Raw genomic sequence first — 226876 nt, forward strand, 5'->3', positions numbered from 1 at the left:
GCGAGCGCGTCGATCTCCGGCGTCTCGGTCACCGGCGACTACGCGCAGACCAACAACTGCGGTTCGCTGGCGGCCGGTGCGTCCTGCACCGTCAACGTCACCTTCACGCCGACCGGCACCGGGACCCGCACGGGCTCGCTGTCGATCGCGTCCAACGCACCCGGCTCGCCGCACACGGTGGGCCTGTCCGGCGTCGGCACCAGCACGACGCCGCCGGTGACCAACCTGGCGCTCAACAGGCCGATCACCGAGACCAGCCACGCCGACGTCTACGGCGCCGGCAACGCGGTGGACGGCAACGCCAACAGCTACTGGGAGAGCGCCAACAACGCGTTCCCGCAGTCGGTCACCGTCGACCTGGGCAGCGCACAGTCGGTGTCCCGGGTCGTGCTCAAGCTCCCGCCGGCCAGCGCCTGGGCGACGCGTACCCAGACGGTCGCCGTCCTGGGCTCGACCAACAACTCGTCCTTCACCACCTTGTCCGGCGCGGCCGGGCGGACCTTCAACCCCGCCTCCGGCAACACCGTGACGATCACCTTCGCCGCCACGTCGCAGCGCTGGCTGCGGCTGACCTTCACCGGCAACACGGGCTGGCCCGCCGGCCAGCTCTCGGAGTACGAGGTCTACGCCTCCTGACCGCACGAAGGGGAGGGCCGCCCTGCCTTGGCGGCCCTCCCCGGAGCACCCCGTTCCCGACTCCACGGATTCGCTGGCGTTCCTGGCGGAACGTCAACCCTCACGGAAGAGGTGCAACCCCCATCATGACCCGTCCCCGGCACCGACAAGTGACCCGGCTGATGGCCGGCGCACTCGCCACCCTGCTCACCGGCTCCGTCCTCGCGGCGGTGTCCAGCACGCCCGCCGCCGCGGCCGGTGGGCCCAACCTCGCCGCCGGCAAGCCCACCTCGGCCAGCAGCACCAACGGCGGCTTCGTCACCGGCAACCTGACCGACGGCAACAAGGGCAGCTACTGGGAGAGCTCCGGCGCCCTGCCCCAGTGGGGCCAGGTCGACCTCGGCAGCACGATCAGCATCGACCAGGTGGTGCTCAAGCTCCCCGACGGCTGGGGACAGCGCACGCAGACGTTGTCCGTCCAGGGCAGCACCAACGGCACCAGCTTCTCGGCCATCACGTCCTCGGCCGGCCAGGTGTTCGCGCCCGGCAGCAACAACATCGTCACCATCAACTTCGGCGCGACCAACGCCCGCTATGTGCGGGTCAACATCACGGCCAACACCGGCTGGGGAGCCGCCCAGCTCTCCGAGCTCGAGGTGTACGGAGCCGCGACCTCGTCCAGCAACCTGGCGCTGAACAAGGCGACCAGCGAGAGCGGGCACTCCGACGTCTACGGTTCCGGCAACGCGGTCGACGGCAATCAGGGCAGCTACTGGGAGAGCACCAACAACTCGTTCCCGGAGCACCTCCAGGTCGACCTCGGCTCCGCGGTGGCGGTCAACCGGGTCGTGCTGAAGCTGCCGACGTCGGGCTGGGGCACCCGCACCCAGACGCTGTCCGTGCAGGGCAGCACCGACGGCTCGGCGTTCAGCGACCTGTCATCGTCGGCGGGCCGGGTGTTCGACCCCGCCAGCGGCAACACCGTGTCGATCACGTTCAACCAGGCCACCACGCGGTACGTGCGGCTGAACATCACCGCGAACACGGCGTGGCCGGCCGGCCAGATCTCCGAGTTCGAGGTCTACGGGCCGACCGGCGGTGACACCAGCGCGCCGACCGCGCCGACCAACCTGGCGTTCACCCAGCCGGCCTCCGACCAGATCCGGCTGACCTGGACCGCCTCGACCGACAACGTCGGCGTCACCGGCTACGACATCTACGCCAACGGCCAGCTTCGGACCAGCGTCGGCAACGTGCTCACGTACACCGACACCCAGCCGGCCAGCGCGACCGTGGCGTACTACGTGCGGGCCAAGGACGCGGCCGGCAACCAGTCCGGCAACAGCAACACGGTGACCCGCCAGGGCACCTCGACCGACACCCAGGCACCGACGGCGCCGTCCGGGCTGGCCTACACCGAGCCCGGGTCCAACCAGATCCGCCTGACCTGGACCGCCTCGACCGACAACGTCGGTGTGACCGGCTACGACGTCTACGCCAACGGCTCCGTGCGGGCCAGCGTCGCCGGCAACGCGCTCACCTACACCGACACGCAGGCGGCGACCGCGACGGTCTCCTACTACGTGCGGGCCAAGGACGCCGCCGGGAACGTCTCGGGCAACAGCAACACCGTCACCCGCGCCGGCAGCGGCACGGGCGGCACCAACCTGGCCGTGGGCAAGCCGATCACCGGCTCGTCGACGGTGCACACCTTCGTCGCCGCCAACGCCAACGACGACTCGACCGCCACCTACTGGGAGGGCGCGCCGGGTGCGTACCCGAGCACGCTGACCGTCTCGCTCGGCGCGAACGCCACCGTGACCTCGGTCGTCGTCAAGCTGCCGCCGGGCACCGAGTGGGGTGCGCGCACGCAGACGCTGTCGATCCAGGGCCGTGACCAGAGCTCGTCGACGTTCAACACGCTCGTCGCGTCGGCGACCTACAGCTTCAGCCCGACCTCGGGCGGCAACACGGTGACGATCCCGGTCAGCGGGAACGTCGCCGACGTGCGGCTCACCTTCACCGCCAACAGTGGCTCCTCCAACGGTCAGGTCGCCGAGTTCCAGGTGATCGGCACCCCGGCACCGAACCCGGACCTGACGGTCAGCGCCATCTCGGCGTCGCCGGCCAACCCCATCGAGACCGACTCGATCACCCTGTCGGCCACGGTCCGCAACATCGGCAACGCGGCCTCCGGCGCCACCACGGTCGGGCTCTACCTGGGCACCACCAAGGTGGCCACCGCCAACGTCGGTGCGCTCGCGGCCGGCGCGCAGACCACGGTCACCGCGGGCATCGGTCCGCGCGACGCCGGCACGTACCAGCTCGTCGCCAAGGTCGACGAGAGCAACACGGTGATCGAGCAGAGCGACGCCAACAACACCTTCACCGGCGGCAACCTCGTCGTCGGCCAGGTGCAGAGCTCCGACCTGGTCGCCGGCGCCGTGAGCTGGTCGCCGAACAACCCGTCGGCCGGCCAGACGGTCACCTTCTCGGTGGCCATCCGCAACCAGGGCACGATCGCCTCGGCCAGCGGGGCACACGGCATCACGCTGACCGTGCTCAACGAGTCCGGCTCCGTGGTCCGCACGCTGACCGGTTCCTACAGCGGCGCGATCGCCGCAGGCGCCACCGCACCCGCGGTCAGCCTAGGCACGTGGGTGACCGCCAACGGCCGTTACACCGTGCGGGTCGTGCTGGCGGACGACGCCAACGAGCTGCCGGTCAAGCGCGCCAACAACACCAGTGACCGGCCGTTCTTCGCCGGTCGCGGCGCGAACATGCCGTACGACATGTACGAGGCCGAGGACGGCACGATCGGCGGCGGCGCGGTGTCGCTGGCGCCGAACCGCACCATCGGCGACCTCGCCGGTGAGGCGTCGGGCCGGCGCGCGGTGCGGCTGCCTTCGAACGGCTCGTTCGTGCAGTGGACGACGCGCAACCCCACCAACACCCTGGTCGTCCGGTTCTCGATTCCGGACGCCTCAGGCGGTGGCGGCCAGTCGTCGTCGCTGAACATCTACGTCAACGGCACGCTGCACAAGGCGATCCCGCTCAACTCGCGCTACGCGTGGCTCTACGGCGCCGAGGCGAGCCCGAACAACTCGCCTGGTTCCGGCGGCCCGCGGCACGTCTACGACGAGGCCAACATCATGTTGAACTCGTCGATCCCGGCCGGCGCCACGATCAAGCTGCAGAAGGACAGCGGCACCGAGGCGACGGTCGACTTCGTCAACCTGGAGCAGGTCGCGCCGCGGGCCAACCCGGACCCGACCCGCTACAAGGTGCCGACCGGCACCAGCCAGCAGGAGGTCCAGGCGGCGTTCGACGCGGCCCGGCAGGACACCACCTCGCTCGGCGTCTACCTGCCGACGGGCACCTACGAGACCAGCAACAAGTTCCAGATCTACCTGCGCCCGATCAAGGTGGTCGGCGCCGGCATCTGGTACACCCGGTTCCAGACTCCGCAGACCCAGCAGGACACCAACGCGGGCTTTGACGTGCAGTCGTCGGCCAGCGGGTCGTCGTTCGAGCACCTGGCCTTCTTCGGCAACTACACGTCCCGCCAGGACGGGCCGGGCAAGGTCTGGGGCGAGCTACAGAACGTCGACAACATGACGATCGACAACGTCTGGGTCGAGCACACGATCTGCGCCTACTGGGGCGTGAGCGTGAGCGGTCTGAAGATCACCAACAGCCGCTTCCGCAACACGTTCGCCGACGCGGTCAACATGACCAACGGCAGCACGGACAACCTCATCTCCAACAACGAGGGCCGGGGCAACGGCGACGACGCGTTCGCGCTGTTCTCGGCGACCGACGCGGGCGGCGGAGCGAACACGGGCAACGTGTTCGAGAACCTGTCGGCGACGGTCACCTGGCGGGCGGCCGGCATCGCGGTCTACGGCGGGCAGAACAACATCTTCCGCAACCTCTACATCGCCGACACGCTGACCTACTCCGGCATCACCATCAGCTCGCTCGACTTCGGCTATCCGTTCGTCGGGTTCGGGCCTGGGACGACGACGTTCGACAACATCTCACTGGTACGAGTGGGTGGGCACTTCTGGGGAGCGCAGACGTTCGGCGCGATCTGGGTGTTCTCCGCCTCGAAGGAGTTCAGAGCCATCCGGGTGTCCAACGTGGACATCGTCGATCCGACGTACTCCGGGATCATGTTCCAGACGAAGTACAACGGCGCGGCGGAGTTCCCGGTGCAGGACACGGTCTTCACGAACGTCTCGATCTCGGGTGCGCAGAAGAGCGGTGACGCCTTCGACGCGAAGTCCGGCTTCGGGATCTGGGTCAACGAGCTTCCCGAGCCCGGCCAGGGCCCGGCGGTCGGCTCGGCGACGTTCAACAACCTGCGGTTCAGCAACAACTTCCAGGACATCAAGAACACGACGAGCACGTTCCAACTGATCATCAACAACTAGTCCGAGACCGGGTGCCCCGGGGACAACGCCGAGTCCCCGGGGCACTCCTCGGCTTATCCGAAGGGTGTTTCCATGCGACGGGGGATGTTGGCTTGCGCGGCCGTCGCCGTGCTTCTGCTGGCGGGCTGTGGTTCTGACGAGGGCGGTGCGGTCGCGGTCGCGCCGAGCCCGACCGGTCCTGTGCCGGGCGCTTCGTGTCCAGGCATGGCGTCGGGGGTGGGAGCCAAGCCGGTGCACTTCGGGGTCGACGGCGCCACCAACCTGGCCGGCCTGATCGGCGGCAAAGGCACCACCGGCGTGGTGCTGGCGCACCAGGCGGAGGCCGACCTGTGCCAGTGGATCCTGGGCTTCAACGAGCTGATCGACAAGGGCTACCGGGTGCTCGCGTTCGACTTCCATGGGCACGGGTCGTCGGAGAGCAGCGAGGTCGGCTTCGACGAGGACGTGGTCGCCGCCGCGGCGACGCTGCGGGCCGACGGCGCCACCTCGATCGTGCTGGTCGGCGCGTCGATGGGCGGCACGTTCTCGATCGCGGCGACCCCGAAGATCACCCCACCGGTGGCCGGCGTCGTCTCGGTGTCGGCGCCGCTGGCCTACGGCGGCGTGAGCGCGCAGCAGGAGACGCCGAAGATCTCGGTGCCGGCGCTCTTCCTGGCGAACCAGGACGACGGACTCTTCGGCGACGCCGCCAAGGAGTTCAAGGCGGCCGCCACCGCCAGCCCGGACGCCCAGGTGCTGGTCACCTCTGGCGCGATCCACGGCGTGCCGCTGGTGATCGAGGGTGGCGACGCCAAGCTCCGCGCGGCGTACTTCGCGTTCCTCGCGAAGAACGCGCCGGCCTGAGGGCTAAGGGCTGAGGGCTAAGCAAGGGACCCTTGTTATCGCTTTTCGCATAACAAGGGTCCCTTGCTAACTCGGGGCGCCGTGGCGGCCTTCGCCAGCCACGAAGCGGGCGGCGCCCTCGGTCGCGCCCGCCGCGAGTGACTCCAGGCCGAACGCGAACTCGGCTTCCATCGTGCCGGCGTAGACCGCCCGGCGGTCGTTGCGCAGGCACGCCTGTGGCAGCCGTGCCAGGTCGGCGGCCAACTCCTGGGCGGCGGCCAGCGCGCCGCCGGGCGGTGCCAGCCGGTTGACCAGGCCCATCTGGTGCGCTTCGACGGCGTCCACCGGGCGGCCGGTCATGATCAGGTCCATGGCCCGGCTCTCCCCGATCAGGCGGGGGAGCCGGACCGTGCCGCCGTCGATCAGCGGCACTCCCCAGCGTCGGCAGAAGACGCCGAGGACCGCGTCCCGCGCGGCGACCCGCAGATCGCACCAGAGGGCGAGCTCCAGGCCGCCGGCGACGGCGTACCCCTCGATCGCGGCTATGACCGGTTTGGACAGTGCCATCCGGGTCGGACCCATCGGGCCGTCGCCGTCGGCCGCCACCCGGTTGCCCCGCTCGGTGCCGATCGCGCCCAGGTCGGCGCCTGCGCAGAACGTGCCGCCCGTGCCGGTCAGGATCGCGACCGCCGCGGTCCCGTCGGCGTCGAACGCCCGGAACGCGTCGGCCAAGGCCGCCGCGGTGGGTCCGTCGACGGCGTTGCGCGTGGCCGGCCGGTCGATCAGCACGGTGGTGACGGGTCCGGCGCGTTCGGTTCGCACGGTCATCTCTCCACCTTCACAGACCCGGGCGGGTGACTTTCGGCGGGTCACCCACGCCCGCGCGGCCTGGCGTGCCAGCCTATCTGCGTCCTTTGTGTATATACGGGGGTTTTATGAAACTTCATCGCTTCGCTACCGTTCTCGCCGGGGCACTCGCGGCCACCATGCTCACACCGACGCTGGCCAACGCGGCGCCGATGAACAACCGGCCGTGGGTCTCCGTCATCGCACGTGGCCTTGACAACCCGCGCGGCGTGACGGTCGGCACCAATGGTGCCGTCCTGGTCGCGGAGGCGGGGCGGGGCGGACGGAGCGACAAGTGCGTCGACTCGGCCGAGGGTGGCCAGGTCTGCCTCGGTTTCAGTGGTGGCATCACCGCGGTGTCGACGGGCAGGCGCGACACCTGGACTCAGCGGCGCATCGTGGGCGGTCTTCCCTCGCTCGCGGGTGCCGACGGTTCCCAGGCGATCGGCCCGCACGACGTGTCGTCGTACGGGGGCGGCGACCTCGTCACCACGATCGGGCTCGGCGGAACCCCGCAGACCCGGGCCGGGCTCGGATTCGGCGGATTGCTGCTCGGTCGCAGCGTGGTGATCAGCGCCGACCGCGACCGGATGAGCATCCGCAGCCTCGGTGACCATGCGGCCTTCGAGGCCCGGCGCGACCCGGACCGCCAGGGTGCGGACAGCAACCCGTACGGCGTTCTCGGCACCCGCAACGGCGTGGTGGCCACCGACGCGGGTGGCAACACCCTGCTCAGCGTCGACCGGCGCGGCCAGGTCTCCACGGTCGCGGTCTTCCCCAACCGGTTCGTGCAGGGGCCGAACGGTCAGCGGGTGTCCATGCAGGCAGTGCCGACCTCGGTGGTGCGAGGGCCGGACGGGGCGTTCTACGTCGGTCAGTTGACCGGCTTCCCGTTCCCGGTGGGCGGCGCCAACATCTACCGGGTCGTGCCCGGCGAGCGGCCGACGGTGTTCGCTCGCGGCTTCACCAACGTCGTCGACCTGGCCTTCGACCACCAGGGCCGCCTGCTGGTGCTGGAGCTCGCCAAGAACGGCCTGCTCAGCGGCGACCAGGCCGGTGCGCTGATCCGGGTCGACCGGCGGGGCAACCACGTCGAGCTCGCACCGGGCCGACTGGTCGCGCCGGGCGGTCTCGCGGTCGGCGAGGACGGTTCGCTTTACGTGTCCAACCGGTCCACCACGGCCGGCCGCGGCGAACTGCTGCGGATCACCACCAACAGGTAGCTTCTCTTCCCTCCAGAACACCCCCGGTCCACGTTGGACCGGGGGTGTTCTTTTGTGCGCTCAGGCCGCGGCCAGCACCAGGATGCCGAGGGTGAGCACGCCGGCGGCGAGGAACAGCGCGCCGATCCAGAGCAGGGCGATCAGGGCGTTGGGCTTCGTGCGGCCAGAGCCCATCGAGGAGAAGAAGAAGCCGGCGGGCATGAGGATCGCGGCGATCGGGATCGCGGTGCGGGCGAGCCAACCCCAGAAGCCGTGTGCGCCGGCGGCGTCGGCGTAGGGGAGTGCGACCAGGCTGAGGATCACGAAGACGCCGGCGTGCGCGTGCCCGGCGCGGGCGAACGCCTTTTGGAAGTCGGTCAGCTCGACGGCACCCCGAGCCACCTTGGTCAGGTAGTACCCACCGGTCTCGATGGTCACGATCGTGATCAGGAGTACGCCGGCGATGCCCAGTGACTGAGAGGTCAGAGCCACGGTGGCCATCCAATCTTGCCGTTGACTAGTTATCTTGACGGTGGCAAGACTAGCCTGGAAGGTAGATGGTGGGAAGAGGGGGGACCGAGATGACGAAACCGCATGAGCGCGTATCGAACGCCGAACGCGAGGCGGCCGCCAGAATGCTCGCCGACGCGGCCGGCGCCGGCTACCTGACGACCGAGGAGTTCGACGGGCGGGTCTCTGTCGCGTATTCCGCCGTCACCCGAGCCGACCTCGACCGGGTCGCCGCCGAGATCCCGTCCGAGTGGGTGCGCGGCTGGGAGAAGTCCCGCCGCCGGGCGGACCGGCTGGTCGCTCAACAGGCGTCGGCACGCAAGCACCTGGCCGCGTACATCGCGGGAAGCGGTTTGATGATCACGATCTGGTTCGTGGTCGGCCTGGCCACCGGCGCGTGGTACCCGTGGCCACTCTGGCCGATCCTGGGTTGGGGCTTCGGCGTCTACCACCAGACGAAGCCGCTGCGCCAGGCCCGCCAGCTACGCAACGAGAACAGCGCACGGCAACTCGGCCGAGGCACCGCCTTCTAGTCGCCGCAGATCATGGGTTCCCGCCGCCGCCCGAACAACGGCGGGAACCCGCGACCCGGCAGGTCATTCGTCTCCGGCGCGGTGGCGGCCGCCGTCGACCGGGGTCCCGGCCGGTCGACGACGTAGTCCGAAGACGGTGCCGACCTGCGCGCCTACGATCGCCGCGGCGGCGATCACGGCTGAGACGGCCAGCGGACGGTTGATCTGGAGTACGGAGTCGGTGGGCGAAGGTGCGCCCGCCGCCATGTTCTGGTCGGGCGATGCCGGCGGCAGCGGCACCACGACCGCCGGGCGAGGAGCCGGCAGCACCGGCGGCACGGTGGTCACGTTCGGCGGTGCGGGCCGGGCGGGCTGGATCGGCGCCGGCTGGTTCGGCGTGGGCTCGCTCGGCTTGGGCTGACTCGGCTTGGGCTGGCTCGGAGCCGGCTGGTCCGGGGCTGGCTGATTTGGGGCCGGTTGGTTCGGGGTCGGCTGCGTCGGTGCTGGCTGGTTCGGCTGGTTCGGCGGCGGCTTGGTCGGGTCGTGCCCGTCGTTGATGCCCGGCTGGATGACCATGCCGCTCGCATGTGGACGGTAACCGTGGTCGAGTGCCTCGTCGGGCAGCTTGAGGAGCTGGCCCGGGTAGATCCGGTCCGGGTTTTGGATCTTGTTCAGCCGGGCCAGTTCCGGGTAGTCGCCGAAGTCACCCACGTACCGGTCGGCGATCGCGCCCAGGTAGTCGCCCCGCTCGACCTGATAGCGCGGCTCGTCGTCCGCGTCGTTGTGCCGATGGGCGGCTGCCGGGAGTAGCTGCGCGACGCCGACGGGGGAGGCCGGGGTCGCGACCGGAACCGTGGTGGTGGCCCGTTCCGGAGCGGACGCCCACGGTGTCGCCGCCACGAGCGACGACGCGGTGGCCGCCCGGGCCGGCACGTGCAGCACCACCGGCTGGCTGGTCGCCGCGATCGCGGAAGTCGCCGGGCTGCCGATCAGGATCAGGGCCGAGCCGATCAGCGCCGCCGCCATCCGCTGCTGGCGGCGCAGCCCGGGTAGTCGGGGCGCGGGCCGGCGGACGAGCCGGAACGGCAGGTCGATCAGCACGGACATGGCGAACGTCCCCCATCCCAGCCAGCCGACCACGGCGAGCGTCCGTACGAAAAGCTGGCCGTCGTCGCGGCTGGTCAACGCCGTGCCGATCTCCGCGAACGTGGGCACATGGTCAGGCAGCGGGTTGCCGGCGAAGGCGAGCAGCGCGATCGGCGCACCGCCGACCAGGCCGACCAGCAGGACGAGCGCACCCAGGCCGGTGACGATCTGCCCCACGCGTCGGGGCCTGGAAACGGTCACGGATCCTCCTCGGGAAAGGCATCGGTGGTGGTGACCAGTTCGACCGTCGCCTCGGCCCGCACCGGGTACGTGTCGTCGAAGCCGAAGAAATCGAGCATCGCCGCGTCGTACGAGATGGTGACCGTGACCTGGAGGAACTGGGTGCTCTCGTTGCCGTCGTCGTCCTCGCCCAGCGCCACTGTGCGGTCGACCACGGTCGGGTCTTCGAGGTTGTCGATGAAGGCCAGCGCGGCGGTCCGCGCGGCGGCGGGGTCGACGGCGGCCGGTGCGCCGGCGATCGCGTCGGCGACGTCGATCGCCTGGCCGCCGGCCCGGGCCGCCTCCGCCGCGATGTTGGCGGCCCGTTGGTAGGCGCGGATCCGGCCGATCCCGTCGAAGGTCAGCCCGATCACGATCAGCACGCCGACCAGCGCGACCGCGATGAACACGCTGACCCGGCCCCGATCCGAGCCGACTCCGGCGCCGGTCATCCGAGGCTCCGACCGCGGTACCAGTCCAGTGGCGAGGTGTAGCGCGCGCTCACGTTGGTGGTGGTCAGGTCGAGGAACGGGAAGCCGGTGAAGTCGAGCGTGCATTCGACGGTCACGGTGACCACCGGCGGTGGGCCGGCCTGGGGGCCGAAGTCGTCGTTGCCGAACGCGTCGGCCACGTCCGGGGTGATGGTGCGGTTGAGGCAGAGCACGTCGAGCTCGTCGAGGGTGTCGTTGGCCGCATCGCGGGCCGCGGCCGCCGCCTGGCTGCCTTCCCGCTCGATCGACGCCGCCCGGGCCGCGTCGTGCGCGGCCAGGTCGACGGCGTTCTGCGCGATGGTCACCCGCCCGACGAACGACGCCACCACCATCAGCATGATGAACGCCGGCAGCAGGATGGCCACCTCGACCGAAGCCGAGCCGCGATCTCTCATGGTTGGTCCACGGTGAAGCGTTCGACCGTGCCGTGCGCGGTCTGGGTCACGGGGAAGCGGACACCGGGGATGACCGACAGGGCCTGGCCGGTGACGGTGAACGCCACCTCGTCGGCCTCGGCGGGCGCGGCCTCCACCTGGCCTTGGCTGAGCCAGTCACCGGTGTGCGTCAGGAACGCGTTGCCCTTGGTGATGCCGACGCCCGGCGGTGCCTGGTAGGCCCGCTGCGCGCTGACCGCCTCCTGCGCGGCGGACAGGGCCGCGGAGCGGGCGAGGAAGATGGCCGCGATCTGGATGGCCAGGAACAGCAACAGGATGATCAGTGGTGCGACGATGGCGAGCTCGACCGGCGATGCGCCGCGGTCGGAGCCGTCCCGATCCCCGGGCACGTCCGAGCTCCGGCGCGCGGTGGCCGCGTCCGTACCCGGGATCGGTAGTAGGGCCATCGTCAGCCTTCGCCGCCGCCGCCGTCGATCTGCTGGATGTCGCCTGACTGGTCCATGAAGGTGTTGGCCGTCGTCAGGGCCCAGGCGACGACGATGCCGGCCATCAGGGCGAGGCCGACGATGATGATCGCGGTCGGCACGGGGTTGTCGCCCCGGTCCCCTTCGCCGCCGCGCAGTGCGGTGCGGAGCCGCTGTAGCGCGGCCACGTGCAGGTAGGCGAGGTACGCCATCGGACTTTCCTCTCGGACGCCCGGGTTCACACCCGGGTCAGGAAGGGGTAAAGAACGAAGCCCATGAGAACGAACACGAGCATCGCTCCGGGTACGTCGAGGCGGCCGGTGACCGCCTCGGCGCGACTGAGGTTGTCGGTGCGGATCTGGTCGCGCAGGGAGTCGGCCCGGGTGCGCAGCGTCTCGTGAACCTGAGCGCCCTCGGTGCCGGAGGACTGCATGATCGCGCCGACGTCGCCGAGCTCCACGACGCCGATCTCCTCGGACAGTTCGCGCAGCTCCTCCCACGGCGAGTGCATCTGCAACTGGGCCATTCGCAACGCGGAGCGGATCCGCTCGAACACCCAGCCGTCGCAGACCGCGGCGGCGTTCTCCAACGACTGCACCGGACCGTGCGCGGCCGTCAGTTGCAGCGCCACGAGGTCGAGATAGGTGCAGACGGCCCGGGTGAACTCCCGCCGGGCGCGGTCGGCCTTGCTGAGCACGTCGCGGTGTGCGATGAACGCGGATACGGCGGCCAGGCCGAGGCTGCCGATCACCGGGACGAAGAACGGCACCCCGATGCCGAGGAGCTGGCAGAACACCGTCAGCAGCACCGGCGCGAGCAGTCCGGCGCCGGCCGCGGTCAGCAGCGACAGCGCGTACTGCTCCGGCGTGCGGCCGAGTAGCGCCAGGTCACGGGTCGGCGGGCGGAGCCAGCGGGACAGCCCGCCGAGCCAGTCGAGGTTGCGTCGGGTCTGGATGGTCGGCCCGCTCGCGCTCGGCTGGTGCAGCCTCCGGAGGGCTGGTGCGAGCGCGGGCGAGGCGGGCAGCGACTCCCGGATGATGACGAACGCGCCGGCGCCGATCAGCGCGCCCCCGAGCACGCCGGAGACGAACGGCAGGTTGACGACGATCACCGGACCGCCTCCTCGAGCTTGGGCGCGGCCAGGAAGCGGGCGGTCTTCGCCGGCAGGCTCATCGTGCGGACCCAAGCCAGCAGGCCGATGAACACGGCGCCGAGCACGGCCATCACGATCTGGCCGGTCGGCGTGCCGTACGGGCTCATGTAGTCGGGGTTGATCAGCCCGTACGCGAGCACCAGCAGCACCATGCCGGTCAGGAAGCGCACCGCGAACCGGGGCTGCGTGCGCTTGGCCTCGATCTCGCGGCGGGTGGCGACCTCCGCCGAGGCAGCCGACGCGATCGAGCCCAGCACGTCGCCGAGGCGCTCGCCGCGGTCCGACAGGTGCAGGATCAGCGCGGCGACGACCTGGTCGGCGACGGGGTCGGCGATGTCGTCGGCGAACGCGAGCAGGGCGGTGCGGGCCTGCCAACCGGCCTGTAGGCGCGCGGCGAGCAGCCGCACCTCGTCCTGGACCTGCTCGGGGACGGTCGCGACGGTGCCGACGATCGCCTGCTGTAGGCCCTGCCCGGTGCTGGAGACGTCCTTGAGCCGGCGGGTCCACTCACCGATCGCCTCGATGCGGGCCACTGCCCGCTGCTCGGCGCGCCCGACGGTGAACAGCCACGGCGTGCCCGGCACGGCGATCGCGACCAACAGGCCGACCATCGGCAACCCGGTGACCAGGAACGCCAGCGCACCCGCACCGGCCGCGCAGACCAGCAGGATCTGGTGCCGGCGCCGGTCACGTGGGTTGTCGCTGGAGCCGGTCCACAGTCGACTCACTGCGGAGTCGCTGGATGGCCGCGCCGGCGCGGCGGTGCCGACGACGGCCACCACCGCGAGGATCGCGCCCGCCACGCAGGCGGAGCCGGCGAGCAGGGCGATCATCTCGAGGTCGGCGGGCAGCTTCACATCGACCTCCGCTGCTGGAGCTGGGTGTGCCTCGGCCGGCGCCAGGCACCGGTGCCGGCCTCGATGTAGCGGGTCAGCATCCGGGCGTCGTAGCCGATCCGCATCAACTGGTCGCGCACCCGCTCCGGCAGGTGCCGGGGGATCGCCCGGCCGTCGGCGCCCGGGCCGAACACGGTGGTGGTCGAGATCCGGTTGTGCTCGCTGACCCCGATCACCTCCTCGATGTGGGAGACGAAGCGGTGCTTGCGGCCGCCGATCGCGGTCTCGTCCTCGACGGTCACGTAAACGATCAGGTCCAGCGCGTTGCCGGCCATCCGGCGGGCCTGGTCGACGGTCATCTCTTTGCCGTGGGACAGCGCGAGCTCGATGATGCGTTCGCTGACCCCGCCCGGCGTACGCGCGTGAATCGTGCACATCGAACCGCGGCTCGTGGTCATCGCCTGGAGCATCGGCACGATCTCCCGGGACCGGACCTCGCCGACGATGATCCGCAGTACGCCCATCCGCAGCGAGACCGGGATCAGGTCGGCGATCGTCACCTCACCCGCCGGGCGACCGTCGAAGCCGCGCTCGCCGTGGCCCTCGCGGGCCTCGAAGCTCATCACCGCGCGGTGCTTGAGCTGCCGGCGGGCGGGCAGCAGCTCGCGGCTCTCCTCCAGCAGCACGTACGGCTCGTCGGCCGGGATCTCGTTCATCAGCGCCCGGATGACCGTGGTCTTCCCCGCGCCGGCCAGCCCGGCGACCATGATGTTGAGCCCGGCCCGCATCGCCGCGCGCAGGAAGTCGCGGACCAGCGGGTCGACCATCTCGTCGAGGTCGGCACGGGCGCCGGCGAGCTCGTCGAGCGTCACGTCGAGGGTGTTGTGGCGCCGGATCACCGCGTACGGGCGGTGGCTGACCAGGAACACCGCGGCCAGTCGGCTGCCGTCGGGCAGTTGGAGGTCGAGGGTGGGCTTGGAGGTCGACAGGCTCCGCTCGGTCGAGCCGGCCCGGCGGGCGGCCGCCTGGAGGATCTCCACCATCTCGTCGTCGCTGTCGGCGATCGGGTCGCCCCAGTCGACGCCGCCGCCGTGGCGGGTGATCCGGACCTGGTCGCAGCCGAGGATGTGCACCTCTTCGATCGACTCGTCGATCAGCAGGGACTGGAGCCGGCCCAGCCCGACGAGCTCGGCCGTGACCTGGTCGAGCAGGGCGCGCTCGTCGGCGGCGTGCAGCGGGGTGCCGGCCCGGCGGACCGCGTCGGCGTACGCGGCGACCACCTCGGCGGCCAGCCGGGCGCGTTCGAGGTCCTCTTCCCCGGGCGTGTAGTCCCGGCCGCGCTGCCAGCGCGTGAGGCGCTCCGAGAGTTCCCGGCGCAGCTCGCGTACCAGCGCGAAGTCGACCCTGCGCCGGGTCTGGGGCAAGGGTTGGGTCGGTGCGTGCGGTTGGATCGGCGCTGGGGCGGGCTGTGGGACCTCGGGGTGGTCGGGGTGGTGGTGCCGGCCGTTGGGCATCAGCGGCGGCACCGTCGAGGTGGCGCCGCCCTCATGGCCCCGGGGGTCGTAGGCGACCGGCTCAAACCGCATGGCCCACCTCCGCGGTCGGCCAGGTCAGCCGGGCTCGGCGGCGGTCGAGCAGGCTGTGCACCGGCACCTCGAGCGCGCCGGCCGCGCGCATCAGCGGCCGGCTGCTGCGCACGGTGCCGCCGTGCGTGAGCACCTCGGCGGTACGCGGGTCGTCCGGCAGGTGGCCGATGACGGGCAGCTTCAACGCCTTGCTGATCTCGGCCTTCGGGTGGCCGTCGCCGACCACCAGCAGCCGCAGGTTGCCGGGCGGCACGCGGTGGTCGGTGAAGTCGCGCTCGATCGCCCTGATCGCCCCACGGGCGGCCGACAGGTCGGCCAACCGGGCGCCGGTGACCACCAGCACGGTCGCCGCGGCCCGCAACAGCGGCCACGGCGGGTTGCCGACCTGAATGCGTCCACAGTCGACAACCACGTCGAACGGCGGCTGGCCGCGCTCGAGGGTGACGAAGAAGTCGGCGAACCGTTGCCACAGCGGGGTCACGCTGCCCGCCTGTGCCGCGTCGACCACGCCCGGCAGCAGCAACCGCTCCCGCTTGGGCGCGTCGAGGTCGACGAGCTGCGACCAGAAGTGTGCCTCGAGGTTGCCGTCGCGCAGCTCCGCGACGGCCACCTCGCCCAGCCCGCGCCGCCCTTCCAGCGCGCCACCGAGGTAGCCCGCGAGGATCGAGCCGCCGGACGGGTCGCACTCGGCCAGCACGAGCCGGCGGTGCCAGGTCAACGTGCAGGCCAGCGCGGCGGTGGTGACGCCGGGCGCACCCTTGCCGGAGACCAGCGCGATGATCGCCACGGTCACGCGCCAGGGACGAGGACGACGGCGATTCGGTCGTCGGCCGCGAGCAACACGACCGCGGCCACGTCGGAGGCCCGCAGCGCGAGGTAGACCGTCGCGTTGCCACGGTCGAGGGCCATGTCGATGACCGTCGCGTCGTACCGGGTGATCGCCGGTGGCGCGTCCTTCTCGGGCGTGCCGACCAGGATCACCTTGTCGCCCGGCAGCAAGCGCCGGGCCGGCACCTGATTGGCGCGCAGGCCCAGGGCCACCTGCTGTTGGCCTGCGGTGAGCAGTGGCTTGTCGGTCAGCTGCGACATGGTCAGCAGCGAGCCGGGCATCAGCGTGACTGCCGCGCGCCTGCCGACGACCTGACCCCGCTGGCTGGCCGGCACTGACGCCAGACCGGCGCCACCAGCCACTTGCACGGTCGCCAGGTCGTCGGCAGTCAACGTGGTGCCCTGCGGCACCGAGCGCGCGACGGCGAGGTATTCGCCGGTTGCCTTGACCGACGTGATCGCGAACGCGGCGCCGAGGCCGCCGAGTGCGATCAGCAGCACGGCCAGGCCGAGCAGCCCGGGGCGCATCCGGCGCTGCCGGATCACCTTGGGCGGAGCGATCGGTGCCGGCACCGGCATCGCGGAGGAGTTGCGGGTCGGCGTCGCGGTCACTTGGTCACCACCTGGAGCTCGTCGATCTGGATCTGCGCTTCGTTGTCCCGGGTGACGCCTTCGATCGTCCCGTTCTGGCCACCGGCGACCCAGGTGACGGTCCAGGTGGTCGTCGCCTCGACGGTGTAGGCGCCGCCGCGCGGGCTGGCCGCCCGGTATCCGTCGTATCCGCAGGTCGGCGACTTGCCGCCCTGGCGGGCGTAGGGCGTGCCGGGGTTGGTGCAGGTCAAGGTCTCGCCGTCGCCCATGTCGAAGACGATCTTGCCGACGGCCGCCCTCAGGTTTACCGTGACGCCGCCTTCGGACTCGCTGGCGGTCATCGGACCCCAGGTGCTCTCGTCGTCGCCGGGATCGGGGTCGGCCGGCACCCATAGCCAGATCGGCAGCCCGACCAGCCCGGGGCCGACCGCGGGATTCGGGGCGATGCCAATCTCCGGCGGAAGCAGGTTGAGGCTGTCCAGCGCGCGTTGGGCCAGCACGGCCGGGTCCGGCGGGGCGCCGAAGCCGGGGGGTGGATTGTCGAGCAGCACCGGCTCGCCGCCGGCCAACCCGCCCGCGCCGCAGCTGCGGGTGTAGGAGGTCATGCCCTCCGGCACGCCGGCCGGCTGCGGCTCGGTCACCCGGTAGTAGCAGCCGTCTGAGCGGTTGAACCAGCCCAGCAGGTCGTCGAAGCAGGGCACTTCCTCGCCGTCGCGGATGCACGGGCCGGCGCCGCCGCCGTTGCCGCCGCCACCGCCGGGCGGGGTACCGCCGCCGCCTGGCTGGCCGCCGCCTTCACCCCAGCCGTCGCAGGTGGTCTGGTTGGGTGGGCACTCGGCGCCGCCGTCGGCGGCGAAGGCGGTGCCGTTGAGGACCATCGCGAGGCCGGCGGCGAGCACGCCGAACTGGGCCACTCGGCGGGCCGCGGTCAGCACGGCTGGTCCCGGTGCGCGATGCCGGAGTCGATCAGCCAGCGGCCGTCGGGATATCGACTCGCGGTCGCCGTCGCGACGTACCGCCCGGCCGCGTGACCGGGCACCTTCTTCTTCGTCCGGGCGTCGACCATCGTGTAGCCGGTGGCGTCGATGCAGTCCTGGATCGAGACGGTCGCCGGCACGGAATCCAAGCTCACGGCGGTGACCCGCGGGTCGGAAATGAGTTTGCCGGTACGCATCGCGCCATGCTCCTTAATGTCACGAATAGTGGTCCGGACGCGGGTCAGCAGCGGATCGCCGAGGTATTTCTTCAGCTCCGGATAGTTCGGATCGGGAATTGTCTCGGCCTTTCTCGCGGCCGCGAGATAACCGGCGTACGCGTTGAGCGCGGACTTCGTCGCCGCGACCGTTTCGGGATTGGTCGCGGCTGCCGGTGCGTTGTCGAACGTGGCCGCCGATGGCGGCTCGGAACCGCAGGCGGCAAGGGCCGCCACAAGCGCGACGGCGAGCGCGGCGCTCGCCGTTCGTGGTGTGGGCACGGTGCATCCTCCCTGCGTCGCCTGGGACCGTGGGGCGAAACTGGGCGTGGTAAGCCAAGGGTCGGACGATGATCCGACCACGTTTCACATTTATTAACTTGGATAGCTTGGGCGGCGGCGGGCCGCCTTTTCGGTCAGTAGTGCAACACCCGAGGGCCGAGCATAGGCTGACGATCGCCGATGCAACAGAGGCGATCTGAAATAACACGTAGGGTCACGGAAGGATCAATGATGACGTCGTTATTGGGCTGGGCGCGGCACTCGGGTACGCGCATCCCGCGCTCCTTATCATGTGACGGACAACGTGTGCGATCCGCGTCGCGATATGCGCGAGACCGTCGGTTTGTGTCCGATTCACGGGCCGGTGGTTTGTCCACCGCTTCCCCTCGGCTCCGGCCGTTGTCGCGACCCGGGCGAAGATCCACGAATGCGATCATGGCGTTACTCTCCGTGTTGATTTGGCGGTTGGCATGACGCCGGATGCCCGGGTACGGACGGCGCCGAGTTGGCTACCCGCCGTGTTTTTGACGCCGCTGCTGCGGTGGCTGGCGCTGTGCCACTCGGTGCCGCCGGGGTCCCAGTGGCGACGTTCCTGCCCGACGTGTGAGGCGCCGGCGGGGTTCGGCGGGCCGCCGGGTGCGCTGCTGCCGCTGGGCCGATGTGGTGGCTGCCGCGGTCGGGTCGGGCCGCCGGCGTTCACAGTGGAGGTGCTGACGCTGCTCGCGCTCGCGGCCGGGCTCCTCGTGGTCCCGTTGCCGGTGCTGCCCGGTTATGCCTGGTGGGCGGCGTTCGCCGTACCCCTGGTGCTGGTCGATCTCGCCGTGCACCGGTTGCCGGACCGGTTGACGTTGCCCGCCGCGGCCGGCGTCGTCCTGCTGCTCGGCGTGGCCGCGGTGCCTGCCGGCTTCGACCGCTGGTGGCGGGCGGTGCTCGCCGGCTTGGCGGTCGCGCTCTTCTTCGCGTCGACGACGGTGGTGCTCGGCCGGCGCGGGTTCGGCCTCGGCGACGCGAAGCTCGCGCTGAGCTGCGCCGCGTTGCTCGGCTGGTTCGGCTGGGGATACGTGCTGCTCGGGCTCATGGCCGGCCTGGTCGCGTCGGCGCTGGTCAGCATCGCGTTGCTGATCGCCGGTCGGGTGCGCTGGTCGAGCAAACTGCCGTTCGGCCCGTTCCTGATCGCCGGCACGGTGGTGGCGCTTCTTGTCGTACCCGGGTCCTAGCGTGTCCGTGTGGTCACCATCGATGACGTGCGACGGCTCGCCACCACCCTGCCGCGGGCCTATGAGGTGCTGGTCCGCGACCGGGTCAAGTTCCGGGTCGGCAGCCTGGTCTTCCTATCCTTCTCACCCGACGAGACCGTGATGGGTTTCGGCTATCCCAAGGAAGAGCGGGTCGCGCTGGTCGAGGCCGAGCCCGACAAGTTCCTGATGCCGATCCCGTCCGACGAGCGCTACAACTGGGTCCGGGTCCGGCTGGCGGCGATCGACCAGACCGAGATGCGCGAGATCGTCCTCGACTCCTGGCGGATGTGCGTCCCCAAACGGGTGGCACGCGAGTTCCTGGAGGCCGACCTGGGAGCGAGCTAACGTCGCACGAGTGACAGCGGAGACGATGGTCGGGTTCGGCCGCAAGCAGGCGTGGTTGGCGATCCGTGGCCACGACCCCGGCGCGGTCGTCGAGGCCCTGGGCCTGCGCGACCTGGGTCCGGCACCGTGGCGCGAGGGGGTTGACCTGGCCCACCTCACCGACGACCGGCTGGCCGTCACTCCGCCTTTGCCCGGGGCGCGCGACAACGACTGGATCCTGGTCGCCGGTCGCCGGCTCTTCACCATCCCGAGCACGGTCGAGGCGGTGGCGCTGTCCGTCGCGCTCGCCACGGAGGTGCAGTTCTTCGCCACCCACCGGGTCGGCGAGCAGCACCGCTGGGTGCGCGCGGTCGACGGGGTGCTGGTGCGAGCCTTCGACTTCGTCGGCGAGACGGGCGAGGTCACTGAGTGGCGCGGCGACCCGGACGACGCCGAGCGGTCGCTGGGCCTTCCGGAGACGGCGCCCGATCCGGACGACCTGCTCATAAGCGAAGACGACGTGACCAGGTTGGCGGGGCAGTGGAGCGTCGACCCGACCGCCCTGGGCGGCCGCCCGTCACCCGGTCCGCTGCACGTGGCCGCCGCGCCTGAGTGACCTGACGGTGATCGCCTACGAGTGGCGCGGCGCGTTCACCAACGCCGAGGTCGAAGCGCTGCACGCGGCAGGCTTCGGCATCGTCCGCGACACCACGACGACCGCGGACCGTGCGACCCGCGCTGGCGCTGACGGCGGTCGGGTCGACGGCAGCGTCGGCCTCGGGCGATCGCCGGGCGGCTGGTGGGAGCGCGTACGCCGGCACAGTCTCGGGTGGGTCTGTGCGCGGCACGACGGTGTGCTGGTGGGGTTCGTCAACGTCGCGTGGGACGGCGGTGCTCATGCTTTCGTCCTGGACACCGTCGTGGCCGAGGGCTCCCGGCGCCAGGGCGTGGGCGCCCACCTGGTCCGCATCGCCGCGGACCAGGCCCGCGCCGCCGGTGTCGACTGGCTGCACGTCGACTTCGAGCCGCACCTGCGCGGCTTCTACCTCGACGCGTGCGGCTTCACCCCGACCGACGCCGGCCTGATCGCACTCACGGCTTAAAGGCGGAACTCCAGGTCCGGGCTGATCGTCTGGGTGTCCATCTGGGCCTTCTGGAGGCGCCCCGAGTAGTCCCAGTTCATCGACTGCCAGCGGGTGAACTGGTCGAGCACCCACACGCCGGACTGCCGGGAACCGTTGCCAGATTTGCCGTTGCCGCCGAACGGCAGGTGCGCCTCGGCGCCCGAGGTGGAGTTGTTGACGCTGACCATGCCGGCCGAGACGCCGGACCGGAACGCGAACGCCGACCGAGGGTCGTTGGTGTAGATCGACGACGAGAGGCCGTAGCCCGGCGCGTTGGCCAACTCGATCGCCTCGTCCAGGTCGCGGTAGGACATCACCCCGACGATCGGGCCGAAGGTCTCGGTGCGGAACAGCTCGTCGTCGGGACGGACGTCGGCTACCAGCGCCGGGTGATAGAACAGCCCGTCGGCCGGGTTGCCGGCGAAACCGGCCCGGGGGTTGTCGGCGGTGATTCGACCGATCGGGCCGAGCACGCGGTGGTGGTCGCCGATCCAGGTCAGGTATTCCTCGTAGCGCCGCGCGAAGCGGTCGGCCAGCATCGGTCCATAGAGGACGTCGTCGCGGGTCGGGTCGCCGATCACCGCGTCCGCGAGGGCCTTGCCCAACGAGCCGACGAAGGACTCGTACACCGACTCGTGCACGATCGCCGTGCCCAGCGAGGTGCACCGCTGGCCGGCGGTGCCGAAGCCGCCGAACAGGGCGCCTTCGACGGCCAGCGACAGGTCGGCGTCGGGCGTGACCACCATCGGGTTCTTGCCGCCGAGCTCCAGGCAGGGCGTCTGGAGGTGGCGGCCGGTCAGCTCGCCGATCCGCGCACCCACGGCCGACGAGCCGGTGAAACCGACCTTGTCGACCAGCCCCGCGTCGAGCGCCGCTGACAACCCCTCGAACGTGGCCTCGCCGTCCGCGTCGACCAACGAGAAGACACCGTCGGGCACGCCCGACCGCCGCACCAGGGCCGCCAGGGCGGCGGCGCTCGCGGACGCGTACTCGGCCGGCTTCCAGACGACGGCGTTGCCGCAGAGCAGGGCGGGCACCAGGTACCAGGACGGCACCGCGACCGGGAAGTTGCCGGCCGTGATGATCGCGGCCACGCCGACCGGCACCCGGAAGGTGAAGAGCTGCTTGTCGGGCATCTCGCTGGGCACGGTCTGCCCGTACAACCGGCGGCCCTCGCCGAGGAAGAAGTCGCAGGTGTCGATGATCTCCTGCACCTCGCCGCGGGCCTCGAGGATCGGCTTGCCGATCTCGCGCGTGACGAGTTGGGCGAGCGTCTCGAGGTTGGCCCGCACCAGCCGGCCCAGGTTGCCGATGACCTGACCGCGGACCGGAGCCGGGACCGCCGCCCAACCGCGCTGCGCGGCCCGGGCGGTGCGGCACGCGGCCACGAAGCCGGCGGCGTCGGTCAGCGGCACCTCGGCGACCACGTCGTCGAGCCGGGCGGGGTTGACCGAGCGGTAGGTCGTCGTCATAACCCCACCCTACGGTTGGTACGCGGGCAGGTTGAGGCCGGCGCGGATCGCCTTCTGGATAGCGGCCGGCCCGGGCCGGGCGTCGACGGTGAGCACGTATTCCTTGCGGCGGAAGAGCTCCAGCACCGGCTCGGTCTTGCCGTAGTAGTCGCGCAGCCGGGCGGCGAGCGCCTCGGGGGTGTCGTCGTCGCGGGAGACGAGCTTGCCGCCGCACACGTCGCACTTGCCCTCGACCTCGGGGCGGTCCGAGATGAGGTTGTAGTCCATGCCGCAGGCGGCGCAGAGCCGGCGGCTGAGTACCCGCTTCTGCACCTCTTCGTCCGGCAGGTCGAGGTGGATCACGCCGTCGATGTCGTAGCTCTCCAGGAAGAACCCGGCCTGGCGGACGTTGCGGGGGAAGCCGTCGATGAGGAAGCCGTAGTTCCAGTCGTGCTGCTGCAACCGGTCCCGCACGATCGACTCGACCAGGTCATCGCTCACGAGCTCGCCGGCGGTCATCGTGCGGCGTACCAGGGCGCCGATCTTGGTGTGCTCCTGCACGTGCCGCCGCAGGATGTCGCCGACGCTGATGTGGGTCAGCTCGAAGTCGTGGCGCATGAGGGTGCACTGGGTGCCTTTGCCGCTGCCCTGCACGCCCATGATCACGTACTTCCGCATGCGAGAACAGTCGCATCCAGGCGCGGGCGGCGCCTTCAAATTCGATAGATCCGGCTCTTGGAACGTACCGTTCCGTTCTGCTATGGTTAAGCGGAACGGAACGCAACGCTCCGATGGAGGCCCCAGATGAACCCGTACCGCGTCGACATCCCCCAGGCCGACCTCGACGACCTGCGCGCCCGGCTGGCGGGGAGTCGTTGGCCGTTCGCCCTGCCCGGCGCCGAGTGGTCGCGTGGCGTGCCGGTCGACTACCTGCGCGAGCTGGTCAGCTACTGGGCCGACGGCTACGACTGGCGCGCCGCGGAACGCCGGATCAACGAGTTCCCGCAGTTCACCACCGAGATCGACGGTCAGCGCGTGCACTTCCTGCACGTCCGCTCGCCCGAGCCCGACGCGCTGCCTCTGGTGCTCAGCCACGGCTGGCCCGGCTCGATCGTCGAGTTCCTCGACCTGATCGGCCCGCTGACCGACCCGCGGGCACACGGCGGCAACCCGGCCGACGCGTTCCACGTGGTGATCCCGTCGATCCCGGGCTTCGGCCTGTCCGGCCAGGTCACCGAGGCGGGCTGGGACAGCCGCCGGATCGCCGGCGCCTTCGCTGAGCTCATGCGGCGCCTGGGCTACTCGCGCTACGGCGCACAGGGCGGCGACTACGGTGCCTTCATCGCGCCGGACCTCGGGCGGGTCGACACCGACCACGTGGTCGGCATCCACGTCAACGCGGCCACGCTGGGCTTCATCCCGTTCGGCGAGGTGCCGGAGGAGGAGCAGGCCACGATGACCGACGCGGAACGGGTCCGGCTCGGCCGGCTGGCCAACTACATGCAGGACATGAACGGCTACTTCCAGATCCAGGCGACCCGACCGCAGACCCTGTCGTACGCGCTGGCTGACTCACCGGTGGGCCAACTCGCCTGGATCGTCGAGAAGTTCCAGGAGTGGACGCACGGCGGCAAGCTGCCGGAGGACGTGATCGCCCGGGACGAGATCCTCACCAACGTGATGCTCTACTGGCTGACCAACACCGCCGGCACGTCGGCCAACCTCTACTACGAGAGCATGCACAGCGGCAACTGGCCCACGCCGAGCGGCGTGCCGACCGGGGTCGCGGTCTTCGCGGAGGATGTGGCGATCCGCCGCTTCGCGGAGCAGACCAACAACATCACGCACTGGGCGGAGTACGACCGCGGCGGCCACTTCGCGGCCCTCGAGGCGCCGGACCTGTTCGTCGAGGACGTCCGCACGTTCTTCCGCACGGTCCGCTAGTCGTCCGCCCCTACGCACCCGCACGCTTCCGGCGTGCGGGTGCTGGCGCTTTGGTCGGCTAGTTGTCGGCGGTGCCGGCCAGGTCGCGGAGGTTGGCGGCGTCTTCCTCGCCCAGGCCGCGCAGGCTGTTGGAGCGGTGCTGCTCGGCCTGGTCATCGATCCACTTCGCGTGTGCTTCCCAGGCCGCCTGCTTGCTGGTGCCCAGCGCGGCGCCGATCTGCGACCACGAAGCGCCGGCCGCCCGGGCTGTGCGGACGCTGAGCTGCCGCCCATAGGCGGCCTTGCGGGCCAACACCTCACTGAGCGCGAGCAGTTCGAGCGTCTCTTCCCGACCGAGTGTCGGCTCGCCCAGCGCCTCCCAGGTGCGGAGAAGGTCGAAGCGGGCGGAGGCGGTCGCGAGCGTGTGTTCCTTCTCGAGCAGGTCGGGCGTCGTCATGACTCCACGTTGCCGTCAAGCCAGCCTGACGTCAACGGGTGTTCGCCGAGGGCGAAGCGGCCCGGGCGTCCAGTGCGGACGCCCGGGCACGCTCCTCGCCGACTCCGCGTGCGATCGATTCCGCGAGCGAGCGGAACGCCGGGTCGGCGCCGGAGTTCTGCTCGCCGGCGCAGAGTCGGGAGGTCTGGTCCAGGTGCGCGATCATCGCCGCCGCGAACCCGCGGTCGAAGGCGTTGCCGCTGGCGCTGGTCAGTGCGGCCCGCTGGGCCGCGGTGGGCATGCCGGGCATGTCGTGCTTCAGGTGCTCGTTCTCCGGAAGGGTGAGGCCGGTCGCGAGCTTGCGCAGGGATTCGAGCTCGGCGGTACGCGCGCGGCGGGCTACGGACGCGTAGAGCTGAACAGCCGGGTCCCCGCTGCGGCTCGGCACGAGGTCGAGCACCGGCAGCAGCCGCTCGTTCATCGCGATCAGCAACTGCAACCAGGCGATGTCGGTCGTGTTCGGACCGGACACGCCCGTGCCGTCCGCGGGCGGTGAGCTGGCCGCCGCGGTAGGCCCGCCCCCGCCGGAACGGTCCGGCTCAGAACAACCGACGGCACCGCCCAGGAGGACGAGGGTCGCGAGCGCGAGTACGCCACGGCGGCGGGTCATCGGTCAGCACCGCCCGAAGGGGCGAGTGACACGAGCGTGAGCGCGGCGCGGTGGCGGGTCATCGGTCGGCTCCTCGACGGGGACGGTCGTCGCTGAGAGATCTTGGTTCATCGATGAAATTATGCGAGAGAGCGCTCTCGCCAGAGGCCAGTTTGTGCGAGACTGCGATGCGTGTCAATCCCCGGAAAGCGCTCCCCGGGATATTGACGGAAGCCGAACTGAGGGTTCAAACTCAGAGCCGCTCGGAGAGCGCTCTCCAAGCGCCAAGCGTCACGCCCCCGTCCCGGCGTGCATACCGCGCGCGCCGCCTATCCCCGTTAGGCAGGCACATGAGACCCGTCGCACCGCCACCCGCCGCTCCACCCGAACCTCCGCCGCGCCGGCACTGGACTCGGCGTCAAGCCGGCCTCGCCGGACTGGCCGTCGCCAGCCTCGTGGCCGCGGTCCTCACCGTCTCGTCCGCGGCCAGTGCCGCCGATGCGGTCATCTCGCAGGGCAAGCCGGTCACCGCCTCGTCGGTGGAGAACGCCGGCACGCCGGCCACCGCCGCCGTTGACGGCAACGCCGGCACTCGCTGGTCCTCGGCCGCGTCCGACCCACAGTGGATCAGCGTCGACCTCGGCGCCACCGCGACCGTCACCCAGATCACGCTTAACTGGGAGGCCGCGTACGCCCGGTCGTTCCAGATCCAGACCTCCGCCGACGGCACCAACTGGACCAACGTCTACTCGACCACGACCAGCGCGGGTGGCACGCAGGTGCTGCCGGTGACCGGCAGCGGCCGGTACGTCCGTGTCTACGCCACCGTACGAGCGACGGGCTGGGGCTACAGCCTCTGGGAGCTCCAGGTCCACGGCACCTTCGGTGGCACGAACCCGCCAACAGGCTGCGGCACCACCAACGCCGCACAGGGCAAGCCCGCCACCGCCTCGTCGCTCCAGGGCGCCGGCTTCCCGGCGAGTGCCGCGGTCGACGGCAACGCCGGAACCCGCTGGTCCTCGGCCGCGTCGGATCCACAGTGGATCCGGATCGACCTCGGTAGCGTCCAAAGCATCTGCCAGGTCGTACTCCAATGGGAGGCCGCCTATGGCCGGGCGTTCCAGATCCAGACCAGCAACAACGACGCGACCTGGGCCAACATCTACAGCACCACGACCGGCACCGGCGGCACGCAGACGATCGACGTGAACGCGTCAGCGCGCTACCTGCGGATCTACGGCACCGCCCGGGGCACGGCCTACGGCTACTCACTCTGGGAGCTACGGATCTTCACCGGCACCGGCACCACCAACCCGCCGACCGACCCGCCGACGGGTGACCCGGTCGAGCCCACCGACCCGCGCAACCCCAACTTCGGCGCCAACACGATCGTGTACGACCCGTCGACTCCGACCGCGACCATCCAGAGCCGGCTCAACAGCATCTTCACCCAGCAGGAGCGCAACCAGTTCGGTCCGGAGCGGTACGCGGTGCTGTTCAAGCCGGGCAACTACACCGCCGACGTCAACCTCGGCTTCTTCACCCAGGTCGCCGGGCTCGGCATGTCGCCCGACGACGTCAACCTCAACGGCCACGTACGCGCGGAAGCCTTCTGGTTCGGTGGCAACGCCACGCAGAACTTCTGGCGTGCCGCCGAGAACCTGTCAGTCACCCTGCCGGCGGGCGTCAGCGTCGAGCGGTGGGCGGTCTCCCAGGCGGCCCCGTACCGCCGCATGCACTTGAAGGGCGGCGGCAACCAGATCCAGCTCTGGAACGGCGGCGACGGTTGGTCGAGTGGCGGTTTCATGGCCGACACGAAGATCGACGGCACGGTCGTCTCCGGCTCGCAGCAGCAGTGGTACTCGCGCAACAGTGAGTTCGGATCGTGGGCCGGCTCGGTCTGGAACATGGTGTTCCAGGGCGTGACCGGCGCGCCGGCGAACCACTTCCCGAACCCCTCGCACACGGTCATCGCCAACACCCCGACCGTGCGGGAGAAGCCGTTCCTCTACATCGACGGCACGGGTGAGTACCGGGTGTTCGTGCCCGCGCTGCGCGCCAACTCGACGGGTACGACCTGGTTCAACAAGACCCCGGCCGGCTCGTCGCTGTCCCTGTCGACGTTCTTCATCGTGCGGCCGGGCACCCCGGTCGCGACCATCAACAGCGCGTTGGCGCAGGGCAAGAACCTGCTCTTCACCCCCGGCGTGCACCACGTCAACCAGCCGATCCAGATCAACCGGGCCAACACCGTGGTCCTGGGTCTTGGTCTCGCGACCATCCAGGCCGACAACGGCACGGTCGGCATGCGGATCGCCGACGTCGACGGCGTCAAGGTCGGCGGCATCATGTTCGAGGCCGGCGCGACCAACTCGCCGGTGCTGATGGAGGTCGGCCCGGCCGGCTCCAGCGCGGACCACGCCGCCAACCCGGTCTCGCTGCACGACGTGTTCTTCCGCATCGGCGGCCCGGGCGTCGGTCGCGCGACCAACACCCTGACCGTCAACAGCGACGACGTCATCGGCGACCACATGTGGTTGTGGCGCGCCGACCACGGCGACGGGGTGGGCTGGTCGGTCAACACCGCCGATACCGGCCTGACCGTCAACGGCGACGACGTCACCATGTACGGCCTGTTCGTCGAGCACTTCCAGAAGTACCAGACGATCTGGAACGGCGAGCGCGGCCGGACGTACTTCTATCAGAACGAGTTCCCGTACGAGATGCCCAACCAGGCGTCGTGGATGAACGGGACGACCCGCGGGTACGCGGCCTACAAGGTCAACGACGCGGTCAACGACCACTTCGCGATCGGCCTTGGCTCGTACTGTGTGTTCACATTGGACGAATCGGTGGTCGCGGAGCGCTCGTTCGAGGTGCCCAACAAGGCGGGCGTGCGGTTCCAGAACATGGTGACCGTCTCGCTCGGCGGGGCGGGCACGATCAACCGCATCATCAACAACTCCGGGGGCACGGCCCGCGCCGGTGCCGAGATCCAGTACCTCAACAACTATCCCTGATCCGCCAGCACCTGAGTGATCGCGTGTTCGCCGGCATCCGCCAAACCGGGGTGGATGTCGGCGAACACGGCTATCGCGGTGCCGATGGCCAGCGCCCAGGCCCGGGCCCGCCGCCAGGTGGCCGTGTCGGCCTCGATGCCAGCCTGGAACACCGCCCGCCCTGGTGCGTCGAACACGAGCCAGGCGGCGGCCAGGTCGGTGGCCGGGTCGCCGGCGGTCAGGTCACCGAAGTCGAGCACCGCGGCCAGAGAGGAGTCACGCAGCACCAGGTTCGCCGGGTGCGGGTCGCCGTGCAGCCACACCTTCGGACCGTCCCAGACCGGGGCGGCCCGCAGCTCGTCCCACAGCGCGCGAAGCTCGTCCTCGCGAGCCAACTTGCCGCTGGCCAGCCGGTCCTGGATCTGTTCGTCGCGGACCGCCAGCGGCACGCCCCGCACGGGGTTGACTGGCGCTTCGGCGGGAGCCGGCACGTGCAACCGATTCATGAACGCGGCCAGCTCACCGGCGACGGCCCGGCGCTCCACGACCGGGACCAGCGAGGCGATCTCGCCCGGGAACCACTCGCAGATCGACCACGGCCACGGGTAGCCCTCGCCCGGCGTGCCGACCCGGACCGGCGCCGGGACGCTCACCCCAAGGGTGGGTGCCAGAGTGGGCAACCAGCGCTGCTCGTTGACGAGCAGGGTCACCGCGACCTCGCGCCGCGGCAGGCGTACACACAGATCGTCGCCCAACCTGAAGATCACGTTGTCCCAGCCGTTGGCAACCAGCCGCAGGGGGCGGTCGGCGAGGTCGGGATGCTGCGCCCGGAGCAGGCGCGCGACGAGATCGGCATCGACGTCGAGGTCGGCAACAGGCGCGGTCACGGTGCGATTGTGCCAGCCATACCCGATCGGCATGAGACACGCCGAAACCGGTATTGGCCGCCGTCCACGGCACGGCGCACGGTTGGTCGCATGACTGATCAACGGCAACGGGTAGTGGTGCTGGGCGGCACCTCCGGACTGGGCTTCGCGGTGGCGGACCTGCTGAGCGCACGCGGCGCCGAGGTCGTCGTCGTGTCGAGCCGGCAGGCCAGCGTCGACCGGGCGCTCGCCAAGCTGCCGGCCGGCACGGAGGGGTCGGTGGCCGACCTGCGGGACGAGGCCGCCATCGAGGCGGTGTTCGACCGGATCGGACCCTTCGACCACCTGGTCTACACGGCCGGCGAGCCGTTGCGCCTGCTCACTGTCAAGGACATGCCGCTCGACCAGGCACAGGAGTTCTTCGGCCTGCGGTTCTTCAGCGCGCTGACGGCCGTGAAGCACGCGGTGCCCCGGATCCGCGCAGGAGGTTCGATCACCCTCACCACCGGATCGGCGGGCGAGCGCCCGTCGGCGGGCTGGTCGGTGGCGGCCAGCATCTGCGGCGCGGTGAGCGCGTTGACCAAGGCGCTGGCCATCGAGCTAGCGCCGGTGCGGGTCAACGCCGTCGCGCCCGGGGTGACCCGCTCTCCGCTCTGGGCCGGCCTGGGCGAGGACGCCCAGGATGCCTACTTCCGCCAGGTCGGCGAGGCAATGCTGGTCGGCCGGGTCGGCGAGACCGACGAGATCGCCCGGGCGTACGCGTACCTGATCGACCAGCCCTTCTCCACGGGCACGATCCTCGGCGTGGACGGCGGCGCCCTGCTGGTCTAGGCCCCGAACTGCCGAACGGCGATCTCCACGAACCGGTCCAGCTCCGGCCCGCCGCGTTGTGCGCTGAACGCGAGCGCGACCTGGTTGTCGGCGACCCCGTCGAGCTCGGCGTAGGCGACGTCAGCCCGGGTGTAGAGCGCGGCGGCGGACTGCGGCACCACGATGAAGCCCTGTCCCGCCGCCACGTGCTCGAGCTTCTCCTCCATGGTGGACAGTGGCCGCGAGCGCCACGGTGCGGGGTCGCCTTCGCGCGCCGCCCGGGCGATGTCGCGCCATTCCGGCACCACGTCCGGGTCCTGGAGCAGGCGCTCGTCGGCCAGGTCGGCGACGTGCACGCGGTCCTTCCCGGCCAGCCGGTGCTCGGCCGGCACCGCGACCACCCGCGGCTCCGCGAACAACGGCACGATCGTCAACCCGGTCGCGGGCACCGGCATCCGCACGAAGCTGACGTCGGCCCGGCCGTCGAGCAGGACCGCCGCCTGCTCGTGGTACGACGTGCGCAACACCTCGACGGCCAGGTCGGGAAACTCGGCCGCGAACTCGCGTACGGCCGCGGTGACCAGGATGCCCGGCATGAACGCGACGGTGAACCGACCGCCCGACCGCACCCGCCTTTCCACCGCGTCCGCCGAAGCGAGCAACGGCCGGGCGTCGTCGAGCAACCGCCGGCCGGCATCGGTGAGCGCGGTGCCACGGCTCGAGCGGTCGAACAGCTCGACCTTGAGATCCTGTTCCAACGCGCGGATCTGGCGACTGAGGGCGGGTTGCGCGATCCGGAGCCGTTCGGCGGCCCGCCCGAAGTTCAGCTCTTCCGCCACAGCGACGAAATACCGCAACTTCCGCAAATCAAGATCCACGCCCCAACGCTACCTGCGGCGGCGTGGGGTCAGGGCTCGCAGTGGAGCGGCTTGAACGCGGCCCGGAACAGCCGTGGCCCCAGCCGCCGCAGCACCAGATCGCGCACCGGTGGAGGCAGGTGCCGGGCCATGTCCCGGCGGCGGGTCTGGTCGCGTACCCAACGAGCCCGGTCGATCCGGCGCCGGGCGTACGCGTCGAGGTCACCCCGAAGGTCCGCCAGCACCAGCGCGTCCTCCAGGGCAAGCGCGGCGCCCTGCGCCATGTTCGGCGAGTAGGAGTGCGCGGCGTCCCCGATCAACACGGTCTTGCCCCGGACCACGTCGTCGAGGAACACCTCCTCGATAGTCCCGAAGTGCACGTCGCCCGCCCGCGCGATCAGATCGCGCACCGTCTCCGGAAACTCGGCGAACAGCGCCCGCCAGTCGTCCGGCGGCGTGGCCGCGGTCACGTCGGCGTAGCAGTAGGCCCGCCCGTCGCCCAGCGAGACAGCGAGGAACGTGCGGCCCTTGCCCTGCCAGGTGCACCACAGGTGCTCCACGGGGTAGCCGTCGACGACAAACCGCCAGGCCAACTCCCCAACCGGCCGCGGGGCGGCGGCGTCCGGGAAGACCCACTCGCGTACCGCCGAGCGAATCCCGTCGGCCCCGATCACCAGGTCGTAATCGGCGGCGTCGGCCGGCTCGAAGCTCTTCACCGTGACGTCGGTGCGCAGAATCCGCCGCAGGTCGGCGTGCCGCACCGCGACGCTGGGCCCGATGCCACCCCACACGTCGTCGATCGCCAGGTCGATCAGGGCGCGGCCGCGATGGTCGAGCAGCCGTACCTGCTGGATCTCGTGCGCGGCCTTGCGGATCGCCTCGCCGAAACCGAGCATGGTGAGCGCCCGCACCGCATTGGCAGGCAGGTAGATCCCGGTCCCCTCGGCGTCGGGCCGGGGGTTGCGCTCGAAGATGTCGGCCCGGATCCCTTTGGCCTGGAGCGCATGCGCGGCGCCAAGCCCAGCGATACCGCCACCAACAATCAACACCCGTGGGGTCATGGCGCCCACTCTCCTCCACAACCTTGACGAAATATTGGTTGGTCGCAAGCAGGACATGGCCCGGGTCCGCGACGGTCCGGACCGTCGCTCCCGCCGGAGACCGCTCCGCTTCGCTCCACTGCCAGGCCCGCGACGGACATGCTCACTGCGAAGAGCCCAGAACCAGAGCGCCCCGGCCGGCCCGCTCTGCGCGGGCCGTCAGCGGAGCAGCACTCAGTCGTCGTTGCCCGAGACTGCTGGCCCGCTGATGTGGGGCGGCTGTGGGTCGTCGTTGGGCGAGGTTGTCGGTTCGCCGATGTCGGGCGGCCGTTGGCCGTCGTCGGGCGAGGTTGTCGGTTCGCCGATGTTGGGCGGCTGTGGGTCGTCGTTGGGCGAGGCTGCCGGTCCGCTGCTGTTTGGCGGTCGGTGCCGCAGCACTGGGCTGACCCAGACGGCCGGCACGCTGGCGTTGCACGGTCAGCGGAGCGGCAGCGGGCCGACGTAAACCCATGCGCCGGCCTCCCGGACGAACCGGCTGCGCTCATGGAGGTCATCGCTCTGGCCGCGATGCCGGTGGAAGGCCCGGAACTCGACCACCCCGGTCGGATCGGCTTCCTCCCCCTTGGCCGTGTCGAGGATCTCGAGGCGCACCCAACGCTGCGCAGAATCCAGCTCCAGCGACTCCGGCCTGGTGCTGCTGTGCCAGGTGCGCAGCAGATACTCGGCGTCGCCCACGGCGAAGGCGCTGTAGCGCGACCGCATCAACTGCTCCGCCGTCGACGCGGTAGCGGTGCCCCCGTGCAGCGGGCCGCAGCACTCGGCATAGTCGCGCCCGGAGCCGCAGGGACACGCACGCTTCGCCATCACGCCATTCTCGCGACAGGCGCAGCGACGGCCGCGGGCCGGGGGACCCCCAGCCCGCGGCCGCCAGAAAGAGCGGCGGGCGGCGCGCCAGGCCCCCCCGAGCCGCGACCGTCAGACAAGGCGGCGGGCGCGACTCCGGGCCGCGCCCCCTGAAAGGGCGGCGGGCGCTGCGGAGCTCCGGGCCGTGGCCGCCTGAAAGGGCGTCGGGCTGCGCGCCGGACCCCCGAGCCGCGACCGTCAGACAGGGCGGCGGGCGCTGCGGGACTCAAGGCCGCGACCGCCAGAAGGAGCGTCGGGCTGCGCGCCGGACCTCCGAGCCGCGACCGCCAGACACGGCGGCGGGCGGACTCGGGACCGCAGCCCGCGACCGCCAGACAGGGCGGCAGGCGCCACGGGAGACCAGCCGGCGACCGCCGGACAGAGCAGTGGGCGGCCGCGGGACCCCCGACCCGCGACCGCCCACCCAATCAGGAAAGCTCAGCTCACTTCGCGCTTGAGCAGGCGGACCAGGCCCAGCACGCCCGGCAGTACCACCCAGAGGCCGATGGACGCGGCCAGCTTTGCCCACTCCCCGCCACTCAGCGCCGCGTTCTCGAACAGCGGTGTCGAGGTCACCGAGAGGTCCAGCCACTCCGAGGTGGTCTTCAGGCCGGAGATCATCTGAGTGAGCACCGACCAGACGGTCGGCACGACGAAGTACAGCACGATCGCCACGGCCGAGTTCATGAACAGCATGCCGAAGGCCAGGCCGAACAGCACGTTCACGACGTTGAACAGCAGCGCGTACGCCAGCAGCAGCCCGCCGAACGACCAGCTCCCGGCCGCCGAGTCCATGCCACCCGCGATGACGTTGCCGATCGCGGCGAAGCCGAGGCTGGGTACCAGCGCCAGGATGCCGAGGACGACCGCGGCCAGGGCCTTCGCCACTACGATCCGCTGCCGCTGCGGGGTCAGCGCGAACGTGGTCAGCGCCGTGCGCTGGGTCCACTCGCTGGTCACCGAGAGGATGCCGAGGACCGGCAACAGCACGGCCACCGGGAACAGGGTCGTCTGGAACATGTTCACGAACGTCTGGTCCGGCGGGTCCGCGGCGAACAACTGGATCACCACGATCGCGACCGAGATCAGGGCGGTCGCGATGATCAGCCAGAGGCCGGCGCGGGTGTCGGCCATCTTGCGCAGTTCGATGCCCGTGAGTCGGATCAACCCGGGCCGGGGGAATGTCCGGGGCGCCGCCATGGGCGCCCGCGTCTCGGTCAGGGTGGCGGTCATCGTGCGGTCTCCTTGGCCTCGCCGGCGGTCAGGGTCAGGAACAGTTCTTCGAGGCCACCGGTGTCGACCGGGCGCAGTTCCAGCAGGACGGCCGAGATGCTGGCCGCGACCTGCCCGACCTGCTCGGCCTCGGCCTGCACGGACAGCGCACCGTCGGCCCCGGCGGTCACGGCCAGGCCGGCCCGTTCCAGGGCCTTCTGGAGCGTGCCCGGATCCAGCGCGCGCACCCGCACGCCACCGGCGGCGAGCAGTTCCTCCTTGGTGCCGTTGGCCACGATTCGACCGCCCCCGATAACCACGAGTCGATCCGCGACCGCCTCCACCTCGCGCAGCAGGTGGGAGGAGAGCAGCACCGTGCCGCCCCGGTCGGCGAAGTCACGCAGCAGGCCGCGCATCCAGAAGATGCCCTCGGGGTCGAGACCGTTGGCCGGCTCGTCGAGGATCAGCACCCGCGGGTCGCCGATGAAGGCGTGCGCGATGCCGAGCCGCTGCCGCATGCCGAGGGAGTAGCCCCGTACCCGCCGCCCGGCGGCCGGTCCGGCCAACTGGACCAGCGACAGGAGCTCGTCCACCCGGGCCGAGTCCACCCCCTGCGTGCGGGCCGACAGGGTGAGCACCTCGCGGCCGGTCCGCCCCGGGTGCTGTGCGGACGCGTCGAGCAGCACGCCGACCTCGCGGCCGGGGTTGGGTAGCTGCCGGTACGGCTTCCCGGCCACCGTCGACTCCCCGGCGGTCGGCGGGGTGAGCCCGGTGATCATCCGCATCGTGGTCGACTTGCCGGCGCCGTTGGGGCCGAGGAAGCCGGTCACGGTGCCTGGCGCGCACTCGAACGACACGTCGTTGACGGCCGTATGCGCCCCGTAGCGCTTCGTCAAGCTGGTCACACTGATCATGCCGTTAAGACTGCGGGTGTCGGATGGTCCACCGCTTCGGGCCAAGGTCGATGGCGCGCGCCGAAGGTAGTCGACCGATACCGACTTTGGTCTGATGCCGAGTACACCGGGTGGCCGTACCATTTGATCATGAGTGTGGCAACCCGTGACGGTCCGGACATTCCGTCCCTGCTGCCGGGCGGTCTGCTGCGCGCGTTCGACTCGGAGCAGCCGGTCCGGCGCTCGACCCGCGACTGGGTCGTCGACTGGGTCATCTTCGTGGTGGCCCTGCTGTCCGTGGTCGGGCTCGCGGCCAGCGTCTTTAACGACGACAGTCTGGCCACCTGGGCGCGCTGGCTCGACATCGGTCTCGGGGCACTCTCGCCCGCCGCGCTCTGGCTGCGTCGACGCTGGCCGGTCGCCATTGCGTTGATCATGGTGCCGGTCAGCGGTGTCTCGATGACGGCCGCAGTTGTCGCCATGATTGCCATGTTCACCGTGGCGGTGCACCGCCGCCTGGGCATTTCGGCCACGATCGCGTTGCTCAACGCCGCCACTGCGCCGATCTTCTATGCGTGGCGGCCGGACCCGGATCTGCCCTACTGGCTGGTGACCGCGTTCGCGGTGCTGGCGACCGCCGCGGTGTTCGCGTGGGGAATGTTCGTGCGGGCGCGGCGCCAACTGGTGGTGTCGCTGCACGACCGGGCGGTGCGGGCCGAGTCCGAGCAGCAGCTCCGGGTGGCCCAGGCTCAGCACCTCGAACGCGCCCGGATCGCCCGGGAGATGCACGACGTGCTGGCCCACCGCATCTCGCTGCTCAGCCTGCACGCGGGCGCGCTGGAGATCCGCCCCGACCTGCCTCCGGACGAGGTCGCCAAGGCCGCCGCGGTGATCCGCAGCAGTGCCCACCAGGCGCTCCAGGACCTGCGCGAGGTGATCGGCGTGCTCCGCGAGGAAGACGGCGAGCCGATCCGCCCGCAGCCGACCCTGGCCGACGTGACGGCGTTGATCGAGGAGTCCCGCGGCGCCGGGATGAAAGTGCGGGTCGACTGCCGCGTCGACGACCTCGATGCGGTGCCGGCGGCGGTCGGTCGCAACGCGTACCGCATCGTCCAGGAGGGTTTGACCAATGCCCGCAAGCACGCCGCCGGGGTGCTGGTCGACGTCAGCTTCGAGGGCACGCCCGGCAACGGCCTGACCGTTCTGGTGCGCAACCCGGCGCCGGTGGGCGGGATGGCATCGATCCCCGGCGCGGGCACGGGCATCGTGGGCCTGGTCGAGCGCACCGGGCTGGCCGGGGGCCAGTTGACACACGGCCGCACGGATGCGGGCGAGTTCGAGCTACGCGCCTGGCTACCGTGGCCAGCATGACTGACGAGGCTCCTGTCCGGGTTTTGATCGTTGACGACGATCCGCTGGTGCGAGCCGGACTTTCGATGATCCTCGGCGGCACGCCGGCACTGACGGTGGTCGGCGAGGCGGCCGACGGCAGCGAGGTCGCCGCGGCGGTGGCCGAGGTCCGCCCCGACGTGGTGCTGATGGACATCCGGATGCCCAAGATGGACGGGCTGACCGCCACCGAGCGGCTGCGGCGGGTCGCGGGCGCGCCGGAGGTGCTGGTGCTGACGACCTTCGAGGCGGATGAATATGTGCTGCGCGCGCTGCGGGCCGGCGCCAGCGGCTTCCTGCTCAAGGACACGCCGCCGGCCGAGATCGTGCAGGCCGTACGCCGCGTCGCCGCGGGCGAACCGATCCTCTCGCCCCGGGTGACCCGCCGGCTGATCGCCCACGTGGCCGACGACGGCGCCGACGCTCGCCGGAACCGTTCCCGCGAACTGCTCGCCCGGCTCAGCGAGCGGGAGATCGAGGTCGCGGTCGCGGTCGGGCGCGGCAAGTCCAACGCGGAGATCGGCGCCGAGCTGTTCATGAGCGTGGCCACGGTCAAGGCGCACATGACCCGGATGCTCACCAAGCTCGACCTCAACAACCGCGTCCAGGTCGCTCTTCTCGCGCAGGATGCCGGTTTGACCTAGGGTTCGCGGGGTGACGGCACCGCTGGAGCCCACCGTTCGGGTCTCGACCCTGGAGCTGTTCTTCGACCTCGTCGTCGTGTTCACCGTCATGCAGCTCACCGACACGCTGGCCGAGGACCTCGGCTGGGCGGCGCTCGGCGAGACGGTGCTGATGCTGGCGCTGATCTGGTGGATGTACTCGGCCTACGCCTGGCTCACGAATGCCGTCGCGCCGACCAGCACCTTCCGGCGCAGCATGCTGCTGGTCGGGATGGCCGGCTTCCTGATCATCGCGCTGGCGATCCCGGAAGCGTTCGGGGCCGACGGTTGGGCGTTCGGCGTCGGGTTCCTGGTCGTCAACGTGGCCCACAGCGTGCTTTTCCTGCACTCGGCGGGTCCGTCCGCGTTCCGCGCCGCGCTCGGGTTCGCGCCGCTCAACCTGATCTCCGCCGGGTTGGTGTTGGCCGGTGGCATGATGCCGGACGGCCAGCGGGCAGCGTGGTGGGGCGGCGCGCTCGTGGTGCAGGGCGTGATCCCGTTCCTGCGCCACCTCGGCGGCGTCTCGCTGATCGCGGGGCACTTCGTCGAGCGGCACGGGCTCATCATGCTCATCGTGATCGGCGAGTCGATCGTCTCCATCGGACTCGGCTTCGCCGGTGTGGAGCTGAACGGGGCTTCGCTGCTGCTCGCGCTGATCGGGCTGAGCGTCGCCTACTACTTCTGGTGGGCGTACTTCGCGGGTGACGAAGAGCGCTCGCTCGCGGCCCTGGGCGCCATCGCCGACCCGGCCCGCCGCGCCTGGATAGCGATCTGGGCGTTCGGCCACGCCCACTTCCCGATGATCATCGGCATCGTGCTGTTCTCGGCGGGCATCAAGGAGGCGATTCCGGCGGCGTTCGAATCGCTCGAATGGAGCGGCGCGGCGGCTCTGGCGGCCGGTGCGGCGCTCTTCCTGGTGGGGCACGCCGTGTTCCTGCTGGTGATGGGACTCCGCAACGGCGTGCCGCACCGGCTGGTCGCGGCGGCGCTGGTGCTGCTCACCATCTTCATCGGCCGCGTCGACGCCACGGCCCAGGCCGGCGCGATCCTGGCGATCATGGCGGTCAGCCTGATCCTCGAGGACCTGCCAGAGCTCGTGCGATCGCGCAGCACGAACCTGCACACCTTCGGGCGCTGACGGTACGGCCGCCGTACGCTGGCGTTCGTGGGGGCTTTGGACTATTTCGCGGATATCGGTGTCGTCCATATCGCGACCGACCTGCGCTCGGGCGGCGAGGTGGAAACGCCGATCTGGGCGGTCGTGGTGGCCGGGGTGCCCTACGTGCGCAGTGGCTACGGCCCGGAGTCGAAGTGGTACCGGCGGGCCGTCCGCACGTGGCACGCCACCTTCGTCGACGGCCGGAACCGCTACCCGGCGGCGTTGGCCGTGGTCACCGACGAGCCGACCCTGGCCGCGGTCGACGAGGCCTACCGCGCCAAGTACGCGGGCCAGAGCGGGACCACCGAGATGGTCGCGGCTTCAGCGCGCGAGTGCACGCTCCGAGTCGTGATCTAGGGGCACGGAGCGCGTAGGCCCGTGACCAGCATTTCGGCGAAGAGCTCCCACTTCTCGGTCTGGGCGATCGCCGCCGAGAGGCCGCCGAGGATGGCCTGGAAGTCGCTGACGCTCACGTCGGCGCGGACCGCACCGGCCTCGCGGGCGCGGGCGAGCAGCATCTCGGTGCGCTCCACGAGCAGGTCCGGCATCTCGCAGTTGCCGGCGGAGTGCTCGCCGAACATGTGGCACAGCCCGGCGTCGCCGGCCATGTCCTCGGCTGTGCGGCGGACGAACCAGCCGAACGCCTCCGCCGGGTCGGGCATGGAGAGCGCCTGATCGGCGATCTCGACCCGTTCGTCCATCCAGCGCTGCGCCAGCTCGTTGATCAGCGCCTGCTTGGTGGGGAAGTTGCGATAGAGCGTGCCGACGCCCACCCCGGCGCGTCTGGCGATCTGCTCCATCTGCACCTCGGCGCCGTCTTCGGCGAAGGCGGCGCGGGCGGCGTCGAGCACCCGGGCGCGGTTGCGGGCGGCGTCGCCGCGCATCGGCCGAGGCGCGCCGGCCAGCACCGGGCGCAGGCTCCTGGCCGCGGGCTGGCTGGGCTGAGCTGTGGTGGTCATCACGCTGATCCTACCGAATCCGATTGACAACCGGAATCTCGATTCCGTAAGTTCGGAGCATAGCGGAAGCGGAATTCGACTTCCACTTCAAACCACTCCGGGGGGATCGCGCCGATGAGTCGCGCGGAAAGCGCCACGCCGCACAAGACCTGGGCTCTGGCCCTGCTCGCGGTTACCCAATTTGTCCTGGTCCTCGACGCGTCGATCGTCAACGTCGCGCTTCCGTCGATCGGCCGTGAACTGAGCTTCTCCCAGGACTCGCTGTCCTGGGTGACCAACGCCTACACGCTGACCTTCGGCGGCTTCCTGCTGCTCGGCGGCCGGGTCAGCGACATCCTCGGCAGACGCCGGATGTTCATGGCCGGCCTCGGGCTCTTCGTCGCCGCGTCGATCGTCGGCGGGCTCGCGCAGGCCCCGGGCATGCTGGTGACCGCCCGCGCCGCCCAGGGCATCGGCGCCGCGCTGGTGGCACCGGCCGCGCTGTCCCTGCTCATGACGATCTTCGCCGCCGGCCCGGAGCGCAACCGCGCGCTGGGTGTCTGGGGCGCGGTCGCCGGCGCCGGCGGTGCTGCCGGCTCGATCCTCGGCGGCGTACTCACCGAATGGATCGGCTGGGAAGCCGTCCTCTGGGTCAACGTGCCGATCGGCATCGCGGCACTGGCACTCGCACCGCGACTGCTGCCCGCCGCACGCGACCGGGTCACTGCCAGTGGCTTCGATGTGATGGGCGCGATCACTGTGACCGCGGGTCTGGCCCTCGGCGTGTACGCGCTGGTCGACGGCAACAACGCCGGCTGGCTGGCGGCGCAGACCCTGGCCTCCGGTGCGATCGCGATCGCCCTGCTGGTCTCGTTCGTGGTGATCGAGTCGCGGGCCAAGCACCCGTTGGTGCCGATGCACGTCTTCCGCCAGAAGACGCTGCGGAGCGCCAACCTGGTCGCCCTGCTGGTGACCGGCGCGGTGTTCCCGATGTTCTTCGTGCTGACGCTGTTCATGCAGCAGGTCTGGGGCTACAGCCCGATCAAGGCCGGCTTCGGCCAGCTCCCGTTCGCGATCACGCTGATCGCGTTCGCCGGGCTGACCTCGCGCTGGGTCACCAAGTTCGGGTTCAAGACGCCGCTGGTGATCGGCATGGTGATCACCGCGGGTTCGCTGGTCTGGCTGTCGCTGTTGACCGCACAGGGCAGCTACTGGACCGAGCTGCTCGGGCCCTCGCTGCTGGCCGGCATCGGTGGCGCGCTGATGTTCATCCCGGTCACCCTGGCCGCCACGGCAGGTGCCCGGCGTGACGAGTCGGGCCTCGCGTCCGGCTTGATCAACACGACTCAGCAGGTCGGCGCGTCGATCGGCCTGGCGATCACGGTCGCCATCGCCACGGCAGCCACCACGTCGTCGCTGACCAGCGGCAACAACCCGGGAGTGGCGGCCACGGACGGCTTCCAGCTCGCTCTGCTGGCCGGCGCCGGGCTGGCCGCGCTGGGTGCGTTGCTCACCGTCTGGCTGCTGCCGGGGCTCAAGAACCAGCCGGTGGCGGTCGACGAAGAGGACGAGGTCGAGGACCGGACCGCGGTCACGGTCTGATCGGGGGGACTACGAAGGCCCGCGCCGGTTCGGCGCGGGCCTTCGTGCGCGCGTAGAGGCTCAGTGCGGGCCTACGTATGCGCTAAGGCCCGAGGGCTCGCACCCGGTCCGGGCGAGCCCTCGAGCCGCTTCAGGCGGGATACTCCGTCAGCGCGCTCGTGCTGAACGAGCCCACGCAGGGCGTACCCGCGTCATTGATCGTGCGTTCGATGCCACCGCTGCCGTCCAGGAAGACGGTGATCATGTTGTGGAACCGCACCCCGGGCCGGTCCGGCACCTCGATGCCGCGCGCGGCCCGGATGTCGACACCCTGGTTGAAGTACGAGTACACGCCCAGCCCCCACGCCTCGTGCTTACGCACCGACGGCGCGACCTTGTAGGACGCCCAGCCGTTGCCGGTCGGACTGGTCCACGCCGCCTGGCTCGGCGGGTCGTACGGCAGCTCGCTCTGATAGAAGATCGTCCGGCCACGCTCGCCGTTCCAGATGGTCTGCCACTTCTGGTAGTGCTCGACGAAGAGGCCGTACGCGGTGACGTCGTCGCCGTTGACCACAACTCCCACGTCGGCGGTGTTCTGCGTCCAGCCGATGCCGTTGCCGTGGTCGCCACGCCACGCCCAGATGTTCTCCAGGATCGTGTCGTCGCTGTTGACCACGAGGCTGGTCTTGGCCCGGCCGACCCACGGCCCGCCGATCCGGATGAACACGTCCTGGAGCGAGGTCGGGTTACGCGAGTGGTCCTTGTGGCTGAACTTCGAGCCGACCTCGATCAGGGTGTCGGACTCGCGTGCGCCGGCGTCGACCAGCACGCCCGCCACCTTGACCCCGTCGACGTCGGCGATCTTCAACGCCGCCTCGCCGGTGTCCGGAGCCAGGCTGGGCATGCCGAGCCCGAGCACCACGGTGTTCTTGTGCAGCACCCGCAGTGGCCGGTCCAGGTGGTAGACGCCGGGGGTGAGCAACAGGTTCTTGCCCAACGCGAGGGCCAGGTTGATCCGGGCCGCGCTGTCGCCGGGCTTGGCGATGAAGAAGTCGTCGATCGAGATGGACGAGCCCGGCTCGCTGCCGTCGGACCAGGTGGTGCCGGCCGTGTCGTGCTGCAGCGAGGGCACGAAGACCCGGTACTTCCCGCGGTCGTCGACGAACAGGTAGGGCTTCTCGCGGCTGACCGGGCTGCTGGCCAGCGTCGTGTAGGGCGGGTTCGGGAAGCCGGTCGGCGGCGCGCCGGTGACGCCCGAGAACACCTGGTTCCACACGCCGTTGGTCCAGACGTCGCCGAGCTCGCTGTCGCGGGTCAGCCACTGCTGCTGGGACCCGTTGATGGTGATGCCATCCACTTTGGAGTTGGCGATGAACCCGCCGCTGGAGTAACCGCCGTTGCCGGGCTCCAACCAGAGAATCCCCTTGACGTGTACGCGTCGCATCGGTGAGGCCTGCGACACCGCCCACTGGTTGGACCAGTCGGTCGGCGTGACCGTGAAGTTCTCGGCCGAGCGCCAGAAGTTGGTCAGAGCCGAGACGCCGCCGGGAACGTTGGGGTTGACCTGACCGACCACCCGCACGGCCCCGGTGATGTCGACGTCGGCCGGGTTGCGACCGAGCCCGGAGACGCTGGTGTAGTAGCCGAGCCGGGCATTGACGTCGTAGTGGCCGGGCTTGAAGAGCACCGCGTACCGGTTGGTGCCCATCTCGTTCTTCTCTTGCTGTGCGAATAGCTCGTCGAACTTGGCCTGGATCTCGGCGGCGGGCGTGCTCGGGTCGTAGACGAAGACGTTAGGACCGAAGTCGGGCCCACCGCGATGCGCGGCGGCGCTGCTGGGTACGGCGAGTACGCCAGCAGCCGTCAACGTGACCGCCGTAGCGGCGGCTGCGAGAAGACGGACGGTTCTCATCGACCTGCCTTAACGGGGACGGGATGTGAGAGCGCTCTCTCACATCGACCCGTTTCTACACGGTGACGAGGGTGTCGCGCTAGGTGTCGAGCGGTCAGATATCGGTGACGACCGGTGGCTGGGTGCCCTGTGCCGACGGCGGCGGGCCTTCGAAGCGCAGCGCGTGCACGTCGAAAAGGACCGCGTGCTGCACGCCCAGCGCCGGCCCGCCCATCCCCGCCATCCAGGTCAGGAACGGTCCCGGCTCCGGGCCGGAGCCGCCAAGGCCCTTGGTGTACTCGTCGTGCGCGGCGAGGGACGCGATGCCGCGCTGCAGCGGCTCACCGGTGATGTCGACGCCGTGGCTGGGCCGCTCGGCGCCCGCGAAGCAGACGAAACGCACGCCGTTCCAGGGCTCCAGGCCCTCGTCCTCGAGCTCCGGGAAGATCCACCGGTTGCCCGCGTCGCGGGCCGCGTCGAGGGCGGCCAGGCCGACGGCCCGGTGGTCGGCCTGGTTGGTCATGCCGCCGATCATCCGGATCGAGAACGCGCCGGAGAGGATCACCTCGGGCTTGTGCCGCCGGATCGACCTGGTGATGTCGCGGCGCAGCGCGGTGCTGTATTCGACAACGCCGTCGCGGTGGTCGAGGAACTCGACGACGTCGACGCCGACCTGGGCCGCACCGGCCCGCTCCTCCTGCTCGCGCAGCGGCGCGGCCTCCTTCGGCGACATCGAGTCGATGCCGGCCTCGCCGCGGGTGGCGAGCAGGTAGGTCACCGTCTTGCCCTGGGCCGTCCACCGCGCGATGGCGGAGGCCGTGCCGTATTCGATGTCGTCCGGGTGCGCGGCCACGGCCATCGCGCGGTCCCAGTCCTCCGGCAGCGCCGGCAGCAGAACGTCAGTCACCAGCAAACCCTAGCCCCGCCTGCGCGTACGCGTCGTCAGCGAGGTCGGTGGACATGGCTGGACGTCAGCCCCAAGTGCTGCAGGGCCGACCGCGGTTTGAGGTCTGTCGGCAACCGGTCGACGTGGTCCCGCCAGATCGTCCGGTCCGCCTCCAGCGCCCGAAGGTAGGACACGCACAAGTCCGGAGTGACGAACAGGCGCCGGCCGTGGGAAGCCTTCATCGCTTCGGCGATCCGGCGTTTCTCTTCGCCGGTGAGGTTCGCGCGACCGGGTAGCGCCGCGATGATCCGGTCCACCATGGCCCGCCGGTCTTCGAGGAACGCCGCCCAGAAGTCGTGGTTGGCGTCGTCGACCTTGCCGCCGTCGTCGAGCAGCGCGTAGATGCCCTCGGCGAGGCAGTCACCCAACTCCTCCTCCCTCGCGCGAGCAGTGGTGCGGAACGGCTCGTAGGCCTCCTGCACCATCCGCCCGGTGACGGCGACGCGGCTCAGACCGTCTTCGCTCAGGAGAAAGAACCAGTCCTCGTTGTAGATGTCGGGAAAGAACGTCGTGGTCCGGCTGGCCCGCACCGCCATCGCACCGCCGCCGACGAACATGCCCTGCTTGACTCCGACCGCGCGCAACGCATGGCAAACCACCGAGTTGTCGGGGAAGCCGGCGTTGCGCAGCCCGACCACGCTGAACCGGTCGAGCAGACCGGCGGCGGCGCGCATGTCGTCGGGGAGCACGGAACTGATGTCGTCGTCCAGAAACGCGACCCGGTCCCAGCCCAACATCTTCGACAGGGCGAGTCCGAGGTTCCGCTTCATACTCAGGTCGCCCCGGCGCCGGAACCTGCCGCTGGCCAGCAACGCCGATGTGGAGAGCTCCGGCAGTGCCACCCCACCGTGTACGTCGGTCGCGATGAGCTGCACGCCCAGCCGGCGAGCCGCCCGATATGCCTCGTCGGCGTTCGCGCGGAAGCTGCACAGCGCCAGCACCGGGCAACCAACTTCTTTGGCGAGCCGGAGCGCGTAGCTGAGATAGACCGTGGGCCGGGCCGTCGGCACGATGATCGCGTCGAGGTCGGCGGGCTTGACCGGGCGGTCGACGTAATGCAGCAGGCTGGCGTGCGACAGGTGATGGCGCGGCTTGGCCGCGATCTCCGGTCGTCGAGCGAGCCGCGCGGTCACTCCGACCACTCGTGGAGGATGTTGTCGGAGATGGTCCAGTCCGGCGTGACCACTTTGCCGCCCACGACCTTGACTCGGGCCAGGATGCTGTAGGTCCGCGCCTCGGCGAAGTGGCTTTCCACGTAAGCGGCGTTCCGATCGCGGAAGCGGGCGTCGGTCAGCGCACGGACCGCGCCGTACACCCCGCGCCCGAACATGCCGTTGCATACGGTCACGGTCCGCCGAGCGTTGTACGGGTTCTGGCCGCGGCAGAAATGGGCCACGTCCTCGACCAGGACGCGTCGCGTGCCGTCTTTGGCGATGATCGGCCGATGCTCTGCTCCGGTGGTGCGCACCTCGAACGCGCCTTCATCCTCGGGGTTGTCGGTGAGCCGCGTCTGTTGCCGGACGGGAGTGCCCAGCGAGTCCAGCACGGCGAGGGTCACCTCGTTGAAGTCGATGCCACCGAGCAGAACCAGGTGGGTGGTGAGGTGATCCGGTCTTAACAACGACGTGAGCGTGAACGAGACTTCGCTGCGCGGATTGGCCGCCCGAACGTGTCCTTGCAGCTCGATCAGGGAGTCCACGTCGGCGAACCGGTAGAGATCCACGTAGTCAGGGCTGGCCGGATCCGAGTAGATGGCGTCCGCGCGCCGCTCGGGCGGTAGCTCGCCGCAGACGATCGTCACGGGCGCACCGTCGGCGAAATACCATGGCCCGGCCGCGGGCGGATAGTTGTACAACGCGGGCGAGACCTGGGTGGCACCGGCTGCGCCGGTCGCCGCCGAGCGCAGCGCCGTCAACTCGTCCTCGAGCGCCCGTCGCCGCGTTTGCTCGTCCGTCGACAGGTCGTCCCGCAGGGCCGCTCGGCCGTCCTCAATAGACCGCGAAGTCGCGAAGAAGTGTGCGTACGCGATGATCCGCTCGGCGGGTGGCACTGCCTCGGCCCGCTCCCAGGAGGAGACCAGCGGGACGCTGACGCCGAGTGCGCGGGCCACCTGGTGCTGCTTCACCTGCTCTGGCCACTCGCTGGACCGGAGTGCGCGCAGGCGTGCGGCGAGCGTCTGCCCGGGGTCGCTGTCGCCGGCCATCGCAAGTCTCCTTCAGTCAACTTCAGTCAGGGCTGAAGTTGCCGTCTTCGCGTGCATGAGCGCGCATGAATGCCACATTCACGGCTAGCGGTGCTCTAAGAAGGACAGTAACAGCCTTGCTTCAGCTCTGCGCTGAAGTTTAGCCTTTGGCTTAAGCGAAGTTACTGAATCTTTACGAGAGGAGGTAAATCGCGGAGAGCCTAGCAGTTGTCGTCCCGGCAGGCGACGGCTGCGACAGGGCAAAAGGAGACACCCTCGGCGGCTACCGAGGGTGTCTTCGAAAACAGCTCCTGCGGGTCTAAGGCAAGGAGTCCGTCATGTCCACGGTAACCGCTCTGTCCACCCTGGCCAAGGGTACGAGTGCCACCCCTGTCATCGTCGCCGTCCTCGCGTTCATGATGATCGCGGCATTCCTGTTCTTCCGGCAGTTCGGCGAGGTCATCGCGCATGCCGTGCAACTGCTCCGGATCGCGATCACCGCGCTCTTCACGGCCACCCTGCTGGTCGGAGTGGCGGTCGTGATGGTCGTCGTGGCGGTTCGCGCATAAGCGGACCTGACGCGACTTCACCTTCGACCGGCACCATGTCCATGTGGAGATCCGGCCGGCGTCCGCTGAGGACATGCTCTATCTGGAGCGTGTCCTCGGTCCGGAGCGGACGGCCTTCTACCGTCATCGCCTGAAACGTCAGGGCGTCGTACTCACCTCCTGGGAAGGCGAGGAGCCGACGGGGGCCGTCTACGTCACCTGGGAACCGGCCGACGAGGACATGGTCCGGATCCTCCTGCCCGGCGTTCCGTTCGTGCATCGTCTGCATGTGGCGCCGGGGTTGCGCAACCGGGGCCGGGGCAAGGCGCTTGTCCGGGAGGCCGAGGAGTTGGACGAGGTGCGGATGGCCGGCCGGCTGGCCGCCGGCGTCGACCTCGACGAGGACCACGTGGCCCGCTGGTGGACGAGGCTGGGCTACCGCGAGTGGGAGCACGGGATCGCCGAAACCGTTCGGGAGGAGTACGCACCGGACGGCACGGTACGAACGGTGCCGGACCTTTGCCGGATCTTCGTCAAGGATCTCGATTCAGGCTGACTCGGTAGGGTCGGCGGGTGCGAATCGGGGTTCTACTGCTGCCGACCGATCCCTGGCGGCAAAGCTTGGCGTTGGCTCAGCGGATCGAGGAGATGGGCTACGACCATCTCTGGACATACGACCATCTCTCCTGGCGCCGCTACCGCGAACAGCCCTGGCACGCCGCTATTCCATGGCTGACCGGGATCGCCGCCGGTACGCACCGGATTCGGCTCGGGACCATGGTGTCCTCGCCCAACTTCCGGCACCCGGTCACGCTGGCCAAGGAGGCCATGACCCTTGATCACATCAGCGACGGCCGGCTCACGCTCGGCATCGGCGCCGGTGGGATCGGGTTCGACGCCACCGTGCTCGGTGGGGAGGTGCTCGCACCCGGGGAGCGCGCGGCCCGGCTCGACGAGTTCGTCGGCACCGTCGACGAGCTTCTGCGCGAGCCCGCGACCTCGCGCCGCGGCGACTTCTACACGGTCGACGAGGCGCGGATGATTCCTGGCTGCGTGCAGCGGCCACGCCTGCCGCTGGCGGTCGCCGCCGGTGGGCCGAGGACCATGAAGACCGTCATCGCGTACGCGGACGCGTGGATAACCGAGGGCGACCCCGAGAAGATCCGGGCGAACGCCGCGCGGTTGGACGAGTCCGGGCGGCGGATCGATCGGATCCTGCTCGCCGACAACGGTGCCGACCGGCCGCTGGCCAGCGTTGACGCGTTTGTCGACCTGGTGGGGCGTTATCAGGAGCTCGGGTTCACCGACCTGGTGTTCCATCACCCCCGCCCGGACGACCCGGTGTGGACCGACGACCCGGCGATGGTCGAGCGGATCGCGACCGAGGTGCTGCCCAAACTGGGCTAGTCGGCCGCGACCTCTTCGAGGCGGGCGGTGGCGATGTCGAACACGAAGCCGCGTACGTCGTCGCGGTGCGGCAACCAGGCGCAGCCCCGTACCGTCGCGATCGACTTTCGTGCGGTTTGCCGGATGTCGCTGAAGCCCGGCACGTTCCAGTGGGGCTCGACGCCGGTTTCCTCGGTGAGGCGCTCGCGGAACGCGTCGTCGTCGAAGCCCTCCATGCCGCACTCGGTGTGATGGATGATCACGATCTCGCGAGTGCCCAGGGAGCGTTGGCTGACCGCCAGTGACCGGAGCACGTCCTCGGTCGGCAGGCCGCCGGCGTTGCGGATCAGGTGGGCGTCACCGATCTCGAGACCGAGTGCGCCGAACAGGTCCAGCCGGGAGTCCATGCAGGCGACGACGGCCAGCCGCAGCTTCGGCCGCTGGGGGCGGGGCCCCGGGAACGTCTCGGCGTAGGACTCGTTGGCGTGCAAGAGGTGGTCAATGGCGGACACAACGTGGAGTACAACAGACCCGCGGCCCGGCCGGCGACAACTTCCCGCGGTTTGCCGTGCATGTCACGGACGAAATCCCAGCCGGGCCCGGGTACGGGCCGCTAGTCGACCGGCTTGCCGTTGGCGGTCAGGTTGACGTCGATGTTGCCTCGGGTGGCGTTCGAGTACGGGCAGATGGAGTGCGCGACCCGTACCAGCTCGACTGCCTGGTCCGGGTCGGTGATCGAGGGGAGGGTGACGTCGAGGTCGACGACCAGCGTGAACCCGCCGGTGCCGGTGGGCAGCAGGCCGACCTTGGCGTCGATGGTCGCGTCGCCGGCCTCGACGTGCCCACGCCGGGCCGCGCCGGCCAGGGCGGACTCGAAGCAGGCCGCGTAGCCGACCGCGAAGAGCTGTTCGGGGTTGGTGCCGCCGCCCTCGCCACCCATCTCGACAGGAGTGCGGAGGTCGACCTCGAGCGCGCCGTCGGAGGTACGGGCGTGACCGTGCGCGCGACCGCCGGCCACGTGGGCCTCAGCGGTATAAAGAACCTTTGCCATGCAGCTAAATTAGCTCGCGCCTAGGCCGGGTGAAGGTGCCTGGCGCCTGGGCGGGGTGAGGGTGCCTGGAGCGCCTGGGCGGGGTGAAGGTGCCTGCCGTCGAGGGCGGGGTGAGGGTGCCTACCGCTTGGGCGGGGTGAGGGTGCCTGGCGCCTGGGCGGGGTGAGGGTGCCTACCGCTTGGGCGGGGTGAGGGTGCCTGGCGCCTGGGCGGGGTGAAGGTTCCTGGCGCCTGGGCCGGGTGAAGGTGCCTCCCGCCTAGGCGGGGTGAAGTGCCACCCGCCAAGGCGGGGTGGAAATGCCTGGCGCCCAGGCCGGGTGGAAGTGCCTGGCGCCTAGGCCGGGTGGGGGTGCCCGGCGCCTCGGTCGGATGGAGGTGTCGTGCAGCCAGGCGGGCACCCCGGGCCCGTCGTGGTCCGGCCCCCGGATGCGAAACCCGGGCTTAGCGCCAGTTGCGTTCCTTGCGGGTTGCCCGGCGGAGCTGCAGGATCCTGGCCGCGAACGGAATCGACGCGATCAGCGCGCCGCCGATGGCGGCCAGCAGTAGGGCCACGCCGAGCGGCATCGTGAAGTCGACGGTCAGGAAGTGGATGCGCACGCTGTCGAGGTTTTGCAGCACGAAGACCAAAAGGAAGGCCAACAGGATCAGCCCGATGATCAGCATGATCCACGACCAGCCGATCTTGGTGCGGCGCATCTCGTCGGGCAGCGTGCCCTTGCTGGAAACGGACCGACTCATGCCAGTCACCTCATCCCATAACTACTCCTAACTTTAGCCCCTGAATCCGAAAAATCCGCACAGAAGGCATCAGCGCAGTCGGCCCTCGTCGCCACCGGCGCAGGCCGATGCCACCGTCGCGTAGGCCGGGACCTGGCGGGTCAGGCCGACCACGCCGAGCAGCTTGTGAATGAACGGGGACGGCGCGGCGAGCGCGAGATAGCCACCCTCGGCCGCGCACCGCCGATGCGCGTCTACGAAGGTGGACAGGCCGATCGAGTCGCAGAAGCCGAGCAGTGCCAGGTCGATGACGATGCGGTTCGTCGGGCGATCGAGCAGCTCCTCGATGGCCATCGCGAGCTCCGCCGCGGTGTCGACGCCGAGCTCTCCAGCGAGCTTCACGATCGTCACGCCGCCGGCTGGCGCCTCGGCAACTGAGATGCGCACGAGAACCCCCATTCTCGTCTTCCGCCAAACCGTAACTTCGCTCTAGGTCATACAACGGACAACAAGTGCGGGTGCCGGGAATTACCTCTGTGTACGAGGTACTTTATGAAGATGACCGACGGCAGTCACAGCGCGGAGGTAGTCGGCGAGTTGATGTCCATCACCGCCGGCCTGCGCCGGCTCTCCCGGCGCCGCACGGCCGAGGCGGTCGCGGTGCCGCCGCTGCCGGAGGCCCAGCGCGAGCTCCTGTTCGTGGTCGCCAACCAGCCCGGCATCGGCATCGCCGCCGCGGCCTCGGCACTCGACCTGGCCGGCAACTCGGTCAGCACCCTGGTCAACCAGCTCGTCGAGGCGGGCCTCCTGCAACGCGAGCCGGACCCGGCCGACCGGCGCGCGGCCCGGCTCACGCTGACCGACAAGGCGCGGCAGCGGATCGCGGCCTGGCGGGCCGCCCGGGCCGCGCTGCTCGGTCAGGCCCTGGACCGCGCGGACCCCGAAGACCGCGCCGCCATCGCCGCCGCCCTGCCGGCCCTGCGCCGGCTGCTCGACCAGGTGCGCGCCGACGTCGCGGACCCGGGGAGGGACGGATGAGGGAGTTGGCCCTGGACGGGGTGGTTCGTCGCGGCCGAGGTGCGTCGGCTGGCCGACCGGAAGGCCGCCGACGTCGCGGACCCGGGAGGGACGCATGACCGAGTTGGCCCTGAACCGGGCGCCCGACGTGGTCGACCTTGGGAGGGACGCATGAGCGAGTCCGCGGTTTCCGTGCGTGGCCTGCACTATCAGTTCGGGGAGACCAAGGCGGTCGACGGCGTCGACCTGACCGTGCTGCGCGGCGAGATCTTCGGGTTGCTCGGCCCGAACGGCGCCGGCAAGACGACCACCATCCGGGCGATCACGGCGCTGTTGCCCGTACCCGCTGATGTGATCTCGGTCTTCGGTCTTGATGTCGCGAAGCGGCGGATGGCCGTGCGCAGACTGATCGGCTACGTGCCGCAGCAGCTTTCCGCGGACGGATCGCTGTCCGGTGTCGAGAACGTCGCGCTGTTCGCCCGGCTGTTCGACGTGCCGCGCAGCCAGCGCAAGGAGAAGGTCGCCGAGGCGCTGGACATGATGGGCCTGACCGACGCCGCCGGGCGACTGGCGAAGACCTATTCGGGCGGCATGATCCGCCGGCTGGAGCTCGCCCAGGCACTGGTCAGCTCGCCGCAACTGCTGATCCTCGACGAGCCGACGATCGGGCTCGACCCGATTGCCCGGGGCAGCGTGTGGGAACGGATCGCCGCCGTCCGCGCGGAGACCGGCATGACCGTGCTGCTGACCACCCACTACATGGAGGAAGCCGAACAGTCCTGCGATCGCGTCGGCCTGATGCACCAAGGGAAGCTCGGCTTGCTCGGCACTCCGCGCGAGCTGATCGACGGCCTCGGCAAGGGGCCTGAGGGGACGCTCGAGGACGTCTTCCGCGCGTACTCCGGTGGCTCGTTCGAAGACGAACAGAAGGGACTGCGCGATGTCCGTGCCACTCGCCGCACCGCTGGCCGGCTCGGTTGACATCGACCGCCGGATGGGGCCGCGGCTGATCCTGTCGCGGGTCGTGGCGCTGTGCGTCGTCGAGCTTCAGAAGCTCTCCCACGACCGCAGCGAGCTGATCACCCGCGCCGTACAACCGGCGCTCTGGCTGGTCATCTTCGGCGTCACGTTCACCAAGCTGCACGCGATCCCGACCGGCGGGGTGCCGTACCTCGACTTCCTCGCACCCGGCGTGCTGGCCCAGTCGGCGCTGTTCGTGTCGATCTTCTACGGCATCCAGATCATCTGGGAACGCGACGCCGGTGTGCTGGCCAAGCTGATGGTCACCCCGACCCCGCGGGCCGCGCTGGTCACCGGGAAGGCGTTCGCTGCCGGCGTTCGCGCGCTCGCCCAGGCGGTCGTCGTGTACGCGATAGCCGAACTGCTCGGCGTCCGCTTCACCGTCAACCCGCTCAAGCTGCTCGGCGTGGTCGTCGTCGTGCTGCTCGGCGCCGCGTTCTTCTGTTGCCTGTCCGTCACCATCGCCGGACTGGTGCTGTCGCGTGACCGCATGATGGGAATCGGCCAGGCGATCATGATGCCGCTGTTCTTCGCTTCCAACGCGCTTTATCCGGTGTCACTGATGCCCGGCTGGCTCCAGGTGGTCAACCACGTGAACCCGTTGAGCTATCAGGTGGAAGCCTTGCGTGGACTGCTGATCGGCACCCCGGCCCGCCTGCCGTTGGACTTCGCGGTGCTGGTCGTGGCGACCGCGGTGGGCATCGCGGCAGCCTCCGGACTTCTGGCGCGATTGGCACGATAGTCCGCTCACACTCCGGTCCGCCGGCCGGAAAAGCGTCATCACATCCGGGTATTCTCGACGGTCGCTCCGGTGGTCGGGATTTCCCCCGATGGGGGGCGGGTCGGCAACCGGAAGGAATGCGGCGATGATCGATGTGCGGAGCCGGGCGGCGGCCCTTCGAGAAGCCCTGGACAGCCGGATCATGGTGCTCGACGGTGCGTGGGGCACGGTGCTCCAGGGCGAGAAGCTGACCCCGGAGGACTACCGCGGCGACCGCTTCACCGACCACACGCACGATGTCACCGGCGACCCGGACCTGCTCAACCTGACCCGGCCTGACCTCATTCTCGACGTGCACCGGCGCTACCTGGCCGCCGGCGCCGACATCACGACCACCAACACGTTCACCGCGACCAGCATCGGGCAGGCCGACTACGGCCTGGAGGGCTACGTCCGCGAGATGAACCTGGCCGGCGCCCGGCTGGCCCGGCAGGCGGCTGACGAGGCGGGTGGCAAGTTCGTCGCCGGTTCGGTCGGCCCGCTCAACGTGACCCTGTCGCTGTCGCCGAAGGTCGAGGACCCGTCCTACCGCGCGGTGCTCTTCGACCAGGTCAAGGCCTCCTACGCCGAGCAGCTCTTAGCGCTGGCCGAGGGCGGCGTCGACCTGTTCCTGATCGAGACGATCTTCGACACGCTCAACGCCAAGGCGGCCATCGCCGCGGCCCGCGAGGTGGCGCCCGATGTTCCACTGTGGATTTCGGTGACCATTGTCGACCAGAGTGGACGGACCTTGTCCGGCCAGACGGTCGAGGCGTTCTGGAACGCCGTCGCGCACGCCGAGCCGATGATCGTCGGGGTCAACTGCGCGCTCGGCGCCCACGAGGTGCGCCCGTACGTGGCGGAACTGGCGCGGGTCGCCGGCAGCTACGTGAGCAGCCACCCGAACGCGGGGCTGCCCAACGCGTTCGGCGGCTACGACCAGACGCCCGAGGAGATCGCCGCCGCGCTCGGCGAGTTCGCCCAGGCCGGCCTCGTCAACATCGTCGGCGGCTGCTGCGGCACCACGCCGCCGCACATCGCGCAGGTCGCCGCGGCCGTGCGTGGCGTTGACCAGCGCCCGGTGCCCGCGCCCGCGACGCGTACCCGGTTCAGTGGCCTGGAGCCCTTCGAGATCGGTCCCGACACGGGCTTCGTGATCATCGGTGAGCGCACCAACGTGACCGGCTCGGCCAAGTTCCGCCGGCTGATCGAGGGCGCCGACCACCAGGGCGCCGTCGACGTCGCGCTCGACCAGGTCCGCGGCGGCGCCAACATCCTCGACGTCAACATGGACGCCGACCTGCTCGACGGCGTCAAGGCGATGACGAACTTCCTGAACCTGATCGCCACCGAGCCCGAGGTCGCCCGGATCCCAATCATGGTCGACAGCTCGCGCTGGGAGGTGCTCGAAGCCGGCCTCAAGTGCGTGCAGGGCAAGGGCGTGGTCAACTCGATCAGCCTCAAGGAGGGCGAAGCGGAGTTCCTGGCACACGCCCGCCGCATCCGCGACTACGGCGCCGGCGTCGTCGTGATGGCGTTCGACGAGCAGGGCCAGGCCGACACCGCCGATCGCAAGGTCGAGATCTGCGGCCGGGCGTACGACCTGTTGACCCAGCAGGTCGGCTTCCCGCCCGAAGACATCGTCTTCGACCCCAACGTGCTGGCCGTGGCCACCGGCATCGACGAGCACAACGACTACGCGAACGCGTTCATCGCGGCGCTGCCCCGGATCAAGGAGCGCTGCCCGGGCGCGCACACCAGCGGCGGCATCTCCAACCTGTCGTTCTCGTTCCGCGGCAACGACGTCGTTCGCGAGGCGATGCACTCGGCGTTCCTGTTCCACGCCGTGCGGGCCGGGCTCGACATGGGCATCGTCAACGCCGGCCAGCTCGCGGTCTACCAGGACATCCCGGCGGACCTGCTGGAACTGGTCGAGGACGTCATCTTCAACCGCCGGCAGGACGCCACGGACCGGCTGGTCTCGTTCGCCGCGACGGTCACCGGCTCGGGCACCAAGCGGGTCGTCGACCTGTCGTGGCGAGAGGCGCCGGTTGCCGAAAGGCTGGCCCACGCCCTCGTGCACGGCATCGTCGACTTCATCGAGGTCGACACCGAGGAGGCCCGGCGCGACGCGGTCCGCTCCCTCGACGTGATCGAAGGCCCGTTGATGGGCGGCATGAAGGTCGTCGGCGACCTGTTCGGCGCCGGCAAGATGTTCCTGCCGCAGGTGGTCAAGAGCGCGCGGGCGATGAAGCGCGCGGTCGCCTACCTGGAGCCGTACCTGCAGGCGGAGAAGCTGGCCACGGTCGAGCCCGAGTCCGACGGCGCCGGCAAGGGCCGGGGCACCGTGGTGATGGCCACCGTCAAGGGCGACGTGCACGACATCGGCAAGAACATCGTCGGCGTGGTGCTCGGCTGCAACAACTACGACGTCGTCGACCTCGGCGTGATGGTCCCGGCCGCCACGATCCTCGACACCGCCGAGGCGGTCGGCGCCGACGTGATCGGCCTGTCCGGCCTGATCACCCCCTCGCTCGACGAGATGGTCTCGGTGGCCGCCGAGATGGAGCGCCGAGGCATGAAGCTGCCGCTGCTGGTGGGTGGCGCCACCACCTCACGCCAGCACACGGCGGTACGCGTCGCGCCCGCCTACACCGGCTCGATCGTGCACGTGCAGGACGCGTCCCGGGTCGGCGGCGTGCTCACCGGCCTGCTCGACCCCGAGCGGGTCGAGGAGTTCGACGCCGCCAACCGGGTCGAACAGCAGCGGCTGCGTGAACAGCACGCCGAGCGCGAGAAGCGGCCCCTGGTGCCGATCGGGACCGCGCGGGCCAACCGCGAGGTGGTCTCGTTCGACGACCTGCCGACCCCGGAGTTCACCGGGCTGCGTCAGGTGGCGCCGGACATCCGCACGCTCCGCGAGATGATCGACTGGCGGTTCTTCTTCATCGCCTGGGAGCTCAAGGGCACGTACCCGGCGATTCTCGACGAGCCCGTGGCCCGCGAGCTCTTCGACGAGGCGCAGGCGCTGCTCGACCGCATCGAGGCCGAAGGGCTGCTCCAGGCCCGCGGGGTCTACGGCTTCTGGCCGGCACACAGCGAGGGCGACGACATCGTCCTCGACCACGGTGTCCGGTTCCCCATGCTGCGTCAGCAGCGGAAGGACTCGAAGCCGGCGCGCTGCCTGGCCGACTACGTGGCGCCTTCGGGCGACCACCTGGGCGCGTTCGCGGTGTCCATCCATGGTGCCGAAGAGCTCGCCGCGGACTTCGAGGCACAAGGCGACGATTACCACGCGATCATGGCCAAGTCGGTCTCCGACCGGTTGGCCGAGGCGTTCGCCGAGTGGGTGCACCTGCAAGCCCGGCGCGCCTGGTACGAGCCCGGTGTCGAGCCCGACCTCAACGACCTGCACCACGAGCGGTTCCGGGGCATCCGGCCGGCGTTCGGCTACCCGGCCAGCCCCGACCACAGCCTCAAGCAGGCCGAGTTCGACCTGCTGGAGGCCGGCACGGCCGGCATGAAGCTGACCGAGAACTTCGCGATGACGCCGGCTTCGAGCGTCAGCGCGCTGCTCTTCGCGCACCCGGGCGCCCGCTACTTCGCGGTCGGCCGGATCGGCGAGGACCAGGTCCGCGACTACGCGGAGCGCCTGGGCGTCCCGGTCGCCGAGGCCGAACGGCTCGTGCGCCCGAACCTTGGCTACGAGCCGAAGGAGCGCTGAGCGATGGCCGAGCTTCTGCTGCCCGTCGGTGACGCCACGCTGTGCGCCGAGACGTTCGGTGCCGCCGGCGACCCGGCCGTCCTGCTGCTCGGCGGGGCGGCCTCGTCGATGGACTTCTGGGCTTCTGATTTCTGCGCCTCGCTGGCCGCCGCCGGCCGGTTCGTCATCCGCTACGACAACCGCGACACCGGCCGGTCGACGAGCTATCCGGTTGGTCAGCCCGGTTACACCGGCGCGGCGCTCACCACCGACGCGCTCGGGGTGCTCGACGCGCTCGGCATCACCCGCGCCCACCTGGTCGGCGTCTCGATGGGCGGCGGGGTCGCACAGGAACTGGCGGTCACCCACCCGGACCGGGTGGCCTCGATCACGCTGATCGCGACGGGCGCCGCGCTGTCACGACCGGCGGACTCCGAGCCGTTGCCGCCGCCCGCCGAGCGGATCCAGGCGCTGTTCACGGCCGCTGCGCCGGCGCCGGACTGGACTGACCGGACGGCCGCGATCGAGCGTGTGGTGGCCGATCTCGCGACGTTCGGCGGCTCGGTGACGCTGAGCCCGGCGGAGGCGCGGTCGGTGGCGACGACCGCCTTCGACCGCACCACCGACTTCGCGGCCAGCCAGACCAACCACTGGATCCTCGAACAGGGCCCGCCGGACCCGCATGCCCTGACGGACATCGCCGTGCCCACGCTCGTTTTGCACGGAACCGAGGACCCGTTCTTCCCGTTCCCGCACGGCGAGGCGTTGGCCCGGGAGATCCCGGGCGCCCAACTCGTGCCGATGCCGGGAGTTGGCCACGAGTACCCGCCTCCGCAGGTGTGGCCGACCGTCCTGCCAGCGATCGTCGCCCACACGGGCGGTTAGTGACGCCCGTTGACGGCGTAACGTGATCATCGCTCGCCAGCCGTGCCTCTGTCGGCGTGTCGCACGGCTGGCGGGCCTGGGGCCATCGTCACGTCCGGAAGCCGCCAGCTTCGCGCTCCGCGAGGCCGAAGACTTGGTGCCATGCGGATCCATGCGATTTCCTCGCGGACTCTTACCGGCGTACGCACCAGCGGGCGCGACGTCTCCGGCCACCCCGTCGAGCCGGTTGTCGCCGGCGGCGGTGAGCCGTTGCGGTGCTGCCTTCGAGATGCCCAGGAGGGCGAGGACCTGATCCTCTTCGGGTACGAGCCCGCGCTGCCGGCCAGCCCGTACCGCGAGATAGGTGCGGTCTTCGCACACGCCACTTCTTGTCCCACCGCGCCGGCGGCCGGCTATCCGGCGGACTGGCGGGGGCGGCGGCAGGTGCTGCGGGCGTACGACGAGCGGGGTTGGATCCATCCGGCGACCCGCGAGCACGACGGCACCGACCCTGAGGCGGTCATCGCCTCGCTTCTTGCCGATCCCTCGGTCGTCCAAGTCCACAGCCGCAACGTCGCCTACGGCTGCTACATGTTCGCGATCACGCGCTGAGGCCCCGGGCGGTGTCCCGGTTCACTGTCCGCAACTCTTGAAGCCACCCTGCGTGAGGCGTTAACTGGGCAGTCGTTCGTAACGCCAGGTAATTGTAGGGAGACAATAGGTGTCGGAGTCCGCGTCACTTGTCTCATTCGTCCGGCACGACCGGGCGATGCGATGGGCTGCGGTCGTAGGCGCCGGGTGGCTGGTCGTCTTCCTCATCCTGCTGGTGATCGCCCAGGTGCATCCTTCGACCGCCATTGTCGACCTGCCCTACCTCGTGCCGATCGTGGTCGCCGTCGGCCTGGCCGTCTACGCCGCCGTCGTCACCACCGGCCGCACCCGCATCGCCTGGGCGCTGCTCGCCACCTCCAACACGTTGTGGCTGGTCGGCGAGTTGATCTGGGTCTACTACACCTATGTCGCCCAACGCGGGCCACCCGACGTGTCCAGCGCCGACTTCTTCTACCTGTCCTCGTACGTGTTCGCGATCCCCGCGATCCTGATCGGCATCGGCAGCACCGGTCACCTGCGCCACATCCGCGGGCTGTTGGACGCCGGCCTGCTGGCCCTGGGGCTCGGCACGATCGGCTGGCAGTCGGCGATCGCGCCCTCGCTGCCACACGCACCGCGCCTCGCGGACTTCGTGGCTTTCGCGTACCCACTGTTCGGTGTGGCCATCGTCACCCTGCTGGCCGCTGTCGGGCTGGCCGGGCGACATCGCGTGCCGGCCTGGGCCGTGCTGATCGGCGCGGGCTTCGCGGTGGCCGGCGTGACCGACGCGGTGTACGCGTACACGGTCGCCGCGCAGAACATCGACGGCAACTGGATCAACATCGGCTGGCAGATCGAGGCTGTGTTGTTCGCCTTGGGCGCGATCGCGGCGATCCGCCGCCCCGAGCCCGAGGTCCGCGAACGCCCGCGGTCCCGCGACCTGACCGCCGTGCCGCTGGTCATCGCCGCGGTCGCGGCCACGGGCGTGATCCTCGCCGACCGCCTCGACGACGGCCCGGTCACCGGCGGAATGCTGGCGATCCTGCTCGCCCTGTTCGCCGGGCTGCTGGCCCGGCAGTTGCTGATCATCCGGGACCGCACCCGGCTCGCCACCCAACTCCGCGCCGCACTGCGCGAACAGGAGCGCCTCGCCATCACCGACGGCCTCACCGGTGTCTACAACCGCCGCTTCTTCCAGGAGATGCTGCGCATAGAGGCGGAACGTGCCGACCGGTCCGACACTCCGCTCAGCGTCCTCCTGCTCGACCTGGACGAGTTCAAGAAGGTCAACGACGGCTACGGCCACCCCGCCGGAGACGTCGTGCTCGCCCGCATCGCCGAACGCATCCGTGGCACGGTCCGGGCCAGCGATGTCGTGGCCCGCTACGGCGGTGAGGAGTTCGGCTGCCTGCTGCCCGGCGTGGGCGAGGAGGTCGCGATCGAGATCGCCGAGCAGATCCGCCAGTCGATCGGCCGCACCGAGGTCGCCATCGGCCAGGGTCGCAGCGTCCGCCTGTCGGTGTCGTTGGGCGTGGCGACCGCCGGAACCCGCGGCGCCCGTCCGGTGACAGACCCGGACGGCCTGGTCCACGACGCCGACGCGGCCCTGTACCGGGCGAAGGCCAACGGCCGCAACCGCGTCGTCGCGGCCGGGATGCTGACCGATCCGGTGGACGCCGACCCCGACCTGCCGATCGGTCTGGTGTGGCTGGCCGACCGCATTGACGCAGCGCTCAGCCCGCAGGAGCACAGCACCGCGGTGTCCCGCTGGTCGTTGCTGATCGCCGAACGTCTCGGCCTGGACATGGCTGTGTTGCGCCGAGCCGCGGCGGCCGGGCGGCTGCACGACATCGGCAAGGTCATGGTCGCCGATTCGGTGCTGCGCAAGGCTTTGCCGTTGACGCCAGCCGAGTGGGACGACCTGCGCCGCCACCCGGTCGAGAGCGCGCGGCTGCTCACCGACCTCGGCCAACGCCCCGACCTCGCGGCCGTCGTGGCCGCACACCACGAGCGCTTCGACGGTACGGGCTACCCGCTCGGCCTGTCCGGCGAGGAGATCCCGATCGAGGCGCGGATAGTGGCCGTCACCGACGCCTGGGCGGCGATGCTGGCGGACCGCCCGTACGCGCCGGCGCTGGCCGCGTTGGAGGCCCGCGCGGAGGTCGAGCGGGGCCGCGGCACCCAGTTCGACCCCGTCGTCGCCGACGCGTTCCTCGACCTCGTCGGCGAGGGCCTGGTCGGCGACCTGGCCGCCCCCGTGCGGCTATAAGCGGTTGCCCTTAGCGCTTCTGTCGGCGGACGATTTCGGCATGTTGCGCCCAGAGGTGCTCGATTACTACCAGCGTGGCGGCGAACATCATCGGCTCACCGCCGGGGCCGGACGGTTGGAGTTCCTGCGCACGTGGGACGTGCTGACCCGGGTGCTGCCGGCCGCTCCTTCGACGGTGCTCGACGTCGGAGGCGCGACCGGCGTTTATGCCGTTCCGCTGGCTGCTGCCGGCTGCGCGGTGCGGGTCGTCGATCCGGTGCCCGAGCACGTGGCGCATGCCGCGACGCTGCCGGGAGTGACCGCTGTGCTCGGCGACGCCCGTGCGTTGCCGGCCGCTTCTGGCGCCGCTGACGCGGTGCTGTTGTTCGGGCCGCTCTATCACCTGCTCTCTCGGACGGACCGGGTGCTGGCGTGGCGCGAGGCCGCCCGGGTGACTCGCCCCGGCGGGGTGGTCGTAGGCGCGACGATCAGCCGGTTTGCCTCCTTCTTCGACGGGTTCGTCAACGACCGCTTCGGTGACGCCGCCTTTCGACCGTTGGTCGAGGGAGCTTTGTCGGATGGGATGCACCGCCCTTCTTCGCCTGATCGCGGCTGGTTCACCAGTGCCTATTTCCACCATCCTGACGAGCCTGCTGCCGAGGCGGCGGAGGCTGGTCTGGTGGTCCAGCAGCGGCTGGCCGTGGAAAGTCCGTTGTGGATGGTGGGGTCGCGGTTGGACGAGATCCTGGCCTCGGCCGAGCGGACCGCCTTGCTGTTGGAGATGCTGCGCCAGGTCGAGGCAGAGCCGACGCTCCTCGGCGCCAGCAGCCATCAGCTCACTGTCGCTGTCGTAGCAGGTGCAGCCGCTTCCTCATGACGGCCGCGCGGGCGGGGTCGGCGTTGATCAGGAACGGCGGCCAGTCCAGGAGCAGAAGCCTTACCTCGGCGGCGTTGGCGGCCTTGCGTAGGACGTCGTCGTAGGGGATGCCGCGCGCTTCGGCGTAGGTGGCCAGCATCGCGGCCCGGGGCGGATCGGCACCGTCGGCCTCGGCGCGCTGCCAAAGCAGAGCAAGATCCTCGGGCCCGGTGCCGATGCCAACCTCCTGCCAGTCCGCCCACACGAGCTCGCCGCCCATCTTGGCCTTGGCGCCGCTCTCGTCGTTCCCGTTGCTTTCGCTGCTCGGGTCGCTCGCGTTACTCGTGTCGCTGTTGCCGCTCCGGTCGTTCCCGTTGCTCTTGCCTGTCCCGTCGCTCTTGTCGCTCCGGTTGCTCTTGCCACCCCCGTCGTTCTTGCCGCTCTCGTCGGTTAGGAGGTTTCCGGCGTGCAGGTCGCCGTGTATCAAGCAGGGTGGTAGCCGCGGCCCGTCGACCGGGGTCGCGAGCTCGTCTTTCGTCCAGAATGCCCGAGAGGTCGCGTCGGGGCTGCGGGGTGGTGCTGGGCGTCTGAGCCAGGGCTGCTCGCCGATCGCGGTCATGACACGTGGATGGTGCAGTTCTCCGAGCTGACGGGCGACCTCGTGCCACCGGCTGGCCGGCCAGTCCTTTGCGGGCGGCACTGGGGTGAGGGCCTCGAGCAGCAGGCAGGTGTCGTCGGCCGCCACCACGTGTGGCACTCGCACCGGCACGACGTTGCCCGCTCGGTAGAACGCCGCCTCGCGCTCGGTCGCCGTCTTGAGCACGAACTCGCTGTCGCCCAACCGGATCCGCGCGACGAAGGCTCCGGATGCCGATCCGGCCAGCATCGTGCTTGAGCGCAAGGACCGGGGGTCGTAGCCGAGCCGGTTGAGGAGGTGTTCCATCAGCGCCTCACCCCGACCGGCGTTGCGAGCCGGTCACGCGCCAGCCGAGCAAGGTCGCGGGCTAGCTCTCGAATCTCGTCCGGCGGCGGGGGTCGGCCGCTGATGTTCTGGCTGCTGACGTGCGGGCGTAGTAGCTCCAGCAGCCGGAACGCCTTCGTGCCGGCCTCGTCGTCGCCGAAGGCCTGGATGCGCGCGGCGGTGCGCGCCATGGTCACGGTTAGCGGGCGTTCGTGCGGATCCGGAGCGCCGACGATGAACCAGTGCTCGACCCAGGCAGTCCAACTGACCAGCTCGACGTAGGCGTCGGCCCGTAGGTCCCAGAGCTTGATCTGCAACTCGCGATCGAGTGTCGCCCGCTGCGCCTTGACGACACCTAGGAACGTGCCGGCGGCGCCGATGAGCGACCCGATCAATGCCCAGACGGGTGTCCATTGCATGAGGAGATGGTGTCAGCGGGGTACGACATTCTTCGATGCCAGCCGTACTACAGTGGCGGATCGTGGATGTTGCCGACGAGCCGATGCCGGTCCGCGCCTGCTGGTTGTCGTGGCTCGCTGTTGCCACCTCGGATCAGGCGGCTCTGGTGCGCAGGCTCGGTTTGACGGAGGTGCGACCGAGCACCTGGCCCGAGGCCGTGAACCTCGTTGACGAGGTCGCGCACAGCCGTGAGGGCCGCTTCTCCACCGTCGTCGTCACTCCGGCCTTGAACGGATGGACACTCGTGTTCGGCGCGTGGCTGGGCCTTCCATACCTCGCGCGCATGGATCCGATCACCAAGCTGTGCGAGGACCTCAGCGCGCGGTACGGCAAGGCTCAGGCATATTTCCACAGCGAGCAGAACGACGGCGAGGCGTGGCTGATCGCCGACCACGGCACCGTCCTGCGGCGATGGATCAGCGAATTCCCGGAAGCGGCGATGGGCGAGCCATTCGGAATCGAGCGGCGCCTACTCGACGAGTTCGGCATCCCGGGCAAGCCAGAAGATCTCGACCCGGACGACGACGAGGACCTGGCATCGGAGTGGGCGGCGACCTGGGGTGACTGCTGGGCGACGACCGTCGCGGCCGAGCACAGCCTCGATCCCACCACCATCGGGCCGTCGACGGCCTCGGTCGGAACCATCTTGGTCGCCAGTACTCCATGATTTGAACTCGCCCGACGGAACGTGGGCCGGGCACACCGGCGGCGAGGAGTCGGCCAGGGCCCGGGCTGACCTAGCGGTCAGCCGGGCCCTGGCCTGCCGGCTAGCCGCGCTCGGCGGTCGCCGGGATTTGGCGGCCGCGGACGACGGCCCGGATCGGCACCGCGCCGGCGACCAGGCCGAGGGCGAGCACCGTGCCGACCAGGCCGGCATAGCGGAGCGGGTCGACGATCAGGTGCAGGCCGCCGTCCTGGGCCAGGCCGAAGGCGCCCAGCACGATCGACGTGACCAGCACGCCCCAGAACAGTGCGACCGCGATCGCGATGCCGGCCTCCATGGTGGCCATCCGGCGGATCTGGACGACCGTGGCGCCGGTCAGGCGGAGGGTGGCGTACTCGTTGCGGCGGCCGACCGTGGCGATCGCGAAGGTGTTGACCACCGCGACGGCGGTGAACACCAGCGCGATGGTGACCATCAGCTCCCAGGCGGCCTTCTGGGTGGACGCGTCGCCGGCCGGCGGGGTGGTCGCGGCCGGCCACGTGGCGCGGATCCGGTTGGCGACGGCCGGGTCGTCGGTGTGCAGGTAGACGGTGGACACCAGGCCACGCGGGTCGTGCGCGGCGACCAGCGCGGCGGGCAGCACGAGGTCGCCGAAGCCGCGGGCACGCTCGTACACCGCTGACAGGCGCAGCGTGGTGGGGACGCCGTCGGCCAGCCAGATCTGGACGTCGTCGCCCACCGTCCACTGCTGCGCCTTCGTCAGGGTCGCGCTGGCCGCGAAGGTGCCGTCGCCGCTGAGCTCACCGTTGCGCACCACCAGGTCGAGGACCGGCGTGCCGGTCGTGGCGAGGCCCTGGGCCGGGTAGTCCTCGGGCTTCCCGCCGGTCACCAGGATCGCCCTGGTCGGGATCGTCGTGGCCGAACCCGTGACGCCAGGAGTCGTGGCCAGGGAGCGTGCCGCGGCGGGCGACAGGCCGGCCGGGTCGCCTACCCGCACGGTCGCCGCGGCGTTGCGGGCGGCGCTTTCCTGTGCCACCACGTTCTCGCTCAGCTTGCCGCTGAGCAGCATCGTCGCGGTGATGCCGAACAGCAGCACCAGCGGCACCGCGACCGCGGCGACCCGGCGGGCCTGGGCCCGCGAGTTGCTGCCGGCCAGCCAGGCGGACGCGCCGCCGAGCCGGGCCAGCCGGCCGGCAGCGGCGGTCAACGGGCGGACCAGGACCGGTGCGGCCGCCGCGACCGCGCAGACCAGCAGCGCACTGGCCACGAAGCTCATGCCGAGACCGAGGTTGCCGCCGAGCGGGACGAAACCGAGCACGCCGACGGCGCCGCCAGCGGTCAGCACCGCGATCACGGTACGCAGGACGCCGCCGCCGGCCGGTGCCAGCGCCGACTCGGTCAGCGCCTGCGCCGGTGCGATCCTGGCTGCCCGCCGGGCCGCGACCCGCGCGGCGACGAAGGTCAGGACCAACCCGCCGACCGCTGCCAGGAGCAGCACCACGGGCGAGAGCACCACGACGAACTGCGCCGGCACCACACCCAGGTCCCGGAAACGGCCCGCGATCAGGTGCGCGATCAGCATGCCCAGCGGCAGGGCCGGGACCGCCGAGAGCAGCCCCAGCAGCACTGCCTCCACGCCCACCAGGCGGCGCAACTGGCCGGGCGTAGCGCCGACGGCGCGCAGCAGGGCGAGCTCCCGCAACCGTTGCCGCACCGCCAGGGCAACGGTGCCGACGAGCACGAACACCGCCGCGAACGCGGTGACGCCGAGCAGAATGCCGAAGACCGAGATCGCGCCGATGTAGTCAGGGAGCGCGCCGGGCAGGTCGGCACGCACCCGGTCCACACCGGTCCACATCGCCGCGTCGCCGACCAACGGGGCTGCCTCGGCCTCGAAGGCCGCGACATCCGCGGTGCGCACTGCGACGGCGGTCGGCCCGGTTAGTCCCGACACAGCCGCAACCGCGCCGTCGGACACGAACAGCGCGCCCTGACCCGCCAGGTGCTGCGCGGCGACCCCTGCGACGGTCACCTGGTGTTCGCCGGTCTTCGTGGTCACGGTCAACGCGTCGCCGACCGACAGGCCCGCCCGGCCGGCCAGATCCGCGTCGACCACCACCGAGTCCCGCTCAGGAGCCGCACCGTCCCGCAGTGTGAACGGGGCCAGCGCCGCCGACGCCCAGCCGTGCCCGATAACCGGAGCGCCGTCAGCGCCGAGGACCAGGTGACCGTCCACAGTGACCGCTACTGGGAACGCGGCGTCCGGAACGGCCGCCGCGACCCCTGGCAGCGCGGCGAGCTTCGCTGCCAGGTCGACCGGCAGCACTCCGGCGCCGGTGAGCCGCTCCGACTTCGTCTTGGTCTTGGTCTTGCCTTCCTTCTTCGACTTGACGCTGGAGGCCTGCACGGAACGTGCGCCGGACACCACGACGTCGGCAGCGGCGAACCGGTCGGCGGTCGGCTTCGCGGTCAGCACCGAGAAGAGCAGGGTGCCGCCGGCGGCGAGCAGGGCGATGGCGAGCACGGCGGCGACGAACGTGCCGACGTAGACACCCTTGTGCCGACTGAGCGTGCCGACGGCGAGACGCGGGATGGGGCTGCTGATCATGGGTCAAGCCTGGTCGAGCACGGCCGCCCCCGACACCCGGCCGTCCGGCGTCTCGCTGGTAGGGCCGTCCCTACCAGTTTGGACACTGACGCCCGGTCCGAACGACGATCGCGGGCCACCGGTAGTGCTGGCCGTACCCCAGCTTCGGGGGTCTTTGGGATTCAGCGCCGCGAGGGAAGATCCATAAGGTCATCCACATGATTTCGATGGATGCCGGTGAGGCGCTGCGCCTCGACTCTGTTCGCAAGGTCTACGGGACGGCCGACAACCCGGTTACCGCACTCGACGGGGTGTCGTTGCGGCTGCCGACGGGTACGTTCACCGCGATCATGGGCCCGTCCGGTTCAGGCAAGAGCACGCTGCTCCAGTGCGCCGCCGGCCTGGACCGGCCCACCGAGGGCACCGTGGCGATCGCCGGCCAGCCGATCCCCAAGGGCAGCGAAGCGGCCGTCACCCGCTTCCGGCGCGACCGGATCGGCTTCGTCTTCCAGCAGTTCAACCTGCTGCCAACACTGACCGCCCTGGAGAACGTCACGCTGCCGCTACGACTGGCCGGCCGAAAGATCGACAAGAAGCGCTGCGCCGGGCTGCTCGCCCAGGTCGGCCTCGGCGACCGCATGAACCACCGCCCGGCGCAGCTTTCCGGCGGGCAGCAGCAGCGGGTGGCGATCGCCCGAGCACTGGCCAGCTCGCCGGCGCTGATCTTCGCCGACGAGCCGACCGGCGCACTCGACACCCGCTCCGCGCGGGACGTGCTGGCGCTGCTCGCCACCGCGGTCCGGGATCACGGCCAGACGGTCGTCATGGTCACCCACGACCCGGCCGCGGCCGCGTACGCCCACTCGGTCGTCTTCCTGGCCGACGGCCGGATCGTCGGCGAACTGGCCCGGCCCACGGCAGACGCCGTCGCCGAGCAGATGACCCGCCTCACCGACGCAGCCGCCCGGCACGCCCCGGTGGGGGTGTGAGCGATGGCTCGGCCAAGGCAAGCTGCGGCCGGTTACGGCAGGCAGCGCGCCCCGTCAATGCCGATCGAAAGCTCGGCCCCCGACTTACTGCGTACGGTGACGGAATTGATGTCGCCGGTGTAGACGACCTTGCCCGCTGCCTCGCAGATCTCCTTGCCGTCGGCTGTGTTGTCGTGGTCCAGTTCGGTGTCGATAGTGACGTTGGTGCACTGGCCGTTCACCGTGACCTTGCGGATCTTTGAGCTTGCGACGAATTCCCTGACCTTGGTGGCAGCGTCGCCGCAGTCGGCCGCCGCGGCCGTGTTCTGGTCGGTCGCGGCTTCGGCCGGTGTGGTGGCAGTGTCGGTCGCGGAGCAACCGCACAACACAGCGGCGCTGGTGAGGAGTGCGAGGATCGCCTGACGAGAAGTCACTGACTCAAATCCTGTCTTCGGGGGCGGGTTCGGGACTTGTCGCCGTGATCAGCCAGCATCCGGCGGGCAATCGATAGTCGGTGCCGGCCGGGCGGAACCGTTCGAGCAGCCGAACCGCGCCGGCCCGGGCGGACTTCTGGGCGGAAGGATGAGCGGCCCGGTAGGCCGCACCAGCGGGACCGATCTCGATCAGCCAAGCGGCGACCGCTTCCGGATCGTTCGGCGCTTGGAGCGTGACGTCCTGCGCGACGACGGCGACGTCGCTGAAGCCCGCCGCGGTGAGCAAGCGACTCACCCGCACCGGGTCAGCGAAGGCGAACGGCCCGGGCTCGTCGCCGATCGGCAACGGCGGCAGCGCACCCAGGAATGGTGCCGCGCCGAGCATCGCCGCCGGCAGCCAAGGGTTCACGCCGCCGTCACGAAACACGGTCGCGGCCAACCGGCCTCCTGCCCGCAGAGATCGCCGGATCGTCGTCAGCCCGGCGACCGGATCCGCGAAGAGCATCAGCGCCATCCGGGAGTGGACGGCGTCGAACGGCGCTCCGGACACGCGATCGAGGGTCTCGATGTCGCCGGTCAGGAATCGCAGACCCGGCCCGGCGAACCGGGCCTGCGCGGCCGCCACCATCGCCGCGGCGATGTCGAGGCCCACGGCGCTGCCCGACGGTGCCACCGCCCTGGCAAGCTCGGCGGTGGCGCCGCCGCACCCGCAGCCGACGTCCAGCACCCGGTCCCCGGGCTGCGGGCGCAGCCAATCGAGCGCCGCGGCCCCCAACGGCCGGCCGAGCTCGTCCTGCCAGTCGGCATACGTGATCCAGCCGGGTGCCGCCTGCGCCCAGAAGACGGCATTGCGGGCACGCAGAGCGGCGACATCGGTCATCAGAACGGCATCTCGGCACCGTCGACGCTGGCCGACCGGAACTTCGCGGCCTTGGTCGGGTCGAAGCCGTCCTCCTGCGCGGCCAGGCCCGCGGCGCGGACCAAGCGCTCCGACTGGAAACGACGAAACGCGGCCTCGTCCACCCAGACGTTGACGATCCGCCAGCCCTCCTCCGACGGGCCGGCGACGTGGGCCAGCAGGCCCGGCGGACGGTCCGGGCCGAGGTGCTTCTCGACCTGCCGGTACTCCTGCTCGGTGACTCCGGGCATGTCTTGAACGACGCCGAACGGCATATCGACCACCTAAGACTCTAGCCAATAGAGTGAAGCTCTATCTAATAGTGGACTACGCTGCCCCCGTGGCTGTCAACCGCCGGTATGTCTCGCCGAGGCGTCAGGAGCAGGCACGGCTGACCAGGCAAGCGATCCTCGAAGCCGCCGCCAAGTTGTTCGTCGACCCCGGCTATGCGGCTACTCCGCTGACCGCCATCGCCGCCGAGGCCGGCGTCGCCATCCAGACCGTGTACGCGGTGTTCGGCAACAAGCGCCAACTGCTCTCCGACCTGGTCGACGTCACCCTGGCCGGCGACGACGAGCGGGTGGCGATGCAGAACCGGTCGTTCGTCACCGACATTCGCGGGCTGACCGGCCTGCGGCCCAGGCTCGCCCGATTCGCTCGGCACCTCGCGGAGGTCCACGCCCGGCAGGCTCGCGTGATGCTGGCACTCGCCGGAGCGGCCACCGCCGATGCCGACGCCTCAGCGATCTGGCGCAAGAATCTCGAGGAACGCCGCCACGGCATGCTGATGTTCGCCGCGGACCTGGCCGAGACCGGCGAGGTGCGGATCGATCAAGAACAGGCCGCCGACGTGCTGTGGCTCGCCCAGGACGTCCGCAACTACGACTGGCTCGTCCTTCAGCGCGGCTGGTCAACCGAACAGTTCGAGCGATGGTTCGTGGAGAGCGTCGCCGCCGCTCTGACGTGAGAAGGACCCACTGCTGTTGACCGCCCCTGCCAGATGGTGCTAATAATACTAGCACTATGAGATGGACGGTTGATCACTCTTCGCGCGAGGCCTTGCCCCTTCAGATCGTGGCTTGTGTTCGTCGGGGTGTGGCTTCCGGAGAGCTTGCTGTTGGTGAGCAACTACCGCCGGCGGCCGAGTTGGCCGGGGCGCTGTCCGTCGACCGCAACACGGTGCTGGCCGCCTACCGGCAACTCCGCGACGACGGCGTCCTGGAGTTTCGCCGGGGGCGCGGCGCACGGGTCGCGTCCGCCGTCACCGAGCCTGTCCCCGTTACCGAGGCGGCTCAGAGGCTTGTGACTGTTGCTCGCCAGCACGGCCTAGGACGACAGGACCTGCTTCGGCTCATCGAGAAGCTGACGTGACACATCGAAAGGACGGCGCCCGATGACAGCATCCGCACTGCCCGGGCCGGGCCGGTACTCGATCTACACCGGCCGGTCGACGAACTGGCCCTTCGTGGTGGGTGGCAGCGCTGCCTTGTTGGTGCCGCTGCTCGTCCTGGGAAGCCTGTCTCGCGGCAGTTGGCTCGACCCGGCGGGACCCGCGATTCCACTGCTGGTGGCCGCCGTCGCCCTGGTCGTCACCGGACTGACCGGATTGAGCGTCCGGACGGCGGCCGGACCCAACGGGGTATCCGTCCACTGTGGGCTCCTGGGATGGCCGCGCCACACCTACCGCCTGGACGAGGTCGAGCACGTCGAGGTGATCGACCTGAAGCCCTCGCTGTGGCGCTTGTCCCTGGGCTTCTGGTGGACGCCTCGCCACACCTACTACGCGGTCCGGACCGGATCGGCCCTGCGGCTGGTGCTGCACACCGGCCGAAGCGTCACCATCACCGTGCCGGACCCGCACGCCGCCGTCGCGATCATCCGCGAGGCGAAGTCAGCCTGACAACGCCCCGTCGATCAACGCACGCAAAGCCGCGCAGTGCGCCTCGTACGCCTGCTGGCCCGCGTTCGTCATCTTGTAGGTAGTGCTCGCGCCCTTCCCGCGCCCGCCCTTGACCGACGTGACGTAGCCAGACGACTCCAACGTGGACATCTGTTTCGACAGGTCCGACTCGGCGATGTCCAACTGTTCCCTCAGGAACCGGAACGAGGCCGTCGGGGCGTTGGCCAGGATTGCCATCGCGGCCAGGCGTTTGGGGGCGTGGATGACCGGGTCCAGGCCGCTGATCACGACAGCCTCGACCGCACCTCGGTCGCCGCCCGCGCATAACGCCGTTCGTAAGCCGCGATTCCGCCGGTGACCAGCACGAAGGCCACCCCGGCCGCCACCAGGGGGCCGGTCAGCCACCAGGTAAGCGCGACCGACGACACGATCGCCAAGGCGCCGATCAGATACCTCCGCCACACGGCCGCGATCTCCGACGGTGGCCGGCCCCGCCCGGGAAAGGGCAGGGCCCCGTGCCGCCGCCGCGCCCAGAAGACGAAGACGAGCTCGAGCGCGATCAGCACACCCAGCGCGGCAAGGAACAACGCGGCGTTGACCCGCCACCACACGAACGTGGCGACGATGCCGGCCACCCAGGCGCCGACGGCAGGCGCGTACCACCACGGGCTCGGCGGGTACTGGACGTACGGGGCCGCCGAGGCGCGCTCGACGGCCCGAAGCTGCTCCCGCGCCTCGGCGATCTCCATGGCCGAGACACTACGAACTACTTTCCACTTTTGCAAGTGGAAAGTGTGCAAGCGGAAAGTTAGCGTGACCTGGGCAGACAATCCTTCTTGTACTTCAGGCCCGAGCCGCACCAGCAGACCTCGTTGCGCGCCGGCGGCCACGGGATGTGCGCGCCGGGCTGGGCCGCCAACTCGGTCGCGTACCGGCTGCGGATCTCCGCGTCCGTCGGCTCCCCGCCGTGCTGCCGGGCGAATCCCGCCAGCCCGTCGGCCGACGCCCGGATCACGCTCAGGCCCGCCCCGCCCGCGTCCGCCTGGCGGACCAGGTGCTTTTCCAACCGCGCCCGGTGGCCGTCCCAGTCCGGTCCGTAGACCTCCGCCAGCGCGGGCACGGACTCCAGCAGCCGGTCGAACTCCGGCTGAGCGAAGAAGACCAGATCGGCCTCCGCGGACTGCGGCTCGGCCGCCCGGCGCGACAGTTGCGCCTCCAGTCGGTCCGCCAGGTCGTCCTGCTTGTCGTGCGCCAGGTTCAGATCACGACGTACCCGGTGTCGCTGCTGCAGCAGGAAGAACAGCACCCCCGGCGCTTCGTCGGAAGCGAGGGAAGCCGGTTCCCCGCGAGCGGCGATCAGCGATTCGGCCGCCGAGCTCAGCCACTCTTCCGCCACCGCCGTGCGACCGCCGGCCTCCAGCGCCGCGCTCACGTAGGCAGGCGCGTCGGGCTGCTCGGTCAACAGCGGGCGCAACTCGGTGACCACAGCCAGAGCTTCGTCGTCGTGGCCGCCGACCCGGAACAGGATGCGGGCGCGCAGCGCGCGGGCGAAGGCAGCGCCGGGAGCGTCGTCCTCGGGATAGGCCGCAACCGCCCGGTCCGCGTACGACAGCGCGGCGTCCAGTCGGGCCCGCACCTCGGCGATTTCCGCGGCCAGGGTCAGCGCGAACCCGGCATCCTCCTGGTCCGCCAGCCGGCGTTCCTCCACGGCGAGCGCCAGGTCCGCGGCCACGCCCAGGGGATCGGCCGTCCCCAGCGCCGTGCGGCGGAGTTCTTCCAGGTCAGCACTCGTGAGCACGTCTCTTGTCAGCACAACTTCACGGTACGTCGGTTGCGGGCCACGAAGACGCAGGATCACCTGTTACCCACGCCTCATAGCTCGCCCCACGTCCCAATCCGGTCAGCGCAGCTGTCGACATAGGACTGCTCGGAACCGCACGAAACCCAGTGCTAGAGAGCCGACGCGGGTGGTTCCGGCAGCAGGCCACGCAGGACCACGTCGGCAAGGGCATCGGCGATCCGGTCCCGGTCCTGCTCGGCGACGGGCGCCGCGGCCGGGTCGATCCGGTCGACGATCGGGTTCTGGGCCAGCGCCAGCGCGGGGCCGATGAGGGCGAAGTAGAGGACGTGCGACGGCACGTCCGGCGCCTTCCCGACCTGGGCGAGCGCCGAGACGGTGGGCTCGATGCTGTCCCAGAACGGCTTGATGAACAGCCGGTGCAGGTAGTCGAGGCGGTCCGAGTCGCGGGTCGACTCGTCGGCGATCAACCGGTTCAGGTCGGACGCCGCCGCGGCCATCCGGTAAAGCTGGCGGACCACCCACTCGAGCCGATCGGCGTCGTCGGAGTGCCGTGCGAGCAGCTCATCCCGTTCCTCCTGCACGCCGGCGAGGGCGAAATCGACCACCGCTCGCCAGAAGGCCGACTTCGACCCGTACCGGTCGTGGATGAAGTTGTGGCTCACGCCCAGCCGCCGGGCGAGCTCACGCATGGTGGTCGCCTCGTACCCGAGCTCGGCGAACGCTTCGAGGCCACGCTGAAGGATCTCGCTCTCGTCGAGTCCGACGGACGTGTTCTTGCGGCGCTGCGCGGTCAAATCCGGTGTTCCCATCCTGGTGGCGGCGACGACCAAGTATGACGCGCGCGCTTCTGACGAGGGGTGGGTCGCGAGCGCTAGCTGGGGCTCCTGTGGCCGCTACCAGAACGCCTGAGCGGAAGATCGGGTAGATTGGGTGTAGACGGCCCCCGACGGCTCTGCCGCGGAGGCCGTGATATGCGTCCGGTCAGCGGCGCGCAGGCCCCCGGTCCGCGCCGAACCGCACGCCCCCTTGACGTTCGGAGATCCACATGGCGGCACGCCGCCCGCAAGAACTGCCCAGCTCCACCCCCTCGTTCGCCGACCTCGGGCTTTCGGCCGCGCTCATCGCGCCGCTGGCCCGTGCCGGCGTCACCGCACCCTTCCCCATCCAGGCCGTCACGCTGCCCGACTCGCTCGCCGGCCGCGACGTGCTCGGGCGTGGTCGCACGGGTTCCGGCAAGACGTACGCCTTCGTCCTGCCGCTGCTGGACCGGCTCGCCCGCGAGAACAAGCAGCGCCGGCCCGGCCGGCCGCGCGCGCTGATCCTGGCGCCGACCCGCGAGCTCGCGACCCAGATCGAGGCGACACTCGTACCGCTGGCCAAGGCGCTTTCCCTGCGTACCGTGACCATCTTCGGCGGCGTCGGCGCGGGTCCGCAGATCACCGCCCTGCGCAACGGCGTAGACATCGTCGTCGCCTGCCCCGGGCGCCTCGACGACCACGTCCGCAACGGGCACGCGCGGCTCGACGCGATCGAGATCACAGTGCTCGACGAGGCCGACCACATGGCCGACCTCGGCTTCCTGCCCGTGGTCAAGCGGTTGCTCGACCAGACTCCGCGGACGGGTCAGCGCATGCTGTTCTCGGCGACGCTGGACGCCGCGGTCGACGGTCTGGTTCGGCGCTTCCTGAACAACCCGATCACCCACAGCGTCGACTCGGCGAAGTCGCCGGTCGTCAAGATGGCCCACCACGTGCTGCACGTGCGCCACGACGACCGGTTGGCGGTGCTGACCGATCTCACCTCGGCTCCCGGCCGCACCCTGGTCTTCACCCGCACGAAGCGGGGCGCGAAGGCGCTCACCCGTCGGCTCGTCGCCGGTGGCGTGCCGGCCGTCGAGCTGCACGGCGACCTCGCACAGGGCGCGCGTACCCGCAACCTCAACGCCTTCACCGAGGGCAGCGTGCAGACGCTGGTCGCCACCGACATCGCGGCCCGCGGCATCCACGTCGACGACGTCGCGCTGGTCATCCACGCGGATCCGCCGGTCGAGCACAAGGCGTACCTGCACCGTTCCGGTCGCACGGCCCGCGCCGGCGCCTCGGGCATGGTGATCACCCTGATGACCGACAGCCAGGTCGCTGACGTACGCCAACTGACCCGCGAAGCCGGCATCCGGCCCACGACGACGCGGCTGGGCCCTGGCGACCCGTTCCTGGCGGAGCTGGCCCCGGGCGAGCGGACGTTCGTCAACCCGCCGCCGACCCCCGAGCGGGAGACCATGCCGCGGCAGCGCCGGACCCCCGGCCGCCGGGCACCGCAACCCACCCGGGACGCTGCGCCGGCCCGTGCCGCCAAGCCGGCTCGCACCGGCCAGGGTGGCCAGGGCCAAGGCCAATCAACCGCCGGCTCCCGGGGCGGCAACGCCGCGACCTTCTCCAGCCGCAGCCGGGTCGGTCGCCGCTGATCACGGCGCGCCCGTGGCCCACGGGCGCAGGGCGACATCCGTCGCCTTTTGCACCGCCGCCTGCACGGCAGCCGGGTCGTCGAGCCGATCAACATCGGCTAGGAGCACCTGCAAGGCGGCGGTGATCGCACCGACGAACGCGCCGGTCAGGGCGGCCGCGCCAACCTCGTCGAGCTGTTCGGGAAACGCGGCAGCGAGGTGCCGCGCGATCTCGCCCTGCGCGTCGGTCTGAATCTGGAGCGCGCGGCCGCGTACCGCCGGAATGTCCCGGATGTAGCGCAACCGCAGCGCCGCCAGCCGACCGGACAGGTCGTCGCTGTCGTCGCCGACCCGGTGCAGCGCCCGCAGCAGGACCTCGGCCGGGCTCTCGTGCGGCCTGCGATCGGCGATCGCGTCGACGGCCGCCTGCACGCGGGCGTCGCTTTCGGGGAACAGCAGCTCCTCCTTGCTGGGGAAGTAGCTGAAGAACGTGCGAGTGCCGATCTCCGCCGCGGCCGCGATGTCGGCGATCGTCGTCTCGTCGTAGCCGTCGCGCTCGAACAGGGCGGTCGCCGCCTCGACCAGCGCCTGACGGGTGCGGACACGCTTGCGGTCACGAAGAGACATGCGCGGAGCTTATCGCACCAACTGCAAAATCGCAGCCATTGCATTTCCGCACTGAGTGCAGTTAACGTCGAGGGCATGACCTCCGTGCTGATCTCGGGTGCCGGTGTCGCCGGCCCGACCCTCGCCTACTGGCTGGCCCGCCACGGCTTCGCCGTCACGCTCGTCGAGCGCGGCGCCGGCCCCCGGTCCAGCGGCAACCCCGTCGACGTGCGCGGCCCCGGATGGGCGGTCGCCAACCGGATGGGCGTCGTTCCCCAGCTCCGTGCGGCCGCGACCCAGGCCACCGCGATGCGGCTCGTCGACGCCACCGGCCGCTGCCTGGCCCGGGTGCCGATGCCCGCCACCCGCGGCGACGAGGTGGAGCTACCTCGCGGCGACCTGGCCTCGGTGCTGCTCGACGCCGTCCGCGACGACGCCGAGCTCATCTGGGACGACACCATCACGCGGCTCACGCAGGACGACGGCGGCGTCGACGTCACCTTCGAGCGCGCCGCCGCTCGCCGGTTCGACTTCGTGGTCGGCGCCGACGGTCTGCACTCGACGGTGCGGCGGTTGGCGTTCGGTCCCGAGCAGGCGTTCGTCCGCCACCTCGGCCTGCACGTGGCGACGCTGCCGCTCGGCTCGGACGAGGGCACCGACGTCCTGCTGCACAACACTCCGGGCCGGCTCGTGTCGATCCACCCGGCCCGCGGCGCGGCCCTGGCCGCCTTCATCTTCCGGTCCGCGCCCGTGCCTGGCTTCGACCACCGCGATCTAAATCAACACAAAAAGTCATCACCATGGCGTACGCGGACGCGGGTTGGCGGGTTCCGGAGTTGCTGGACCGGCTCGTGGCGGCCGACGACCTCTATTTCGACGCGGTCAGCGAGGTCCGGCTCGACTCCTGGTCCCGGGGCCGCGTCGCGCTGCTCGGCGATGCCGCGTCCTGCGTCTCGCTGTTCGGCGACGGCTCTTCGCTGGCCATGGCGGGCGCGTCGACGCTGGCGGCAGCGCTGGCCGCCGACCCGTCGCACGCTTTCGCCGCCTACGAGTCGACGCACCGCAAGCTGGTCGCGCCGAAACAGCGCCGCGTCGGCCGAGCCGCGGGCCTGCTGGTGCCGAAAACCCGGCTCGGCCTCGCCACCCGCGACCTGGCCGCGCGCAGCGTGTCCGCTTTTCGACAGCGGGCGGCTTGATCGGTAGCCGTCACTGTCGGCGTCGCATAGGTTGGCGACAGACGCACCGAAGGCGAGGCCAGCCATGCGAGTCGCGGAAAGACCGGATTCGGCCGATCCCTTTCGCGACCTACGCGCGCTGATCGAGACGCTTCCGGTGCCGTCGGCGCCGGCCACGTACACGCAGCGGGAGGCGGCCCTCGGTCTCGCACTGATGGACCTTTCGCTGCGCCTCGAGCACGTACCGCGGGTGGCCGAGCACCTGACGCTGATCGACCGTGGCCACATGACCCGCTCGGTCAGCGTCGACGTCGACCTCCAGGCGATCGCCGGAGCACAGCGCAGACGGATTACCACCGGCTCCTCACTGTGGATACCCGTCTCGCGATACAGCCGCAGCGACCTGGCGCCGGTGGTGGTCAAGGACTCGACCGGCGCGGTGGTGCCTCGCTTCACCCACCGCGACTCAAACCGGGTGACCGCGGCCGCGTTCGTGCGGCTGTTGTCGATGCTGATCGACGCGCACCCGGACGTCACCGCCCGCGACACGGTCGTGCACAAGCTCCGGCACACCCACCAGCGATCCCGCTGGCTGCTCGAGGCGGCGATCGCCGAGCTAGTGACCGCGGGGTCGTTGCCCGAGACGGGGATCCGCACGCCGTTGGACTACGCGCTGCTGCCGGCGCTTTCCGGCGCACCCGGGCGCGAGGTCGACGCTCGGGCCGTGCGCGACCTCGCGCTGGCCGGGCTCGACGAGCTGTGGCCGGCCGACGCCCGGTTGCCGTTCGCGCATCTGCTCCGGTTGGCGTGCAGCCAGTACATGCTGGTCGTGCTGCTCGATGCCGCCCACCCGCGCCGGTTCCTGACCTGGGACGCGCCGCTGCTGCCAGGCCGGCGCCCGCGCGCGCCGATCCAGCGGCTCGTGCAGAGCCTGCTGCCGGTCAACCGCGAGTTCGTGGTCGAGTACGAGACCGCCATTCCCCGGTCTGTCGGCGCGTACCACCTGACGGTCGAGGTCAACGAGGAGGTCAGCGTCCGCCGGTTCGTGCTGTCCAGCGACGTCGACGACGACTTCGTGCAGACGCTGAGGCAGGACGTGGAAATGCTGGCGTCGGCGAGCGCCGGAGCCGGCGTTGGCGTTGGCGAGCAACCGCATCGCAAGTTGCTTGAGCTCGAGCTTCAGGGCATCGCTTCCCGGCTCGCGGAGGTCGGCCGCCGGCGGTTGACCGACCTGACCAACTACCGGCGCTACATGGCCGAACGGCACCGGTCGCTGGGTGTGGCCGCTCCTGCCCTTCTTGGTGCCGACGAGGTCGTCGCCGCGTTGGGTCGAGGCGACTGCTCCGTGCCGGTCCTGGCCGCGTTCGCCGCGCACTATTCCGCCGACAGCATGCGCCATCTCGCACGCGGCCCGCTCGCCGGCGAGGCGCTGCCCGCCCTGGCCGCCGGGATCCGCGACTACCAGCTCGGCCACGACATCACCACCGACAACGACCCACGCGAGAACGGCGCACACGCGCACTGGCGCCACCCTCCGCTCGACCTGAGTCCACACTCGACGGCGCCGGTGCGGGCCGTCGCCTATCTGTCGCTGGCGGACGAGGCGCCGGCCCTGATCGAGGGCATCACCCGGATGGTGGTCGGACTCGCGCTCGTCGTCCTAGGAATCGGCACGCTGCTCACCGGCGGTCCACAGTGGCTCTACTCGGGCCGCATCGTGCCCGACTCGGTCCCGGCACAGGCCGACGCCGTCGTCGCGGTGCTGTTGCTGGTGCCGGGCCTGCTGATCGCGCGACTCGACCTGCCCAGCACCCATTCGGTGCTCGGGCAGCTACGCCAGTTCCAGCGCACGATCGCGTTCCTCTCCGTAGCGGTGACCACGGGCCTGGCCATCGCGGCCGGCACCGTGCACACGGACCACGCGATCACTCGCGCCCTCCAGGCAGGCGTGGCGGTGCTGGGCTTCATCCTGGTGTGCTGCCTGCTGGAGTTCCTGGCGCGCCGGGCCCGGCGCCGAAACCCGGTGCCCTGGTCCGACCGCCTGCCGCACTGGCTCACGGCGACTGCCCCTCGGCCCCGCCGGGCGTACGCCCCGGACGCGGTCTTCGACGCACGTGGTGAGGTGTGACATGGCGCTGCGGACGTCCCGGTCAACGGAACTGGCCAGAATCGCCGCCGAAGCCGCAGCCGCGGATGCCTCCTCGGTGCGCCTCAGGCTGGTCCACGGGCCGGCCGGCGCGGGCTTTCAAGGGCTGATCAAACCGTTCCCGGACCTCGACCCACCCCTGCACGAACAGGCCCAGTGGCCGAGTGACTTCTGGACGTTCTCAGTCGCGGGCCTCGCGATGTCCGTCTGCGCCTGGCCGGCGGCGGCGACGGTGTTCAGCTCGCCGTTCGAGGTCGGCGCGCCGCGCCCGACGGACCACCCGGACACCTTCGCCTACGACGGATTCTCGGTCCCCAACCCGGGCTTCCTGAACGAGCCGAACCGGCGGATCGACGCCCTGCTCACCCTCAACAGCACGCACTGGGCACCGTCCTATCGCGACTGCCTGGTGACAGGCGTGGTGCTGGCGCGGACGTGCTCACTCGCGGTCTCCCGCGGCCAAAGCCCGATCGTGCACCTGCACACGCCGGTATCACCGTTCATCGACCAACAGATCTCGGCGCGGGGTGACGGCTCGTTGGAGCGGTTGCGGGACGCGGTCGGCCCGTGCGTGCGGGTGTCGGTCGCGGTGAACCCCCAGGAGCCAACGGCCCGGCTCGCCTTCGAACAGGGCCTGGTCGCCCTGGCGGAGGAGTTCGGCCTAGGTCTGAAGCTCAACGACCGCCGCTTCAACCGGGTGCCAGGCGAGTGGTTCACGATCCGGGGCTTCGACCGGGAGCGCTACCGCCAGGTGCGGGCGAGGCTCTTCCCGGACACCCCGATGCACCTACCCAAACACGCGATGATCGCGAGCGTGATGGGCCCGGCCCGCCTAGGGATGGCGGCCGACGTGATCTCCCGGCTGAGCGCCAACGGCGTCGGCGTCCTAGCCGCTGCGGTCTCGTCGGTGCGCAAGATCGGCTTCGTCAACCTGGTCCTGCCACTGGCGGAAGGAGCCGACCTGGCCGCACCGGCGTGGTCGGGCCAATGGGACGACGGGGTCAAGCTGATCGCGGAACGCTGCCGGACGTTTGACGCTGTCGGGGCGGACCATGGTGAGGTCGCGGCGTACAAGGTGGCGTTGAGCCCGCCTATGCCGTGCTCTTATCCACGTTCGAGCCGTCGGACCGGGGCGTCGGTGACTGGTCGGGTGCCTTATCCGTTGTGGCTGCGGTGGGACGTGCCCAACCGGACGGTGGGCTCGCCGTTGTTGCTGTCGATGGTGGAGCAGAACCTGGCTGCCTATGCGGAGCAGACGGAGGTGGCATACGCGCAGGCCCGGGTTGGTCGCGGCGACATGGTGCGGGGCCGAGCCAAGTTGGTGGTGCTCCTGGCGGAGCCGCCACGAGATGTCGCGGACGCACAGGCGTTGCTGAACGAGGTGGCGGAGCGGGTCCAGGAGCGGACGCTGGAGCAGTTGTCGGATGCGCGATTGGTGGGGCCGGGCCAGGTGCGGCTGCGGCTTTCGCCGAGGGAGCGCTGGCTGACGTACGCCGGCATCTCGGCGTAGACATCGATGCGGGCGTCCCGGGCGTACCTGACCGAGCCGGAACTGCTGCCCGAGCTGCTTGGGATCGACGGTTGCCACGACCTGCGCGAGACCCTCTCGGACCGGCTCGTCGCGCGGCGTACTTTTCACCGGCGTACGTATCCCTCCGGCACGACCGGTTCCAGCAGGCGGAGCGATGCGGCGTCGCGGGGCAGCCAGTCGTAGTCGAGCTGCTCCCGGCCGTCCGACTCGCGTACCGTCCGGACCAGATGGAAGGTTTCGGCGTCGACCCAGATGTCGTCGGTGGCGCCGGGACTCTCCCGCCGGATGTGCAGGGTGTCGTTCCCGTCGATCACTTCCGCACCGACGAGGTGGAACAGCCCGCTCTCGAGCAACGAGCGAGGGTCTTGGGTCTCGGGAAGCGAGTCGCCTTCCGGGAAGCGCATGAGACGTGTCGTCCACGTGCGGTCGGTGTGGTCGACGTTGGTGTGCAGCCAGGTAATCGCGCCCGACGGTTCCTTCTCCACGTCACGCCAGGTCTCGCTGTTCCGCGCGCCGGGCTGTGGGGTCAGGGTTCGGCAGTGCCTGTCCGTGGTGACGGGATCCCGCCAGCATTCCTGCGACATCGGCACGCCGTCGGCATACGTGGCGGTCCACACGGAATGCTCGATGTCGTCGCCGGCAAGTGCCGCGGACGCCTGCTTGGTGATCGCGGCGACGGACAGCATCTCCGGTTGGCGGGATGTCTGGCCCAGCGTGGCCGTCACCGCGATGGCCACTGCCGCAACGGCACCGACGGTGGTCAGCGAGCGACGGCGGCGACGACGGTGTTGCCGGGCGGCGTGTGCGACCAGACCGTCGGTGGGACGCAGGCCGTGCGACCACGACCGCATGCCCTCCGCGAGTTCTTCCTCCAGGCGGGTTGTCATCGTGACGCTCCATTCGCTAGGTCTTCCCAGTTCGCGGTGAGTTCGCGGAGCCGTGCCAGCCCGCGTGACGCGTTCGACTTGACGGTGCCGACGGCGCAGCCGAGCACCGTGGCCGCCTCCGCCTCGGTGAGCTGCTCGAAGTAGCGCAGGACCAGCACGGCACGCTGCTGGACCGGCAGGTCGGCCAGGGCACGCACCAGGGCGTCCCGCAAGGCGATGGTGTCGGTGCTGTCGGCGGTCGGCTCAGGTTCGACCGGGACGACGATCTCCGGCCGGCGGCGGCGTGCCCGCCATGAGTCGACCGCGAGGTGGTACATGGTGCGCCGCAGGTAGGCTTCCAGGTCGCCCTCGACCCGCCACCACGCACGCATCGTCCGCTCCAGGGCGGCTTGCAACAGATCCTCGCCCGCGGCACGGCTGCCGGTCAGCAGCGCCGCCGTGGCAAGCAACGCCGGTCCGCGTTCGGCCACCAAAGCCGTCAGCGCGTCGTACTCGCGCATCGGCACTCCCCTCGTCGCCCACCAAGGACGACCAGAGACGCCGAAGGGTTGCTCCGAACCCGCGACAAATTCCGTCAGCGTTCCGGTCCGTCATGGGTGAGGCCAGGCAGCGTTCGGCGTGCGGCATCGCGACGGCGAACTCCGGGCTTCGGGTGTCACGCAGCAAAAGCACGGAGGCCCGGATCGCATGGGATCCCTGGGACGTTTTCGGCGCCGGGTGGTCTCAGGTGGTGGGGGTTGCTACGCAGAATTCGTTGCCCGCCGGGTCGGCGAGGACTGTCCAGCCGAAGCCCTGCGGCATCTTCTGACGGTCGACGACCGTCGCGCCCAGGTCCAGGAGGCGGTCGATCTCCGCGGCTGGGTCGCCGTCGCTGCTCCAGTCAAGGTGCACTCGGTTTTTGACCGTCTTGGGCTCCGGGACTCGTTGGAAGCCCAGGCACAGGCCCGGCGTCTCGCCCAGGATGAGGAAGTCGTTCTCGTGGCGCCAGGACTCTCTTAGGCCTGTGGCGGCCGCCCAGAAGCTGGCCAGGGTCGCCGGGTCGGCACAGTCGAAGGTCACCATGCGGGTCTGCAGCGCCATGACTTCGTACCCTAGTCCCGTTTTGTCCTGGTCAGGATGTCTTTTCTGCTATGAAGGCCAGCATCTGCCGCCAGGCGTCCTCGACGTCTGCCTGGTGTTGGCCGAAGGAGCGGTCGAAGAAGCTGTGGCCCGCGTTCGGATAGACCGTCATGCGCACCTCGGCGCCATGTGCGCGGACCCGGTCCGCGAACTGCTCTACCTCCGCCACCGGGGTGAAGTCCTGGCCCGCGGCCAGGATCTGGAGCGGCGACGTGATCTCGTCCGCTACGTCCGTGACCCGCGACGGCACGCCGTAGAAGCCGATCGAGCCCCGCAGGTCGTCGCTCGCCGCGGCCTGGCGCCAGGACATCGCGCCGCCGAAGCAGAAGCCGACCGTGAAGAGCGAGCCAACTCCCTGGGCGCGCAGCCAGGACGACGCCGTCGACGCGTCCAGGCGGACGTCCGAGAAGGCCAGGGCGTCGACATGCTCTCGGTACGCGAAGTCCTCGCCGCGCTCACCGCGGCCCGCGGTCCGGCCGAAGTAGTCGAAGGCCAGCGCTGACAGGCCGGCCGCCGCGAAGCTTTCCGCCAGTTCCTTGTAGAAGACATGCAGGCCGCGTACGTCCGGGAAGATCACGATGCCGCGGCCGGTGGGCGACTCCGGGTGTGCGAAGTAGCCGTCGAACTCCGTGCCGTCGGGGGAGCTCAGCACCACCGGGCCGTGTGCGCCGACCGGGCCGGGGTTTGGCGGCTGTGGCGGACGGGCCTCGTCTCCGTAACACATGGGATCATGGTGCCACCATGCGTATCGCTGTGCTCGACGACTACCAGGACGCCGCTGCGGGCAGTGCCGACTGGGGTGCGCTCGACGTCACCTTCTTCGGTGATCACCTAGCCGGCGAGGACGAGCTCACCAACCGCCTGGCGCCGTTCGACGTTCTGGTCGCGATGCGCGAGCGCACCGCCTTTCCCGAGACTCTGCTGAGGAGACTGCCGGCCCTGCGGCTCCTGGTCACCACCGGCATGGCCAACGCCGCCATCGACCTGGCGGCCGCGGCCGTGAACGGGGTCACGGTCTGCGGCACCCGGATGTTCCAGCCGTCCACGAGCGAGCTGACCTGGGGACTGATCCTCTCGCTCGTGCGGCACATCCCGGCCGAGGACGCGGCGTTGCGCGCCGGGCGTTGGCAGACCACCGTCGGCACCGAGTTGTCCGGCCGCACGCTCGGCGTCGTCGGGCTGGGCACGATCGGGAGCCAGGTCGCCGCTGTCGGGCGGGCGTTCGGGATGCGGGTGGTCGCCTGGAGCGAGCACCTCGACCATCCGGACCGCGTCGACAAGGCCGACCTGTTCCGCCAAGCCGACATCGTGACCGTCCACTACAAACTGAGCGCCCGCAGCAGGAACATCGTGGGCGCTCCAGAGATCGCGTTGATGAAGTCCGGCGCGTTCCTCGTCAACACCTCGCGTGGGCCGCTCGTCGACACCGGTGCGCTGGTCGCCGCGCTCGAAGAGGGCCGGCTCGGCGGTGCCGCCATCGACGTCTACGACATCGAGCCGCTGCCGGCCGACGACCCGTTGCGGCGCGCGCCGAGAACGATCCTTACCCCGCACATCGGGTACGTGACCGAGGCCGGCTACCGGACGGCGTACGGCGACGCCGTCGAGGCGATTCACGCGTACGCCGCCGGCGCTCCGATCAGGCTGCTCTAGACCGGCGTCGAGCCGGGGCAGCCGACCTTGTCGAGGGCCTGGGTGAGTGTCACCAGGTCGAAGTCGGCGAAGTTGTCCGTGATGCGCTGCCGGGTCGAGCGCAGGTGGGTCGGGTACGCGGCTTCGAGTCGGGCAAGCCCTTCCGGCGTGAGCACCGCGTGCCAGCCTCGGCCGTCCGCGTCGCAGCGGATCCGCCGGACGAAGCCCTCCGACTCCAGGCGGGCCACCGCGCGGGTCATGCCGCTGAGTGAGAGGTCACAGGCTGTAGCCAGCTCGTTCATCCGTAGCCGCTTCTCCGGCGCCTCGGAAAGGTGCATGAGCGTGCTGTATTCGGTGAGCGAGATGCCGGCGTCCTGGCGCAGGTCGTGGTCGATGAGCTTGGGCAATACCGTCATCACCCGCCCCAACGTGCGCACGAGTGCCTCCTCGTCGGCGCTCAGGGGCTCGACGGCGGGCTCTGTGACGGGACGCATACGACCAGCTTACTTGCTCGCGCAAGGAACTGCTCGTATGTTTGCTTGACGAAGCAAGGACTTAACCCCGAGTCCTTCTCTCGACGAGCAGGGATAAGCACATCGTGACCAGAATCGGAATCATCCTCGGCAGCACCCGCCCCGGCCGCAACGGCGAGGCAGTCGCCAAGTGGGTGCACGAGCACGCCAGCAAGCGCACCGACGCCGAGTTCGAGCTTGTCGACCTGCTCGACTACAAGCTTCCGCACCTCGACGAGATCGGGCTGCCGAGCATGGGCAACTACCAGCAGCCGCACACGCTGGCGTGGGCCGAGAAGATCGCCTCGTTCGACGGCTTCGTGATGGTGACCCCGGAGTACAACCACTCCACCTCGGGCGCCCTGAAGAACGCGATCGACTTCCTGTTCGCCGAGTGGAACAACAAGGCCGTCGGCTTCGTCAGCTACGGCTCCGTCGGTGGCGCCCGCGCCGTCGAGAACCTGCGGCTCGTGGCCGGCGAGCTCAAGCTGGCCGACGTGCGTTCGCAGGTCATGCTCTCGCTCTTCCACGACTTCGAGAACTTCAGCGTGTTCAAGCCGGGCGAGCACCAGGCCGACGCACTTCACACGACCCTGGACCAGGTTGTCGAGTGGAGCCGGGCGCTCGCTCCGCTGCGTGGCAAGGCCGCCTGACCGGCACCTACGCGCAGTTGGCCCGGGGGCCTGCCGACGGACAGCACAGCCACGGCAGGCCTCCGGGCCTCTCGCTGTCCACGGCGCGGTGACCAACCGTGCTCTCCCACCGTCCGGTGGAGTACCGTTCCCCCGGACACAGGAGGACGAGCATGTCACTGACGGTGGGCACGGAACAGCGCGGCGACGTTGTCGTGGTGTCGGTGGGCGGCGAGTTGGACATGGCCACCGCGCCCCAGCTCCAGGACCAGATCACCGATCTGCTCGACCGCGGCCTGTCCCGCCTGGTCTTCGACCTGACAGACGTCTCGTTCTGCGACTCCACCGGGCTGTCCGTCTTCGTCCGCGCGAAGAACAGCACCGACGACGTCAACGGAGTTGTCCGGTTGGCCGCGCCGCAGCGTGGCGTACGCCGGATCCTCGAGGTCAGCGGCCTGGTCGAGGTGCTGCACACCTACTCGACCGTCGACGAGGCCGTCGCCGCGGACGCCGCAGAGCCCGCCGCGGGTTAAGCGGCCTCGCGCAGCGGCTCCGCCAGCGGGCCGGTCTCGGCCAGCACGGCCGCGGGCGTGGGCTCGACCGCTTCGATCGGACCGTTCGCACCGGGTGCGTGCGCCTCGTCCTCGACGAAGGCCGGCCGGCTGATCAGCACACCAGCCGTCGCCTGCACCACCAGCGCCACCCCGAGCACGCCGAGCGGGGCTACCCAGCCGCCGGTGGCCTCGTAGAGGATGCCGACCAGCAGCGGCCCCAGCGCCGCCAGGACGTAGCCGACGCTCTGTGCGAACGCCGAGAGCGCGACCGTCCCTTCGGGCGTGCGGGCCCGCATACCGATCACGACCAGGCTCACGGGGAACACCGTCTGCCCGATGCCGAGCAGGGTGACCCAGAGCACCGCGCCACTGTGTGGAGCCACGGCCAGGCCGACGTACGCGATCGCGGACATCGAGGTCAGCGTCAGCAGCACGGGTGCCAGCCGCCGCACCCGGCCGGCCAGTGCGGGCATCAGCAGCGCGAAGGGCAGCGCGAACAAGGTGACGCCGGCGAGCAGCAGGCCGGCCGTCGACGGTGTGAAGCCGGAGTCCCGGAAGAGCTGCGCCAGCCAGCCCATGGTGGCGTACCCGGCGATGGACTGCATGCCGAAGAACACCGCCATCGACCAGCCGATCCGGGTGCGTGCCGGCCGGATCTTGGCTCCCGGGTGGTGTCCGGGTCGCCGGACCACCTGCTGACGGCGCCGCAGGGCGCCCGGCAGCCAGGGGAGGATCGCGATCGCGGCGAGCACCGCCCACACGCCGAGCCCGGCCCGCCAGGAGCCGAACGCGTGCGCGACGGGCACGGCGGTCGCGGACGCCGCGGCGGCGCCGATCGACATCGAGACCGTGTACGCACCGGTGACCAGGCCCGGACGGCCCGGGAAGTTCTGCTTGACCATCATCGGCAGCAGCACGTTGGCGACCGCGATGCCGGCCAGCGCCAGTGCGCTGAACCCGATGAACGCGGCCGGCGCGTCGGTGAGCACCCGCAGGAGCTGGCCCACGGCCAGCAACGCCATCGCGCCGACCAGGAGCCGGGCCGGCGCTACCCGCCGGACCAGCCACGGTGTCGTGGCGCCGAAGACGGCGAACGCGAGCGTCGGGATCGTGGTCACCACGCCGGCCAGCGCACCGGAGAGGTGCAGGCCGTCGCGGACCTCGTCGAGGAGGGCGCCGAGCGAGGTGACCACCGCGCGCAGGTTGACCGCGACAATCACGATGCCGACGAGCACCATCACGAGTTGGCGGCGCTGGACAGGCGGGGTGGTGTCGCTGGTGCTCACGACGACCAGCCTAGAATCATGGGACGATTTATGGTGGGGTGATGTTACGCATGACACTGTCGCGGTCGACGCTGGTGCAGCAGGTGATCTCTGCGCTCAGCGAGCAGATCCGGGTCGGCGAGTGGCCGGTCGGCACGAAGATCCCCACAGAACCGCGGCTGGTGGAGATGCTCGGCGTCGGGCGCAACACGGTGCGCGAGGCGGTCAAGGCGTTGACCCACGCCGGCGTGCTCGAGGGCGTGCAGGGTTCAGGCACCTACGTGCGGTCGACCGACGAGCTCACCGGCGTCGTGGCCCGCAAGTTCGGCACTGCCGATCCCGAACACACCATCGAGGTGCGGCGGGCACTCGAGGTCGAGGCGGCCCGGTTGGCGGCGCTGCGGCGTACCCCCGAAGATCTTGATCGGCTCGACGCGGCGTTGGTGGCCCGCGACGCGGCCTGGGAGACCGGGGACCTCGAGGTGTTCGTCGAGGCCGACGCCGACCTGCACGTCGCCGTGGTGGGCGCGGCGCACAACCCGATGCTGGCGGAGTTGTACGCGTCCGTCGGCGCGGCCATCCGCGCCTCGGTGGCCGTCGCGGTCGGACCGGCGATGCGAGCCGGCACACACATCGATCATGGTCGACTGGTGGCAGCTATCCGTGACCGCGATGCCGACCGTGCGGCACACGAAGCGGGCAAGTTCCTGGAGGCGCCGGTTCGGGAATAGGGTGAGCCATGCTTAAGGGCTTCAAAGACTTCATCATGCGCGGAAACGTGGTCGACCTCGCGGTCGGCATCGTGATCGGCGCCGCGTTCACCGGGGTCGTCACCCAGTTCACCAAGTCGTTCCTCGAACCGCTCATCAAGCTGATCGGCGGCGGTGGGCTCAAGGGCGGCACGGCGACGATCAACCATGTCGTCTTCGACTGGGCGGCGTTCATCAACATCGTGATCGGCTTTGTGCTGACCGCGGCCACCCTCTACTTCCTCGTCGTCTTCCCCATGAACCGGCTGGCAGAGCGCCGCCGTCGCGGCGAGGAGCCCCCGCCCGCCGCACCCAGCGAAGAGATCAAGCTGCTCACCGAGATCCGTGACGCCCTGATCGCCGGCGGACGCGTCCCCGGCCAGTACCGCTCGGCCCTCGATGAGACCCTCGGCCGGGAGAACCCCCCGACCTCGCGTTAACCCTCGGTTACTTGGGCTTGACCTGCGCCGATTGGGCGCCCCGGCAGTGCAGTCGAACGTATGTTCGATACTCTCCCACCATGGAGCAGCGAAAACACTGGTGGAACGGGAAGTGGGGTCGCGCCGCGCGGCGCGACGTCTACCTGCGGATCGACGCCGATACCTGGCACGTCGAGCAGCGGGCGGGCGGCGCCGACGGCGTGTCCCACTTCTACGAGTTCGAGAGCGAGGAGGACGCGTACGACCGCGTGCGCGCCCTTCTCGTCGGGCCGTTCGAATGGCGCGAACTTTCGGCGCGCCCCCCGCAGTAACAAAGGGTCTGTCTCAGCGTGGTGACCGGGCTGCGGCGGACCCTGGTCAGGCAGTCGCCGATTCGAGCAGGGCGAGGGTGCCGAGCGTCATCTGGTCGCGGATCCGGCTGACCGAGGCTTCCCATTGGCGGGTGAAGCCGGGCCGGCGTTCCAGTGACTGCCAGACCGGCTGCACCGCCTCGTCGACCCGGGCCGCCGGCATCCACAGGTGCAGCAGGGTGTCGATCGCCGGGCGCAGCCGGGCGATCCGCTGCGCCCGGGTGCCCGGCCCGGTGAGGCTCGACTCCATCAGCGCCAGCAGGGTGGTGAGCAGCCAGTCGTGCAGCGCGAGATCTTCGCAGAGGTCGACGATCGCGCCGACGTGTTCGCGCGGCACCACGAGCTCGAGCACCCGCAGCGTCGGCGTCGCGACCCGGAAGGTGCCGGTCGCCTCCACGCCGGGCTCGTCGGTGGGTGTCACCACCCAGCGCATGTGCGTGCGCTGCGTGCGAAACGGCGGGTGCCGGTCGAGCCGGGTCGAGCGCTGCACCGCGTCGAGCGTCCGCCCGCTGATCGCGCCCAGGTCGAGGGTGCCCATCGGCTGGGAGGCGCCCGCGAAGCCGCGGGCGATGTCGCCACCGACGGCCTTGCCGATCGCCTCGATCGTGCCCGGCCTGGTCAGGTAGTGCGACCAGGAGAGCCGTCGGTTGGCGGTGCTCTTGACCACGACCGCGTGCCCGGAGCCCTGCGCCACATGCCCACCGGTGATCGAGGCACGGGAGACCACCGTGCCGACCCCGCGGATGACCTTGCCGGAGGCCGCCGGTAGCCGGCAGTCCACACTGGTCAACAGGTTCGGTGAGACGGCATACGCCATCGGCCGCTCGGAGCGGCGTACCTGCTCGCCGACCAGCAGGTTGAGCACCTCCGCCGTGGCATCCCAGGGCAGCGAGGTCGAATTCTGCAGAAGTCCGGTGTGGACCTCGCCAAACGTGAGCATGTCCATCTCCGTGCGCCGAACGATAGCGGCTGAATCACATCCCATGGTCGACCCGATAGGCAAGGGCGCCGCGCGGAATGCCACCCAGACGATACTTTGATCAGTCCCGATGCCAGGGAACCCGAAGGTTGCCAGATGTTGGTACCGTAACGGCGCGTGTCGCTCGCGTAATCGAGGAGCCGCGTTGACCAAGGTCTACGTCTCAGCAACGTTCCGTGATCTAGAAGAGTGCCGTTCGGCCGTCAAGCTGGCGCTCCGCAGGTTGCGGGTCGAAGACGTGGCCATGGAGTCCTATGTGGCCGAAGATCGACGTCCGGTCGAGCGCTGCCTCGAAGACGTCGCCGAGTGCGACCTTTATGTCGGCATCTTCGCCTGGCGCTACGGCTTCGTCCCGCCCGGCTACGACCGGTCGATCACCGAGCTCGAATACCGCCAGGCCGAGGCGATGGGCAAGCCCTGCCTGATTTTCCTCCTCGACGAGGAAGCGCCGTGGCCGCGGGTGCACATCGACCGGGGTGGTGAGGCCGAGCAGATCGAGGCGCTGCGCAGCGAGCTCGTGGTCCGGCACATGTGCAGCACGTTCACCGGGCCGGGCGACCTGGCCGCGCTGGTCACCGCCGCGGTCGCGAACTGCCTGGCCGACATCGGCCGACCGACCGGCCCCCTCCAGTCGCTGAGCGCGGAGACCCTCAAGCGCTACTACGACCGCCTCCACCAGCAGTACGGCGGCCTCGACCTGGACGCGCTGACGCCACCCCAGCGCGACGAATACCTGCAGATGCGGCTCACCTCGGTGTTCATCGAGCAGTCCGTGCGCGAGGACCCGCCGCCGGTCGAGCTGCCCCGCGAGTGGTGGCAGCGGATGCAGTACGAGGGCCACCTCGAGACCGAGGACGTGCCCGACGAGGTCGACCCCGACGAGCTGGCGCTGCTGCACAAGGCCTACCGGGCCAAGCCGTTGCGCAGGCTGTTCGACATCGTCGCCGCGCCCGACAACCAGGCGATCGTGCTGCTCGGCGATCCCGGGTCGGGCAAGTCGACCGCCGCCCGTTACATCGCGCTCGCGCTGTCGCAGAACGGCACCCCCGTCGACGACCGGCTCGGCCCGCTCGACGGGCACCTGCCGCTGTTCATCGAGCTGCGCTCCTACGTCGCGCTCTACGCCGAAGGCAAGTGCAGCAACTTCGTCGACTATCTCGACCACCGCGCCGGCCTCGACGGTCTCGGCCTGGAGCGGGCGGCGTTGCTGCGCTACGTGACCGGCGGCGGCCCGGCCGTGGTCATCTTCGACGGCCTCGACGAGATCTTCGACAAGCGGCGCCGGGAGGCGGTGGCCAACCAGATCGCCGCCTTCGCCGGCGAGTTCCCGCACGTGCGGGTGATCGTCACGTCCCGCATCATCGGGTACGCCCGGCGGGTGCTCAGCGAGCTCGGCTTCGCGCACTTCACCCTGCAGGACCTCGACGACAACCAGATCACCGAGTTCCTGGCGAGCTGGTACGACCTCGCGATGAACGACCGCCCCGGCGACTCGGCGGCCCGCCGGGCCCGGCTCCTGGCGGCGATGCGGCACTCGCCGTCGATCCGTGAGCTGGCCGGCAACCCGATGCTGCTGACCATTCTGGCGATCATCGGCAAGCACCAGGCGCTGCCCCGCGAGCGGTGGAAGCTGTTCGACCACGCGGCCTCCGTGCTGGTCGAGCACTGGGACATCAACCGCCACCTCCAGGATCAATACGAGAGCCCGGGCTTCATCGACGCCGAGGACAAGAAGGAGCTGCTGCGCCGGCTGGCGTACAAGGTGCAGAGCGGCGAGCGCGGTCTGGCGGCCAACTACGTCAGCGCCGAGGACCTGAGCGAGGTCTTCGAGGAATACCTGGCCGAGCGCTACCAGAAGGACCCGGCCGAGGCGCGCGCCATCGCCCGCTCGATGATCAACCAGTTCCGCGAGCGGAACTTCATCCTGAGCCGCTACGGTCCCCACCTCTACGGCTTCGTGCACCGCACGTTCCTCGAGTTCTTCTGTGCCGAGGCGGTGGTCGGCAAGTTCAAGCACGACCAGCAGTGGCCGTTCAGCCGGCTCAAGGACCTGTTCGTCGAGCACTGGGCCGACCCGTCCTGGCGCGAGGTGCTCAGGCTGGTCGCCGGCGCCCTCCACGAACGACACACCGCGCAGTTGATCTCGTTGCTGGCGACGAACGTCAACCATCCGTGGCCGGCCGGTGCCTTCGCCCAGCCGCCGTGGAACCTGGCGCTGGCCGCGCAATGCCTCGCCGAGGTGCGCAACCCGCACACCGCCGTGTCGGGCCCCGCGCAGGACCTGCTGCGCCGGATCATCCTGCTGATCGAGCACTGCGTCTCGATCGACGACCGCGACACGATGGCGCTGATCGAGACGGAGATCCTGCCCGCGGCCCGCACGATCGGCGCCACCTGGCCCGGCGGCCAGATCTACCTCAACTGGTACAGGCGCCGCGGCGTGCGGCTGATCTGGAGCTCGGTGTCGGCCTACGCCGCCCAGCTCGCCGCGATCCTGGCACCACCGTCGGAGCACATCGAAGACCTGTTCAGCACGGTGCTCAGCGCGATCGACGACCGCTGGGCGTCGTACGCGGCGGTCGCCGGGCTGGCCGAGCTCGCGCAGGTGGCGAGCACCGCGGCCAACCGCGGCGCCTACCAGTTGGCCCTGACCCGGGCCGGCGAGGAGCTGATCCGCCGGGCCCGCGACGACGCGTACGCCGGGGTGCGACTGGCCGCGGTCGAGGCGCTCGGCGAGCGGTTCGGCACCGATGCCCGGGTGCGTGACGTGCTGCTGGAGCGGGCCACCGTCGACGGCTACGCCGCCGTCCGGTTGGCCGCCGTGCGTGCCCTCGGTGAGCGGTTCCGCGACGAGTCGGCGGTCCGCCGCCTACTACTTGACCGCACCCGCCGCGACGGCAACGCGGGTGTGCGCCGCACCGCCGTGCAGATGATGGAGCGGCTGCCGTACGACGAGACGGTCCGCTCGGCACTGGTCGACCGGGTGCGCACCGACCGCGACGCAGAGGTGGTGGCCGTCGCCGCCCGCGCGCTCAACGACTGGGGCCTGGGCTACGAGCACCTGCGCGAGGTCCTGATCGAGCGGATCCGGGCCGAGCCGGACGGTGTGGTCCGCCGCGCTTCGGTGCGCGTACTCGCCGATCGGCTCGGCTCTGGTCAGCCCGTTCAGAGCCTGCTGACCGCGCTGTTGCACGACGACCGCGACGCCGGCGTGCTCAGTAGCGCGGCCAAGACGCTGGTCGAGCGCTTCGACGCGGCCGAGACGGTGAAGAGCCTGTTGATCGAGCGCACCGGCCGGGACCCGGACGAGATCGCCCGGCGGGCCGCTGTGCAGATCCTCCGGGAGCACTTCCGCGCCGACACCGAGGTGCACACGGCGCTGGTCGAGTGCGCCCGGCGGGATCACTCGGCCGAGGTGCGGCTGGTCGCCATCCGGGCGCTGACCGCGGCGCTGCCCGGGTTCGCGCCGGCGACCACGGCCCTGGCCAAGATCGCGCACACCGACACCGACGCCGCGGTCCGGCTGGCCGCGACCGAGGCCCTGGTGAAGAAGATCGGCCTCGACGCGACCGTCTGCGCGGTGCTGTCGCGGCTGGTCGGCGAAGACCCCGACGCGACGGTACGACGCACGGCGGTCGAGGCCCTGGCCGAGCGCTGCGGCGGCGACACCCAGGTCCGGCGGGAGCTGCTCGACCGGGCCCGGCAGGACGCCCACGCCGAGGTCCGAGGTGCCGCCGTCCGGGCGCTGGCCCGGCATGCGGCCGCCGACCCCGAGGTGATCGCGCTGCTCCTGGAGCGCACCCGGGACGATCCCGACGGCCAGGTCTTCGCGGCGGCCGCCAAGGTGGCCGACGACGGCACCCGCAGCGTGATCACGGCTCGGGTGCAGTCGGACGCCAACCCTCGGGTACGCGAGGCGGCCGCGCACGCGCTCCAGCCGTACGCCGCCGAGCCGGAGGTGCGGGAGATCCTGCTCGACCGGATCCGCCGCGACCCGGACGCACTGGTGGTCACCGAGGCCGCCGTCGCCCTGGTCGCCGCCGGCATCGACGACGAGCACCGCGACCTGCTCGCGCTGCGGGCGACCGGCGACGACGAGACCGTGCGCGCCGCGGCCCTGCGGGCACTCGGTGAGTCGTTCGGCGGCGACCCGGCGATCCGCGCGCTGCTGATCGAGGCCGTCCGCCGGGACAGCGACCTACGGGTGCGCCGCGAAGCGCTGCGGGTGCTGGGCGAACGCCTCTACGCGCACGAGGAGGTGCGCCAGATCCTGGTCGACATGGTGCGCGACGGCGACTGGTCGATCCGCGAGGCGTCGGTGCGGGCGCTGTGCGAGCGGTTCGGCGGCGACACCGAGATCCGGCGGCTGCTTGTCACACTCGCCAGCACCGACGACGACCGCAACTTCCGGCGGCTGGCCGGACAGGCGCTGAGCTGGCTGCCCGGCGCCGACCCCGAGCACCTGCCCGACATCGGAGACTAGGAGTTATTCCCCGATGAAGACGTAGTCGATCCGGTCGACCAGCTCTTTCGGCAGCTCCATGTTCTCGCCGCGCATGCGGGCGAACACCTGGTCGAGCACCGTCGGGTCGATCGAGACCTGGTTGAGGATCGTGCGCACCGCTAGCTCGACCTGGAGGAACCGCGAGCCCAACACGGAGAACGTGCGGTAGGCGCTGAACGCGGCCGCGCCCGGGTTGAGCTGCACGACGGCAGGCAGCTTGTCCCAGTCGTCGGGGAGCTCTTCGACCTGCCACGGCGTCGTGACCACCTCGCCGTTGTGGCGCAGCAGGCCGAGCCGGATGAGCTGCCAGACCGCGGCGAGGAACGGGCACGACCAGCGCCGCGAGCCGTTCTCGAGGTCCCACAGCTCGACGTCGACGAAGATCGAGTGCCGGTTGGCCGCGTTCTGCATCGGTGGCAGCCAGCCCTTGTCGGCCATCGCCGGTATCGCGATCGAGTTCGGCGAGCGCTGGCCGTTGCACAGCCAGCCGGTCTCGGTGGTCGGCGGCCGGATGCCGTTGCTGCCCGGCACCGGGTCGGTGACCAGCGCCTGCTCGACCAGCTTGGCCAGCGGCACCTCGTCGGCGACCGCGCAGCCGGACTCGCGCGCCAGGTAGTCGATCACCAGGCCGCTCTCTTCGGCGGCGGCCACCAGCATCGGGATCACCTCACGCGGCGTGCTGAACCGCGAGAAGTAGTCGTCGACGAGGAAGCAGGTGCTGACCCGCGGGCGGTTGCCGCCCGGCTTGGTCACGACGGTGCGCGCGGCGGACTGTGCCCACGGCGCGATCCGGCGAAAGTGCCGGCGCATCGAGTCGATGCCGCCGGCGAACTCTTCCATGTAGAGGTGGCCCAGCTCGATGGAAAGGTGCGAGAGCGGAACGCGTTCGACGCTCCGCTGAGCGACCGCCTCTTCGAATGCCACTCCGGTCACAGCGTCTCCCAGGCCGCATCGTCGACAATCTTTTTAGCCAACGAGTCGAACTGTTCCAGCGTCTCACGGTTCGCGATGCGCCGCGACCACACGTCGTTATCCGAAATAAGCTGTTCACGCCATTGCAGGACAGGGTCGAGCGGGATCGAGCCAAGTAGCAGCGTGCGGCCGACCTTCCGGCTGCTGGCCAGTTCGGACAGATCCCGGTCGACGTCGCGCAGCCAGGCGATCTGCGCGGGCCGCAGGCCCTCGAGCTCCGGCGAGTCGGGGTTGACCACCGCGGTGCGTACGAAGCGCAACGAGTTGGCCAGTTCCTCGCGGTCGTGCCCGTGGTTTTCGCCGGTGTGCAGGATGCCCCGCTCGCCGTAGACCAGGCCGGACGCGGCGAGCACGTGCTGCCGGGTCCAACGGTGGAAGACCAGCCACCGCGTGCGGATGTTGCGCAGTGCCTCGTTGGCGGTCGCCGCGAGCACCATCTCGGTCGCGTAGGAGCGGCCGGCGCTCAGGTCGACCAGGCAGAGGTCGAACTCCTCCTCCAGGTGCAGGAAGAGCCGGGCGCAGCGCTCGGTGTTCTCCTTGGTGATCGGGAACTCGCCGCCGCCGCTGTCGCCGGGCAGCAGCACCAACCGGCCCGCACCCGGCGGACGGCTGCGCAGGCTGGACCGGTCGGACTCCTGCCAGATCTCCAACCGCTGCGGGTCGGCGACCATGCCGTGCAGGTAGGAGTGCAGACCACCCTGGGTCGTGCCGTGCAGCGTCGTAGGAATGTTGAAGATGGCTCCGGACGTCGGCGATCCGAAGTCGAAGTCGAGATAGCAGACGTCACTGCCCTGCAACGCACTCCGATAGAGGATGTTGCTGCTGGTGACGGAGCGACCGGTGCCGCCCTTGTCGGAGGTCGCGAAGATCAACATTTGGTTAGCCCGCCTCGGTCACGTCACGCCTCGCGGCGGCCAGTTCGTCCAGCGCGATGAGCACCTGGGCCGCTAGGACGGCGGCGGTGCCTGGGCGCTCCGGCAAGATCTCGCGGGCCCGGGACAGGTGGATCGACGCGACCTTGAGTGTTTCGCGCATTCTCGGGCCGGCGTCGCCGGCGCCCGAGAGCAGTTCCATGTCGTACAGGTGCTCGGCCTCGGTGAGCAGGTCGAACGCGTAGTTGCCGAGGCGCGGACTGCGCAGTGGTGGCCGGTTGAGCATGTTGGCGGTGGTCACCAGGCCCTGCACGACGCGCTGGGTGTAGTACCAGGACGGCTTGTCGTAGCGGGTGGTGAGCTGGCCGAACACCGAGGTCGGCTGGTCCCACAGGTTGCGGCCCGGCCCCTTGTCGAGCCGGCGCTTGTTGAGGTGCTCCCAGGTGCGGTCAGCCAGGTCGAGCATCCGACTGCGGGCCTCGGCGTCGTTGATCAGGCCGCCGATCACCGTCGTGCGCTGGAAGAGCAGGGCGGCGAACTCGGAGACCGTCCACAGCAGTCGGGCGTCACCGGCGTCTTCACTGCCGACCAGCGGCACGAGTACGCCCGGCGCGTGCAGGCTCAGCGCGGGGTCCGTGTCGAACGGGCGGCGGGTGACCCGCGCGCGGTTCGCCAGCTCCTCCAGCACGGTGCCGATCCGGCCGAGCTCGGTGTCGGTGCCGCGCTCCTGGACGAGGCCTTTGACGGCGAGCGAGGTGACCAGGAGCGTGTAGTAGTCCGACGCGTCCTCGTCAGTGGTGCGCCACGGGATGTCTTCGACCGGCCAGCGTTGGGCCTGCCCGAACGTCGCCATGGTCGACCAGTAGGCACGGGTCAGCTCCCACCGGAGCTGGAGCGCACGGGTAAGTCGCTGCTGCTCCTCGTTGAGCAGACCGAGAACCCGGGTGCGTTCGGAGAAGAGGTCTTCAATCGCGTCGACGGCGATGACCGTGAAGTAGAGGTACGGCGCGTCCTGTGCGAAGCCCTTGGGCTGTTGGCCCACCGGCTCGTTGGTCTCGATCGGCGGCGCGCCGTTGACGATGCCCCAGGACCAGCCGACCTCGAACAGCCTGTCCGGGCTGTCGATGTCGCCGACCTGGCCGGAACCGATCAGGACCTCGCGGAAGCTGGCGATGGTTTCCCGCAGGTCCCGCCGGACCGCGCTGACCACCTGGCGCTGTGGCAGGTTCTCCTGGTTGATCATGGTGGTGAGCGCCTGGCCGTATGCCGAGTCGACGTCGAAGACGTTGACCGTGAAGCTGCGCAGCAGCCCGACCATGGCGGCACTCAGCCGGGTGCTGGCCTGCTGCTCCAGCGACTCGATCTCCTTGCGGTTCTCTTCGCGGTTGGCGACCGACCTAAGGACCTTGAGGAAACCGAGTACGGACAGCGACAGCGTGACCGACATGGCGAACGAGTCCACGATGTCGAGCCTGAGCTGCTCTTTCGAGGGCTGCGCCGGGCCGGTCGAGCTGAAGTAGGACGAGCCGGAGAACAGCGGCGTGCCGTCGGGGTCGCTGTAGCGGTCGAAGTATTCCCGGAGGATCCCGATCAGCGTCTTCGGAATCTCGGTCGCGTTGCCGAGCGGGCGTAGCGCCCGGATCATGTCTTCGGCTGTCTCGTCCGGACGGTCCAGTTTGAACGACTCGACCTTGGTCGCCGGGGTCAGGATGCAGAGCAACTGCTCCGCGTCACCGATGGAGTTGGGCGCGTCGCGGCCGCCGAACTTCCATTTCTTTTCCCGTTCTGACCAGGACGAACGCACCGTCGCGTTCCAGATCTCCAGCAGCTGTTGACGAGGCTGCATCCTCATCTGTCGCGCACCACCATCCGCCGCCTGACTCCACTGACGTTAGCTAGCAACCTGGGCGAACACTGTGGACGCGCCACGAGATGGCTCGTCAGCACCTCATTCGTCCGCTTCACTCAATGATGGACCACGGGTCAAGGCCGCCGAAAGGCCCGTGGCCTCTGTTCCAAGCTGGCGGTCTTCACCTGCGTAAACGCTGACGGATCGGCGCGGTGACGCGTCATGGGTCCAGAACGCTTGCCGCACGGGGCCTCCATGATCATCGACTGTGGCCGGTCAGGTCTCCAAGATCCACATTGGGCAGACCGGCCGGACGGCCCCGTCGGGGTAGCCGAACGTACGGTTTGGCAACCCTCCCGACAGATGACTGACAGTTTGATCAGTTGATCACGATAAATGTCCCGGTTTCAATGGTTATCGTGACGCGTCTATGCAACTGACATCGATTTCGATCTGTTCACGACCTTGGACGGCTGGATAGCGTCTCGATAGCCATCGATGGGCCGGGCACAGGGGCCTGGCCGCAAGGGGGAGGGCTTCATGCGTCGAACCATCGCGCTGTTGGCCGGGACGGCGCTGGTAGCAGCGATGCTGCCAGCATCTATCGCGACGGCCGAACTGAAGAACGACTCGGGGCCGAGTGGCGCGGACCGCGCCTTGCTCGCCACGGGCGGACAGGTCGCCGACAAGGCGCCGGCCGGCAAGGCACCGACCGGCGTCAATCCGTATCTGGCACTCGTACCCGATCCGACGACAATCGACTATGCCGCGTGGAAGCAGGTCGCCGAGAAGCAGGGCGCCGCGCGCGAGCAGAAGCGGGCACTGCGCAAGGCGGTGGCCGTGTCGCCGGTCCTGGTCGACGAGGACGAGCCGGACGGCACCCAGGGCAGCAACGACTCGCCGGCCATCGCCCAGCCGGTGAGCGGCTTCGGCACCAAGGGCAAGCAGAACCCGCGGGCCCGCATCCTCGGGTCGCTCGACAACGAGACGGTCACCCGCACGGCCCTGACCCCCAACACCGAGGACGACGGCGCGATCCCGCTGGCCCGTGACACCGGCATCCAGGGCACTCGCAACGGGATCACCACGAGCGGCACGATCGGCGACGGCCCGCACGGCTCGGCCGCCGGCGACACCGGCGACTTCGACTTCTACAAGCTCTCGATCACCCAGGTCGGCGAGACGATGACCGCCGACATGGACACCCCGGTGGGCCTGCTCGACCCGATGCTCGCGCTCTACAACGCCGCCGGTGAGGAGATCGCGTTCAACGACGACTCGGGCGGCCTCGACAGCCTCCTGCGCTTCACGTTCACCGCGGCCGGCGACTACTACCTCGCCGTGACCGGTTACAACGTCCTGCCGGCGGACCCGTTCGACTCTGCCAGCGGCGACGGCGCCGGCAGCGAGGGCGCGTACAACCTGCTGCTCGACGTGGCCGCGGCCGACGTCGACTTCTACGCCGTGCAGTTGCGCAAGGGCGACGTGCTGGGCACCTCGGTCACCGGCTCGGCCGCACGGATCACCGTGTGGGACACCGCCGGACGCGAGGTGCACGGCTCCGACCAGGACGCCACCTTCATCTACCCGCCGAACAGCCCGCTGCCCGGCGGCGGCAACGCGGTCAGCGAGCATGTCGCCGACGAGGACGGCCTGCACTACGTGTCGGTCAGCGACGGCAGCGGCAACTACGACATCACCGTCGAGGCGTACCGGCCCAACCTGGAAGGCGACAAGATCACCCAGACGATCTTCATCGACTTCAACGGCCAGCGCCTGAACACCGCGATCTTCGGCGGCCCTGGTGTCGTCACGCTCAGCCCGCTGCGCGCCTTCCTCGGCCGCTGGGGCCTGACCACCGCCGACGAGAACGCGCTGATCAACGGGATCGTCGCCGAGGTGACCGAGAACCTCAAGCGGGACCTCGTCGCGAGCGGACTGAACGACAAGTTCCGTCTCAAGATCCTCAACAGCCGTGACGACGCCGACCCGTTCGGTGAGGTCAACGTCAGCCGGCTGATCGTCGGCGGCACCATCGCCGAGTCCGGGGTCAACACGATCGGCATCGCCCAGTCGATCGACCCCGGCAACTTCGACACGCAGGAGTCGGCGCTCATCCTGCTCGACGTGCTGAGCGGCCCGGCCAACGACGACGCGTCGCTCAACTTCTACATCACGCCGGCGAGCGACAAGCGCGCCTTCATCTCCCAGGCGGTCGGCAACGTGGTGTCCCACGAGGCCGGTCACTTCTTCGGCAACTGGCACGTCGACCAGTTCAACGACACCCTCAACCTGATGGACCAGGGCGGCAACTTCCCGCTGCTCTACGGCGTCGGCCCGGACGGGATCGGCGGCACCGCCGACGACCCCGATGTTGACTTCGGCGAGGACGAGTTCAACCCGAGCGAAGGCTTCACCGGCACCGAGGACACCCAGGGCCGGCTAGCGACGGTTCTGACCCGCTGATCCACCGCGCGGAGGGGGCCGGTTCCGCCGGCCCCCTCCGTCGCTCAATGCGACAACGCCGGCGGTACGGGCGCCTCCAGGTGCTCCAGGAGCGCGGCCAGTTTGTGGTCGAGCTCGATGCCGACCTCGGCGATGTCGTCGGCGCCGACCGCACCGAACGACGAGAAGGTCGCGCCGGGACGCTCGATGATGAAGTGGGTCTCGCCGGCCCGGCTGGCGATCATCGGGCGCAGTGGCGCGTACAACATCGCTGCCTGGTCGTAGCGGTACATCCGTTCGGCGAGGACGTGGTTGCCCATCAGGTAGACCACGCATTCCCCAGGGTCGTGGGCCAGCCGCATGAGCGGGCCGTCGTCGCTTGACCAGTAGCGCAGGAAGCCCCACGGCGCCGCGGCGTCCACCTGGGCGGTGACCTCCGACCAGTCCGCCCCACGGGCGATGAGCGCGTTGAGCGCGGCGTAGTCGAGCGCCGGCACAGCCGTCTCGTAGCGCCGCCGGAAGTCCTCGAACGACGCCTCGACAGAGATGCGGTAGCGGTCGGCCTGGTAGCGGCTCTCGGAGATCGCCATCATTCGGACGCTAGCAGCGCGGCCCGCCGCCGTCCGGCGCTTCGTTCAAGCCTGAGCCGCCGGGGATTGTCAGAGGAACATCACGTTGATGGCGGCGACGGAGAGCATCGCCGAGAAGTCGGGGATCGCCGGGTCCGGCCGGAGCTCCAGTTGGAGCGTGATGCGCAACTCAGCGGCGCCGCGCAGCCGTGCGGCCACGGGATGGGTGAACTCGCCGCTGGAGTTGGCGTAGTAGAAGAAGGGCACGGTCCGCTCGTTGACCGCGACGGTGAGCTTGGCGGCGACGTCGCCCTCGCCCTCCTGCCGGCGAGACCGCGAGCCGAACGCGAAGGCATAACCACTGACCGCGACCTCGACGGCCGCGGGCATCGTGTCGCCGGTGACCGGGAGGGCGATCGAGAACTCCCGCGTCAGCGACTCCGCCGCCCCGACGCCCGCGGTCGCCGAGAGATCGTCGAAGTTGATCGTCAGGGCCTGCCCATCCTCGCTGAGCGCGAAGCTGGCACCTTCCGGCGGAACCGCCGGCTCACCCATCGTCGTCGGTTCTTCGCCATCTGGACGCATGGAGCCTCCTCACCGAGGGAGCGGCTTCAGGTAAGGAGAGCAGACACCCCGACCCCCGGCGACCGTGTCACCCGAACGTGGAGCTTCAGGCCAGGCCCGCGCGGACCGCGTACAAGGCTGCCTGGGTGCGGTCCTGGACGCCGAGTTTGGCCAGGATCGCGCTGACGTGTGCCTTTACCGTTTTCTCGGCCAGGCCTAGCGCCCGGGCGATCTCGCGGTTCGATCGTCCCCGGCCGATCTCGGTGAGCACCTGGCGTTCGCGCGGGGTGAGTCGGGCCGGGTCGGCGCCCGTATCGCCCTCGCTCAGCACCCGCGCCACCTCCGGGTGCAGCAGCATGTGTCCGAGGTGGACGGATCGGATCGCGGCCGCCAGTGCCGGTGGGTCGACGTCCTTGTAGACGTAGCCCGCCGCCCCCGCGCGGACCGCCGGCAGCACCGCGGCCGGCTCGGTGAAGCTGGTGATCACCAGGACCCGGCATGGCAGACCCCGGGCGGTCATCTCGCGCAGCGCGGCTACCCCGTCGACGCCCGGCATCCGCAGATCGAGCAGCACCACGTCCGGCAGCAGCTCGGTCGCCCGCGCTACCGCCTCGGCGCCGTCGGCCGCCTCGCCGACCACCTCCAGGTCGTCCTGCACCTCCAGGAACGAGCGCAGGCCCTGGCGCACCATCGCGTGGTCGTCGACCACGAGCACCCTGATCCGCTCAGCCAACGGGCACCTCCAGCCGCACCCTCGTGCCCTGGCCGGGTTCCGACTCGACCGTCAGGCGCCCGCCCACCGCGCCGGCGCGGTCTCGCATCGAGGTCAGGCCCAGTGAGGCCTGGTCCGTGGGGCGCAGGCCCGACCCGTCGTCGCGGACCTCGACCACCAGTGCGGCGCCGTCAAGGAACAACCGGATCTCGACGGTACGCGCGGACGCGTGCCGCAACGCGTTGTGCAGTGCCTCCTGGGCGACCCGGTACGCGGCGTCCTCGCATTCCGGCGCCAACCGCGGCACTGGGTCGGCGCGCAGCCGGACGCGGGCCGCGTGTACCCGGTCGAGCAGCCGCGCCTGCTTGCCCAGCGCGGCGTCCAGCCCCTCGTGCTCCAGGTCGGCCGGGCGCATGCCGACCACGATCGCTCGGAGCTCGTCGGCGGCCTCCCCGGCGAGCGCGCGGACGGTGGCGATCTGGGCGGCCGCCCGCTCCGGGTCGCGGGTGACGAGGGCCGCGGCGGCGTCCGCGGTCAGCCGCAGTCCGAACAGCTTCTGTGCCACCGAGTCGTGCAGCTCGCGGGCGATCCGGTCGCGTTCCTCGAGGACCGACAGCTCCCGGCTGCGCTCGTACAACCTGGCATTGACGAGGGCGATCGCGGCGTGACCGGCCAGGATCCGGAGCAGGTCCTCGTCGTCGCGGTCGAACTCACCGCCACGCTTGTTGGCCAGGTAGAGCGCACCGAGGATCTCCTCGCCGTGCACGATCGGCATGCCGAGGAAGTCGCGCAGCTCGGGGTGGTGCTTCGGCCAGTACTCGAAGCGGGGGTGCGACCGGATGTCGGCCAGCCGCAGCGGCGCCGGGTCGCGCAGCAGGACCGCCAGCAGGCCGTGTTGGCGCGGCAGCGGGCCGATCGCGTTCCATTGCGCGTCGCTGATCCCGTCGACCACGAACTCCGCGAAGGCGCCCGTGTCCTCGTCGGGCACGCCGAGGGCCGCGTACCGGGCGTCCAGCAGCCGGCGCGCGGCGGACACGATGGTCTGAAGCACCTCGCGCACCGACTGGCGCGCGGTCACGGCGAGTACGGCGGCGCTCAGCGCTCGCAGTTCTTCGCGCGCGTCCACCCTCGCACCGTAGCGCGTGCCGGACCGCCGGTGATCCGGTCCGATGGTCCTAGGACCAAGGTCCCGGGACAGGGTCGTCCCTGGTCCGATGGCATCGGTCGGCATCGTTCCTAGCGTCATAGGCATGACAACAGCGATCATCACCGGCGCGTCCCGAGGCCTTGGGCGCGCACTCACCGGCGGCCTGGCTCGCGCCGGCTGGAACGTCGTCGTCGACGGCCGCGACGGTGCGGCCCTGGCTGCCGTCGGTTTCGGGCGTGGGGTCACCCCCGTCGTCGGTTCGGTCGCCGACCCCGAGCACCTGGTCGCGCTGGTCGAGGCGGCCGACCGCCTCGGCGGCGCCGATCTGCTGGTCAACAACGCCGGGATTCTGGGGCCCTCGCCGCAGCCGCGGATCGCCGACTATCCGATCGAGGCGTGGCGCGAGGTGTACGAGATCAACGTGCACGCGCCGCTGGCGCTCACCCAGCTCACCCTGCCAGGACTGCGCAAGCGCGGCGGGGCCGTGCTCAACGTGACCTCGGACGCGGCCATCGAGGCGTACGCCGGCTGGGGCGGCTACGGCTCGGCGAAGGCGGCGCTGGAGCAGGCGAGCCGGATCCTGGCGGCCGAAGAACCGGACGTGCGGGTGTGGTGGGCCGACCCGGGCGACCTGCGTACCCGGATGCATCAGGAGGCCTTCCCCGGCGAGGACATCAGCGACCGTCCGGAGCCGGAGTCGGTCGTGCCCTCGTTCCTCCGCCTGTTGGCCGCGCGGCCGGAGTCGGGCCGGGTCCGGGTCGCGCAGTGGTGACCGCGACCGGGTCGCCGATCGACTTCGTGCTGCCGGACGAGCTGTCGGCCCACGAGCCGCCGGAGGCCCGCGGTGTGCCACGCGACGGGGTACGGATGCTCGTCTCGACCCCGTACGCCCAATCGCACCGGATCTTCCGGGAGCTGCCCGACGTGCTGTGCCCGGGCGACGTGTTGGTGGTCAACACGTCGGCGACGGTGCCGGCCGCGGTGCCCACCCTCGGCGGACCTGCCGTGCATTTCTCCACGGCCAACCCGGACGGCACGTGGTTGGTCGAGCCGCGCGGCCCGTTGGCCTCGACCGCCGCCGCCGGGCAACGGCTGGACCTGCGCGGCGGAGGATCGGTGACGCTGCTCTCGCCGTACTCCCGCGGTCGGCTCTGGGTCGCGTCCTTGTCGTTCGGCGATGTCCACGCTTATCTGCGTTCACACGGTTCGCCCATCCGGTACGACTATGTGCCGAAGGCCTGGCCGTTGTCGGCTTATCAGACGGTGTTCGCCACCCAGCCCGGCAGCGCCGAGATGCCCAGCGCCGGCCGGCCGTTCACCGACCGGGTGGTCACGCGGCTGGTCGCCGCCGGCGTGCAGGTGGTGCCGATCGTGCTGCACACGGGGGTGGCGTCGGCGGAGGCGCACGAACGGCCGTACCCGGAATGGTTCTCGGTCCCCGCCACCACCGCGCGGGTGCTCGCGGGCGCCCGGCGGGTGATCGCGGTCGGCACGACCGTGGTCCGGGCGCTGGAGACCACCGGAGGCGCGGCCGGCTCGGGTTGGACCGACCTGGTGGTGACACCGGAGCGGGGCGTGCGGGTCGTGGACGGCTTGCTGACGGGGTTCCACGAACCGCGCGCCTCGCACCTCGATCTGCTTGCCGCGGTGGCGGGTCCGGACCTGGTCGCCCGGTCCTATCGGGAGGCCCTCGCGGCCGGTTACCGCTGGCACGAGTTCGGTGACGTCAACTTGCTGCTGTCGGAGCGGGCTTCCGCAGCGGTATAGTCCCGCCGATCGAGCGCGCGGTGGAGGATGACGGATGTCCCAAGGTCAGCAGGTATATGACACGCCGACGTTCGACACGTCGATGCGCGGCTACGAGAAGAAACAGGTCGACCGGCACGTCGCTGACGCCGCCGAGCGGATCTCCAAGCTCAGCGCCGAGCGCGAGCAGGCGCACAACCACATCCGGGGCCTGAACTCGAACCTCGAGCAGATGCACGGCGAGCTGACCGAGCTGCGGGACCGGCCGCCACGACTCGACCGGGCGTCGTTCCGCCACCTGGGTTCGATGGTCGACGAGATCCTGGCCCTGTCGGAGAAGCAGGGCCAGGCCATCGTCGAGGCGGCGGGCCAGCACGCCGCCGAGATCCAGGCGGCCGCCGAACAGGTGGTCGAGGCGGCGCACCAGGAGGCCGAGCGCCTGCGGACCTTGGGGCAGGAAGCGCGCGAGGCAGCCGAGCAGGAGGCCAAGCGCCTCCACGAGGCCAGCGAGGCGGCGATCGAGCACGCCGAGGGCGAGGCCCGAGCGCGCATCGAGTCGGCACACGAGCAGACGCAGCAGGAACTGACCCGCTGGCGCGGCGACGTCGAGCGCGAGGTCAACGAGCACCGGGCGGCGGCGCAGGAGGTCGACGAGGCCCGCGCGGCCGAGGCCGAGCAGCAGCTACAGGCTTACCACCAGCAGCTCACGATGGTGCAGAAGGAGATCGAGGCGCGCCAGCAGGCGCTCGCCCAGCTCCGCAACGCGCAGGAACAGGCCCAGCAGCAGCTCGGCCAACTCCGCCACGACGGCGCCGCGGTCGAGAACGACCTGGCCCAGGTGACGCACCGGCTCCAGGGCACCCGCCAGGAACTGAGCGCGGAGCTGTCCCGGCTCGAGGCCGCTCGGCGGGGCGCCGAGCAGGTCGAGCAGCAGACGCTGGATGCCCGGGTTCGCATGCAGCGCGAGGCCAAGCGGATGGCGGATCGGGCCGCCGCGGCGGTCATGGCCGCGGCCGCGATCAGTGAGCAGACGGGCGAGTTCAAGATGGTCGCGATCGGCCGCGACCAGGAGCAGCTAGCCCTGGCTCCGGCTCCGGCTCCGGTTCACGCGCCCGAAGAGAACGGCGCGGCACCGGAGCCCCAGCCCCAGCCCGAGCCGGAGCCCCGTGTCGAGGCGCCGGTCGAGGAGTCGCGTTCGCTCTTCGAGCCGCGGCAGCACGTCGACGGGTGATGCGTTAGGCCGGACCCGCGTCCGGGTGGAGGTCTGCGGCCAGGCGGCCGACGACGCTGAACTCCGGGCGTGGGTCGGTGGGCGTCGCGCGGACGTTGAGCCAGCGGGGGATTGCCCGGACGGCCGCGCGCGAACCCGTCGCCGACAGGTCGCCGGCGCGGACTGCGTCGCGCCAGCTCAGTTCGCCGCGCCACAGGTGGGTCAGGCAGCGCAGGGTGGTCTCGACGGTCACCGCTACCGGGTGCCCTGGGTCGAAGTCGCAGACGTCCGCGTCGTCCGCTGTCATGATCAGCCACCAGCGTTGGGTCTTGGGCTCGACGTCGTCCAGAACGACGTGGACCACCGTGCGGCCTGGCGGCAACGACGAGCGCGAAACCTGGCGGCGCATGTCCCAGAACAGCAGGTGGGGGTCGAGGTCTTCGTCGCCCAGCTCCGGCAGCCAGCGCAGCGACCAGTCGCCCAACCCGTCGACTATCTGTTGTAGGTCCTTCCCGGCGGGCGTCAGGCGGTAGATGACCTTGTTGCCGTCCGGGAAGCGCTCGACCACGCCCACGCGTTCCAGTCGTTGGAGCCGCTTGACCAGCAGGGCCGGCGACATGCGGGGGACGCCCCGGCGGATGTCGTTGAAGTGGCGGCTGCCCATCAGCAGCTCGCGGACGATCAGCAGGGTCCACCGCTCGTCCAGGACCTCGAGTGCCTTGGACACCGGGCAGAACTGGTAGTAGGTACCCATGCACCCACGGTAGGACCCCGCGCGGTACACAAACAGAACTGGTCAGCTTCATTTCGTGAACTGACGGGCGGCCCCGGCCAGGGCCGAACATCGAGGTCATGACTGACATCAAAGAATCCGTAGGAAACATGTTGGGCCTGCTGGCCGGGTACGTCGGCCACCGGACCGTCGCGACCGGGCTGCGCACCGGGCTCGTCGCGGCACTCGCGAACGATGGCCCGGCCACGCCGGACGACCTCGCCCGCCGCACCGAGCTCGACCCGTTCTACACCTTCGCGTGGTGCCGGGCCGCTTACGGCGCCGGTGTCTGCGACCGGGACGGCGACGTCTACCGCCTGGCCGACAACCTGGGCACCGTGCTCCTCGACGACACCTCCCCGGCGTACGTCGGTGGCGTCTTCAAGGTCCTCGAACAGCCCGAGATCTTCGACCGGTTCGAGGCGAGCCTGGCCAGCGGCGAGCGGCTGTGGTGGGACGGCTGCTCGCCCGAGTTCATCGCCGCGGTCGGCGGCACCGGCCGCCCGTTCTACCGCCGCCTCGTGCCGGGCGGGCTGGCCCAGGTGCCGGGGCTGGCTCAAAAGCTCGACCAGGGGTGCCGCGTCCTCGACACCGCCTGCGGTTCCGGGCACGGGCTGGTCATGCTGGCGCAGGCCTACCCGAACAGCGAGATCTCCGGTGTGGACGGTGACGCGCACTCGGTCGAGGTCGCGCGCGAGACGCTCGACGAGGCCGGCATCCAAGGGGTCACCGTCTGGGACAGTCCACTGGAGAAACTCGCCGTCGAGCAGCCGTACGACGTGGTGGTCAACAACATCTCCATGCACGAGTGCCGGGACATCGACGCCGTGGTGCGCAACGTCAAGGACGCGCTGAAGCCCGGCGGGGTGTTCGTCATCTCGGACTTCCCGTTCGCCGACGACGACGCCGGACTGCGTACCGCGCCGGGTCGGGTGATGTCCGGCATCCAGATCTTCGAGGCGCAGATCGACGACCAGCTACTGCCCCGCCGGGTGTACGACGACCTGCTCGCGAAGCACGGCTTCACGGACCTCGGCTTCGCCAGCATCACCCCGATGCACGCCCTGACCTGGGGATACGCCTGAGTCGCACGGCGAGGCTAGACCTGCGGGCATCGGGCTGCGACGATATGCGCACTCTCAATGCAAGAATCTTCGCTTGCCTGGAGGTCCCGTGCGTCGTCTGCTCTCCGTGGTTGCCGCCATCGCCCTGGTTCTGACCGCGACACCGGCCGTCGCGAGCGGAAGCAAACCCAGGCCCGTCATCTTCGTCCACGGTAGCGCCGGGTCCGCCTCGCAGTTCGAGTCGCAGACCCGGCGACTGACCAGCAACGGCTTTCCGATTGAGATCATCGAGGCGCACGAGTACGACTCGCCCAACGTCGCCACGATCCTGCCGGCCATCTTCGCCGGGCTCGACGAGCGGGTGGAACGGCTGCGCGCCCGCACCGGGCAGGACCAGGTCGACATCGTCGCGCACTCGCTCGGCACCTTCGTCATGCAGAGTTACCTGGCCAGCTCGCCGGCCCGGGCGCAGCGGGTCGCGCACTACGTCAACCTCGACGGCCGCACCGCGACCGCACCGCCGGGTGGGGTGCCGACGTTGGCGATCTGGGGTGAGGGCGACCAGACCCGCGCGATCACCGGCGCCACCAACGTCTACCTTCCGAATCAGTCACACACCCAGACGGTCTCGTCGGAGGAGTCGTTCCGGGAGATGTTCCGGTTCTTCAGCGGGCGGTCGCCGCACACCGGCCGGATCGTGCCAACCCGGCACGCCGAGATCTCCGGTCGCGCCGTGCTGTTCCCGAGCAACGCCGGAGTCACCGACGCGACGCTGGAGGTCTACCGGGTCAGCCCGCTGTCCGGGCGGCGGCTGAGCCACCGGCCGGTGAAGACGGCGGCACTTACCGGCGACGGCACCTTCGGCCCGATCAAGCTCGACAGCACCGCCCGCTACGAGCTCGCGGTGGTCCGCCCCGGCGCCGCGACGCATCACTTCTACTTCCAGCCGTTCCTGCGCGACAGCGCGTTCGTCCGGCTGCTCACCAGTCGCCCGGGCGAGGGGCTCGGCGCCCTCGTGGAGACCGGCGCCCGGCACACCGCGTTGACGATCCAGCGCCAGCAGGAGTGGTGGGGCGACCAGGGCGCGGCCGGCGACCACCTGTGGGTCAACGGCCGCGACATCCTGAATGCCGCCAACGCGCCGCGGGTCAAGCGGGTCATCGGGATCTTCGCGTTCGACGCGGGCAGCGACCGCCGCACCGACCTGACCGCGCCACTGCCGGCGTTCTTCGCGCAGACCTTCATCACCGGCATGGATGTGTACGTCCCCGCGAGGCCAAGAGGCCTGGTGTCCATCACCGTTGGCCAGCGCGGCGGCGGCTACGAGTCCGTCAACGTGCCCAACTGGCCGTCATCCGACCACCGGATCACTGTGAACGTCAACGACTACTAGGCGGCAGGGCGGCATAGCCCGCCAGCAGGATGTCGATGGCCTCGGTGAAGCGGCTGTCGAAGTCGAGGCCGGCCCGCGTCGCGATGACCTCGGTCAGGTTGGGGAACTCGGCCGGGTCGAGCTCGTCGGCGCGGTCGTCGAGGTTGGGTTCGGAGCCCTCGTGTCCGGGTGTCCGGCCCACCTCGGCGAGCGTGTGCCCGATCGTGAACATGGCCACGACGTTGACGACATCCATGGCCCGCCCCAGCGGTACGCCACCCGCGCGCATCCCGGCCAGCCAGCGCTCCGACATCCGCAGCGCGTCCGGCGAGTTCACCGGGCGGGTGCCGGCCAGCGGCAGCACTCCGGGGTGGGCCAGCAGCGCCCGGCGCAGGGCGTGTGCGAAGTCGCGCATCCACGGCACCCAGGCGGCACCCGGCTCGTCGAGGCCGGCGAATGCCACCTCCATGACCCGGTCGACCAGGCCGTCGAGAAGCGCGTCCTTGTTGGGCACGTAGTGGTAGAGAGTCATCGCCTCCACACCTAGTGTGGCGCCCAGCTTGCGCATCGACAGGGCGGGCAGGCCATGTGTGTCCACAAAGTCCAGTGCGGCGTCGAACACCTGCTCCCGGCTCAGCCCGGCCTTCGTGCCCGCACGGCGTCCCGCCACCACCACACCCCTTGACGATTCTTACGGCGTAAGTCAGGCTAGCAGAAACTTACACCGTAAGAATGGAGTCGAGCATGCTCGCGCTGGCCCTGACGCTGATCCTGAGCACGGTCGCGTACCACCTGGTCATGACCTTGATCGACGTGTATCCGCTGAACAACGTGCGCGACGCCAAGCGCAGAGAACAGTGGACCGAGGTCGCCGTGAACGCACCGGTCATGGCACTGCCCGCGGTCCTGCTCGGCCTGGCCGCGGCGCTCAAGACTCCAACGTTCGGCTACGTCGCCGGCGGGCTGGAGCTACTGATCGCGGCCGGCGGACTGCTGCTCTGGTGGCTGCCCTACCTGGTCGGCGTCACCGTGCCCTGGGCAACGGCCGGCACCGGCGTGACCTGGGCGCAACTGCACGCCCGCACGTACGCGCACACGCTGATCGTGCTGCCCCGGATCGGCGACCGCCCACGCCCCAACCTGGAGCACATGATCCTGCACGCGCTGATGCTGGCGGCCGCGATCGCCACCTTCGCCGCAGCGGCAGGCTAGGCGGAGCGAGGCTGCGGGACGGTGGTGGGCACAGTGGACTCACGAATCACCAGCCGGCAGGACTGACGGACCACGCCTGCGGAAGGCGTGCCGTCGAGGGCGGCGAAGAGGTGCTCGACGGCCGTGGCACCAAGCTGTTCGAGGTTGAGGTCCACAGTGGTCAGCGGTGGGCGGCAGTCGGTGGCGAAGTCCTCCCAGTTGTCGTAGCCGACGATGGCGACGTCGTCGGGGATCCGCCGGCCGAGGTCGAGCAGCGTCTGCGAGACACCCGTGGCGATCTGGTCGTTGCCGCAGAAGATGGCGTCGATCTCGGGCTCGGCGTCGAGCAGCATCCGGGCGGCGTGCCGGCCCCAGCGCTGCGACCACTCGCCGTAGAGCGGCTCGCCGGCCGGCGAGAGGTCGTGCTCGGCCAGGACGGCGCGCATGCCGACGACCCGGTCGCGGGCCGCCCGATAGCTGTGCGGGCCGGTGATGTGCGCGATCCGCCGGCGGCCGAGGGCGACCAGGTGCTCCACCGCGAGGCGGGCGCCGCCCTCGTCGTCGGCCAGCAGCGAGAAGTCGTCCGGGTCGGCGGACTCGCCGTAGACGTAGACGACCGGGACGGGGATGTCGCGGGTCAGCGACGGCCGGATGTCGTTGCTGTCGCCGAGCACGATGAAGCCGTCGACCCGGCGGGCCAACAGCGTGCGGATGTAGTGCGCCCGGCGGATCGCGTCGCCGCGGGCGTCGCACAGCAGCACCGACATCTGCTCGTTGCCGAGCGCGTTCTCGGCGCCGAGCAGGATCGGGATCGAGAACCGGCCGCCGAGCTCGTCGGTGAGCAGGCCGATCGTGCGGGTGCGGCCGACGATCAGGCCGCGGGCGAGGGCGTTGGGGTGGAACGACAGGTCGCTGGCCGCCTGGAGCACCCGCTGCCGGGTCGCCGCGGCCACCTGGGCGCGGTCGTTGAGCGCCTTCGATGCCGTGGCGACCGAGACGCCGGCCCGCCGCGCGACGTCGGACAGCGTCACGGCCTGCGAGCGGAGCCGCCCCATGAGAAACACCTTTCGCCAACGTTTTCTGTTGCTGCGGGCAACGTATCAGCATGCAGCGGGTTTTCGGGATGGCCGATTTGGCATCTTGCCGAAAAGGTTTTCGGAGTCCAGAGTGAGCGCCATCACGAAACCTGGAGGTAACAACGGTGGCAGCTTCCGACCCCACCGGCGGCCGGCCGGTGGACCCGTCCCGTGGCGCGTTGCGCCCGCTCGGCCTGGCCGAGGCGCGGATCACCGCGGGGTTCTGGGCCGACCGGCAGCGCGTCATCAGCGAGGGCAGCCTGGATCACGCCCGGGCCTGGATGGACAAGGTCGGTTGGACCGCCAACTTCACGATCGGCGCGGCCACCGGGCCGGCTGAGCACCGAGGTCGGGAGTTCGCCGACTCCGAGGTCTACAAGCTGATCGAGGCGATGTCGTGGGAGACCGGCCGCCGGGCCGACCCCGCGCGGGTTCGCGAGATCGACGAGCTCGTCGCGCTGATCGGCGGCGCGCAGGAGGCCGACGGCTACCTCAACACCGCCTTCGGCCGGCCTAGCCAGCAGCCGCGCTGGAGTGACCTGCGCTGGGGCCACGAGCTCTACTGCGCGGGCCACCTGATGCAGGCCGCGGTGGCCAACACCCGCGTGCACGGCCCGGGCCCGCTGCTCGACATCGCGCGAAAGGTCGCCGATCACATCTGCGCGACTTTCGGTGAAGACGGCAGCAGCGGGGTCTGCGGCCACCCGGAGATCGAGCCGGCCCTGGTCGAGCTATACCGGGTCACCGGTGAGCGCCGCTACCTCGACCAGGCCGCGCTGTTCGTCGAGCGGCGCGGGCACGGGAGCCTTCCGCCGCACCAGTTCGGTGCCTCCTACTTCAGCGACGACATCCCGGTCCGGGAGGCCACGGTCCTTCGTGGACACGCGGTACGGGCGCTCTATCTGGCCTGCGGCGTGGTCGACGTGGCGGTCGAGACCGGCGACGACGAGCTGCTCGAGGCCGTCGCCGCGCAGTTCGACCGCACGTGGGCCAGGCGCACGTACCTGACCGGCGGGATGGGCTCCCGGCACATGGACGAGGCGTTCAGCGACGACTTCGTGTTGCCGTCCGACCGCGCCTACTCGGAGAGCTGCGCCAGCGTCGCCGCGGTCATGCTGGCCTGGCGCCTGCTGCTGGCGACCGGCGAGGCTCGCTACGCCGACGTGATCGAGCGGGTCCTCTACAACGTGGTCGCCACCGCGATCGAGGACGACGGGCGGGCCTTCTTCTACGCGCACAGCCTGCACCAGCGCACGCCGACCCGGGCGTTGCCCGACGACGAGGAGCAGCTCGGCTTCGGCGGCGGCCCGCGGGCGCCCTGGTTCGAGGTGTCCTGCTGCCTGCCCAACGTGTCCCGGCTGCTGGCCGCCCTGAGCACCTACCTCGCCGTCGCTGACGACGAGGGGCTTCGGATCATGCAGTACGCGAACGCGACGGTCGACACCAGGCTGGCCGACGGCCGCCGGGTGGCGCTGGAGACCACCACCGCGTACCCCGTCGACGGTGACGTGACCATCCGGATCACCGCCACCGACGGCGGCGAGTGGCCGCTGACCCTGCGGATCCCGGCCTGGGCCGAGGGCGCGACGGTCGACGGGGTGACGCGAGCCGCCGGTGAGGCCGTGACCGTGCGGCGCGCGTTCGCCCCCGGCGACGAGGTCCGGTTGCACCTGCCGATGACGCCCCGGTTCACGACACCCGACCCGCGAATCGACGCCGTGCGTGGCTGCGTCGCGGTCGAGCGCGGCCCGGTCGTCTACTGCGCCGAGTCGCCGGTGGCCGAGCCGCTGGGCGACCTCGACCAGCTCCGGATCGACCCGGCCCGGGCGCCGGCGGATCACGAGGACGGCGTCGAGGTGTGGGGCGGGCTCGCCGCCGAGACCGACGCCGCGTGGCCCTATGAAGGGACCGCTGTCGCCGACCCGCCGCTCGGGTTGGTTCGACTGCTGCCTTACCACCGCTGGGCGCGCCGTGGTCCCGCCACGATGCGGGTCTGGCTGCCCACTGTCCAATCCCCTCGCGCAAGGAGCACGGATGGCTAGATATCGAGCACGACGCGTCGTCGCCGTCACCGCGGCGGCATTACTGATGACCGTGGCGGCCTGCGGCAACGACGACAAGGCCGCAGGTGGCACGGTCGCCGCTTCGGCCGACGACGGCGCCACCCTGACCCTGTGGACCAGGGCCGCGACCGAGTCGGTCTCCAAGGCGTACGCGGAGAAGTACAACGCCACCCACAAGAACCAGGTGGAGGTGACCGCCTATCCCAACGAGGAGTACCCGGCCAAGCTGGCGTCGGCGGCCGGCGCGAAGTCGCTGCCGGACCTGTTCGCCTCCGACGTGGTGTTCGCCGCGCAGTACGCGTCGCAGGGCCTCTGGGTCGACCTGACCGACCGGTTCGGCGCGCTCGACGTCAAGGACAAGGTCGCGCCGGCGCACGTGAAGGCCGGCACCTGGGAGGGCAAGAACTACGCGGTCCCGCACACCATCGACATGTCGGTGATGCTCTACAACAAGGACCTTTACGCGAAGGCCGGACTCGACCCCGAGAAGCCGCCGACCACGCTCAAGGAGTTCGCCGAGCAGGCTCGCAAGATCGATAAGCTGGGCGGCGACGTCAACGGCACCTACTTCGGCGGCAACTGCGGCGGCTGCGTCGAGTTCACCTTCTGGCCGTCGGTCTGGGCCGCGGGCGGTGGCGTCCTGGACGCCGAGGGCAACAACGCGAAGGTCGACTCCAAGGAGATGGCCGACGTCTTCGCTCTCTACCGCTCGCTCTACGACGAGGGCGTCGCCGCGCCGGCGTCGAAGGACGAGGCCGGCCCGACGTGGCTCGGCGCCCTCCAGGGCGGCAAGGTCGGCATCGCCCCCGGCCCCTCGGTCTGGCTCGGCCTGATCGAGGAGAAGGGCGTGAAGATGGGCGTGGCGCCGATTCCCGGTCCGGACGGGGGCGAGTCCACGTTCGTGGGCGGCGACGCGATCGGCATCGGCGCCACCAGCACCAAGGTGGCCCAGGCGTGGGACTTCCTGGCCTGGACGATGTCCGACGAGGCGCAGATCGAGGTCGTCGCGAAGAACAAGGGCGTGCCGACCCGCACCGACCTGGCAGCCAACAAGTACTCGTCCGCCGACCCGCGGATCGTGCTGATCAACTCGCTGATGGCCAAGGGCCAGACGCCGTACGCCCGCAACTTCAACGCCTCCTTCAACGACCCGCAGAGCCCGTGGCTGCAGACCGTGCGAGGAGCCCTGTTCGGGGATGCGGCGTCGTCGCTCAGCAGCGGCAACACCGCCATCACCAAGTCACTGCAACAGAGCTGACCCTGCTCGTGGTGGGGGTCCGGTCGGCCGTCCGGACCCCCATCCCCAACCGAGAAGGACGAAGATGACCATCGTGACCACCCCGCGCCGGGAACAGCGGGCCGAGCAGGCCGGCTCACCACCGGCTCGCCGCCGCCGCAGGCGCCAGACCCGTCGTGCCTGGCTCGGCATCGCGTACGCCAGCCCGACGGCCGTCATGGTCGCGTTGTTCTTCCTCACCCCGCTGGTGCTAGTCGGCTGGATGTCGTTGCACCGCTGGCCCCTGCTGGCCCCGCCGACCCTCAACGCGCCGGACAACTTCACGACGATCGGCGACAACGAGCTCGTCCGGTCCGCCACCTGGTTCACCATCAAATACACGGTGATCATCACCGTGCTGCTCTTCGCGGTCTCGCTGGGCCTGGCGCTGCTGGTCCAGCACCGCCGGCGCGGCGTCGGCTTCTTCCGCACCGCGTTCTTCCTGCCCATGGCGGTCGGCTTCGCCAGCGCCTCACTGCTCTTCCTCGGCCTGCTCAGCGACGAGATCGGGCCGGTCAGCGACCTGCTGCGCAGCATCGGGCTGATCGACGGCTACGTCTCGTGGACCAGCGGCAGCGCCAACTCCGCGCTCGGGTCGGCGGTCGTGCTGGTGATCTGGCGGTTCGCGGGCTTCAACATGCTGATCCTGCTGACCGGCCTGCAGGCCATCCCGCCGGAGATCTACGAGGCGGCCCGGGTCGACGGCGCCAGCCGGTGGCAGACGTTCCGCCGCATCACCCTGCCGCTGCTGCGGCCGACGATCGCGCTCGTGCTCACGCTCATGGTGACCGGCTCGCTGCTGGCCTTCGACCAGTTCTGGATCCTGACCCGGGGCGGGCCCGACAACAGCACCACCTCCCTGGTCATGGTGATCTACCGGGAGGCGTTCATCCGCCTCGACCTCGGCTCCGCCGCCGCCATCTCGGTGGTGCTGCTGGTGGTCCTGGTCGTCTTCAACGTCATCCAACTCGGCGTCCTGCGCCGCCGGTCGAACTGAGGAATCGCGAGATGAACCGCTCCCGCGTCGGATACTCGGTCACCGGCGCCGCGCTGGCCATCCTCTTCCTGTTCCCGTTGCTGTGGAGCGGCTGGGCCTCGGTGCGCACCGGCTCCGGCTTCGGCCTGGAGAACTACGACCGGCTGTTCACGTCAGACAACGGCGTGCGGCCGCAGCACGTGTTCAACAGCCTCGTGGTCAGCGTGCTGACCGTTGGCGGGACCCTGTTCGTCGCGACCCTCGGCGGCTACGCCTTCGGCCGGTTCAAGTTCCCCGGCCGCGACGTGCTCTTCCTGGTCACCCTGGCGATCCTGATGGTCCCGTACGCGACGATCCTGATCGCCCTCTACGTCCTGCTCGGTTGGATCGGCCTGGAAGACTCGCTGATCGGCCTGAGCCTCGTGCTGGTGATGTTCCAGCTACCGTTCTCGATCTTCATGATGCGCAACTCGTTCGAAGCCGTGCCACGTGAGCTCGAGGAGTCGGCCCAGATGGACGGGTGCGCCACCCTCGGCACGTTGCTCCGGATCATGCTGCCGGCGGTCAAGCCGGGCCTGATCACCGTGGGGCTGTTCGCGTTCCTCACCTCGTGGAGCGAGTTCTTCGCGCCGCTCATCCTGCTCAACTCGACGGACAAGTTCACCACCACGCTCGCGGTGGTCAACATGCGCACGGCCAGCCACGGCTCGATCGACTACGCGGCCCTCGAGGCCGGCGTGGTCTTCATGGCCGTGCCCTGCCTGATCCTGTTCGCGTTCATGCAGCGCAGCTACGTCCGAGGCTTCACCTCGGGCGCCATCAAGGGGTAAAACCCGGACTCCCCGGCTCCACGGGCGGACTCCGGTCTCAGAAATTGATCTTCATCAATGTACGGAGAGGAGTCCTCATGAACACCCGAAAAGCCCTGGCCAGCACAGCGAGCATCCTGGTGACGGCCGGGCTCGCTCTCGTCACGGGCGGCGCCCCGGCTCAGGCCGCGCCCGGCGACAACCTGGCCTGGACGGCCACGCCCAGCGCCTCCTACACCTCGCCCTGGGAGAGCGTCGCCGCGATCCGCGACGGCGTCGACCCGCCCCGGTCCAACGACACCGCGAACCCGCGCTGGGGCACCTGGCCCAACCAGGGCCAGCAGTGGGTGGACCTGACCTGGACGGCCACGCAGACCATCCGCGCCGCCGAGGTCTACTTCTTCGACGACGGTGGCGGCGTCCGGCTGCCGTCCTCGTGGCGGGTGCAGAGCTGGAACGGCAGCGCCTACGTCGACGTGGCCGGCGTCAGCGGCTATCCGGTGGCCGCGGACCGCTACAACTCCGTGACCTTCACCGCGGTCAGCACCACCCGACTCCGGGTGGCGCTCCAAAGTGGAGCCGGGTCCGTCGGCCTGCTGGAAGTCAAAGCGCACACCAACGGTCCGACCACGCCGCCGCCGACCAGTGGGTGGAACCCGCCGGCCAATCTCGTCACCCCGCTGAACCAGGTCTGGGCGCACCAGGAGCAGACCTACAACAACGGCAACCTGTACGCGTTCCGCAACTACGGCTGGGACCAGCTTTTCGCCAACCGGGGCTACATCAACTACTGCGTGCGGTGGGACTCGTCAGCCTCGGTCACGGCCGCGCAGCGCGACCAGGTGCACGCCGCCCTGGCCCGGCAGTATCGCAAGTGGATAGCCGAGATGGCCGGCCACAACGGCTTCCCGTACACGGACGTGCCGGTCCGGGTGGTCGGTTGGGCCGTGCGGGACCGGGCACAGCTCCAGTGGACCGACAACTCCGTCGACGTCTACGTCGGCGACATTCGGGAGAACGCACCGCAGTGCGGCGCGCCGTGCGGGCGGTTCTTCAACCAGAGCGGCCAGTACCCCAACTGTCCGGGTGGTGCCGCGCGGCACTACGACCACTCGCTCTGGCTGACCGACGGCTTCGGCGGCGGCGCGGGCGGTGACTGGGGTCAGCGGATGGGCCGCGAGTACTTCATGAACAACGTCAACGCCGAGAACATGACGATCCTCCTCCACGAGATCGGGCACACCTACGGTCTCGACGATTTTTACGACTGGACGCCCAGCGGTGTCGGCGGCTTCATCATGCGCGCCGGCAGCGCTTCGTCGATCACCGAGTTCGACCGGTGGATGCTGCGCGACTGGTGGCGCCACCTGAAGAACCGGTACGGCTACTAACTTCCAGTGAAAGGTGCCGCGCATGCACAGACCCTCGCTGTCGCGCCGGACCGTCCTCAAGGCCGGCGCGGCAACGGCGGTGGCCACCACCGCCGCCGTCGCGCTACCCACCACCGCGCAGGCAGCCCGCCCGGACTCCGGTGTCTCGGCGTATGCCTTCCCGCTCTCCGCCGTCCGCCTGCTCGCAGGACCCTTCCAGGCCAACGCCGGCCGGACGATGTCCTACCTGACGTTCCTCGACGCGGACCGGCTCCTGCACATGTTCCGGCTGAACGCCGGCCTGTCGTCGTCGGCCACCGCGTGCGGCGGTTGGGAGTCGCCGACCACGGAACTGCGCGGCCACTCGATCGGCCACGTGCTCAGCGGCCTGGCCCAGGCGTACGCCAGCACCGGTGACACGTCGTACAAGACCAAGGGCGACTACATCGTCACCCAGCTCGGGTTGTGCCAGGACCGGGCCACCGCCCGCGGCTTCAACACCGGCTACCTGTCGGCGTACCCGGAGAGCTTCATCGACCGGGTCGAGACCGGGCAGGCGGTCTGGGCGCCTTACTACACGCTGCACAAGATCATGGCCGGCCTGCTCGACATGCACCTGCTGGCCGGCAACGCCCAGGCGCTGACGATCCTCAACCGCAAGGCCGCCTGGGTGCAGTTCCGCAACAGCCGGCTGACCCTGAGCCAGCGGCAGGCGATGCTGCGCACGGAGTTCGGCGGCGTCGGCGAGACCCTCTACAACCTCTACCAGTACGGCGAGAACGCCGCGCACCTGACGACGGCACAGTATTTCGACCACGCGCAGATCTTCGACCCGCTGGCCAACAACAGCGACCAGCTCAACGGCTTCCACGCCAACACGCAGATCCCCAAGGCACTCGCGGCGATCCGCGGTTACCACGCCACTGGCACCACGCGTTATCGCGACATCGCGTCGAACTTCTGGAACTTCGTCGTCAACCAGCACTCGTACGCGATCGGGGGCAACTCCAACGGCGAGTACTTCCAGCCCCCGAACGCCATCGCCAGCGAGCTGTCGGACTCGACCTGCGAGTGCTGCAACTCGTACAACATGCTCAAGCTGACCCGGCAGTTGTTCTTCACGTTCCCGAACCGGGCCGCCGAGCTGATGGACTTCTACGAGAAGGCGCTCTACAACCACCTGCTCGGAGCCCAGAACCCGAGCTCGTCGCACGGCTTCCACTGCTACTACGTGCCGCTGCGGGCCGGCGGCATCAAGACGTACAGCAACGACTACAGCAACTTCACCTGTTGCCACGGCACGGGCATGGAGACCAACACGAAGTACGGCGAGAGCATCTACTTCTACAACGGCAACACCCTGTGGGTGAACCTGTTCATCGCGTCCACCTTGACCTGGCCCGGGCGCGGCATCACGGTTCGGCAGGACACCAGCTATCCCGAGACGTCGACCACTCGGCTCACCATCACCGGCTCCGGCGCCATCGACCTGCGGGTGCGCATCCCGGCCTGGACCTCGGGCGCGCAGGTGTCGGTCAACGGTGTGGCCCAAGGGTCGCCGACACCCGGCAGCTACCTGACCATCAACCGCACCTGGGCCAGTGGCGACACGGTCGACATCAGCCTGCCGATGTCGCTCGCGATCGAGCCGACCCCGGACAACTCCGCCGTCCGCGCGGTCAAGCACGGACCGATCGTGCTCGCCGGCCAGTACGGCTCGACCAACCTGTCCGGGCTGCCCACCCTCAACGCCAGCACGCTGGCGGCCACCAGCACGCCGTTGCAGTACACCGCGACCGCGAGCACCGGCAACGTGACGCTGCTGCCGTTCTACAAGACGCACGGCGTCCGCTACACCGTCTACTGGAACGTCACCTCGACACCGACCCTGCCGGCGTTCGTCGCCCACTACCAGTTCGACGAGTCGTCCGGCACCACTGCGGCCGACGCGACCGGCAACGGCCGCACGGCGACCCTGGCCGGCGGCGCCGGGCGGACCACCGGCCGCACCGGCAACGCCGTCAACCTCAGCGGGTCCAGCCAGTACGTGACCCTGCCGTCCGGCATCCTCGCGGGCGCGACGTCGTTCACGATCGCCACCTGGGTGCGGGTCACCACCCTGGCGAACTGGGCCCGGCTGTTCGACTTCGGCAGCGGCACGGGCACCAACATGTTCCTCGTCCCGCGCAGTGGCAGCGGCACCGCCCGCTACGCCATCACCGCGGGCGGGGCGGGCGGGGAACAGCGCATCGACGCACCGGCGGCGCTGCCCGCCGGAGTGTGGACGCACGTCGCCGTCACACACACCGGCAACCTCGGCATCCTCTACGTCAACGGCGCGGAGGTGGCCCGCAACGCAGCGCTCACCTCGCGGCCATCGAGCCTCGGCACGACTACCCAGAACTGGATCGGGCGCTCGCAGTACAGCGGCGACCCGTATCTCAACGCGGCCGTCGACAGCTTCCGCGTCTACAGCCGCGCGCTGTCGGCCAGTGAGATCGCCTCCCTCAACTCTTCCGGTCAGTAAGGGAGCTTTTCATGCGCAAACGTGTGGCAATCGCCTGTGGGGTGGTGACGCTGGCGGCCGCTGTGCTGTTCGGCGTCGCCGCGCAGGCCGCCAACCCCGTCGTCACCGCCATCTACACCGCCGACCCGGCTCCGCTGGTCGTCGGCGACACCATGTACATCTACACCGGCCGCGACGAGGCCTCGTCCACCGGTCAGAACTTCGTCATGCGCGAGTGGCACGTGCTCTCCTCGACGGACGCCGCCACCTGGACCGACCGCGGCGTACGCGCCAACATCGCCACGTTCCCGTGGGCCGGCGCCGACGCCTGGGCCAGCGAGGTGGAGCCGCGCAACGGCCGCTACTACTGGTACACGTCGATCAACGGCAACGGCGCCGGGTGGATGAACATCGGCGTCGCCGTGGGTGACAGCCCGCTCGGCCCGTTCACCGACGCCAAGGGCGGCCCGCTGATCAGCGACAGCACGGCCAACTCGTCCGGCCTGAACATCGACCCGACGGTGTTCGTCGACGACGACGGCCAGGCCTACATGTACTGGGGCGGCTACTGGGCTCCGCGGGCCGTGCGGCTGGCGTCCAACATGGTCGACACGGTCGGCGCGGTGGTCACCCCGACCGGGCTCACCAACTACTGGGAAGCCCCGTTCATGTTCAAGCGCAACGGTCTCTACTACATGATCTACGCGGCCAACGACACCAACGGCTGCGTGACTTCGTCGAGCTACGCCTGTCAGCGGTATGCGACGGCGACCAACCCGATGGGGCCGTGGACACATCGCGGCATCGTGCTCGGCCAGGTCTCGTCGACCACCAACCACGCGGGCGTGGTCGAGTTCAACGGCCAGTGGTACATGGTCTACCACAATGCCAACGCGCCCGGCGGCGGCAACTTCCGCCGGTCGGTGGCCGTCGACCGGATGTACTTCAACAGCGACGGGACGATCCAGCGGGTGGTGCAGACCACCACCGGGCCGCCGTCGAACCCGGGCGGCCCGACCACGCCGCCGACCTCGGGCACCAACATCGGACCGAGCGCCACCGCGTCGACGTCCTATGTGTCCTCGTGGGAGTCCCTGGCCGCGGTCAACAACGGTGGCACGCCGGCCAACTCGCAGGACCGGTCCAACCTGGCGTACGGGAACTGGCCCCAGCAGGGCACTCAGTGGATCGAGTACCAGTGGCCGTCGGCCCGCTCGCTCAACCGAGTGGCCACCTACTGGTTCGACGACAACCAGGGCATCGACGTGCCCGCGTCGTGCCAGGTGCAGTACTGGAACGGCAGCGCGTACGTGGCCGTGCCGGGTCAGTCGGCCTGCGGGGTGGCCGGCAACACGTTCAACTCGACGACCTTCAACACGGTCAGCACGACCCGGTTGCGGCTTTCGATCGTCTCCCGTGCCGGGCTTTCCACCGGTGTCCTCGAATGGCAGGCATTCCAGTCCTAGGAGGTGAGCCCAATGTCCCTACGTAAACGCCGTCCCAAGCTGGCCGCCGGCCTCGTCGCCGTCCTCACCGGCAGCCTGTTGAGCGTCATCGCCGCGACACCCGCCCATGCGGCACAGACCATCGGCTTCCCGACCTTCAACAACACCGGCTCGATACCGCAGCCGCCGGTCGGCTACAACACCGGCAGCACCATGCAGGCCATCTATGACGCGGAGAGCTCCGGCACCGACTTCTGGATGGACCGGCTGCTCGGCCGCTCCGGCAACGACCCGACCGGCACCTGGCTGATGACCCGGGGCCGGGGCGCGTACATGAACACGCACACGCCCTCGGTGATCGGGTTCGGTGGCAACGCCGCCTACTGGGACAACATCAGCAGCCAGGGCGCCTACACCATCACGCCGTCGCCCGGCACGTTCACCGAGCAGTCCGCGCAACGCTTCCAGGCGCCGAGCTTCTGGCGCAGTGTGCACACCAGCGGCTCGATCCGGATCACCGTCACGAAGTTCATCACGCACAACAACGTGATGGTGACCAACCTCGACGTCGCCAACACCGGCACGGCGTCGGCGACCGTCTCGTTGCGGGCCGTCTCGCCGTACGCGGCGACCGGGAGCGGCACCGAGCTGACCGGGACGCGGGCGGTCAAGAACAACCTGACCACCCTGTTCCCGAGGTTCTCCGGTGACGGGTTCACGGTCAGCAGCGGCGGGCTCACCCGTTCGGTGACCGTCGGCGCCGGCCAGACCGTGACCACCAAGGTGCAGCTCGGCTTGGTGGCCAACGAGATCCCGGACTCGCTGACCGAGTACAACAGCTACCGCGGCTTCTCGCCGGCGACGGCGTACGCCACCCACGTGCGGGCGTACAACCAGTGGTGGGCGACGAACCTGCCGTACATCGACGTGCCGGACGCCGCCATCAAGAAGAACATCTACTACCGCTGGTGGTTGATGCGCTACAACTACCTCGACGTCGACATCCCGGGCCAGGACTACCAGTTCCCGCAGTCGATCGAGGGTGTCACCGGCTACAACAACGCGATCGTGCTGACCCAGCCGATGCACATCGACGACCTGAAATACCTGCGGTCGCCCGAGTACTCCTACGGTCCCTGGCTGTCGATCGGCCAGTACTCGGCCAACGGCCGGTTCGTCGACAACCCCGGCGACCCGGAGAACTGGTCCAACTCCTACACGCAGTACGTGTCCGAGGCGGCCTGGAAGGCGTTCCAGATCCACGGTGGACAGCCGGGGCTCCTGCAGAACTTCGCGCGCTATGCGGAGGGCGACGCCAAGGGCCAACTCGCCTTCTACGACCACAACAACAACGGCGTCATCGAGTACGACTGGGGCGCGCTGACGGGCAATGACGCCGACGCGGTGTCGTTCCACTGGCGGGCCGGCAACCTGGACCGGGCCGAGACGGCCTATGTCTGGGCCGGCGCCGTCGCTTCCCAGCAGGCGTACGCGATGCTCGGCAACACCGCCAAGGCCGCCGAGCTGCAGACGCTGGCCGACCGGATCCGCAACGGCGTCATCAACACGCTGTGGAACCCGTCTCGGCAACTGCTCGAGCACAAGCACGTCAGCACGAACGCCTTCGTGCCGTGGAAGGAAATCAACAACTACTACCCGTACTCCGTGGGGCTGATGCCCAACACCGCGCAGTACCGCGAGGCGCTGCGGCTGTTCGCCGACCCGGCCGACTACCCGATCTTCCCGTTCTACACCGCCAACCAGCGGGACAAGGCCGCCGCGGCGGCGGCCGGCCAGCCGGGCAGCAACAACTTCTCCACCATCAACTCGACGGTGCAGTTCCGGCTCTACTCGTCGGCGCTGCGCAACTACCCGAACTCCTGGATGACCAACGACGACTACAAGAAGCTGCTCTACTGGAACGCCTGGGCGCAGTACCCCGGCGGCGACACCCGCTACCCGGACGCCAACGAGTTCTGGGCCGACTGGAACGGCAGCAGCATCCAGTACCGCTCGTGGATCCACCACAACATCCTGGGCAGCAGCAACTGGACCGTCATCGAAGACGTCGCCGGGCTGCGGCCGCGTACCGACGCGCAGATCGAGCTCTCCCCGATCAACATCGGGTGGACCCACTTCGCGGTCAACAACCTGCGCTACCGCAATGCCAACCTGTCGGTCGTGTGGGACGACCCGGCCGACGGTGTGACCCGCTACAGCGGCGTGCCGCAGGGTTACTCCATCTACCTCAACGGCACCCGGGTGGCCACCGTCGACCGGCTCACCCGAGTTCTCTACAACCCGGCCACCGGTGCGGTCACGTTGCCGTCCGGCTCCGGCGTGGTCAACTTCAGCACGTCGTTCTCGGGCCTCCAGACGCCGCAGAACGTCAACCTGAACAGCGCGCGGATGGTCGACATCGCGGCCAAAGCCGGCGTCGACCTCACGTCGACCCTGCCCAACCTGGCGTCCGGGGCGTCGGTCTCGGCTTCGTACACCGCGTCGGGCACCTCGACCGCCGGTGCGGTCGACGGCTTCCCGACCAACGCCCCGATCTGGGGTGCGTACGGGAGCCCGAACAGCTCGGACTGGTACGAGGTGAACTTCGGGACCAGCCGGGCGGTGGACGAGGCGCGGATCTACTTCCGCAACGACCGGGCGACCAACCGCTATCGACCACCGGCGTCGTACACCGTGCAGTACTGGAACGGCAGCGCGTTCGTCGCGGCCGGCAGCCAGGTGAAGACGCCGGGCACGCCGCAGTCCAACTACAACAAGGTGAGCTTCACGCCGGTCAACACCACCCGGCTGCGGGTGCAGTTCACGCACGCCTCGGGCTCGGCCAAGACCGGGTTGACCGAGCTGAAGCTCTACAACCGCGGCGGAACCAACCCGAACCCGGATCCCGATCCTGACCCGGATCCTGGCGGCAACCTCGCTCTGTCGGCGACACCGTCGGCGTCGTACACCTCGTCGTGGGAGAGCGTCGCGGCCATCAACGACGGCATCGACCCGCCGTCGTCGAACGACACGGTGAACGACCGCTGGGGCACCTGGCCCAACCAGGGCGCCCAGTGGGCGGAGCTGACCTGGTCGTCGGCGCAGACGCTGTCGTCGGCCCAGGTCTACTTCTTCGACGACAACGGCGGCGTACGCGTCCCGGCGTCGTGGACGCTGCAATATTGGAACGGAAGCTCCTATGTGAACGTTCCGTCGGCGAGCGGATATCCGGTCGCGCTCAACCAGTACAACCAGGTGACCTTCGGACAGGTGAGCACCACCCGGCTGCGCGTCGCACTGACGAGCGGCGCGGGCTCGGTCGGCCTGCTCGAAGTGAAGGCGTTCAGCTAGCCGGTCGCGAGGCGGGCCCTTCCTGCGGAGGGCCCGCCTTCACCGGTAGGGCCGTACCCACCCGCGACCGGCCAGCGTGCGGGATGTCGACCGGCATCGTTGTCCCGGGACGCTCGTAGGCATGCGAACCCTTACCGGAGTACCGGTCGCCGTACGCGCGGCCTTCGTGCTGTGGCTGTTGGACGGCAACTCGCTTCGCGACGCCCTCGCTAACTTGAGCGCGTTCGGCGTCAGCCGGGCCGTGCACGTCGCGGCCGTGCTCGCCGGCTGCGTCCTGATGTACGTGCCGTCCGCCAACGCCTACTTCAGGCGGGTGGCCAGCCCGTCGAGGACGACCTCGAGGCCGTAGGCGAACTTCGACTCGCGGACCTCGGCCGGATCTTCGGTCACCTCGCCACCGAGACTGGCCACGAACTCGGCCTCCGTCTGGCCCGAGCGGGCGGCGGAGTTCAGCCAGGCGGCCTCGGCCGTGCTCATGCCGTTGACGTACGAGAGCAGGGTGTCCAGGGCACCCGCCGGCTCGGGATAGCCGGCCGCGGTGAACAGCTCGACCAGGCCGTAGCTGAACGCACCGAGGTTCGGGCCGAGCTGGGCCATGCCGGCCTGGCCGAGCATCGAACCGAGCCAGGCATGGCGCAGCGCCGTCGCGCGGAACGACTGGGCGGCGACGCGCGCGGCGGCCCGCCAGTCGTCGGCCGCGACGGGCACTGCGACCTCACCGAACACCTCGTCGACGGCGAGCTCGATGAGATCGTCCTTGGTTGCCACGTGCCGGTAGAGCGAGGTGGCGCCGGCGTTGAGCCGGGCACCGAGCTTGCGCATGCTCAGCGCCTCCGCGCCTTCCTCGTCGAGCATGGCGATGGCCTCGCGGACGATCGCGGCCTGGCTCAGCGCCGGCTGCTCGGGCTCTGCCGCCTGCCGCGCCCAGACGGACGTGACCTTCTTCTTCGGCGCCACGGGGCTCTCCTCTTCTGCGTACATCGTTCGCGATGAGCGTACAGCAAATGCCTCTTGCGTACGGCGTGCGCTCATGCGTACGGTGTGCGCAGCACGGGAACAGCGTGCGCTCGCCGAGTCAGTCGGAAGGACGCCCCTCATGGAAAACCGCAACCCGCACCGCTGGTGGATTCTCGTGGTGCTGTGCCTGAGCAGCCTGGTGCTGGTGGTCGACAGCATGGCGTTGACCGTCGCGGTGCCGCACATGACCGCCGACCTCGGCGCCACCGCGCAGGACATGCAGTGGATCCTCGACTCCTACATCCTGGTGTTCGCCGGGCTTCTGCTGACCTCGGGCAGCCTCGGCGACCGGTTCGGCCGGCGCAAGATAATGATCATCGGCCTGCTGCTCTTCGGGGCGGCGTCACTGGCCGCGACGTTCGTCGCCGATCCGGCGCAGATGATCGCGGTCCGGGTCGCGATGGGTGTCGGCGGCGCGCTGATCATGCCCTCGACGCTGTCGATCCTGATCACCGTGTTCGACGCGACGGAGCGGCCGAAGGCGATGGCCGCCTGGGGTTCCGTGTCGATGCTCGGCCTGGTCGGCAGCCCGGTGCTCGGCGGCCTGCTGGTCGACCGCTTCTCCTGGCAGTCCATCTTCTGGATCAACGTGCCGATCGTCGTCCTGGCCATCGCCGCCGGCCTCGCCCTCATGCCGGAGTCCAAGGGCCCGTGGCAGAAGCCGGACCCGATCGGCGCGGTGCTGTCGGCGGCGGGCATGACCGCACTGGTTTGGTGGATCATCGAGCTGCCGCACCACGGCGCGTTCGGCGAGCGCTCCGGCATCACCCTGGCGGTCGCGGTGGTCGGCCTGGTCGGCTTCGTGGTCTGGGAGAACATCACGCCGGCTCCGATGGTGCCGCTGGGCCTGTTCAAGCACCGCAAGTTCAGCGGCGGCTCGCTGTCGCTGTCCCTGGTGCAGATCGGCAACGGCGGGCTGCTGCTGGTGCTCACCCAGTACCTGCAGTTCGTCCTCGGCTACTCGCCACTGAAGGCCGGCCTGGCCTTCGTGCCGCTGGCGGTCGCGGCCCTGGCCGGCAACGGCGTGGGCGTGAAGCTGGTCGCCACGATCGGCGAGCGCTACGTGATGCTGATCGGGATGGTCGTCATGGCCGGCTCGTTCGGGCTGCTGACCACCGTCTCCGCCACCAGCGGGTTCGCGATCCCCGCGATCGCACTCGGCCTCCTCGGTCTCGGTGCGGGCCTCGCGATGCCGGCCGCGGTCACCGCACTGATGGGCACCATCCCGCCGGAGCAGGCGGGTGTCGGTTCGGCACTCAACGACACGATCCAGCAGGCCGGCTCGGCGCTCGGCATCGCGATCCTGGGCTCGCTGCTGACCAGCGGCTTCGCCAGCCGGATGCCGGCCGGCGCACCGGCGGAGGCCCGGCACTCGATCGCCGGAGCACTCGCCGACGGCGACCCGGGCCTGGTCGCCGCGGCCCGCGAAGCCTTCACCGCGTCGATGTCCACCACCTTCACCATCAGCGCGATCGGGGTGCTGGCCGCCGCGGTGGTCGCCACGGTGATCATGCGAGACCGCAAGCCGGCTCCGGCCGAGGTGGAGGAGCTCGAGCTCGCCGCCTGATGCGCACACGAAGAAGGCCGGCATCCACGGGGGTGCCGGCCTTCTTCGTTGGTACGGGTCAGGCGGGCGGAGGTGCCAGGTAGAAGCCGGCCATGTCGACGACGATGTTCACGGACTTGGCGCTGCTGTTGTAGACCATGAAGCCGGGGGCCAACCCGACCGTGATCTGGTTGGCGATGGTCTCGTTCACGCCGAAGTTGATGACCGATGCGGTCGGGCGTGGCTGGCCTTCGGGGTACACGGTCAGGTAGCCGGGCGACTGTGCGCCGGTGACGGTCAGGTTGGCGACGGCGGCCGTGGGCTGACATTCGAGGAGGTAGCAGTCGTTGTTGTAGGCGTGGATAAAGATCGCCTGGCCCGGTCCGATCGGGTTCAAGCTCTCGCGCGTGTCCAGCACCCGGTTCGGCTGGAACGGCAGGTAGGTGTCGGCGATGCCGGGTGCGAAGTAGCCGCTCAGGTCGGCGAGCACGTGGACGGTGCCGCTGCCGCCGTACGCGAAGGAGATCTTCCGGTCGACGACGGGTGCGATGACCATGTTGTTGGCCGTCTGCCCAGTGACGAAGTTGAGGTTCGAGGTCGTCGGCACCGCGCTGCCGGGCGGGAACGCGGTCAGATGGCCGCCGGCGGTGGGTTTGGTGACCGCGACGTTGAGCAGTACCGCGGTGGTGCCGACCGGGACACGCGACGCGAGGTCGACGGTGACGCGCCCGTTCGGGTCGACCGGGGTGGTGCCTGGGACGCCCACCGCGGAGCGGGTGTCCAGGACCCGGGCCGGAGTGTTCGACGTGAGGCCCTGACCCTCGTTCCCGTAGTACCCGGCGAGGTCGGCGAGCACGTGCACGGTGCCGCTACTGCCGTTCTTGATCTTCACCCTGCCGTTGGCCACGCGCACGGTGACCAGGTTCGGGATCGTCTGGTTCGCGGAGAAGTTGATGTTCGAGGCCGTCGGTTCCGCGTTGGTGTAGACCTTGAGGTAGCCGTTGGCGGTCGGGTTGGTCACGGTCACGTTGAGCACCACCGCGTCCGCGGTCGCGGCCGGAGCCGGCAACGGAAGCTCGAGCTCCTCGTGCGGGTTGAGCGGCGTCGTGCGGGGCACGCCGATCCCGGCCTTGGTGCTGAGCACCCGCTGCGGGGCGACCGCGGTGAACGCCGCGCCCAGCATCAGACAGACACTCTTGGTGTACTGAGCCGAGAAGGTGCGGAACCCGTCAGTGCTGACCTGGACGAAGACACAGGCACGGCCGGCGCGCTCGAAGGTGAAGCGCGCGGTCCCGGTGCGGTTGACGATCGGCTGATCCATCGCGTCCAGGACGAAGGTTCCGATCGGTCCGTCCACCGGCCATTCGGGGTGAGTCGTCACCGTCGTGTTCGTCTCGAACGTGCCGCCACCGCGCACTCGCGCGATGGCCGTGCTGAATGCCGGGCTCGGCATGAGCTCGGTAGCGCCACGGTCGATGAAGCCGCCGCCGCTGTTGAGCGCGTCGGGCTTGTCGGCGTGGGGGTTGCCACGCAGGTCTGTGGCAGGCAGGCCGGGCGCGTCGGCCCAGGCGGAGTCGATCGCGGGAGAGTCGTAGGAAAGACTCCACCCGAGGCTGTCCACGTTGAAGGCGTCCACGAGCTTGGCGTCGGCGCCGATGTCGTGCGCGCCCTGGCCGGTAGCAGCGTGGAACGCGGCCTGCGTCGGATAGGTCGTGCCGGCCCACGAGTAGGCCGGAGCACCGGGTACCGGGTCGATCACGTTGTAGTCGATGTGGCTGTCGGCCGTCGCGGTGCGGGCGACGGCGACCGCCACCGCGCTCGCCGGGTCGGGAGCCGGGTTGCCGACGCAGCCGGCGGCATCGACCTTCCGGGTCCGCACGATCGTGTTGTAGAGGCCGAACCCCGTCGACGCTCCGGTCACCGCGACGCCTGTGGCACAGTCGGCGACGATCGTGTTGTTCGTCAAAGTGGTACGCGGAGCGTCGGTCACCACGACCGCCGGAACGGCTGGGAGCTGTGGGGATCGGTACGTCTCGACGCTGTTGCCGGCCAGCACGGTGTCGCTGACGCCAGCGCCGACGGAGACGAACGACGAGCGCGCCGCCAGGGACACCATGCTGGAGATCGTCACCCGACGCGAGTTGCCTCTGATGGCGACGCCCGGGCCGTTGTTCGAGGAGAGCCAGCCGTTGGTGAGGACGATGTCGGCCGAGTCCTCGATGACGACGGCCGACTCGGGGCCTCCCGAGAGGTACATCCCATCGATGACGACGTCATGCACTCCGGAGAGCGTGAACGTCGGAGTCTTGGCTGGCGCGACGATGGTGGTGCGGCCGCCCGGCCCACGAGATCCCTTGATCGTGATCGGCTTGCCGGGCTCGCCGGACGGCGGGGAGATCGCGTCGTCGTGCCGGCCAGGCCCGACGGCGATCGTCTGCCCAGGCTGGACGGTCGCCGTCGCCGCCGAGATCGAGCAGTAGGGGTGCTGCTCGGATCCGTCGGGAGTCGCGCCACAGGTGGTCGAGACGTAGATGGTGTCTGGTGGTTCGGCTGCCGCGGACGCGATTCCGGCCGGGAGGCCGGCGGCCGTCAGCACGCCGATCGTCAGCAGCGTCGCGCTGCGACCAACCCGCATGTCATTTCCCGCTTCGAAAGAGGTGGCCGAAGGCCGGCACCCGTATGGCTGCCGGCCTTCCGGTGTTGGTCAGGCGGTGGGTGCCTGGAGGTAGTAGCCGGCCTGGTCGACGACAACGTGGACAGTGCCCGCGCTGCTGTTGTAGAGCCAGAAGAAGCCCGCCACTGACTTGATGGTGATCAGGTTGGCGATGGTGTCGCCCTTGTTGAAGTTGATGACGGAGGTGGTGGGGCGTGGCCCGTCCTCGTTCGGAAAGACGGTCAGGTAGCCCGGCGACTGCGTGCCAGTGACCGTCAGGTTGGCCACGAGAGCCGAGTGCCGGCAGCCGACCACGTCGTGATCCACACAGAGAAGCGCGTCCGTATAGATCAGGCGCGTCTCGCCGGGTCCGACGGCTGTCGAACCCGGCTCGCGGGTGTCCAGGATCCGCTTCGGTGCGACCGGGAGATAGGTGTCGGCGACGCCCGGCGCGAAGTAGGCGTTCAGATCGGCGATGACGTGGACGGTGCCGCTGCCGCCGTACGCGAACGAGATCTTCCGGTCGACGACGGGTGCGATGACCATGTTGTTGGCCGTCTGCCCGGTGACGAAGTTGAGGTTCGAGGCTGTCGGAACCGCGCTGCCGGGCGGGAACGCGGTCAGGTGGCCGCCGCCCGTCGGCTTGGTGACCGCGACGTTGAGCACGACCGCGGTGGTGCCGACCGGCACGCGCGATGAGATGTCGACGGTGACACGGCCGTTGGGGCCGACCGGGGTGGTGCCCGGCACGCCGACCGCGGCGCGGGTGTCGAGGACCCGGGCCTGGGTGGCGTTGGTCAGACCGAAGCCGGCGTTCGCGTAGTAGCCGGCGAGGTCGGCCAGGACGTGCACCGTACCCGCGCTGCCGTTCTTGATTTTGACCCGCCCGTTGACGACGGGCACGCTGACCAGGTTCGGGATGGTCTGGTTCGCGGAGAAGTTGATGTTCGAGGCGGTCGGTTCCGTATCGGGGTAGACCTTGAGGTAGCCGTTGGTGGTCGGGTTGGTCACGGTCACGTTGAGCACCACCGCGCTGCTGGTCGCCGCAGGTGCGGGCAGCGGCAGCTCGATCTCCTCCTGCGGCCCGAGCGGAGTCGTGCGCGGCAGTCCGATCCCGGCCTTGGTGCTCAGCACACGCTGCGGGGCGACAGCGTTGAAGGACGCGCCCAAGAGCACACAGGCATCAATGGCGTACGACGACGTGCGGGAGCGGAAGCCGGTCAGGTCGGATTCGACGTCGACACAGACCCGGCCGGGGTGGTCGAAGGTGAACCGGGCCGTGCCTGTGCGGTTGACGATCGTCTGCTGGCCCGCGGCCGCGAAGGAGAAGTACCCGACCGGTCCGTCCAGGACCCAGGGGTAGGTGGCCGTGATCGTCGTTCTCGTCTCCAACGGGCTGGGGCCGTGCGCCCGTCCGGTCGAGACGCGGTATGTCGGGGTGGGCAGAAGCTCGCTGGCACCACGGTCGACGAACCCGCCGCCGGTGTTCGGGGCGTCGGGCTTGTCGGCGCGAGCGTTTCCGCGCAGGTCGATGGCGGGCCGGCCCGGTGCGTCGGTCCACGCGGAGTCGACCGCGGGCGAGTCCCCGCCAATGCTCCAACCGAGGTCCCACGCCGTACCGGGATTCCCGAGCTTCGCGTCGGCGCCGATGTCGTGGGCGCCCTGCCCGGTGGCCACGTTGAACGCGGCCGGGTTCGGATAGGTCGTGCCGCCCCAGGAGTAGGAGGGTCCGCCGGGCACAGGGTCGATCACGTTGTAGTCGACGTGGCTGTCCGCCACAGCGGTGCTGGCGACGGAGACCGCCAGCACGTTCGCCGGGTCGGGAATCGGCTTGGTGTTGCAGTCGGCGGCACTGCCGACCCATCGGGTACGCACGATCGTGTTGTAGAGGCCGAACCCGGTCGACGCTCCCGTCACCACGACACCGTCGGCGCAGTCGGTGGCGATCGTGTTGTTGGTCAGCGTGGTCCGCGGAGCGTCGGTCACCACGATCGCGGGGGCGGACGGAAGCTCGCCGCCTGCCCGAAACGTCCGCATGCTGTTGCCCGCCAGCATCGTGTCGGTCACACCCGCTCCGACGCTGATGGACGTCCCCCGTGGCGCCTCCACCGACATGCCGCTGATCGTCACCCGGCGCGAGTCGCCCCTGATGTCGACGCTCGTGCCCAGGACCGCCCGGGCCCAGCCGTTGGTGAGAACGACATCGGTCGAGCCCTCGACGACGACAGCCGGCACCACGCCCGAGGTGGCCTCAATCCCGTCGATAACGACGTCGTGCACTCCGGCGAGGATCATCGGCGAGGTCGAATCGGTCGTGTAGACGTGCGCGCGCCCGGTGGGCGAGCGGACGCCCTTGATCGTGACGGGCTTGCCGGGCGCACCGGACGGCACGGCGACAGACTCCGTGTAGTTGCCCTGTCCGACCAGGATGGTCTGGCCAGGCTGGACCACCGCGGCCGCCGCCGAAATCGAACAGTAGGGCGCCTGCTCGGATCCGTCTGCGTTGGTGGCGCACGTGCGGGACACGTGGATGGTGTCCGTCGGTTCGGCCGCGGCGGCGGTTCCGGCCGGTAGGCCGGCCGCCGCCAACAAGCCGACCGTGAGCAGCGTGGCGCTGCGGGCGAGCCGCATCATTCGTTCCCCGTTTCGAGTGGTGGCGCTGCGAGGTAGTAGCCGGCCTGGTCGACTACAACGTGGACAGTCCCGGCGCTGCTGTTGTAGAGCATGAAGGAGCCGACGAGGGACTTGACGGTGACCAGGTTGGCGATCGTCTCGCCCTTGTTGAAGTTGATGACCGAGGCGGCCGGGCGAGACTCGCCAGTGGGGTAGACGGTCAGGTAGCCCGGTGACTGTGTGCCGGTGACAGTCACGTTGGCCACCAGAGTCGATGTCCGGCACCCGAAGGCCGGGCACGCCAGCGGATCTACCCGAACCATGATCGTCTGGCCTGGTCCGACCGGCATCGAGCCTGGTTCGCGGGTGTCCAGGATCCGCTTCGGATCGACCGGGAGATAGGTGTCGGCGATGCCCGGCGCGAAGTAGCCGCTCACATCGGCGAGGACATGCACGGTGCCGCTGCCGCCATATGAGATGGCGATTTTGCGGTCCACGACGGGTGCGATAACCATGTTGTTGGCTGTCTGGCCTGGGACGAAGTTGAGGTTCGACGTGGCCGGAACCGCTCCACCGGGCGGAAACGCGGTCAGGTGGCCTCCGGTGGTGGGCTTGGTGACGGCAACGTTCAGGACGACCGCGGTGGTGCCGACCGGGACCCGTGACGACAGGTCGACGGTGACGCGCCCATTGGGACCGACCGGGGTGGTGCCTGGGACGCCGACTGCGGACCGGGTGTCTAGCACCCGCGTGGGCGTGGCGCTGGTCAGGCCGAAGCCGGCGCTGGCGTAGTAACCGGCGAGGTCGGCGAGCACGTGCACGGTGCCCGCACTGCCGTTCTTGATTCTCACCCGGCCGTTGGCGACCGGAACGGTGACCAGGTTCGGGATTGTCTGGTTGGCCGCGAAGTTGATGTTCGACGCCATCGGCTCCGCGGTGGGGTAGACCTTCAGGTAGCCGTTCGAGGTCGGGTTGGTCACGGTCAGGTTCAGCACCACCGCGCTGCTGGTCGCTGCCGGGGCGGGCAATGGCAGCTCGATCTCCTCGTGCGGGTTGAGCGGGGTCGTGCGGGGCACACCGACCCCGGCCCTGGTGTTGAGCACCCGCTGCGGAGTGACCGCGGTGAACGACGCGCCGAGGTACGTGCAGCTATCCAGGGCTGCGGGTGCCGAGAACTCCCGGAAACCGTTCAGGGTGCGCCTGACCTGGACGCAGGCGAGGCCAGGGCGGTCGAACGTGAACCGCGCAGGGCCGGTGCGGTCGACGATCGTCGACCGGCCCTCGGCCGAGAAGGAGAGGTGTCCGAGCGGCCCGTCCATGGTCCAGGGGTTCGTGGCCTCGACCCTCGTGATCAACTCCAACGGGTTGTCGCTGTAGGCCCGATTCGTCCAGAAGCTCAACGTCGGAGGGTGAACGAGCTCGGTCGCGCCGCGATCGACGAACCCACCGCCGGTGTTCGGCATGTCGGGCTTGTCGGCGTGCCCGTTGCCGCGCAAGTCGATGGCGGGTCGACCCGGTGCGTCGGTCCAGGCCGAGTCGATCGCGGGCGAGTCCCAGGCGAGGCTCCACCCCGCTCCGGTCGTGAACCCGTCGAGAACCAGCCGGGCGTCGCCGCCGATGTCGTGAGCGCTCTGTCCCGTGGCCGTGTGGAACGCCGACGGGTTGGGATAGGCGGTGCCGCTCCACGCGTACGCCGGGGCGCCCGGCGCCGAGTCGATCACGTTGTAGTCGACGTGGCTGTCCGGAGTCGCCGCGCTGTCGACGATCACCGCCGGCACGGTTGCCGGATCGGGCATCGCGGTGCCGGAACAGGTATCGGACCCGACGGGCCGCGTCCGCACGATCGTGTTGTGGAGGCGGAAGCCGGTCGACGCACCGGTGACGGCCACACCGACGTTGCAGTCGGTGACGATCGTGTTGTTGGTCGCGGTGGTTCGCGGTGCGTCGGCAACCGCGATGAGCGCGGCGGGCCGCTGCGTCCACAAGGTCGCTCTGAGGCTGTTGCCGACGAACATGGTGTCGGTGACCCCGGCGCCGATCGTCATGAAGGACGTCCGTGTCACCGAAGCCGCGTTGCGGCTGATCGTCACCCGTCGCGAGTCGCCGCGCAGGTCGACGGCGTTGACGTTGACCGACCGGATCCAGCCGTCGGTGACCGTGATGTCGGTCGAGCTGTCGATGACCAGGGCAGGGTTGTTGGCTGCGGAGATGTCGATCCGGTCGAGGACGATGTCGTGCGCGTCGGTCAGGACGAACGGCGGCTTGCCGTTCGCGGTGGACACGGTGGCGCGCTCGCCCGGCCCGAAGTACCCCCTGATCGTGATCGGCCTCCCGGGTTCGCCGGACGGCGGGGACACCGACTCCTGATAGATGCCCGGACCGACAACGATGGTCTGGCCCGGCTCGGCCTGCGCGGCGGCCACGGAGATCGAGCAGAAGGGCCGCTGCTCGGAGCCGTCCGCACCGTCCTCGCAGCTCTTGGCCACGAAGATCGTGTCCGCTGGCTCGGCTGCCGAGGCGCTTCCGATCGGAAGGCCGGTGGCCAGTAACAAACCGGCTGCCAGCAGCGTCGCGCTGCGACTGATCCGCATCGTGCTCTCCCCGTTTTAATGATCTTGCTGAAGGCTATCGAGCGGCCACATCGATTTCCATTGGCCGATACGCCAGAGGCCGGCGCCCACTCGGAGCACCGGCCTCATCGCCGTTCGTCGGTTCAGGCGGGCGGCGAGATGTAGACGCCCGCCAGGTCGATCACGAGGTCGACTTCGCGGGCGCTGCTGTTGTAGACCCGGAACTTGTTGTCGTGGAGGCCGACGGTGACCAGGTTGGCGATGGTCTCGTTGACGCCGAAGTTGAGGACCGAGGCAGTCGGGCGGGGCTGGCCGTCCGGGTAGACGGTCAGGTAGCCGGGCGAGAGAGTGCCCGTGACGGTCAGGTTGAGCACGGCGGCGGTGGTGGTGCAGCCGCGTCCGTCGCACTCGTCCGGCTCCACCCGGACGTCGCCGCTCATGCCGGGTCCGAGTTTCATGTACCCGGGCTTGCGACTGTCGAAGAGCCGCCGCGGCGAGAGTGGGACGAACGTGTCGGCCACGCCGGGCGCGAAGTAGCCGCTCAGGTCGGCGAGGACATGGACGGTGCCGCTGCCGCCGTACGCGAACGAGATCTTCCCGTCGACGACCGGGGCGATGACCATGTTGTTGGCCGTCTGTCCGCTGACGAAGTTGAGGTTGGAGGTCGTCGGGATCGCGCTGCCGGGCGGGAAGGCGGTCAGGTGGCCGCCGGCGGTGGGTTTGGTGACCGCGACGTTGAGCAGCACCGCGGTGGTGCCGGCCGGGATGCGGGGCGAGAGGTCGACCGTGACTCGCCCGTTCGGCCCGATCGGGGTGGTGCCGGGCACGCCGACCGCGGAACGCGTGTCGAGCACCCGGGCCGGTGTGCCGGAAGTCAGGCCGAGGCCGATGTTGGCGTAGTAACCGGCGAGGTCGGCCAGCACGTGCACGGTGCCCGCGCTGCCGTTGAGAATCCGCACTCGGCCGTTGACCACGGGAACGGTCACCAGGTTCGGGATCGTCTGGTTCGCCGCGAAGTTGATGTTCGACGCGACCGGCTCGTTCTCGTTGCTGGGATAGACCTTGAGGTAGCCGTTGGTGGTCGGGTTGGTCACGGTCACGTTGAGCACGACCGCGCTGCTCTTGGCCGCCGGACCCGGCAGCACGAGGTCGATTGCCTCGCGCGGTGCCAACGGCGTCGTGCGGGTGGTGCCGATCGCGGCCTTGGTGCTGAGCACCCGTCCCGGGGTGACCGCGTTGAACGCGGCGCCCAGCATCACGCACGGATTTTCGCTTTGGGTCGGAGCCGCGCTGCGGAAACCGTTGGTGCTGGCCATGACATTGACGCAGGCAAGGCCGGCGCGACTGAACGTGATGCGGGCCGTGCCGGTGCGGTTGACGATCGTCGGTTGACCCTCGGCCTGGAAGGCGAAGGAGCCGACCGGGCCGTCCAGCGTCCAGTTATGGCGGGCCGTGACCGTCGTGCTCGTCTCGAGAGCACCGCCGCCGCGTACGCGGGACAGTGTGGTGGTGTAGGTCGGGGTGGGTACGAGCTCGACTGCGCCGCGGTCGACGAACCCACCGCCGGTGTTGGTGGTGTCCGGCTTGTCGGCGTGGGCGTTTCCGCGCAGGTCCGTCGCCGGCCGGCCAGGTGCGTCCACCCACGCCGAGTCGATCGCGGGCCCGTTGATCGCCGGGGTCCACCCGATGTCGCCGCTCTCGGGATTGCTCAGCAGTTGCGCGTCCGCGCCGATGTCGTGTGCGCCCTGCCCGCTGGCCGCGTTGAACTCGGCCGGGCTCGCGTAGGCCGTGCCACCCCAGGAGTAGGACGGCGCACCAGCCACCGGGTTCACCACGTTGTAGTCGAGGTGGCTGTCGGCCAAGGCCGCGCCGTCGACGGAGACCGGCGGCAGTTTCGAGAGCTCCGGAACCGGAAAGACGAAGCACGGCTGGGAGCCGACGGCGGCCGTCCGCACGATCGAGTTATAGAGGCCGAAGCCCGAGGATGCTCCGGTGATTCGGACGCCCGCGAAGCATTCGGTGACGATCGTGTTGTTCGTGATCGTGGTCCGGGGAGCGTCGGTCACCGAGATCGCCGCGATGTCGGAACTGGCGCGTGGGCTCATCAGGTGCACGCTGTTGCCCACCAACATGGTGTCGCTGCTCCCGGCACCGACCGCGACGAACGACCCCGTCACAGCCGAGCCTGCCGTGTCGCTGACAGTTACCCGACGGGAGTCACCCGTGATGTCGATGCCGGTCGCCAGGACGGTGTAGACCCAGCCGTTGGTGACGGTTATGTCGGTCGAGTTCTCGATCTGAATGGCCGGGGTGCGTAGCGCCGTTACGTCGATCCCGTCGATCACGACGTCGTGCACCCCGGACAGGACGAACGGCGTCTTGTCCTGGCGGTTGGTCAGCTTGGTGCTGCCGCCGGGGCCGCGGTATCCCTTGACAGTGACCGGTTTGCCCGGCTCCCCGGACGGCAGGACGATCGAGACCGATTCCCGGTAGTCGCCGGCGGAGACCAGGATGGTCTGACCAGGCTGGACGACTCCGGAGGCCGCCGAGATCGAGCAGTACGGAGCCTGCTCGGAGCCGTCGCCGCCGCTGCCACAGGCAGTGGAGACGTAGATGTTGGCTGGTGGTTCGGCTGCTGCCGCGGCGCCGGCCGGAAGACCGGCGGCTACGAGCAGGCTGACAGTGAGCAGCGTTGTGCCGCGCATTCGCATCAAGCTTCCCCCGCTTCTTGCGATTCGGGGGGAGAGCCTAGTCGGATGATCTATGAGTTCGCATTGGCCGATTGCCTGATGCCCGTGCTCGCGCGGGACACCAGCACCGGGGTCACTCGCGGATAGACAGGCGTCTCGACGGGGGAGTCGAGCAGGTCGAGGAGCATCGCCAGGCAGCGCCGGCCGACCTCGTCGAAGTCTTGGCGGATCGTGGTGAGCGGCGGCGACATGAACTCCGCTTCGGGGATGTCGTCGAACCCGACCACGCTGACGCTGTCGGGCACGCGGACGCCGCGCTCGTGGAAAGCGCGTAGCAGTCCCAACGCCTGTTGGTCGTTGGCACAGAACACCGCCGTCACCCGTGGGTCGCCGGCCAGGCGCAGGCCGGCCTGGTAGCCGGAACGGGCACTCCAGTCGCCGTCGATCACGGGCGGTACGGACCGGCCGGCCGCCTCCAGTGTGGATCGCCAGGCGCCTTCGCGATCCCTTGCCTCGAGCCAGTTCTGCGGCCCGCGGACGTGCCAGACCGTTTCGTGGCCCAGCTCCAGCAGGTGGCGCACGGCGAGCTCGGCGCCGGCGACCTGGTCGACCGAGATGGCCGGCAGCCCACCGCTCGCACCCGCCTCGACCACCACCGCGGGGATGCCCATCGGCAGGCTGCGCAACGCAGCCGCGGTATTGGTGAACGGCGCGATGATGACGACTCCCGCCACCGACTGCTCGGCCAGCGCGCTCAGTGCGTCGCTGACGCCGTCGTGGTCGAGCTGTTCGAGCGTGACGATGCTGACGCCGTAGCCGGCGGCACGGGCCGCGCGCTCGACGCCGAGCAGGGTCGCAGCAGGTCCATAGAGGATCGTGTCGAAGCTGACCACGCCGAGCACTCGGGAACGCCGGCCGGCGAGGCCGCGGGCCAGCGCGTTGGGGCGGTAGTTGAGCTGGCGCACGGCGGTCAGCACGCGTTCGCGGGTCTCGTCGCGGACGCTCGGATGTCCATTGAGCACGCGCGAGACGGTCTGGTGTGAGACGCCAGCTAGCCGCGCGACGTCGATCATCACCGCCGGTCGTGGCGGAGACGGCTGATCCATGGCAACTCCTCGGCCGACACTCTACCGGCCTTGTCGATCATAACCGCGCTGTGAACGCTAACAATCGTCCCTTCGGAGCTATTGACGTCGATTATGAGAACGCTAACATTCTCGCAACACGCGAGCCATCGATGTTCGTGAGGAGGAAGCCGTGCTCAGGAAATTGTCCGCGGTGGTGCTCGGTGGCGTGCTCGTCGCCGCCACACTGGCCGCCTGCGGTGGCGAGGGATCGGGTACTAGCGGCGGCGGCGCGGCCGCCGGCAAGGATGACGGCAAGATCACGATGGGCTTCTCGCAGGTCGGCGCCGAAAGTGGATGGCGGACGGCCAACACGAAGTCGGTCCAGGAATCCGCGAAGGAGGCCGGGATCGAGCTCAAGTTCTCCGACGCACAGCAGAAACAGGAGAACCAGATCAAGGCGATCCGCACCTTCATCTCGCAGAAGGTCGACATCATCGCCTTCTCGCCCGTGGTGGAGTCCGGATGGGACACCGTTCTGAAAGAGGCCAAGGACGCCGGCATCCCGGTGATCCTGACCGACCGAGCGGTCGACTCGCCCGATAAGACGCTCTACAAGACGTTCATCGGCTCGGACTTCGTCGTGGAAGGCACCAAGGCCGGCGAGTGGGTCAAGAAGGAGTTCGCCAGCGCGGCCGGCCCGGTCAACATGGTCGAGCTCCAGGGCAACACCGGTGCTGCCCCGGCCATCGACCGCAAGGAGGGCTTCGCTTCGGTGCTCGGCTCCGACGCGAAGTTCAAGATGCTCGCCTCCCAGCCCGGCGACTTCACCCGGGTCAAGGGCAAGGAGGTCATGGAGGCGTTCCTGCGCGCCAACAAGGACATCGACCTGCTGTACGCGCACAACGACGACATGGGTCTCGGCGCGATCGAGGCGATCGAGGCGGCCGGCAAGAAGCCGGGCGTCGACATCAAGATCGTGACGGTCGACGCGGTCAAGGACGGCATGCAGGCGCTGGCCGACGGGAAAATCAACTTCATCGTTGAGTGCAGCCCGCTCCTTGGCCCACAGTTGATGGAGTTGGCGAAAAAGGTGGTCGCCGGCGAGACGGTGCCCGAGCGGGTGCTGACCGAGGAGACCACGTTCACCCAGGAGCAGGCCAAGGCTGCCCTGCCCGAACGCAAGTACTGAGTGTCAGACGGCGGCCCCGGTTCGCGCCGGGGCCGCCCCTTCCGCCACAGGGAGAGCACACTATGCCCGAGAGCGAGCCGCTGCTTGTCATGCGCGGCATCGGCAAGCGGTTCCCCGGCGTCGTCGCGCTTGACGGCGTCGACCTGCGGTTGTTCCCGGGCGAGGTGCACGCCCTGATGGGCGAGAACGGCGCGGGCAAGTCGACCCTGATCAAGGTGCTCACCGGCGCCTACCACCACGACCAGGGTGACATCAGCCTCGCCGGTGAGTCGGTCGCCTTCGCCGGGCCGCACCAGGCGCGGCAGGCCGGCATCAGCACCGTCTACCAGGAGATCAACCTCTGCCCCAACCTGTCCGTCGCGGAGAACGTGCTGATCGGGCGCGCACCGACCCGGTTCGGTCGCATCCGTTGGTCGGCCGTGCGGCGCCGGGCCGAGGAGTTGCTCGACCGGTTGCACTTGAACATCGACGTCGGCTCTGACCTCGGCACTCACTCGATCGCCGTACAGCAGATGGTCGCCATCGCTCGTGCCCTTGACGTCGACGCCAAGGTGTTGGTGCTCGACGAGCCCACGTCGAGCCTCGACGCGTCCGAGGTCGACCAGCTCTTCCGGGTCATGCGCGGGCTCAAGGAAGAAGGCATCGCGGTCCTGTTCGTGACGCACTTCCTCGACCAGGTCTACGAGATCGCCGACCGGATGACCGTGCTGCGCAATGGGCGCCGGGTCGGCGAATACCGCACCGCCGAACTGAGCCAGCTCGACCTGGTCGCGGCGATGATCGGCAAGGACCTCGCCGTTCTCGAAGACATCGAGGAGGCGCCCCGCCGCGAGGTGGCCGTGCTGGAGCGGGGCACCCCGGTGGTCAGCGCCGACGGGCTCGGCCGCGCCGGCGCGATCGCACCGTTCTCACTCGCCATCCACAAGGGAGAGGTCGTCGGGCTCGCCGGGCTGCTCGGCTCCGGTCGCACCGAGGTCGCGCGGCTGCTGTTCGGCGCCGACCGGGCCGACCAGGGCCAGATCGCGGTCGACGGCGAGCCGGTCGCGCTTCGCGGACCGCAGTCGGCGATGCGGCAGAAGATCGCCTACTGTCCGGAGAACCGGCGCACCGACGGACTGGTCGAAGAGCTGACGGTGCGCGAGAACATCATCCTGGCGTTGCAGGCCGACCGCGGCTGGGCGCGCCCAGTGCCCAGGGGCAAGCAGGACGAGCTGGTGGCCCGCTATGTGCGCGCGCTCGACATCCGTCCGGCTGACCCGGAGATTCCCGTGCGCAACCTCAGCGGCGGCAATCAGCAGAAGGTGCTGCTGGCCCGCTGGCTGATCACCGAACCGAAGCTGATGATCCTCGACGAGCCCACCCGCGGCATCGACGTCGGCGCCAAGGCGGAGATCCAGAAGCTGGTGGTCGAGCTGTCCGACGGTGGCATGGCGGTGCTGTTCATCTCCGCCGAGCTCGAAGAGGTGCTGCGGCTCAGCCACAAGGTCGCCGTGCTGCGCGATCGCAAGCTGGTCGCCGAGCTCGACAACACCGACGGGCTAGACACCGACCGGGTCATGGCGGCCATCGCGAGTGGAGGCGTGGCATGAGCGTCGTGCGGCACCGGCTCTTCTGGCCAGTTGCGATGCTGGTCGCGCTGCTGCTCAGCAACCTGTTCTTCACGTCGGGGTTCTTCTCCATCGAAGTCCGCGACGGGCACCTGTTCGGCAGCGTGATCGACATCCTCCGGCAGGGCGCGCCGTTGATGCTGGTCGCGCTCGGCATGACGCTGGTCATCGCGACGGGCGGGATCGACCTGTCGGTCGGCGCCGTCGTGGCGATCTCGGGTGCGATGGCTTGTCAGCAGATTGCCGGCCTCGACGACCAGGGCGCGGTCGGCGGCGTCCTGGTCGCCGTGGCGCTCGCGCTGGTGCTCAGTGGCGGGCTCGGTGCGTGGAACGGCTTCCTGGTCTCCGTGGTCGGCATTCAGCCGATCATCGCGACGCTGATCCTGATGGTCGCGGGCCGAGGCGTCGCGCAGGTGATCACCGACGGCCAGATCGTCAACGTCAACTCTCCGCCGTACAAGACGATCGCGACGGGTTTCCTGTTCGGCATCCCGGTGCCAGTGATCATCGCCGCCGGGGTTGTCGCGCTCGTCGCCGTGGTCACCCGCCGCAGTGCGTTCGGGATGCTGCTCGAGTCGGTCGGCGGCAACGCGGGCGCGAGCCGGCTGGCCGGCATCAGGTCCCGGCGGTTGATCATCATCGCGTACGTCGTCTGCGCGGTATGTGCCGGCGTAGCCGGTCTGATGGTCAGCTCGACGGTGTCCAGCGCCGACGGAAACAACAACGGGCTGCTGATCGAGCTCGACGCCATCCTCGCGGTGGTGATCGGCGGGACCTCGCTGCTCGGCGGCCGGTTCTCCATCGCCGGCACGGTGATCGGCGCGCTGCTGATCAAAACGCTCGACACGACGGTCTACACGATCGGCATCCCACCCGAAGTGGCCCTGCTCTTCAAGGCGGTGGTCGTGGTGATCCTCTGCCTCGTGCAGTCACCCGCCTTCCGCGCCAAGATTGCCCGGCGCCAGCCCGCGGAGGTGGCGGCATGATCGATATGAAGAGTCGCCCTGAGCAGACGGTTGCCGAACGTTTGCGGGTGATCCCGGTTCGGCAGAAATATTTGCCGGTCACCGCCACCGCCGTGCTCCTCGCGCTCATGTACGGCCTCGGCGTGATCAATTATCCAGGGTTCTCCGACACCCAGATCGTGCTCAACGTCTTCATCGACAACGCGTTCCTGCTCGTGGTCGCGGTCGGCATGACGTTCGTGATCCTGACCGGCGGCATCGACCTGTCGGTCGGCTCGGTGGTGGCGCTCACCACGATGGTCGTCGCGTTGCTGCTGGAAAACGGTTGGCCGGCCGCCGTCGTGCTGCCCGTCGCGCTGCTGATGGGCGCGACGATCGGGTTCCTGATGGGCCTGATGATCCATTACTTCGACGTGCAGCCGTTCATCGCGACGCTCGCCGGGATGTTCCTCGCGCGCGGGCTCTGTTACGTGATCAGCACGGACTCGATCTCGATCGACAACCCGTTCTGGGTATCGGTCGCGAACGCCCAACTCTGGTTCGGCGGCTTCTTCATCACCATCAGCGTGCTGATCGCGCTCGCGGTCGTGTTGATCGCCGCGTACGTGCTGGCGTACACGACCTTCGGCCGCGACGTCTACGCGGTGGGCGGCAACCCGCAGTCGGCGATGCTGATGGGCCTGCGCGTCGGCCGCACCCGCATCGCGGTCTACACGATCAGCGGGCTGTGCTCGGCGCTCGGCGGCGTGGTGCTCAGCTTCTACATGCTCTCGGGCTACGGGCTGCACGCCTCGGGCATGGAACTCGACGCCATCGCCGCGGTGGTGATCGGCGGGACGCTGCTCACCGGTGGCTCCGGCTATCTGTTCGGCACCGTGCTCGGCGTGCTGGTGCTCGGCCTGATCCAGACGATCATCACGTTCCAGGGCGACCTCAGCTCCTGGTGGACAAAGATCTTCATCGGCCTGTTCCTCTTCGTCTTCATCGTCCTGCAGCGCGCCGTCACCCGGCGCCGTCGATAGGGGGTGGCCGTGCCTTACGTGGTCGGCGTCGACTTCGGGACGCTCTCCGGCCGGGCCGTGGTGGTGCGGGTGGCCGACGGTACGGAGGTCGGGTCCGCGGTCCATGAATACGCGCACGGCGCGGTCGAGCGGGCCCTGCCCGGTGGCCGCCGGCTGCCGCCGTCCTGGGCGCTACAGGTGCCGCAGGACTGGCGTGACGTGCTGCGCGAGGCGATCCGCAAGGCGCTCGCGGTGGCCGGCGTCGAGCCCGCGGACGTGGTCGGCATCGGCACCGACTTCACCGCCTGCACCGTGCTGCCGACGCTGGCCGACGGCACGCCGCTGTGTGAGGTCGACGGACTGGAAGACCGGCCGCACGCGTACCCGAAGCTCTGGAAGCACCACGCCGCGCAGGGCCAGGCCGACCGGATCAACGCGCTCGCCGCCGCCCGTGGCGAGCCGTGGCTGCGCCGCTACGGCGGCCGGATCTCGGCCGAGTGGCAGTTCGCCAAGGGCCTGCAGGTGCTCGACGAGGATCCGGAGATCTACGACCGGGCCGCGCGCTGGATCGAGGCGGCCGACTGGATCATCTGGGAGCTGTGCGGCGTCGAGACCCGCAACGTCTGCACGGCCGGCTACAAGGGCATCCACCAGGACGGCGCCTACCCGTCGCCGGAATACCTGACCCTGCTCGACCCGCGCTTCGCCGGATTCGTCGACAAGCTGCGCCACCCACTGTCCGCATTGGGCGGTCGCGCCGGCTCGCTCACCGCGCGGGCGGCGGCGCTGACCGGCCTGCCCGAGGGGATCGCGGTCGCGGTCGGCAACGTCGACGCGCACGTCACAGCGCCGGCCGCCCGGGCTGTCGAGCCCGGCCAACTCGTCGCCATCATGGGCACCTCGACGTGCCATGTGCTGTCCAGCGACCGGCTTGCTTCCGTGCCAGGGATGTGCGGCGTGGTCGAGGACGGCATCGTCGAAGGGCTCTGGGGGTACGAAGCCGGGCAGAGCGGCGTCGGCGACATCTTCGGGTGGTTCGCCGCGAACTGCGTTCCGCCGTCCTACGTGGACGCCGCTACCGCGGCCGGGGTTGACCTGCACGACCATCTGAGCGCGCTGGCCGCCGCCCAACCGGTCGGTGCGCACGGGCTGGTCGCGCTCGACTGGCACAGCGGCAACCGTTCGGTGCTGGTCGACCACGCGCTGTCCGGAGTGATCCTGGGGCAGACCCTGGCCACCCGTCCCGAGGAGCAGTACCGGGCGTTGGTCGAGGCGACCGCCTTTGGCACCCGGATGATCGTCGAGACCTTCGAGACCGCGGGCGTGCCGGTCACCGAGGTGGTCGCCGCGGGCGGCCTGATCAAGAACGCCTTCCTCATGCAGGTGTACGCCGACGTCCTGCGCCGCCCGATCTCGGTGATCGGCTCCGCGCAGGGACCGGCGCTCGGTTCGGCGATCCACGCGGCCGTGGCCGCCGGGCATTATCCCGACGTCCGGGCCGCCGCCGCGGTGATGGGCAGCCGGGGACCCGAGATCTACCGCCCCGAACAGAAGCGCGCCGACGCGTACGACCCGATCTACGCCGACTACCGCGAGCTGCACGACCACTTCGGCCGGGGTGGCTCCAGAGTGCTGCACCGCCTGCACGCCCGCCGCGCCGCCGCCTGACCGCACCCGATAGGGGAGACTCGGATGAGCACACCGCGTTTGTGGTTTCTGACCGGCAGCCAGGAGCTCTACGGCGCGGACACGCTGCGCCAAGTGGCTGAGCAGTCGCAACGGATCGCCGCCGTGCTGGACGCGTCCGCCGACGTGCCGACCGCGGTGGAGTGGCAGCCGGTGCTCACCTCGGCCGAAGCCATCCTGAGTTGCTGCCGGGCCGCGGCCAACACCGAGGGCGTCGTCGGTGTGATCGCGTGGATGCACACGTTCTCGCCGGCCAAGATGTGGATCGCCGGGCTCGACGCGCTCGACGTGCCGCTGCTGCACCTGCACACCCAGTCCAATGTGGCCTTGCCGTGGGCCGACATCGACATGGACTTCATGAACCTCAACCAGGCGGCACACGGCGACCGCGAGTTCGGGTACGTGCAGACCCGGCTCGGCGTGGCCCGCAAGACGGTGGCCGGACACGTCAGCGACCCCCGGGTGACCGCTCGGATCGGCACGTGGGCGCGGGCCGCGCTCGGCCGGGCGGAGCTGCGCTCGCTGCGGTTGGCCCGGTTCGGCGACAACATGCGGAACGTCGCGGTCACCGAGGGCGACAAGGTCGAGGCCCAGGTGCGCTTCGGGGTCTCGGTCAACACGTACGGGGTGACCGACCTGGCCGACGCCGTCGCGGCCGCCTCCGACTCCGATGTGGACAAGCTGGTCACCGAATACGACTCGCTCTACCGCCTCGACCCCGCGCTGCGGGCCGGCGGCGCGCGGCACGAGTCGCTTCGCTATGCCGGGCGGATCGAGCTCGGACTGCGCTCGTTCCTGGATGCCGGCGGCTTCCGGGCCTTCACCACGAACTTCGAGGACCTGGGGGCGCTGCGCCAGTTGCCGGGCCTCGCGGTGCAGCGCCTCATGGCTGACGGCTATGGCTTCGGCGGCGAGGGCGACTGGAAGACCGCGGTGCTGGTGCGCACCCTCAAGGCGATGTCGGCCGGCCAGTCCGGCGGCACGTCGTTCATGGAGGACTACACGTACGACCTGACTCCCGGCCACGAACGCACACTGGGCGCGCACATGCTGGAGGTCTGCCCGTCGATCGCCGGTGAGACCCCACGCGCCGAGATCCACCCGCTGTCGATCGGCGGCCGCGAAGACCCGGTGCGGCTGGTCTTCGACGCCGCACCCGGCCCGGCGGTCGTGGTCGGGCTCGCGGACCTCGGTGAGCGGTTCCGGCTGGTCGCCAACGAGGTCGACGTGGTGCCGGCGGACCACCCGCTGCCCAAGCTCCCGGTGGCGCGGGCGATCTGGATCCCGCGCCCCGACCTGCTTACGTCGGCCGAGGCCTGGCTGACCGCGGGCGGGCCGCACCACACGGCGCTGTCCCAGGCGATCGGGACGGCGGAGTTGCACGACCTGGCCGAGATGACCGGCACCGAGCTCGCCCTGATCGACGGCCAGACCACCGTGCGGCGGTTCGTGCAGGAGCTGCGCTGGACGGCGGCGTACCACCGGCTCGCTCGCGGTTTGTAAGCCGCCGTCCAGCCGCGTATGGGTCAGAGCTTCACTGGCATGAGAAGCGAGTAGGCGCGGTCGTCGGTCGGGCGGCGAATCGCGAGCGGGCGGATCGGGCCGTCGAGCTCGAGCACGAGCTGGCCGTCGCCGCTCGCGTTCAGGGCGTCGAGCAGGAACTCGCGATTGACGGCGACGTGCTCGTCGGCGCCGGCCTCCCACTCCTGCTCGCCGACCACGTTGACCCCACCGCTGCTCCCGATGGCCAGCACGACGAGCTCGTGGTCGTGGCGCACCACCCGCGGGGTGTCGTTCGCCGTGAGCGTCGCGCGCAGCGCATTGGCGTCGACCGGTGCGAGGCGCGGGCTGCCGCCGGCGGCGCGCGCTTCGATCGCCCGGCGCCAGTCGGTGTAGTCGTACGCCAGCGGCTTGTCCTTGATCGCCCAACCGGCGCCGGACGCCTCGATCGTCTCTGTGTCCAGGTGCAGGGTGATCGGCTCTTCCTTCTCGTGCGCGCGGAGCCGGTCGACCCAGTCGAGCGGCGCGATCACCCTCTTCGGCGCCCCGTCGACCGCGGCGGGCTCCCGGTGGATCGCCATCCGGTAGCGATCGGTGGCCACGAAGATCACGGCGTCGGCCTCGACCTCGACCAGGACGCCGGAGAGCATCGGCAGCTCGGGATCGAGGCCGGCGGCGAAGCGGACATCGCCGAGCGCGGCGATCAGGGCGGCGCGGCTCAGGGTCACGGTGGTCATGGGGTACTCCTGCGTATCGAGAAGGGCATGGACGCGGGAGAGCTCACGGCGGGCATCGCACAAGCCGGCCTCGAGCCGGTGCAGGTGCCTCTCTAGCATCTGGTGCCCGGCCGCCGCGTCTGTGCTCAAGACGGCGGCGATCTCGGCGACCGGCATTCCGACCCGGCGCAGGCCGGCAACCAGGCGGGCTTGACGGATCTGCCGGTCGGTGTACCAGCGGTAGCCGTTCTCCGGGTCCACCAGCGCCGGCACGAGCACGCCTTCGCGGTCGTAGAACCGCAGCGCGCTCACGCTCAGCCCACTGGCCCGGGCCGTCTCGCCGATGCTCCGCATGTCGCTCTCCACATCCCTGACCGTGGTGCCTCGACCAGGTCGAGGGTCAAGCTCCGCTTTCTGTCGGAGGTCCCTGCTATTCATTTCCCCATGAGGTACGGGGTGATTCTGCCCGGCGGGCCGGCCGGTGAGCAGGTCGAGCAGGCTGTTATGGCCGAGCAGGCCGGCTGGGACGCGGTGTTCGTGTGGGAGGCGGCCTACGGCGTCGATGCCTGGTCACTGCTGGCCGCGATGGCTGTGGCGACCGCCCGGGTCCGCCTGGGCACCATGCTGACGCCGCTGCCGTGGCGCCGCCCGTGGAAGGTCGCCAGCCAGGTCGCGACCCTCGACCAGCTCTCCGGCGGGCGGGCGGTGCTGACCGTCGGCCTGGGCGCGATAGCGACCGATCTGCCCGACACAGGGGAGGTGGTCGACCGGCGCGGCCGGGCCCTACGCCTCGACGAGGGCATCGACCTGATTCGAGCGCTCTGGGGCGGGTCGACCAGCTTCCACGGTGCGCACTACGACTACGAGTGCGCCCGCTCCGACCTGACCGAGGCGGTCCAGCCCGTCCAGTCGCGCATCCCGATCTGGGTCGTGGCGCGCTGGCCGCGACCACGCTCGATGCAGCGGGTGCTGCGCTGCGACGGGGTGGTCCCCGAGTTCGACGGCGACGGGGGTCCGGCCGGCGTGCGTGCGCTGCGCGGGTGGCTCGCGGAGCAGGGCGTCCCGGCGGGATACGACGTGATCGCCGAGGGCGAGACGCCGGTCGATGATCGCGTCGCGGCGGCTGACATCGTCACGCCCTGGGCAGACGCGGGGGCGACCTGGTGGTTGGAGTCGCGCTGGGAGATGCCGCACCACACCCCGGCACGAATGACCCAGATCCGCGAACGGATCGCCGCCGGCCCACCGGAGGCATCTTGACGGGTGGCTCGGTTGGCGTCAGGGGCGCGGTAGGCGGGCCTCGCGGGGGCGGCGGTCCGGGCGCAGGCCGCGCCAGGCCGGGTGGCGCAGCCGGCCGTCCGGGGTGACCGACCGGAAGACCACCTCGCCGACCACCTTCGGGCGCACCCAGCGCACCGCGCGTCGGTCCGGCGTCGGGATCTGGTGCGCCAGCGGTGATCGGTCGGTTTCCAGCGGGCCGAGCAGCGCGAGCAGTTCGGCCAGCATGTCGTCGGTGAAACCGGTGCCGACGCCGCCGCAGTAGGTGAGTTGGTCCTGTTCGTCGTAGGCGCCCAGGGCGAGTGAACCAATCGTCCCCGCGCGCCGGCCGGCGCCGGGTTTCCAACCGACGATCACTACCTCGGTGGTCTGGATGAAGGGGGTCTTGAGCCACGCCGGCGAACGTCGCCCCGGGTGGTACGTGCCGTCGACCCGCTTGGAGACCACGCCCTCCAGGCCGCGTTCGCGCGCCGTCGCCATCACGGCGTCGGGGTCGCTGTCGAAGTAGGGCGCTACCAGCACCGGCTGCTCGTCGATGCCGAGCCCGTCGAGCACCGCCCGCCGTTCGTGCCATGGGCGGCCGATCAGCGGCTCGTCGAGGAACAGCACGTCGAACACGCCGTATACGACCGGGGTGTCCGCGACCAGCCGAGGGCTCGGGCTGACCACGTGCATCCGGCGTTGCAGCGAGGAGAAGGAGGAGACGCCACGCTTGTCGAAGGTGACGATTTCGCCGTCGAGTACGACTCGGCGGCGGCCGACCAGGTCGGCGACCACGCCGAGTTCCGGGTAGCTCGCGGTCACGTCGAGGTCGTTGCGCGACATCAGCCGGATGCCGCCACGGCCGTCGGTGTAGGCGACGGTGCGGACGCCGTCCCACTTGAACTCGTACGCCCAGCCGGGTTTGGTCGGTATCTCGCCCGGGACCGCCAGCATCGGCTCGATCACCGCCGGCCAGCCCAGGCCCGGTGGTTTCCGGCGGGCGGCGGGGCTCATCGGTGCGCGTCCTGGAGCTCCGGCTTGGGCGGCTGTTCACCCTCGATGTCCAGCCGGGGCAGGATGCGGTCGAGCCAGCGCGGGATCCACCAGGCCCGGTCGCCGAGCAGTGCCAGGATCGCCGGGACGAGGATCATCCGGACGATGCTGGCGTCCAGCAGGACGGATACCGCCATGCCGACGGCCAGCATCTTGATCGTCGGATCCGGGTCGGCGACGAAGCTGATGAACACCACGACCATGATCAGCGCGGCGGTGGTGATCACCTGAGCGGTGGCGCCGATGCCCAGTGCCACGCTGCGCCGGGTGTCGCGGGTGTGCAGGTAGGCCTCGTGCACGCGGGACATGAGGAAGACCTCGTAGTCCATCGAGAGCCCGAACACGACGGCGAACATGATCATTGGGACGTACGCGGGTATGGACAGCGACATGTCCACGCCGATCAGCGACGCGCCCCAGCCCCACTGGAAGACGGCGACGATCACGCCGTACGCGGCGCCGACCGAGAGCAGGTTCATCAGCGCGGCCTGGATGCCGATCACCAGCGAGCGGAAGGCGGTTGTCAACAACAGCAGCGAGAGCACCACGACGGCGAGGATCAGCCACGGCAGGCGCTCGACGGTACGCGCGGTGAAGTCGTCATAGCTGGCGGTCTGCCCGGTCAGATAGCTCGTCGCCGGAATGGTCGGCAGCACGTCGTCACGCAGGTGGTGGACCAGGTCGTTGGTGGCTGAGTCGCGCGGCCCGGTGGTCGGGATGACGTTGATGATCGCGGCGGTGACCTGCGGGTTGACCAGCGGCGGCGTCACCGAGGCCACGCCGGGCTGCTGTTCGAGGGTGAGCTGGGTGCTGGTCAGCAGCGTCGTCGGGTCGCTGCCGGCCGGGAAGGTCAGCACCACGGTCAACGGCCCGTTGGCGCCGGGACCGAAACCTTCGGCGATCAGGTCGTACGCCCGGCGGTCACTGTCGCTGGTCGGGTCGGTGCCGGGATCGAGCTGGCCGAAGTCGATCCAGACCAGCGGAATGGTGATGACCAGAAGGACTGCCACGGCCGCGACGGCCCACGGCCATGGGTGCTTGCTGACGTAGCGCCCCCAGCGCGCGAAGGCACCATGTTCGTGCGCGGGGTGAGTGATCGGATCGGGCCGCTCTTCACCCGCGGGCCCGGATCCCGGTTGAAAGCCAGACCCGGCAGCGGATCCCGGCCCTTCCCCCGGTCTGGGCTCGCCACCAAGTGATCCCTCACGACCCCGCCAGTCGATGGATCCTGACTCGCCTGCGGGCCAGTTCACCGGTCCTGTCTCGCGCGCGGGCCCATCCTCGCCGCCCGGCCCGGTGCCGTGTCCCGCCTCCCAGTCGGGTCCGTTGCCCGGCCGCGGGTGTGGCGGTGTCGGTGGGACCGCCACACCCGCCGGCCCCGCCGCAGGCTTACGGCGGCGGTGCATCGCGCGGACCGTCCGCCCCGACAACCCGAGAAACGCCGGAATCAACGTCAGCGCCGCCAGCATCGTCATCGCCACGCCGAGCGCCGCCGAGACACCGAGTGCGCTGATGAACGGCAGACCGGCGATGAAGAGCCCCAGCATCGCGATGATCACGGTGCTGCCGGCGACCAGGATCGCCATTCCGGAATGGCTGTTGGCGTTCGCCGCCGCGCGCACGTAGTCGTCGCTCGTGCCCAGATCCTCGCGATGGCGGGCGACCTGGAACAGTCCGTAGTCGATCGCGACGCCCAGGCCCAGCAATGTCGCCAGCGTCGGGCCCGTCGTCGGGAAGTTCCACAACGCGGCCAGCAACCCGATGATGGACAGCGCACCCAGCACCGAGAACACCGCGGCCACCAACGGGATCAGCGCGGCTACGAAAGAGAAGAAGATCAGGAACAGCAGCACGAAGGCCACCACGATGCCGACGATCTCGGACGGGATGTCGTTGGTGCTCTTGTCGATCTGGCCCGAGGCGGCGCCGTAGTCGACGGTCAGGCCGGCCGCCCGGGCGGGCGCTACCGCCTGGTCGAGCTGCTGAAGGTACGAGTATCCGAGCGTGTCGGTCGAGATGTCGTAGTCGACGTTGCCGTACGCGATCGTGCCGTCAGCCGACACCGTCGGCGGTGACATGGCGAACGGGCTGACCGCGCTGACCACGTGCTCCAACTTCGCGGTGTTCGCGAAGGACTGGTCGACCGCGGCCTGCTGGGCGGCCACCGTCGTGCCGGCCGGCGCCTGGAAGACGAGTTGGCCCACGAACGTGCTCTGGCCCGGAAAATCGTCAGCGATCACCTGGGTGCCCTGGTCGGACTGGCTACCCGGCACCGTGTAGTTGTTGACGTAGTCGCCGCCCCACCGGCCGTTCGCGACCGCCAGCCCGACCACGAGCACCAGCCACGCGATGATGACGACCCAGTGATGGCGGGCGCAGGTGCGGCCGAGACGGGCCAGGAACGCGTGCATGCACAGCCCCTTCGGCTATCCAGGCCTGCCGGGCGGTCCAGGGACCGGGCATACAGCATAAAACGGTCAAGTCGTGCGGATGTCCTCCTCGCGGAACTCCGTTGCCGGGCGCCCGCCGGCCGCATAAGCGTCGTGGTCGCCCGTCCGTAGCTCGACCCGGCGGATCTTCCCGGACAGCGTCTTGGGCAGCGGCGCGAACTCGAGACGCCGCACCCGCTTGAACGGCGCCAGGTGCTCGCGACAGTGCGCGAAGATGGCGGCCGCGGTCTCCGCGGACGGCGACCAGCCCGCGGCCAGCACCACGAACGCCTTCGGCACGGCGAGCCGCAGCGCGTCCGGCGAGGGCACCACCGCCGCCTCGGCGACCGCCGGGTGTTCGATCAGGACGCTCTCGAGCTCGAACGGCGAGATGCGGTAGTCGGACGCCTTGAAGACGTCGTCCATCCGCCCGACGTAGGTGATGTAGCCGTCCGCGTCCCGGGAGCCGACGTCACCGGTGTGGTAGTAACCGCCCGCCATCGCCTCCGCGTTGCGCTCCGGGTCGCCGTGGTAACCGACCATCAGCCCGAGCGGCCGGTCCGCGAGGTCGAGGCAGATCTCACCGTCGTCGCCGGGCTTGCCGGTCAGCGGGTCGACGAGCGCGACCGCGTACCCGGGAAGCGCCCGGCCCATCGACCCGGGCTTCACCGGCTGCCCGGGCGTGTTGGCGATCTGCACCGTCGTCTCGGTCTGCCCGAAGCCGTCGCGGATGGTCAGCCGCCACGCTCGGCGTACCTGCTCGATGATCTCCGGGTTGAGCGGTTCACCGGCGGCCACCGCTTCCCGTGGCGGCGTGGCCAGCGTGCGCAGGTCGGCCTGCACCAACATGCGCCAGACGGTCGGCGGCGCACAGAACGTCGTGACGCCGCACCGGTCCATCTGCGCCATCAAAGCGGCCGCGTCGAACCGGCTGTAGTTGTAGAGGAAGACGCAGGCCTGCGCGTTCCACGGCGCGAAGACGTTGCTCCAGGCGTGCTTGGCCCAGCCCGGCGAGGAGATGTTGAGGTGCACGTCGCCGGGCCGCAGACCGATCCAGTACATGGTCGACAGATGACCCACCGGGTACGACGCATGCGTGTGCTCCACCAGCTTCGGCAACGCCGTGGTCCCGGAGGTGAAGTAGAGCAGCAGCGGATCCGAGGCCCGAGTCACCCCGTCCGGAGCGAAATCGGAGGGAGACGAGGAGCTCGCCGAGTAGTCGAGCCAGCCCGACGGCGCTCCACCGCCTACCGCGACACGGGTATAGGAGCCGGCGACACCCTCCAGCTTGCCGGTCGACGCGCTCGTCGTGAGCACGTGCCGCGCCCCGCCGCGGTCCAGCCGGTCGCGCAGGTCGGCCGGCCCCAGCAGCGGCGTGGCCGGGATGATCACCGCGCCGAGCTTGGCGCACGCGAGAATCGTCTCCCACAGCTCGACCTGGTTGCCGAGCATCACGATGACCTTGTCACCGCGGCCGACACCGGCGGAGTCACGCAACCAGTTGGCCACCTGGTTCGACCGTTCAGCCAGCTCGCTGAAAGATCGTTTGGCCTCGGAGCCGTCCTCCTCGACGATCCACAAAGCCGGGTTGTCGTTGCCCTCGGCCATCGGGTCGAACCAGTCCAACGCCCAGTTGAAGGTGTCGAGCCGCGGCCACTGGAACTCCGCGAACGCCCGCTCGTAGTCGTCGGCGACATCGAGGAGATAGTCCCGCGCCGCTTTGAAGGCTTCTCGGCTCACCGCCCCAGTTTGCTCCTGATCTCCACGAGCCGCGCGACACTGAAGGGCATGAAATATCTGATCATGGTGTACGGGAACCCGCAGTCGCGCGCGATCTGGGAGAGCTTCACCGAGGAGCAGCGCGCCGCCGGCATGGCCGAGCACCTGGCGCTGGGTGACGCGATCGCCGCGGCCGGCGAGCTGGTGATGAGCGAACGCCTGGCCGATCCGTCGACGACCAGGCGCCTGAAAGCCCAACCCGAGGCCCTGGCCGCCCTCGGCCTGCCCAGCGACGGCCCGTTCGCGGAAGCCAAGGAACACCTGGCGGGCTTCTATCTGGTCGACTGCCCGTCGGAGGAGCGCGCCGCGCAGTGGGCCTCGATGATCCCAGAGGCCGCCCTGGGCCTGGTCGAACTGCGCCCGGTCTGGACCGGCGACATCACCGACCGGTGAGCCTCACCTGACGACGACCAGGCCCGCGGCGCGGGCGCCTCGACCGGACACGTGTCCGGCAGTCCGCCGCCACGATGCCAGGCAGGTTCGACGAAGCGCGGCGGAGTTCCGCGCACTCCCGGCACAGCGCGCCGCGTCGAGCACCCGAGCGGGTCGCCCACCGCCGAGCAGCATCCACGTCGGCAGCGCCTCTGCACGGGATATCTGAAACTTCCCGGGCGCCACCTCCGTGAGCGTGAAGCGGGCCATTACCCCGTCCTGGGTGTCGGCCGAGAAATCCTGGCTGGAGACGTGGTTGCCGAGACCGTACGCGACCCACTTCGAACCGATGCGCTCGAACGGCTGCACGACGTGCGCGTGGTGGCCGAGGATCAGGTCGACATCGGGCGAGCTGAGCACCTCGCGAGCCACTCGGCGCTGCAACGCGTCCGGCTGATGCGCGTACTCGGTGCCCCAATGGATCGACGCGATGACGAACTCGGCGCCGGCCGCGCGGGCCCGGCGGGCTTCCCTGCGCAGCGCGGCGACGCCTAGCTCGTTCGCGATCCAGGGCTTGTCCCTCGGTTCGGACAACCCGTTGAAGCTGAACGTGTACGACACGTGGCCCACCCGCACGCCGTCGACGTCGTAGATGGTGGGACGCGCCGCCTCGGCCGCGCTGCGCGCCGTTCCGGTGTGTGCGATGCCCGCGCGGTCGAGCGCGTCGAGGGTGCGTTTCACCCCCGCGGCTCCACCGTCGAGGCTGTGGTTGGACGCGGTGGAGCATGAGTCGTAGCCCGTGGTCCGCAGTGCCGGCGCGATCTGCGGCGGCACGGTGAAGATCGGATAGCCGGAGAAGGGGCCGCCCGGCCGCCCGACCGGCGTCTCGAGGTGGCAGATCGCGAGGTCGGCGTTCCTGACGACGGGGGCGACGTCGCTCAACAAGGGCGCGAAGTCGTAACCGCGATGTCCAGCGGCGTTCGCCGCGTCCCGCCACAGTCCAGAGTGGAGGAGCACGTCTCCGCTGGCCAGCAACGTCAAGGTGCGGGGGACCCAAGGGGCCGGAGCCGCCGGGGCCGCCGGAGGCCATGGCGCGAAACGCGGGGATGCCAAGGAGAGTCCGGGCGCCGCGGCGGAGTTCGGTGTCGTGTCGACCGCGGTGGCCGGCCGGCCCCAGAACGAAAGGCCGAGAACCAACAGGACCGCGATGCCCCCGCTCCGAAATCGCATCCGAGCAGACTGTCGGAAGACCCCGCCATCGCGCAGCCCCGTCAGGGACTCAGTTTTCGAGTACCTCCAGGACGGCGGCGACCGCCTACGTGGCGGACGTCGACGCGGATTCCAGCCGCTTGACCCGGGCCGTCCCCCAGTCGCCCAGCGGCGCGAGGGCCGCGTTGAGCGAACGGCCGTCGTCGGTGAGCGAGTACTCCACCTTCGGGGGCACCTCGGCGTACACCCGGCGGTCGATCAGCCCGTCCTGCTCCATCTCCCGAAGCTGCTGGATGAGCATCTTCTCGCTGACCCCGGGCAGGCCGCGCCGAAGCTCGCCGAACCGGCGCACGCCGTGGTTCGCGAGCTCCCACAGGATCAACGACTTCCACTTGCCGGACACGACATCCATGCTGGCGTCGATGCCGCAGATGTACGGGCCGCGTCGCGCACTCGAAGCCATGCCCCGCTCCCATGCTCACCAACAGGTAAGTACTGAACAAAATAGTGAGTACTTGTTGACCCGACAGTACCGGCGAAGCATGGTCAGCATGGTCCCCGTTACCGTCATCGGTCTTGGCCCGATGGGCCGCGCCACCACCGCCACGCTGATCCGGGCCGGGCACCCGGTCACCGTCTGGAACCGCACGGCGGGCCGCGCCAACAGCCTCGCCGCCACCGTCGCACCGACGCCCGGCGCCGCTGTGAAGGCCGCCGACCTGGTCCTGCTCAGCCTCACCGACTACCGCGCGATGTACGACATCCTCGGCCCGGTCGCCGACGAGCTGAGCGGAAAGACCCTCGTCAACCTCAGTTCCGACACCCCCGACGAGTCGCGCACGGCCGCGGCCTGGGCTGCCGACCTCGGCGCGGGGTTCCTGACGGGCGGGATCATGGTGCCGGCGCCCGCCGTCGGCCAGCCCGGCGCGTACGCGTTCTACAGCGGCCCGCAGGACCTGTTCCGTGCTCACGAGCCGGTGCTGCGGCTGATCGGCGAGACGAGGTACCTCGGTGCCGACCCGGGTCTGGCGCAGTTGTTCTACCAGGCGCACCTCGATGTCTTTCTCACCGCTCTCGCGAGCCTGCTGCACGCCACGGCCCTGGTCACCGCGGCCGGCGTGCCGGCGGCCGAGTTCCTGCCCGACGCGATGCGGACGCTCACCGAGATCCCGGACGTCGTCGGCAGCGGACAGGAACTGGCCGCCGCGCTCGTGGCGGGAGAGCACCCCGGCGACCTCAGCACGGCCCGCATGATGGGCGCCACCGCCGACCACATCGTTCGGACCAGCGCGGCCAGCGGCGTCGACGTCGAGTTGCCCAACGCGGTCAGGTCGCACTACGACCGGGCGATCGCCGCCGGTCTCGGTTCTCGCAACTGGACGGCCCTCTATGAGGTGATCAAACTCAAACGATGACGGCCACTTTCGGTGGTCCAGACCCGAAAAGCACCCTTCGGCCGATCGCTTGCGGACGGGCGTCAATGACATCCTCTCCACCGTGGTCGTTACGGGGATTGCACCGACAAAGGTCCGGCCGGCGCCGAGCCCGCCGCCGGCACCGAAAGCGCGATGGTGGGCTCGGCTCTGGCACGAGTGGACACTGGCCGTGCTCGGCGCCCTGGCGCTGGCCTCGCTGGTGACCTGGCCGACCCTGCGGCATCCCACCCGGACGATCCCGTCCGACGTCGGCGACCCGACCATGCAGGCCTGGCAGATGGCCTGGTCGGGCCACGCGCTGCGGACCGACCCGATGAGCCTGTGGCAGGCCAACGCCTTCTATCCGGAGGCGAACAGCTTCGCCTTCACGGACACGCTCCTGGGGTACGCGCCGGCGGGGCTGATCGGCAGCGGACCGGTCGCTGCCCTGGTCCGCTACAACATCATCTTCGTGCTGGCGGTGGCACTCGCGTTCATCGGCGCGTACGCGCTGGTCCGGCAGCTCGGCGCGGGGCGGGTGGCGGGCGCCCTGGCCGGAGCCGCGTTCGCGTGCGCGCCGTGGCGGCTCGCCCAGGCCGGGCACCTCCAGGTGCTGTCGACCGGCGGGATCGCGTTGGCCCTGGCCATGCTCGCCCGAGGGCACGGCTGGTCACTGCGGCACGGCTATCGACCCGACCGGGTGCGCCCCGGCTGGGCCGTCGCCGGGTGGTGCGCCGCCGCCTGGCAACTCTCACTGGGCTTCGGCATCGGGGTCCCGTTCGGGTACGCGTTGGGGCTGGTCTGCGTCGTGGCGATCGTCGCCTGGCTACGGCACCGACCGCCGCTGACCCGCCGGTTGTTGCTCGCCGACGGCATCGGGCTGACGGTGTTCCTCGCCGGGGCCGCGTTCATGGCCCGCCCTTACCTCCAGGTCGCCGAGCAGTTCCCGTACGTGCGCCGTAGCTGGCAGGACCTGACGTGGACCTCACCGCCGCTGCGGGGCTTCTTCACCTCGCCCAGCACCTCGATCGTCTGGGGCGACCTGTTCGCCGACGCCCGCGCGGACCTGGGCCATCGCGGCGAGGTGTCGCTGCTGCCGGGCTTCACGCTGTACGCGCTCGCCGCCCTCGGGCTGGTCCTGTCGATCTGGTCGGTGCGCCAACGGCTGCTGCTGGCCGCCGCGGTGATCGCGAGCATCGTGTTCGGGATGGGCACGCAAGGACCCGGGGGCGGCCGGCTCACCTACGGGCTGCTCTACGTGCTGCCCGGCTTCGACGGCATCCGTACCCCCGGCCGCCTGGTCATCTGGACGACCCTGCTGCTCGCGGTCCTGGCCGCCGGTGCGGTCACCGCGCTCGCCCAACGGGTCAGGTGGCGGCCCATCGGACTCGCCCTGGCGCTGCTGCCGCTGCTCGCCGTGGCCGAGGGGCTGAACACCACACCGCACCCGCCTGTGCCCGCGGCACCACCCGTGCTGGCCACCGCGCAGGCACCGCTCCTGGTCCTACCCACCGGCGCGACGATCGACGGCATCCCGATGCTGTGGACGACCGACCGTTTCCCGACCATGGTCAACGGCGCGGCCGCATTCACCCCGCAACGGCAGGCCGCCGCCCGCACCGCCGCACTCCACTTCCCGGACGCGTCGTCAGTGGCAGTGCTTAGGGCGACGGGGGTACGCAGCGTCGTGGTGGTCCGGGACGCGGTCGTCGGCACGCCGTACGAGACCACGGTGTGGGGCACGACCAGCGGCCTGCCGCTGACCCGCGTCGACACCCCGGAGGCGGTCGTCTACCTCCTGGACCCAATCGAGCGTTAGCGAGGGGCAGCGGCCTCCAGGGCGTCGACCGTGCCGGACATGATCGTGCGTACGTGCTCGGTCAGGTGCTCCAGCGGCCAGTCCCACCACGCCAGCGCCAGCAGGCGCGCGATCTCGTCCGCGTTGTAGCGCAGGCGGATCAGCTTGGCCGGGTTGCCGCCGACGATGCCGTAGTCGGGCACGTCGTCGACGACCACCGAACCCGAGGCGATGACCGCGCCGCTGCCGATGCGGACGCCGGGCATCACCATGGCCTGGTAGCCGAACCAGACGTCGTTGCCCACCACGGTGTCGCCGCGGCCCGGCAGGCCGGTGATCAGGTCGAAGTGCTCGGCCCAGGAGCCACCCATGATCGGGAAGGGGTACGTCGACGGGCCGTCCATGCGGTGGTTGGCGCCGTTCATGATGAAGCGGACGCCCTCGCCCAGCGCACAGAACTTCCCGATCACCAGCCGCTCGGGACCGTAGTGATAGAGCACGTTCCGCGTCTCGAACGCGGTCGGATCGTCGGGGTCGTCGTAGTACGAGAACTCACCGACCGAGATCAGCGGCGACGTGACCAACGGTTTGAGCAGCACCACCCGCGGCTGGCCAGGCATGGGGTGCAGCACGTTCGGATCCATCAGAAAGCCCCCTCTACGACTGCCACCATGATTCCAAATGCCGTTCGGACCCGGTTCAGTCGTGCGTGGCGCCGGGCGGTCGACCGCTTCCGTGATCTGGCCGCCCGGCAAGCCACCGCCTAGGCGGCCGAGACCACCACCGGGACCGGTCGCAGGACGACCCGCACCGCGGTGCCGGGTGGCATCTCGGCCAACCGGGCGCTGGCCAACTGAGCCACCACGACAGCATCGCCCGGCAACGCCACCGTCACCCGGGCCAGCGGGCCGAGGAAGCTCACCGCGACCACCCGTCCCGTGCCGTCGGCGTCGGCCGTCACGTCCACCGACTCCGGGCGCACCAGCGCGGTCGCCGGTCCATCGTGGACGCTCGCACCCGCGACCAACGGCAGCTTCGTGTCGAGCACCTCCACCACGTCGCCGGTGACGCGGCCCGCGAGCCGGTTGCTCAGGCCGACGAACTCGGCCACGAAGGGCGTCGCCGGGGTGCGGTAGATGTCCTCCGGCGAACCGATCTGCTCCAACTGCCCGGCGCGCATGACACCGACGCGGTCCGCGATGGCCAGCGCCTCTTCCTGGTCGTGCGTCACGAACAGGGTCGTGGTGCCGACCTCGAGCTGGATCCGGCGGATCTCCTCACGGAGCTGCACACGAACCTTCGCGTCGAGCGCCGAGAGCGGCTCGTCCAACAGCAGCACCTCAGGCTCGAACGCGAGCGCCCGAGCCAGCGCCACCCGCTGCTGTTGGCCGCCCGAGAGCTGCTGGGGGAAACGAGAAGCGTGGGCGCCGATGCCGACCAGGTCGAGCATGTCCTGCGCTCGCTTGCGGCGGGCCGCGGCGTTCTGCTTCCGCAGTCGCAGGCCGAACTCCACGTTCTCGATCGCGGTCAGGTGTGGGAAGAGGCTGTAGGCCTGGAACACCATGCCCATGCCGCGCTTGTTGGCGGGCACGTTCGCGATGTCCTTGCCGCCCACGATGATGCGGCCCGAGTCCGAGTCTTCGAGGCCGGCCAGGATGCGCAATGCCGTGGTCTTGCCGCAACCCGACGGCCCGAGCAGGGCCACGAGCTCGCCCGGCGCCATGTCGAGGTCGAGCCCGTCGAGGGCATGCACGTTTCCGAACTGGCGGCGCAAGGCCTCCAGGCGTACCCCGGACGACGTCACGATGTCTTCCTTTCCCGATTGCGCCTGCGACCGGCGAAGGAGAGCAGGAACAGCAGTGCGAACGCGAGGACCAGCGCAGCGAGCGACACCGCGACCGACATCGTCGCGCTGCTCTTGCCGAGCTGGTTGATGGCGACCTGGATGTTGTCGCGGTTGAGCAGGGACGCGATCGTGAACTCGCCCAGCACGAGGGCTACGGTCAGGAACGCGGCGGAGAGCACGGCGGAGCGGATGTTCGGCAGGACCACCCGCCACATGACCGTCGCCCAGCTCGAGCCGAGGCTGCGGGCCGCCTCGGACAGCGTCCGCACGTCGATCGCCGACAGTCCGGCGTCGATGGCGCGGTAGGCGAACGGCAGGGCGAGGACGGTGTACGCGAGGAACAGCGTCACCGACGATCCGCCGACGAAGTAGACGACCCAGGCGTACACCGGCGCCAGGCCGACCACGAGCACGACGGCCGGGACCGTCAACGGCAGCAGGCTGACGAACTCGACGACCCGCCGCAGCCGGGGCAGCCGCAGGCGCACCCACACGACGGTCGGCACCAGCAGCACCAGGGTCAGCGCCACCGATAGCAGCACGAGCCAGAACGACGCCTTCATGCCGGTCCAGAGAATCGGGTACGTCTCGCCGAGCGCCTTCCAGTTGAAGAAGACGCGCCACGTGTCCCACCCGTCCCGGGTGGTGAACTCGAACATGGCGATGAGCGGCAGCAGGAACAGCACCGCGAACAGCGTGACGACGACCCAGCGCAGCGCCTGCTGCCGGCGGGCGCGCCGCTTTCTCAGTCCAGCCATCGTGACGTCCTTCGCTGTAGCAGGCCGTAGAGCCACATGACGAGCGCGACGACGAGGACCATCCCGAGCGCCATCGCCTTGCCGAGGTTCTCGCGGCCGAGGAGCACTTCGCTGGTCAGCGCGGAGCGGATCTGCAGCGGCACGATCGGGCTGCCCTGGCTGACCAGTGCGGCCGCGGTGGCGTACGCCGAGAACGCGTTGGCGAACAGCAGCAGGGTGGAGCCGATGAACGCGGGCGCGAGCAGGGGAGCCGCCACGCGTCGCCAGTAGTAGAAGGTCGACCCGCCCAGGCTCTCGGTCGCCTCACGCCATTGTGGACGGACCCCGTCGAGCGCCGGCAGAAAGACGATGACCATCAAAGGAATCTGGAAGTACGTGTAGACGAGGACCAGGCCGGGCAGGTCGAAGAGCCACATGCCGCCCGAGAAGATGTCGATGCCGAGCGAGTCCTTGAGGAACACCGTGACGAACCCGGAAAAGCCGATCGTCGCGATGAACGCGAACGCCAGCGTCACGCCGCCGAACTGGGCCAGCACGCCGCACGCCGAGGTGACGAGCCGGCGGACCAGGCTGTCCGGTCCGGCGGTCACCACCGCGTAGGCGACCAGCGCGCCGATCACCGCACCGAGGATCGCCGTCACCGCCGACAGCGTGATGCTGCGGACGAAGGCTTCGACGATGTAGTCGTCCGCCAGCGCAGAGATGTTCTCGAGCGTGGGACGGCCGTCGTCACCCGCGAACGCTCCGACGACCACGACGATCGTCGGAATGAACAGGAAGACGGCGACGTAAACGAAGAACGGCACGACGCCCAGCAGATCGCGTATCCGCGACCGGTGGCGCCGACCACCCCGTACACCGGTGGTGGTCGGCGCCTCGAGCGTCCCCGTTGTGGGGGCGGTCATCGGTTAACCGATTGCCTTGGCCCAGTTGGCGCCGAGGTATTCGTTGGCCGACTTGGTCTGGGCGTCGGTCAGGAAGACCGGGGTGCCGGTGACCGGGGGCAGCGCGTCGAACAGGGTCTTGTCGAGCGTGCCGGCCTTGGTCATGGCGTCGGCCCGCACCGGACGGGCGCCGCCCTTGAGCCACAGGTTCTGGCCCTCGTCGCTGTAGAGGAACTCCTGCCAGAGCCGGGCGGCCGCGGGGTGCGGGGCGTCGGCGCTGATGGCCTGGACGTAGTAGGAGCCGAGCACCGCGTTCGCGGGTACGACGGTCTTCCACTCGACCTTGCCCTTGAGCTTGGCGCCCTGGGCGACGTTCAGGTAGTCCCAGTCGAAGACGACCGGGGTCTGGCCCGACTCGATCGTCGCCGGGGTCGGGTCGACGGGCAGGAAGTTGCCCGACTTCTTCAGCGCACCGAAGAAGTCGACGCCCTTGGAGATGTCGTCGGCGGAGCCGCCGTTGCCCAGCGAAGCCGCGACGACGCCGTTGAACGCCGCGCCGGCCTGCGTCGGGTCACCGTTGAGGGCGATCTTCCCCTTGTACGCGGAGCCGAGCAGGTCGGCGATGCTCGTGGGAGCCGGCACCTTCGACGAGTCGTACCCGATCGACATGTAGCCGCCGTAGTCGTTGACCCACGTGCCACTGGCGTCCTTGAGCGCGGCCGGGATGTCGTCCCAGGTCGTGACCTTGTACGGGGCGAACGTGGCGGTGTTGGCCAGCGCCACCGCCGAGCCGAGGTCGAACACGTCCGGCGCGCCGCCCTGGCCCTTGAGTTGCTTGGCGGCGTTGATCTCGTCCTGGCTGGAGGCGTCCGGCTGCGCCGAGTTCACCTTGATGCCGTACTTGGCGGTGAAGGCGGTGATGATCTCGCCGTAGTTGGCCCAGTCCGGCGGCAGCGCGATGACGTTGAGCGCGCCTTCCTTCTTGGCTGCCTCGACGAGCTTGTCCAGCCCACCGAGGGCGGCGGCGTTCTGCGCCTTCGCCGCGTCACTCGCGGCGGCCTCGTTGTTGCTGGACGGCGGGGAGCACGCGGTAAGACCGACCATCGCGGCGGCAACCGCGACCAGGGCGGTCCCGCGGGTAATCGAGAATCGCACGGATCCTCCCTTCTCGCCGATCCGTCTCTGGACCGGCCTCGTAGATTCTTTTGCCGGCATGATCATGCGGGGGACCTGCTTGCGAGCGGCGCAACAGCGGGAGGCCGCACTGTGGCGATTGGGTGGCCAGGCATTTCTCACACCCCGTTCGGCGGGCGGGATGGGCGCCGTCGTCCGAAACGTGCCTGTGCGTCAGGGCGGCGGTGAGTACGCGAGCCCATGCCGCCCGCCCGCCGAAGCAGCATCCTGAGCGGATGCGGGGGAACCGACTGTTCGTTCAACTCGGAGCGCTGTGGCTCTTCGGCGGCGTCCTGGTGCCGACCGCGGTCGCCGCGCTCACCACGCTGCTCTGGGGAGCGGGGGACTACGTCTTCGTCGGCCTGGCGGTCGGCCTCGTGCTGTTCGCCGGCTACCTGTTGACGGTCGTCACGCTCACCGCCCCGGTCACCCGGCTCGGTGCGACCGTCCCCGCCCGCCTGCTCTGGGTGGTCATCGTCCTCGTCGGCGGCACCGTGCTGTGGTCCCAGGGCTGGGCGTTCGCCGACGCCGCCGAGCTCGGGATCAGCCACAACCCATGGTGGGTGGCACTCTTCGGCGGCCTCGCGTACGCGCTGGTCGCCGGTTTCCTGTTGCGTGGCTGGCGGCTCAACCTGACCGCCGTCGGCGTCCTGCTCGCCCTCACGGTAGGGGGTTTGGTGGCGCTGCGGGCAGCCGAGCCCGAGGAGCCGGCCGGGGTCAGCCACGGCGCGGTGTACGTCGTCGAGATACCCGGCTACACGCCCAGCGACGACACGTACGGCGACCGGATCGGCACCGGGCCGTTCATGCCGACCGACCGCAGCACGATTCCCGCACTCCAGTACGTCAACGTCTTCGGCTACGGCCCCGACAACCAGCGCCACCCGGGCGGCCCCGGCTGCGGCGAGACGCTGTTCGACTCACCGTTGAGCTCGGCGGAGTGCACCCCCGAACCGGGCGGCAACCTCGTCTACCGTCGCGGCGTCATCGAACACGGCTACCAGGTCGCCGCCGGATCCGGCTCGATCGTGGTGGTGGCGGGCTCGCTCGCGGTCGACCGGGACCTGCTCCGGTCCGCTGCCCGTTCGGTGCGCGCCGGCACCGCCACCGACGTCCCCAACATGACTGGCACGTTCTACGTCGCTGACGTACCCGGTTACTTGCCGCAGCCGTTCGGCATGCCGCCCGGGGTTCAGTATCTGCGCGCCGACAACAAGAGTGGGGATCGCAGCGTGCGGATCACGGTCTTCGCGGTGCGGGCCGACCAGGGCGACCAGTGCTTCAACTCGACGTGCTCACCGGACGGGCCGGACCTGAAGTACCTGCGGCGCGGCGACGTGCACGGCTATGTCCAGCACCGGGGCGACATCATCGTCAGCGCCGAGGGTGGCCTCTTGGTCGACCGCGAGCTGCTGCGGCGTGTGGTGCTGGACGCTCGTCCCGCTACCGACGCCGAACTGCTGCGCGTTCCGCCCACCACGCCGCCCGGTGACCGTTACGACCGGCTGCGCGGGTGGCTGCGTACCAACACCTAGGTCGAGGTCCAGCCCTGCTGGCGCAGGCGTTCGACGCCGTCCAGCAACAGGTCCAGCGCGAACTCGAACTCGAACTGGTCGTCGCAGCCCGGCCCGACGACCGACGCGTCGTCGTGCGCCGCGGCGCCGGCGATCGCCGCCAGGTGCGGGAAGGCGGCGGCGGCTTCGGGCGGGAAGCCCGCGGGTGGCTCGGGATCGGCCGGTCCGGACCTGCCGGCGCGCCGCGAGTCGTCGAACAGCTCCTGGCTGAAGCCCAGCATCCGGCTGCCCATCGCGTGCATGACGTGGTGGGCGAGGTCGGTGGAGAACCCGCCGCGTTCGCGAAGGATCCCGACCATCGAGTTGAGGTAGCCGAGGATGGCCGGCGTCGCCTGGTTCCGCGCCTCGATCGCGATCGGCGCCCAGGGGTGGCGGAGCAGCGCCTCGCGCGCCGAGAGGATGCGCCGGCGGACGACCGGCTGCCAGTCGGCGTCCGACACCGGTGGATCGATCTCGCCGACGACCACGTCGATCATGCCGTCGAGGAGCTCGTCCTTGTTGGCCACGTGCTTGTAGAGGGCCATCGGCACGACGCCGAGCTCTTGGGCGAGTTTGCGCATGCTGAGGGATTCGATCCCGGCCTCGTCGGCCAGCGCGACGGCCGCGTGCAGGACGCGATCCCTGCTCAGCGGCGTCCGGCGCAGCGTCTCGACCTGCTCAGCCATTTCGAAACCTTAACCGCATTGACAGGTGTACGCCGTACACCTACCGTATTTCCAAGGAGGTGTACACCGTACACCCGGGGAGGGAGTCATGAAAGCTATCGTTCAGGATCGATACGGCCCGCCGTCCGTCCTCGCGCTCGCGGACGTCGCGACGCCAACGCCAGCGGCTGACCAGGTGCTGGTGCGGGTCGAGGCCGCCGCGCTCAACGCGTACGACTGGCATGTCATGCGTGGCGACCCTCGGCTCGCCCGGTTGTCGACCGGCCGGTCCGGGCCGCGGGCGCGGATCCGTGGCCGCGACTTCGCCGGTCGAGTCTCGGCGGTCGGCGCCGACGTCCAGCGGGTGCGCCCCGGCGACGCGGTCTTCGGCGACCTCGGCGACGCGAACGGCGCGTTCGCCGAATACGCGTGCGTGCCGGAGTCCCTGGTCGCGCCGGCACCGGTCAACCTGACGGCGCAGCAGGCGGCCGCGCTGCCGTTAGCCGGCGCCACCGCGCTGTTGGGCCTGCGCGACGTCGAGTCCGGGTTCCGTGTCTTGATCAACGGTGCGTCCGGCGGGGTCGGCACCCTGGCGGTCCAACTGGCGAAGGCGGCCGGCGCGACCGTGACCGCGGTGTGCAGCACCCGCAACGTCGACCTGGTGAGCTCGCTCGGTGCCGACGAGGTCGTCGACTACACGCGGGCGGACTTCACCCGTCTTGGCGGCCGGCACAACGTGGTGTTCGACCTGGTCGGCAATCGCTCACTGACCGCGCTGCGACGAGCGCTGACCCCGCGCGGCACCCTCGTACTGTCCGGCGGCGGCGTCTACCGGGGCGGCAGCCTGGTCGGCCCGGTCTGGCTCATCGCCCGGGGCCAACTCCTCGCGCCGTTCGTGCGCCAGCGCATCTCGGTCCCGGCCGCCACCCCCGACCGGCAGCACCTCGACACGCTCCGCGCCCACGCCGAAGCCGGCCGCCTCACCCCGGTCATCGACCGCACCTATCCGCTGGCCGAGGTGCCCGAAGCCATCCGCTACCTGGAAACCGAACACGCCCGGGCCAAGGTCGTCATCACGATGGACGCCGAGTCGTGACCAAAAGCTGGCGCGTCCCGGTGGCGTTGGTCGCCCTCACCCTTGTCCCGGCGGTCGCCGGGTCGCTGCGGCTCCTCGAACTTGCCGGCGGCCCACAGTTGCTGCCGACCAACCCCCGCGTCGACGCCTCCCCGGCGCCGGTGGTGGTGCACGTGCTCGCCGCGGTCGCCTACGCCTTCCTCGGCGCGTTCCAGTTCTCGGCCCGGCTGCGCCGGCGCCGGCCGGGCTGGCACCGCGGCGCCGGCCGGGTCCTGGTCGGGGCCGGCCTGCTGGTCGCCGGCTCCGGGATCTGGATGACGCTGTTCTACCCGGACGCACCGGGCGGCGACCTGCTGTGGGGCGTCCGGCTCGTAGTCGGTTCGGCCATGGCGGCAGCCATCGTGCTGGGTTTCGCGGCAATCCGGCGGCGCGACATTGCCGCCCACCGCGCCTGGATGATCCGTGCTTACGCGCTTGCGGTCGCTGCGGGAACCCAGGCGTTCACCCAGAGCATCGGGGAGGGCGTGTTCGGCACGAGCGACCTGTCGACCGCCATCTCCATCTCAATGGGCTGGGTCATCAACGCGGCGGTCGCCGAGTGGGCCATCCGCCGGGCACCGGTCGCGCCGGGCAATCGCCGTCAAACAAAGGTCATCCGCGCCTAAGGGCCCGCGTAGAACACAACTGGGGTCGCAAGAGTCCTGGGAGTTCATTTACCTACAACTACAAGTGAGCAATTCTCGGCGTACGTTTTCCGCAGCGACTATGAGGGGCCGAGGGGCAGCGCGGACAGGGTCTGCCGGTTGCCTGCGGCAGGCTTTGTTGATCGGCGGCATCGCCGACGTCTTGTATGTCTTCTTTGCCGAAGTCAGCACTAGGCAGGAAACCCGGTGATCTGCCTGGTCAGCCGTTCGTTGAGGTTACCGTGGCTGACATGGGGCATGGAAAACGTCGCATCTGGTCCTTATTGTTTAGGCATCCCACCAGGTCCACCCCTCAGCCTGGGAGGCAACAGGAGATGACGCCGTCCACATCCGTGCCCGCCGACGTTGACGTCGTACAGATGTCCGCAGCCGAGTGGCGGGCCGCAGCGGAACGCGGTCTTCAGAGACTTGGCATTACCTATGACGAGCTTGCGGGGCAGGCCCGTGCGGGCGACTTCACCTCGCGCGACGCGCACAAGCTGTGGGTAGCCATCGGTGGCAGGCGCCCCTGAACTGAGGGTGCAGGCACGCACCTTCGCATCCTCGTTCGCCGATGTATTGAATACAACGGTCTGCGACAACGTAAAGGTAGGCGCAGTAGTAGAGAGAGCGTCGGCGTACGTTGGGACCAACCTGGACCGCGCGGACCTGTCCACGTCTGCTGTCCGCCTGCGCACAACTGCTCGGACCAAGGTGTGGCTCGACATTAGCTGTTCCCTCTATACCAACGAAGAGGGCTACCTCACCGTGGCCAGTTCCTACTGCGGCATCTACCTTGGGGACGAGCAAGAGCTACTCCTGCACTACGACTACGAGCGCGACAAGACCGCTTACACCGAGGCTCACATCCAGGTTGCTGGCGACCACCCCATGTTGGAGCAGCTTCTTCGCGAAGTCGGCCGTCCACGTGACAAAATGAAGAAGCTTCATTTGCCTGTGGGTGGCCGCCGTCTCCGCCCGTCCTTGGAGGATTTGCTGGAGAGCTTAATCGCAGAGCGGATCTTGAGCCCAAAGGTCGGATGGCAGAAAATACTCGGTGACAGCCGACTGACCTACCGCAAGAACCAGATCGCTGCAGTGGTGCGGTCCAACCAGGCCACCGCTATCGCCACTCTCAAGCGGCTGGGCTACGAAGTAGTCAGGCGTGAGGATACTGCGGCCGCCAAGCCGGCCAACAAGGGCGTCGTTCGTCAGCGTAGAAGCGACGAGTGAGAATAGGTCGCACATCGCCCGCGTTGATGAGCCGTCCACTCCGTACGCCAACAAGAAGCCTGAGGGTTACTCCCTGTTTCGCCGTACAACGAGATGAACCCGTGGCGGCGTTGTCGCCGCAGGCGCGCCCGACGGTCGCTCCGCCCGCTGGGCCTGCAGAAGAGGCCCGTGCTCAGCTGACGCCCACCGGCCTGAACTGGACGCTGACTCGCGGGCCGACTTTCTTGGCGGTTTTCGGGATCGCGTGTTCCCACGTGCGTTGGCACGACCCGCCCATCACGACCAGGTCGCCGTGGCCTAGGGGGAACTTCAGGCTGTCGGAGCCGCCGCCGCGTGGGCGTAGGAGCAGCGGGCGGGGTGAGCCGAAGGAGACGATCGCGACCAGGGTGTCCTGGCTCGAGGAGCGGCCCGTCGTGTCGCCGTGCCAGGCCACGCTGTCGCGGCCGTCGCGGTAGAGGCACATTCCCGTGGTGACGAACGGTTCGCCCAGTTCCTGCGCGTAATAGGCCGTCAGGCGCTCGCGCGCCGACGTGAGCAGCGGGTGGGGCAGCGGCTCGTCGGCGTCGTACCAGCGGAGCAGGCGCGGCACGTCGACCTCACGCTCGTACATCTCGCGTCGCTCGGCTCGCCAGCCGATGTCTCCCAGCAGCGTTTCCAGGATGACTTCGGAGCCGTCGACCCAACCGGGCAGATGGTCGACCCAGGCGCCCCGGGTGAGCTCGGTGCGTTGGACGCGTCCGTCGAGCTGGCCGAGGGTTGGCTCCTCGACCAGGTCGAACATCGATGGCTGGTGTGCGATGCCGTGCATAACCGCAGCGTAGCGCGGTTTAGCACAACAGTGCTAACGGGTGGCTTGATCTATTAAGTTGAACATCGTGATCACCGAGACACGGGTCGACGCGGAGACCGGCGAATGGCGCCTGAGCGCACCACGGCGGGCCCAGCGGCCGGACGAGGGGCGGCGGGCTTCCACCGGCTGCCCGTTCTGTCCCGGTCATGAGGAGCAGACGCCGCCGGACCGGCTGCGGGTGCCCGCCGCCGGCGACGGGGCCTGGCGGGTCCGGGGGTTCGCCAACAAATACCCGATCGTGAGCCCGGCCGCCGACCTCGAGAGCGCGACCGGGCTGTTCCCGAGGTTCCCGGCGACCGGCGACCACGAGGTGCTGGTCGAGTCGCCGGACCACGACTGGGACCTGCGCATGGCCACGTACGAGCAGGCGCTCGAAGTCCTGGGCGCACTCCGGGAGCGGTCCCGGGCGCTGAGCGGGCCGCGGCCCGCCGCCGTCGTGGTGTTCCGCAACTACGGTGTCGCCGCCGGTGCCTCGTTGCGGCACCCGCACAGCCAGCTCGTCGCGCTCGACCAGGCGCCGCCGGGGCTGATGGGCCGGTGGCGGCTGGCCCGCGGGCATTACACCGACACCGGACGCCGGCTGGTCGACGACCTGGCCGCCGCCGAGCGCGCGGCGGGCGAGCGGGTCGTCGCCGACAACGGGGTGCTGGTCTATCAGCCGTACGCCGCCGCGGTCCCGCATCAGACCGTGCTCGTGCCCGGGGACGGGCGCGGCACCCTCGCCGACGCTAGCGACGACGCCCTCGCGGCCGTCGCCCGGATCCTGCCGCCGCTGCTGCGCGGTCTCGCGGAGGTGCTCGACGACCCGGCGTACAACCTGGTCGTCCACGCCGGACCGTCTGATGTGGAGGCTAGGGAGGTGGCCCGGTGGTGGCAGTGGCACGTCGAGGTCCACCCACGGACGACCACGTTCGCGGGACTGGAGCTGGCCACCGGGCTGCTGGTCAACCCCAGTCGGCCCGAGGAGACCGCGCCGGAGTTGGCCAAGGCCGTGTCAGCCGCCGGACGGTAGCCGCTGTGCCCGGTAACCGGTGCGGAAGAAGCCCCGCACCGCACGGCCGCCGATGCCGAGGTTGTGCGTGAAGGTCTTGGCGCCGGCCTCGAACGTGATCGCGATGTCGTCGCGCTTGCCGCGGTTGGGGTCGTAGACGCGCACGCTGACGGCATTTCCATTAGTGGTGTACGCGTACGCCAGCACCTGGTGGTTGAGCGCCAGATCTTTGGGTTGTCGGGACGACACGGTGATCACGCCGAGGGGCACCGGCGAGCCCCGGTCGAGCTCGGTGCGGATGCTCGGCCACTCGCCACTGACCGTGCGGTAGGCGATGCCCCGCCGGGTCAGCAGAGGTCGGCCGAAGAGCTGGAACGTCGGTGCGTCGGTGTCCGGCATGCCCATCCACTCGTAGTACTTGGCCACCCCGCCCGGCAGTCGCCAGGACTCCAGGAGCCGGCGGACGATGAACGAGTAGAGCGGCGTGCCCAGCGGGGGACGGCTGGCGGGCGGCTGCCGGCCGGCGTTCCAGTAGTCGAGGGCGGCGAACACCATGCCGCCGCACAGGCCCCCGTTGGCCTTGCCGAACGGCACGTCGCCGAACGGGGTGGGCACGACGACGGCGGGTTGCGCGGGCCACACGTTGTCGAACGTGAACCCGTGGCGTGACGGCAGGAAGTTATCCGGCACCTTCCCTCCCTTGACGGTTGTCCACAGGGGTCGCCCAGCGGCGGCGCTTTCTCTAGATTGAGCCGGGACGATTGGAGATGCAATGGCGCGGGCACGACTCGATCAGGAGTGGACAGACGGCGACGGCGTCAACCATCCGGCCGGCGGCGTTGTCGAGGTCGACGACGAGACCCTCGTCCGGTTGGTCCGCGAGGGCCTGGCCGTCGAAGAGGCCGCGGCCGGCCCCGACCGCGGCTGGATCGGGCCGACCTTCACGGACGACGGTGCGCCGCAAGGGGACGACCCGACCCGATGAGCCCCGCCGCGTTCAGCATCGACGAGGTCGGCGCGCTGGCCGACACGATCAGCAAGGCGACGCTGGCCGCCGCCGCGGTCGTCGCTGTCGTGGTGATCCTGGTTGGGCTGTCCCGAGCGATCCGCGAGCGGCTGCGACAGCAGTTGGTCATCAACGACACCGCCCCGCTGCCGGCGGCCATCGCCGGCAGCGAGGGCGAGGCGTTGACGCTGTCGCCATGGTTGCGGCAACGGGTTCAGGCGGCGCTCGCCGACGAGGCTGCGGCCGCCCGGGGCATCGTCGACGACGTGTTCCAGCGCGACGTGGCGCTGCACCGGCTGCCAGCCGAGATCGCGATCACCAACGACACCGAGCCGATCACGTCGGCCGCCAAGGACACGATGGCGACCGTGGCCAACGGCCTGCGGGCGGTCGCACCGGGTCAGGCCGACGGCATCCTCGGCGCGCTCAGCTCCGCGTTGCCCAACCCGCGCGGCTGTCTGGTGCAGACCGCGCCGCTGCTGCGAGGCGACGCCGGCAACCAGCGACTCGGGCTCGCCATCGAGCTGCACGAGCTCGACGGGTCGCCGATAGCGGCGACCACGCTCTGGGAGCCGCCCGGCACCAACCCTTCTGGACAGTCGTGGCAGGAGCGGCTCGTCGCGCTGATCGAGCCGGCCGCGCACTGGGTCGCCCTGCGGCTGGTCGCCCGCCGGCTGCGGGCGATGCCGGCCGGTGGGCTGCGGGTGCCGTGGCTCAGCCGCCGCCGCTCGCTGACCACCCGGCTCGAGCTGCAACGAATGCTGGCGGCGGCGCTGACGCTCGACGCGATGAAGGAGTTCACGGGCCACACGCTGGCCTTCGGCGCTGAGGCGCTCGACGACCTCGACCAGGTCGGCTTCGCGCTGCGTGCCTACCACCGCCCGGCGGCGATCCGTGGGGCCGTCCAGGAGCGGCTCGGCTTCGCCTACCGCACGGAGAACGTCGAGGCCAAAGCGCGGCGGGCGTTCCTCGACGCGAGCGAGAGCTATGCCGAGGCGGAGCAGCGGCTGGTCACCAACCCGGGTGACAACGCGAGCTCGACCACCGCCACCGCGCTGGCCGACGAGCGGGAGCGCCACCGCGTGCGCCGGTTGAAGTGCGCCCTGCTCTCCGGCGACCTGGCGGCGACCACGATCGCCGGCGAGGAACTACGCGACCAGCCGCCGAAGGCCGCCGGTGACGCCCGCACCCTCTATGCCATCGCCTGCCTCTACTCGTGCGCGGCCGAACGCGTCGAGAAGGTCGCCTACCTGCCGCTGGCGTGGTCCTACCTCGGCCGCGCCCTGCTGGCGGCGACCGAAGAGCTCATGTGGGACCAGGCCCGCGCCGACCCCGAGTTGGCTTTCCTGGTGGATCGGCAACGCTTCGTCGACGACCTCAACCACACCTGGGCGGTCCGCCGCCGCAGGAAGGCACCGGCGCTGCTCGTCACCGAGGCCGAGGCGCTGGTGCTGGCCGCGGTCGGCCGCCTGGCGAGGTGATCAGCGCCTGGCCGCGGGTTCGGCGCTCCACGAGGTCAGGATGCGCAGCGCCTCGTCCGACGGGCTGCCCTCTTCCGCGGTGAGCACCACGAGCCGCTGTTCGGGATCATCCGGGTTGGCCCAGGTGTCGCAGTCGAGCGTCAGCGGCCCGACGAGCGGATGCCGGAAACGTTTGGTGCCATAGCTGTCCGTCGAGACGATCCAGCCCGACCACCACCGCCGGAACTCGGGGCTGCGCCGGGACAGCTCCCCGACGAGGTCCGCGAGGCGTGGGTCGTCGGGGTTGCGCGCGGTCTCCATGCGCAGCGTCGCGGCGCCCACCCGGGCCGCGTCCTCCCAGTCGAGGTGGAGCGCCCGGAGGGCGGGGCTGAGGAACACCAGCCGGGTGTAGTTGCGCTCGGCGGGCGTCAGCAGGGCGAAGTCCTCGTAGAGTGCGGCCGCGGCCGCGTTCCAGGCGAGGATGTCGTTGTAGCGCCCGAGGACCATGGCGGGCGAATGGTCGAGCCGGTCGAGCAACCGCTGCATCGCGGGACGTACGCGCTGCTCGGGCTGGTGCCGTCCGCTGGGTGACGGCTTCCCGGCCAGGTCGTAGAGGTAGGTCCGCGCAGCCTCGTCCAGCCGCAGCGCGCGGGACAGCGATCCGAGGACGGTCGCGGACGCCGGCAGCCGGCCCTGTTCGAGCCGCGTGTAGTAGTCGACGCTGACCGAGGCCAACCGGGCCACCTCGGCGCGCCGCAACCCGGGCACCCGCCGCTGGGTGCCGTCCTCCGGCAGTCCCACCATCTCGGGCCGCAGGTCGGCGCGGCGGGCCTTCAGGAACGCCCCGAGCTCGGAGCGGCGCATCTCAGGCATTTGGCAATTGTTACTCGGCCCGTCCGGCGCTGGGAGGGAAGGATTCTTCCCAGGCTCGAACCCGACTCTGCACGGTTCGCGCACCGCGACGGACGCTCGACCCATGAGAACCGATGTGACCTTCCAAAGCGCCGGCATCGTGATCGCCGGACACCTCTACACACCGACCGGGGAGACCAGCCACACCCGCGCGGGAATCGTCGTAGGGCACCCCGCGAGCGGGGTCAAGGAACAGGCGGCCGCGGCGTACGCCGTGCGGCTGGCCGAGGCCGGGTTCGTCGCGCTGACCTTCGACGCCGCCTATCAGGGCGCCAGCGGCGGCGAGCCGCGCGGAGTCGAGGATCCGGCCCAGCGGACCGAGGACCTGAAGGCCGCCGTCTCGTTCCTCACCACCCGGGCCGAGGTCGACCCCGAGCGCATCGGTGCGCTCGGGATCTGCGCGTCCGGCGGGTACGTCATTCCCGCAGCCGCGGCCGACCACCGGATCCAGGCGGTCGCGACCGTCAGCGCCGCCGACATCGGCCGGCAGTTCCGCGTTGGCGCCGACGGTGCACAGGATCCGGCGGTGATCCAGGGCCTGCTGGATGCCGCGGCCGAGGCGCGGACGGCGGAGGCGGCGGGCGCGGCACCACGGACGTTCGACCTGTTTCCGGAGACTGAGGAACAGGCCCGTTCCGCGGGGCAGCACGTCTTCGAGGGCTGGGAGTACTACCGCACCGACCGGGCACAGCACCCAGCCTCGGCGAAACAGTTCACCGTCTCCAGCATCGACCGGATCGCCACGTTCGACCCGTTCACGCACATCGCGCTCATCGCGCCACGGCCGCTGCTCATGGTCGTCGGCACCCGAGCGGTCACCGCGTGGATGAGCCAGCACGCGTTCGAGAACGCCGGCACACCCAAGCGCCTGCACTGGATCGAGGGCGCCAGCCACGTCGACCTCTACGACCGGTACGTCCCGCAGGCCGCCGCGGAGCTTGCCGCCTTCTTCACCGCGAGCCTTCGCGCTCCCGAGCGATCTTCCGCGCCCACACGCTGAAGGCGACCGTCCCGAAGAGCAAAAGGCCGAGCAGCAGGAACATCGACGGGTCGTGCAGGCCCTCGTCGTCGGGGTTGTTCGCCGGGTCGGCGGTGGCGAGCACTCCGGCGCACAGCAGCGTCAGCACTCCCATGATCGAGGCAATCACGGTCAGGAAGACCACGCGGGCCGTCGCCTGAGGTCGTTGGGGCAACGACGGCGCGAGCGGCGTCGCCCGGGGGATCGCACCCGGGTCCCGGGCGGGCATCCGCACCAGCTTGTCCAGGGGCAGGTTGGCCTCGATGCGGGCGAGCTGCTCGGCCGGCAGGGGAAAGAGCGTGGGTTCGACCCGCACCGAGATGCCGTCGAGGCCGACGAGCTCGCGCGCGCCGTCCGGCCAGGCCTTGACGACCGCGCAGTCGGCATAGCGCACCGTTCCCGCGTTGCTGCCGTCGACGAGGCTGAGGCCCTCGTCCCCGACGACGAGCTTGACCTCCTCGTCCTGCCGGGACTGGTAGCGCAGGCCGGCCACGGCGGCGGTCGAGGACGTCGGTGCGGGCGAGAAGCCGGCCCACTTGGCGTGCAGGCCCGCCGGCACCAGCAGCAACCCGGTCGCCGTGGCCTCGGCCGCGACCGCGCGCACGTCGTCGACGCTGACGGCCCGGAGCTCGTCGAGGGTCTGCTCGGCGGTCGGGTTGGGCTGCCCGGTGAGAGCGTTCATGGCGGCGGCGGGCAGCCGGATCGCGTCGTGATCCGCTTGGCGCAGCGCCTCCTCCGCCCGCGTGCGCACGCTGTCGAGGTCGGCCTGCTCGATCCGGCCCACGCGGAGCTTGGCCAGCACGTCGACGAAGCCGCCGAGCACCGCGTCGTTCTTGTCCGGCAACGCGTCGGCGAACGCGGTCACGGTGGCGAACTCGTCGCCGCGTGGGTGGTAGGAGGCATCGGCCACGTACGAGTAGCCGCCCTCCTGGCGCAGGCTGCGGAACATCTCCCGCTCCAGCACCGCGGCGAACACGGTCGCGGGCGTACTCCGGCGGACGACCGCGTCGAACACGACGCCGTTGAACCGTTCGCTGAAGTACGCCGGCGTGCTGGGCAGCGCGGACGTCGGTCGCGGCACGGGCCGGAGGGTTCCGTCGGGCAGGTTCAGGCGCAGGCCGGCGGGCACCTCGTCGGAGGTGATCCACAGCACCGCGTTCTGCCGGGTGAACCAGGTGGCCGCCCACTCGCGGACGTCGTCGGCGGTCAGCCGGTGCAGTCCCAGCTCCTCGTAGCTGACCAGGCCGTAGCCCTGCGCCCCGTATCGCCACGGCGGCATCGCGTCGCCGGCGCCGACCTTTCGGCCGGCTGCCTCCGTACGCAGGATGCCCTTCTCGAGCTCCAAGCGGTCGACCGGCAGGTTGGCGAGCGCGTCGCACACCCCGGTCAGGTACGGGACCACGTCGTCCGCGGAGCCCTGCAGGTGGAAATGGGTGACGACCGAGCCCGTGGCGCCGTTGTAGTGGTAGTCGCTCAACCCGCGGTGGTGCAGCGCGAGGTGTTCCAGCAGGTGCGTGATGCCGCCCGTGGCAAGGGTTTCGTCGGCCCGACCCACCCGGAAGGTGAGGCCGGCCGCGAGCGGACCGCTCTTGGGCGACAGCAGCGTCCGCACGCCGTCGACCTCTGTCTCCCGGATCATCGGCCGAACGCGCGGTCGCGATGGTCGACGAACACGGTGGCCGGGTCACCGAGATAGTTCCACGGCGCCTCGTCGGCGAGGTTGCCGCCGACCAGGAGCGCGTTGAAGTGGTGCGCCGCGGCGGCGTAGTCCTCGGCCAGGCTGAACGCCATCGCGAACGTGCCGGCCGCGGCCACCCAGCCGGGCACGGGCCGGAACGCCGGGTTGAGCAATGAATGCTCCGCCGCCGACCGGAGTTCCTGACCGACGTCTGGTTGCTTGAGGTACGCCGTCGCCGCGGTCCTGTTGTCGCGGTGCAGCACCTGCCAGTGTTCGAGGTGTGCCGCCGCGACCACGGCACCGTTGATCGAGCCGGGCGGCGACGCCGTCGCGCACCGGGCGGCGAACGTGTGCATGGCCTCGTACGAGCCGTTCCACTTCGGACTGAGCTGGCGCGTCATGGCGTGCTGGGCCGGATAACACTGCGGCTCGATCTTCGCGTAGCGGCGGCGTGCCTCGGCCTGGCCGAGGTTCAGCCCGCGCGCGGTGTTCAACCGCTCGATCCACGCGCTGGTGCAGCCGGGCTCCCGCGCGGTCACGTCGACGAGGATCTGCTCGGCGCGGTTCAGGTTGTCGTGGAATCCGGCGAAGCGCGTGTGTGTGACGCTACGTCCCCACTCACGTCCGATGATCTTCCAGCCGTCGTCGGACAGCCGCCAGGCCAGCAAGGTCCCGGCGAGCGCCGAGACGGGATTCGCCGCGAGGATCTCTTCGAGGAAGCCCCGGTCGAGCAGCCCGCCGACGACCTTGACCGCCTTCAACTGGGTCGCGGCATCCGTTAGCCCGCCGAATCCGGCTTCGACCCCCGGCCAATCCCGTGCCTGTGCGGCTTCGCGCACCGCACGTACCTCGGGAAAGGCCGCGAGCGGGTCAAAATCAGGCGGCGGTACGCCGGGATCTTGCTCGGACACAGCGGGCAGCATACGGCGGCCCGCGCTCGCCCCTAATCCACCAGCGGGATGGTCTTGCCGCTGACCGCAGCGGTGGCCGTCACCGTGGCGCCCGAGGCGGAGATCTGGGTCAGCGACACGGCCGTGTCCTGGCCGAGGTACGAGTGCGAGCTCGGCGTCGACTCGGGCGAGAACGTCGCATTGCCACCCGTGCCCGGGTAGGAGTCGGCGGCGTCGCCACGATTGCGTTTGAGCTCGAGGTCCCGCCGGCCGTCGGCCTGCACGAGCCCGACCTTGTAGTGGTTCTCGTCCCGGTTGTTGGGCTGGTTGTCGTCGACGTGCCAGATCAGCACGCCGTCGCCGGGCAGCCTCTCGTCGAAGCCGGTTCGCTGCCGGTTCTCGACGAGGAAATACTCAGGCCCGCTGGCACCGTCCTTCCACAGCCGCAACACGTTGCGGCTCGACTGCACGTCGACGATCTCCACGGTCTGCTCGCTCGTCACGTTGGTGACGGAGACCCAACCCTGCTTGACCTTGCACCACGCCGAGGGGTGCGCGGGAACGTCGCCGCCGCCGTTCCACTCGCCGGCGCCCATCAGGCACCACGAGCCCACGCCCGCCGAGGACTTGTCGGTGTCGTAGAGGTCGGGGAAACCGAACAGCAGGTGGCCGAGCTCGTGTGCGCAGACGCCGACCTTCGCGTCCTCCGGGATGGTCAGGTAGGCGTAGAGCGAGGTGGAGTCGGTCGAATACGGCTGGCGCATGGTGGCCTTGTGCGACCAGATCATCGTGCTCGGGTCGGTGGGTGTCGTCTCGCCACCGGATCCGGCGTGCACCACCACGAACGCGTCGACGAAACCGTTGCCGTCGTTGTCGTACTGGCTGAAGTCGACGAGCGGGTCGGCCGCCTCGGCGGCGTGCCGGGCCAGGTCGCGCGCGCGTTCCGTGCCCGGGGGCGGCTGCCCGATGCCGTAGTCGCCGTTGGCGTACCAGGCGATCGTCTCCGGCATCCGCAGCGGCCCGACCACCTCGCCGACCAGGTCGACCAGGCCGTTGCTGACCTCTCGGTAGTACTCGCGGACGCTCCCGTGCGGCAGCACGCCGGTCGAGAAGAACAGGTCCTGGAAATGCTCGGTGGACGTCGTCATCACCTGGTCCGCGAAGTCGACCAGCACGACGATGACCCGGACGCCCGCGCGCAACGGTGTGCGGTCGGCCGCCGCGTTGCGGATCACGGCCTCCGGCGTACCCGGCGGGAACCGATCCGGCGGGATGATCGTGCCGTCGTTGAAGCCCAGCCCCCGCGGGTCCGGGCTGAGGGTGACGTTCGCCGCCACTGCCAGATCGTTGGCGGCGCGGACGTTGTTCAGTTGGTTGGTCAGGAACTCCTCCAGCTCGGGGCTGGGCGCTGATCCGTACATGTGCGCTCCCTGTTCGTGGGGTCTTCCGATGACGGAGGCGCTCACCCGGCCCCTGATACGGGTTCGGTCCAGAAAGGCCTGACCGGCGCCGACGACCGCGTGATCGGTGTCGACAGCCGTGCGCACGACACCACGAAGGCGACTGATCGACGGTCCCGTCGACGGGATACCAAGTCCTACGCTGGCGATCGCACCGGGAGGAGGTAGTTGACGTGACGTTCAATCCCGCTGATCTGGTCGAGGTGCAGCGCGACGTGAAAGCGCTGATCCACATCCCGTTCAACGCCCTGGGCATCCTGGGCGACACCGACCATGCCGACGGCGGCACCAGTTACCACCTGGGCAGGAACCAACTGCGCGACGACGCTTACTCGTTGACCCAGTCCAACCGGGACAAGCACGCGAGCAACGCCGCCAGCGCGTTCGACCTCGGCAACGAGTGGCGCTTCGAAGCGGCCAACGACACGGCGGCGAAGAAACGCGCGCAGAAGGCCTTCCTGCGGTTCAACCACCTCTATGTCGCGGCGCTCAAGGCCAAGGTGCCGGGCACGGAGGACATCCGCGAGATCATCTACACGCCCGACGGGGACGAGGTCAAAACCTTCGACGTCCTGAAGATCAGGAGCGGCGGCGACCTCAACCATCGGACGCACACCCACACCAGCTTCTTCCGCGACAGTGAGGGCCGCCGCGACGGCGCCTACCGGAAACTCATGCTGCGCCTGCTCCGCCAGGCGATCTCCGAAGAGGGCGATTTCATGGCAACCGTGAGGCAACAGGACTGGGACGCACTGGTTTGGCGAGTGGAAGGTCTGGCCGCCGGCCGGCCGGCCGTCGCCGGTGGTCCGACGAAGAAGACACCCATCGGCACCACCACGCGGTTGGAGGCGCTGGCGCACAAGCTCGAGGCCGTCAGCAAGGCCGTGGCCGCCGTGGCCCCCGACGTGGAGAAGCGGCTCCAGGACGAGTTCAAGCGCATCGACGCCGACCAGGACGCCACTCTCGCCGGGATCAAGGAGGTCGCCGCCGATGTGTCGCTGGACGCCAGGCTGCGCACGCTGCTCGACCGGCACGCCAGCGGCGAGCTCGACGCCGACACGGTCGTGAGCCAGTTGCACGACCTGCTCACCGCCCCGACCGCCTAGCGGCTCGGCAGTCAATCAACGAAGCGGCCGACGGGGATGCTCCCCGTCGGCCGCGTCAAACGCTTGTGGTCTAGCTGAAGCTGCTTTCGGTCAGCTCTCCGCGCAGCTTGGTCAGGGCGCGGGTGAGCAGTCGGGAGACGTGCATCTGGGAGACGCCGATCTGGTCCGCGATCTGCGACTGCGTCAGGTTTCCGTAGAAGCGCAGCGTCAGGATCTTCTGCTCGCGCTCGTCCAGCGACGCCAGCGCCGGCCCCAACGCCACCCGAAGCTCCGCGAGCTCGAACGAGGTGTCTTCGGAGCCGAGCAGGTCGCCAAGCTCCGTGCCACGTTCCCCATCGCCGGTCGGCGTCGACAGCGAGACCGCGTTGTAGGCCCGGGCGCCTTCCAGACCCTCGAGGACCTCTTCCTCGGAGATCTTGAGGTGGGCGGCGATGTCGGTCACCGTCGGGGAGCGGCCCAGGGTCTGGAGCAGGGTGCTGTTGGCCTCGGAGATGGCGAGGCGGAGCTCCTGGAGCCGGCGGGGGACTCGGATGTCCCAGGTGCGGTCGCGGAAGTGGCGCTTGAGCTCGCCGATGATGGTCGGGATGGCGTAGCCGGCGAAGTCGACGCCGCGCGAGGGGTCGAACTTGTCGACTGCCTTGATGAGGCCGATCGCGGCGGTCTGGAGCAGGTCGTCGGTGGGCTCGCCCCGGCCGCTGTAGCGGTGGGCGAGGTGGTTGGCCAGCGGCAGCCAGGCCTCGATGGTGCGGTCGCGCAACGACGACCGCGAGGGGTGCTCGGCTGGCAGAGCGGCCAGGGCGGCGAGCAGCTCAGTCGGCTCCGCCGTGTCCGGAGTGGACTTGAAGAGGGTCTGCGTCGACATCGTGGGCCTCCCAGGGACGTACCCGAATAGCGATCTTTGCTATGGAGCACGGGTTAACCAATCGACGCTCACTCTAAGCCGGTCGGCGACAAGAAGCTAGCCGAAAGTATGAGTCATCTTTCCTCCAAAAAGGACCAATGCCTGCAAAATGCGCTCAGAACTTTTGGTACATGACGTGCAAGCCCACCAAACCGTGCACGCGATGGTCGAAGGCTTCCGGGATCGTCGTCATGATCGTGAAGCCGAGTTGCTGCCACAGCCGCACCGCGACGACGTTGGTCGACACCACCGCGTTGAACTGCATCCCGACATAGCCCTGCGCCCGCGCCCACTCGACCGCATAGGTCCCGAGGGCTTTGCCGATGCCTCGGCCCTGGTGCGCCGGGTCGACCATGAAGCTGGCCGTCGCGATGTGCGCGCCGCGACCCGGCCGGTTCGGGCCCATTTTCGCCGAGCCCAGGATCTCCCCGGCATCCGTCGCGACGACGGTCACTCCCGGCGGCGACTCCATCCACCACGGACGCGCCGACTCGAGCGTGTGGTCGAGGGGATAGGCGTACGTGCCGCCGGCGTCCGTGATCGCGGCGAAGAACGGATAGATGCGGGGCCAGTCGTCCGGCGATGCGTCGCGAATCTCCACGAGCCCGAGGCTAGCGCGAACGACTACCATGAATTCGGACCCAGCATCCAGGAGCGGCCCTGTGGCCCAGCAGACGATCGACGACCACGACGCCCTGCCGGAGCTCGAGGCGGCCGGCTGGCTTCACCACAGCGAGTCCTTCGCCGAGACCAGCTTCTGGGCCGTTGCCCGCAGACTGCCCGCGATCGTCCGAGAGGCGCTCGCGCTGGCCTGGCAGGCCAACCGGTTCGACACGATCGCGGCCATCGCCTTCAACGTCGTCGCCGGCGTCGCCACCACCTTCGGGCTGCTGGCCACCAGCACGGTGCTGACCGAGTTGTTCGCGGCCGGACCCACGCCGGACCGGATCTCGGCCGCCGTGCCCGCGCTGATCGTGGCCGCGGTCGCCGTCTCGGTCCGCGGTGGGCTGACCATCGCCGCCGGTTGGGCCCAGGCCCGAATGGCTCCGCAGATCAACTACGCGGTCGAGCTGCGGCTGTTCGGCGCCACCACGGCGGTCGGGCTGGCCGCCTTCGACGACTCGGGCTTCGCCGAGGAGATGGACCGGGCCAAGGATCGGGGGATCATCGAGGCGGCCTCGATCGTCAACTCCAGTGTGGACCTGCTGACCGGCCTGGTCCGGGTCGCCGCCACGGCGGCCGCCATCGCCGTCATCGAGCCGATCCTGCTGCCCTGCCTGATCGTCGCCGCGATCCCGTCGGCGGTGACGGCGGTGCGGATGGCGCGCCGCGAATACCTGGCCATGCTCGCGTTCATCGGCCGGCGCAGGCGGATGTGGCTGCTCGGCAGCATCATGGCCAACCGGCACACCGCGGCCGAGGTGCGCAGCTACCAGATGCGTGACTTCCTGCTCGGCCAGTACGAGCGGATCATGCGTGGCCAGACCGCGGCGGAGATGCGGCTCGTGCGGGCGCAGACCGGCACCCGGACCGTCGGCGCGGCCGTGGGTGGCCTCGCCAGCCTGGCGCTCTACGGCGTGCTCGGGTGGATGCTGGTCGACGGCGCCATCCCGCTGGCCGCGGCGGCGACCGCGCTGCTCGCCCTGCAGGCCGCGCAGATGGGCCTCAACACAGCGATCTACGCGACCAATCGGTTGTACGAGGACGCGCTCTACTACGGCGACTTCCGCGCTTTCGTCGACCGGGCCTGGGCACAGGCGCCCGAGCCGAGCGGCGAACCGGCGAGCGACTTCGACGAGATCCGGCTCGACCGGGCCAGCCTGCGCTACCCGGACACCGACACGCCGGCCGTCGACGAGGTGTCGCTGACCGTACGCAAGGGTCAGGTGATCGCGTTGGTCGGCGAGAACGGCTCCGGCAAGTCCAGCCTCGCCAAGCTCCTCGCGGGGCTCTACCAGCCGACCGGCGGCACTATCTTCTGGAACGGGGTCGACGTGCGCCGGCTAGACCCGGCCAGTCGGGCCGCTCAGGTCGCGGTGATCACCCAGGACTGGTGGAAGTTTCCCTTCACCGCACACCAGAACATCGCGGTCGGGCGCGGCGACCGCGAGACCGGCCCCACGGTCGTCGACGCGGCGACCGCGGCCTCGGCCCACGAGATGATCGAAGAACTGCCCAAGGGGTACGCGACGCTGCTGAACCGGCAGTTCAAGGACGGCCACGACCTGTCCGGCGGCCAATGGCAGCGCCTGGTCGCCGCGCGTGGCTTCTACCGGGACGCCGCCCTGCTGATCTGCGACGAGCCGTCCTCGGCTCTGGACGCCCGGGCCGAGCACGCGATGTTCCAGCAGCTTCGCCGCCGCCCGGACCGCACGGTGGTGTTGATCACACACCGACTCGCCAACGTCCGACACGCCGACCAGATCTACGTGCTGCACCACGGCCGCATCGTGCAGCACGGCAGCCACGCGGAACTGGTCGCGGCGGGCGGTCTCTACCAGGAACTTTTCCACCTGCAGGCCAGCGGCTACGTCGGTTAGCAAGTTCCCAGCCAACCCTCAGTGAATCCCGATAATCTCGGCGAGTGGATGAAGGTAGTACCAAGCCGGTCTCTGACCGGCTTCCCGCATCATGTTGATCCTGGTGGGCCTCGCGATCATCGTCGCGCTGACGGTGGCGACCGGCTTCTTTGTGGCCCAGGAGTTCGCTTATGTCGCCGTCGACCGGTCCAAGCTGCGCGCTGAGGCCGAAGCAGGCGACGCTGCCGCCGCACGCGCGTACCAGGTGACGTCACGCCTGTCGTTCGTGCTCTCCGGAGCACAGCTCGGCATCACCGTCACCGCCCTGCTCGCTGGTTATGTGGCCGAGCCGTACCTCGGTGAAGGCATAGCGGACCTGGTCGGCCTGACCGGTGCGTCGGAAGGCGTCACCTCCACCATCTCGGTGGCCATCGCGCTGTTGATCGCCACGGTGATCCAGATGGTGGTCGGCGAGCTCGCACCCAAGAACCTCGCGATCGCCAAGCCGGAAGCCCTGGCGCGGTCGCTGTCCCGGCCGACGATGGCGTACCTGAGGATCGCCGGCCCGTTGATCAAGATGTTCGACGCGACCTCCAACAAGCTGCTCCGGTCGGTCGGCATTCACCCCGTCGAGGAGCTGCCGCAGGGCGCGACGACGGAAGACCTCGACCGGATCATCGAGAGCTCCCGCCAGTCGGGCCAGCTCGACGCCGACACCTCGCGGCTGCTCGACCACGGTCTGGACTTCCGCACCAGGACGGCCGGCGACGCGATGGTGCCCCGGGTCGACGTGGTCACCGTCCACGCCACCGACCCGGCGGTACGCGTGGTCCAGCTACTCGACACCGGCCACACCCGCTTCCCCGTGCTCGGCACGGCGGTCGACGACGTACTCGGCATCGTCTCGGTCGGCGACGTGGTCGAGGTGGAGCCGGCGCAACGCGGCAAGGTGCTGGTCGGCACGCTGGCCGTGCCCGCCGTGCTGGTGCCGGAGACACTGCCGTTGCCCGCGGTGCTGGAGCGGCTGCGCGCCGAGCACCGCCAGCTCGCCTGCGTGATCGACGAGTACGGCGGTTTCGCCGGCGTGATCAGCCTCGAGGACGTGGCCGAGGAGCTGGTCGGCGAGATCCACGACGAGGACGACCTGCCCCAGCCGTCCGCCCGGCACCGCCCCGACGGCCTGTGGTCGCTGCCGGGCCGCTGGCGCCTGGATGAGGCGGCCGAGGCGACCGGCGTGCTGTTGCCGACGTCGCCCACCTACGACACCCTGTCCGGCCTGGTGCTGCAACGCCTGGGCCGGGTGCCCACACCGGGCGACGTGGTGCTGGTGGAGTTGCCGCCGGTGCTCTCGCCGGACGCCGAGCCGGTGTCGCCCGGCCGCGCCCGCCTCCGGGTGGAGTCGGTCCGCCGGCACGTGCCGGACGAGGTCTCGCTCGAGGTGGTGCCCGCATGAGCACAACCTGGTCCCTGATCATCTCGCTGCTGCTGCTCGTGGCCAACGCCTTCTTCGTGGCCGCCGAGTTCGCGCTGGTGGCCTCCAAGCGGCACCGCCTGGAGCAGGCCGCTTCGGAGGGCAACAAGGCGGCCCGTTCGGCGATCGCCGGCGTACGTGAGCTCTCACTCATGCTGGCCGGCGCCCAGCTCGGCATCACGCTGTCCACCCTGGCGCTCGGTGCCCTGGCCAAACCGACGGTCAGCCACCTGCTTCAGCCGGTCTTCGACGCGGCGGGCCTGCCATCGGGCCTCTCGTACGTGTTCGCGTTCCTGTTCGCCGTGATCGTGGTGAGCTTCCTGCACGTGGTCGTCGGCGAGATGGCCCCGAAGTCGTGGGCGATCAGCCACCCGGAGCGGTCGGCGCTGCTGCTCGCCCGCCCGTTCCGGGCCTTCACCTGGGTGTTCCGGCCGGCGCTGCTCGCGCTCAACCTGCTCGCGAACGCCTGCCTGCGGCTCGTCAAGGTGCGTCCGCAGAACGAGCTGGCCCAGGTGCACGGCCCGGACGAGCTCCGCCTGCTGCTCCAGTCGTCCCGCGAGCACGGCACCATCGCGGCGGCCGAACACGAGCTGTTGACCGCGATGCTGGCGGTGCAGAACACCACGGTCGCCCAGGTGATGACCCCACTGGCTGAGGTCGTCTCGGTGCCCCCGACGGCGTCCGGCCGCGAGATCGAGCTGACCAGTCAGCGAAGCGGCCGATCCCGGCTCGCGGTGATCTCCGCCGAGGGCCAGGTCCGCGGCTTCGTGCACGTCCGCGAAGCGGTCCGGGTAACCACGTCGGGCACATCGCAGACAGCGGCCGACCTGATGTCGTCACCGTTGTCGCTGGGCGCGACGGTCCCGGTGGCGGCGGCGGTGCGGATGATGCGCGAACACCGCTCCCAGCTAGCCGTGGTCACCTCGGACGACCGGGTGGTCGGCGTGGTGGCCCTGGAAGACCTACTGGAAGAGCTGATCGGCGAGTTCGACGACGAAACCGACCGCATCGTGGGCGTCGCGACCCGGGCGGGCCGCTAGGGCCTCGTGGGGTGCTTGTCGCTGCCGAACAGCGAGGCGATCGGTGGTCCGCAGGCGAGGATGGCCAGCAGGAGCGGTATCCCGTAGAAGATTCCCGGGAACATCCCGACGTTGGGGAACCGGACGGCGATCGAGGCACCGTAGCCCGCCATCGCTGCGAGAGCGAGGAGCCCAGCGATGTCGGTCCACCGCCAGGTCCGGCGCCGCATGATCGCGAGAATGGCGGGGGGAGCCAACGTCGCCGCCACCGCCACCGCGACAACGATGGCCAGGACTGCGATCGAACGCGGCTTCGAGTCGGTCCGCATCGGCGGCTCGTAGAAGCAGCAACCTTCACCGGACGTGGGGAAACCGAGGCGAGCCCAGGCGCCGTGTACGTCCCGGTACAGCAGCCCGTCGCGACCGTTGGCGACGAACACCACGTGGCCGCCCTGGACCGCGTGCACCACGACGGCGCGCGAGGACAGATGATCGGCCGGGTTGCCGACGTTCGGGTAGGACTCGGCGAGCTTCTCGTACGCCCTGCCGCCGAGCTCCCACGACGTGGCGTAGGTGCTGCCGCCGTCGTCGCTCGCCTCGACCCGCAGGGCCGTCCTGGCCACGCGGTAGCACGTCGTATCCGCGCAGTGGGCCACGCTCGGCGCTGCGGCAGGGCTTTCGAATGTGCGAACGAGCGCGTTGCCGGTGTCATTCACCACCCAGTAACTGGTCCCTCCGTTGCGCCCCCGGTTCTCGACGATGACGGTGCCGGGACGCTCACCCTCGACGACGGCCGTCACCTCACCGAGACTGCCGAGGATCACCGAACGCATACCAAAGTCCATGAAGGACGCACAACCGCATCCGACGGCGACGATCAAAAGGAACGTGAGTGCGAGTCCCCGTCTACTCATCGATCAACAGTCGCGCCCGCGGACAACAACCTGATGTCGAAACGGCCACGGTAAGTCTCAGTCAGCCGCTTGCCTGCGGCTTACCCGCTGGTCGTCGAGCCAGAGAGCCAGCTTTTCGCGCGTGCGGTACAAGACGATGCCGACCAGCAGGACGGTGATCAGGCCTGTCCAGAGCCAGAAACGGGGACCGAAGGCGGTGGGCGGGTTCGCGTGGCGGACCTGCCCGCCCCGGATCACGTTGTCGGCCACGTCGATCGCGATGACGCCTTGGGGAGCGGTGAGCAGCGTGGTGGGCGTGCCGGCACCGCGGCCGAGGGCCAGCACCTGGACAGTGCTGACGTTCGCGTACGCCAGCCGCTGCTCCATCTCGAGGAAGATGTCGAACCTGACCTCGGCGGTGGCCGCCGGTTGGTAGGCGACGACCCGCGCGGATCCGTCCGCCGACCAGCCCAGCAGCCGGATGGCGGTCACGCCGGACACGGCGGGGACGTCCAGCGCGCCCAGGTCGCGGCCCGTGGTGGGGTCGACCCGCCGCAGACTCCAGCGCATGCCCTCGTGCCTGGTCATCGTCAAGGTTCGGCCGTCGGCGCTCCAGGCGCCCTTGCCGGCCAACTCCGTCTCTGGCGGGAGGGTGAACGACGAGAGCCGCCGTCCGGCCAGGTCGACGACCGAGACGTTCCGTCCACTCTGGAACGCCAGCCGCGCGCCGTCCGGGGAGAACGCGACCGGCGATCCCGGCTCGCCGGCCTCGGCCAGGCGGATCCTTTCACCGTCGAGCGTGACGATGCTTAGCGCGTCGTCGTTCGGCGGCAGGGTGTCCCGGAGGACCAGAGTCCGCCCGTCCGGCGACCACGCGACCGGTACAACCTGGACCGTGTTCGGGATCCCGCTGTCCACGGTGCGGCTGTCTCCGGTGGCCAGGTCGACGATCCGTACCCTGGGCCCTGTGGAGTCGAGCTCGCTGAACGCGATCTGGCGGCCGTCGGGGGACAGCACCGTGTTCGCGCCGGCTCGTGTGTCGGCCTCGCCCTTGATGATCCGGTAGCGGTCGGAGTCCGCCCCGACGATCGCGATGATGCTGTGTTCGTTGGCCCACTCCATGCCGTCGGCCCTGCCCGTGAAGATCACCGAGGAGGGGCCGATCCGGGGTCGATCCGTCGCGTGCAGGCTCCCGCGCGGGGGCACGCCGACGCGGTCGGGCAGCGCGGCGTCCGTGCCGGCCGCCGGGACGCTGGAGCCGGTCGCCGGCAGCAGGGCTCCGGCCAACGCGGTCAGGACCAGCGCGGCCATCGCCGCCAGCGCGGTCCGCCGGCGGGACCGGCGGGCGGTGGCGAGGGCTTTCTCGTAGACGGGGTACGCGGGAACGTCGGACGCCGCGGTGCGCAGCGAGTCGCGCAGTCGGGAGGTCATCGCGCACTCCTCTCCGTCGTGCGGTCGACCAGGTCGGGGGCGATGGCGCGCAGCCGGCGGATCGCGTCGTAGCCGTGCCGTTTCACCGTTCCGACCGAGCAGCCCAGCACCTCGGCGACCTGCGCCTCGGTCAGGTCCTCGTAGAACCGCAGCACGACCACGGCCCGCTGGCGCGCGGTGAGTTGGCGCAACGCGGCGGCCAAGGTCAGCCGGAGGGCGGTCGTGTCGGAGTGGTCGTCGCCCGGCTGCTCGGTGGGTTCCGACTCCAGGCGTTCGACGAGCCGGCGGCGCCGCCACCAGGTGACCTGCTGGTGGTACATCGCGCGGCGGACGTACGCCTCGGGGTCGGTGATCCGGCGCCAGTGCCGGTAGGTCCTGGCCAGCGCGTTCTGGAGCAGGTCTTCGGCGAGCTGGTGGTCACCGGTGAGGAGGTAGGCGCGGCGTGACAACGCCGCCGAACGTTGCACCACGAAGTCGTGGAACGTCTCGGCCAATGCACACCCCCTCACCCAACAGGTAGGACGCCCGCCTTCGCCGAAATGGTTGGGGCCGAGTTTGCTACTAGCGCCAACCGGTTTGTTATGAAAACCTGTTGGCATGACTTCGGATACGGTTCCTGCCGCCGGCGACCCGCGCCGGCTGCTGGCTGAGGTGCGGGGCTTCGCGCACCGGGTGCGGTTGACCCAGCGGGTGACCTGGTTGCCGCTGCTCGTGTTGGCCCTGGTGACCTTCGGGGCGATTCCCGCCTACATGCTCGGCCGTCCGGTCACCCGCGACTGCTACTCGGTCGAGGGTGGCGAGATCTGCAAGATCTGGGAGCCGGCCGCAGACCTCTACTGGCTGGTCGCCCTGGTGGTGGCCTACGTGGTGATCGCGCGCGTCTACCTGCGGGTCGCCCGAGGCCGGGGAGTCGACGCGCGGGTGCTGCCGTACGTGCTCACCGGGGTCGCCTTCTCGGTCGTGATGTTCGTGCTGATCGGGGTCGGCGCGGGAGTGTGGTTCGTCCGCGACGCGGAGGATCTTCTCCACCCGTCCACCTCTATCGAGGTCCTGTTCCGGCTGCTCACTCCGGTCGGTGGGATCGGCATCGCCCTGCTGGTGCTGGCCTGGCTGGAGCGCAACGTCGCGCTGCTGCTGTTCACCCTCGGCTACCTGGCGGTGATCCTGGTGCCGATCAACTTCGGTTGGGGAGTCCACTGGGGAGGGCACCTGCAGGGCGTGACGGCGCTGATCATCGTCGGAGGCGTGCTGCTGCTCGGCAGTGCCGGCTTCGGCCTGGCGCAACGGCTGCGGCGGGCCCGGTGACCGTCCCGGAGCCCCAGCACCCGGTCACCGGGCTCGACGACGTCGTGCACCAGCGGGTCCGGCTCGGCATCCTGACCATCGCGCACGAGGCCCGCCGGGTGGAGTTCGTCTACCTGCGCACCCAGTTGGGGCTGACCGCCGGCAACCTCTCCCAGCACCTGGCCGTGCTGGAGACGGCCGGCCTGGTCGAGGTCGAGAAGGGCTACGAGGGAAAGCGCGGACGCACCTGGGTCAGCCTCACCGCGGCGGGCAACACCGCGCTGGCGGAGGAGATCACGCGACTCAAACAACTCATCGCCCGGGTCGAGACGACGGCCGGGCAGTAGGAGGGGACGCCATGACCACCCTGTCCCGCCGGACCGTTCTCGCATCCGCCTTGGCCGCCGGGCTCACCGTGTCGTTCGGCCGCCCGGCCCTGGCCGCGCCTGTGCGGCTGACCCTGCCCGTGCCGACCGGACCCTTCCCGATCGGCATCGTGCCGCTGCACCTCGTCGACCGTTCGCGGCCGGACCCCATCGCCGGCCCGGGGCACCACCGCGAGCTGATGGTCAGCGTCTGGTACCCGGCCCACGACGTCGGCCGCTACCCGCGGGCGCCCTGGCTCGGCGACGCACCCATGCGCGCGCTGCTGCCGTCCGCCGGCTTCCCGGTGGATGTCGCGGTGGCACCACGCACCTCCGGGCACGTGGGTGCGCCGGTGCGCCGAACCGGAGGCCGGTTGCCGGTCGTCGTCTACTCGCACGGCGCCCACGACCATCGTGCCGACAACACGGTCGCGGTGCAGGAACTGGCCAGCCATGGGTACGTCGTGGTCACCGTGGACCACACCCACGACACGTTCAGCGAGTTCCCCGACGGCCGGCTCACCCTTCCGGTCATCGGCGGCGAGCATTCGTTGGGCGCGCCGGACTTCGCGGCCGACATCCCGTTCATCCTGGACCGCATCGAGGACCTCGCCGCCGGCCGCAACCCCGACGTCGACCACCGGCCGCTGCCTGTGGGACTGCGCGGCGCCCTGGACCCGCACCGCATCGGCATGTTCGGCTGGTCGAAGGGCGCGACGGCCACCGCACTGTCCATGCTGGAGGATCGACGCATCCGCGCGGGGCTTGGTCTCGACGGCCCGATGGAGCCGTACGTGACCACCGACCTCGATCGCCCGTTCATGATGATGACCGCCGAGTTCACTCGGGCCGAAGAGCCGGTCGCCGAGTTCTGGTCGCACCTGACGGGCTGGCGACTCAACGTCGCGGCCGACGGCGCGGTCCACTCCTCGTACGTCGACCACCAGGTGCTGGTCCCGCAGGTGGCGGCCGAGGTCGGCATGAGCGACGAGGAGCTTCGAGACTGGATCGGCACCCTCGACCCAGCGCGAGCGGTGCGCATCTCGCAGGCGTACCCGGTGGCCTTCTTCGACCTGCACCTGCGCCACCGCCGCCAGCGCCTCCTCGAGGGCCCGAGCCGGTCGTTCCCCGAGATGCGCTACCTACCGTGAGCGGTCGCCGGGGGACCCGCGGGTCCCCCGGCGGCTTTCGACTAGTTCACGTAGAAGCGGTAGTCGGTCGCGTCGGACCACGTGCCGTCCGCGGTGCGCCCGCGCACCCTCAGGGTGTGCGAGCCGGCGTCCGTCGGTGTGTACGTGATCGTGGCCCGGCCGTTGGCGTCGGCCGGCACGATCGTCGGGTTGACCTCGTTGTCGGTGTACTCGAACTCGACCATTCCCGGGCCGCCCTGGACGAAAGTGAAGTCGCCGGGTACGCCGGCGCCGCCCGTGGAGCCGCTCGGAAGGTAGACGCTGGACGACACGAGCGGTGCGGTGCCGACCAGGAACGGATAGTCGGTCTGCGGCGTCGTGCCCGTCGCTGTCCGGCCTCGTACCGACAGCAGGTTTTCGCCGTTGCGGTCGAGTGTCACCGACACCGTGACGGACTGGGCGCCCTCGACGGTCTGCCACGCTCCACCGTTGACCTGGTATTCGAATGCCGCGACCTCGCTGAGTTCGGTGTCGAACCGGAACTCGGCCACGCTGCCCAGGCCGCCGCGCGGCGCCCATTCGTAGTAGTCACTGGACACCCGCACGTACGGGTCGCGGACCCGGAACGCGTAGTGCCGCTGGGCGCTCGTCGTGCCGTCCGCCCCGACACTGGACACCATGAGGATGTTGTAGCCGGGGTGGGTAGGCGTGATGTCGAGCGTGGCCCGGCCGTCGGGGCCGGCTGCGACGACCTCGTCGGCGTTGCCGTCGAGGGAGTAGCGGTATTCGACGACATCGTCCCGGCCCGGGTTGAACGTGAAGCGGCCCGGCTGACCCGGCTGGCCGACGGACTCGTTCTCCGGATAGTCGGCGGAAGCGACCAACGGCGCGTCATTGACCTCGAAGGCGTACACGCGCTCGGGCGAGAAGGAACCGTCCAGGAACCGCATGCGCGCCCGGAGCGTGTTGGCGCCGGAGTGCTCCGGCGTCCAGTTGACCGTCACCAGCGGGAAGTTCGGGTCGGCGTCGACCACCACTTCCGGGCCGTCGTTGAACTGGTAGACGTACGCCTCGACGCCCGGGAGCGGGGTGTTGAGCTGGAACTCGCCCGCAATGCCCACGCCGCCGTGGGCGCCGTAGTCGGGATAGACGCTCGAATACACGTACGGCCGGGTGTCGAAGACGTTGAAGTCGCTGGACGTCCCCTCCGACAGGGTGCCGTCGGCGCTGACGCTGCGCACGCTGATCAGCTCCCAGCCGGCCTGGGTCGGAGTCCAGTGCAGCACCGCGCTGCCGTCGGCCTCGGCCTCGATCCGCTGCAGGCCCTCGGTCGAGTTGAAGCCGTACTCGTACGCGACGACGCCGGCGCGTCCGGCCGGAAGGTGAACGTGCCCGGGCGGCCGACCACGCCGTCGTGCTCCCAACTGAAGTCGGTCGACTCGATCTTCGGTGTGTCCGTGACCCAGACGGACTGGCCCGAGGCGCCGATGAACTCGGCACCGACGTACGAGCGCACATAGACCGTGGCCTGGCCCTTCTCCGGGAAGACCACCGACACCTCCGCGGTGCCGTCGGCGCGGACCGGAACCCTGACCTCGGCTCCGTCGTCGACCCGATAGCCGAACTCGGTGACTTCTTCGAGGTGGGTCCAGATCAGGACCCGGCTGGGCAGGCCGACTCCGCCCACGGTCACGTCGACCGCGGGTGAGGTGCTGCGGATGAAGAACTCGTACTCGGTGATCGGGGACCGGTTGCCGGCGGCGTCGACGGTCTGCACGCGCAACCGCTCGACGTACGAGTCCGGCGTGAACTCGAGCGTGACGTCGGCACCCGGCCTGGGCGCGGCGATGTAGTTGTAGATCTCGCCGGTGTCGCCCCAGTAGTAGCCGACCACGTCCTTGGATCCCTTGGCACTGAACCGGAACGTGCCCGGAACGCCGGTGCCGCCGTGCTGTTCGCCGTCGGACGGGTAGGCGCTCGACGTGACCTTCGGTGCTGGCGGACGCACGCTGTCGATGCGCACGTAGCACGGCTTCGCCCAGTCGGACTGGTCGTGGCCGTCGTTGGCGCGGGCCGTCCAGGCGACAACCGTGCCGTGCGGATACTGCGACATCTCCCATTCGATCCGCGAGAAGCCGCCGCCGTACACCCCACCGGGCAGCTCGACCCGCTGATCCTCGTGACCGACCGGCCAGGCGGCGAAGGTCCCGTAGAACTGGTCGAATTGGTCCGCGTCAGTCCCTTGCATCATCAAGGTGTAACTGTGCGCCCCGAGCGGTTGCGGGTTCTTCTTGGTGCCACAAATCGATTCGGCGCCCCACGACGTGCCGATCCGGGTCACCTTGGGCGCGAAGTTGTATTCGGTGCGCAACGACGGGAAGGGGAACAGCACGCGACCGTGCGCGACGTCGGCCTCCAAGCTGCGCGGCACCCGGAGCTCGACCGTCAGGGTCGCTTCGCCGCGGGCGGCGGCCTTCCGCAGTGCCGGCAGGGCGTCCCACACGAGGTAACCCGGGCACTCCGTCGAGCCGCCCGCCTGGACGGTGCCGAGCAGCTCACGCTGCCGCGGCCGGTTGTTCCAGGTCGTCGACGACGTCGTCGGATCGGTGCGCCAGAGCTCGACCGGTTGCGCCGAAGCACAGTCGGCCGCGGACTGTTCGGCGATGACGAACTCCGCCCGGTGTACGACGGAACCCTTGTATCGCGCGACATCGAAGGTGAAGTAGGAGCGATAGCGGTGCTTGTTGCCGCCGGCGTCGAGCGAAGCACCGATCGGTGCGTTCCCGGCCGGGTTGACGAATGATCGATCCGGCTGCCGTGAGTCGACGTAGGCCCAGCTTGTCTTACGCAGGTCCCGCTGCTCCCAGGCCTGTGCCGGCCCAGCCGGCGCGACGATCAGTCCAGCCGCCAGCAGAGCTCCGACGGCCACGCTCAGCGCTTTTGTTGCGCGCATGCGTTGCACACCTCCCCGTTGTGTGCGATGGCTCGAACAGTCATCGACGAGGACGAGTCTAGGGGCGGCAACCAAACGACCGAGGCTCCGCTGTCCGAATAGGACCGAGTCGGACTTCCGGGCTTAGTGTGGGGTTTTTCCGGCGCTTCGCGTCATTCCCATAGCTGCCGCAGCAGGGTTTGGGCGTCGGTTTCGGTGAGGCCGATGATGTGGAGGGCATCACCGCTGAGTGGTTCAAGGAGATCGGGAGCTATCAGAACCCGTCCCTCGACACTGATCGCGATCTGGTGGCCGGCGGACCCTGTGGTCCAGGCGGCGTAGTCGACGCCGTCCGCCGGAGTGAGGGTTACCACGACGGCGAAGCCGCCGATCCCGTCCTCGCCGATCTCGACACGATCGGCTCGGGTCACGTCGAGGCCCGGATCGACGAAGTAGCACCAGTCCACGCCGGCTCCCGGACCAGGCAGACCACCCGCACCCGCGACGCATGCGGCCTGGTCCACCCGGGCAACCACTCCTACCGACACCGTGGTGCGAAGCGGCCGCGATGCCCCGAAACAGCAGCGCTTACGCCGCACAGGCATGTCGCTTCCAATCTGGAATGTCGGGCCCATTATGCGGTGCGGCGTCGGCGGATGACCAGAACGGCGGCGGTGACGACGAGCAACAGGAAGGCGACGGCGGCGCTGCGGCGGAGCGACCACGGCCAGCCGCCTGAACTGAGGTCGGACACTGTGGTCTCCGGCATCAGGTCGGTGGCGAGCTGGAACGCGGTGACCAGGTCGGGCCCGTCCGAGACCGCGGGGAAGCGGAGCACCCTGTCGTATCCGCCCTCGAGTGTGAATTCCTCCACGGAGCTGCCAAGGGTGGCATAGAGCCTGTCGCGTCCACTCCAGCCGAGCAGCCGGTCGCCGGAGCTCAACGGGATCGACGGGGGCGTCGTGCGGGTCTGGGCGAGCCAGTCGCCGCGAAAGTTCAGCCGCAGGATGTTGCCGTACCGCTCTCCGACGGCGACCAGCGTCGCTGTGTCCAACGGGTGCACGGCCAGCGTCACGACCTCGCGGCATCGCTCGACCGGACCGTCGACGCTGACCGGCTCGGCCGGCTTCGGCGGATCGACCTGGTAGACGCGCAGCGTGCAGCCGTCCTCCGCACCGGCCGAGGCGAGAACGGCCGAGCCCGCGGCGATGAAAGCCGCCTGCACCAGGCCGCCGGCGGTGCCTGGGCGGGGTTCGGCGACCTGGACGAAGCGACGGGAGTCGAGGTCGAGGACGCTGACGCCGGCCGGCCCGGCACTGTTACCGGTGGGGCTGACTTGGGTCGCGAATGCCACCCGACGGCCGTTGGGCGACCAGGCCAGCGGCCGGACGGCGAGCGGCGGGTCGAACGAGAACCGCTGAGCCTGGCCCGTGCGCAGGTCGACGACCTCGACGTGTGGCGTCGTCCGGGCTGGGTCGCTCACGATCACCGTGAGTCCGTCGGGCGACAGCAGCGCCGCGCCGAGTTGGTCGGCGAGATCGAGCCGGCGGTACGTGACCCCGTCGGTCGCCAGCACGACGTGGTGGCCGCCTTGGTTGAACAACGCGATCGCCCGGCCGGGTGGGTCCTGCGAGACCGGGGTGGTCGCGGATGAGGAGCCGGCCAACTCGCGGGGCAGCCGGTAGGTGGTCGACTCCTCTCCCGGAACGGTCGAGGGACCGGGCAGTGTCACCGTCGCGACCATGACGGTCGCGACGACGGCGGCGGCCGCCAGCGCCGCGGGCCAGATCCGCCCTGCCCGTCGACGGTCGCGGCGGCGAGCGGTGGCCCGGGCCCGGAACGTCGCCGGCGGGGGAGGCTCGACCGGAACCGCGTCGACGGCGGTGCGGATGAGCTCCGCGACACGTTCCTCGGAGATCATCGGTCCTCCAGATGTGCCTGCAGGTGTGCGAGGCCGCGGTGCAAAAGCGATTTGGCCGTACCCAGTGGACAGTCGAGCGTCTCGGCGACCTCGGCCACCGACAGGTCGAGGTAGTAGCGCAGGAACAACGCCATCCGGTAGCGCGGCGCGAGTTGGGCCATGGCGGCACGGACGGCGACGGTGCCGGCATCGGGAGGCACCACGGGCGGTTGGTCGAACGTGCCCGCGTGGCGGCGCTCCAGGATCCGGCGCCGGACCCACGACGAGCACCGGGACACGACCGCTTTACGCAGATACGCGGCGGGCGCCTCGACCTGGTCGATGCGCCGGTACCACTCGATGAACACGTCCTGCACGACGTCCTCGGCGGCCGGCATGCTGCCCACGGTCACGTAGGCGAGCCGGACTAACGGGGCATACTGCGCCGCGTAGACCGCGTCGAACGCGTCGACTCCCGCCATCGTCTGAACCGCCACCTCTATGAGGCGCGCGAGGGGCCCCTTTCGTTGCACGCTTGCCCGGCAGCCGTAGGCAACGGATCACGTGCGGGGCGGTCGAGCAGATCTACGAGATCGGGAGAGGTGCCGTCCAGGAAGCCGTGGCGGATGGCCGTGGCGATCGAGGCGAGCATCGGCGGCTGGAACGGCAGCAGCCCTGGAGCCAGCCTGCGGCGGTACTCGCCCAGGCTGATGATCTGATATGGAACGTCCAGGCGGTCGGCCACCTGTCCCGCTGTGATCGGCGTACCCGAGAGCTCGTAGACGCGTCCGCCGTGTCGTGCCGGATCGGCCGCGACGATCGCGGTGGCATCGGCCAGATCCTGACGCACGACGGCGGCCAGGGCGCCGCTGCCGAACGCCGACTCCAGGCCGTCTCCAGCCCAGAGCAGGAGGCTGCCGAAGAGCTCCGCGTACAGGCCGTTGCGCAGGATCGTCCAGGACAGGTCGCCGGCTCGCAGAAGACGTTCGGTCGCGCGGTGTGCGAGCGCGAAACCGAGATGGTCCCCGGCACCGGTGAGGCTCGTGTAGACGACGTGGCGTACGCCATCGCGAGCCGCGGCGTCGAGGACCGCCGCGTGTCGGTCGATGACCTGGTCGTCCTCGGCATAGCCGGCGGAGATCAGCACCAGCGTCGACGGCACGCGTACCGGCAGCAAGGAGGCAGTTTGATGTCACTCACGCACATCGGCGTAACCACCCCGGCCGACCTCGACCCCTGCGGACGCGAGCACCATCCCGACTGCGGCATCCGCGACGTCCTGGACCGCATCGGCGACAAGTGGTCAGTGCTCGTGATCGTCGAGCTCGCGGGTGGGCCACGCCGGTTCCGCGAAATCCAACGCGCCATCGACGGCATATCCCAACGAATGCTCACCCTGACGGTACGCAGGCTCGAACGCGACGGCCTCGTCCTTCGCACCGTGTACCCGACCGTGCCGGCCCAGGTCGACTACCGCCTGACCGAAACCGGGGCGAGCCTCACCCACTTGATCAAAGGGCTGGCCGACTGGTCCCTTGCCCACCGCGCCGTGATCGGCGAGGCGCAGCGCGCGTACGACCAAGCCCATCCGGACAACGAAATCCGCTGACGCGAGCAACGACGCCCGTGTTCGCCGCGATTACCAGCGCCCGAACGGACTAGCGCCGGCGGAACAGGCCGCGCTTCGGCCGCACGAGCTTTTCGATCAGCGAGCGGATCACGTCGAAGGTGAGCACGTCGGGATTGCGGTCGGCCGAGGCGATCAGCCCAAGGCAGCGAAGAATGAAGCTGCGGTCGCCGTGTGGCTCGGCGACGAAGACCGGACCGCCCGCGAATCCGTCGGGTAGTGAGCCCAGCCAGCGCACCACGCCGTCGGGGTCCCGGGCGATCGTCGAGATGGCGACGGCCAGCGGTCGCTGCTCGCCCGACTCGCCCAGTTCTCGGGTGATGTGACCCATGGCGTACGCCCGACGAGGCTGACCCTCGACGGCGCGCACGTGGTCGGACGTGCCGGCGGTGCCCTCGGTGATCTGCGTGGTCGCCCACGACCAGCCCTTCTCCGCCGCATGTTCGTGGAGGAAGAACGTGCGCATCACCGCCACACCGGATCGCCGCGACCACATCTCCTCGAAGTCCAGCACGATCAGGGAGTCCGATGCCGCACCGGCGGGCTCGATGAGACTAGGCCGCAGCCGCACCTCGCCCACCTTGGTGCGCGTCAGGCGGTCCGCGGTCACCCACCATTCGCGGACGTTGTCGCCCTCGGGCGTGGATTCCACGAGCTCGTTGTAGAAGAACGCGGTCCCCGCATGCGGGCGCTGCCCCAACGGCAGGGTGCACGCACTCCAGCGCTCCAGGATCACGTCAACGAGTGGATCATCGTCGGTCACGGCTGACATCCTGCCTGCCGCCAGCCCCGCTCGCGAGCGGCAAGGTCTCGATCTCACCCAACGACCTGCGTCCGTTGCTTCCCTATCTCGGCACTGAAACCGTTGCGCCACAAGGCTTCGGGCTCGGCGGAGGCAACGCGTGAGTGGCCTTCTCGACTGGATCGTTGATGAGTTCGTCGACCACGATTACGCGGGAGGGCTTTCCGATGAGCACCAACAACGAGCAGTCGCCGGACCGGCTCCCGGCGCGGATCCACGCCGTGTCAGCTCTGGTCACCGCGGTGGCCGCGTTGTTGGCCGCTACCACCGGTCTCGTCGCCGCGCTGAAGGGCTGGGGTCCGTTCTAAGCTACCGCCCGCTGCGGAGCGACCAGGTGGTAGGAGACCCCGGTGAGCCGCTCCGAAGCCACCCAGAGCCGATCGCGCAGCGTCGGGTCCTGCGCGGCGGCCGGGATGCGGGCCGGTGCCGGGCGGCCACGGCCCTCGCCGATGCCGCGCGGCGCGAAGTAGGCACCACTGGCGATATGCGCGTCGGTGGCCGCGAGCAACGAGGGACGGGCGGCTTCCTCCGCGCTCTGGCCCATGAGGGCGATCAAGCCGCCGGCGACGACCCGCAGCGCAGGCGACACGTGGCGTTGGATGCCCGTCACCGCGGTGCCCGGATGCACCGCGATGCTGCGCAGCCGGTCGGTGCGCGCGGCGAGTTCCAGCGCGAACGCGACGTTGGCCAGCTTGGCCGCGCTGTACGCCCGCATCGGGCGGTAGTCGCGGTGGAAGTCGAGGTTGTCCAGGTCGATCCGGCCGCGCCGGGCGATCGCCGCGCTGACGGTGACGACCCGCGGTGCTTCGGCGGCGAGCAGCACGGGCAGCAACAGGCCGGTGAGGGCGAAGTGCCCGAGGTGGTTCGTGCCGAAGGTCAGTTCGAAGCCGTCAGTCGTCAGTCGCCGCTCGGGCACGGCCATCACGCCGGCGTTGTTGACCAGCAGGTCGACCTTCGGGTGCTCGGCGCTGACCCGCGCGGCGAAGGACCGGACCGAGGCCAGATCGGCAAGGTCCAACTCGCCGGTCGAGATCGTGCTTCCCGGGTACGCCTTCCGTAGCCGGTCCGCGGCCGTCCGGAGCGCCTCCTGCCTGCGGCCGGCGATGACGACGTGGTTCCCGCGCTCGGCCAGTCCCGCAGCGGTCGCGTACCCGATCCCCGCAGCACCACCAGTGATGATCGCGACGTTCATGATGTCCGCCTCCCGAAGTCGTTGACTAACTAGATAGTCAACTCCGCCGAAGCCGGATCGTCAACTAACTGGTTAGTCAAGTAGCCTGGGGCACATGCCACCTGCTGGAGACGCCCAGGAAACCCGCCGTCGCCTGGTCGAGGCCGCCTACGGCGAGTTCGCCACGCACGGCATAGCCGGCGCCCGGGTCGACCGGGTCGCGGCCGCCGCAGGCGTCAACAAGGCGCTCATCTACTTCCACTTCAGCAACAAAGAGGGCCTTTTCACCGCGGTCTTCAATCAGGTCGTCGGCCAGGCCCTCGCTCTGGCGCCGATGGATGCCACGAACCTCCCGGAGTACGCCGGCCTCCTCTTCGACGCCGGCCTAGCCCACCCGGACGCCCTCCGCCTGGCCGCCTGGCACCGCCTCGAACGCGCCGCGGATCAACCCCCGCTGAAGGCCGTCCTGGACGCGAACCAGTCGAAGGTCGACGCGATCGCCAAGGCACAGGAAGCTGGGTACGTCACGACCCGCTTCACCGCGGCGGAGGTCCTCGCCCTGGTCCTCACGATCGCCAACATGTGGTCGGTCCTGACCCCGGAGCAGCACCTGACGGCGCCTCAGGACCCCGCAGCGCGCCGAGCCCTGGTCGTCTCGGCGTTGACGACCCTGCTCCAGCCGTAAAGGCCGCCGCGGGTCGGCTCGTCTAGAGGGGCTGAGCAGTCTGGTTCTGCTTTTCCCACTGGCCCCTCGTCCGCACCAGTAGCTCTTCGGCCGCCCTGGCGGCATCGGCCGGCACCGGCTCGGCGAGCATGACGTCCGCGGTGCGACGCAGGGCGGCGACGAACTCCACTCCGTCCGGAGTCAGTGAGCCCGACTCCTCGGCCGCGGTCAGCCCTTGGTCGACCTGGAGGCGGTACTCGGCGAAGCGGTGCTCCGCCTCGGCGACCAAGCCACGCAGCGCGCGCCAGGTGTCGGCGACACCGACGAACGCGTACACCCCTTGCAAGAGGCCGGCCAAGGGCCGGGGATCGGTGCGCCAGGGCGCGAAATACCGCCCCCTGTCCAGCGGGTCGGTCAGTTGCTTCAGGTCGAGCAGGGCGCTGAGCTTGGAGTGCTGAAACTCGTGCACCAACGTGACGGCGAAATCATGGGCCGAGGCGGGTCGGGTCAGGCCACACGCACCGAAGACGTCCCGCAGCGAGGCGCTCAGCGCGGAGTCGCGACCGGGTGCCAGCGGCACCAGCGAGCTCAAGCCGACACGCAGCTCGGCTGACCGGTCGGGAAGAAGGTCGGTCAGCAACTGCCACGCCTCGGCGAACAGCTCCTGCCACCGCTCCGCGGCGGCCGGGCTGAGCCGTCCCGTCGGCGGCGCGTGGTGGCCGTGCCGGTACGGATGAAGATCCTCCAGGTCGACCCGCACGGCGCCGGCGGCCAACTGGCGAAGCGGCAGCCAAGCAGGCGAGCCCGTCGTGGGATCCGCGGGGACCTCGATGCGCTGACCGTCGACGACCACGACGATCCGGCCGCCCGACGTCGTTGCCTCGACCTTCTCGTGGCCGTCGGCGACGACCGCACCGAGCCCCGGCAGCATGGCGTATCCATGGTCCACGGGAACCGCCACCGTGCCGTCGACCCCCGCTGCTGCCGCCGCGACCAGCGCGACGGCGGCCAGATGGGCCACGACCTGGGGGTCCGGCTTGTCCCGAGCAGCGCCCCGGCACGCGATGGCCGTCCATCCGCCGACCATCGGGGCCCCGACCACGGCGGCGAACCGGCCCGGGGCCGCGACTCGGGACCGCTCCAGCAGGTCCCGCACGGGCTCCGGGTCACCGGGCAGACAGGTGAGCAGGTATTCGAGCAGGAGAACGTGCCGGCTGTACCTGGCGTCCCGCAACATGCGGACCGCCTCGGCTCCGCCGAGTCCGCTGCCGAGATCGTCGAGTGTGGACGGCGCGGACCCGTTAACCGGCACCAGATCGTCTCCTTCGCAAACCCTCGGCGACCGTCTTGTGAACGTGCCGGACGAACACGTTGAGGTCCGCGCAATACACCGACGGCGACCGGAAACCGGCGCCAGGGCGGTATCTGTGCACGTAGTGCCCCCCGCCGCACAGGCCGACGACCGGACACGACAGGCACTCGTCGGCCAGGGCCCTCCGACCGATCTGCCGCGCGACGACACCCGGATCCGCCAGCGCCTCGTCGAGGTCGTCGTGCAGCACGTTCAAGCCGGTGGCTCCGGCGCCCGGGTACGCGACCTTCAGGGCATCGACCTGCTCGACGGCGCCGTCCGACTCGATGACGACCGTCCCGGAGGGACTGAGCCCGAGCTGTTCGCTGGTGCTGCGGCCGCCCAGGACCAGGTTGATCGCCGCCTCGAAGAGGCGGACGCGAGTCGGCGGTGAGTCGGTGAACCAGCGGTCGAAGAATGCGATCAACCACTGGGCGTACGTCGGTGAACCGGCCGGTCGCTCTGGCGGAGAACCCCACGTCGCGTGCGGCAGAAGAAGGTCGATCATCGGTGGCTCGAAGGCCAGTAACTGTTCGTAAGCGCCAATAGGATCGATGTCCACGTTGACGGTACTGAGAAGTCCGGAATAGGAGTCGTGATACTCCGGGCGACGGAGAAGCTCAATGCCGCGCGCGACGGCCGCGAAACTGCCACGGCCATTCTTGAATCGACGGTGCCGATCGTGGTCCTCGGGCGTGCCGTCGACGCTGACACCGACCTTGATCCGATGATCCACCAGCGTGCGGACCGTCGGCTCGTCCAGCCGTACACCGTTGGATTGCATGCCTATCTCGACCTGGCACGATGCGGGCGCCGACCGGCGAACGAGGTCGGCCAGCGTGATCAAACGATCAAGGCCGTAGAGCAGCGGCTCACCGCCGTGCAGCACCACGCGAAGGCGGGTCAACCCATGCCGCCGGACGTGTGCCAGCACACGCTCGATGGCGGCGTCCCGCACGGTGTCGGGCATCGAAGGTGGACGGTCGCGCCAACTCTGATCGGCGTGCTCGTAGACGTAGCAGTAGTCGCAGGCCAGGTTGCAGCGCTGATGAACCTTCAGAATCACCTCGCTGAACGGCACCGGAGTCCAGCCATCGGCCTTCAGCGCCGCGATGTCCAGCGCCGCATACGGCCATCTGGCCGCGGCACGTTGAGCACTCCGGACGCGATCGGGGCTCAACGGCAGACCTCATCGCCCCGAAGCGAAGGATTGGAACGCGCTGAGGACGCCATTGGGGTCGTCAAGCGAGTTGATGACCTGTCGGAGGCCCCGGCCGAGGGCGCTGTCGTCGGCGAGATCCAGCAAATCGACGGGCTGCCCGGATACGTCCGGGATTGGTGCCCAGGCTCCGTCGGCCGTCTCGTCGGTGTGGACGAAATTCATCGTGACCTCCTGCGCGCGCCAAGCGTCGGGGTAGACCGGAGCAACGCGCATCAAATCGAGCGCCGCGGGTGCAGCGACAACGAGACGGGGCGACGCCTCAGCGACACGATCGGCACTCTCACGCCCCCTGCCATGCGCAATCTGTCGAAGACAGTCCAGCATTCACAGGATCGCATGTATATCGCCGACGAACAACCAACTCTAGGGATGCCGATAAATGCGATCATGCGGACAACGCGCGGTTGTATTGATCAGAACGGGTGTGGGTCAAGCGTGCGGTGCAGGTACCGGAATTGGCGGAGGGCATCGACTGCCTGGTGATTCTCGCCCAGCAGGCCACTCAGACGGACGATCACGTCTTTCAGCTCGGCATCGTGTCGTTTGCCCTCCATCTGGCGGCGGATGAGCAGGACATTCCCCTCGCTCCGCACCGTGTCCGGGTGATCGGGGCCGAGCTGGTCCTGCATCTCGTTCAGGCCCTTCTCGAACTGCGCGCGTGCACCGACCAGGTCGTCCTGGTCGGCGAGCATGATCGCCACGTTCACGCTGGCCGCTAGCGCGTACGGGTGGTCGGCGCCGAGAACCTGGGAGAACCCCTCGTTCGACTTCTCCGCGAGCGCACGGGCGGAAACCAGATCCTGGGCGGCGCGCGCCGTCGCGGCGCGGTTCGTGGCGCAGGCCAGGCGGTGCGGGTGGAGCTCGCCGAGGCCCAACCGTCCGTACGCGCGGTCGATCTCGTCCAACTCGGAACCCGCGCTCTCCACCTCGCCGACCGCGAGCAGGTTCACCGCGCGACTCAGCCGGGAGGCGAGAGTATCCGGGTTGTCCGGGCCCAGGAGATGGTTCAACTGCTCATAGGCCTCCTCGAGCACCTCTGCTGCCTCGGCCGCCCGACCGGCGCTGCGCATCGAGACGGCGAGGTTGCTCCGGAAGATGTAGTACCGCGGAGTTCGCTCCCCGTGCACGATCCGCGCGCGCTCGCACAGATCTCCGAGTAGTTTGACGGATCCGTGGTAGTCGCCCGCCTCGCGCAGGTCCCGGCCTAGATTGGTGCCGGCCGTCAGCGTCGACGGGTGGTCTTCACCGAACATCGTGGACATCCGCTGGACCGCCGACTGGTCGTGCCGGCGTGCGGACCGGAAGTCGCCGACGAGCCGGAACGACGCGGCGAGGTTGTTCAGCGCGGACAGGGTGCGCGGGTGGTCCTCCCCGAAGACGTCCGCCCACGCGGCGTAGGTGACTTTGTCGCGGTCGAGGGCGTCCGCATACAGGCCGAGCGCGCGCAGGTCGGCGCCGAGGCTGCCGGCCGTCATCAGCGTGTGCGGGTGATTCGCGCCGAGCAAGTCGGTCTGTTCCGCCAGGATCTTCTCGTTCAGCGCGCGCGACTCGGTGAACTCCGACTCGTCCCGGAGGATGTTGCCCAGGTTGAACTGCAGGTGCAGGATCTGCCGGCGAAGCGACTCGCGCTCCTCGTCGGATTCCGCATGGTTCATCAGCTCACGCCACCGCCCGACGTTGCGTTCGGCGATGTCCCGCGCCGCCTTGATGCCGCCGGTCATCCAGACATACCGCACGCGGTCGATGAAGAGCCGGCGGACCGCCTCGTCCCGCGACTCGTGCGCCTCGGCGAGCTCGATGTGCGGCCAGATCATCTGGAACCGTGGCCACGTGGACGGGTTGTCCACGTCGTCGCGGGGCCGCGCGGCGGCCAGCACCGCATGCACTTCTCGCCTGGTCTCCTCGATCTCTTCTTCGGTCATACGCTGCTTCACCACGTACTGCAGCACCCGGTGGATGTGCACTCGGCGGTTGGCGACGTCGAGCTTGAGCAGGGCGAGCCGGCTGATCGTGTGGACCAGTGACCATCGGTATGCCGTCTCGGTGACGGCCGGGTCGAAGGGGCGCAGGACCTCGGCCATCCGGTCGCCGTAGATCAACTCAAGGCTGATCTCCGGGGCAAGCAACGAGCAGAGCTGCAGCAACCGGTACGACCCGGCCGACGTCTCCCGGAGCCGGGACAGCGACAGGTCCCAGGTCTTCTCCACCGAAGGGTTGCCCGGACCGGCCAGCATGCTGTCCGGCCGCTCCTGGATGTCGCGCAGGTAGTCCTCGACCGGGGCGCCGGTCTCGGCCAGCCACGCGCCGGCCGCGGCGACGGCGATCGGCAGGTCGCCGAGCAGCTCCGCGATCCGGTTGGCGTGCTCGAGCCGAATCAGGGGCACTCGTTGTTGAAGGTGCGCCACACTCTCGCCGCGCTGGAAGACGTCCATCTGGATGGTCTGCCGATAGTCGACCCACAGTGGGTTGCGCGAGGTGATGAGTACGTGGCCGCCCGGCCCGGACGGCAGGTACGGGGAGACGCTCTCGATGTCCTCCGCGTTGTCGAAGACCAGCAGCCAGCGGTCGACTTCGCCGCGCTCGAGCCGCTGCTTCAGCGCCTCCGCCTGATCCGGGATCGTGCCCTCCTCGACCGTCCCGAGCCGCTTGGCCAGCGTGGACAGCTGCGTGTCGATGAAGGCCACCTCGTCGGCGTTGATCCACCAGACCAGGTCGTACGCGTTGCGGAAGCGGTGGGCGTACTCCATGGCCACCTGGGTCTTACCGATGCCGCCCATGCCCTGCAAGGTGATCGACTGGTTCCCCTGCAAGACGGCGCTCGATCCCTGGCTCTGCAGCTGGCTGCGCAGCTCGAGGATGTCCGCCTCGCGACCGGTGAACAGCTTGTTGCGGATGGGCGCGTTGAAGACACCCGTCGCGTTGCCCGGGAACCGCACAACGATTCGGTCGGGATCGACCTCAGCCGTCGGACGCCGGACCAGCCTGAGCAGGCGGTCGATGGCCACCTCGGCCGACTGGTTCGCCAGGAACGCGGAGTCCTCAGCGGCATGACCGCGGAACGGTCGCACGTCGGCGATGTAGACCACGAGAGGCGGCCGGGGGTCGGGCCGTTCCTTGGAGACACGAGCGGCCTCGGCCTCGGAGTTGGCCGAAGAGACGAGGGTCAACTGGCGGACGTCCTGCTCGATCTCGTCGGCGGCGGCGCTGCCGCTCTCGACGGTGCGGACGGTGATGTCGGCCGCCTGGAGGACTTCGGTCACCCACTCCGCCCAGAGGCGATCGACCGGAAGGTATCGAAGGACCACCTTCTCCTCCGGCCGAGACACCCGCCGGGCGAAGCGATCCAGGGTACGGGTGCGCAGACCCTCGTCCATCGGAGTGAACTCGGACACCGCCCCGTTGGTGATGTACCGGGTCAGGGCCACATATGACGCGAGCATCGTCGACGGCGCGACCGGCTGGTCGCCAAAGGTCGCCAGAGTCTCCTCGAACGCGTAGAACGCCTGGTAAGGAACCTCGACCGTCGCCCAGTACCGGTCTCGCCCGGGATCCGGCATTCCGGCCGGCAGGCCGCTGAAGCGTTGCCGGGCGAGCAGGCGGCCGGCGTCGACCCGCAGCTTCTCCGCCGAGTCGACGCGCATCGGCACCGGCAGCACCCGGATCGCGCGCGTGTTGCTCCGGCCGACGCCGGCGGCCACCCGGGCCGCGCCGTCGATGCCCTGCTCACTGAACGTGAAACAGTCGACCAGCACGTCCGGCAACTGTCTGGTGCAGATGCCCGCGACGTCGCTGACGCCGGTGCGGCTGTCGATGAGCGCGAAGTCGTAGTTCTTCTTCATGTCGGCGCGCAGCGCGTCGAAGAGCTTGCCGCCGCCCAGGTTCTCGTAGAACTCGTCCCAGTTGCGCTCGTAGACGCTCCGCTCGTAGCCGGGATCGTTCTGCCCGGCCGGCAGGAAATCGATGCTGCCGCCCCGCGGGAAGTGCTTCCAGTTGAGCGAGAATGCGAACTGGCTGACGCGCGCGAAATCGGCGTGCCAATTGTCCTTACGGTCCGCGTCCTGCCTGGTGGCCTGGTCGTACTGGTTGACCATCTCGACAACGCCGCCCGCGCCCGTCAGGTCGCTTGGGCGGATGAATGGGTGGAAGAAGCGGTGGAGGCCGGGTGACTCCAGGTCCCAGTCTGCGACCAACACCCGATAGCCGCTGGCCGCCAGGATCCATGCGACGTTGGCCAGGGCCATCGTGCGGCCGGTCCCACCCTTGTACGAGTAGAACGTGACAACGGTGCCGTCGCGGTTCTCAGCCATCGATGTCCTCTTCATGGGCCGGACCATGGTCATCGGCGATCCTCGGCAGCCGTGGCAGGGCGCCCTTCGGCAGGAAGACCGGAGCAGTGCTCAGATATACCTTGCGGGTGTCGTCAACCACGGTAGGCATTCTTTTCCCGAGTTGATCAGCGTCGAGAATGCGCCGCACCTGACGCTGGGTGCCGCCCAGTTTATCGTTGACAATGCGACTGAGCTCGTGGGCCCGCTTGCGATAACGTGGATCTTCGCCGTCGGCCACAACGACCACCACGGCCCAATCGGGCAGCCGCGCGGCCACCGAGTCCAGCGTCGTTCGCCCTTGTGGAGACTCGGCGATCCGGGGATCGACGAGCACGAGCACCGCGCCCTCGGCCAGCGGTCCGAACTCGATCTGCGCGTCGGCCACGCGCGGCACCATGCCCAGGCGCTCGCCGTGAATGGCGGCCAGTTCGGCAGGGGGCAGTCGCAACCGGTTGCCGAACGGGCGCCAGCGCGACGGCGGATCGCTGGGCGCGAGCACCACCACGGTGAGTCGCATGCCGCTGAAGCTCGACTCCGGAACCTCCACATCGTCGATCACCACCGGCGTCGACGGACGCGGACCGGCCGCCCCGGCGATGTCCACGATCCGGCGGGCCAACCGGCGCAGGACCTCGCTGTACTGGCTCTCGTAGGCGGCCAGCCGACACAGTGCCCGGAGGCCGTTCGCCTTGTATTCCTTGATGCCGGCGCCCAGCGTCAGGGACGCGGCATGCTCCTCCTGGTGGTTCCAGGCCTCCCACGGCACCCAGAGCACCGGCAACAGGCGTAGAGCCTGCTCACGTCCACTTAGTTCGTGCAGGTAGGCGGCCCGTTCCCGGAGCGGCACGGACCTGATGAAGTAGCGCGGCGAGTACAAGGCCACGAAGACGTCCGCGCGCCTGAGCACCTCGCTCACGTCGGCCTTCCAGTTCTCGGACGGCCGACTCGTGTCGTCGAAGTATCCGACGTCCGCCGAGCGATCGTCCCCGACGATGTCGCGGACCTCGTTGGACAAGCGGTGGAAAAGATCGCCCACCGTGTGGTCGCCGTCCTCCGGTGCGTCGGCTCCCAGCGGGGCCGACCGGGCATAGCTGAGGTAGAACGGGTACCGGTCCGGGCGAGACGGAGTCACACGTCCTCCTCGAAGCTCGTCGGCAGTTCGGAGAGGGACGGCACGTCAGGCATGACCACGCAGGACTGCCGGATGCGGTTCACGTGCATGGCGAGCTCCCAGACAATGGCGCGGTAGGCCTTGTCCTGGCCGGTCCGCATGAGACCCAGCAGGCCGTTGTTGCGGTATGCGGTCTCGTAGCCGGGATCCGGCAGGTTCGCCGGCACGAAGAGCCCGACGCGTTCCACCTTCGGCGGAAGTTTGACGGTGTGATCGAAGGGATGCCAGATCACCGGCACGATCGCAGTCTCCCCGGTGCGGGCCTTCGATGAGTTCGGCGAGACCTTGCGCCGTGCGAACGCGTGCCACTCACGTGCGCACCACTTGCTGTCCCGCAACAAGGGGACAGACATCAGACAGATCAGCACTTGACACGTGCCGATCGCGGTTAGCAACTGCCGCTCCCAATCGGTGCCGACGCTGTCGGCGCGGTCCAGGTAGCCGGGGTCATAGCCGAGCGGCGCGCCGATCAACTCACCGACGTCCTCGGTCAGATCCTGGAAGAACAGCCGGACCTCCGGCCCGCGTGGACGAGACGCCACAGTTGGATGGCCGGGTTCGTAGGGTCGCCGATAACTGACGAAGAACACGGGCGCGTCCGGCATCTCGGGAAGCGGTTCGCTCATGCACGCTCTCCCACAATCACGTCACCGGAGGGCGCCTGAAATTAACATCAGGTGTTCATATGACTACACCGGGCCAAGGTAGGTCAACCGTCTGTTCCGACAATGACCACTGCGGACACTGGTATTGACTACACCTGATCCGAGTGGTATCGACCAGCCGGTTCCAAGATCCGTTCGGGCGCGCCAGCGAGCCAGCCGAGGACGGTGGGAAGCTCTTCCATCGCTCCGAAGTGCGCGGTGTCCCGTTGAATTCGGACTTCCGCGTTGTCGATCTGCTCGGCCAGCCAGAGGGTGTGCTCGACCGGCGAGAAGTTGTCCCGCTCGCCGTGCCACAGCAGGGTCGGCTGCAGGATCTTCCTGGGATCGAAGCCCCAGTCGCGCCGCAATGCCAGCACATCGTCGATCCACCCGTACGGGCCGGTGCGCATCGCCTCGCGATAGGTGTCGGTCAGCAGGCCGCGCATCGCGGAGCTCTGGACCGCCGTCTTGTCAGGCGCCGTCATCTGACCGCGCAGACCGTCCAACATGCTGGTCGGGTTGCGGCGAGCGCGGTCGGCCTGCAGCCGCAGACTCTCAATGAGCTTGGGCTCGTCCTGGTCGGCGGTCGTGTATGCACGCACATTGGCGTCGGTCATGCCGCTGAACCAGTCGAGGCCGGGTGCGTCGTGCGGCGCCAGGCAGACCAACGCGGCCACCCGGTCGACCCGATCCTCGAGAATGGCCGCAGTGGCCAGCGCATGAGGGCCGCCACCGCTGCGACCCACCACACTGAAGCGCTCGACGCCGAGACGGTCGGCGATCCGCTCGACATCCCGAGCAGCGTCCGCGACAAAGCGACCGATGTGCCTGCTCGATTCGCCATAACCCGGCCGGTCATAGCACACGAGCCGGACACCGAGCTGATGCAGGAAGCTGGGCCGCAGCTTGGGGCCGAGTCGGCTGCCGGGTGTGCCGTGCATGAGAAAGACCGTCACACCGGTCTCGGCGCCGGAGATCTCGACGCTGACCTCACGGCCGTCGCGAGTCGGTATCCGGGTGGCAGGCGATGGAATCACTCATGCCCTCCGTCAACGTCGCGGTTGAACATCCAATGACATCTACGTCGGCCCATGGACGTCGGTTCATGGTGCCACGCCGTCCGACAGCGTGCCACAATCATCGTGGCACCTGTGACCGGCGCGGTGTTCACAAACAGACAATTTTCCTTATGTTTGGTTAAAGCCCTCTGCGCTAAACGGCGGAGACGCTCCTGCGGACATGGGCAGACCGGCGGCGACCTCCCCGCGACCTTAGGGAGAAACGCCACAGTAGGGCCGAGGATTACGCTTTGCGTCCGGCCAGACACCTGACCAAGACTCGACAGTTCTTGGTGCCATTCGGATACGAACGGCGTGCGAGCGCTCCGATCATGCGAGCCGCGCGCACCCGATCGGTCCACGTGCGGGAGCGGCGACGAGCCGGCCGACCGTCACCCGCCGCGGTGCAGCCGACGACCGTCATGCTGAAGGCGCGCTCGGCGTACCCGATCTTGATCGAGTCCCGTACGGCAGCAATGTGGTCGGTTGGCGCCGCCGGAGCGGTCCGCCACCGTGGCCCCGGCGCTTCGTCAGATGCCGGCTCGCTTGATCGGCTGACCGCTTTGGGAACGCTGATTCGCTGATAGCGATTGTTGGGCGGCGTTGTCAGCCCAAATACAACGTATTGTGGGCCGCCAGGGACTCGAACCCTGAACCTATGGATTAAAAGTCCACTGCTCTGCCGGTTGAGCTAGCAGCCCGCGGTCGTCAGGGTACCTGACCTGCGGGGAAACGTGGAGCCGGTTACCGGGTTCGGGCCCGCTTCGGCAGGTCAGCCGACACTCGAGCAGCCATGGTGCCGTTGGCCGGGCAGGTCGAGGCGGCTGCGTGGGCTCCGAGTGCGGCGCACGGAGGGCGCTGGCCGGTTGGTGTGGGCCAGACCACGTCCCACGACCGCCAGCCGCGCGCCCGCCGACCACGACCCGCCCCGCCCCACCTTGGAGGCGGCCGCAATTGCGTTTCGCAATTAACCCGGTTGCCAAATTGAATCCGCCGCCGCTCACCTGGATAAACGGAAAAGCAGTCTCGTATCGTGCGGTGTCACGGCGCGACGGCGGTCTACTGCGAGATCTCGAATTCCGCTGGGCCGGCCGGCTGTTCCGGCGTGCGGGCGTTGCGGCGGAAGCGGGCCAGCAGCGGCGGGCTGTACCAAGCGGTCTCGCCGCCGAACCAGTTCGCCAGCGACGGGGTCGGTGGCTTCACCCGGCCCAGCCAGTAGAGCGCGATGCCGGTAAGCGCACCGGCGCCAGACAACCCCAGGCAGATCCACAGGGCGGTGCGGACGCCGTCCTCCGTGTTGCTCATGACTGTCGTCGCGATGTAGACCAGGATCGGCGCGATCATGAATGCGGCCACTGCTCGCAGCAGCTCGACGATCGCGAACACCCGTTGCAGTGCGGCGTTGCGGAGCGAGAAGCCGGCGATGAACAGCGCCGGCGCTACCGAGGCGCCCACGCCGACGCCGATCAGGCCCGTGCCCACCAGCGTGATGATGGTGCTGGGTGGGAGGGTGCTGGCGATCAGCGCGATGCCGGCGCTGAGGCAGATCAGGCCCGTCAGGGCAAAGTAGTGCAGGCCCTTGGTGGTGAACAGGATGGCGAACAGGATCGTGGTGATCACCGCACCGCCGAACTCGGGTAGGTAGAGCAGACCCAGCTTGAGCGGCGAGTAGCGCTCGGCCAGGATGAGGCCCGACAGCGTGATCGCGGAGATGGACGCCGCCGCGGCCGACATGGCCGCCACGATGCCGGCCACCGGCATGGTGCTCGTGAGGGGCCGGACGATCAGCAACGGTCGTTTGGAGAAGTACTGGTTGACGAGGAGCACGAAGATCACCAGTACGCCCGCGGTCAACGGCGCCAGTGCGGCGGCGTTGAGCTCTCTGTGGGTCAGCAACTGCGTGGCGCCGAAGAAGGCGGCGATGCAGCCGGTGGCCGCCAGCGCCACGGGCAGCGGCGAGCGCGTCGCGGTCGGGTCGGCCGCCGGCACGTCCTGGTAGGTCAACACGATCAGCACCAGCGCCAGGATGGCGATGCCCGCGATCACCCAGAACAGCGGCCGCCAGCCGTTGGCGTCGGCCTGGATGCCGCCGATCAGCGGGCCCAGCGCGACCGCGCCGAAGATGCCCATGTTGAGCACGACGGCCGTGTAGCGGATTTTGGACGGTGGGAAGCCGGTGACCAGCGGGGGCACGGCCGCGATCAGCAACAGGCTCGTGCACAGGCCCTGCAGGACGTGCCCGGAGATGAACATGACAGTCCCGACCGCCGCTGCGGCGAGGACGGAACCGACCACGAGCAGCACACCGTAGATGATCAGCATGCGGCGTTGTGGCAAGTGTTGGGCGAGCTGCACGGACAGCACGGTGCCGAGCGCGTACCCCGCGTTGGCGAGGCCCTGCGCCAGGTTCGTCTCGTACGTGCTCATGCCGAGGTCGGCGCCGATGATCCCCGTGAGCGGTTGCAGAGCGGCCGACAGCACGAGGTACGGGATCAGGGCGGCGATGACCATCGTCGCCACCGCGGGATAGTGGCCTGACAGCGGACCGTGCCATTTCATGCCGCAGGCCTCTCCCGTGAACAAAGGGGAGTCGAGTGGCGAGAGCCGACACCCGACTCAGGCGTCACCATCAAGCTACCCTGCGTGACGATCACTCCGGGGCGACATTGACCGGACAACAGTCAGGCCGCAGCGGTACGGCTCGTCGAGCTCGCCGTCCGGAAAGAGGCGGGCCAGTGCTGCGCGATTCGCGTCGAGGAGCTCGGTCCGCTCCGCGGGATCCATGATCACGAAGTGGGAATGGGTGCTCAGGTTGCGGATGTGCTCATCGACGGTCGTCCGGCGCGACCAGGTGAGCTCGCGGGTCGCGACCCGGTGCGCGGCGAACTGCTCAGCCACGGTGGTCGGGAACCCGCGGGTGAAGGGCGCCAGCCGCTGGTCTTCCTCCGCGACCCAGCCCACCCGGGTGTCGGCCTGGTTCCACCACAGCGCCAGTGCGCCGTCCGGGCGCAGCACGCGAACCGCCTCGGGGACCGACCGGGCAGGGTCGGTCCAATGCCATGCCTGGGCGTACGTGATCACGTCGAAGCTGCCGGCGCCGAACGGCAGGTGGTTCCCCTCGCCCCGCACGATCGGCACCGAAGGCTGCGACCGGCGTAGCTCGGCAGCCATGCCCGCACCGGGCTCCAGGGCGACCACGCGGGCGCCGCGCTCGCGGAGCTGCCGCGTCGCGATACCCGTACCAGCTCCGCAGTCCAGCACGTCGGCACCGGCCAGGGCCCGACCGGCGAGCTCCTCCAGCGCGTCGAAGAGGGACGGCGGATAGGTCGGGCGGGCTGCGGCGTACTGCGCGGCCACGGCGTCGAAGGACAGCGCGCGAGCCTGGTCCACAGGGGATGTCATGCCGACGATCTTCACGTGTCTCGACCCGCGAGTCGATCCGGCCTTCATATTCGACCTGGAGTACGGCGACGCCATCGTGGTTCGCCGACCGCGGCCTCGATGACGCCGCCCTCGCCGACCTGGCGGTCTTCGACCCGACCAAGACCGTGCCGCAGGACGTCGAGACGCTCCTCGATACTCAGCAGATCTCCAGCAAAATCAAGGTCTCTGGCTACGAGTACGACGTGACGACCGGCCTGCTGCGAACCCTGGTGCCGCCGCGGAGCCGAGACGACGGATAGCTCACACCCGGCCTTGGCGTTGGACAGTTGGGGCCTCCGACTGGATGCTCGACTCTGTGAGCGTGACCGCCGGTCGGCGGCTCGTCGGGCGTGACAACGAGCTGCGATCCCTGTTGCGGCACCTGGACGAGGTGGGTTCCGGGGGCCGGGCGATCGGGCTGCTCGGGGAGCCCGGCATCGGCAAGAGCGCCCTCCAGGCGGAGGTCCTCGAGCATGCGCGGGCGCTCGGGTTCACCGTCCTGCACGCGCGGGGCAGTCAGTCCGAGACGCACCTTCCCTTCGCCGGCCTGCACCAGGCGCTCCGGCCCGTGTTGCCGCGCGTCGACGGGCTGCCGGCCACGCAACGTGAGGCGCTTCTCGCCTGCTTCGCCATGAGCGACTCGATCGAGGTCAACCCGTTCTTCGCCTACCTGGCGGCGTTGGAGCTGCTGGTCGACTCGTCGGGACAGGCGCCTGTCCTGTTGTCCCTCGACGATCTTCACTGGATGGACCGGCCGTCCATCGACGCGTTCGCCTTTGTCTGCCGCCGCATCGCCAGTGAGCGGGTGATCGTGCTGTGCGCGGCGCGACCCGAGTCACTGCCGTTCACCGATGCCAACACCATCGAGTGGACGGACCTCGACGGCATCGACGAGGCCGCGTCAGCGGCGTTGCTGGACGGGCGGGCGCCGCACCTGCCTTCGACGGTGCGCGATCGGGTCCTGCGGCAGGCCCGCGGCAATCCGCTCGCCCTCATCGAGTTCGCCGACGCGCTGGAGTCGGGGCGGTACGCCTGGACTGAGCTCGACGACGACCTGCCCATGACCACCCGCCTGGAGCGGGCCTTCGCCACGCGTGCCGAGCACCTCGGCCCGGCCGTGCGTGCCGTGCTGACCGTTGCCGCGGTGGATGACGGCGACGACATCAACGACGTGCTGGCGGCCGCGGAAATCCTCTACGGCGCGCCGCTTGACCGCGTGATGGCCCAGCCGGCGTTCGAGCACGGGCTCCTGACGGTGGTCGGTGACCAGTACCGGATCGCCCATCCGCTGGTCGGTTCGGCCCTTCGGCAGGCCACACCGCTGACTACACGCCAGGAGGCGCACGCGGCGCTCGCGCGCGTACTGGCCAGGCACCCGGATCGGGCAGTGTGGCACCGGGCCTCCTCGATGTCCGGACGGGACGAGCAGATCGCGGCCGAGTTGGAGCAGGCGGCCGGTAGCGCCCAGCGCCGCGGTGCGATCGCCTCCGCCGCCACCTGGCTGGAGCGGGCGGCCGCGTTGAGTCCGGAGCCACAGGCACAAGCCGCCCGACTGCTCAGCGCCGCGGAGCTCGCGTACCAGTTGGGTCGGTTCAATCACGTCCAGCAGCTCAAGGCGCAGGTCAACGCGACGACGCTCCGAGTCCGGGATCGGTCCAGGCTGGCGTGGCTCGACGGCGTGTTCCACGACGGGTCGACCGGAGAGCCCGCGGAGGTGCGCCACCTGGTCGACTCGGCGCGGCAGGCCACCACCGCGAACGACGTCGACCTGGCCATGCAGCTTCTGGTCGGGGCGGCCCGCAGGGTGTGGTGGCGCGATCCCGGCGAGCTGCTCAGGCACGAGATCATCCGGGCCGCCCGGGAGGTGACCCTGCCGGCCGACGACCCGCGGCTACTGGCGAGCTATGCCCTCACCGGGTTTCCCGAGCACGCGCCGATCGTCATCGAGCAACTCGCTCGCTGGCCCGCGGACGCCGGCGGACAACCGGATCTGGCCGGGCTGCTGGGCATCGCCGCGTTCTGCACGGGCGATTTCCACCGGGCCATCACCTTCCTCTCGACGCCCGTCCAGGAACTCCGCGCCCAGGGCCGCATGAGCCTGCTCGCCGAGGCCCTGGCGATCCGGTCCTGGGCTGAGATCTACCTGGGAGTCTTCGACGCCGCGAGCTCGGCCGACGAGGCCATGCGGCTCGCGGACGAGACGGGTCAGTCCTCGTGGGCGGCCACCGCCAGGATCGCCGTCGCGCTGATAGACGCGGTGGGCCGGGGTTGGGACACCCGCCACGACCTGCTCTCGGAGGCCGAGCTCGTGGCGTTGCGGACCCCGAACGCCGCGTCGTCCCTGCTCGCCGGCGTGCAGCTCGCCCGTGGCATCGCCGAGTTGGGTGCGAACCGGCACGAGCAGGCCTACGGCGAGCTGCACCGCGTGTTCGTACCCACCGATCCGGCGTTTCAACGGGTGCAGCAGGTGTGGACGCTCAGCTATCTGGCCGACGCCGCGGTCCGCACCGGCCGCCATGACGAGGCGAGGTCCGTGTTGGCGTCCGTGGAACAGATCGCGAACACCTCCACCGGGTCGACCATCGCCCTGGAGTACGCCCGAGCGGTGCTGGCCGACCATGACTCCGCCGAACCGCTGTTCCGGGCGGCCATGGACGGCGCGAGTGGCCAGTTGCCGTGGCACCAGGCGCGCGTCGAGCTGGCCTATGGCTCATGGCTGCGCCGGCAGCGACGCGTCGTCGAGTCCCGTGAGCCCCTGCGGGCGGCGCGGGCCACCTTCGATGCCCTGGGCGCGCGCACCTGGGCGCAGCAGGCCGACCAGGAGCTGCGGGCCACCGGCGAACGCGGATGGCAGCCCAGGTCGAACCCGCGCGAGTTGCTGTCCCCGCAGGAGACCCAGATCGCCGAGCTCGCGGCGCAGGGCCTGTCCAACCGCGAGATCGGCCAGCGCCTGTTCCTGTCCCACCGCACGGTCGGCTCTCACCTCTACCGCATGTTCCCCAAACTGGGTGTCGCCTCCCGCCATGAGTTGGCCGCGGCACTGAGCATGCAGTCACCTGACTGAAGCCCACGGCTCGGTCGCCGTCCTACCGTGCTCGGGACCGCTGCGGCGCACTCGGCGCCCGGCTCCCGACGAGTGGAGACCACCGTGGCAACGCCCGTCCTCTTCATCCATGGCCTTTGGCTGCATGCTTCGTCCTGGGACCCGTGGGTTCAGGTGTTCCGTGACGCCGGCTACGAACCACACGTTCCGGGCTGGCCCGGCGACGGCGACACGGTCGAGGCCTCGCGGGCCAACCCCGACGCGATCGCGGACCACGGCATCGACGATGTGGTGACGCACTTCGCCGGCATCATCGAACAGCTTCCGTCGGCGCCGATCCTGATCGGACACTCGTTCGGCGGGATGATCGCGCAGAAGCTGCTGGGCCAGGACCGTGCGCTGGCCGCCATCGCGATCGACGCCGCACAGATCAAGGGCGTGCTCCCGTTGCCCCTGTCGGCGCTTCGGGCCACGCTGCCCGTGTTCAAGAACCCCGCCAACCGCCATCGGGCGGTGTCCCTGACCGCCGAGCAGTTCCGCTACGCCTTCGCGAACGCCGTCTCGGAAGAGGAGTCGGACGAGCTCTTCCAGCGGTGGACGATCCCCGCTCCGGGACGACCGCTCTTCGAGGCCGCCGCCGCGAACTTCAACCCGCACTCCCCGGCCGAGGTCGCGACCGACAACCAGACCCGCGGGCCGCTGCTGCTGATCGCCAGCGGAAAGGACCACACCGTCCCCGAGACGGTCACCCGCGCGACGCTCAAGCAGTACCGCCACTCCGACGCGGTCACCGACATCAAGACCTTCCCTGACCGGGCGCACTCGCTGACCATCGACTCCGGCTGGCGCGAGGTGGCGGACACCTGCCTGTCCTGGCTCAAGGAACAGTCGCTGTGAACCTTGGCCTGGCCGGCAGGACCGCGGTGGTGACCGGCGCCAGCAAAGGCATCGGGCTCGCGGTGACTCAGGCACTGATCCAGGAGGGTGTACGAGTCGCGGCAGGCGCCCGGCACGGCTCTCCCGAGCTGAGCGAGCTCGCCGACCGTGGTGAGGTGACGGTCGTCCTCGACGACCTCACCACGGTGGCCGGATGCCAGACGCTCGTCAACGAAGCCGTGGCCCGCTTCGGCGGCATCGACATTCTCGTCAACAACGTCGGCGGCGTGCATCCGCGCACCAAGGGCTTCCTCGAGGTCACCGACGCGGATTGGCAACAGGCGATGGAGATCAACCTCTTCTCCGCCGTACGTGCCAGCCGAGCGGCGATTCCCCACCTGCTCCGGCGCGCACCCTCGGCCATCGTCACCGTCTGCTCGGTGAACGCGGCGCTGCCAGATCCCACGGTCATCGACTACAGCGCCGCGAAGGCCGCATTGCGCAGCTTCTGCAAATCGCTGTCGAAAGAGCTGGGACCGTCGGGGGTACGGGTCAACACCGTCAGCCCCGGACCCGTCGAGACCGCCTTGTGGCTGGGGTCCGGCGGCGTGGCCGAGACCTTGGCGGAGGCGCAGGGTCTCGACCCGGCGACGGTGAAATCGGCGGCGGTGGCCGGCACCCCGACGGGCCGGTTCACCCGGCCGGCCGAGGTCGCGCAGATCGTGCTGCTCCTCGCCTCGGAGAGCGCGGGCAACGTGACCGGCACCGACGTACTCATCGACGGCGGTCTGGTCACCAGCCTTTAGTGGAGAAAGCCCAGCAGATGCGGTGCCGCCGCCACCACGCTGAACCTGATCGCGCGGCCGCCGAGACAGGTGAGGCCGAACACGGCGGCACTCATGGGCGTGCGGGCGGCGTAGACGCTGGCGACGAGCAACGGCGGTATCCCCGTGACGGCGCTGGCGAAAAGGATGGGCACGGCCTGCCGCGGCTGGTCGAGGCGAGCCAGCGCCGCCGCGGTCCAGCGCCTGATGGCGCCCTGCGGTGCTCGGGTCGGCTTGGTCAAGCGCCGCCGGAGCCAGGCCGAACGCAGGGCGCCGCGAGCGGTGCAGAAGATCAGCAGTTTCCCGACGGTCTGCCCGACCGCCGCGGCGGTCCCCACGATCCAGGCCGCCTCACCCGTGGTGGCGACGGCGGCCACCACGTAGGGCTCGACCGGGGTGACCGGAAGGAAGGCCGAGACGACACCGACCAGCAGGGCGGTCCCACAGACGACGATCACGCGGGCCGCGGATCCGGCAGGCGCAGGAGAGCCAGCAGGGACACGAGTTTGACGACGGTCACGGCCAGGGCCAGGACGGTCGGGGCGAGCGGCCCTGGGCTCACCGCGACCAGCACGACCAGGGCTCCCGTGTTGAGCGCCTTGGCGGGCGGCGACCAGTTCCAGCGATGGATGGCCGGGCTGACCTGGTCGAAGTAGTTGGGGCTCAGCAACGGCCAGCGCAGGAAGGCCAGACTCAGCAGGTTGTCGACCACCATGAACTGGACGAAGAACACGGTGATCGGCACCGCCATGTCGGGTCGGAGCATCAGCAACCCGGCCGCGCACACGGAGGTGCAGGCGCGGTCGGCGAGGATGTCGAACACGGCGCCGGCCCGGGTCTCCTGCCTCAACAGCCGCGCCGCGAGCCCGTCGAGGATGTCGCCGACCCAGTAGGTGAGGTAGGCGGCGACCAGCAGCGTGGCACTGGCGGTCGTGATCGCTGCGGAGCCGAGACCAACGGCGGCCACGGTACGCACGAGCGTGACGGAATTGGGCACGTTCAGGGAGTGGCCGAGCTTGCTGTCCAACACAGGGCAACGGTGCCGGCCGGGTCCGGTTCCGGGCATCGGGCCACGGGCGGCAATCGCCTGGGTGGGTTCAGCCCACGGGCGTACGTCCCCGGACCGAGGTCGTCACTCCAGGTCGAGCTGTCGCAGGTTCGTGTGGGCCAGCTCGACGATCTCGTCGGCGTTGCCCGAGAGGATCGTGCGGGTCGCGTACAAGGTGAAGCCCTTGATCTGCCCGTAGGTGAGTTTGGGCGGCAGCGACAGTTCCTGGCGGGCGGTGCGGACGTCGACCACCGCCGGCCCGTCGTGGGCCAGGGCATCGCGCAGCGCGGTTTCGAGCTGATCGGCGCTGTCGACGCGTACACCGAAAAGCCCGGCGGCTTTTGCGATCGCCCCGTAGTCCGAGTCGGGCACGTCGGTGCCGTAAGTGACGATGCCCGCGGCTTTCATCTCGAGCTCGACGAACGACAGCGCGCTGTTGTTGAAGACCACGACCTTGACCGGTAGCTGTTGCTGGCGGAGCGTGAGCAGCTCCCCGAGCAGCATCGCGATCCCACCGTCGCCGGACAGCGCGATGACCTGTCGCTTGCGATCGACGGCCTGGACGCCGATCGCCTGCGGAAGGGCGTTCGCCATGCTGCCGTGGGTGAACGAGCCGAGCAGCCGGCGACGGCCGTTCAGGTGCAGGTATCGGGCGGCCCAGATGCTCGGTCTCCCGACGTCGACGGTGAACGCCGCGTCGTCCGTGGCGAGCCGGTCGAGCATCGCCGCGACGTGCTGGGGGTGCAGCGGCCGGCCGCCGCGTCCGGGCTCGGCCAGCCGGTCCAGCCGGGACCGGGCACGGCGGTAGTGGGCGGTCATCCGGTCCAGGTGTGCGGTGTCCGTCTTCGAGCTGAGCAGTGGCAGCAGCGCGTCGACGGTGTCCTTGACCGTGCCGACCAGCGGGACCCGGACGGGTACGCGGCGGCCGATGCGCTCGCCGCGCACGTCGACTTGGACCACCGGCACGTCGTCCGGGTAGAAGGGCTGGTAGGGAAAGTCGGTGCCGAGCATGAGCAGGGCGTCGCAGTGCTCCATCGCGCGATAGCCGGAGCTGAACCCGATGAGACCGGTCATGCCGACGTCGTACGGGTTGTCGTGCTCGACATGCTCCTTGCCACGCAACGAATGCACGACCGGAGCCTTCAGCGTGCCGGCGATGTCGACGAGCTGATCGTGCGCCCCGGCGCAGCCCGCACCGGCCAGAATGGTCACCCGCTGGGCCCGGTTGAGGACTTCCGCGGCAGCGGCCAGCGACGCGTCGTCGGGCCGGATCACGGATTCAGCCTGTCGCACGGCGGCCGGCCACCTCCCGGGGCCGGCGTCGGCGTCGGCGAAGAAGATCTCGCCGGGGATGACCAGGACAGCGACACCGCGGCGCTGCACGGCCGCCCGCATCGCCATCTCCAGCAGTCGTGGCATCTGCTCCGGGATGCTGGCCAGCTCGCAGTAGACGCTGCATTCCGCGAACAACTGCTGGGGATGGGTCTCCTGGAAGTAACCACTGCCGATCTCCGGCGTCGGGATGTGGGCCGCGATCGCCAGAACAGGGACACCACTGCGATTGGCGTCGTACAACCCGTTGATCAGGTGTAGGTTGCCTGGCCCGCAACTGCCCGCGCACACGGCCAACTGACCGGTCAACCCAGCCTCACCGGCCGCGGCGAACGCGGCCGCCTCTTCATGACGCACGTGTTCCCAGGCCAGGTCACCATCGCGGCGCAGGGCATCGGTGAAGCCGTTGAGCGAGTCACCGGGAATGCCGTAGACCCGCCGGACGCCAGACGCCTTGAGCGTCGCGACCATCGCCTGAGCCACCGTACGCGCCATGTCCGCTTCCCCGATTCCGTTCCGCGTTTTCGCTCCCCGACCGATTCTGGTCCTATACGGGAGCCCGGCCGGCGAATATCGAACGTCCACCATGTGCGAACCCGCCGGTGATGCTGCCGGTCCGGCCGCGGTCGGCGCGTGCTGGCGCCGGTCAGTGTGTCCGTCCGGACCATGCCGTCACGATCAAGCGGCGATCAGGTCGCTCCGCCGTAGCGTGCCGCACCGACACCCCGTTCGGACTTCTATCAAGGGAGATCTCGTCGTGCGTAGCACCAGGGCATTGCGCTGGATCGCGGCCGTCGTCATGACGACCACCGCGGCGGTGGTCGGGCTGGTCCAGCCCGCCTCGGCCGCACCGGTGGTGCTGAGGACCGTGCCGATCTACAACCTGCTCACCCTCGAGGCGCAAAAGCCCAAGGTGATGGCCGTGCTGAACGCCTCGACCGGCAACACGGCTCCGATGATCCAGGCCCCCTTCAGCGAGCCATTGCCGAACAACGACTTCATCGTCATGGAACGGGAGGGCACCGCCAACCTGTACCGGCTCAAGCCACAGCACACGTACACCAATGACGGCAACGTGCACAACGACAAGTGCCTCGCGGTGAAGAACGCCGACGGGGGCAACAACATCCCGATCGTCAACGCTGCGTGTACGTACGACGACACCGACAACGACGTCTGGAAGCTGGAGTACGGCTATCTCGACCAGTTCACCGGCGCCTACTTCATCTCGCCGCCGCTCGGGAGCGGGTCATCGCCCGGGCGGCGGCGTCGCGCGCCGCCGGCGTTCGGCGACGTGCGCCCGCAGGGTCTCGGCTTCGGGCATACGCAGGTTGGCGTAGAGGGCGACAGCCCGTCCGAAGTGGAGGCCAGCGTCGGTGGGGGACCCAAGTGCGTCGTGCGCGTGGCCAAGGCCGGCGTGCGCACGCGCCTGCTCGTCGCGGGCGCCACTGATCGTGGTCAGGGTGAGTGCCGCGGTGTGGTGGTCGAGTGCCTCGGCGTGCTGTCCGGTCGCCCGCGCCGCCTCACCGAGGCCGTTGCGCGCATTGCCTTCGCCGTTCTGGTCGCCGAGCTCCCGGAACATCGTCTCCGCCTGCCGCAGCAGGTCGGCCGCTTCGGTGTGGCGTCCGAGCTCCGGGTAGACGACTCCGAGGCTGGCCATCGCCGACGCCTCGCCGCTGCGGTCGCCGTTGCGTTGGTACTGGCGTAGGGACCGAAGATAGAGCTCGGCAGCCCTGCTGTGGTGGCCGCGCCGGTGCTCGACGCGGCCGAGCCGTTCGAGCGCGTCGCCGTCGCCGGGTGCGTCGCCGATGGTGCGGCACAGCGTGAGGGCCCGCTGAACGTGGCCCGCTGAGGCATCGAGGCGTCCCAGTTGGTACTCGTCCCGGCCGAGGTTGATCAACGCCCGTACCTGACCGAGCTGGTCCCCGACGTCCAGATAGCGGTTCAGCGCGCGCCGGTGGAGGTCGGCCGCGGGGCCGTAGCGCCCACGGCGCTGCTCGACGCTGCCGAGGTTGTTCAGTGCCCGCGCTTCGCCGCCGCGGTCGCCGACGTGCCGGAAATGCCTCCGGGCGGTACGCAGGTAGTCGGCGGCCAGATCGAACTGCCCGCACTTGAAATGGAAGCAGCCGAGACCGTGCAGGGCATGTGCCTGAGCGGCCCGGTCGCCGTCGAGTCGTGCGGCGGCCAGCGCGTGGCGATAGATGATCAATGCGTCCGTGTAGTGGCTGGCCTCGAGATAGCGAAACAGCACGGTCGCGAGACGGATCGCGTGGCTGCCCCGGCCGTGCGCTGCGGCGTATGCGACCACCGCGACCAGGGTGGGTCGCTCGGCGTCGAGCCAGGCCAGGGCGGACGCGGCAGCGGACAGGTCGGGCATGGGCGTCGGCGACTCCGGCACCCGCGGCCGCCGGTGCGCCTCGGCGGGATGCAGGACGTCCATCGCCGCTGCCGCGGTGGCCAGGTAGAAGTCGAGGAGCCGGCCGTACGCCGATGCGCGTTCCCGCTCTCCGCAGAGTTGTATCGCGTACGCCCGGAGGAGGTCGTGCATGCCGTGCCGGCCGGCGTCGTTGGCCTGGGTCAGGTGCGCACGGCCGAGCGCGGCCAGCGTGCGACCCGCCTGGCGGGGCGTGGTGTCGGCCAACGCCGCCGCGGCGTACGGGTCGAGATCCGCTCCCGGATGGAGCCCGAGCAGCCGGAACGTTCGGGCGTCGTCGGCGCTCAGGTTTCGCATCGACCAGGAGAAGACCGTGGCGACGGCGGCCCGGGGATCGCCGCCGGCGTCCAGGGACCGCAGCCGCTGATGGTGGTCGGCCAGCTCGGCGACGAGGTCGGCGAGTGGCGTCTGGCTACGCGCGGCAGCCAGCTCGGCCGCGACCCGCAGCGCCAACGGAAGGTGGGCGCACTGCCGGGCGAGCGCCACGACAGCGTCGAGCGATGCCTGCGCCCGCGTGCCGAGCAGCCGGCGGAGCAGGACGACTGACTCGTCCTCGCGCAGGAGGTCGAGGTCGACCCGCCGGGCGCCCTGGGTCGCGACGAGGCCGGCCAGGTCGTCGCGGCTGGTGACCACGACGGCGCAGCCGGCGGTGCCCGGCAGCAGCGGCCGGACCTGCTCGGCCGTGCCGGCGTTGTCGAGCAGCATCAACACGCGCCGGCCAGCCAGCTCCGTGCGGAGCTGTGCGGCCCGCTCGTCGACCGTGAGGGCGAGGTCCGCGCCCGGCACGCCGAGGCCGGTGAGGAGCCGCGCCAGTGCGTCGGCGGGGTCCAGTGGCGTGTCGGGGTCGTACCCCCGGAGGTTCAGGTAGAGCTGGCCGTCCGGGAACTTCTCGGCGACCAGGTGCGCCCAATGGACGGCCAGCGCGGTCTTGCCCGCGCCGGCGGTGCCGGCGACCACCGCGACGGAGTCCGTGGTGAGCAACTGGTCCAGCGCCGCCAACTGCGGGGTGCGACCGACGAACGGCGACGTTGCGGCTGGGAGCTGGGCGGGAATGCGCCGCGCCGGCCGGTCCGCCGGCGCCGCACCGGTCGCGGGCCGCGCGCCGCGCAGGATGCGCAGGTGGATGTCGGCGAGCGCGGCGCCCGGCTCGACTCCAAGCTCGTCCGCGAGCACGGCGCGCAGGTCCGCGAACACCCGCAGGGCGGCCGCCCTCTCGTCGGCGGCCGCGAGCGCGAGCATCAGCCGGCCGTGCACGGCCTCCTGGAGCGGCTCTTCACGACAGAGCGCCCGCAGGGCGGGAATCGCCCGCTCACCGGCGCCGAGCGCGATGGCGGCGTCGGCGTAGGCCACGGTGGCGGCGATCCGCCGCTGCCCGGCGGCAATGGCAGCCGGATGTTGGCGCAGGCGGTCACCCGCGTCGACGAGCGCGGGTCCGCGCCAGCAGCGCAGCGCGTCCGCGTACAACTCGGCCGCCTGCGCCGGGTGGCCGTCCGTCCAGGCGGCCTGAGCACGCGTCTCGAGATCCTCGAACCGCGCCAGGTCGACCTCCTGGAAGCTCAGCTCAGCCGCGTAACCGAGACCGGCGAACCGCACGGTGTGGCCGGCCGGGCCGAGCAGCGCGCGCACCTCACCGACGTAGAGCTGGACCAGGTTGCGCGCGGTCCGCGGTGGCCGGTCTCCCCACAGCGCGTCGACGAAGTCGTCGACGGGCACGGTCCGGCCGTGCTGCAGGGCGAGGAGCGCGACCACCGTGCGCTGCCGCTCGGACCGGATGTCCAACGGGGAACCGTTGACGACGACGTCCAGCGGGCCGAGCACGCCGATGCGCAGTTGCCCGCCGCTGCCGCCGGCGGCGGTCAAGACGGACAGCAACGCCTCGTGCTCCTGGACGCTCAGCGCCAGTGCGTCGAGCAGGCCGCGAACCGATCGCGACCGCGGCCGCCCGATCCGGCCCTGCTCGATGTCGCGCACCGCGCGCACGCTCAGGCCCGCCCGCCGGGCCAGTTCCTGCTGGGTCAGGCCGGCCGCCGACCGATGCCGGTGGATCGCCGCTCCGACGTATGCCGCTTGGTGCTCGCCCACGACCGTCCCGCACTCACAGACCTGAATGGATCGCCCATGGTAGTGGTCCCGGTGCAGCACCGTACGGTGGCGCGACGCCATCATCGCTTGATCGATACCAGGGGGTGTGGCGTCGCGCTGACCAGCGCTGACGCGTCATAACCGGCATACGACCGGCAGCACCACCGGCGGCTTCCCGCCTATCGAGACGTCAGCTTCGCGCCGCGAGCCGGCGGCGTTCCGATTGGACCACCTCGTTGAGCCGTTCCAGGTCGCCTTGCGCTGCGGCCGATCACTGGTCAGAAGAACGCCGACAAATCGCGGAACGCAATCGCCCCTACCTGGCAGCGGCTCCAAGGTGGGCCGCGAAGGCCGGTCCGCGTGTAGACCGCTATTTGTCGAAGCGGATCTCGACTCGGCGGTTCTTCGCCCGGCCGGCGGGGTTGTCCTTGCCATTCGCGGTGGTTTCCACCGCGATCGGTTCGCTCTCGCCGTGTCCGGTGGCCTTGAAGGTCACCGAGGTGCCGGCCAACAGCGCCTTGAGCGCGATCCGGACGGTCTCGGCGCGCCGGCGTGACAGCTCCAGGTTGTCGGTCGGGTTGCCGATCGCGTCCGTGTGACCATCGATCAGGATCACACCCTTGGCCTGGCCCCGGATCCGATCGGCAATCCGCGCCAGCTTCTGATGCGCGGCCGCCGTCAGATTCGCCTTCCCGAACTTGAACAACACGTCGGCGCCGAGGGTGAGTTCGACCCGATCGGTGCTCTCGGCCTCGGTGCTGTCACCTTCGATGCTCCCGGTGACGACGAAAACATCCACCGCGGCGGTCACCACGTCGATTACCGGGGCGGTAACCCCCTCGTCGTTGGCGTCCAGGCGTGGCCCACCAACCGCGATCGTCTCGAGGTCCGGCGTGGCGGCGGGTATCGCCCACGCCGCAGTGGGAAAGAGCATCGCCATGGTGCCCGCGATCGTGGCCGCGAGTCGCCCCAGCGGGCCGCTAGCCGAGCGGAACATTCTCGAACACCGGGATCTGCGGGATGATCAGGTCGATGGCCGTGACGTCGGCGGGCGGAGCCCCGAAGGTGGCGAAGAGCTCGGCCGTCTGCTGCGGCTTCACGAACACCGCGTTGAGGTTGGTCGAGGCGAGAAACTCCTCGTTGGCGTTACGCGCCACCAGATACTGCTTGTGGTTCTTGCGATCGAGCAGGTAGACGCCGGAGAAGCTTTGCTTGTTGTCGACGCTTCTGGTCGCACCGGCGAAGGTGTCATTGATCTGCCAACCCAACGAGGAACCCTGCCCGTCCGGCGTCAGGTTCGTCACCTGGACGTTGATGGTCACGAACCCTTGATCCCGACGCGGCCCGTACAGGTCAATCTTGATCGGCACAGCCTCGCCCGCGTAGCTGACTTGCGCCTCCACTGTCGCCACAATCGCCCCCCGCTGCTGCGGCCCGCCCTGCGCCTGGCCGCCGGCGGGAGCCTGCTGGCCCGCCGGGATGCCGGCGGTCTGCTCCCGGCCCGACTTCGAGCCGGGCATGCAGCCGCTGGTCAGCAGCGTTGCGGCCAATGCCAACGTGACCGCGGTCCTCGCCCTGGGCAATCGCACGATGTTGCCTTTCGTTCGTGATCCGTTCGCGAGTGACGTTACTGATGATCAGACCGGCCTTTATCCCTGATCCATGCCACGCTGACCAGCCGCCAGCCCCCGCACGGTCAACGCGGACCGGCTCACCGTCGCGCGTCGGGAACCCAACTGCCGTGGACGCCGAGCGGCCGTCGATATCCGCGACGCCGCCCTTGTCGAGCTCGCGAACTCATCGAAGTCACCTAGGCCCTGGCCGAAGGTGCGACGTGACGGCTGTTTGAGATGCCTTTGGCGGTCTGCCTGAGGATCCCCGCCCTCAGCGGTCTTCGGCCGGCCGACCACTGTGGATGGTTGTGAGCCTCTAGGTGCGGTCCTGTTTGCGGTGCCGGCATCGCCAGACGGCCGCCGTGTCGTGGATCGGGGAGGTCGATGCCGGCCACGATCAGGAGTTCCGCTGCCTCCACCCGGAAGGCGCACGGAAATCGGCCGAGACACCCAGCGATAGCGCACCGGGTGGGGTCGTTCGGGTTGCGGCCGTGTTCCAGATAGCTGCGGTTCCATGCTTCGACCCGGGCTGGGTCGGGTGGCTTGCCGTAGAACATCGCCAACACCTCCTGCGGGTGCCGCGGCAGACAGCGGCCCGGAGCTCTCGTCACGGACCGCTGCCGCCGCAGGCCGGTGCCCGGATCCCGGTGCGGGCGAGGCGGGCCCGCGACGACGCTGGGGCGTACCCGGGAAATGGGCATGGCCATCTGGGAGCGCCGGGGCGGGTCGGTGACGGGGCTCCGAACCCGCCCCGGCTCGGAACGGGCGGGTGCCCGAACCGGGGGTGAAGGAGCCCGTTCGCAAGGGCCAACTCGGAAGCGAACACCTTCAGTGATACATGCTGCCAGGGCAACTCTGGCACGTCTACCTTGCCTCGCAACTTTGGTTAGTCGTCTTGTGGTTGCAAGATTGCAACAGGGGTGATCTACTGGACAGGCCAACTCGGAAGTGAGCCGATGTCCCCTTACAAGCCGGACTACCGACGCGTCGCTGACGACCTCCGCGAGCAGATCAAGGACGGTCGGCTGG

The 226876-nt window shown here is 69.8% G+C and carries 208 protein-coding genes, 1 tRNA gene and 1 pseudogene (2 of these 210 only partly in view); 96 read left to right on the forward strand and 114 right to left on the reverse strand.

Features of this window, described 5'->3' with window-relative positions; translation table 11 throughout:
• The 3 genes from BLV39_RS01905 to BLV39_RS01915 all read left to right on the forward strand — a co-directional run.
• Positions 1–636: the 3' end of a discoidin domain-containing protein gene (locus BLV39_RS01905; protein ID WP_090786428.1), read on the forward strand. It extends 2769 nt beyond the left edge of the window; the window shows 636 of its 3405 coding nt (coding positions 2770–3405); its start codon lies off the left edge, out of view; it ends in the stop codon at positions 634–636.
• 125 nt (positions 637–761) lie between these two features.
• A complete protein-coding gene (locus BLV39_RS01910; protein ID WP_204083013.1) occupies positions 762–5051 on the forward strand; it encodes a discoidin domain-containing protein in 4290 nt (1429 codons plus the stop codon).
• A gap of 204 nt (positions 5052–5255) precedes the next feature.
• On the forward strand, positions 5256–5894 hold the full coding sequence (locus BLV39_RS01915; protein ID WP_176984733.1) for an alpha/beta hydrolase: 639 nt from the start codon (positions 5256–5258) through the stop codon (positions 5892–5894).
• Between the two features lie 66 nt (positions 5895–5960).
• Here the strand turns inward: BLV39_RS01915 and BLV39_RS01920 are convergent, their stop codons facing one another.
• Complete coding sequence (locus tag BLV39_RS01920) at positions 5961–6701, reverse strand: crotonase/enoyl-CoA hydratase family protein (RefSeq protein WP_090786433.1); 741 nt, start codon at positions 6699–6701, stop codon at positions 5961–5963.
• A 107-nt stretch (positions 6702–6808) separates the two neighbouring features.
• Here BLV39_RS01920 and BLV39_RS01925 point away from each other — a divergent pair, with 107 nt between their 5' ends.
• Positions 6809–7942, forward strand: a complete 1134-nt coding sequence (locus BLV39_RS01925) for a ScyD/ScyE family protein (RefSeq protein WP_094030698.1) — start codon at positions 6809–6811, stop codon at positions 7940–7942.
• Positions 7943–8002: 60 nt separating this feature from the next.
• On the opposite strand, the gene BLV39_RS01930 is transcribed toward BLV39_RS01925, so the two are convergent.
• Complete coding sequence (locus tag BLV39_RS01930) at positions 8003–8422, reverse strand: hypothetical protein (protein WP_090786437.1); 420 nt, start codon at positions 8420–8422, stop codon at positions 8003–8005.
• 80 nt (positions 8423–8502) lie between these two features.
• On the opposite strand from BLV39_RS01930, the gene BLV39_RS01935 reads away from it, so the two are divergent.
• Positions 8503–8964, forward strand: a complete 462-nt coding sequence (locus BLV39_RS01935; RefSeq protein ID WP_176984734.1) for a DUF1707 domain-containing protein — start codon at positions 8503–8505, stop codon at positions 8962–8964.
• A gap of 63 nt (positions 8965–9027) precedes the next feature.
• Here the strand turns inward: BLV39_RS01935 and BLV39_RS44715 are convergent, their stop codons facing one another.
• The 12 genes from BLV39_RS44715 to BLV39_RS01995 are packed head-to-tail and all read right to left on the reverse strand — an operon-like array spanning position 9028 to position 18126.
• On the reverse strand, positions 9028–10290 hold the full coding sequence (locus BLV39_RS44715) for a LysM peptidoglycan-binding domain-containing protein (RefSeq protein ID WP_090786441.1): 1263 nt from the start codon (positions 10288–10290) through the stop codon (positions 9028–9030).
• Complete coding sequence (locus tag BLV39_RS01945) at positions 10287–10760, reverse strand: hypothetical protein (protein WP_090786443.1); 474 nt, start codon at positions 10758–10760, stop codon at positions 10287–10289. Before BLV39_RS01945 ends, BLV39_RS44715 begins: the two co-directional genes overlap by 4 nt.
• A complete protein-coding gene (locus BLV39_RS01950) occupies positions 10757–11194 on the reverse strand; it encodes a TadE family protein (RefSeq protein WP_090786445.1) in 438 nt (145 codons plus the stop codon). Before BLV39_RS01950 ends, BLV39_RS01945 begins: the two co-directional genes overlap by 4 nt.
• Positions 11191–11640 (reverse strand): TadE/TadG family type IV pilus assembly protein, encoded by a 450-nt coding sequence (locus BLV39_RS01955; RefSeq protein WP_090786447.1) that lies wholly within the window; start codon positions 11638–11640, stop codon positions 11191–11193. The genes BLV39_RS01950 and BLV39_RS01955 overlap by 4 nt, the downstream gene beginning before the upstream one ends.
• 2 nt (positions 11641–11642) lie before the next feature.
• Entirely contained in the window at positions 11643–11870 is a 228-nt protein-coding gene (locus BLV39_RS01960; RefSeq protein ID WP_090786449.1) for a hypothetical protein, read from the reverse strand.
• A gap of 26 nt (positions 11871–11896) precedes the next feature.
• Positions 11897–12766 carry a type II secretion system F family protein gene (locus tag BLV39_RS01965; protein ID WP_239084085.1) on the reverse strand — a complete coding sequence of 290 codons (870 nt, stop codon included), beginning with the start codon at positions 12764–12766 and terminating at the stop codon, positions 11897–11899.
• Positions 12766–13644 carry a type II secretion system F family protein gene (locus tag BLV39_RS01970; RefSeq protein ID WP_090791028.1) on the reverse strand — a complete coding sequence of 293 codons (879 nt, stop codon included), beginning with the start codon at positions 13642–13644 and terminating at the stop codon, positions 12766–12768. Before BLV39_RS01970 ends, BLV39_RS01965 begins: the two co-directional genes overlap by 1 nt.
• Before the next feature lie 20 nt (positions 13645–13664).
• A complete protein-coding gene (locus tag BLV39_RS01975; protein ID WP_090786451.1) occupies positions 13665–15233 on the reverse strand; it encodes a TadA family conjugal transfer-associated ATPase in 1569 nt (522 codons plus the stop codon).
• Positions 15223–16020, reverse strand: a complete 798-nt coding sequence (locus BLV39_RS01980; RefSeq protein WP_090791030.1) for a CpaE/TadZ family protein — start codon at positions 16018–16020, stop codon at positions 15223–15225. Before BLV39_RS01980 ends, BLV39_RS01975 begins: the two co-directional genes overlap by 11 nt.
• A 2-nt stretch (positions 16021–16022) precedes the next feature.
• Positions 16023–16640: an SAF domain-containing protein gene (locus BLV39_RS01985; RefSeq protein ID WP_090791032.1), complete on the reverse strand. Its 618-nt coding sequence runs from the start codon at positions 16638–16640 to the stop codon at positions 16023–16025.
• 29 nt (positions 16641–16669) lie between these two features.
• Positions 16670–17587 carry a hypothetical protein gene (locus BLV39_RS01990; protein WP_090786453.1) on the reverse strand — a complete coding sequence of 306 codons (918 nt, stop codon included), beginning with the start codon at positions 17585–17587 and terminating at the stop codon, positions 16670–16672.
• Positions 17581–18126 (reverse strand): hypothetical protein, encoded by a 546-nt coding sequence (locus BLV39_RS01995; RefSeq protein WP_090786455.1) that lies wholly within the window; start codon positions 18124–18126, stop codon positions 17581–17583. The genes BLV39_RS01990 and BLV39_RS01995 overlap by 7 nt, the downstream gene beginning before the upstream one ends.
• Positions 18127–18584: 458 nt before the next feature.
• Between BLV39_RS01995 and BLV39_RS02000 the strand changes: the two genes are divergently transcribed.
• From BLV39_RS02000 to BLV39_RS02015, 4 genes are read left to right on the forward strand one after another with little or no spacing between them, the layout of a single operon-like run.
• A complete protein-coding gene (locus BLV39_RS02000) occupies positions 18585–19343 on the forward strand; it encodes a prepilin peptidase (RefSeq protein WP_373315438.1) in 759 nt (252 codons plus the stop codon).
• Between the two features lie 9 nt (positions 19344–19352).
• Positions 19353–19709, forward strand: coding sequence for an MmcQ/YjbR family DNA-binding protein (locus BLV39_RS02005; protein ID WP_090786459.1), 357 nt, complete (start codon positions 19353–19355; stop codon positions 19707–19709).
• A gap of 10 nt (positions 19710–19719) precedes the next feature.
• Positions 19720–20304, forward strand: a complete 585-nt coding sequence (locus BLV39_RS02010) for a hypothetical protein (protein WP_239084076.1) — start codon at positions 19720–19722, stop codon at positions 20302–20304.
• Positions 20305–20311: 7 nt separating this feature from the next.
• Positions 20312–20791: a GNAT family N-acetyltransferase gene (locus BLV39_RS02015; protein WP_143049608.1), complete on the forward strand. Its 480-nt coding sequence runs from the start codon at positions 20312–20314 to the stop codon at positions 20789–20791.
• Here BLV39_RS02015 and BLV39_RS02020 read toward each other — a convergent pair.
• Both BLV39_RS02020 and BLV39_RS02025 read right to left on the reverse strand, forming a co-directional pair.
• Positions 20788–22284 carry an aldehyde dehydrogenase family protein gene (locus tag BLV39_RS02020; protein ID WP_090786463.1) on the reverse strand — a complete coding sequence of 499 codons (1497 nt, stop codon included), beginning with the start codon at positions 22282–22284 and terminating at the stop codon, positions 20788–20790. The genes BLV39_RS02015 and BLV39_RS02020 overlap by 4 nt on opposite strands.
• 9 nt (positions 22285–22293) lie before the next feature.
• Positions 22294–22941 carry an adenylate kinase family protein gene (locus BLV39_RS02025; protein WP_090786465.1) on the reverse strand — a complete coding sequence of 216 codons (648 nt, stop codon included), beginning with the start codon at positions 22939–22941 and terminating at the stop codon, positions 22294–22296.
• A gap of 126 nt (positions 22942–23067) precedes the next feature.
• On the opposite strand from BLV39_RS02025, the gene BLV39_RS02030 reads away from it, so the two are divergent.
• The gene (locus tag BLV39_RS02030) at positions 23068–24207 is read left to right on the forward strand and encodes an epoxide hydrolase family protein (RefSeq protein WP_090786467.1); all 1140 of its coding nucleotides are present in this window, start codon (positions 23068–23070) and stop codon (positions 24205–24207) included.
• Positions 24208–24265: 58 nt separating this feature from the next.
• Here the strand turns inward: BLV39_RS02030 and BLV39_RS02035 are convergent, their stop codons facing one another.
• A complete protein-coding gene (locus BLV39_RS02035) occupies positions 24266–24643 on the reverse strand; it encodes a hypothetical protein (RefSeq protein WP_090786469.1) in 378 nt (125 codons plus the stop codon).
• Between the two features lie 31 nt (positions 24644–24674).
• Complete coding sequence (locus tag BLV39_RS02040; RefSeq protein ID WP_090786471.1) at positions 24675–25292, reverse strand: DUF305 domain-containing protein; 618 nt, start codon at positions 25290–25292, stop codon at positions 24675–24677.
• Positions 25293–25621: 329 nt separating this feature from the next.
• On the opposite strand from BLV39_RS02040, the gene BLV39_RS02045 reads away from it, so the two are divergent.
• On the forward strand, positions 25622–28291 hold the full coding sequence (locus BLV39_RS02045; RefSeq protein ID WP_090786473.1) for a discoidin domain-containing protein: 2670 nt from the start codon (positions 25622–25624) through the stop codon (positions 28289–28291).
• Here BLV39_RS02045 and BLV39_RS02050 read toward each other — a convergent pair.
• A complete protein-coding gene (locus BLV39_RS02050) occupies positions 28282–29157 on the reverse strand; it encodes an aminoglycoside phosphotransferase family protein (RefSeq protein ID WP_090791036.1) in 876 nt (291 codons plus the stop codon). The genes BLV39_RS02045 and BLV39_RS02050 overlap by 10 nt on opposite strands.
• A gap of 90 nt (positions 29158–29247) precedes the next feature.
• Between BLV39_RS02050 and BLV39_RS02055 the strand changes: the two genes are divergently transcribed.
• Positions 29248–29967, forward strand: a complete 720-nt coding sequence (locus tag BLV39_RS02055) for an SDR family oxidoreductase (RefSeq protein ID WP_090786474.1) — start codon at positions 29248–29250, stop codon at positions 29965–29967.
• Here BLV39_RS02055 and BLV39_RS02060 read toward each other — a convergent pair.
• From BLV39_RS02060 to BLV39_RS02085, 5 genes are all read right to left on the reverse strand, one after another.
• Entirely contained in the window at positions 29964–30824 is an 861-nt protein-coding gene (locus tag BLV39_RS02060) for a LysR family transcriptional regulator (protein WP_090786476.1), read from the reverse strand. The two genes, BLV39_RS02055 and BLV39_RS02060, sit on opposite strands and share 4 nt — an antisense overlap.
• Positions 30825–30853: 29 nt before the next feature.
• Entirely contained in the window at positions 30854–31864 is a 1011-nt protein-coding gene (locus BLV39_RS02065; protein WP_090786478.1) for an FAD-dependent monooxygenase, read from the reverse strand.
• Positions 31865–32320: 456 nt separating this feature from the next.
• On the reverse strand, positions 32321–32707 hold the full coding sequence (locus BLV39_RS02075) for a YchJ family protein (RefSeq protein ID WP_090786481.1): 387 nt from the start codon (positions 32705–32707) through the stop codon (positions 32321–32323).
• 477 nt (positions 32708–33184) lie between these two features.
• Positions 33185–33979, reverse strand: coding sequence for an ABC transporter permease (locus tag BLV39_RS02080; protein ID WP_239084075.1), 795 nt, complete (start codon positions 33977–33979; stop codon positions 33185–33187).
• On the reverse strand, positions 33976–34872 hold the full coding sequence (locus tag BLV39_RS02085) for an ABC transporter ATP-binding protein (RefSeq protein WP_090786483.1): 897 nt from the start codon (positions 34870–34872) through the stop codon (positions 33976–33978). Before BLV39_RS02085 ends, BLV39_RS02080 begins: the two co-directional genes overlap by 4 nt.
• 129 nt (positions 34873–35001) lie before the next feature.
• On the opposite strand from BLV39_RS02085, the gene BLV39_RS02090 reads away from it, so the two are divergent.
• The 4 genes from BLV39_RS02090 to BLV39_RS02105 are packed head-to-tail and all read left to right on the forward strand — an operon-like array spanning position 35002 to position 38418.
• Positions 35002–36222: a sensor histidine kinase gene (locus BLV39_RS02090; RefSeq protein WP_090791042.1), complete on the forward strand. Its 1221-nt coding sequence runs from the start codon at positions 35002–35004 to the stop codon at positions 36220–36222.
• Positions 36219–36884: a response regulator transcription factor gene (locus BLV39_RS02095; protein ID WP_090791040.1), complete on the forward strand. Its 666-nt coding sequence runs from the start codon at positions 36219–36221 to the stop codon at positions 36882–36884. The genes BLV39_RS02090 and BLV39_RS02095 overlap by 4 nt, the downstream gene beginning before the upstream one ends.
• A gap of 10 nt (positions 36885–36894) precedes the next feature.
• Positions 36895–38040: a low temperature requirement protein A gene (locus BLV39_RS02100; RefSeq protein ID WP_239084074.1), complete on the forward strand. Its 1146-nt coding sequence runs from the start codon at positions 36895–36897 to the stop codon at positions 38038–38040.
• A gap of 27 nt (positions 38041–38067) precedes the next feature.
• On the forward strand, positions 38068–38418 hold the full coding sequence (locus BLV39_RS02105) for a DUF2255 family protein (RefSeq protein WP_176984735.1): 351 nt from the start codon (positions 38068–38070) through the stop codon (positions 38416–38418).
• On the opposite strand, the gene BLV39_RS02110 is transcribed toward BLV39_RS02105, so the two are convergent.
• The gene (locus tag BLV39_RS02110) at positions 38415–39020 is read right to left on the reverse strand and encodes a TetR/AcrR family transcriptional regulator (RefSeq protein WP_090786487.1); all 606 of its coding nucleotides are present in this window, start codon (positions 39018–39020) and stop codon (positions 38415–38417) included. The two genes, BLV39_RS02105 and BLV39_RS02110, sit on opposite strands and share 4 nt — an antisense overlap.
• 114 nt (positions 39021–39134) lie before the next feature.
• On the opposite strand from BLV39_RS02110, the gene BLV39_RS02115 reads away from it, so the two are divergent.
• Positions 39135–40601: an MFS transporter gene (locus BLV39_RS02115; protein ID WP_090786489.1), complete on the forward strand. Its 1467-nt coding sequence runs from the start codon at positions 39135–39137 to the stop codon at positions 40599–40601.
• Between the two features lie 130 nt (positions 40602–40731).
• Here the strand turns inward: BLV39_RS02115 and BLV39_RS02120 are convergent, their stop codons facing one another.
• The 4 genes from BLV39_RS02120 to BLV39_RS02135 all read right to left on the reverse strand — a co-directional run bounded on the left by BLV39_RS02120 (position 40732) and on the right by BLV39_RS02135 (position 45620).
• Positions 40732–42492 carry an adenylyl cyclase gene (locus BLV39_RS02120; protein ID WP_090786491.1) on the reverse strand — a complete coding sequence of 587 codons (1761 nt, stop codon included), beginning with the start codon at positions 42490–42492 and terminating at the stop codon, positions 40732–40734.
• A gap of 94 nt (positions 42493–42586) precedes the next feature.
• Entirely contained in the window at positions 42587–43378 is a 792-nt protein-coding gene (locus tag BLV39_RS02125) for a PIG-L deacetylase family protein (RefSeq protein ID WP_239084073.1), read from the reverse strand.
• Positions 43379–43413: 35 nt separating this feature from the next.
• On the reverse strand, positions 43414–44559 hold the full coding sequence (locus BLV39_RS02130) for a hypothetical protein (protein ID WP_143049609.1): 1146 nt from the start codon (positions 44557–44559) through the stop codon (positions 43414–43416).
• Positions 44547–45620 carry a helix-turn-helix domain-containing protein gene (locus tag BLV39_RS02135; RefSeq protein WP_090786494.1) on the reverse strand — a complete coding sequence of 358 codons (1074 nt, stop codon included), beginning with the start codon at positions 45618–45620 and terminating at the stop codon, positions 44547–44549. The genes BLV39_RS02130 and BLV39_RS02135 overlap by 13 nt, the downstream gene beginning before the upstream one ends.
• A gap of 317 nt (positions 45621–45937) precedes the next feature.
• Here BLV39_RS02135 and BLV39_RS02140 point away from each other — a divergent pair, with 317 nt between their 5' ends.
• From BLV39_RS02140 to BLV39_RS02150, 3 genes are read left to right on the forward strand one after another with little or no spacing between them, the layout of a single operon-like run.
• The gene (locus BLV39_RS02140) at positions 45938–46168 is read left to right on the forward strand and encodes a hypothetical protein (protein WP_090786495.1); all 231 of its coding nucleotides are present in this window, start codon (positions 45938–45940) and stop codon (positions 46166–46168) included.
• 43 nt (positions 46169–46211) lie between these two features.
• Entirely contained in the window at positions 46212–46703 is a 492-nt protein-coding gene (locus tag BLV39_RS02145; protein WP_090786497.1) for a GNAT family N-acetyltransferase, read from the forward strand.
• A gap of 17 nt (positions 46704–46720) precedes the next feature.
• Positions 46721–47554, forward strand: a complete 834-nt coding sequence (locus BLV39_RS02150) for an LLM class flavin-dependent oxidoreductase (RefSeq protein WP_090786499.1) — start codon at positions 46721–46723, stop codon at positions 47552–47554.
• Here the strand turns inward: BLV39_RS02150 and BLV39_RS02155 are convergent.
• The 4 genes from BLV39_RS02155 to BLV39_RS02170 form a co-directional block, all read right to left on the reverse strand.
• Entirely contained in the window at positions 47551–48045 is a 495-nt protein-coding gene (locus BLV39_RS02155; protein WP_204083012.1) for a beta-class carbonic anhydrase, read from the reverse strand. The genes BLV39_RS02150 and BLV39_RS02155 overlap by 4 nt on opposite strands.
• Positions 48046–48146: 101 nt before the next feature.
• The gene (locus tag BLV39_RS02160) at positions 48147–48584 is read right to left on the reverse strand and encodes an organic hydroperoxide resistance protein (RefSeq protein ID WP_090786500.1); all 438 of its coding nucleotides are present in this window, start codon (positions 48582–48584) and stop codon (positions 48147–48149) included.
• 441 nt (positions 48585–49025) lie between these two features.
• Positions 49026–49322 carry a LapA family protein gene (locus BLV39_RS02165; RefSeq protein ID WP_090786502.1) on the reverse strand — a complete coding sequence of 99 codons (297 nt, stop codon included), beginning with the start codon at positions 49320–49322 and terminating at the stop codon, positions 49026–49028.
• A gap of 69 nt (positions 49323–49391) precedes the next feature.
• A complete protein-coding gene (locus BLV39_RS02170) occupies positions 49392–49748 on the reverse strand; it encodes an STAS domain-containing protein (protein ID WP_239084072.1) in 357 nt (118 codons plus the stop codon).
• A 111-nt stretch (positions 49749–49859) separates the two neighbouring features.
• On the opposite strand from BLV39_RS02170, the gene BLV39_RS02175 reads away from it, so the two are divergent.
• The 8 genes from BLV39_RS02175 to BLV39_RS02210 all read left to right on the forward strand — a co-directional run bounded on the left by BLV39_RS02175 (position 49860) and on the right by BLV39_RS02210 (position 60381).
• Complete coding sequence (locus BLV39_RS02175) at positions 49860–50339, forward strand: MarR family winged helix-turn-helix transcriptional regulator (RefSeq protein WP_090791048.1); 480 nt, start codon at positions 49860–49862, stop codon at positions 50337–50339.
• Positions 50340–50489: 150 nt separating this feature from the next.
• On the forward strand, positions 50490–51299 hold the full coding sequence (locus BLV39_RS02180) for an ABC transporter ATP-binding protein (RefSeq protein WP_090786506.1): 810 nt from the start codon (positions 50490–50492) through the stop codon (positions 51297–51299).
• Entirely contained in the window at positions 51259–52080 is an 822-nt protein-coding gene (locus tag BLV39_RS02185; RefSeq protein WP_090786508.1) for an ABC transporter permease, read from the forward strand. Before BLV39_RS02180 ends, BLV39_RS02185 begins: the two co-directional genes overlap by 41 nt.
• 124 nt (positions 52081–52204) lie before the next feature.
• A complete protein-coding gene (gene metH, locus BLV39_RS02190) occupies positions 52205–55822 on the forward strand; it encodes a methionine synthase (RefSeq protein ID WP_204083011.1) in 3618 nt (1205 codons plus the stop codon).
• A gap of 3 nt (positions 55823–55825) precedes the next feature.
• Complete coding sequence (locus BLV39_RS02195; RefSeq protein ID WP_090786512.1) at positions 55826–56686, forward strand: alpha/beta fold hydrolase; 861 nt, start codon at positions 55826–55828, stop codon at positions 56684–56686.
• A gap of 141 nt (positions 56687–56827) precedes the next feature.
• Entirely contained in the window at positions 56828–57277 is a 450-nt protein-coding gene (locus tag BLV39_RS02200; RefSeq protein WP_090786514.1) for a DUF1203 domain-containing protein, read from the forward strand.
• A 157-nt stretch (positions 57278–57434) separates the two neighbouring features.
• Positions 57435–59525, forward strand: coding sequence for a bifunctional diguanylate cyclase/phosphohydrolase (locus tag BLV39_RS02205; RefSeq protein WP_090786516.1), 2091 nt, complete (start codon positions 57435–57437; stop codon positions 59523–59525).
• 40 nt (positions 59526–59565) lie between these two features.
• Entirely contained in the window at positions 59566–60381 is an 816-nt protein-coding gene (locus BLV39_RS02210; protein ID WP_090786518.1) for a class I SAM-dependent methyltransferase, read from the forward strand.
• Here the strand turns inward: BLV39_RS02210 and BLV39_RS02215 are convergent.
• Both BLV39_RS02215 and BLV39_RS02220 read right to left on the reverse strand, forming a co-directional pair.
• Entirely contained in the window at positions 60341–61303 is a 963-nt protein-coding gene (locus BLV39_RS02215; RefSeq protein ID WP_090786520.1) for a phosphotransferase, read from the reverse strand. The two genes, BLV39_RS02210 and BLV39_RS02215, sit on opposite strands and share 41 nt — an antisense overlap.
• Positions 61303–61740 carry a hypothetical protein gene (locus BLV39_RS02220; RefSeq protein WP_090786522.1) on the reverse strand — a complete coding sequence of 146 codons (438 nt, stop codon included), beginning with the start codon at positions 61738–61740 and terminating at the stop codon, positions 61303–61305. Before BLV39_RS02220 ends, BLV39_RS02215 begins: the two co-directional genes overlap by 1 nt.
• A gap of 62 nt (positions 61741–61802) precedes the next feature.
• Here BLV39_RS02220 and BLV39_RS02225 point away from each other — a divergent pair, with 62 nt between their 5' ends.
• Positions 61803–62447 (forward strand): hypothetical protein, encoded by a 645-nt coding sequence (locus BLV39_RS02225; protein ID WP_143049610.1) that lies wholly within the window; start codon positions 61803–61805, stop codon positions 62445–62447.
• 100 nt (positions 62448–62547) lie between these two features.
• On the opposite strand, the gene BLV39_RS02230 is transcribed toward BLV39_RS02225, so the two are convergent.
• On the reverse strand, positions 62548–65052 hold the full coding sequence (locus tag BLV39_RS02230) for an FtsX-like permease family protein (RefSeq protein WP_239084071.1): 2505 nt from the start codon (positions 65050–65052) through the stop codon (positions 62548–62550).
• Between the two features lie 197 nt (positions 65053–65249).
• On the opposite strand from BLV39_RS02230, the gene BLV39_RS02235 reads away from it, so the two are divergent.
• The gene (locus BLV39_RS02235) at positions 65250–66020 is read left to right on the forward strand and encodes an ABC transporter ATP-binding protein (RefSeq protein ID WP_090786526.1); all 771 of its coding nucleotides are present in this window, start codon (positions 65250–65252) and stop codon (positions 66018–66020) included.
• 32 nt (positions 66021–66052) lie between these two features.
• Here BLV39_RS02235 and BLV39_RS02240 read toward each other — a convergent pair whose 3' ends face one another.
• Genes BLV39_RS02240 through BLV39_RS02250 form a run of 3 tightly spaced genes read right to left on the reverse strand, consistent with a single transcriptional unit; the run spans position 66053 to position 67606 of the window.
• Entirely contained in the window at positions 66053–66433 is a 381-nt protein-coding gene (locus BLV39_RS02240; RefSeq protein ID WP_143049611.1) for a hypothetical protein, read from the reverse strand.
• Positions 66434–66437: 4 nt separating this feature from the next.
• Positions 66438–67313 carry a class I SAM-dependent methyltransferase gene (locus BLV39_RS02245; protein WP_090786530.1) on the reverse strand — a complete coding sequence of 292 codons (876 nt, stop codon included), beginning with the start codon at positions 67311–67313 and terminating at the stop codon, positions 66438–66440.
• Positions 67313–67606 (reverse strand): hypothetical protein, encoded by a 294-nt coding sequence (locus BLV39_RS02250; protein ID WP_090786532.1) that lies wholly within the window; start codon positions 67604–67606, stop codon positions 67313–67315. The genes BLV39_RS02245 and BLV39_RS02250 overlap by 1 nt, the downstream gene beginning before the upstream one ends.
• A 65-nt stretch (positions 67607–67671) precedes the next feature.
• Between BLV39_RS02250 and BLV39_RS02255 the strand changes: the two genes are divergently transcribed.
• Genes BLV39_RS02255 through BLV39_RS02265 form a run of 3 tightly spaced genes read left to right on the forward strand, consistent with a single transcriptional unit; the run spans position 67672 to position 69231 of the window.
• Complete coding sequence (locus tag BLV39_RS02255; protein ID WP_239084070.1) at positions 67672–68298, forward strand: TetR/AcrR family transcriptional regulator; 627 nt, start codon at positions 67672–67674, stop codon at positions 68296–68298.
• A 56-nt stretch (positions 68299–68354) separates the two neighbouring features.
• Positions 68355–68702: a GntR family transcriptional regulator gene (locus tag BLV39_RS02260; protein WP_275414339.1), complete on the forward strand. Its 348-nt coding sequence runs from the start codon at positions 68355–68357 to the stop codon at positions 68700–68702.
• 22 nt (positions 68703–68724) lie between these two features.
• A complete protein-coding gene (locus BLV39_RS02265) occupies positions 68725–69231 on the forward strand; it encodes a hypothetical protein (protein WP_090786534.1) in 507 nt (168 codons plus the stop codon).
• Here BLV39_RS02265 and BLV39_RS02270 read toward each other — a convergent pair.
• From BLV39_RS02270 to BLV39_RS02285, 4 genes are all read right to left on the reverse strand, one after another.
• Complete coding sequence (locus tag BLV39_RS02270) at positions 69223–69519, reverse strand: transcriptional regulator (protein WP_090786536.1); 297 nt, start codon at positions 69517–69519, stop codon at positions 69223–69225. The genes BLV39_RS02265 and BLV39_RS02270 overlap by 9 nt on opposite strands.
• Positions 69516–69980, reverse strand: coding sequence for a hypothetical protein (locus BLV39_RS02275; RefSeq protein WP_090786538.1), 465 nt, complete (start codon positions 69978–69980; stop codon positions 69516–69518). The genes BLV39_RS02270 and BLV39_RS02275 overlap by 4 nt, the downstream gene beginning before the upstream one ends.
• Positions 69981–70039: 59 nt before the next feature.
• Positions 70040–71044: an SEC-C domain-containing protein gene (locus BLV39_RS02280; RefSeq protein ID WP_239084069.1), complete on the reverse strand. Its 1005-nt coding sequence runs from the start codon at positions 71042–71044 to the stop codon at positions 70040–70042.
• Between the two features lie 137 nt (positions 71045–71181).
• Entirely contained in the window at positions 71182–71826 is a 645-nt protein-coding gene (locus BLV39_RS02285; protein WP_204083009.1) for a TetR/AcrR family transcriptional regulator, read from the reverse strand.
• 251 nt (positions 71827–72077) lie between these two features.
• Between BLV39_RS02285 and BLV39_RS02290 the strand changes: the two genes are divergently transcribed.
• Entirely contained in the window at positions 72078–73496 is a 1419-nt protein-coding gene (locus tag BLV39_RS02290) for a DEAD/DEAH box helicase (protein ID WP_090786543.1), read from the forward strand.
• Here BLV39_RS02290 and BLV39_RS02295 read toward each other — a convergent pair whose 3' ends face one another.
• On the reverse strand, positions 73497–74102 hold the full coding sequence (locus BLV39_RS02295) for a TetR/AcrR family transcriptional regulator (RefSeq protein WP_090786545.1): 606 nt from the start codon (positions 74100–74102) through the stop codon (positions 73497–73499).
• A gap of 75 nt (positions 74103–74177) precedes the next feature.
• Between BLV39_RS02295 and BLV39_RS45055 the strand changes: the two are divergent.
• The 4 genes and pseudogenes from BLV39_RS45055 to BLV39_RS02310 all read left to right on the forward strand — a co-directional run.
• Positions 74178–74762: pseudogene (locus BLV39_RS45055) on the forward strand (FAD-dependent monooxygenase); the annotation flags it as partial.
• A 119-nt stretch (positions 74763–74881) separates the two neighbouring features.
• Entirely contained in the window at positions 74882–75277 is a 396-nt protein-coding gene (locus tag BLV39_RS43930) for a Rossmann-fold NAD(P)-binding domain-containing protein (protein ID WP_239084066.1), read from the forward strand.
• A 64-nt stretch (positions 75278–75341) separates the two neighbouring features.
• Entirely contained in the window at positions 75342–77384 is a 2043-nt protein-coding gene (locus BLV39_RS02305) for a hypothetical protein (RefSeq protein ID WP_143049612.1), read from the forward strand.
• A gap of 1 nt (position 77385) precedes the next feature.
• Entirely contained in the window at positions 77386–78912 is a 1527-nt protein-coding gene (locus BLV39_RS02310) for a hypothetical protein (protein ID WP_090786549.1), read from the forward strand.
• A 125-nt stretch (positions 78913–79037) separates the two neighbouring features.
• Here the strand turns inward: BLV39_RS02310 and BLV39_RS02315 are convergent, their stop codons facing one another.
• From BLV39_RS02315 to BLV39_RS02330, 4 genes are all read right to left on the reverse strand, one after another.
• Positions 79038–79820, reverse strand: coding sequence for a hypothetical protein (locus BLV39_RS02315; protein ID WP_090786551.1), 783 nt, complete (start codon positions 79818–79820; stop codon positions 79038–79040).
• Complete coding sequence (locus tag BLV39_RS02320; protein ID WP_090786553.1) at positions 79817–80320, reverse strand: SigE family RNA polymerase sigma factor; 504 nt, start codon at positions 80318–80320, stop codon at positions 79817–79819. Before BLV39_RS02320 ends, BLV39_RS02315 begins: the two co-directional genes overlap by 4 nt.
• Before the next feature lie 223 nt (positions 80321–80543).
• Entirely contained in the window at positions 80544–80900 is a 357-nt protein-coding gene (locus BLV39_RS02325; protein WP_090786554.1) for a VOC family protein, read from the reverse strand.
• Between the two features lie 31 nt (positions 80901–80931).
• A complete protein-coding gene (locus BLV39_RS02330) occupies positions 80932–81663 on the reverse strand; it encodes a dienelactone hydrolase family protein (protein WP_090786556.1) in 732 nt (243 codons plus the stop codon).
• A 17-nt stretch (positions 81664–81680) separates the two neighbouring features.
• Between BLV39_RS02330 and BLV39_RS02335 the strand changes: the two genes are divergently transcribed.
• The gene (locus BLV39_RS02335; RefSeq protein ID WP_090786558.1) at positions 81681–82592 is read left to right on the forward strand and encodes a D-2-hydroxyacid dehydrogenase family protein; all 912 of its coding nucleotides are present in this window, start codon (positions 81681–81683) and stop codon (positions 82590–82592) included.
• Here the strand turns inward: BLV39_RS02335 and BLV39_RS02340 are convergent.
• Positions 82589–83065 carry a MarR family winged helix-turn-helix transcriptional regulator gene (locus tag BLV39_RS02340; protein ID WP_090786560.1) on the reverse strand — a complete coding sequence of 159 codons (477 nt, stop codon included), beginning with the start codon at positions 83063–83065 and terminating at the stop codon, positions 82589–82591. The genes BLV39_RS02335 and BLV39_RS02340 overlap by 4 nt on opposite strands.
• A 104-nt stretch (positions 83066–83169) precedes the next feature.
• On the opposite strand from BLV39_RS02340, the gene BLV39_RS02345 reads away from it, so the two are divergent.
• Together BLV39_RS02345 and BLV39_RS02350 are read left to right on the forward strand one after the other, a co-directional pair.
• Positions 83170–83736 carry an NADPH-dependent FMN reductase gene (locus BLV39_RS02345; protein ID WP_090786562.1) on the forward strand — a complete coding sequence of 189 codons (567 nt, stop codon included), beginning with the start codon at positions 83170–83172 and terminating at the stop codon, positions 83734–83736.
• 152 nt (positions 83737–83888) lie between these two features.
• Positions 83889–84248, forward strand: a complete 360-nt coding sequence (locus BLV39_RS02350; RefSeq protein ID WP_090786564.1) for an STAS domain-containing protein — start codon at positions 83889–83891, stop codon at positions 84246–84248.
• On the opposite strand, the gene BLV39_RS02355 is transcribed toward BLV39_RS02350, so the two are convergent.
• On the reverse strand, positions 84245–85507 hold the full coding sequence (locus BLV39_RS02355; protein ID WP_239084083.1) for a CynX/NimT family MFS transporter: 1263 nt from the start codon (positions 85505–85507) through the stop codon (positions 84245–84247). The two genes, BLV39_RS02350 and BLV39_RS02355, sit on opposite strands and share 4 nt — an antisense overlap.
• Positions 85508–85596: 89 nt before the next feature.
• Here BLV39_RS02355 and BLV39_RS02360 point away from each other — a divergent pair, with 89 nt between their 5' ends.
• The 3 genes from BLV39_RS02360 to BLV39_RS02370 all read left to right on the forward strand — a co-directional run bounded on the left by BLV39_RS02360 (position 85597) and on the right by BLV39_RS02370 (position 87034).
• Entirely contained in the window at positions 85597–86265 is a 669-nt protein-coding gene (locus BLV39_RS02360; RefSeq protein ID WP_239084065.1) for a FadR/GntR family transcriptional regulator, read from the forward strand.
• A gap of 8 nt (positions 86266–86273) precedes the next feature.
• A complete protein-coding gene (gene mscL / locus BLV39_RS02365) occupies positions 86274–86723 on the forward strand; it encodes a large conductance mechanosensitive channel protein MscL (protein WP_090786568.1) in 450 nt (149 codons plus the stop codon).
• An 80-nt stretch (positions 86724–86803) separates the two neighbouring features.
• A complete protein-coding gene (locus BLV39_RS02370) occupies positions 86804–87034 on the forward strand; it encodes a hypothetical protein (RefSeq protein ID WP_089249717.1) in 231 nt (76 codons plus the stop codon).
• A 46-nt stretch (positions 87035–87080) separates the two neighbouring features.
• Here the strand turns inward: BLV39_RS02370 and BLV39_RS02375 are convergent, their stop codons facing one another.
• Positions 87081–88013, reverse strand: coding sequence for an SCO2521 family protein (locus tag BLV39_RS02375; RefSeq protein WP_143049613.1), 933 nt, complete (start codon positions 88011–88013; stop codon positions 87081–87083).
• A 184-nt stretch (positions 88014–88197) separates the two neighbouring features.
• Between BLV39_RS02375 and BLV39_RS02380 the strand changes: the two genes are divergently transcribed.
• A complete protein-coding gene (locus BLV39_RS02380; RefSeq protein WP_176984736.1) occupies positions 88198–92535 on the forward strand; it encodes a HEAT repeat domain-containing protein in 4338 nt (1445 codons plus the stop codon).
• Positions 92536–92538: 3 nt separating this feature from the next.
• On the opposite strand, the gene BLV39_RS02385 is transcribed toward BLV39_RS02380, so the two are convergent.
• The 3 genes from BLV39_RS02385 to BLV39_RS02395 are packed head-to-tail and all read right to left on the reverse strand — an operon-like array spanning position 92539 to position 96252.
• Complete coding sequence (locus tag BLV39_RS02385; protein ID WP_090786573.1) at positions 92539–93489, reverse strand: SCO2522 family protein; 951 nt, start codon at positions 93487–93489, stop codon at positions 92539–92541.
• Positions 93486–94403 carry an SCO2523 family variant P-loop protein gene (locus tag BLV39_RS02390; protein WP_090786575.1) on the reverse strand — a complete coding sequence of 306 codons (918 nt, stop codon included), beginning with the start codon at positions 94401–94403 and terminating at the stop codon, positions 93486–93488. The genes BLV39_RS02385 and BLV39_RS02390 overlap by 4 nt, the downstream gene beginning before the upstream one ends.
• Positions 94404–94407: 4 nt before the next feature.
• Positions 94408–96252 (reverse strand): SCO2524 family protein, encoded by a 1845-nt coding sequence (locus BLV39_RS02395; RefSeq protein WP_090786577.1) that lies wholly within the window; start codon positions 96250–96252, stop codon positions 94408–94410.
• Between the two features lie 537 nt (positions 96253–96789).
• Here BLV39_RS02395 and BLV39_RS02400 point away from each other — a divergent pair.
• On the forward strand, positions 96790–98715 hold the full coding sequence (locus BLV39_RS02400; RefSeq protein WP_176984737.1) for a DVUA0089 family protein: 1926 nt from the start codon (positions 96790–96792) through the stop codon (positions 98713–98715).
• Between the two features lie 44 nt (positions 98716–98759).
• On the opposite strand, the gene BLV39_RS02405 is transcribed toward BLV39_RS02400, so the two are convergent.
• The 4 genes from BLV39_RS02405 to BLV39_RS02420 form a co-directional block, all read right to left on the reverse strand.
• Entirely contained in the window at positions 98760–99284 is a 525-nt protein-coding gene (locus BLV39_RS02405; protein WP_204083007.1) for a hypothetical protein, read from the reverse strand.
• Between the two features lie 69 nt (positions 99285–99353).
• The gene (locus tag BLV39_RS02410; protein WP_143049614.1) at positions 99354–99848 is read right to left on the reverse strand and encodes a hypothetical protein; all 495 of its coding nucleotides are present in this window, start codon (positions 99846–99848) and stop codon (positions 99354–99356) included.
• 85 nt (positions 99849–99933) lie between these two features.
• Positions 99934–100560, reverse strand: coding sequence for a response regulator (locus BLV39_RS02415; protein ID WP_090786585.1), 627 nt, complete (start codon positions 100558–100560; stop codon positions 99934–99936).
• On the reverse strand, positions 100553–101665 hold the full coding sequence (locus BLV39_RS02420; protein WP_239084064.1) for a GAF domain-containing sensor histidine kinase: 1113 nt from the start codon (positions 101663–101665) through the stop codon (positions 100553–100555). Before BLV39_RS02420 ends, BLV39_RS02415 begins: the two co-directional genes overlap by 8 nt.
• 124 nt (positions 101666–101789) lie before the next feature.
• Between BLV39_RS02420 and BLV39_RS02425 the strand changes: the two genes are divergently transcribed.
• The 3 genes from BLV39_RS02425 to BLV39_RS02435 are packed head-to-tail and all read left to right on the forward strand — an operon-like array spanning position 101790 to position 104663.
• Positions 101790–102458 (forward strand): SDR family oxidoreductase, encoded by a 669-nt coding sequence (locus BLV39_RS02425; RefSeq protein WP_090786588.1) that lies wholly within the window; start codon positions 101790–101792, stop codon positions 102456–102458.
• Positions 102455–103453 carry an S-adenosylmethionine:tRNA ribosyltransferase-isomerase gene (locus BLV39_RS02430; protein WP_090791055.1) on the forward strand — a complete coding sequence of 333 codons (999 nt, stop codon included), beginning with the start codon at positions 102455–102457 and terminating at the stop codon, positions 103451–103453. The genes BLV39_RS02425 and BLV39_RS02430 overlap by 4 nt, the downstream gene beginning before the upstream one ends.
• 34 nt (positions 103454–103487) lie before the next feature.
• Entirely contained in the window at positions 103488–104663 is a 1176-nt protein-coding gene (locus tag BLV39_RS02435; RefSeq protein WP_090786590.1) for a coiled-coil domain-containing protein, read from the forward strand.
• Between the two features lie 4 nt (positions 104664–104667).
• Here BLV39_RS02435 and BLV39_RS02440 read toward each other — a convergent pair whose 3' ends face one another.
• The gene (locus tag BLV39_RS02440; protein ID WP_090786592.1) at positions 104668–105396 is read right to left on the reverse strand and encodes a winged helix-turn-helix transcriptional regulator; all 729 of its coding nucleotides are present in this window, start codon (positions 105394–105396) and stop codon (positions 104668–104670) included.
• A gap of 98 nt (positions 105397–105494) precedes the next feature.
• Here BLV39_RS02440 and BLV39_RS02445 point away from each other — a divergent pair, with 98 nt between their 5' ends.
• Both BLV39_RS02445 and BLV39_RS02450 read left to right on the forward strand, forming a co-directional pair.
• Positions 105495–106499 carry a class I SAM-dependent methyltransferase gene (locus tag BLV39_RS02445; RefSeq protein WP_090786594.1) on the forward strand — a complete coding sequence of 335 codons (1005 nt, stop codon included), beginning with the start codon at positions 105495–105497 and terminating at the stop codon, positions 106497–106499.
• 88 nt (positions 106500–106587) lie between these two features.
• The gene (locus tag BLV39_RS02450) at positions 106588–107871 is read left to right on the forward strand and encodes an alpha/beta fold hydrolase (RefSeq protein WP_239084063.1); all 1284 of its coding nucleotides are present in this window, start codon (positions 106588–106590) and stop codon (positions 107869–107871) included.
• Here BLV39_RS02450 and BLV39_RS02455 read toward each other — a convergent pair.
• Entirely contained in the window at positions 107858–108520 is a 663-nt protein-coding gene (locus tag BLV39_RS02455) for a TetR/AcrR family transcriptional regulator C-terminal domain-containing protein (protein WP_204083006.1), read from the reverse strand. The genes BLV39_RS02450 and BLV39_RS02455 overlap by 14 nt on opposite strands.
• A 74-nt stretch (positions 108521–108594) precedes the next feature.
• Here BLV39_RS02455 and BLV39_RS02460 point away from each other — a divergent pair, with 74 nt between their 5' ends.
• Positions 108595–109062: a hypothetical protein gene (locus BLV39_RS02460; protein WP_090786599.1), complete on the forward strand. Its 468-nt coding sequence runs from the start codon at positions 108595–108597 to the stop codon at positions 109060–109062.
• Here BLV39_RS02460 and BLV39_RS02465 read toward each other — a convergent pair.
• The gene (locus BLV39_RS02465; protein WP_090786600.1) at positions 109059–110096 is read right to left on the reverse strand and encodes a LacI family DNA-binding transcriptional regulator; all 1038 of its coding nucleotides are present in this window, start codon (positions 110094–110096) and stop codon (positions 109059–109061) included. The genes BLV39_RS02460 and BLV39_RS02465 overlap by 4 nt on opposite strands.
• Positions 110097–110242: 146 nt before the next feature.
• Between BLV39_RS02465 and BLV39_RS02470 the strand changes: the two genes are divergently transcribed.
• The 9 genes from BLV39_RS02470 (at position 110243) to BLV39_RS02510 (ending at position 124262) form a co-directional block, all read left to right on the forward strand.
• Positions 110243–112159 carry a glycoside hydrolase family 127 protein gene (locus BLV39_RS02470; RefSeq protein ID WP_176984738.1) on the forward strand — a complete coding sequence of 639 codons (1917 nt, stop codon included), beginning with the start codon at positions 110243–110245 and terminating at the stop codon, positions 112157–112159.
• Complete coding sequence (locus tag BLV39_RS02475) at positions 112152–113438, forward strand: ABC transporter substrate-binding protein (protein WP_090786604.1); 1287 nt, start codon at positions 112152–112154, stop codon at positions 113436–113438. Before BLV39_RS02470 ends, BLV39_RS02475 begins: the two co-directional genes overlap by 8 nt.
• A gap of 64 nt (positions 113439–113502) precedes the next feature.
• Positions 113503–114453 carry a carbohydrate ABC transporter permease gene (locus tag BLV39_RS02480; protein WP_090786606.1) on the forward strand — a complete coding sequence of 317 codons (951 nt, stop codon included), beginning with the start codon at positions 113503–113505 and terminating at the stop codon, positions 114451–114453.
• A gap of 11 nt (positions 114454–114464) precedes the next feature.
• The gene (locus tag BLV39_RS02485) at positions 114465–115262 is read left to right on the forward strand and encodes a carbohydrate ABC transporter permease (protein WP_090786608.1); all 798 of its coding nucleotides are present in this window, start codon (positions 114465–114467) and stop codon (positions 115260–115262) included.
• A 77-nt stretch (positions 115263–115339) separates the two neighbouring features.
• Positions 115340–116632: a cellulose-binding protein gene (locus tag BLV39_RS02490; protein ID WP_090786609.1), complete on the forward strand. Its 1293-nt coding sequence runs from the start codon at positions 115340–115342 to the stop codon at positions 116630–116632.
• 22 nt (positions 116633–116654) lie between these two features.
• Positions 116655–119138 (forward strand): glycoside hydrolase family 127 protein, encoded by a 2484-nt coding sequence (locus BLV39_RS02495; protein WP_090786611.1) that lies wholly within the window; start codon positions 116655–116657, stop codon positions 119136–119138.
• 11 nt (positions 119139–119149) lie between these two features.
• Positions 119150–120583, forward strand: coding sequence for a glycoside hydrolase family 43 protein (locus BLV39_RS02500; RefSeq protein WP_090786612.1), 1434 nt, complete (start codon positions 119150–119152; stop codon positions 120581–120583).
• A 12-nt stretch (positions 120584–120595) separates the two neighbouring features.
• On the forward strand, positions 120596–123913 hold the full coding sequence (locus tag BLV39_RS02505; RefSeq protein ID WP_090786614.1) for a discoidin domain-containing protein: 3318 nt from the start codon (positions 120596–120598) through the stop codon (positions 123911–123913).
• Between the two features lie 121 nt (positions 123914–124034).
• Positions 124035–124262 (forward strand): hypothetical protein, encoded by a 228-nt coding sequence (locus tag BLV39_RS02510; protein ID WP_090786615.1) that lies wholly within the window; start codon positions 124035–124037, stop codon positions 124260–124262.
• Here BLV39_RS02510 and BLV39_RS02515 read toward each other — a convergent pair.
• Positions 124214–124870, reverse strand: a complete 657-nt coding sequence (locus BLV39_RS02515) for a TetR/AcrR family transcriptional regulator (RefSeq protein ID WP_204083005.1) — start codon at positions 124868–124870, stop codon at positions 124214–124216. The two genes, BLV39_RS02510 and BLV39_RS02515, sit on opposite strands and share 49 nt — an antisense overlap.
• A gap of 139 nt (positions 124871–125009) precedes the next feature.
• On the opposite strand from BLV39_RS02515, the gene BLV39_RS02520 reads away from it, so the two are divergent.
• Positions 125010–126497: an MFS transporter gene (locus tag BLV39_RS02520; RefSeq protein WP_090786617.1), complete on the forward strand. Its 1488-nt coding sequence runs from the start codon at positions 125010–125012 to the stop codon at positions 126495–126497.
• 58 nt (positions 126498–126555) lie between these two features.
• On the opposite strand, the gene BLV39_RS02525 is transcribed toward BLV39_RS02520, so the two are convergent.
• From BLV39_RS02525 to BLV39_RS02545, 5 genes are all read right to left on the reverse strand, one after another.
• Positions 126556–129111, reverse strand: coding sequence for a right-handed parallel beta-helix repeat-containing protein (locus BLV39_RS02525; RefSeq protein ID WP_090786618.1), 2556 nt, complete (start codon positions 129109–129111; stop codon positions 126556–126558).
• Positions 129112–129180: 69 nt separating this feature from the next.
• Positions 129181–131763 carry a right-handed parallel beta-helix repeat-containing protein gene (locus BLV39_RS02530; protein ID WP_176984739.1) on the reverse strand — a complete coding sequence of 861 codons (2583 nt, stop codon included), beginning with the start codon at positions 131761–131763 and terminating at the stop codon, positions 129181–129183.
• Positions 131760–134333: a right-handed parallel beta-helix repeat-containing protein gene (locus tag BLV39_RS02535; protein ID WP_090786620.1), complete on the reverse strand. Its 2574-nt coding sequence runs from the start codon at positions 134331–134333 to the stop codon at positions 131760–131762. Before BLV39_RS02535 ends, BLV39_RS02530 begins: the two co-directional genes overlap by 4 nt.
• Positions 134334–134455: 122 nt before the next feature.
• On the reverse strand, positions 134456–137017 hold the full coding sequence (locus BLV39_RS02540) for a DUF1565 domain-containing protein (RefSeq protein WP_090786621.1): 2562 nt from the start codon (positions 137015–137017) through the stop codon (positions 134456–134458).
• A 56-nt stretch (positions 137018–137073) separates the two neighbouring features.
• Positions 137074–138108: a LacI family DNA-binding transcriptional regulator gene (locus BLV39_RS02545; protein WP_090786622.1), complete on the reverse strand. Its 1035-nt coding sequence runs from the start codon at positions 138106–138108 to the stop codon at positions 137074–137076.
• Between the two features lie 151 nt (positions 138109–138259).
• Here BLV39_RS02545 and BLV39_RS02550 point away from each other — a divergent pair, with 151 nt between their 5' ends.
• The 6 genes from BLV39_RS02550 (at position 138260) to araA (ending at position 146020) form a co-directional block, all read left to right on the forward strand.
• Positions 138260–139258, forward strand: coding sequence for an ABC transporter substrate-binding protein (locus BLV39_RS02550; protein WP_090786623.1), 999 nt, complete (start codon positions 138260–138262; stop codon positions 139256–139258).
• Between the two features lie 62 nt (positions 139259–139320).
• Positions 139321–140847 carry a sugar ABC transporter ATP-binding protein gene (locus BLV39_RS02555; protein WP_090786624.1) on the forward strand — a complete coding sequence of 509 codons (1527 nt, stop codon included), beginning with the start codon at positions 139321–139323 and terminating at the stop codon, positions 140845–140847.
• Entirely contained in the window at positions 140844–141851 is a 1008-nt protein-coding gene (locus BLV39_RS02560; RefSeq protein WP_090786625.1) for an ABC transporter permease, read from the forward strand. Before BLV39_RS02555 ends, BLV39_RS02560 begins: the two co-directional genes overlap by 4 nt.
• A gap of 5 nt (positions 141852–141856) precedes the next feature.
• Entirely contained in the window at positions 141857–142852 is a 996-nt protein-coding gene (yjfF, locus tag BLV39_RS02565; RefSeq protein WP_090786626.1) for a galactofuranose ABC transporter, permease protein YjfF, read from the forward strand.
• A gap of 3 nt (positions 142853–142855) precedes the next feature.
• The gene (gene araB, locus BLV39_RS02570) at positions 142856–144499 is read left to right on the forward strand and encodes a ribulokinase (RefSeq protein WP_090786627.1); all 1644 of its coding nucleotides are present in this window, start codon (positions 142856–142858) and stop codon (positions 144497–144499) included.
• A 24-nt stretch (positions 144500–144523) separates the two neighbouring features.
• A complete protein-coding gene (araA, locus tag BLV39_RS02575; RefSeq protein WP_090786628.1) occupies positions 144524–146020 on the forward strand; it encodes an L-arabinose isomerase in 1497 nt (498 codons plus the stop codon).
• A gap of 23 nt (positions 146021–146043) precedes the next feature.
• Here araA and BLV39_RS02580 read toward each other — a convergent pair whose 3' ends face one another.
• Positions 146044–147087 (reverse strand): DNA polymerase III subunit beta family protein, encoded by a 1044-nt coding sequence (locus tag BLV39_RS02580; protein WP_090791057.1) that lies wholly within the window; start codon positions 147085–147087, stop codon positions 146044–146046.
• A 90-nt stretch (positions 147088–147177) separates the two neighbouring features.
• Here BLV39_RS02580 and BLV39_RS02585 point away from each other — a divergent pair, with 90 nt between their 5' ends.
• Positions 147178–147993 carry an LLM class flavin-dependent oxidoreductase gene (locus BLV39_RS02585; RefSeq protein WP_090786629.1) on the forward strand — a complete coding sequence of 272 codons (816 nt, stop codon included), beginning with the start codon at positions 147178–147180 and terminating at the stop codon, positions 147991–147993.
• Between the two features lie 18 nt (positions 147994–148011).
• On the opposite strand, the gene ligD is transcribed toward BLV39_RS02585, so the two are convergent.
• The 3 genes from ligD to BLV39_RS02600 all read right to left on the reverse strand — a co-directional run bounded on the left by ligD (position 148012) and on the right by BLV39_RS02600 (position 153215).
• Complete coding sequence (gene ligD / locus BLV39_RS02590) at positions 148012–149007, reverse strand: non-homologous end-joining DNA ligase (protein ID WP_204083004.1); 996 nt, start codon at positions 149005–149007, stop codon at positions 148012–148014.
• On the reverse strand, positions 149004–151457 hold the full coding sequence (locus BLV39_RS02595; RefSeq protein WP_090786631.1) for an MMPL family transporter: 2454 nt from the start codon (positions 151455–151457) through the stop codon (positions 149004–149006). The genes ligD and BLV39_RS02595 overlap by 4 nt, the downstream gene beginning before the upstream one ends.
• A 66-nt stretch (positions 151458–151523) precedes the next feature.
• On the reverse strand, positions 151524–153215 hold the full coding sequence (locus BLV39_RS02600; protein WP_090786632.1) for an AMP-binding protein: 1692 nt from the start codon (positions 153213–153215) through the stop codon (positions 151524–151526).
• A gap of 48 nt (positions 153216–153263) precedes the next feature.
• Between BLV39_RS02600 and BLV39_RS02605 the strand changes: the two genes are divergently transcribed.
• Positions 153264–153647, forward strand: a complete 384-nt coding sequence (locus tag BLV39_RS02605) for a YciI family protein (protein ID WP_090791060.1) — start codon at positions 153264–153266, stop codon at positions 153645–153647.
• Between the two features lie 3 nt (positions 153648–153650).
• Here the strand turns inward: BLV39_RS02605 and BLV39_RS02610 are convergent, their stop codons facing one another.
• Positions 153651–154856: a CapA family protein gene (locus tag BLV39_RS02610; protein WP_090786634.1), complete on the reverse strand. Its 1206-nt coding sequence runs from the start codon at positions 154854–154856 to the stop codon at positions 153651–153653.
• An 85-nt stretch (positions 154857–154941) separates the two neighbouring features.
• Entirely contained in the window at positions 154942–155298 is a 357-nt protein-coding gene (locus BLV39_RS02615) for a winged helix-turn-helix transcriptional regulator (protein WP_090786636.1), read from the reverse strand.
• A gap of 88 nt (positions 155299–155386) precedes the next feature.
• On the opposite strand from BLV39_RS02615, the gene BLV39_RS02620 reads away from it, so the two are divergent.
• A complete protein-coding gene (locus tag BLV39_RS02620; protein WP_239084062.1) occupies positions 155387–156250 on the forward strand; it encodes an NAD(P)-dependent oxidoreductase in 864 nt (287 codons plus the stop codon).
• A 190-nt stretch (positions 156251–156440) separates the two neighbouring features.
• Positions 156441–158069, forward strand: a complete 1629-nt coding sequence (locus BLV39_RS02625; RefSeq protein ID WP_090786640.1) for a hypothetical protein — start codon at positions 156441–156443, stop codon at positions 158067–158069.
• Here the strand turns inward: BLV39_RS02625 and BLV39_RS02630 are convergent.
• From BLV39_RS02630 to BLV39_RS02650, 5 genes are all read right to left on the reverse strand, one after another.
• A complete protein-coding gene (locus BLV39_RS02630; RefSeq protein ID WP_090786642.1) occupies positions 158066–158692 on the reverse strand; it encodes a CatB-related O-acetyltransferase in 627 nt (208 codons plus the stop codon). The genes BLV39_RS02625 and BLV39_RS02630 overlap by 4 nt on opposite strands.
• Positions 158693–158811: 119 nt before the next feature.
• On the reverse strand, positions 158812–159852 hold the full coding sequence (locus BLV39_RS02635; RefSeq protein WP_090786644.1) for an ABC transporter ATP-binding protein: 1041 nt from the start codon (positions 159850–159852) through the stop codon (positions 158812–158814).
• A complete protein-coding gene (locus tag BLV39_RS02640; RefSeq protein WP_090786646.1) occupies positions 159849–160652 on the reverse strand; it encodes an ABC transporter permease in 804 nt (267 codons plus the stop codon). The genes BLV39_RS02635 and BLV39_RS02640 overlap by 4 nt, the downstream gene beginning before the upstream one ends.
• Positions 160640–161557, reverse strand: coding sequence for an ABC transporter permease (locus BLV39_RS02645; protein ID WP_143049616.1), 918 nt, complete (start codon positions 161555–161557; stop codon positions 160640–160642). The genes BLV39_RS02640 and BLV39_RS02645 overlap by 13 nt, the downstream gene beginning before the upstream one ends.
• Before the next feature lie 3 nt (positions 161558–161560).
• Positions 161561–162691: an ABC transporter substrate-binding protein gene (locus tag BLV39_RS02650; protein WP_239084061.1), complete on the reverse strand. Its 1131-nt coding sequence runs from the start codon at positions 162689–162691 to the stop codon at positions 161561–161563.
• A gap of 254 nt (positions 162692–162945) precedes the next feature.
• Here BLV39_RS02650 and BLV39_RS02655 point away from each other — a divergent pair, with 254 nt between their 5' ends.
• Complete coding sequence (locus BLV39_RS02655; protein WP_090786648.1) at positions 162946–164244, forward strand: hypothetical protein; 1299 nt, start codon at positions 162946–162948, stop codon at positions 164242–164244.
• On the opposite strand, the gene BLV39_RS02660 is transcribed toward BLV39_RS02655, so the two are convergent.
• On the reverse strand, positions 164241–164948 hold the full coding sequence (locus BLV39_RS02660) for a TetR/AcrR family transcriptional regulator (RefSeq protein WP_090786651.1): 708 nt from the start codon (positions 164946–164948) through the stop codon (positions 164241–164243). The two genes, BLV39_RS02655 and BLV39_RS02660, sit on opposite strands and share 4 nt — an antisense overlap.
• 88 nt (positions 164949–165036) lie before the next feature.
• On the opposite strand from BLV39_RS02660, the gene BLV39_RS02665 reads away from it, so the two are divergent.
• The 3 genes from BLV39_RS02665 to BLV39_RS02680 all read left to right on the forward strand — a co-directional run bounded on the left by BLV39_RS02665 (position 165037) and on the right by BLV39_RS02680 (position 167918).
• A complete protein-coding gene (locus BLV39_RS02665; RefSeq protein ID WP_090786654.1) occupies positions 165037–166023 on the forward strand; it encodes an NAD(P)-dependent alcohol dehydrogenase in 987 nt (328 codons plus the stop codon).
• Entirely contained in the window at positions 166020–166667 is a 648-nt protein-coding gene (locus BLV39_RS02670; protein WP_090786657.1) for a DUF2306 domain-containing protein, read from the forward strand. Before BLV39_RS02665 ends, BLV39_RS02670 begins: the two co-directional genes overlap by 4 nt.
• Positions 166668–167225: 558 nt before the next feature.
• The gene (locus BLV39_RS02680) at positions 167226–167918 is read left to right on the forward strand and encodes a hypothetical protein (RefSeq protein WP_143049617.1); all 693 of its coding nucleotides are present in this window, start codon (positions 167226–167228) and stop codon (positions 167916–167918) included.
• 172 nt (positions 167919–168090) lie between these two features.
• Here the strand turns inward: BLV39_RS02680 and BLV39_RS02685 are convergent, their stop codons facing one another.
• Entirely contained in the window at positions 168091–168726 is a 636-nt protein-coding gene (locus BLV39_RS02685; RefSeq protein ID WP_090786666.1) for an alpha-ketoglutarate-dependent dioxygenase AlkB, read from the reverse strand.
• 67 nt (positions 168727–168793) lie between these two features.
• On the opposite strand from BLV39_RS02685, the gene BLV39_RS02690 reads away from it, so the two are divergent.
• The gene (locus BLV39_RS02690) at positions 168794–169780 is read left to right on the forward strand and encodes a galactose-1-phosphate uridylyltransferase (RefSeq protein ID WP_176984740.1); all 987 of its coding nucleotides are present in this window, start codon (positions 168794–168796) and stop codon (positions 169778–169780) included.
• On the opposite strand, the gene BLV39_RS02695 is transcribed toward BLV39_RS02690, so the two are convergent.
• On the reverse strand, positions 169763–170449 hold the full coding sequence (locus tag BLV39_RS02695) for a hypothetical protein (protein ID WP_204083003.1): 687 nt from the start codon (positions 170447–170449) through the stop codon (positions 169763–169765). The two genes, BLV39_RS02690 and BLV39_RS02695, sit on opposite strands and share 18 nt — an antisense overlap.
• 82 nt (positions 170450–170531) lie before the next feature.
• Here BLV39_RS02695 and BLV39_RS02700 point away from each other — a divergent pair, with 82 nt between their 5' ends.
• Together BLV39_RS02700 and BLV39_RS02705 are read left to right on the forward strand one after the other, a co-directional pair.
• On the forward strand, positions 170532–170744 hold the full coding sequence (locus BLV39_RS02700; RefSeq protein ID WP_090786672.1) for a hypothetical protein: 213 nt from the start codon (positions 170532–170534) through the stop codon (positions 170742–170744).
• Complete coding sequence (locus BLV39_RS02705; protein WP_090786675.1) at positions 170741–172246, forward strand: hypothetical protein; 1506 nt, start codon at positions 170741–170743, stop codon at positions 172244–172246. The genes BLV39_RS02700 and BLV39_RS02705 overlap by 4 nt, the downstream gene beginning before the upstream one ends.
• On the opposite strand, the gene BLV39_RS02710 is transcribed toward BLV39_RS02705, so the two are convergent.
• Complete coding sequence (locus tag BLV39_RS02710) at positions 172247–173098, reverse strand: helix-turn-helix domain-containing protein (protein WP_090786678.1); 852 nt, start codon at positions 173096–173098, stop codon at positions 172247–172249.
• Positions 173099–173201: 103 nt separating this feature from the next.
• On the opposite strand from BLV39_RS02710, the gene BLV39_RS02715 reads away from it, so the two are divergent.
• Positions 173202–174137, forward strand: a complete 936-nt coding sequence (locus BLV39_RS02715; protein ID WP_090786680.1) for an alpha/beta hydrolase — start codon at positions 173202–173204, stop codon at positions 174135–174137.
• Here BLV39_RS02715 and BLV39_RS02720 read toward each other — a convergent pair.
• Genes BLV39_RS02720 through BLV39_RS02730 form a run of 3 tightly spaced genes read right to left on the reverse strand, consistent with a single transcriptional unit; the run spans position 174088 to position 178144 of the window.
• Positions 174088–175794 carry a peptidase M16 family protein gene (locus BLV39_RS02720; protein WP_176984741.1) on the reverse strand — a complete coding sequence of 569 codons (1707 nt, stop codon included), beginning with the start codon at positions 175792–175794 and terminating at the stop codon, positions 174088–174090. The genes BLV39_RS02715 and BLV39_RS02720 overlap by 50 nt on opposite strands.
• Positions 175791–176744, reverse strand: a complete 954-nt coding sequence (locus BLV39_RS02725; protein ID WP_143049618.1) for a hypothetical protein — start codon at positions 176742–176744, stop codon at positions 175791–175793. The genes BLV39_RS02720 and BLV39_RS02725 overlap by 4 nt, the downstream gene beginning before the upstream one ends.
• A 32-nt stretch (positions 176745–176776) precedes the next feature.
• On the reverse strand, positions 176777–178144 hold the full coding sequence (locus tag BLV39_RS02730; RefSeq protein WP_090786686.1) for a M6 family metalloprotease domain-containing protein: 1368 nt from the start codon (positions 178142–178144) through the stop codon (positions 176777–176779).
• 212 nt (positions 178145–178356) lie between these two features.
• Between BLV39_RS02730 and BLV39_RS02735 the strand changes: the two genes are divergently transcribed.
• Positions 178357–179289, forward strand: a complete 933-nt coding sequence (locus BLV39_RS02735) for a hypothetical protein (protein ID WP_090786689.1) — start codon at positions 178357–178359, stop codon at positions 179287–179289.
• A gap of 70 nt (positions 179290–179359) precedes the next feature.
• On the opposite strand, the gene BLV39_RS02740 is transcribed toward BLV39_RS02735, so the two are convergent.
• Together BLV39_RS02740 and BLV39_RS02745 are read right to left on the reverse strand one after the other, a co-directional pair.
• Complete coding sequence (locus BLV39_RS02740) at positions 179360–180151, reverse strand: SigB/SigF/SigG family RNA polymerase sigma factor (RefSeq protein ID WP_090786692.1); 792 nt, start codon at positions 180149–180151, stop codon at positions 179360–179362.
• A 154-nt stretch (positions 180152–180305) separates the two neighbouring features.
• On the reverse strand, positions 180306–180791 hold the full coding sequence (locus tag BLV39_RS02745) for a GNAT family N-acetyltransferase (protein ID WP_090786696.1): 486 nt from the start codon (positions 180789–180791) through the stop codon (positions 180306–180308).
• 61 nt (positions 180792–180852) lie between these two features.
• Between BLV39_RS02745 and BLV39_RS02750 the strand changes: the two genes are divergently transcribed.
• From BLV39_RS02750 to BLV39_RS02760, 3 genes are all read left to right on the forward strand, one after another.
• Positions 180853–182730, forward strand: a complete 1878-nt coding sequence (locus BLV39_RS02750; protein ID WP_239083677.1) for an ABC transporter ATP-binding protein — start codon at positions 180853–180855, stop codon at positions 182728–182730.
• Between the two features lie 91 nt (positions 182731–182821).
• Positions 182822–184162, forward strand: a complete 1341-nt coding sequence (locus tag BLV39_RS02755) for a hemolysin family protein (RefSeq protein ID WP_090786702.1) — start codon at positions 182822–182824, stop codon at positions 184160–184162.
• A complete protein-coding gene (locus BLV39_RS02760; RefSeq protein WP_090786705.1) occupies positions 184159–185220 on the forward strand; it encodes a hemolysin family protein in 1062 nt (353 codons plus the stop codon). Before BLV39_RS02755 ends, BLV39_RS02760 begins: the two co-directional genes overlap by 4 nt.
• Here BLV39_RS02760 and BLV39_RS02765 read toward each other — a convergent pair.
• From BLV39_RS02765 to BLV39_RS02775, 3 genes are all read right to left on the reverse strand, one after another.
• Entirely contained in the window at positions 185217–186032 is an 816-nt protein-coding gene (locus tag BLV39_RS02765) for a hypothetical protein (protein WP_090786708.1), read from the reverse strand. The genes BLV39_RS02760 and BLV39_RS02765 overlap by 4 nt on opposite strands.
• 138 nt (positions 186033–186170) lie before the next feature.
• Positions 186171–187523, reverse strand: coding sequence for a PD40 domain-containing protein (locus BLV39_RS02770; protein WP_090786711.1), 1353 nt, complete (start codon positions 187521–187523; stop codon positions 186171–186173).
• Positions 187520–188017, reverse strand: coding sequence for a SigE family RNA polymerase sigma factor (locus tag BLV39_RS02775; protein WP_239083678.1), 498 nt, complete (start codon positions 188015–188017; stop codon positions 187520–187522). The genes BLV39_RS02770 and BLV39_RS02775 overlap by 4 nt, the downstream gene beginning before the upstream one ends.
• 103 nt (positions 188018–188120) lie before the next feature.
• Between BLV39_RS02775 and BLV39_RS02780 the strand changes: the two genes are divergently transcribed.
• Genes BLV39_RS02780 through BLV39_RS02790 form a run of 3 tightly spaced genes read left to right on the forward strand, consistent with a single transcriptional unit; the run spans position 188121 to position 190323 of the window.
• On the forward strand, positions 188121–188828 hold the full coding sequence (locus BLV39_RS02780; RefSeq protein WP_090786716.1) for a hypothetical protein: 708 nt from the start codon (positions 188121–188123) through the stop codon (positions 188826–188828).
• On the forward strand, positions 188825–189154 hold the full coding sequence (locus BLV39_RS02785) for a transcriptional regulator (RefSeq protein ID WP_090786719.1): 330 nt from the start codon (positions 188825–188827) through the stop codon (positions 189152–189154). The genes BLV39_RS02780 and BLV39_RS02785 overlap by 4 nt, the downstream gene beginning before the upstream one ends.
• A gap of 11 nt (positions 189155–189165) precedes the next feature.
• The gene (locus BLV39_RS02790) at positions 189166–190323 is read left to right on the forward strand and encodes an alpha/beta hydrolase family protein (RefSeq protein ID WP_090786722.1); all 1158 of its coding nucleotides are present in this window, start codon (positions 189166–189168) and stop codon (positions 190321–190323) included.
• A gap of 41 nt (positions 190324–190364) precedes the next feature.
• Here BLV39_RS02790 and BLV39_RS43935 read toward each other — a convergent pair whose 3' ends face one another.
• The 6 genes from BLV39_RS43935 to BLV39_RS02815 all read right to left on the reverse strand — a co-directional run bounded on the left by BLV39_RS43935 (position 190365) and on the right by BLV39_RS02815 (position 196311).
• On the reverse strand, positions 190365–191588 hold the full coding sequence (locus BLV39_RS43935; RefSeq protein ID WP_239083679.1) for a hypothetical protein: 1224 nt from the start codon (positions 191586–191588) through the stop codon (positions 190365–190367).
• Complete coding sequence (locus tag BLV39_RS43940) at positions 191549–193255, reverse strand: DNRLRE domain-containing protein (protein ID WP_239083680.1); 1707 nt, start codon at positions 193253–193255, stop codon at positions 191549–191551. The genes BLV39_RS43935 and BLV39_RS43940 overlap by 40 nt, the downstream gene beginning before the upstream one ends.
• Positions 193256–193407: 152 nt before the next feature.
• Positions 193408–193758 carry a hypothetical protein gene (locus BLV39_RS02800; RefSeq protein WP_143049619.1) on the reverse strand — a complete coding sequence of 117 codons (351 nt, stop codon included), beginning with the start codon at positions 193756–193758 and terminating at the stop codon, positions 193408–193410.
• A gap of 110 nt (positions 193759–193868) precedes the next feature.
• Complete coding sequence (locus BLV39_RS02805; RefSeq protein WP_090786730.1) at positions 193869–195155, reverse strand: hypothetical protein; 1287 nt, start codon at positions 195153–195155, stop codon at positions 193869–193871.
• A complete protein-coding gene (locus BLV39_RS02810; protein WP_090791067.1) occupies positions 195152–195616 on the reverse strand; it encodes an RNA polymerase sigma factor in 465 nt (154 codons plus the stop codon). The genes BLV39_RS02805 and BLV39_RS02810 overlap by 4 nt, the downstream gene beginning before the upstream one ends.
• A gap of 17 nt (positions 195617–195633) precedes the next feature.
• The gene (locus BLV39_RS02815; protein WP_143049620.1) at positions 195634–196311 is read right to left on the reverse strand and encodes an NAD(P)H-binding protein; all 678 of its coding nucleotides are present in this window, start codon (positions 196309–196311) and stop codon (positions 195634–195636) included.
• A gap of 12 nt (positions 196312–196323) precedes the next feature.
• Between BLV39_RS02815 and BLV39_RS02820 the strand changes: the two genes are divergently transcribed.
• On the forward strand, positions 196324–196743 hold the full coding sequence (locus BLV39_RS02820; protein WP_090786733.1) for a winged helix-turn-helix transcriptional regulator: 420 nt from the start codon (positions 196324–196326) through the stop codon (positions 196741–196743).
• 49 nt (positions 196744–196792) lie between these two features.
• Here the strand turns inward: BLV39_RS02820 and BLV39_RS02825 are convergent, their stop codons facing one another.
• Positions 196793–197524 carry a hypothetical protein gene (locus BLV39_RS02825; RefSeq protein WP_143049621.1) on the reverse strand — a complete coding sequence of 244 codons (732 nt, stop codon included), beginning with the start codon at positions 197522–197524 and terminating at the stop codon, positions 196793–196795.
• 206 nt (positions 197525–197730) lie between these two features.
• On the opposite strand from BLV39_RS02825, the gene BLV39_RS42135 reads away from it, so the two are divergent.
• Positions 197731–197871, forward strand: coding sequence for a hypothetical protein (locus BLV39_RS42135; protein ID WP_176984742.1), 141 nt, complete (start codon positions 197731–197733; stop codon positions 197869–197871).
• On the opposite strand, the gene BLV39_RS02830 is transcribed toward BLV39_RS42135, so the two are convergent.
• The gene (locus BLV39_RS02830; protein ID WP_090786738.1) at positions 197868–198755 is read right to left on the reverse strand and encodes an oxidoreductase; all 888 of its coding nucleotides are present in this window, start codon (positions 198753–198755) and stop codon (positions 197868–197870) included. The two genes, BLV39_RS42135 and BLV39_RS02830, sit on opposite strands and share 4 nt — an antisense overlap.
• A 94-nt stretch (positions 198756–198849) precedes the next feature.
• Here BLV39_RS02830 and BLV39_RS02835 point away from each other — a divergent pair, with 94 nt between their 5' ends.
• The gene (locus tag BLV39_RS02835) at positions 198850–199419 is read left to right on the forward strand and encodes a TetR family transcriptional regulator (RefSeq protein ID WP_090786741.1); all 570 of its coding nucleotides are present in this window, start codon (positions 198850–198852) and stop codon (positions 199417–199419) included.
• 22 nt (positions 199420–199441) lie between these two features.
• Here the strand turns inward: BLV39_RS02835 and BLV39_RS02840 are convergent, their stop codons facing one another.
• The 10 genes from BLV39_RS02840 to BLV39_RS02885 form a co-directional block, all read right to left on the reverse strand.
• Complete coding sequence (locus tag BLV39_RS02840; RefSeq protein ID WP_090786745.1) at positions 199442–200710, reverse strand: HEXXH motif domain-containing protein; 1269 nt, start codon at positions 200708–200710, stop codon at positions 199442–199444.
• On the reverse strand, positions 200700–201929 hold the full coding sequence (locus tag BLV39_RS02845; RefSeq protein ID WP_090786748.1) for an FxsB family cyclophane-forming radical SAM/SPASM peptide maturase: 1230 nt from the start codon (positions 201927–201929) through the stop codon (positions 200700–200702). Before BLV39_RS02845 ends, BLV39_RS02840 begins: the two co-directional genes overlap by 11 nt.
• A gap of 9 nt (positions 201930–201938) precedes the next feature.
• Positions 201939–202133, reverse strand: coding sequence for a hypothetical protein (locus tag BLV39_RS02850; RefSeq protein WP_143049623.1), 195 nt, complete (start codon positions 202131–202133; stop codon positions 201939–201941).
• 251 nt (positions 202134–202384) lie between these two features.
• Positions 202385–206278: an FxSxx-COOH system tetratricopeptide repeat protein gene (fxsT, locus tag BLV39_RS02855; RefSeq protein ID WP_090786754.1), complete on the reverse strand. Its 3894-nt coding sequence runs from the start codon at positions 206276–206278 to the stop codon at positions 202385–202387.
• On the reverse strand, positions 206271–207335 hold the full coding sequence (locus tag BLV39_RS02860) for a TIR domain-containing protein (protein ID WP_143049624.1): 1065 nt from the start codon (positions 207333–207335) through the stop codon (positions 206271–206273). The genes fxsT and BLV39_RS02860 overlap by 8 nt, the downstream gene beginning before the upstream one ends.
• Before the next feature lie 92 nt (positions 207336–207427).
• Positions 207428–208096, reverse strand: a complete 669-nt coding sequence (locus BLV39_RS02865; RefSeq protein WP_090786760.1) for a toll/interleukin-1 receptor domain-containing protein — start codon at positions 208094–208096, stop codon at positions 207428–207430.
• Positions 208097–208224: 128 nt separating this feature from the next.
• Positions 208225–209151: an alpha/beta fold hydrolase gene (locus tag BLV39_RS02870; RefSeq protein WP_275414265.1), complete on the reverse strand. Its 927-nt coding sequence runs from the start codon at positions 209149–209151 to the stop codon at positions 208225–208227.
• Positions 209152–209800: 649 nt separating this feature from the next.
• Positions 209801–209873 (reverse strand) — tRNA-Lys (locus tag BLV39_RS02875).
• A gap of 358 nt (positions 209874–210231) precedes the next feature.
• A complete protein-coding gene (locus BLV39_RS02880; RefSeq protein ID WP_239083700.1) occupies positions 210232–211683 on the reverse strand; it encodes an MFS transporter in 1452 nt (483 codons plus the stop codon).
• Positions 211684–211806: 123 nt separating this feature from the next.
• Positions 211807–212574: a class I SAM-dependent methyltransferase gene (locus BLV39_RS02885; protein ID WP_090786764.1), complete on the reverse strand. Its 768-nt coding sequence runs from the start codon at positions 212572–212574 to the stop codon at positions 211807–211809.
• Between BLV39_RS02885 and BLV39_RS02890 the strand changes: the two genes are divergently transcribed.
• From BLV39_RS02890 to BLV39_RS02905, 4 genes are all read left to right on the forward strand, one after another.
• Positions 212568–212855, forward strand: a complete 288-nt coding sequence (locus BLV39_RS02890) for a hypothetical protein (protein WP_090786767.1) — start codon at positions 212568–212570, stop codon at positions 212853–212855. The genes BLV39_RS02885 and BLV39_RS02890 overlap by 7 nt on opposite strands.
• Before the next feature lie 56 nt (positions 212856–212911).
• Positions 212912–215659, forward strand: coding sequence for an ATP-binding protein (locus BLV39_RS02895; RefSeq protein ID WP_176984743.1), 2748 nt, complete (start codon positions 212912–212914; stop codon positions 215657–215659).
• An 84-nt stretch (positions 215660–215743) separates the two neighbouring features.
• Complete coding sequence (locus tag BLV39_RS02900; protein ID WP_090791071.1) at positions 215744–216535, forward strand: alpha/beta hydrolase; 792 nt, start codon at positions 215744–215746, stop codon at positions 216533–216535.
• A complete protein-coding gene (locus BLV39_RS02905; RefSeq protein ID WP_090786771.1) occupies positions 216532–217320 on the forward strand; it encodes an SDR family NAD(P)-dependent oxidoreductase in 789 nt (262 codons plus the stop codon). The genes BLV39_RS02900 and BLV39_RS02905 overlap by 4 nt, the downstream gene beginning before the upstream one ends.
• Here BLV39_RS02905 and BLV39_RS02910 read toward each other — a convergent pair.
• The 6 genes from BLV39_RS02910 to BLV39_RS02940 form a co-directional block, all read right to left on the reverse strand.
• Positions 217317–217796, reverse strand: a complete 480-nt coding sequence (locus BLV39_RS02910; protein WP_090786774.1) for a hypothetical protein — start codon at positions 217794–217796, stop codon at positions 217317–217319. The genes BLV39_RS02905 and BLV39_RS02910 overlap by 4 nt on opposite strands.
• On the reverse strand, positions 217793–218404 hold the full coding sequence (locus tag BLV39_RS02915; protein WP_090786777.1) for a CDP-alcohol phosphatidyltransferase family protein: 612 nt from the start codon (positions 218402–218404) through the stop codon (positions 217793–217795). The genes BLV39_RS02910 and BLV39_RS02915 overlap by 4 nt, the downstream gene beginning before the upstream one ends.
• Before the next feature lie 66 nt (positions 218405–218470).
• Positions 218471–220213: a ubiquinone-dependent pyruvate dehydrogenase gene (gene poxB, locus BLV39_RS02920; RefSeq protein ID WP_090786781.1), complete on the reverse strand. Its 1743-nt coding sequence runs from the start codon at positions 220211–220213 to the stop codon at positions 218471–218473.
• Between the two features lie 754 nt (positions 220214–220967).
• Entirely contained in the window at positions 220968–224234 is a 3267-nt protein-coding gene (locus tag BLV39_RS02930) for a BTAD domain-containing putative transcriptional regulator (RefSeq protein WP_176984744.1), read from the reverse strand.
• Between the two features lie 370 nt (positions 224235–224604).
• Complete coding sequence (locus BLV39_RS02935) at positions 224605–225174, reverse strand: OmpA family protein (RefSeq protein WP_176984745.1); 570 nt, start codon at positions 225172–225174, stop codon at positions 224605–224607.
• A gap of 40 nt (positions 225175–225214) precedes the next feature.
• On the reverse strand, positions 225215–225754 hold the full coding sequence (locus BLV39_RS02940) for a hypothetical protein (protein WP_143049625.1): 540 nt from the start codon (positions 225752–225754) through the stop codon (positions 225215–225217).
• On the opposite strand from BLV39_RS02940, the gene BLV39_RS42795 reads away from it, so the two are divergent.
• Together BLV39_RS42795 and BLV39_RS02945 are read left to right on the forward strand one after the other, a co-directional pair.
• A complete protein-coding gene (locus BLV39_RS42795; RefSeq protein ID WP_176984746.1) occupies positions 225753–225893 on the forward strand; it encodes a hypothetical protein in 141 nt (46 codons plus the stop codon). The genes BLV39_RS02940 and BLV39_RS42795 overlap by 2 nt on opposite strands.
• Before the next feature lie 910 nt (positions 225894–226803).
• A protein-coding gene (locus BLV39_RS02945; RefSeq protein ID WP_089252336.1) for a winged helix-turn-helix domain-containing protein crosses the window boundary here: on the forward strand, positions 226804–226876 show its start. The gene runs 161 nt beyond the window's last position; only the first 73 of its 234 coding nucleotides appear in the window; its start codon is at positions 226804–226806; its stop codon lies off the right edge, out of view.

The organism is Asanoa ishikariensis (assembly GCF_900107455.1).
Classification (GTDB): domain Bacteria; phylum Actinomycetota; class Actinomycetes; order Mycobacteriales; family Micromonosporaceae; genus Asanoa; species Asanoa ishikariensis.

Excerpts from the sequence above, each read along its gene's own strand:
- BLV39_RS02020 (WP_090786463.1), bottom strand. The coding sequence starts at position 22,284 with ATGACGACGACCTACCGCTCGGTCAACCCCGCCCGGCTCGACGACGTG.
- BLV39_RS02585 (WP_090786629.1), top strand. The coding sequence starts at position 147,178 with ATGAGGTACGGGGTGATTCTGCCCGGCGGGCCGGCCGGTGAGCAGGTC.
- BLV39_RS02485 (WP_090786608.1), top strand. The coding sequence starts at position 114,465 with ATGAACCGCTCCCGCGTCGGATACTCGGTCACCGGCGCCGCGCTGGCC.
- BLV39_RS02820 (WP_090786733.1), top strand. The coding sequence starts at position 196,324 with ATGTCACTCACGCACATCGGCGTAACCACCCCGGCCGACCTCGACCCC.
- BLV39_RS02710 (WP_090786678.1), bottom strand. The coding sequence starts at position 173,098 with ATGCCTGAGATGCGCCGCTCCGAGCTCGGGGCGTTCCTGAAGGCCCGC.
- BLV39_RS02200 (WP_090786514.1), top strand. The coding sequence starts at position 56,828 with ATGCGGATCCATGCGATTTCCTCGCGGACTCTTACCGGCGTACGCACC.
- BLV39_RS02445 (WP_090786594.1), top strand. The coding sequence starts at position 105,495 with ATGACTGACATCAAAGAATCCGTAGGAAACATGTTGGGCCTGCTGGCC.
- BLV39_RS02500 (WP_090786612.1), top strand. The coding sequence starts at position 119,150 with ATGCGCAAACGTGTGGCAATCGCCTGTGGGGTGGTGACGCTGGCGGCC.
- BLV39_RS02305 (WP_143049612.1), top strand. The coding sequence starts at position 75,342 with ATGCGAGTCGCGGAAAGACCGGATTCGGCCGATCCCTTTCGCGACCTA.
- BLV39_RS02435 (WP_090786590.1), top strand. The coding sequence starts at position 103,488 with ATGTCCCAAGGTCAGCAGGTATATGACACGCCGACGTTCGACACGTCG.
- BLV39_RS02410 (WP_143049614.1), bottom strand. The coding sequence starts at position 99,848 with ATGCGTCCAGATGGCGAAGAACCGACGACGATGGGTGAGCCGGCGGTT.
- BLV39_RS01975 (WP_090786451.1), bottom strand. The coding sequence starts at position 15,233 with ATGCGGTTTGAGCCGGTCGCCTACGACCCCCGGGGCCATGAGGGCGGC.
- BLV39_RS02935 (WP_176984745.1), bottom strand. The coding sequence starts at position 225,174 with ATGGCGATGCTCTTTCCCACTGCGGCGTGGGCGATACCCGCCGCCACG.
- BLV39_RS01960 (WP_090786449.1), bottom strand. The coding sequence starts at position 11,870 with ATGGCGTACCTCGCCTACCTGCACGTGGCCGCGCTACAGCGGCTCCGC.
- BLV39_RS02720 (WP_176984741.1), bottom strand. The coding sequence starts at position 175,794 with ATGATCCGGGAGACAGAGGTCGACGGCGTGCGGACGCTGCTGTCGCCC.
- BLV39_RS02615 (WP_090786636.1), bottom strand. The coding sequence starts at position 155,298 with ATGGCTTCGAGTGCGCGACGCGGCCCGTACATCTGCGGCATCGACGCC.
- BLV39_RS02730 (WP_090786686.1), bottom strand. The coding sequence starts at position 178,144 with ATGTACGGATCAGCGCCCAGCCCCGAGCTGGAGGAGTTCCTGACCAAC.
- yjfF (WP_090786626.1), top strand. The coding sequence starts at position 141,857 with ATGAAGAGTCGCCCTGAGCAGACGGTTGCCGAACGTTTGCGGGTGATC.
- BLV39_RS02090 (WP_090791042.1), top strand. The coding sequence starts at position 35,002 with ATGAGTGTGGCAACCCGTGACGGTCCGGACATTCCGTCCCTGCTGCCG.
- BLV39_RS02560 (WP_090786625.1), top strand. The coding sequence starts at position 140,844 with ATGAGCGTCGTGCGGCACCGGCTCTTCTGGCCAGTTGCGATGCTGGTC.
- BLV39_RS02175 (WP_090791048.1), top strand. The coding sequence starts at position 49,860 with ATGACCGACGGCAGTCACAGCGCGGAGGTAGTCGGCGAGTTGATGTCC.
- BLV39_RS02220 (WP_090786522.1), bottom strand. The coding sequence starts at position 61,740 with ATGCAATGGACACCCGTCTGGGCATTGATCGGGTCGCTCATCGGCGCC.
- BLV39_RS02440 (WP_090786592.1), bottom strand. The coding sequence starts at position 105,396 with ATGGGTACCTACTACCAGTTCTGCCCGGTGTCCAAGGCACTCGAGGTC.
- BLV39_RS02195 (WP_090786512.1), top strand. The coding sequence starts at position 55,826 with ATGGCCGAGCTTCTGCTGCCCGTCGGTGACGCCACGCTGTGCGCCGAG.
- BLV39_RS01945 (WP_090786443.1), bottom strand. The coding sequence starts at position 10,760 with ATGACCGGCGCCGGAGTCGGCTCGGATCGGGGCCGGGTCAGCGTGTTC.
- BLV39_RS02835 (WP_090786741.1), top strand. The coding sequence starts at position 198,850 with ATGCCACCTGCTGGAGACGCCCAGGAAACCCGCCGTCGCCTGGTCGAG.
- fxsT (WP_090786754.1), bottom strand. The coding sequence starts at position 206,278 with ATGGCTGAGAACCGCGACGGCACCGTTGTCACGTTCTACTCGTACAAG.
- BLV39_RS02075 (WP_090786481.1), bottom strand. The coding sequence starts at position 32,707 with ATGGCGAAGCGTGCGTGTCCCTGCGGCTCCGGGCGCGACTATGCCGAG.
- BLV39_RS02755 (WP_090786702.1), top strand. The coding sequence starts at position 182,822 with ATGTTGATCCTGGTGGGCCTCGCGATCATCGTCGCGCTGACGGTGGCG.
- BLV39_RS02480 (WP_090786606.1), top strand. The coding sequence starts at position 113,503 with ATGACCATCGTGACCACCCCGCGCCGGGAACAGCGGGCCGAGCAGGCC.
- BLV39_RS02715 (WP_090786680.1), top strand. The coding sequence starts at position 173,202 with ATGAGAACCGATGTGACCTTCCAAAGCGCCGGCATCGTGATCGCCGGA.
- BLV39_RS02405 (WP_204083007.1), bottom strand. The coding sequence starts at position 99,284 with ATGGCGATCTCCGAGAGCCGCTACCAGGCCGACCGCTACCGCATCTCT.
- BLV39_RS02475 (WP_090786604.1), top strand. The coding sequence starts at position 112,152 with ATGGCTAGATATCGAGCACGACGCGTCGTCGCCGTCACCGCGGCGGCA.
- BLV39_RS02545 (WP_090786622.1), bottom strand. The coding sequence starts at position 138,108 with ATGGATCAGCCGTCTCCGCCACGACCGGCGGTGATGATCGACGTCGCG.
- BLV39_RS02790 (WP_090786722.1), top strand. The coding sequence starts at position 189,166 with ATGACCACCCTGTCCCGCCGGACCGTTCTCGCATCCGCCTTGGCCGCC.
- BLV39_RS02580 (WP_090791057.1), bottom strand. The coding sequence starts at position 147,087 with ATGCGGAGCATCGGCGAGACGGCCCGGGCCAGTGGGCTGAGCGTGAGC.
- BLV39_RS02205 (WP_090786516.1), top strand. The coding sequence starts at position 57,435 with ATGCGATGGGCTGCGGTCGTAGGCGCCGGGTGGCTGGTCGTCTTCCTC.
- BLV39_RS43930 (WP_239084066.1), top strand. The coding sequence starts at position 74,882 with ATGGCGTACGCGGACGCGGGTTGGCGGGTTCCGGAGTTGCTGGACCGG.
- BLV39_RS02230 (WP_239084071.1), bottom strand. The coding sequence starts at position 65,052 with ATGATCAGCAGCCCCATCCCGCGTCTCGCCGTCGGCACGCTCAGTCGG.
- BLV39_RS02260 (WP_275414339.1), top strand. The coding sequence starts at position 68,355 with ATGAGATGGACGGTTGATCACTCTTCGCGCGAGGCCTTGCCCCTTCAG.
- BLV39_RS02465 (WP_090786600.1), bottom strand. The coding sequence starts at position 110,096 with ATGGGGCGGCTCCGCTCGCAGGCCGTGACGCTGTCCGACGTCGCGCGG.
- BLV39_RS01950 (WP_090786445.1), bottom strand. The coding sequence starts at position 11,194 with ATGAGAGATCGCGGCTCGGCTTCGGTCGAGGTGGCCATCCTGCTGCCG.
- metH (WP_204083011.1), top strand. The coding sequence starts at position 52,205 with ATGATCGATGTGCGGAGCCGGGCGGCGGCCCTTCGAGAAGCCCTGGAC.
- ligD (WP_204083004.1), bottom strand. The coding sequence starts at position 149,007 with ATGAGCCCCGCCGCCCGCCGGAAACCACCGGGCCTGGGCTGGCCGGCG.
- BLV39_RS02045 (WP_090786473.1), top strand. The coding sequence starts at position 25,622 with ATGAGACCCGTCGCACCGCCACCCGCCGCTCCACCCGAACCTCCGCCG.
- BLV39_RS02310 (WP_090786549.1), top strand. The coding sequence starts at position 77,386 with ATGGCGCTGCGGACGTCCCGGTCAACGGAACTGGCCAGAATCGCCGCC.
- BLV39_RS02665 (WP_090786654.1), top strand. The coding sequence starts at position 165,037 with ATGAAAGCTATCGTTCAGGATCGATACGGCCCGCCGTCCGTCCTCGCG.
- BLV39_RS02235 (WP_090786526.1), top strand. The coding sequence starts at position 65,250 with ATGATTTCGATGGATGCCGGTGAGGCGCTGCGCCTCGACTCTGTTCGC.
- poxB (WP_090786781.1), bottom strand. The coding sequence starts at position 220,213 with ATGGCGCGTACGGTGGCTCAGGCGATGGTCGCGACGCTCAAGGCGTCT.
- BLV39_RS01910 (WP_204083013.1), top strand. The coding sequence starts at position 762 with ATGACCCGTCCCCGGCACCGACAAGTGACCCGGCTGATGGCCGGCGCA.
- BLV39_RS42135 (WP_176984742.1), top strand. The coding sequence starts at position 197,731 with ATGAGCACCAACAACGAGCAGTCGCCGGACCGGCTCCCGGCGCGGATC.
- BLV39_RS02295 (WP_090786545.1), bottom strand. The coding sequence starts at position 74,102 with ATGTCTCTTCGTGACCGCAAGCGTGTCCGCACCCGTCAGGCGCTGGTC.
- BLV39_RS02915 (WP_090786777.1), bottom strand. The coding sequence starts at position 218,404 with ATGCCCGGAACCGGACCCGGCCGGCACCGTTGCCCTGTGTTGGACAGC.
- BLV39_RS02035 (WP_090786469.1), bottom strand. The coding sequence starts at position 24,643 with ATGACGACGCCCGACCTGCTCGAGAAGGAACACACGCTCGCGACCGCC.
- BLV39_RS02655 (WP_090786648.1), top strand. The coding sequence starts at position 162,946 with ATGCGGGGGAACCGACTGTTCGTTCAACTCGGAGCGCTGTGGCTCTTC.
- BLV39_RS02890 (WP_090786767.1), top strand. The coding sequence starts at position 212,568 with ATGTCATGCCGACGATCTTCACGTGTCTCGACCCGCGAGTCGATCCGG.
- BLV39_RS02595 (WP_090786631.1), bottom strand. The coding sequence starts at position 151,457 with ATGCACGCGTTCCTGGCCCGTCTCGGCCGCACCTGCGCCCGCCATCAC.
- BLV39_RS02360 (WP_239084065.1), top strand. The coding sequence starts at position 85,597 with ATGTTACGCATGACACTGTCGCGGTCGACGCTGGTGCAGCAGGTGATC.
- BLV39_RS02460 (WP_090786599.1), top strand. The coding sequence starts at position 108,595 with ATGCTCGCGCTGGCCCTGACGCTGATCCTGAGCACGGTCGCGTACCAC.
- BLV39_RS02185 (WP_090786508.1), top strand. The coding sequence starts at position 51,259 with ATGTCCGTGCCACTCGCCGCACCGCTGGCCGGCTCGGTTGACATCGAC.
- BLV39_RS02030 (WP_090786467.1), top strand. The coding sequence starts at position 23,068 with ATGAACCCGTACCGCGTCGACATCCCCCAGGCCGACCTCGACGACCTG.
- BLV39_RS02165 (WP_090786502.1), bottom strand. The coding sequence starts at position 49,322 with ATGAGTCGGTCCGTTTCCAGCAAGGGCACGCTGCCCGACGAGATGCGC.
- BLV39_RS02850 (WP_143049623.1), bottom strand. The coding sequence starts at position 202,133 with ATGAATTTCGTCCACACCGACGAGACGGCCGACGGAGCCTGGGCACCA.
- BLV39_RS01985 (WP_090791032.1), bottom strand. The coding sequence starts at position 16,640 with ATGCCGGTGCCGGCACCGATCGCTCCGCCCAAGGTGATCCGGCAGCGC.
- BLV39_RS02605 (WP_090791060.1), top strand. The coding sequence starts at position 153,264 with ATGAAATATCTGATCATGGTGTACGGGAACCCGCAGTCGCGCGCGATC.
- BLV39_RS02390 (WP_090786575.1), bottom strand. The coding sequence starts at position 94,403 with ATGTTGATCTTCGCGACCTCCGACAAGGGCGGCACCGGTCGCTCCGTC.
- BLV39_RS02805 (WP_090786730.1), bottom strand. The coding sequence starts at position 195,155 with ATGATCTCCGAGGAACGTGTCGCGGAGCTCATCCGCACCGCCGTCGAC.
- BLV39_RS02210 (WP_090786518.1), top strand. The coding sequence starts at position 59,566 with ATGTTGCGCCCAGAGGTGCTCGATTACTACCAGCGTGGCGGCGAACAT.
- BLV39_RS02660 (WP_090786651.1), bottom strand. The coding sequence starts at position 164,948 with ATGGCTGAGCAGGTCGAGACGCTGCGCCGGACGCCGCTGAGCAGGGAT.
- BLV39_RS01935 (WP_176984734.1), top strand. The coding sequence starts at position 8,503 with ATGACGAAACCGCATGAGCGCGTATCGAACGCCGAACGCGAGGCGGCC.
- BLV39_RS02350 (WP_090786564.1), top strand. The coding sequence starts at position 83,889 with ATGTCACTGACGGTGGGCACGGAACAGCGCGGCGACGTTGTCGTGGTG.
- BLV39_RS02645 (WP_143049616.1), bottom strand. The coding sequence starts at position 161,557 with ATGACCGCCCCCACAACGGGGACGCTCGAGGCGCCGACCACCACCGGT.
- BLV39_RS02610 (WP_090786634.1), bottom strand. The coding sequence starts at position 154,856 with ATGCGATTTCGGAGCGGGGGCATCGCGGTCCTGTTGGTTCTCGGCCTT.
- BLV39_RS02760 (WP_090786705.1), top strand. The coding sequence starts at position 184,159 with ATGAGCACAACCTGGTCCCTGATCATCTCGCTGCTGCTGCTCGTGGCC.
- BLV39_RS02055 (WP_090786474.1), top strand. The coding sequence starts at position 29,248 with ATGACTGATCAACGGCAACGGGTAGTGGTGCTGGGCGGCACCTCCGGA.
- BLV39_RS02705 (WP_090786675.1), top strand. The coding sequence starts at position 170,741 with ATGAGCCCCGCCGCGTTCAGCATCGACGAGGTCGGCGCGCTGGCCGAC.
- BLV39_RS02425 (WP_090786588.1), top strand. The coding sequence starts at position 101,790 with ATGACAACAGCGATCATCACCGGCGCGTCCCGAGGCCTTGGGCGCGCA.
- BLV39_RS02685 (WP_090786666.1), bottom strand. The coding sequence starts at position 168,726 with ATGCACGGCATCGCACACCAGCCATCGATGTTCGACCTGGTCGAGGAG.
- BLV39_RS02115 (WP_090786489.1), top strand. The coding sequence starts at position 39,135 with ATGAGTCGCGCGGAAAGCGCCACGCCGCACAAGACCTGGGCTCTGGCC.
- BLV39_RS02245 (WP_090786530.1), bottom strand. The coding sequence starts at position 67,313 with ATGACCGATGTCGCCGCTCTGCGTGCCCGCAATGCCGTCTTCTGGGCG.
- BLV39_RS01970 (WP_090791028.1), bottom strand. The coding sequence starts at position 13,644 with ATGATCGCCCTGCTCGCCGGCTCCGCCTGCGTGGCGGGCGCGATCCTC.
- araA (WP_090786628.1), top strand. The coding sequence starts at position 144,524 with ATGAGCACACCGCGTTTGTGGTTTCTGACCGGCAGCCAGGAGCTCTAC.
- BLV39_RS02535 (WP_090786620.1), bottom strand. The coding sequence starts at position 134,333 with ATGCGGATCAGTCGCAGCGCGACGCTGCTGGCAGCCGGTTTGTTACTG.
- BLV39_RS01925 (WP_094030698.1), top strand. The coding sequence starts at position 6,809 with ATGAAACTTCATCGCTTCGCTACCGTTCTCGCCGGGGCACTCGCGGCC.
- BLV39_RS02325 (WP_090786554.1), bottom strand. The coding sequence starts at position 80,900 with ATGGCGCTGCAGACCCGCATGGTGACCTTCGACTGTGCCGACCCGGCG.
- BLV39_RS02830 (WP_090786738.1), bottom strand. The coding sequence starts at position 198,755 with ATGAACGTCGCGATCATCACTGGTGGTGCTGCGGGGATCGGGTACGCG.
- BLV39_RS02120 (WP_090786491.1), bottom strand. The coding sequence starts at position 42,492 with ATGAGAACCGTCCGTCTTCTCGCAGCCGCCGCTACGGCGGTCACGTTG.
- BLV39_RS02330 (WP_090786556.1), bottom strand. The coding sequence starts at position 81,663 with ATGTGTTACGGAGACGAGGCCCGTCCGCCACAGCCGCCAAACCCCGGC.
- BLV39_RS02880 (WP_239083700.1), bottom strand. The coding sequence starts at position 211,683 with ATGGTCATCGCCGCCCTGATCCCGTACCTCGTGCTGTCGGCCGCTCTG.
- BLV39_RS02135 (WP_090786494.1), bottom strand. The coding sequence starts at position 45,620 with ATGGCCGGCGACAGCGACCCCGGGCAGACGCTCGCCGCACGCCTGCGC.
- mscL (WP_090786568.1), top strand. The coding sequence starts at position 86,274 with ATGCTTAAGGGCTTCAAAGACTTCATCATGCGCGGAAACGTGGTCGAC.
- BLV39_RS02520 (WP_090786617.1), top strand. The coding sequence starts at position 125,010 with ATGGAAAACCGCAACCCGCACCGCTGGTGGATTCTCGTGGTGCTGTGC.
- BLV39_RS02700 (WP_090786672.1), top strand. The coding sequence starts at position 170,532 with ATGGCGCGGGCACGACTCGATCAGGAGTGGACAGACGGCGACGGCGTC.
- BLV39_RS02495 (WP_090786611.1), top strand. The coding sequence starts at position 116,655 with ATGCACAGACCCTCGCTGTCGCGCCGGACCGTCCTCAAGGCCGGCGCG.
- BLV39_RS02620 (WP_239084062.1), top strand. The coding sequence starts at position 155,387 with ATGGTCCCCGTTACCGTCATCGGTCTTGGCCCGATGGGCCGCGCCACC.
- BLV39_RS02265 (WP_090786534.1), top strand. The coding sequence starts at position 68,725 with ATGACAGCATCCGCACTGCCCGGGCCGGGCCGGTACTCGATCTACACC.
- BLV39_RS02140 (WP_090786495.1), top strand. The coding sequence starts at position 45,938 with ATGTCCACGGTAACCGCTCTGTCCACCCTGGCCAAGGGTACGAGTGCC.
- BLV39_RS02065 (WP_090786478.1), bottom strand. The coding sequence starts at position 31,864 with ATGACCCCACGGGTGTTGATTGTTGGTGGCGGTATCGCTGGGCTTGGC.
- BLV39_RS02095 (WP_090791040.1), top strand. The coding sequence starts at position 36,219 with ATGACTGACGAGGCTCCTGTCCGGGTTTTGATCGTTGACGACGATCCG.
- BLV39_RS02865 (WP_090786760.1), bottom strand. The coding sequence starts at position 208,096 with ATGAGCGAACCGCTTCCCGAGATGCCGGACGCGCCCGTGTTCTTCGTC.
- BLV39_RS02375 (WP_143049613.1), bottom strand. The coding sequence starts at position 88,013 with ATGCTCACGTTTGGCGAGGTCCACACCGGACTTCTGCAGAATTCGACC.
- BLV39_RS02160 (WP_090786500.1), bottom strand. The coding sequence starts at position 48,584 with ATGGCAAAGGTTCTTTATACCGCTGAGGCCCACGTGGCCGGCGGTCGC.
- BLV39_RS02340 (WP_090786560.1), bottom strand. The coding sequence starts at position 83,065 with ATGCGTCCCGTCACAGAGCCCGCCGTCGAGCCCCTGAGCGCCGACGAG.
- BLV39_RS02215 (WP_090786520.1), bottom strand. The coding sequence starts at position 61,303 with ATGGAACACCTCCTCAACCGGCTCGGCTACGACCCCCGGTCCTTGCGC.
- BLV39_RS43940 (WP_239083680.1), bottom strand. The coding sequence starts at position 193,255 with ATGCGCGCAACAAAAGCGCTGAGCGTGGCCGTCGGAGCTCTGCTGGCG.
- BLV39_RS02085 (WP_090786483.1), bottom strand. The coding sequence starts at position 34,872 with ATGATCAGTGTGACCAGCTTGACGAAGCGCTACGGGGCGCATACGGCC.
- BLV39_RS02025 (WP_090786465.1), bottom strand. The coding sequence starts at position 22,941 with ATGCGGAAGTACGTGATCATGGGCGTGCAGGGCAGCGGCAAAGGCACC.
- BLV39_RS02770 (WP_090786711.1), bottom strand. The coding sequence starts at position 187,523 with ATGACCTCCCGACTGCGCGACTCGCTGCGCACCGCGGCGTCCGACGTT.
- BLV39_RS02640 (WP_090786646.1), bottom strand. The coding sequence starts at position 160,652 with ATGGCTGGACTGAGAAAGCGGCGCGCCCGCCGGCAGCAGGCGCTGCGC.
- BLV39_RS42795 (WP_176984746.1), top strand. The coding sequence starts at position 225,753 with ATGCAGCCGCTGGTCAGCAGCGTTGCGGCCAATGCCAACGTGACCGCG.
- BLV39_RS02180 (WP_090786506.1), top strand. The coding sequence starts at position 50,490 with ATGAGCGAGTCCGCGGTTTCCGTGCGTGGCCTGCACTATCAGTTCGGG.
- BLV39_RS02885 (WP_090786764.1), bottom strand. The coding sequence starts at position 212,574 with ATGACATCCCCTGTGGACCAGGCTCGCGCGCTGTCCTTCGACGCCGTG.
- BLV39_RS02530 (WP_176984739.1), bottom strand. The coding sequence starts at position 131,763 with ATGATGCGGCTCGCCCGCAGCGCCACGCTGCTCACGGTCGGCTTGTTG.
- BLV39_RS02490 (WP_090786609.1), top strand. The coding sequence starts at position 115,340 with ATGAACACCCGAAAAGCCCTGGCCAGCACAGCGAGCATCCTGGTGACG.
- BLV39_RS02630 (WP_090786642.1), bottom strand. The coding sequence starts at position 158,692 with ATGGATCCGAACGTGCTGCACCCCATGCCTGGCCAGCCGCGGGTGGTG.
- BLV39_RS01955 (WP_090786447.1), bottom strand. The coding sequence starts at position 11,640 with ATGGCCCTACTACCGATCCCGGGTACGGACGCGGCCACCGCGCGCCGG.
- BLV39_RS02395 (WP_090786577.1), bottom strand. The coding sequence starts at position 96,252 with ATGAGGATGCAGCCTCGTCAACAGCTGCTGGAGATCTGGAACGCGACG.
- BLV39_RS02525 (WP_090786618.1), bottom strand. The coding sequence starts at position 129,111 with ATGCGGGTTGGTCGCAGCGCGACGCTGCTGACGATCGGCGTGCTGACG.
- BLV39_RS02765 (WP_090786708.1), bottom strand. The coding sequence starts at position 186,032 with ATGCGTTCGGTGATCCTCGGCAGTCTCGGTGAGGTGACGGCCGTCGTC.
- BLV39_RS02810 (WP_090791067.1), bottom strand. The coding sequence starts at position 195,616 with ATGGCGGGAGTCGACGCGTTCGACGCGGTCTACGCGGCGCAGTATGCC.
- BLV39_RS02290 (WP_090786543.1), top strand. The coding sequence starts at position 72,078 with ATGGCGGCACGCCGCCCGCAAGAACTGCCCAGCTCCACCCCCTCGTTC.
- BLV39_RS02040 (WP_090786471.1), bottom strand. The coding sequence starts at position 25,292 with ATGACCCGCCGCCGTGGCGTACTCGCGCTCGCGACCCTCGTCCTCCTG.
- BLV39_RS02110 (WP_090786487.1), bottom strand. The coding sequence starts at position 39,020 with ATGACCACCACAGCTCAGCCCAGCCAGCCCGCGGCCAGGAGCCTGCGC.
- BLV39_RS02315 (WP_090786551.1), bottom strand. The coding sequence starts at position 79,820 with ATGACAACCCGCCTGGAGGAAGAACTCGCGGAGGGCATGCGGTCGTGG.
- BLV39_RS02555 (WP_090786624.1), top strand. The coding sequence starts at position 139,321 with ATGCCCGAGAGCGAGCCGCTGCTTGTCATGCGCGGCATCGGCAAGCGG.
- BLV39_RS02275 (WP_090786538.1), bottom strand. The coding sequence starts at position 69,980 with ATGGAGATCGCCGAGGCGCGGGAGCAGCTTCGGGCCGTCGAGCGCGCC.
- BLV39_RS02335 (WP_090786558.1), top strand. The coding sequence starts at position 81,681 with ATGCGTATCGCTGTGCTCGACGACTACCAGGACGCCGCTGCGGGCAGT.
- BLV39_RS02080 (WP_239084075.1), bottom strand. The coding sequence starts at position 33,979 with ATGACCGCCACCCTGACCGAGACGCGGGCGCCCATGGCGGCGCCCCGG.
- BLV39_RS02320 (WP_090786553.1), bottom strand. The coding sequence starts at position 80,320 with ATGCGCGAGTACGACGCGCTGACGGCTTTGGTGGCCGAACGCGGACCG.
- BLV39_RS01920 (WP_090786433.1), bottom strand. The coding sequence starts at position 6,701 with ATGACCGTGCGAACCGAACGCGCCGGACCCGTCACCACCGTGCTGATC.
- BLV39_RS02355 (WP_239084083.1), bottom strand. The coding sequence starts at position 85,507 with ATGGTGCTCGTCGGCATCGTGATTGTCGCGGTCAACCTGCGCGCGGTG.
- BLV39_RS02510 (WP_090786615.1), top strand. The coding sequence starts at position 124,035 with ATGCGAACCCTTACCGGAGTACCGGTCGCCGTACGCGCGGCCTTCGTG.
- BLV39_RS02940 (WP_143049625.1), bottom strand. The coding sequence starts at position 225,754 with ATGCCCGGCTCGAAGTCGGGCCGGGAGCAGACCGCCGGCATCCCGGCG.
- BLV39_RS02400 (WP_176984737.1), top strand. The coding sequence starts at position 96,790 with ATGCGTCGAACCATCGCGCTGTTGGCCGGGACGGCGCTGGTAGCAGCG.
- BLV39_RS01930 (WP_090786437.1), bottom strand. The coding sequence starts at position 8,422 with ATGGCCACCGTGGCTCTGACCTCTCAGTCACTGGGCATCGCCGGCGTA.
- BLV39_RS02370 (WP_089249717.1), top strand. The coding sequence starts at position 86,804 with ATGGAGCAGCGAAAACACTGGTGGAACGGGAAGTGGGGTCGCGCCGCG.
- BLV39_RS02250 (WP_090786532.1), bottom strand. The coding sequence starts at position 67,606 with ATGCCGTTCGGCGTCGTTCAAGACATGCCCGGAGTCACCGAGCAGGAG.
- BLV39_RS01915 (WP_176984733.1), top strand. The coding sequence starts at position 5,256 with ATGGCGTCGGGGGTGGGAGCCAAGCCGGTGCACTTCGGGGTCGACGGC.
- BLV39_RS02780 (WP_090786716.1), top strand. The coding sequence starts at position 188,121 with ATGACTTCGGATACGGTTCCTGCCGCCGGCGACCCGCGCCGGCTGCTG.
- BLV39_RS02540 (WP_090786621.1), bottom strand. The coding sequence starts at position 137,017 with ATGCGCGGCACAACGCTGCTCACTGTCAGCCTGCTCGTAGCCGCCGGT.
- BLV39_RS02740 (WP_090786692.1), bottom strand. The coding sequence starts at position 180,151 with ATGTCGACGCAGACCCTCTTCAAGTCCACTCCGGACACGGCGGAGCCG.
- BLV39_RS02505 (WP_090786614.1), top strand. The coding sequence starts at position 120,596 with ATGTCCCTACGTAAACGCCGTCCCAAGCTGGCCGCCGGCCTCGTCGCC.